The following is a 230,686-nucleotide window of genomic DNA, read 5'->3' as shown; positions in this document are numbered from 1 at the left end:
CCTCGAACGCCGGGGTGACCGGTTCGTCGGACGAGCCGCGGTACGCGCGGGCCGTCTCCTCCGCCCGCCGCACGCTGTCCGCCGGGCCCTGCTCACCGAGGACGCCCAGGACCGGCGCACCGGGAGCGCCGTAGAGCGCGGTGTACCGGTGGCCGTCGAACGGACGCTGTCCGCCGTCGCCGATCCGGTACCCGGTCTGCGCCGCCCGCACGACCCACGCCGGCTCCCGGAGGTCGGCGAATGCCGCGCCGAGCAGCAGCGTCGGCCGACCCGCGGCACGGTGCAGCGCCTCGACGACGGAACCCGACGCCGCCGGGTCCGACACGCCCGAGGGCATGTCCACCAGCTGAGCGCCGGCAGCACGGGCCGTCGCGACCGCCGCGGCGTCGTCCGACCGCTCCGCCACCACGACCGTCTGCCGGGAGGCGCGTCCCGCCTCCGCACGTCGGCCCGCCTCCGGTGCGTCCCGCTCCGCGACGGATGTGTCCAGCGTCACGTCGCCGACCGCCTGGTACCAGGTGGCCCCGAGACGCCGCAGCTCGCGGTCGACGGTCCGCGGGTCGTCGCCCACGAGGAGCGCCGGGACGTGCGCGCGGACCGCGGCGGTCGCGGCCCGGCGCACGGCCCCCGCGTCGTCCGACCGCGCCACGACCGCACCCGGGGACGAGCGGAACAACGTGCGGCTCGCCCGGACGGACCGGTCGGCGGCGGAGTCCTGCGCCACCACCGTGACGGCGTCCGACGCGGCGCGGGCCAGGGTCGGCCGCGGCGTCGGAGCGGCACCGGAGCAGGCGGCGACACCGAGCACGAGACCGGCCACCGTGAGCGCGAGCAGGGAACGGACGGGTCGAGAACGCATCGGGCCACCATAGGAGCCCGCGGGCCGCCAGCCTGGGAGCGCGGTCCGTGCGGTCTCGTAGAAGGGGAGCATGCACCGACAGGCCGACGACCGACCGATCATCGGGCCGGTGGCGGCTCCCGACCTGCACTGCATGACCCTGAACCTCCGTCGACAGGTGCGTCGCCCCGCGGGACACCCGGACGCGTGGGAACACCGCCGGGACGCCGTCGTCGCGCTCGTCGCCTCCGAGGAGCCCACCGTCCTCGCCGTCCAGGAGGCCCTCCGCCCGCAGGCGGTCGACCTCGCCACCGGCATCGGCGACCGTTGGGAAGCCGTCCTGCTCGGTCGGGACCGCTACGGGGACGGGGAAGCCGTCGGCGTCCTCGTCGACACCGAGCGCTGCACGGTCGTCGAGCGTCGCTCCTGGGCGCTGTCCCGCCGACCGCTCCGCCCGGGCTCCCGCTCCTGGGGCACCGCCTTCCCCCGGCACGCCGTGGGGGTCGTGCTCGACGACCGCGTGACCGGCCGACGCTTCCTCGCACTCGCCACGCACCTCGACGTGGTCTCCCCGTGGGCGCGTCTCCGTTCCGCCGAGCTGCTCGGCAGGATCGTGACCGAGTCCGGCCTGCCCGCCGTCGTCATGGCGGACTGGAACAGCGCGGCCGGGTCGGCGCCCTGGCGCGCCCTGGCGGAGGTGGGCGTCACGGACACCTGGGGCCGGGCCTCCCGGCGGGAGACGCCGGAACTCGGGACGTACGCCGCCTACCGGGAGCCGCGCGCGGACCGACCGCGCATCGACGGGGTGCTGGCCACGGCCGGAGCCGAGGTGTCGCGCGTCGCCGTGTCCACGCGGCGCCCCGGAGGGGTCTGGCCCTCCGACCACCTCGCGGTGCACGCCGTGCTCTCCCTCGGAGCGGAGGCGTGATCGCCACCCTCGGGCTGACGTTCCTGCGCCGCCCGCACGGTGCGGTCTGGATCGCCGACGTGCTCCGGTTCGTGACGCTCGTCAGCGTGCCCGTCGCACTGATCGGCTGGGGTGCCGTCGCGTTCGCCGTGATGGCCCTTGCCCTGCTGGGTGCGGTCGTCCCGCGCATGCTCGGTCTGCGCCCGACCTTCGACGTCGCGGTCGTGCTGCTCTCCCTGGTCGCTGGGTGGAGCAGCCCGCTCGACTGGTACACGACGGTCTTCCTGTGGGACAAGGTCGTGCACGTGGTCCTGGTCGGCCTGCTCGCCGGACTGGTGTACGTCATCGCGTCCGACGTCGGCGTCGTCGCCTCCGCTCCTCGGGCCGGCGTGCTGCTGTCCGCGCTCGTGGCGCTCGCCGCGGGCATGGCGATCGGTGCCGTGTGGGAGATCGGGGAGTGGCTCGGGCACAACTTCGTCGACGACACCATCTACGTGGGCTACGACGACACCATCGGGGACCTGGCGGCGGACGGGCTCGGTGCGCTGCTGGCCGGGTTCGCGCTGCCGTGGCTGTCGCGCGAGCGGCGGGTCGTGCGGCCGGACGGTGCTGCCCGCGCGGTCGGCTCCCGGCGCGGGCAGGGGGCGGCGCTCGACCCGAGGGGGTGACGCGGACCTGCCGTGATCCGGCACGCGTCCGAGCCAATCCGGGGACGTGTGACGCGCGCGGGCTGTCGGCCGTGGCGCGGTGGGGGTCCGGTGTCCGCTATGCTGGTCGGGTTGCTCCGCGCTCGGTCGGGTGTGGAGCAGGGCCCGCGGTGTCGTTCGCGACACGGGGTCTGGGTCCGAACGGACTCACGGGCTGTGGCGCAGCTTGGTAGCGCACTTGACTGGGGGTCAAGGGGTCGCAGGTTCAAATCCTGTCAGCCCGACCATGCAGGACGGTCGGACGGCCGTGCACGAAGCGGAACCCACCGAGACATCGGTGGGTTCTCCTCGTTCCGGGCCGGTGTCGCCCTCCCGGCCGTCGCCCGTCCCACCCGACGTACCCGGATGCTGATCCCCACGGTCGCGCCGCGCTGGGGGTGGCGCCGTGCCCAGGGTCGCGCGGTCCGCAGTTCCGCCGCGGGACAGCAGTGGAACCCCCGACGCGGCCGCGCCCGGCCCGACCGCATCGTTGGAGCGACGGCGGTCACCCGGACCGCCGACGGAACGGAGCAGCATGTCGGCAGGAACGAGGATCGACGGGGCCACCCTGCTCGTCACCGGAGCGAACGGCGGACTCGGTGTGGAGTTCGTCGCCCAGGCACTCGAGCGCGGTGCCGCCCGTGTCTACGCCGCTGCCCGGACACCGCGGACGTGGGCCGACGAGCGGATCGTGCCGCTGGAGCTCGACGTGGACGACCAGGAGTCCGTCGAGCGCGCGGCACGCACCGCCGGAGACACCACCATCACGATCAACAACGCCGGCACCACGTCGCTCGAACCGCTGTCCACCGGTGACGTCGACGTCCTCCGGGCCGTCGTCGAGACGAACCTGTGGGGATCGCTGCGGGTCGCCAGGGCGTTCGCACCGGTGATGCAGGCGAACGGCGGCGGCTCGCTCGTCAACGTGCTGTCGGCGGCGAGCTGGGTGCACCGACTCGGGTCGTACAGCGTCTCGAAGGCGGCGATGTGGGCCGCGACCGACGTGCTCCGACTCGAACTCGCCCCTGTGGGCATCCGTGTGGTCGGGCTGCACCTCGGTTTCACGCGCACGCCGATGATGACGAAGCAGACAGTGGCGCTCCCGCCGATGGGTGAGCCCGACGACGTCGTCCGGTCCGCGTACGACCAGATCGAGGCGGGCGCGCTCGAGGTGCTCGCGGACGAGCGGAGCCGGCAGGTGCGTGCGGCCCTCGCGCTGCCGCTCGAGACCGTCTACCCGGAGATCGCGCAGCTCGGACCGACCGGGGCCGCGTAGGCGGCGGGTCCGGCCGGGAGGCCCGTGGCCGGTCGGGCGCCCATCCGCCGGTCGCGGGGATCACCGGCTGGGCGCCTCCGGGAAGGTCATCGTGACGCGCAGGCCGCTCGGCTCGGCGTCGCCGAGGGCGACGCTCGCGCCGTGGACCTCCGCCACCCACGACACGATGGCCAACCCCGTCCCGGTCCCCGAGCCGACGGCGGTGGTCCGGCCGCCCTCGAGGACCGCCCCGCGACGGTGCGCCGGGATTCCCGGGCCCTGGTCGGTGACCTCGAGCACCACTCCGCGGACCCGCACGACCACGTCGCCCGAACCGTGTCGCACGGCGTTCTCGGTGAGGTTCCGCACCGCCTGCGCCAGGAGGTCGGCGTGCCCGACGACGACCGACGGCCGGAGGTCGAGACGGACCGCCCCGGCACCGGGGACGTCCTCGACCGCGAGCTCGACGACCTGGTCGAAGCGGACGGGTTCGAGTTCGAACGAGGCAGGGTCGGCGCCGCGGATCCGGGCGCGGTCGAGGAGGCGGGACACGAGGGCGGACATGCGCGTGACCTGGGTCTCGATGGACGCGAGCCGGTGCGGGGAGCGGTCTGCCTCGAGGGCGAGCTGCATCACGGCGAGTGGTGTCCGGAGTTCGTGTGCGGCCTCGCGGAGGAACTGCTCGTGCTGCTCGATGCTCCGGATGGCGGGGCGCATGGCGAGACCGGACAGGAGGTGCCCGAGGCCGGTCCCGAGCGCGCAGAGCCCGACGACCGTGACGACGAGGAGGAGGTCGAGCCTCCGGTGTTCGGGGGTGGGTGCAGCTGAGGCGCCGGCGAGGACGACCGTGTCCGAGTACGGGACCGACAGCGCGACCCAGTCCGACGGCGCGTCGCGCTCGACGGCCGGTGCGGTCGACTCGACGGGCGCCCCGCTGCGCCGCGCCCGGGCCATCAGGTCGATCAGCGTCGCGGAGCTCGGGAGCGCTCGCTGCGAGGGCGACGCGACGAGGATGCCGGCCCGGTCGACGTAGGCGAAGGTCCGGTCGACCGTCGTCCAGGTGGCCACGTCCTGGGGGTCGAACCGGATGTCCGGACCGGAGGAGGCGGCGGACCGCGAGAGCTGTTCCGCGAGGCCCGTGAGCTCGCGGTAGGTCTCGCGCGTGTGGGAGCGCGAGTCGATGGCCGACGCCATCACGGCGAGGACCACGAGGCAGAGCGCCGTGGTCACGGCGAAGAGGACGGTCCCGCGCCACCGGAGCCGCTGGAGCTGTCGACGTTCAGGCGTCACCGTCGGCCTCGTCGACGAGCCGGTACCCGACACCGCGCACGGTGTGGATCGGCGGTGGGGACCCCAGGCGCTTGCGGAGTTGCGCGATGACCACGTCGACGACGTTCGACGCCGGGTCGTGGTGCTCGTCCCAGCACCGCTCGATGAGGTCCGACCGGGTCACGACGCCGCCGGACGCCCGGAGCAGCTCGTCGAGGACGGCGAACTCCTTCGCCCGGAGGATGAGCTTTGTCCCGTGTCGGTGCACCGTGTGCCGCTGCACGTCCAGGCGGATGCCGGCGCGTTCGAGGGTGGGCGGGACGGTGACCTGGCCGCGGCGACCGAGCGCTCGGACACGTGCGATCAGTTCCACGGCCGCGAACGGCTTCACCAGGTAGTCGTCCGCGCCGAGGTCGAAGCCGCTGACGCGGTCGGCGAGGGCGTCCCTGGCGGTGACGACGAGTGCCGGGGTCAGGTCACCGCGACGGCGCAGGGCAGCGACCAGTGTCGCTCCGTCGCCGCCCGGGACGGTGCGGTCGAGGACCAGGCACCCGTACGTCCCAGAGGCCGCTGCGATCTCGGCCTCCTGGTAGTCGCGGGTGACGTCGACCGCGTGACCGGCCCGCCGCAGGACGCGTTCGACCTCGAGGGCGAGGGGTTCGTCGTCCTCGAGCAGCAGGACCTTCACGGGGCGGCCCGCACGGCGCCGGCATCGACCATCGCGCCGGTGGCGACGGCGTCAGAGGGCACGGTCAGCGAGTGCACGCAGGTCACCGCCGCCACGGGCTGGAGGCGGGACGGGCTCCGGCTCGAGGCACCGGTCCAGCAGCCGCTCGACGAGCACGGCCCGCTCGACGACCTCGTCGGCGTCGATCGACCCCGGGAGGATGCGGACCTCGACGGTGTCCCGCACGGGCGCGTCGGACAGCAGGGCGCCGAGGTTGACGTCGAAGAACTTGCCCAAGCCCAGTCGCCGACCGGCGTCCCGGAGCGCGGGCCAGGTGGCGTCCGACCCGGTCAGCGCGAGGAGTTCGTCGGGCAGCGCGCGGACCCGAGTTGCGGCGGGGTTCGAGCCGAGCGCGGCCCGGAGCTCCGCACGCCAGAGGGTGAACAGCCGCACCAGGTTCGCGAAGGGACGGGCGGCGCGGAAGGGCTGGCCGTCGAAGTGGAGGTGGACCGCCGCCTCCACGGGGACGGTGAAGCCGAGCGCCCGAGCGTGCCCGAGCAGGAGGTCGAGCGTCTCGCGGTGGTCCGACACCAGCGGCGCCGTCACGATCTCGCACGGTCGGTCCCGCCCGCGGGGGAGGGCCGTCGCGAGGGCAACGGTCGCACCGGCCTCGTCGTCCACGCGGCGGACCCCACCGATCACGTCCACCTCGCTCCCGAGGAGGGCGGCGACCGGGTCGAGCAGCCGCTCGAAGGTCGCGTCCGGCGGTTGGTGCCGCGCGACGAGTCGGAGGAGACGCGGGTCGTCCGACAGGATCCGGAACCAGCCGTCCGCGGTGCTCGGGACGTCGGGGCGCCCCGGGCCATCCCGGAGGTCGGCGACCAGGGTGATGTCGTCCACGAAGGACGCGAGCGGTCGGCCGGAGCCGTCGGTCACGGCGAAGCCAGGGGTGAGGTGCCAGAACTGCCCCATCCCCGGTACGAGCGACGGCTCGGAGTCGGTGTGGAACACCCGGGTGACCCGGCCGCCCACGGCCTGCGCGACGCGCGCTGCGAGGGCACGCCGATCCGAGCCTCCCGGCGCCAGCAGCTCGACCTCGAAGCCGATGCGTCGGCGGAGTCCGGTCATCGTCGTTCCTCCCGGAGGGGAGCCGGTGCCGCGTCGGGACGACGCGACACCGGCAGGGGGTCAGGGCTGGATGGGCAGCGGGATCCGAGGCGTGCTCAGCAGGTCCTGGCCGGCCTTGATCTTGGCGCTGTAGGTGTCGATCTTCCACAGCTGCGCCAGTTCACCCGCGTCCGCGTAGTCGTAGCCGGCGGCGAAGAAGGCTGCGGCCGCGTCGCCGGCGGACGGCGTCGGGTGCTCGAGCGGGACGGGCTTGTTCGCCAGCGCAAGACCGCCGGCCTTGACCTTCGCGTCGTGCGTGGAGACCTTCCACGAGGCCGCGAGCCGGTCCGCCAGGCCCGGGTCGTCGGGCTCGGCGAGGGCGAACGCGCGCAGCTGCTGGTCCTCGGTGTAGCTGCGCGCGAAGCCCTGGCCGGGACCGAACGGCAGCTGCTGCCCGGCGAGCAACTGCGCACCCGCCGTGGTCTTCGCGTGGTTTCGGTCGGCGGCGTTCCAGAGGACCGCGAGGTCCAGCGCGTCCTCGTAGCCGTAGCCGGCGGCGTAGTACGCGTTGATGTCCTTCACCTCGGGGGAGTCGTCGATCCGCTTCTCCACTGCGGCCCGGAGCTGCCGGAGCTTCTCCGCGCTGGTCCGTGCGTCCACCGCCACGTGGGGGTGCGCGGTGACGTGCGGGGCGGCAGAACCGGTCGCCGCTGCGTGGTGGGTCACCGCGGCCTGTGCGGGCAGGCTGCTGAACAGCGCAGCGATCGCGCAGACGGCGGCGCCGCCGGCGAGCGCCGTGCCGCCGATGCGTCGGAACGCGCGGCCGCGCGTGGGGGTGTCGTTCTCCGTCATGGTGGTCTTCCTCTCGATGGTGGTGGTGTGGGTGGTGCCGTCCGCGGAGCGGGACGTGGAAGGGGCGCCGGGACGGTCAGCGGGGCAGGACGGCCTGGACGCCGATCAAGGGGGCGGTCTCGGACCGACACGTCGACCCGAGGTACCCCGTCGGCAAGCCGGCGGTGAGCGCGCGGACCGTGTGCGGCACGACCACCGACAGCGCGTCCGGCTCGACCGGCCGGCAGCGGACGGGCGCCGAGCCGGAGTGCAGCGCGAGGTACACCTGCGCCTCCTTCCCGGACCGGAGCGTGACGGCCGGTGCCGGCACGGCACGGATCTCCAGCGCGGGCGGACCGAAGGGGTCACCGTGCGACGCGAGACGGACGGTCGGCCAGCCCTGCAGGACGCAGCTCCGGTCTCCCTCGTTCGTCAGCACGAGTGCCAGCAGCACGGCTCCCTCGTCCGTCGGCGGCGACGGCAGCGCGGCACCGTCCCGCCCGGCGACCGTCACGGACAGGGACGCCGCCCCGCACCACGGGGACCGCAGCGTGGGGACGCTCCGGTCCGCGCCGGCCGTCTGGAGCGATGTCGAGCAGCCGCTCGCCGCGGTGGTGAGGGCCACGGCGGCGGCGGCGATCACCGTCCGGAGGAGTGTCAGCTGGGGCACGTGACGACCATGACAGCGGGGGCATGAGACGGAGGTGAAGCGGGTCCCGGAACACCGAGGTGCACCGTGAGCGTGCTGGCCTGGTCCGGCGCACGGTCGGGCTCGGTTCCTCCACACCCGGGCTCCCTCCGTGGTCGCCACGATGCGCGGACCCGAGGCCCCCGGCGACCATCGGCCGACGGCAGCACACGGCACCGTCCCGGACGGACAGGACCGACATGACCCATGCGCACGACGACGGTGCCTTCCGCGGTCTCCGCTGGACCGCGCTGCGGACCGAGCAGGCCGAGCACGCCGTGACGACCGGCGCCGCGGCGGCGTACCGGCCCGCGGTCGGACCCTGGGCGGCCGTCGCGGCCGACGAGCAGGCGGCCTGGGACGACCTGCGGTCGCTGGCCGCGACCGTCGAGGTCGAGCGCTCGACCCGCTCGGTGCCGGACGGGTGGCGTCTGCTCCGCCGCGACGAGTACCTCCTGATGGTGGACGACTCCGCCGTGCCCGTCGGCGACGTGGCTGGCGTGCAGGTGCTGGACGAGCGTCACCTGGACGCGATCCGCGGTCTCGCGGACGAGGTGGGCGCCCCGATGTTCTCGGCGGGCGCGTTCGCCCTGGGGACGTTCGCGGGTGTCCTCGACGGGGACCGCCTCGTCTCCCTGGCGGGCACCCGCGGATCGACCCGCACGACGCGCGAGGTGGTCGCGGTCGCGACGGTGCCCGACCGGCAGGGTGAGGGACTCGCCTCCCGGACGGTGGACGCGCTCCGCGCGTCGATCCGGGCGACGGGCCGCACGCCGTGGCTCCAGGTGCTGCCGGAGAACGTCCGCGCGGTGCGCGTGTACGAACGGCTCGGCCTCCGCGTGCACCACCGCACCACCGTCGACCGGCTGGAGGCGGTGTGACCGGTCCGGGACACCGGCCTGCATCGCGTGCTCACCGCGTCGCCGACTCGTCGTGACCGAGGTCGTTGAGTGCGAGCGCGAGCTGCGTGCGCGTGCGCACCCCCATCTTCCGGTAGGCGTTGCCGAGGTGGGTCTCCACGGTCCGGACGCTCACGAACAGCTGGGCCGCGATCTCACGGTTCGTCCGGCCAGCTGCCGCGGCCTGCGCGACCCGCGTCTCCGCGGCCGTCAGCAGCGCACGGCCGTCGGCGGCGTCGACGACCTCGGTCAGGCGCAGCGTCCGGGCCGCGATGCGGGGGTCGTCCGCGTGGATCCGGCTGGCGGCGACGTCGACGAGCACCTGGCGGGCACGGCCCTCGCGACCGGCGTCGACGAGCAGCTGGGCGCGGTCGAGCTGCGCCCTGGCCAGCTCCGGGGCGAACCCGCCGCGGCGCAGGGACTGGACGGCCTCCTCGGCGAGACGCAGCGACTCCTCCTGGTCCCCGCGCTGCATCGCCACGAGGGCACGCACCCGGAGGGCCTGGCCGTACGCGTGCGGGCGTCGGTGCGGTTCGTCGAGGGTCGCGAGGTGTCGTGCGAGTCGCTCGGCACCGTCCAGGTCACCGAGGTGCGCCCGGGCACGTGCCAGTTCGACGTCGATCCAGAGCCGCCGGCCGGGCTCGACGATGCCCTTCGCCTCGGCGAGGTGCAGAGCCGTCTCGAGTTCCGCCCGTGCGACGGCCCAGTCCTCCGACCACGCTGCGTCGATGCCGGCGAGCCCGTGCAGGAGCAGACGGCCACGGATCGTCGCGACCGGGCTCAGCCACCCGGTGAGCAGTTCCTCGAGGGCGTCCCGGTCGTTGCGGGTGAGGGCGAGCAGACCGCGGGCACGGCTCAACGGAGGCGGGGCGTCCACCAGCCGGAGCGCGTGCCGTTCCGCGTCGGCCAGCAGTGCGGCGGCGTGGACGACCCGTCCGGACAGCACCTCGACGATGGCGGCGTGGGCCATCGCCCGCGCCGTGGTCGCGTGGGCGCCGAGCAGCTCCGAGGTCCGGACGAAGGCCGTGAGGGCCGGCCGTGAGCGGCTGAGGTCGTCGGCCTGGTACGCGCCGACCGCCTCGATCGCCCCGGAGCTCGTCGACAGCTCCAGGACACCGCTGGCCGACTCGACGGCCCGGGACCGCGCGATGATCTCCGACGACAGACCGAGCCCTGAGTCGAGACGCCGGAACGCGAGGTCCTCGAGTGCCGCCAGGACGGTGTGCGGCACCAGGTCGGCAGGGAGCGCCGCGGTGGCCGCGTCCAGTTCCCGCGCCACGTCGGCCGCGTCGTCGTCCGACCAGAGGAGCCGGAGCACCCGGATGACCTCCGACCGGACGTCATCCGGCGCGAACGACCGGTGCGCGTCCGCGAGCCGCCGCTCGAGCGCCTGCACACCGAGGTCCGCCGCGACCGCCTCCGCGGTGACGACGGCGATGCGGTCGAACTCCGCCGGCGCCAGGGTGACCGGGTCGAGGGTCGCCGACAGCCGGAGCACGAGCGCGACGTCGCCCTGCGTGCCGGCGATCTCGGCGGCGTGGAGGACCCGGTCGACGTGTGCCGCCGACCGCCCGTCGGACCGCGCGACCGACCGCATCGCCAACCGGAGCGCGTCCGTGGTCGTCCCGATGCGGCGGGCACGGCCGGAGGCCGCACGCAGTTCCTCCGCCAGGTCCGGTCGCGGCCCGGGGAGGGCCGCGTCGTCCCGGTGCTCGAGGCGGTGCGCCGCGGGGAGCGGCGCCTCGGCGAGGCGGGCGTGCAGGGCACGCCGGTCGGCCGCCGGCGTCATCTCCAGCACCGCGGCCCGGAGCAGGGGTGTCGTCACTGACACCTCGCGACCCTTGACGCCGAGGACGCCGAGGCGGACGCCCTCGGCGAGGGCCTGGTCCGTGGGACCCACGACGTGCGCGAGCGCCTCGACGGTCCCCGCCCGCATCAACGCGGTGGTGAGCAGCACCTCCTGGACCGGGCCGGGGAGGCGCGTGATCCGGGCGATGGTCGAGGTGACGGCCCGCGACGTGGTCGCGGGGCGGTCCTGTCCGGACCGGCGGGCCACGGCCAGGTCGACGGCCCACGACGGGTTGCCACCGCTCTGCGCGGCGACCTCGGCGACGTCGGTCGCGGTCAGCCCGTCCAGGTCGGCGTCGCTCAGCACCGCGGCGATGCCCGCGGGACTGAGCGGCGCCAGGAAGGCGAGCTGCGCCGCGGTGAAGACGACCTTCCAACTGGTGACGGGACCGCCGGCGTCGAGCTCGCGGGCGACGACGAGGGCGATGCCGGCTGCCTCGTGCGGCGGTCGGAACATCGGGGCCATCAGGTCGACGGACTGCCGGTCCGCCAGGTGCGCGTCGTCGAGGACCACGACCGCGTGCGCGGCCGCCAACAGGTTGCAGAGGTACCGCAGGGCCGCCTCGAGCATGCGGTGGTCGCCGGACTCCGGGGGAGTGGTCGCGAGCAGTTGTTCGAGGACGGCGCGGTACCCGATCGGCACGGCCCGGAGGACGCGGTCCGGGACGAGCCGCAGGAGGCTCCGCACCGCCGTGTAGGGACCCGTCGCGCCCTCGTCGAGTCGGATGAGCAGCACGGTGCGGTCGTCCCGGACGCGGCGGGCGAGGGCCTCGAGCATCGTCGTCTTCCCCACCCCGGGTTCGCCGACGATCGCCAGGCGGCCGCCGCGCTCACCGGCGACCCGCACCATGCGCTCCAGCAACTCCCGACGCTCACGGGGGACCCGGTCACGGCCGGCTGCGTCCTCGTGGTTCCCGGCAGGCATCAGGCGCGACCGTCGAACAGCGCGTCACGGTGCGCGAGTGCGGCCTTCGCGGGCGAGAGCGCCGTGTGTCGAGCGCCCACCCCGACGTCCCGGACGGCACGGGCGAGCGGGTGCTCGGCGTGGAGCGCGGCCGCTCCGATCGCGGTCACCAGGAGGGGGAGCGCGCCCTCGGCAGCGGCGAGGGCCTGGACGGCCAGGTCCGCTGCCGTCGCCCGTTCCACGGCCGTCAGTGCGTCGACCTCCGCCCGCGTCCCGAGTCCCGCGACCGCGGCGTCGTGGAGCGCCTCCGCATGGGCGACCTGCAGCGCCGCCGAACTCACCGACTCCCGCAGGTCCGCACGGGCCCACCGCGGACCGCCCTCGTCGACCGCCGTGAGGACCCGCTGGAGCGCCGCGTGCACGACGCCGATCAGGGGTGCCGCGAAGAAGACCGAGGCGTAGAACGGCAGCGGCGCCGCGGACGGGGACGGGGTGAGGGCGCGCGCTCGGCGGCCGGGCACGACGACGTCCTCGAGGTGTGCGGTGTCCCCGCCCGAACCCCGGAGGCCCGCTGCGTCCCACGTCGTCTCGATGCGGACGTCGTCGACCGGGACGAGGACCCGGACCAGCCCGTCGGTGTCGACGTCACGGACCGTCGCCATGACCCAGTCGGCCCAGGGCAGCCCGCTCGCCGGGGACGAGACGGCACGCACGTGGAGGTCGTCGCCGACCCAGGTGCCGGTTCCCTGCGGGGCCAGGGTGCCGCACACCAGCGTGTCGCCGTCGGTGGCCCGGATCTCCCGGACGGTCTCGTCCGGGAACTCGACGACGGCGAGGTTCGTGACCGCGGCGACCGCACCGATCCACCCGAGGTCGGCGTCCTCGGCGCCGAGGGCCGTGAGGCGGTCGGCGATCTCCCGGACGGTCCAGGGGGCGGTGCCGTCGGGGCGCGGGAGCCAGGCGTCGAGGGCTCCCGACCGCGCGAGCGGGCCGCGGACCGCCGCGCGGTCGCGCGTCGTGCTCGTCGTGCTGGTCGTGGTCGTGGTCGTCGGGGTCGGTCCTGCCTGGGACGTGGACATCGGTCTTCCTCTGGGGTTCGTCGGGGGCTCGTCCGGAGCGTCGGGGTCGTGCTGCCGGGGACGTGGTCCGGTGGGTGCGGAGACCGGCGGGATCGGTGCCGGGTCTCGATCGTCGACGGCTCGTGTCGACGTCGTGTCGACGTCCTGTCGCCGAGGGGGCGTCCGGTGCACGAGACCGGTGGTGGATCGGTTGGTCCGGACCGTACGCGGTGGTGGAACGAACGGTCAAGAATCCTGTTCGAACTTGAATGATGCTCCGAGGTGTGCTTATCCTACATAGGTAGAAACAAGTGCCGGACGTCCCCGACGACGCCGACACGAGAGAGGACCGCCCGTGCACCACGAACCACGACGCATCGCGCACGCAGCCCACTGGTGGGTCGACCGCGCTGCCGACCTGTCACCCGTCGCAGTCCGCGAGACCCGTCGTGAGCAGTGGCACGCAGACGTCGCCGGGGCGGCCGAGGTCGGCGTCCCGCGCCGCGGTCTCGTCCTCGGGATGGTCCTGACCGCCGCCGTCCACCGCTCCGTCCGACACGTCCCAGGGGGACCCGTGACCTCGAACCACACCGCCCGCATCTGCTCCGCTCGGGTGCTCATCGCCGCCGCCGTCCTGTCGGTCGTCGCGTCGTCCGTGCTGCAGCGGACCCTGTTCTTCGTCTGGACCAGCACGCAGCAGGCCCGGGTCGGCGAGGTCCTGCAGCTCGCGCTCGGCTTCGTCGTCCCAGTCGCCCTGGTGCTCGTCGCCCTGTCGCGCGTGACCGACGGCCGCCGGTGGGTGGCCGCCGCCGCGCTGGCCGTCGCCGGGTCCGTTCTCCTGGGGGTCGGTGCGGTGTTCGGTGGCGTGGTCGGGGTCGTCTGCGCGAGCACCGGGTCCGCCGGGCTGCTCGCGGCCTGGTTCTCGGCGAACCGCTCCCGTCCCCGCGTCTGGTCGCTGGTCGCCATGCCCGCTGCGGCGCTCGTCACCGTCGACGTGATCGTGGTCGCCCTCCGGTCGGTCGTCGACGCGTCGCCCGCTGCACGGCCGGTACTCTGGGAGGCGGAGGGCCTGGTCGTCCTCGCGCTGCCGATCCTGGTGGCGGCCGTCGTCGCCGTCGCGCTGCCGATCCTCGACGGACGCTCGGCCGGTCGGGCGGTGACCGCCTGATGGAACCGCTGACCCGCGTCACCGCCCCGACCATCGACGTGCTCTCCGCGCTCCTGGACCACGACGGTCCGGTCTGGGGGCTGCTGGTCATCAAGTCGACCGAGCGTCCCGCCGGCACCGTCTACCCGATCCTGGAACGCCTGGAGGGGCGCGGATGGATCACCTCGACGTGGGAGGACGACCCCGAGCGGCCCGGACCGCGCCGCCGCCTGTACGAGTTCACGTCGGACGGCCGGGTCGCCGCCGTGGAGGCCCGGGCCGACTTCCGTCGCCGCCAGGCACCGGCCCGACGCGCCAGCGGCCGGACCGTGACCTCGTGAGCATCGCGCAGGTCATCGTCGAGGTCGCCGCCGACCTGTCACCCGCCCAGCACCGCTCGGTCCGACGCGAGCAGTGGCTCGCCGACGTCCGTGACGCGGCCGAGCTCGACGTCTCGCCGCTCCGACTCGCGTTCGGCGCACTCGCCACCGCGGTCTTCCACCGCACCCGCACCCACCGATCCTCCTGGGGAGACCTCGTGACCGCCACCGCAACCGCCCGTCCGACGATCGGGACGGTGCCGGTGCTGACCGTCGGCATCGTGCTCTCGATCCTGCTCAGTGCCGCCTTCACCGAGGCCTTCGGCGGCAACCACGGCGGCGGCTCGTGGCAGTGGTACCGCTTCATCGCGATCCAGGCCGCCCTCGGCACGATCCTGCCGGCGATCGGCGTCGTGCTGGCGCTGCACGCGTCCCGGGTCCCGCGAACCCGCCTGGTGGTCTCCGCGGTCCTGCTCCTCGTCGGGGCGATCGGCTTCGGCGGGTGGGAGGTCTGGAGGCTGCTCGGCCTCGTACCGCTTGACTACTCGTACTCGATGGCCCCGACCTTCTGGGGGCTCCCGACCCTCGCGCTGCTGCTGTGGTGCTGGTGCGTCGACGTCCGCGGCTGGCGGTGGGCACTCGTCGCCGTACCGCTCGTGACCTGGGCGATCGTGCTCCCGCTCACCGGACACCTGCCACTCTTCACGTGGCCGGTCCTCGAGCGGCTCCCACTCCTCGCCGCCGTCCTCGTCGCCGTGTTCATCACACCGCGCACGGCCCGCGACGACACCCACGCGCCGGTGACACCGCGAGCGGGTCACTGACCTCGACGTCGGGGAACCCGCACGAGCGACGGGGCGGGAGCGGCCAGCACGGCCGCTCCCGCCCCGTCGCTCGTTCACGCCGTCCAGGTCCAGTTCACCCGGTGGTACGCGCGGACGAACCCGGCGCGGACCAGGTTGCGCGCGGACGGGTCGTCGTCGGAGCCACCGGTCTCGGCCGTCAGCAGTCGGCAGCCCGAGTCGGCTGCGGCGGCCGCGCGCGCGGCGAGCAGGGCGGACTGCACCCCGCGACGACGGTGCGTCGGGAGGGTGCCCCCGGTGTTGAGCGAGCCGACCCCGTCGACGACGTAGAGCGCGCCGGCGCCGACGAGCAGGTCACCGTCGAAGGCTCCGAACACCTGCGCGACCGGGTCCTCGACCGCGCCGCGGAGCATCGGCGTGAGGTCGGGGTCGGTCATGCCGAAGGCCTCCCGGATGATCCGTGCCCATCCCGGGACGTCGTCGACGGTGAGCGGTCGGACCGGGAGGTCGGTCCGTCCCGGCACGACCTCGGTCACCGAGCAGGCGTACTTCGACCACGTCGAGGCGGCGACGAGTGCGTGGTGCTCGCAGATCGCGGACCAGTCCACCGGAAGTGCGAGCGGGGCGATCGCCAGCGTGCCCTGGGCAGCGCCGGCGGCCCGCGAGAACGCGACGACGTCGGCGACCAGGGCGTCGTCGACGGGCGCGTCCGGGCCGAACCCCATCGCCTTCGTCCAGTAGCGGGAGGGGTCGGCGGTGACGACCGTGGCCACACCGTCCCGGACCGCAGCCGTGCGGATGCCGAGGCGCGCTCGGTCCTCCGGAGCAGCGTGGTCGAGGAAACGGCGGAAGTAGGTGCTCTCGGCGCGCTCGACGGCGAGGACGTCGGGGACGGACAGTGGGATCGACGGCATGGTGCTCCAGGGGTCGGGCGCGGACACGGAGTGCACATGCTGGTCCGCGGAGCGCCCGCCGACATCGTGGCGATCACCGAACCGGGTCCGCCGGTGCGCGCGGTCCGCACCGGTGGTGCCACGGATGCGCGGTCCGCCCGACGACGGCAGCATCGCGCCATGACCACTCGATCCACCGCAGCCCTGCTCCGGCACCACGTGCGCGGCCTCGAACACCTGACGGCCGGCAGCCCGCACGGACGGGTCTTCCGCGCGGGGTCGCTCGCGTTCGCGGACTCCGGCATCGACGTGGGGGCGTTCAACGCGGTCACGGTGACCGGGGCAGCGTGGTCGGCGCGCGACCTCGACCGGGCTGCCGGGATCGCCGCAGCCGGCGGCCGTCCCTGGTCGGTCACGGTGCAGCGCGGCGGGTCCACGACGCGCGACGCCGCCCGGCTGCACGCCGTCGAACGGGTCGCGGCCGCCCACGGGCTCACCGAGCGGGACGAGGACCCGTTCCTGGTCTGCCTGCCGGCCTCGTTCCGTCCCGCCGGTCCCGCCGGTGGCCACGATGCCGGGGAGCCGTCCGTCGAGACCGTGACCGCCCGGGCATGGGCCGACTACACCGGCGCGGTCGCCGACGGCTTCGGGATGGCCGCGGCCGCGTTCGGCACGGTGTTCGGCGGCGACCTCCTCGACGACCCGCTCGTGACGGGGTACCTCGTCCGCTCGGCCGGGCGCGTGGTCGGCTCAGGCCTCGGTGTCGTGGCGGGCGACGCGGTCGGCGTGCACAACATCGCCGTGGTCCCCGATCGTCGCGGCCGGGGCTTCGGTCGTGCGGTGTCGGAGCGCGTCGTCCGGGACGGCTTCGCCGGGGGAGCGACCGCGGCGTTCCTGGTCAGCTCGACGGAGGGGCTCCCGCTGTACCGGTCGCTCGGCTTCCGCCAGGTCGACACCCTCGTGCGCTGGTCGACGCCCGCGCCCGCGCCGGCACCCGCCTCCGTCCTCGCCCAGGCCGCGCCGCTCGCCGCCCGGGAAGACCGCGCGGTCAGCACCGGCCCCCGCCGAGGAGGGACGGCGTGACCCGGCGGTGGCTCGGCCCGGGCCTGGTGGTCGGTGTCGGTGCGGCAGTGTCCTGGGCAGCCTCCCGCGCCCTCGTGTGGTGGGTCCTCGTCGAGGTCCGCCGGGTCGGGCCGGAGCCGCTCCTGCTCGACGAGACCTGAGCGCGGGCGCCGCGGGCCCGGGTGACCCGCACGCGCCGCGGGACCCGCACGCGCCGCGTGACCCGAGCGCCGGCGCCCATCCGCGCCTCCTACCCGACGACGACGGCGACGACGGCCGAGCACGCCGACCGGCCGCAGCCCACCCGCCGCCGCCCCCTCGTCGATCAGGCCGCCCGCGCCCGGACCGGCTGCCGCCGCGCGAACGCCCGCACCAACGCGAAGAACCCGTAGCGCTGCCCACCCTCGTCGACGAGCAGGTGCGCGTCGACGAGGTCCTCCAGGAGCGCCCGCGTGCTGCCGACGTCCCGACGGAGCGCCCACGCGGCCTCCTCGGTGGTGAAGGGCCGGTCCGGCAGGTGTGCCAGCCGGTGGAACGCGTCACGCTGCTCCTCGAGCAGGGACGCCGACGCACGGCGGAACGGTGCGTCCACGATGCGGCAGTCGGCGTGCATCACGACCGGCTGGTCGAGGTCGTCGTACAGCTGCTGCTCGATCTGCGCGACGGACCACGACGGCCGGTCGGCGAGGCGTGCAGCCGCGACCCGCACCGCGAGGGGCTGGTGGGAGCACGCGCTCGCCAACCGGGCGGTGGGACCGGGTTCCGCGGCGAGACGGTCGTGCCCGACGAGTCGGCCCATCAGCTCGAAGGACTCGTGGGGGGCGAGCGGGAGCAGTGTGCTCCACCGGATCCCCGCCAGGTCGACGAACCGCCGGACGGACGTCACGAGGGTCAGGGAGCCGGGCCCGGTCGGGACGAGCGGACGCACCTGGGCGGCGCTCGCCGCGTCGTCGAGCACGAGCAGCACACGTCGGTCGGCGACGACGGACCGCCACGCGGCGCACCGGTCGTCCAGACCGTCCGGGATCGCCGCCCGCGGCACGCCGGCGCTCTGCAGCAGGGACAGCAGCGCCTCGGCTGCGGTCAGCGGGTGTCCGCCGGCCGCGCGGAGGTCGACGGCGAACTGGCCGCCCGGGAACGCCGCACGCACCCGGTGCGCGGCGTGGACCGCGAGCGCGGTCTTGCCCATGCCGCCGAGACCGGTGAACCCGATGACGACCCCGGTCGCGCCCGTGGCGACGGCCTCCTCGACCCGGGCGAGCTCGTCGCCCCGGCCGACGAACTCCGGCAGGTCCGGCGGCAGCTGCGCGGGCGTCGCCGCGCCGGCGGGCGGCGCGCTGGTGCGGACGGGAGGCTCGGTGCCGGACGCGGGGGGAGCCTCCCGTCCGGTGGGGTGTCCCGGGACGTCGTCCCGCAGGAGCTGCTGGTGCGTGCGCTGGAGCGCGGCGCCCGGCGACACGCCGAGCTGGTCGGCGAGCTGCCGGCGGAAGCGGTCGTATGTGGCGAGGGCCTCGGTGCGGAGCCCGGTGTCGAGGAGCGACTCGAGCAGGAGCACCGCGACCCGTTCGTCGAGCGGGCGTGCTGCTGCCACCCGGCGGAGACCGGGCAGGGCGTCCGCGGCGCGGCCGAGCCGGAATTCGAGTGCGGCGCGTTCGAGGGCGACCTCGTCGTGGAGCTCGCCGAGCCGGGAGCGCTCGGCGTCGGCCCACGGACCGTGCAGACCACCGAGTGCGTTCCCGTTCCACCGGTCCTCGGCGGCGGCGAGGTGCTCGACTGCCCCGGACGGGTCGCCGGCACGGTCGAGGTCGTGGGCGCGGCGCCGGGCGGCCTCCACGGCGGCGAGGTCGAGGTCGGACCGACCGCGGACGAGGCGGTAGGCGCCACCGTCGGAACCGATGCGCAGACCGGTGGCCTCGGCGACCGGTGCGAGGACCCGACGCAGCCGGTAGACGTAGGTGCGCAGGACGCCGGCGGCGCTGCGCGGAGGGGTGCTGCCCCAGATACGGTCGACGACCGTGTCGACGTCGACGGGGTGACCGTCCGCCAGGAGCAGCATCGCGAGGACGGCCCGCTGCTGGGGCGACCCGACGTCGAGCTCGGTGTCCTCGGAGACGGCCGTGACCGGTCCGAGCACCGTGAACCGCAGGGTGGGGATCGCTGGTGTGTCCATGGGGGTGCCTCCTGAGCGTGCGCACCCTGGGCGTGCGCGACGACGTCGCTCGATCGTCCCGCCACGGCGCTGCACTGCGCATCGGGGGAACCACCGGGATCCGTCCGGACCGTCGTCCCCGGACCGTGGACCCGCCGGTCGGTCGGACGGCACGACGAGGACGCGGACCTGCTCCACCCCGGCCGCCGGGCAGTCCGTGGTTGCACGGATGACCTCCGACGCGCGGCGCGGAGACCCTTGCTCCATGTCCGGAGTCGAACTCGTCCAGGTCCCTCGTCCGTCGCCCCGCCAGTGGGTCGGCGGCGCGCGGCCCCGCACCCTCCCCCTCAGCGTCGTCCCGGTGGCACTCGGGACCGGCGTCGCGATCGCCGGCACCGACGGTGGCGGCGCGGCCTGGGCCTCCCGTGACCACCACGTGCTCGTCGCCGTTCTCTGTCTCGCCGTCGCCCTGTCCCTGCAGATCGGTGTCAACTACAGCAACGACTACTCCGACGGCGTCCGCGGGACCGACCGCTTCCGCCGTGGACCCGCGCGCCTGACCGGTGCCGGGACCGCGACCCCACGGGCGGTGCTCGGCGTCGCGGTGGCGTTCTTCGCGCTCGCCGCGGTCGCCGGGCTGGTGATCGTGCTGCTCACGGGACTCTGGTGGATGCTCGTCGTCGGCGCCGTCACGATCATCGCCGCCTGGTACTACACGGGTGGCGAGCGGCCGTACGGCTACCGGGCACTCGGCGAGGTCTCGGTGTTCCTGTTCTTCGGACTCGTCGCCGTCCTCGGCACGCAGGTCGCACAGCTCGGCCGCGTCACCGGGCAGGGTTGGGCCGCGGGCACCGCCGCGGGACTGTTCGCCTGCGGCGTCCTCATGGTCAACAACATCCGTGACCTCGAGGTGGACCGGCTCGCCGACAAGCGGACCCTCGCGGTCGTCGTGGGGGAGCGGGCCGCACGTGTGCTCTACGCGGTCTTCATGCTCCTGCCGTTCCTCGTCCTGGTGGTCTTCGTCGTCGACGCCCCACTGACCCTGGCCGCGGCGCTCGCGCTCGTCCTGGCACTGCCCGCCGTCGCCGTCGGTTCCCGACCGGCCGACGCGTCGCGGCTCGTCAGCGCGCTCCAGCGGTCCTCGTTCGCCTCGCTGGCGTACGGGCTGCTCCTCAGCGCCGCCCTCGTCGTGAGCGCCACGCCGTGAGCACCGTCACGACGACCCCTCCCCGTCCGTCCCACGTCCGACCGAGGTCCAGCATGCGCATCGCCTTCACCGCCAACCCGCTCCCGGGACACATCGTCCCGATGATCCCGCTCGTGCGCGCCGCCCTGGCAGCGGGGCACGGCGTCGCCGTCGTCACCGGCGCCGACGCGGCACCCTTCGTCCTGGCCGAGGGCAGCCCCGACGTCGAGGTGCTCGCCGCCGGCCCGCCCACCCTCGAGGCGATGGCCGACATGCAGCGGGAGACCGGCACCAGTCCCGCGACCGCGCCGCGACCCGACGTCATCGCCGAGTACTTCGCCGGACGCCGGGTCACCGCGACCGTCGACGACGCGATCCGAGCCGCCCGGGCCTGGCGTCCGCACCTCGTCGTCAGCGAGAGCCTGGACCACGTCGGTCCGTACGTCGCGGCGGCGCTGGACGTGCCGTTCCTCCGTCACTCCTTCGGGCCCGAACGCCCGGAGGCGGTCCGGACCGCGATGGCTGCCGTGTCCGCCCGGACCGCTGCCGACCGCGGCGTCGTGCTCCCGCCCGTGGCCGCCTGGATCGACGTCTACCCGGCGTTCCTCGAGGCCCCGGGCACGGTCCGCGAGGGCCGTCGGATCCCGATCCGGCCGGCGGCGCACGACGCCGTCGGGCGCGACGGCGCGGCGAGCCCGGCGGACCGCCGCCGCAGGGCCGTGTCACCGGCGTCCGCCAGCGGGCCCGGGTCCGTCCGACCGCGTGCACTCGTCACGATGGGCACGGTCTTCACGAGCCAGCCGCTCCTGGACCGCGTGCTGGCGTCGATCGAGGAGGCGGGCCTCCAGGTCGACCTCGTGACCACCGCGGTCAACGGCGTGCGGGCCGAGCCGACCCGGCACGACTCGGCGGTCCGGATCCGCAACGTCCCGTTCCGGCCGCTCGCCGAACTGCTCGCGGAGGTCGACGCGGTCGTGACCGTCGGCGGTGCCGGCACCGTCCTCGGCGCGCTCGCCGCCGGGGTCCCGGCGGTCGTGATGCCCCTCGGTGCCGACCACGCCGTGAACGCTGCCCGGGCCGAGGCCGCCGGCGCCGCGGTCACCGTCGACGGTCCGGAGGCGGTGGGCGCGGGACTGCGTCGCGTGCTCGAGGACGGCGACCTCGGACGGTCCGCCCGGGTCGTCGCCGCACGCATCCGCGAGCTGCCACCCGTCGAGGCCGCGCTCACCGAGATCGAGGACCTCGTCGTCTCGGCCACGCGGGAGCGCGTGTGAGCGTCGAGGCGATGCTCGACGAGGCCCGGGCGCCCGAACTCGTGTCGATGGCTGCCGTGACCGTCGCGGTCACGTCGGGTCGGACCCTCGGCTTCCGGCCCTCCGCGACCCGCCGACGGACGGACGAGCTGCTGCGGGACCTGCTCGCGGAGCTCGCGGCGCAAGAAGTCACCGCCGTCGGCAGCGCCTCGATGTCGGTCGTCGCCGTGGACGACAGCGGTGTCGGAGTCGAGGTGGGCGTCGTGGTGCACGACCCCGTGCGGCCGACGGACACCGTGCGCGTGGTCCTGCGACCCCGGCACGAGGCAGCGACGCTCCTGGTGTCCGGGGACCAGACCGACCAGGCCTGGGGTCGGTTGCGCGGATTCCTGCTGGGCGTCGACGTCGTGGCGAGTCGACGGCCGTACACGTCGTTCCAACACCCCCGCGGGACGGACGAACGGACCTGGACGACGCAGCTCGTGCAGCCCGTCGAGCCGCTCGGCGGCTGAGCCGCGAGCGGGTCCCGTCGCACCCGTCGCACCTGTCGCGCCTGTCGCACCCGTCGCGCCTGTCGCACCCGTCGCACCCGTCGACCGGGTGTCGACCGGTCGTCGACGCGTCGTCGACCTGCTGCCGGTGTGATCGTCCCCGGGGTCCAGGACCGGACCACCCCGCCCGGACCACCCGACCCGGACCCGGACCACCCGCCCGTCCACCCCACTGCCCGCCCCGCCCGGGGCCCCACCCTGATGGAGGACCGAGATGTCCCGTACGACCCACGACGACACCGTCGAGCACGGCGTCCGCGCCGCGTTCCGCGAGGACGTCGCCGAACTCGCCGCCACCCTGGACGGCGACGCCCTCACCGCCGAGGACGCCGGCTACGCGGCTGCCTGCGCCGGCTACAACCTGGCCGGTCAGCGCCACCCGGACGTCGTCGTCGCCGCTCACAGCGCGAGCGACGTCGTCGAGGCGGTCACCTTCGCCACCGCGCACGACCTGCCGGTCGCCGTGATGGCGACCGGCCACCACGCGATGCGCCCCCTGCACGGCGGCCTGCTCGTCACGACGGCCGCGATGGACGACGTGCACGTCGACGCCGCCGCCCGTCGAGCCGTCATCGGTGCCGGCGCCCGGTGGAACGACGTCGTGCCCCGCACCGTCGAGCACCACCTCAGTCCCGTCCACGGATCCTCCGGGCAGGTGGGCGCCGTCGGCTTCACGCTCGGCGGCGGACTCAGCCCGGTCCTCGGCCGGAAGTACGGGTGGGGATCGGACCACGTCGTCGCGCTCGAGGTGGTCACGGCGGCCGGGGAACTGCTCCGGGCGAGCGCCGACGAGCACGTCGACCTGTTCTGGGCGCTGCGCGGCGGCCGGAGCAACCTGGGCATCGTCACCTCGATGGAGATCGAGCTCTTCCCCGTCGAGCGCTTCGTCGGCGGCGGTCTGTTCCACGACGGGGAGCACGCGGCCGCGGTCCTGGCGGCGTTCGCGGCAGTGACCGAGACGGCTCCCGACGACCTCACCCTGTCGCTGGCGTTCCTCCGCCTGCCGGCGGTGCCCGGGGTGCCGCCGCTGCTCGCGGGCCGTCCCGTCCTGCACGTGCGCGTGGCGTACCTCGGGGACGCCGCCGGGGCAGAGGCGCTGCTCGCGCCGCTCCGGGCCGCCGCTCCGGTGCTCGTCGACACGGTCGAGGAGACGCGCTCGGAGGACTTCGAGCGCGTCCACGAGGATCCCGTCGATCCGGCCCCGTTCTCCGAGGAGACGGCGATGCTCGCCGGCCTCGACCCCGCCGCGCAGCAGGCACTCCTGGACTTCGTCGGTCCGTCGAACGAGGTCGCACCGCACATCGTCGAACTCCGGCACCTCGGTGGTGCCTTCGACACCACGCGACCGGGAGCGGGAGCGATCGTCGCCGGGTCCGCCGCGTACGTCCTCTGGGCCGTCTCCATCGGCATGCCGGATGACGACGCCGACGGGATCGCGCGGGCCCGGGCACTCGTCGAGGGCATGCAGCCGTGGGGCACCGGGACGCGGTACCTCAACTTCGCGCCCGACGACGGGCACCCCGAGCTGTCGTTCACCCCGGCGGACCTCAGCCGACTGCAGCGGGTGAAGGCAGCCGTCGACCCCGGCGACGTCTTCCGTGCGCAGCAGCCGCTCGTCGAGTCCTGACCACCTGACCCACACCGATCCACCGACCCATCGACCCACCGCACGAAGGAGCACCACCGTGTCCACCACCACCGACATCACCACCGCCCTGCCGATCGAGACCGAGTGGGAGCTCGGCCGCCTCCCGCTCCGCTGGGCGCGGGCGCTCGACACCGCCGACGCCGCCGTGCTCGAGGGGCTCCTCACCGACGACGTCGTGGTCGACATGACCCCCGCGACCTCGAAGATCGGGCTCGAGTTCCCGGTGCTGCAGGGCCGCGAGACCGTCATCCCGACCATGATCGGCGCCGTCGGGCCGCTCGACACGATGCACGCCGTGAGCAACACCACCGCCCGCGGACTCGGCGACGGCTACCTCGTCGAGTCCTACGCCCTCGCGCAGCACCACCTGCCCGGGCAGGGCCCCGACGTCACCGCGACCCGGCACGCACTGATGGGCAACACCTGGACCTTCCTCGTCCGTCCCACGCCGAGCGGCCTCCGGGTGGCGCGCTTCACCATGGACTGCCTGTGGATGGAGGGCGACCCGACGGTCCTGCTGGCCGCGATCGGCTGACCGCGCACGCTCCAGCACCCGAACGGTGGTGCGTGCGCACGGCATGGCGGCACGCACCGCCCTCGGGCCCTCGTCGCGCTCGGAAGTACCGCTCCGGAACGATCATCCTGGCGAGTGACGTCGCTCCTCCGCAGGGAGGTCGAACGCGACCGGCCACGAGCGCAGCCTTGTCCCACGGACGACGCAGGACGCCGCCCGACCACACACCCGAAGGAGATCCCATGTCCACCCTCGAACCGCACGCCACCGCCGCCGTCCCCACCGACCGCCTCAACACCCTCTCGATCGTCGGCTTCGTGCTGGCCCTCGTCGCCAACGTCGTCGGCCTGGTCGTCTCGGTCGTCGCACTCGTGCAGATCAGCCGGACCGGCGAACGCGGCCGCGGTCTCGCGATCACCGGCATCGTCGTCGGTGGCTTCTGGATCGCCCTGTTCGCGACGGCGTTCCTCGTCCACTTCGTCGTCGGCGCCGTCCACGGCGCCTAGTCGCCCTGCCCAACCCGGGCGTCCCACCGCGGGGACACCCACCCCGGGGAGACCCCCGGACGACCTCGATCAGGCGCAGACCGCGACGAGCGTGCACCCGTCCTCGCCGGCACGGAACCAGCGTTCCGGCTGCTCCGTCACCGCGGCGGCGTCGCCCACCGAGAGCGCCGTCTCGGTGCCGTCCACCACGAGCCAGCCCGACCCCCGGACCACGACGTAGGCGTCCTCGGCGTGGTCCTCCCGGTGGTCGTGCGGCACCGTGGTGGCACCGGCCGGGAGGTCGACCTCGTAGAGCCCGAACCGCGTGATGCCGAGGGCACCGTTGAGACGCCGGTCCCACGGACTCGACGCCGGGTGCTCGGCACCACTGGCGGGGACATCGGCGGTGTGCACGACGGTGAAGGACATTGCCGGAGCCTACGACGGCGACGCTGCGGACGCGCCACGTCTCCGTGGGAACGCGGACGACGAACACCACGGTCCTTTGGTGGGGTGGGGCCCTCGAACCCGAGTCAGAAGGAGTCCTCGTGACCGCATCGCCCGCACCCACCACGCAGCTCGACCTCGGTGGGATCACCCTCACCTACGTCCCGGACGGGGAGTTCCGCGCCGAACCCGGCATCGCCTACCCGCACGGCCACGAGGACGTCCTCACCGACGGGCTCGACGTGCTCGACGACGACGGCATGCTCGTGCTCAGCGTCGGCGCGATCCTCGTCACCACGCACGACCGACGGGTCCTCATCGACACCGGCATCGGTGACCGGACGATCCCGCTCGTCCGGCCCGGGGCGGACCGCGACGCGTTCATGCGCGGCGGCATGCTCCTCGAGAACCTGCGTGCGCTCGGCGTCCGCCCCGAGGACGTCGACGCCGTGCTGCTCACCCACCTGCACGCCGACCACGTCGGGTGGATCGGCGACGAGAGCGCCGGCACCGCCCCCACCTTCCCGAACGCGGAGTACTGGGTGAGCGACGACGAGTGGGAGGCCTGGGCAGATGGCGACGGTGCCGATGCGGTCGGCCCGCGCCCCCACGAGCTCGCGCTCATCGCGACCCGACGTCGTGCCCTGACCGACGGCTGCGAGCCGGTCGACGGGGTCGTCGCCGTCGCCACCGCCGGGCACACACCCGGTCACGTCGCGTTCGCCGTCCGGGGGAGCAGCGGGCGGGCACTCGTCGTCGGCGACGCCCTGCACTGCCCGGCCGAGGTCCTGCACCCGGACCTCGTGTGGGTGGGGGACCACGACCCGGCCGGCGCCGTCGCCACCCGCAGGGCCATCACCGAACGGGTCGGCGACGGCGCCGAGGTGCTGGTCGGCCCGCACTTCCCGGACGCCGTCTTCCGTCGGTACCGCCCGACCGTAGCGGTCCCGCTCACCGAGCTCGCCCCGTGACGCCCGTCCGGGCGGGCCACGGCGGGAAGCGGCCGACGGACGGCTCGGACTACCGGTGGAACGTCCTCGTCGCGCTCCCCGGACGTCCCTCGGACGAGGTCGACGCCGTCCTGACCTCGATCGGCTCGACCGAGGCGAACACCGTGGTGCAGCTCACCGGTCGGTCTGACGGACCCCGGACCGCCCCGTCGCCGAACCTCGCGTTCGCCGTCGCGGTGCCCCTGACCGAGCTGCTCGACGACGTGGACGTCGCCGTCCTGGCCGGTGACGTGCACACGGTGCTCGTCGCCCTCCGGGCGCGCGTCCCGCTCGTCGTCCTGCCGGCCCGTCCCGCGCAGGCCGGCATCGGCAGCGCCGTCGCCTCGGTCGGCGCCGGCGTCGTCGCGGTGTCCGCGGACGACGTGGGTGCGGCCGTCCGGGCCGTCGCGCTCGACGCGACGACCGGGCCGCGCCTGCGCGCCGTCGCGGAGCACGTGACGGCCGTCGACGCCCTGCTCGTCGCCCTGGGGACGTCCGCGCTCCGGCTCGTCGGGTCCGACCGGCGACGGCACCGCAGCACGCGGCACCCCTGACGACGGCACCCGGTGTCCGAGCGCTCCGCACCCGGACACCCGGGCACTCAGCGCCGGAGGTCCACCACCCGCGTCGCGCGGTCCACGAAGGCGTCGTCCGAGGTCGTGACGACCACCGCGAGCCCCGTGCGCCGGACCAGGTCGGCCAGCAGCTCGACGATCCCGGCGGCCGTCGCGCTGTCCAACTGCGCGGTCGGCTCGTCCGCGAGCAGCACGTCCGGACCTCCCACGACGGCACGGGCGATCGCGACCCGCTGCTGCTGACCACCGGAGAGCTCGTCGGGGAACTGCGCCCCGTGCCCGGTCAGGCCGACCTGCTCGAGCGCCTCGGCGACCGCGGCGTCCCGTCGCCGGGCCGAGGCTCGACGGATCCGGAGTGGCACCTCGACGTTCTCCGCCGCCGTGAGGACCGCGAGCAGGGCGAAGTCCTGGAAGACGAACGCGATGCGGTCGCGTCGGAGCGCTCGTTGATCGTCCTGGTCGCGCTCGGCGGACGGGACGCCGTCGACGAGGACGGTGCCCCGGGTCGGGACGTCGAGCCCACCGAGCAGCCGGAGCAGGGTCGTCTTGCCGGACCCCGACGCCCCGCGGACGACCACGAGCTCGCCGCGGTCGACGGTGAGGTCCACGGTGTCCAGCGCACGGACGGTGCCCGCCGCGGTCTCGTGGTCCCGTCCGAGACCGACCGCGCGCAGCACCGGCACGCTCGTCCCCGGTCCGGTGGTCGCCGGCCCCGTCGCCGTCGGCCCGGTCACCGTGCGCCTCCCGTCGTCCCGGCGTCGCCCCGGTGGACGGCGACGTGGTCGTCCTCGAGCGTCAGCCGGACCAGGTCGCGCAGGCCCAGCGCGGCCTGGAACGACTCGGGCAACTGGAGACGCCCGGCGTCGTCGATCACGGCGAACTCCTCCCCGGAGGCGCGGCCCGCGTCGTCGCGGATGGTCTCGGTCGACGTGCGGCCGTCCCGGATCCGGACCGTCCGGCGGACCTGCTCGGCCACGTCCTGGTCGTGGGTGACGATGAGCACGGTGACCCCCTCGTGTTCGTTCACGGCGCGCATCGCCGACAGCACGGCGGTCGCGGTCTCCTGGTCGAGCGCACCCGTCGGTTCGTCCGCGAGGAGCACCCGGGGGCGGTTCGCGAGGGCGACGGCCACGGCGGCGAGCTGCTGCAGGCCGCCCGGCAGCTCCCCGGGCAGCCGGTCGCCGTGCGCACGCATCCCGACGAGGTCGAGGACCTCCTCGGTCCGTTCGCGCCGCGGGCGACCACGGACACCCGCGACCGTGAGCACCGCCGCGACGTTCTGCCGGACGGTGAGGTAGGCGATGAGGTTGCGTGCCGTCTGCTGCCACACGAAGCCGACGCTCCTGCGGTGGAACGCGGTCCGGCTCCGCGCCGTGAGCGTCCCGACGTCGACGCCGGCGACCACCGCCTGGCCGGCCGACGGCGCGTCCAACCCGGAGAGGATCGTCAGCAGGGTGGACTTGCCGCTGCCCGAGGCCCCGACGACGGCGACCATCTCGCCGGGGCGCACGACGAGGTTGAGCCCCTGGAGGGCCTGTACCTCGACGTCGCGCGTCCGGAAGATGCGGACCAGGTCGCGGCAGACGACGTCGGCGGTGTCGGTGCCGACGCTGCTGGTGGTCGTGCTCATCGGTTCTCCCTGTTCCTGGTGCGCGGAGCACCCGGCGGATCGTCGGACGTGGACCCGGTCGTGGCCCCGGTCGTGGCTCCCGACCTCGGCGTGGGCCTGGGCGTGGTCGTCGTCGACCGGGCCGCGCCGGGAGGACCGGTGCGGCCCGGCAGCGACAGGCGCACCGTGACGGCGAGGACGCCGGCCAGGGACACCACCGTGACCGCGAGGACGACCGCGAGCAGCCCCGGGTCGACGGCCACCGCCGGCCGGACCGAGCCACCCGTGAAGGACCGGAGGTCGGCCGCCGGCAGCGTCAGGGCGACCACCGCGGCCGCGACGAGGGCGGACGTCACCGGGACCGCGACCACCGTCGGCAGGCTCTCCACCGCCGTGACGCGTCCGGCCCGGCGGCGTCCCAGGCCGAGCACGTCGAGGAGCGCGGAGCGTCGTCGTCGTGCCGGTGCGGTGAGGACCGCGTCGACCAGGAGCGCCCCGACACCGAACAGCCCGCCCAGTCCGGCAGCGACGGCGGCGACGGCACGGGCGCCGGGGATCCGCGGGTCGGCGCGGAGGGCGCGCTCGACGTCCGACGCGACGGTGACCCGCGCACCCGGGGCGGCCCGCCGGAGCGCGGTGGCCACGGCCGACGTGTCGGCGCCGTCGGTCACGCGTACCAGCACCCGGTCGACGCTGCCGGTGTCCGTGACGGCGTCCGCGTCGCGGTCGTCCACGAGCACCCACCGTCGCGCGCCGGTGAACGGGACGACGTCGGACCCGACGGCGACCACACGGGTCGGGGTGGACAGCACCTCGGAGGACCGACCCGTGGCGTCGAGGAGGGACCGCGACACGACGACGGGCACGGCGCGACCGGCGGACCGGTGACGGGCCTCCTGGGCCGGCAGGGCACCGGGGACACCGGCCTGCACCCGGCGGAGCGCGGCGGTGTCGGCGACGAGCACGACCGCGGAGACACTGCCGTGGGCGGTGTCGAAGGTGACCTCGTCGGTCGTCGCGACACCGACGGCGTCGCCGACGCCGTGGACCGCGCGGATGCGCCGGACGTCGTCGACGTCCAACCCAGGAGCGGCGACCGAGACGTCCGCGGCAACCGATCGACGGGCCGCGTCGGACACGCCGTGCTCGAGCGTGCTGCCGACCACCGTCGCGAACAGCGCCACGACCAGCCCGATCACGGCGACCGCGAGCGGCACCGCGCGCCCCGGACCCGACCGGGACGCCGCAGCCCCGCCGAGGAACACACCGAGCCCACGTCCGCGGCGACCGCGCTCGGTGACCGCGCGCGTCACCACCGGCAGCACCCGGACGGCGAGCAGCGCCCCGCAGCTCGCCAGCGCCACGGGGAGGACGGCGGCCACGGGGTCGACCGCCCCGCCGGGGGCCGCCGTGTCGAGCCCACCGCGCAGCGTGACGGCCACGGAGGCGACGGTCACCGCGACGACCACGCCGGCGCCGGTCCACCGCAGCCGTGACGACGGTGCCCGCAGGCGGGCGACGGGGGAGCCGACCGCGACGGCCGCGCAGGAGACGAGGGCTGCGAGCACCGCGGCCACGACGCTCGTCGTCGGCCCGCCCGGTACCTCGCCGGGGAGTGCCGCCGACACGATGGCGGCCAGCGCGCCGCCCGCGACCGCACCCGGCACCGCGGCCGGGAGGACGAGCGCCGTGGCGATCGCCCGGACCGTCGCGGGTCGCGCACCTCGGGCCCCGAGGAGCAGGAGCTGCGGTCGGGCGCGTCGGAGGAGCAGGGCAGCGAGCAGGAACTGGAGTGCGACGACGGCGCCGGCGGGCCCGGAGCCGAGCGCTGCGGCGAGAGTCCGGAGCGTGGCGTCCCGGGCGACGGAGGCGTCCAGCACCTCCGGCAGGTCGGTGGTGAAGACCGTGCTGCCGGCAGCGGTCACCGGGAGCGGGTGCCGGGTGGACAGGAACCGTCGGGTGTCGGCGACGAGCCCGGGCCGCGACGCCGCGGTGACCGCCGCCTGCTCGAGGGGGAACCAGGCGCGACCGAGCGTGACCCGGCCGCTGCCGACCACCGCGGCGAACGAACCGGGTGCCGTGTACGCGGTGCCCGCGTACCCCGTCCCGCCGTCGCTCGTCCCGGTCGCCGACGGCCGGAGCGTCGTCGGCGTGTGCCCCCACGCCGGATCGTGCGGGTCCCGGGCCGCGTAGATGCCGGTCAGCTCCAGCGTGGTCCTGCCGGACGGCCCCTTCGCGACCCGTGCCTCACCGACGCGCCACCCGATGGCCGCGGCGACGCGTTCCGAGACGGTCACCTCGATGGTGCTGCTGTCCGTCGTCGGGGACGGGGCACGGCCGTGCACGAACCGCACCCGCTGCAGGGCGTCGGGGTCGGAGGCGAGCGCCACGGACGCCGGGACCCTCGACGGCACCGCCTCGAGCGCGGCGAACGGGGTCGTCGCCACCCAGGCTCCGCGTCCCGTCGCTGCTCGCAGACCGACCGGCATGCGGTCGTGCACCGCGGCCAGGTCCCCGGCGACGCCGTCGAACGCCTGCTGCGGGTCGCCGCCGAGCCCGTCCGGCGGGACGACGGTGAACGTCGCCTCGAGGTCCCGCTCGCGGTCCGTGGCTCGGTGCAGGTCGGCCCGGGTGCCGGCACCCGCGAGGGCGTCGAGCACGGGCAGGGCGGTCCCCGCCACGAAGGCCCCGACGAGCGTCACGACCGCGATGGCGAGCAGCGGCTGACGGTGGACGCGGAGGATGCGCACCACGGTCCTCCAGACGGCGGCCGTCACCGGTCCACGCCGTCGGTCGTGCGCGCCACCCGTCGTCGGACGGCCGACGCGGCGACGGCGGCGGTCACCGCCGTCACGACGGCCAGCGCGGCCGGTACCAGGAGCACGTCACCGACGGCGGCCGACGGGACCACGTCCACGAGTCCGAGCGACGTCGGTACCGCGCCGAGGGCGAACGGCCCGGCGGTCGCCGCGACCACGGCCACCGCACCGACGAGACCGAGCAGGAGCGCCGCGAGGGCGGGTACGGCGACCTCCGCCGCACGTGCCGTCGCGGCCGGGCGCGGTCGCACCCCGAGGGACCGGAGGACCGTGGTCGGTGCGGTCCGGCTGGTCACGACGGCCACCGCCACGACCACGAGCGCCGCCAGCACCGCGGCGAGTGCCGCGACGCCCGCCAGGACCGCGCGTGCCGCGTCGACCACGCCCACCGCCGAGGCCGCGGAGGCCGCGACGACGCTGCCCGACGTCGGGAGCGACCGTTCGACGGCCGCGGTCGTGGCTGCGACGTCGGAGCTCGTGATCCAGGTCTCGTCGACGCGGGGAGCGGTGCCGGGTGTCCCGCGGACGGCGCCGCCACCGAGCACCGACGCGTCGGTCAGGGACGGCAGGTCGGCGACGATCCCCGCCCGTGCGGCCGTGCCGGCGACGCGGGGCACGACGGCGACGACCCGCGCCCGCACGGTCGCGCTCGTCGAGGCGAGGGCGAGGTCCAGACCGGTCCCGACGTGCGCCCCGAGCACGCCCGCCGTCGCAGCGCTCACGACGACCGGGAGTCGTCCGGCGGCGGGCGGCGCACCGAACCGGAGCGCCGGTGCGTCGGCCAGGTCCTCGACCACGGCGTTGCCGGTGGCGCCGTCCACGCCGCGCAGGGCCGCGTCGACCGCGACGCGCAGGCGGGCGGTGCCGTACCCCGGGTCGGCGTCGGTCGGCCGGGTGGAGAAGGTCAGGTCCGGCACGACCGCCAGGGCGCGCCAGCGGTGTGCACCAGGCGGGAGGGTCGTGGACAGCGTCGCACCGGTCCCCGTCGGCACACGTCCGCCGTCGGCACCGGCCAGCGCGAGCGACCGGACGACACCGTCCCCGTCACCGACCCACAGGGTGAAGCGGAGGGACCCCGCGGCGTCGGGACGGGCGGCACCGGCCAGCGTCGGCACGGCACTGCGGACGTCGACCGCGACGCGGGATGCGCCACGCGGCACCGGGACGCCGGCGCGGTCGCGCCGGAGGGCCGCAGCGGTGCGGGCGTCGAGGGACGGGACGGCGAGGGCGACGGCGCTCCGCGGGACAGCGACGAGGGGGACGTCGGTGCCGCCGGTCCGGACGCTGTCGGTCAGCACCGGGGTCACCGTGGTCGCGCCGGCCGGTCGGTCGTCGAGGTCCTGGTCGGGGGTGTCCCCGGAGACGACGGCGTCCCCGTCGGCGAGGACGCGCACCGGTGGGCCCACGACGCTCGTCGCGGTGGCCTGCTCGGCCGCGGTGCTCGTCGCGGCGAACCCGGCGGCGAACCCGCCCGTGGACACGGCGACCACGACGGTCACCACGACGGGGGAGACCGCGGACCACCCCCGTGCCAGCCGGCGCACCGTCAGCGCGGGGAGCAGCCGGCCCGTGCGGCGGACGGCGCGCGCCGCGACCCGGGAGGCGACGAGGACCAGCAGGACGGCCACCGTCGCGCAGGCGAGCACGACGGCGACGGGCGCGGCCGACGCGACCGGGTCGAGGACGACGCCACCGTCGGTGACCCGCACGGGCGCCCCGCCGGACGAGAGCCGCCAGACCGCGAAGCCCGCGCCGGCGGTGAGGAGGACCGCCGGGGCGGCGGCCCACCGGTCGGTCCGGCCGGTCCGGTCGCGCCGCCCGGCGCGGACGGCCGCTCCGCCGCTCGACACCACGGCGACCGACACGACCGCGGCGGCGACGACGAGCACCCGGGCGACCTGCGCGGGGCCCGGGCCGTCGACCGTGACGACGCCCGACACGACCCGCACCGCGACCCCGGTCACCGCTCCGAGGACGCCCACACCGAGCCCCTCGGCCACCGCCCACCAGAGCCGTTGCGCGGTGGACGCGCCACGTGCGGTCAGCAGCCGGTCCTCGTCCGCGCGGGACCGTGCGACGAGGGTGGCGAGCAGGGCGACGGTCAGTGTGCCGACCACGGCCACCACCGTCAGTGCCACGTCGACGACGGCCGCGGCGGTCCGGTCCGCGGCCTGCAGGTCGACGAGCGTGGTGTCGAGCGTCCCGGCGAGGTCGGCGCCCGCCAGCACGGAGCTCCCGCCGGACGACGCCGTCCGGACCGCGGCGATGCCCTGGCGGACCGCCCCGACGTCCGCCGGGGTGAGCCGTGCTCCCGACGGGGAGACGGTCCACGTGGCGGTCGCCGGCCCGGGCACGACGTCGAGGTCGTGCGCCGCCACGACCAGGGGACCGACCTCGGCGCCGTCCCGACCGGAGCCGACGTCCGCGGCACCGAACCACCGGGCCGCGCCCGGGTCGTCGGCCCGCCAGGTCCCGACCACGCGGACGACCACCGGGTCACCGGGGTCGCCGACCGTGACCGTGCTGCCGACGGACACCCCGAGCCGACGGGCGGCGTCCTGCTGGAGCGTCCCCGCGACGTCCGCACCGGTGGCCGTGCCGTCCCACGTGCCGGCGGTGAGCCGTGCCACGCGGGGGAGGTCGGGGACCGCTGCGACGTCGAGGGCACGGCCGTCCGGGAGGTCCGTCGACGTGTGCGCCGCCCAGGTGACGTCGACCAGGCCGTCCGGGAAGTGGCGCGTGATCGCCGTCGTCACGGCGCGTGCCTGCGTGGTGCTCGTCCGGTCGAGGTCCTCCTGGACGCGGATCGCGCCTGCCCGTGCGGGTCGGTCCTGCACGAAGGCGGCGGAGCCCGCGGCGGTTGCGGTGTCGGCGGTGCCGGCGAGCAGGAGCGGTACCGCGGTCAGGGCGGCGAGCACGAGGACGAGGGGCACCAGGAAGCGCCACCGGACGAGCGACCGACGGAACAGCAGCGACTGCAGGTTCATCGTTGCTCGGCGCTTCCCTCTGCGATCTGCTGGCTCCGGAGAGACCGGCGTCCCCCCGGCCGGTTCCGCAACAGTAGCCCCGCCGCCGCCGCTGCCGGATCCGTGGAACCACGGAGACCGGTCGTGCCCGTCCCACCGGTCGTGCCCGACGTGGTCGCGCAGGACCGCGCGACCGTCAGGACCGCGCGACCGTCAGGACCGCGCGACCGTCAGGACCGCGCGACCGTCAGGACCGCGCGACCGTCAGAACGGCACCCCGCAGACGAGGACCGCGTTGGCGAACGCCGTCGCCTCACCGGTCCGGACGAACAACCGGGCGTCCGCCGACATGGTCTTCAGGTCCTCGTGGGACACCGTGCGTCGTGCCGGGAAGCGCTCGTCGAGCCACCCCGCCGCCGCGGTCCCGGTCGCCTCGGTCGCCGCGATGCACTCCTGGAACACCGCGTCGCCGAGCAGCGCGTCGAGCACGTCGACGAACCGCGGCACCCCGTGCACGAGCGCGAGGTCCACGACCGGCACCCCGGGCGGGATCGGCAGCCCGCAGTCCGCGACGACGACCAGGTCCCCGTGCCCGAGCCGACTGAGGCCCGCGTTCAACTCGGCGTTGAGGATGCCGCCCTTCTTCACGACGGGCTCCCCGCCGCGTCGACCGACGGCAGCACGTCGTCCAGCCGCGGGTACGAGGGCTGCGTCCCGGCGCCCTGCACGGCGAACGCCCCGACCCGGACCGCCTGCCGCGCGGCGTCGAGCAGGCCGTCCCCCGCGGCGAGGCCGGCCGCGAGCGCTCCGACGAACGCGTCACCCGCACCCGACGAGTCGACCGCCGTCACCCGGGGGGAGGGGACCGCGACGATCTCCGCCGACCCCTCGGCGACGAGGGCCCCGCGTGCGCCGAGCGTCACCACGACGCTCCGCACACCGAGCGCCCGCAGCGCGTCGACGAGCGCGGGCTCGTCCGTCGGCACCACGGCACCGGGGTCGAGCTGCGCGAGGACGAGCGCTGCCTCGTGCTCGTTGACGACGAGCGGGTCGGCGGTCAGGACGACCGCCGGGTCGACCGGCACGACGGGTGCCAGGTTGAGCAGCACCCGCCCGGTGGCGAGTCCCGCGGCGGCGGCGATGCCGTCCGCCGGGATCTCGCCCTGCAGGACGACGACCGCGGCCGACGCGACGACCGTGGCGGAGGCGAGGAGGGCCTCCCGGCCGGTCGCGCCGTTGGCGCCCGGGACGACGACGATGGTGTTCTCGCCGCTCCGGTCGACGGTGACGGTCGCCAGCCCGGTGGGCAGGTCGACGGCGCGGACGTGGGTGACGTCGACGCCGCTGTCGGCCAGGAGGCTCGTGGCGACCTCCGCCGACCCGTCGCGTCCGACGCTCCCCACCATGGTCGTGGCGGCACCCCGACGGGCGGCCGCCACGGCCTGGTTGGCGCCCTTGCCGCCGGGCAGCAGGGTCATGGAGGTCGCGACGACGGTCTCGCCGGGCGACGGGTGTCGCTCGACGGTCACGACCTGGTCGACGTTGAGCGAACCCACGACGACCACGGTTCCGGTGGCGCGGCTCACTTGGTGAAGTCGCCGACGTTGCTCTTGGTCACCGAGACGACCGGCACCTGGACGGTCTTCTTCGCCTTGCCCGAGGCGGCCTTGATCGCCTGGTCGACCGCGAGGGCGCCGAGCTTCGCGGGCTGCTGCGCGACGGTGCTGCTGAGCGTGCCGTCCTCGATGGCGGAGAGACCGTCGGCCTCGCCGTCGAACCCGGCGACCTTGACGCTGGTGCCGGCCTTCGACCCGAGGGCCTTGATGGCGCCGAGGGCCATCTCGTCGTTCTCGGCGAAGACGCCGACGACGTCCGGGTGCGCCTGCAGCAGGTTCGTGGTGACGTCGAGCGCGGTGGCGCGGTCGAAGTTCGCGGTCTGCTTGCCGACGACCGTGATGTCCGGGTACGCCGCGATGCCCTCGGCGAAGCCCTTGCCGCGGTCACGGCTGGCCGAGGTGCCCGCCTGGCCCTGCAGGACGAGGATCTCGCCCTTCTCGCCGATGGCCTTGGCCAGGTCGTCGGCGGCCTGCTTGCCACCGGCGACGTTGTCGCTCGCGATGAAGGAGTCGACGTCGGCGCCGTTGACGGTGCGGTCGACGGCGATGACGGGGATGTCGGCCTTGTTCAGCGCGGTCACGCTCGGGCCGGCGGCGTCGGAGTCGACCGGGTTGACGATGACGGCGTCGGTGCTGCCGCTCGAGGCGGTCTGCAGCTGGTTCGCCTGCTGCGCGGAGTCGTTCTGCGCGTCGACGACGTCGAGCGTGACGCCCTGCTTCTTGGCCTCGGCCTCGGCGCCGTCGCGGACCTCGACGAAGAACGGGTTGTTGAGCGTGGAGAGGGCGAGCGTGACCTTCGTGTCGCCGCCGCCCGACGCCCCGGTGCTGCTCGTGCGGTTGCACCCGGCGGTGCCGAGGACGACCAGGCCGGCGACGACGCCGACGGTGGCGACCTTCTGGAAGGAGGAGAACTTCATCGTTGGTTCCTTTGTGCTGGTGGTGTGGGGGAGGAGGGGAGGAAGGAGGGTCAGCTGCTGCGCGTCTTGCGACGGAGGACGTCGAACCCGACCGCGACCGCGATGACGAGGCCGATGACGACCTGCTGCCAGAAGGAGCTGACGTTGAGCAGGTTGAGTCCGTTGCGGATCACGACGAGGACGAGCGCGCCGATGAAGGTGCCGGAGATGCGGCCGACACCACCGGCGAGCGAGGCACCGCCGATGACGACCGAGGCGATCGCGTCGAGCTCGTACCCGCTGGCCGCCTGGGGCTGGGCGGAGTCGAGACGGCCGGCGAGCAGCAGGCCGGCCAGCGCGGCGAACAGACCGGAGAGCCCGAACACGACGACGACGATGCGCTTGACCGGCAGGCCCGACAGGCGTGCGGCTTCGGCGTTGCCGCCGACGGCGTACATGCTGCGGCCGATGACGGTGCGGTTGAGGATGAACGACGCGACGAGGGCGGCGAGCACCAGGACGATGATCGGCACCGGCACCGGGCCGATGTCACTGCCGAGGAACGACACCTGCGGGGAGGTCGGGACCGGCTTGCCGTCGGAGAGCACCAGGGTCAGGCCGCGGGCGACGCTGAGCATGGCGAGCGTCGCGATGAAGGACGGCAGCTTGCCGTAGGCGCTCGCCAGGCCGTTCACGACGCCGGTGGCGAGTCCCGCGACGAGCCCGCCGACCAGGGCGATCCAGCCGGGCAGCCCGGCACTGGCGAAGAACCATCCGGAGACCATGGCGGACAGGGCGGCGACCGAGCCGACGGACAGGTCGATCCCGCCGGCGACGATGACGAACGTGACGCCGAACGCGAGCACCGCGACCGTCGACACCTGGATGCCGATGTTGAGCAGGTTGCGGCCGGTGAGGAAGTCGGGCGTCGCGATGAAGAGCGCGATGCAGAGCACGACGAGGCCGACGAGGGCGCCGTTGTTCGCGAGGAACGTCGTGAACGAGGAGGACCGCGAGGATCGCTGCACGGTGGTCGATGACATGCGAGGGGTGCTTTCTGGTGGGTACTGCGCTGTACGCGGGGAAGGGGAGGGACGGCCGACGGGCCGTGCGGAGGCGAGGCGAGGCGGAGGCGGTGCGGGTCAGGCCGCGTCGGCCTGCCCGTTCTCGGGCTCGGCGACGTCGCGGGCGGCGAGGGTCATGACGGCGTCCTCGGTGGCGTCGGCGCCGTCGAGTTCGCCGGCGATGCGGCCGTCGCGCATGACGAGGATGCGGTCGCTCATGCCGAGGACCTCGGGCAGTTCGCTCGACACCATGACGACGGCGCCGCCGGCCGCGGTGATGGCGTTGACGAGCTCGTAGATCTCGACCTTCGCGCCGACGTCGACTCCACGGGTGGGTTCGTCGAGCAGGAGCACGCTCGAGCCGGCGAGGATCCACCGCCCGAACACGGCCTTCTGCTGGTTGCCGCCGGAGAGCGACCCGATGGGCTGGTCGATGTCGTGCATCCGGATGCGCAAGCGTGCCGCGACCTGTTCGGCGCGCTGCTTCTGCCCGGCGAAGTCGACGAGGCCGCCGCGGGCGCTCGATGCGAGGGTCGCGTAGCCGAGGTTGTCGTTCACCGACGCGCCGAGCACGAGGCCCTGCGCCTTGCGGTCCTCGGGCACGTGGCCGATGCCTGCGCGGATCGCCCCCGCGACGCTGCCCTTCGCGAGCTTCCGACCGCGGACCGTGACGGTGCCGCTGTCGTACCCGTCGGCGCCGGCGATCGCGCGGACGAGCTCGGTGCGTCCGGCGCCGACGAGCCCCGAGATGCCGAGGATCTCACCCGCGTGCACGTCGAAGGACACGTCGCTGAAGCGTCCGGTGGCGGTGAGGTGCTCGACCCGCAGCACGGCGTCCGCTCGGTCGACGACGGCCTCGCCGGTCGGGTACTGCTCCTCGATGCTGCGGCCGACCATGAGCCGGACGAGTTCGTCCTCCGGGGTCGACGCCGGCACCTCGGCCACGAAGTGGCCGTCGCGGAGCACGGCCACCGTGTCCCCGATCTCGGCGATCTCGTCGAGGTGGTGGCTGATGAAGAGCATGCCGACGCCCCGGGCCCGGAGGTCCGCGACCACCCGGAACAGCGCCTCCGTCTCGTGTCGCGTCAGTGCCGCGGTGGGTTCGTCGAGGATGAGGATCCGCGCGTCGACGCTGAGCGCCTTGGCGATCTCGACGAGCTGCTGGCGGGCGATCCCGAGTCGGCCGACCGGGGTGTCGACGTCGACGTCGAGACCGATCGTCGCGAGTGCCTCCCGCGCCTGACGGCGTAGCGCCCTCCGGTCGACCATCCCGAACCGCGTCGGGATCCGACCCATCATGACGTTCTCGGCGACGCTGAGGGAGCCGACCAGGTTGAGCTCCTGGTGGATCGTCGCGATGCCGAGCCGCTCCGCGGCCGAGACGGTCGGGAGGCTCACCTCGGCTCCGTCGACGAGGATGCGTCCGCCGTCGGGCTGGTGGATGCCCGACATCATCTTGATGAGGGTCGACTTGCCGGCGCCGTTCTCGCCCAGGAGGACCTGGACCTTCCCGGCGTGGACGTCGACGGTGACGTCGGTGATGACCTGGACGGGGCCGAACGACTTGCTCACCCGGTCGAGGGTGAGGAGGGGGTGCTGCGGCATGTCAGTGCTCCGGGTGCTGCTGGTCGGCGGGGCGCGGCGGTGCGGCCCGTCGTCGGGAACGGATGGGGGTGGCCGAGGAGGCGCGGACGATGAGCTCGCTCGGCAGGCGCACCGACCGCGGGGTGCCACCGGCGATGACGTCACGGAGCAGGTCGACCGCGACGCGGCCCATGTCCTCGACGCTGTGCGCGACGACGGACAGTGCGGGGTCGAGCAGCGAGAACCACTCGATGTCGTCGAAGGCGACGAGGGCGATGTCCTCGCCGACGCGCATCCCGAGGCGACCGAGGATCCCGATCGCGCCGACGGCCATCAGGCTGTCGGCGGCGAAGATCGCGGTGGGCGGGTCGTCGAGGGCGAGCAGCGTCGTGACGCCCGCGGACCCGGATGCGGCCTGGAAGTCGCCGAACACGACGAGCTCGGGGTCCTCGCTGAGACCGGCCGCGGCGACGGCCTCACGGTAGGCGTCGAACCGCTCCCGACCGGTGGAGACGCTCTGCGGACCGGCGATGTACCCGATGCGGGTGTGGCCGAGGGCGGCGAGGTGCTCGACCGTCTGCCGGATGCCGGTGCTGCTGTCGGTGGTGACGCTCGGGACGTCGATGCCCGGGATGACGCGGTCGACGAAGACGGTGGGGACCTCGCGGTCGACGAGCTGCTGCACCGTGCCGGTGTCGTCGCCCTGGGGAGCGACGATCACCCCGTCCACCCGGCGGGCGATGAGCGTGTCGAGGTACCGGTTCTGCTGGTCGGCGCGCTCGTTCGCGTTGCCGAGCAGCGTGACGTACCCCTCGGCGAGGGCGGCCTGCTCGACCGTGTGTGCGAGGTCCGCGAAGAACGGGTTCCGGACGTCGGAGACCAGGAGCCCGATGGTTTCGCTGCGGGTGGAGCGGAGCGCGCGGGCCTGCAGGTTCGGGCGGAAGTCGAGGTCCTTCGCGGCCTGCTCGACCGCGCGGCGGGAGTCCTCGGACGTCGCGGCGTTCCCGGAGAGCACGCGGGAGGCCGTCGCTGCGGAGACGCCGGCGCGAGCGGCGACGTCCTTGATGGTGACGGCGTTCATCGGTGAGCACTCCGTTGGGCGAGACGTGGAATCGATTCCATGGAATCGATTCCACGACAGTAGACAGCGGGCGGTGGCCGTGTCAAGCGGTCTCGACGAACCGGACGGGCCCTCGGCGTGCGCCCCGGACGAGGGCCTGCGCCCGGCCCGCGCTCCGCCCTACGCTCGCGGGGTGAGCAGCGACGACGGCGGTGCACCCGCGGTCGGTGCGGGGTCCGCACGCCGCGATGCCGTCGTCCTGGCGGGTGCCGTCGTGCTCGCCGTGGTTGGGACCCTCGCGGTGGCGGCGTTCCCGGTCGACACCGGGACACCGGCGATGCTCATGGTCGCGCGCCGGTTCCTGCCCGTCTGGGTGCCGTACGTCCTCGCGGCCTGCTGGGTGCTTCGGCGGGCCCGTCCCCGCCCGACGCTCGGGTCCCTCCGGGTCGGCGGGCGCGAGGTCGTCGCCGCCGTCGGCATCGTCATGGTCTGCCGCACGCTCGAGAGCGTCCTCGCCCGGGCGCTGCCGGGCCCGTGGTCGAGCGCCGGGACACCGCCACTGGTGCTGACGGCGGAGCAGACCGTCGCGGTCGTGGTCGGGTTCGTCGGCCTCCTCCTCGTCAGCCCGGTGCTCAGCGCGGTCGTCTTCCAGGGGCTCCTCCAGCGCCGACTCGCCCGGCTGCTGCCGGCACCACGGTGGTTCGCCGCGGTGCTCGCGCCGGCGCTCCTCTACGCCCTCCTGCAGATCGTGGTCCGACGCACGGTCGTGGCGCCGACGCCCTCCGACCTGGTCCTGAGCGGTGTCGTGTACACGACCTTCGGGGTCCTCTGTGGATCGCTCGTCGCCCTGACCGGTCGCGTCGGCGGGGCCGTGCTCGCGTACCTGGTGTTCAGCCTCTCGGCGGTCGTCGTCCTCGGCTGGTGGTGACGGCCGCGGACGTGGTGCGTGCGGTCTGGGACGGAGTCGTCGCCGGGGCGCACGAGGTGCTCGCCGACGAGCTCACCCGTCAGGTGCGCGCCACGCTCGGTGCGCCGGTCGTCGACCGGTAGCCGGTGCTCGCGGGGGCGTGACCGGCCGTACCGACGACGGACGGGAGGCCCGTGGCGGCCCCGCCACGGGCCTCCCGTCCGTCCCAGGTCGCTGCTCGGAGGCGGCGCGTCAGCTCCGGCCGCGGTTCCGGCGCCGGACCGCCTTCGGCGCCCGGCCCGCCATGAACGACCGTGCTGGGTCGACGACGAACCCCTGACGCAGGGCCTCGCGCCCGACGAGCATCCGGAAGCCCATCTGGTCGCGGTTGCTCAGCGTGACCTCGGCCAGGACCGTCCGCCCGCCGAGCTCGATGGACATGAGGACGACGATGCGCTCCTGGGTGTGGCCGCTCGAACTGCGGATCACCCGGCGGTCGTGCACGGCGCACTCGACGGTCTGCGGGTCGACGTCGGAGTCCTGCCATGGGTGCACCGAGAACCGGACGCGGCCGCCGGGCAGCTCCTCCACGTCGAAGGCGTGCAGGGCCGAGGTGCGGGCACCGGTGTCGAGCTTCACCTTGATCCACGGGATGCCGATGTCCGGCAGCGCCGCCCACTCGCGCCACCCGGCGACGATCGGTACCCGGGACGCGGACGCCCCGCTCTTCGATCGCTCGGCCATGCCCCTATCTTGGCAGTGATGAAACTCGCCATCCTGTCGCGCGCTCCGCACGCGTACTCGACCCAGCGCCTCCGCACCGCCGCGGAGGAACGCGGACACACCGTCAAGGTGCTCAACACCCTGCGCTTCGCGATCGACCTCACCGGCGAACAGCCCGACCTGCTCTACCGCGGCAAGCTCTTGTCCGACTACGACGCCGTGCTGCCGCGGATCGGGAACTCGATCACGTACTACGGCACCGCGGTCGTCCGACAGTTCGAACAGATGGACGTGTACACGCCGAACACCGCGAACGGCATCACGAACTCCCGGGACAAGCTGCGCGCCAACCAGATCCTGTCCCGGCACGACATCGGCATGCCCGCGACCACGTTCGTCAGCAGCCGGGCCGACGTCCGCGGAGCGATCGAACGGGTGGGTGGCGCACCGGTGGTCATCAAGCTCCTCGAGGGCACGCAGGGCATCGGCGTGATCCTGGCGCCCGAGGCCAAGGTCGCCGAGTCGATCGTCGAGACGCTGCACTCGACGAAGCAGAACGTCCTCATCCAGAGCTTCATCTCGGAGAGCCGCGGCAAGGACATCCGCGCGCTCGTCGTGGGGGACCGGGTCGTCGCCGCGATGCGCCGGTCGGCCTCGGGCGACGAGTTCCGGTCGAACGTGCACCGCGGCGGCACCGTCGAGCAGGTCACGCTCACGCCGGAGTACGAGGAGGCGGCGGTCCGCTCCGCCCAGATCATGGGACTCCGCGTCGCCGGCGTCGACATGCTCGAGGGCAACGACGGGCCGCTCGTCATGGAGGTCAACTCGTCCCCGGGCCTCGAGGGGATCGAACGCGCGACCGGGCTCGACGTGGCCGGCGCGGTCATCGACTTCATCGCGAACCAGGTGGCGTTCCCGGAGATCGACGTCCGCCAGCGCCTCAGCGTCTCGACCGGGTACGGCGTCGCCGAGCTGCTCGTGCACACGAACGCAGACCTCGTCGGCAAGACCATCAAGGACTCGGGCCTGTGGGACCGCGACATCACCGTCCTGACCCTGCACCGCGGGACGTCCGTGATCCCGAACCCGCGCAGCGGTGTCGCGCTCGAGCCGGGCGACCGCCTGCTCTGCTTCGGCAAGCTCGAGGAGATGCGGTCGATGATCCCGGACCGTCGACGTCGGCGGACCAAGCTCCGCAAGCTCCCGACGGCCGCACTGCCGGACAGCTGACCCGGACCCGGACCTCCGCCGCGCCCGGTGCCCGACACGTCCGGATGACGCGGGCTCGTGCCGTCGACCGTTCGTCGCACGTCCGTGCCGCGTACCGTCGCAGGAGAAGAGAGTTCGTCTCGCGTCCTGTGTCCGTGATCCGTCCCGGCGAGGGTCGGCGCACCGGACGGTGGGCGCCGTGAACAGGGAGCACGCCATGACGAAGTACGAATCGAACCAGGACGTGGACCCGATCCACGTGACCACCTACCGCTCCGCCCGCAAGGCGGCCCGTCGTGGGTGGGCAGCCCCGGCTGACTCGCCGGTCCCGTCGCTCGCCGACGTGTGGCGCGCCGGCCGGACCGCGTCGGAACGCGGCCCGCGCCGCTGAGGTCCGACCGACAGGGGCGCCGTCGACGCCCGTCCGCGGGACGCCGCTGACGACGACGGATCAGCGGCGCACTCGCTCGCGCCCGGGAGCCGGCGGCTGCGGGTCCGCCGCCCGTGCCCCCGCCGCCCGCTCCGTCCGCACCGCCGCGAGCACCACGTCGAGCGCCCGGTCGAGCTCCGGCAGCGTCACCGCGCCGTAGCCGACGACCACTCCGTCGCCGGACCGCCCCCGCTCGACCTCGTAGTCCGCCAGGTCGCTCACGAGGACCCCGCCCGCCTCGGCACGGGCGACCACGGCGGCACCGGTCGCCGGACCCGGCCACGTCAGCACCGCGTGCAGACCGCCGGTGAGGGCCCGTGCCTCCAGACCGGTGTCGGCCAGTCGGCGTGCGATGCGGTCCCGTCGGTGCGCGTAGTCCCGCCGCACCCGGCCCAGGTGCCGCCGGAACGCCCCCGTCCGCAGCAGGTGCGCGACCGCGACCTGCACCGGCTCCGCGACGACGGCACCACGCGCGCGACGGGCGGTGACGACCGCGGCGCCGAGCGGCCCCGGCGGCAGCACGACGTAGGCGCACCGCAACCGCGGGTCCAGCGTCTTCGAGAACCCGCCCAGGTGCACGACCACGCCGGCGGTGTCGAGCGCCGCCAGGGCGGGCACCGGACGGCCGCGGTGACGGAACTCGGAGTCGTAGTCGTCCTCGACGACGACCGTGCCCGTCCGTGCCGCGTGCGCGAGGAGGGCCAGTCGGTGCCCGACGGGCATGACCGAGCCGAGCGGGTACTGGTGCGTGGGTGACACCAGGACCGCGTCCACCGTGGTCGATGCGAGGACGTCGAGGTCGATGCCGTCCGCGGTGACCGGTACGGCGACGAGTTCCGCCCCCGCACTGGTCAGGGCGCGGTGCCCCGACCGGTACCCGGGGTCCTCGACGGCGATCCGCGGGGGCCGTCCGAGCCGGGCGCGCAGGGCCTCGACCAGGAGGGACAGCGCCTCCGAGGTGCCGGCGGCCACGACGACCTCCGACACCGACGGGGTGAAGCCGCGCGCCAGGCCGAGCTGCACGACCACCTGCTCGCGGAGGGCGAGGAGGCCCGTCGGATCGGACAGGCCGTTGCGGAGCGGTGCGCTCGCCGCGGCACGCCAGGCAGCCCGCCAGTCGCGCTCGCTGATCGCGGTGACGGCCGGGATGCCGGGTCGGCAGTCGACGACCGCCCGCTGCACGCCGCCGTCGTGCGCGGGCACGGCACCCGCAGCGGGGGCTGCAGCCGGTGCCCCGGCCCCTGCACCCGGCGCACCGGCCCCTGCACCCGGTCCACCTGCACCGACGCTCCCCGCGCCGTCCCAGCCGCCGCCGACCGCGCCCGCCCCGCTCGCCGAGGCCGAGGCCGAGGCCGAGGCCGAGCCCGAGCCCGAGCCCGAGCCCGAGCTCGCGCCCGCACTCGCCGCGCCCGCCGCTCCGTGCGCGCCCGCCGCTCCCGCGACCACCCGCGCCGCCGCCCCCTGCCGCGTCCGGATGTACCCCTCGCCGTCGAGCTGCTCGTACGCCGCCACGACCGTGCCCCGTGCGACACCGAGCTCGGCCGCGAGAGCCCGCGTCGACGGCAGCGGGTCCTCGGCGCCGAGCGTGCCGTCGTGCACGAGCCCCCGCACCCGGGCGACGACGACGCCCACCTTGCTCGACTGGTCCACCCCGTGCGCCCCGATCTGGTCTACGTACTGATCCAGTGCCGACCCTAGCGTCGGAGCATGCCCACTCCCGACGCCCTCCCGTCCCTCACCGTCCGCCGGATCCGCGAGCGCCAGCAGACCGATCCGCAGGTCCTCCGCCAGGTCCTGGCCGAGGGGGTCGTCGCCCACGTCGGCATGGTCCGCGACGGCTTCCCGGTCGTCCTGCCCTTCCTCTACGGCGTCGGCGACCTCGGCACGGGGCCGGTCCTGCTCCTGCACGGCTCGACCGGAGGCGGCCTGTTCCTCGACGCCGGCGCGGACGGGGTCCCGGTCAGCGCCACGGTCACGCACCTCGACGGTATCGTCTTCGCCCGCTCCACCTTCGACAGCTCGGCGAACTACCGCAGCGCGATGGTCGTCGGCCGCGCCACCGTGGTCCCCGTCGAGCAGCGGGCCGAGGCGCTCCGCCAGGTCGCCGACCACCTCATGCCGGGCCGCCGGAGCGAGGTGCGCGAGATGACGGACAAGGAGGTCCGCGCGACCCAGGTCCTGCAGCTCCCGCTCGACGCCGCGAGCGTCAAGGTGCGCGCGGCCGGCGTCGGCGAGGCATCGGACGACGGTGAGGACCACGCGGTCTGGGCGGGCGTCCTGCCCCTCGCGGTCCGCGCCGGCGACCCGGTCCCCGGCACGCTGTCGGCGGGCGCCGGTACCCGGCCGGATCCGTCGGTGGTCGCGCTCGCGTCGCGCCTGACCGCGCTCGCGACCGACCGGGAGGCCCGCCTCACCACCGCCCCGCCGCCCACGCGGGCCGCGCACGGCTGAGGGCGGCGAACCACGCGCGGTTGGGGGCGACGGGCCGTCCGTCAGGGGCTCCCTGTGCGGCGGAGCAGGGTGTCGGTCGTGGCGGCGTCGAGCGGGATCTGTGACGCACCGCAGGAAGCGGGCCGGGTTCTCCAGGGAGGACCAGGTTCGTGACCAATACGTTATCTGCGCGAGTCACCGGAGTCCGGCCTCGTCGCGCAGGGATCGCGACGGCGCCCCCGGTGGTCCGGACCCGGAAGGAACCATGGGACGCCACGCCCTGTCAGCAGCCGACGACCGCCGACCGACCGACACCCCGGTCCGTCGAGCCGACACCGCACCGGACGCTCCACTCCGGCCGCGGGTCCGTCGTCCGGCAGCGGCACCGCTGGTCGCCCGGTCCACCTACGTCGAGCACCGCAAGCCCGCCCGGGTCATCGCGATGCCCCAGCACCGGGCTGCGCTGGCGACAGCCGCTGGACCGGTCCTCCCCACGGCCGTCCGCACCGGGGGGGCGAAGGACCCCCGGCACGTCCGGCGTACCGCGACCATGCAGCGTGCCGCGCTCCTCATCGCCCCGGCCCTCGCCGTGACGTCCAGCCTGACGCTGTCGATCCCGGCCGAGGCGGCTCCGGTCGACACGGCCACCAGTGCCACGACGACCGCGAGCGCCGGCGGGCAGGCCCAGACCTTCACCGTCGCGCGCGGGGTCCGGGTGCCGGTGACCGACCGAGGCACCACCTCGATCGTGTCGTACCCGACCCTGGTCGTCAGCGGCGGGGCGACGGTCGGGGAGACCCAGGCGGCCCTGTCCGAGGTGCTCTCGGCCGGCGGCGACCGGGCGACGATCGTGCAGACCGCCCTGCAGTACCTCGGCGACCCGTACGTCGAGGGCGGTGCGAGCCACACCGGCATCGACTGCTCCGGCCTGACGATGGTCGCGTACCAGGCCGTCGGCATCCAGCTGGACCACTACGTCCCCACACAGGACGCGGTCGCGACGACGATCCCGGAGTCCGAGGCGAAGGCCGGCGACCTCGTCGTGTACGACAACGGCGACCACGTCGGGCTGTACCTCGGGTACGGACTCGTCCTGCAGGCCCCGCACCCCGGCGAGCCGGTCGACGTCATCCCGATGTTCCCAGCCGCGCACCACTTCGCCCGGCTGCTGCCCGCCGGCTCCTGACCCGACCGGCCACCTGCCGGACCGGCGTGACGGGTCGGAGGGGTTGCGTGCCTCCCGTAAGCTGGAGTGATGGCCATCGACACCCGCACCCCGTTCGAGGAGCAGCGCTCTGCCCGCCCGCAGGTGCGCCCGCGCACCGAGGGCTGGCAGCAGGCGACGGGGACCGACGGTCGGCCGCTGCTGCAGTTCGCGTCGCCGAAGCGGGGCAAGCCGCCGGTGCACCTGGCGGACCTGACGGTCGAGGAGCGCGAGGCCAAGGTGAAGGAACTCGGTCTGCCCGGCTTCCGCGCCAAGCAGCTCGCGACCCACTACTTCACGCACTACACGTCCGACCCGGCGAAGATGACCGACCTGCCGGCTGCCCAGCGCGAGGAACTCGTCGCGGGCATGCTGCCGCCCCTGCTGACCGAGACCCGTCGTCTCGAGACGGACAAGGGCGACACGATCAAGTTCCTCTGGAAGCTGCACGACGGCGCCCTGGTCGAGTCGGTGCTCATGCGGTACCCGGGCCGCATCACGCTCTGCGTCTCGTCCCAGGCCGGCTGCGGGATGAACTGCCCGTTCTGCGCCACGGGCCAGGCGGGCCTGACGCGCAACATGTCGACGGCCGAGATCATCGAGCAGATCGTCCGGGCCAACGCCGCGATCGCCGCCGGTGAGCTGGGCGGCGACCCGCGCAAGGGCGGGCAGGACCGCGTCGACGCCGAGCGGGTGACGAACATCGTGTTCATGGGCATGGGGGAGCCGCTCGCGAACTACAAGCGCGTGATGGACGCCGTGCGGATCATGGTCGCGCCGCAGCCGAACGGGCTCGGCATGAGCGCGCGCGGGATCACGGTGTCGACGGTCGGTCTGGTGCCGGCGATCAACAAGCTCGCCGACGAGGGCATCCCGATCACCTTCGCGCTCTCGCTGCACGCGCCCGACGACGAACTGCGCGACGAGCTCATCCCGGTGAACTCGAAGTGGAAGGCCGACGAAGCGATCGACGCCGCCCACGACTACTACGTCAAGACCGGTCGGCGGGTGTCGATCGAGTACGCGCTCATCAAGGACATGAACGACCACGCCTGGCGTGCCGACCTGCTCGCCGAGAAGCTCAACAAGCGTGGCAAGGGGTGGGTGCACGTCAACCCGATCCCGCTCAACCCGACGCCGGGCTCGGTGTGGACCTCGTCCGAGGAGCACGTGCAGGACGAGTTCGTCCGCCGACTCAACGCTGCCGGCATCCCGACGACCCTCCGCGACACCCGCGGCAAGGAGATCGACGGGGCGTGCGGGCAGTTGGCTGCCGCCGACTGACGATCGATCACGTTCGACGACCGCTCCGGCGGTCGAACGGGAGGCACGGTGCGAGTCCGCACCGTGCCTCCCGTCGTTCCCGGGGCTGGCCCCGCCCGGCAACCGCGGGCAGCACGGGCCTGGCGGGGACGGACCCGGGGAAGGGGCTCCGAGCGCGACACGCCCGGGCGTCGAGCTGGCTTGGCGCTCCCGTTCACCCGTGCGTAAAGTAATCACTCGTTGCCGCTGAGGCGGAGAACGGAACGGCTGAGACGCTGACCGGGATGAGATCCTGGAAGGTTCGAGTCTGGCCCTGTTCTTCCCCGGGCAACGAGCCAGCCTCTCTGTCATGCACCGTGTTCGGTGTGGAGTGGGGAGTGCGTCTGGTCCTTGAGAACTCAACAGCGTGCACATTGTCAATGCCAATTTATTGACCTCGTCGCTCATCGCCTTCGTGGTGGTGGGTGTCGGAGACAATTCCTTTTGGATTGAAGATTGTCAGTAGACAGTCAACAGTCAAGATCAACTCGCTGACGCTTTCGGGTGTTGGTTGTAATTTTTTACGGAGAGTTTGATCCTGGCTCAGGACGAACGCTGGCGGCGTGCTTAACACATGCAAGTCGAACGATGATGCCCAGCTTGCTGGGTTGATTAGTGGCGAACGGGTGAGTAACACGTGAGTAACCTGCCCCTGACTCTGGGATAAGCGTTGGAAACGACGTCTAATACTGGATATGATCACTGGTCGCATGGCCTGGTGGTGGAAAGATTTTTTGGTTGGGGATGGACTCGCGGCCTATCAGCTTGTTGGTGAGGTAATGGCTCACCAAGGCGACGACGGGTAGCCGGCCTGAGAGGGTGACCGGCCACACTGGGACTGAGACACGGCCCAGACTCCTACGGGAGGCAGCAGTGGGGAATATTGCACAATGGGCGAAAGCCTGATGCAGCAACGCCGCGTGAGGGATGACGGCCTTCGGGTTGTAAACCTCTTTTAGTAGGGAAGAAGCGAAAGTGACGGTACCTGCAGAAAAAGCACCGGCTAACTACGTGCCAGCAGCCGCGGTAATACGTAGGGTGCAAGCGTTGTCCGGAATTATTGGGCGTAAAGAGCTCGTAGGCGGTTTGTCGCGTCTGCTGTGAAATCCCGAGGCTCAACCTCGGGCTTGCAGTGGGTACGGGCAGACTAGAGTGCGGTAGGGGAGATTGGAATTCCTGGTGTAGCGGTGGAATGCGCAGATATCAGGAGGAACACCGATGGCGAAGGCAGATCTCTGGGCCGTAACTGACGCTGAGGAGCGAAAGCATGGGGAGCGAACAGGATTAGATACCCTGGTAGTCCATGCCGTAAACGTTGGGCGCTAGATGTAGGGACCTTTCCACGGTTTCTGTGTCGTAGCTAACGCATTAAGCGCCCCGCCTGGGGAGTACGGCCGCAAGGCTAAAACTCAAAGGAATTGACGGGGGCCCGCACAAGCGGCGGAGCATGCGGATTAATTCGATGCAACGCGAAGAACCTTACCAAGGCTTGACATACACCGGAAACGGCCAGAGATGGTCGCCCCCTTGTGGTCGGTGTACAGGTGGTGCATGGTTGTCGTCAGCTCGTGTCGTGAGATGTTGGGTTAAGTCCCGCAACGAGCGCAACCCTCGTTCTATGTTGCCAGCGGGTTATGCCGGGGACTCATAGGAGACTGCCGGGGTCAACTCGGAGGAAGGTGGGGATGACGTCAAATCATCATGCCCCTTATGTCTTGGGCTTCACGCATGCTACAATGGCCGGTACAAAGGGCTGCGATACCGTAAGGTGGAGCGAATCCCAAAAAGCCGGTCTCAGTTCGGATTGAGGTCTGCAACTCGACCTCATGAAGTCGGAGTCGCTAGTAATCGCAGATCAGCAACGCTGCGGTGAATACGTTCCCGGGCCTTGTACACACCGCCCGTCAAGTCATGAAAGTCGGTAACACCCGAAGCCGGTGGCCTAACCCTTGTGGAAGGAGCCGTCGAAGGTGGGATCGGTGATTAGGACTAAGTCGTAACAAGGTAGCCGTACCGGAAGGTGCGGCTGGATCACCTCCTTTCTAAGGAGCATCTGGTTCCAGGTTGTGTTCGTTTGAGCATGGTTTGGGGTCCAGGCGCCCGATTCGGACCGAACGTGTCCGACGGGTAGCTCATGGGTGGAACATTGACAGTGCAGTCGGGAGCGCGTCTCCCGGTCTCAGTACGCTCTGCTTGCAGGGTTGGAACGGGTCGGGTGGGAGCGGGTCGGCTGGTGCACGTTGTTGGGTCCTGAGGGACCAGGCTTCCTGCCAGGGTGTGTCTTCGGATGTGCTGGTGGTGGGGGTTGGGCCTGCGGGTCCTTCGTTGGGCTGCATGAAGCGAACCTGTTGGGTTCGGGGAGTGTGGTGCCGATCGTATGTTGAGAACTACACAGTGGACGCGAGCATCTTTAGATTCGCGTCATCAGCATGGGCTGCTCCTTGTGGGTGGTGTTGTGTTGTGGCGTTGGATCGCAATTTTAATCTTTGTGGTCAAGTTTCTAAGAGCAAACGGTGGATGCCTTGGCATCTGGAGCCGAAGAAGGACGTAGAAATCTGCGATAAGCCTCGGGGAGCTGATAATCGAGCTGTGATCCGAGGATTTCCGAATGGGGAAACCCCGCCAGGCGACTTGTCGACCTGGTGACTCCCGCCTGAATATATAGGGCGGGTAGAGGGAACGTGGGGAAGTGAAACATCTCAGTACCCACAGGAAGAGAAAACAACATGTGATTCCGTGAGTAGTGGCGAGCGAAAACGGATGAGGCTAAACCGATCATGTGTGATAGCCGGCGGGCGTTGCATGGTCGGGGTTGTGGGACACGTCACTCAGTTCTGCCGGACTGGGACGGTTACAGCGCATCATAGTCGAACCGGTTTGAAAGCCGGGCCGTAGTGGGTGCCAGCCCCGTAGACGAAATGGTGTTATGGCCGGATGTGTATCCCAAGTAGCACGGGGCCCGAGAAATCCCGTGTGAATCTGTCAGGACCACCTGATAAGCCTAAATACTCCCAGATGACCGATAGCGGACAAGTACCGTGAGGGAAAGGTGAAAAGTACCCCGGGAGGGGAGTGAAATAGTACCTGAAACCGTTTGCTTACAAACCGTCGGAGCCTCCTTTGTAGGGGTGACGGCGTGCCTTTTGAAGAATGAGCCTGCGAGTTAGCGATATGTGGCGAGGTTAACCCGTGTGGGGTAGCCGTAGCGAAAGCGAGTCTGAATAGGGCGATTCAGTCGCATGTCCTAGACCCGAAGCGAAGTGATCTATCCATGGCCAGGTTGAAGCGACGGTAAGACGTCGTGGAGGACCGAACCCACTTCAGTTGAAAATGGAGGGGATGAGCTGTGGATAGGGGTGAAAGGCCAATCAAACTTCGTGATAGCTGGTTCTCTCCGAAATGCATTTAGGTGCAGCGTTGCGTGTTTCTCGCCGGAGGTAGAGCTACTGGATGGCCGATGGGCCTCAACAGGTTACTGACGTCAGCCAAACTCCGAATGCCGGTGAGTGAGAGCGCAGCAGTGAGACGGTGGGGGATAAGCTTCATCGTCGAGAGGGAAACAACCCAGACTACCAACTAAGGCCCCTAAGCGTGTGCTAAGTGGGAAAGGATGTGGAGTTGCACAGACAACCAGGAGGTTGGCTTAGAAGCAGCCACCCTTGAAAGAGTGCGTAATAGCTCACTGGTCAAGTGATTCCGCGCCGACAATGTAACGGGGCTCAAGCACACCGCCGAAGTTGTAGATTTCGCACACTCGACAAGCCTTCGTGGTTCAGTCGTGCGGAGTGGTAGGAGAGCGTCGTGTGGCGAGTGAAGCGGCGGAGTGATCCAGCCGTGGACGCTACACGAGTGAGAATGCAGGCATGAGTAGCGAAAGACGGGTGAGAAACCCGTCCTCCGAAAGACCAAGGGTTCCAGGGCCAGGTTAATCCGCCCTGGGTAAGTCGGGACCTAAGGCGAGGCCGACAGGCGTAGTCGATGGACAACGGGTTGATATTCCCGTACCGGCGAACAACCGCCCAAGCTAATCCAGTGGTGCTAAGAGTCCTAACCCGGCACATCCGGATCCCTTCGGGGTGATGGTGGCCGGTCTAACGCTCGACCCCATGCTGGTGCGGTTAGCGTATGAACAGGTGTGACGCAGGAAGGTAGCTGAGCCAGGCGATGGTATCCGTAAGGTGAACCTGGTGTAAGGATGTAGGGCTGACGATAGGCAAATCCGTCGTCTGTGTGCCTGAGATCCGACGCGTACCCGTAAGGGGAAATCAGTGATCCTATGCTGCCGAGAAAAGCATCGACGCGAGGTTGCAGCCGCCCGTACCCGAAACCGACTCAGGTGGTCAGGTAGAGAATACCAAGGAGATCGAGATAATCGTGGTTAAGGAACTCGGCAAAATGCCCCCGTAACTTCGGGAGAAGGGGGGCCGGACACGTGACCGGATTCACTCCGTGAGCGTTGAAGGCCGCAGAGACCAGTGGGAAGCGACTGTTTACTAAAAACACAGGTCCGTGCGAAGTCGCAAGACGATGTATACGGACTGACGCCTGCCCGGTGCTGGAAGGTTAAGAGGAAGGGTCAGCCTCACGGCGAAGCTCTGAATTTAAGCCCCAGTAAACGGCGGTGGTAACTATAACCATCCTAAGGTAGCGAAATTCCTTGTCGGGTAAGTTCCGACCTGCACGAATGGCGTAACGACTTCCCAGCTGTCTCAACCGCGAACTCGGCGAAATTGCACTACGAGTAAAGATGCTCGTTACGCGCAGCAGGACGGAAAGACCCCGTGACCTTTACTACAGTTTGGTATTGGTGTTCGGAGTGGCTTGTGTAGGATAGGTGGGAGACTGTGAAGCGGGCACGCTAGTGTTCGTGGAGTCGTTGTTGAAATACCACTCTGGTCACTTTGGATGTCTAACGTAGGACCCTGATCGGGTTCATGGACAGTGCCTGATGGGTAGTTTAACTGGGGCGGTTGCCTCCCAAAGAGTAACGGAGGCGCCCAAAGGTTCCCTCAACCTGGTTGGCAATCAGGTGGCGAGTGTAAGTGCACAAGGGAGCTTGACTGTGAGACTGACAGGTCGAGCAGGGACGAAAGTCGGGACTAGTGATCCGGCAGTGGCTTGTGGAAGCGCTGTCGCTCAACGGATAAAAGGTACCTCGGGGATAACAGGCTGATCTTGCCCAAGAGTCCATATCGACGGCATGGTTTGGCACCTCGATGTCGGCTCGTCGCATCCTGGGGCTGGAGTAGGTCCCAAGGGTTGGGCTGTTCGCCCATTAAAGCGGTACGCGAGCTGGGTTTAGAACGTCGTGAGACAGTTCGGTCCCTATCCGCTGCGCGCGTTGGAAATTTGAGAAGATCTATCCCTAGTACGAGAGGACCGGGATGGACGAACCTCTGGTGTGTCAGTTGTTCTGCCAAGGGCACCGCTGATTAGCTACGTTCGGACCGGATAACCGCTGAAAGCATCTAAGCGGGAAGCCGTCTTCGAGATGAGATTTCCATGCACCTTGAGTGTGAGAGGCTCCCAGCAGACTACTGGGTTGATAGGCCGGATGTGGAAGCGGGGACTAACGACCCGTGGAGCTGACCGGTACTAATAAGCCGAAGACTTGACACACACTTTTTTCCCAACACCTTTCGGGGTGTTGGGGCTCGCGTCCACTTTGTGGTTCCCGACAGATGATCGGGAACAACTGAAACTGAACACCGCGCATGCGCGGAACACGTTTCAACGCTTCCCTAGAGGAGTGTCGAAATTGTTCCGGTGGTCATAGCGAGAGGGAAACGCCCGGTCACATTCCGAACCCGGAAGCTAAGCCTCTCAGCGCCGATGGTACTGCAAGGGGGACCTTGTGGGAGAGTAGGACGCCGCCGGACTTACCTTGAACAGAAGAGCCCCTGGTCAGGGGAGCAGCAATGCTCCCTTCGACCAGGGGCTCTTCTGCATTCCCAGGACGATCGCAGTCCGCCTCGACGACGAGGTACACGCTGGCTGGACGACGGCTGTCGTACTGCGCGTAGACCGGGTGCATGAAGGTCGTCGGAGTCGAAACGTTCGGAGGGCCTGCAGCCCTCGCTGTCCACGAAGTCCCGGAGGTCCACGCCGGCGCTGGTTCGGTACGCATCGCCGTCCGTGCGTTCGCGGTGAACCCGACCGACACCGGTGTCCGTGCCGGTGAGCGGGACAGTTCGGCCGCCCGGTCGCCCTACGTCCCCGGGATGGACGCCGCGGGCGTCATCGACGAGGTGGGACCGGACGTCGAGGGCTGGCCGATCGGTGACGAGGTGATGGCCATGGCGCTCCCGTTGACCGGGCACGGGGGAGCGTACGTCGAGTACCTCGTCGCGCCGGTCGGGTCGTTCACGCGGATCCCGCGCGACACCACGATCGAGGAAGCGTCCACGGTGCCGATGAACGGTCTGACGGCGATCCAGATGCTCGAGCTCGCCGGGCTCGAACGCGGGCAGACCCTGGCCGTGACCGGTGCGGCCGGACTGCTCGGCAACTACGTCGTGCAGTTCGCGAAGGCAGCGGGACTCACGGTGGTCGCCGACAGTTCGGAGCAGGACGAGCCGCTCGTCCGGTCGCTCGGGCCGGACCACGTCGTGCGGCGCGGGGACGGGTTCACCGATGCGGTTCGGGCGATCGTCCCCGAGGGCGCAGACGCCCTCTTCGACTGCGCTGTGCAGCGGGACGTCGTCGTGCCGGCACTCCGGGACGGCGGCGTCTTCGTCGACGTCCGTGGGTGGGAGGGCAACGGCGCTGCCGGCATCCGCTTCGAGCGCGTCTTCGTGTTCAGCGAGTACCGCTCCTTCGACAAGCTCGAGCGGCTGCGCCAGGCGGTCGAGGGCGGCACGATCGTGCCCCGTGTCGCCGAGGTGCTGCCGGCAGCGCGTGCGACCGAGGCTCACGAACGCCTCGAGGCCGGTGGGACGCGCGGGCGCTTCGTCCTGACCTGGTGACCACACGATGACGGGAGGCCCGACACCAGCTGGTGTCGGGCCTCCCGTCCGTCCAGGCCCTCCGGTCGGCCTGCGGCCGCCCGGAGCACGCATCAGCTGAGGCGGGTGGCCGCGATGCCGCCGTCGACGTCGAGGGTCGCGCCGTGGACGAACGCCGCCTCGTCGGAGACGAGCCACCGGACGGCGCGGGCGACGTCCACCGGGCGGACCGGGACGCCGGCCGGGGTGCCGGCGGTCATCGCCGCGAGCGCGTCGGCGGAGTCCGCGTTACCGGGCGTCGAGGTCGCACCCGGGGACACCGTGTTGACGCGGACACCGGCGGGCCCGAACTCGGCGGCCCAGGCGCGGGTGAGCTGCTCGACCGCGGCCTTCGTGGCGGGGTAAAGGGCAGCGACGGGGACGCCGACACGTGCCATCCACGAGCCGATGTTCACGACCGCACCCGCACCGCGGTCGGCCATCGCCGGAGCGAGTGCCCCGACGAGCAGGTGGGGTGCGCGGACGTTGACGGCCCACAGTGCGTCGGCGTCGGCGTCGGTCAGGGTGGCGGTCGGGCCGATTGGGTACACACCGGCGTTGTTGACGAGGACGTCCACGTGGCCGCCGAGGAGGCTCGTGGCCCGCGCCCCCAGGGCGCGCACCTCGTCGGGGTGGCTGGCCAGGTCGACGACGGCTCCCTCTGCAGAGCCGCCGGCTTCGCGGATCGCCGTCACGACGGCCTCGGTCCGGACGGCGTCACGGCCGGTGACGACGACGACGGCGCCGGCAGCGGCGAGTTCGTGGGCGATGGCCTCACCGATGCCGCTCGACGCCCCGGTGACGAGGGCCGTGCGTCCGGCGAGGGTGGTGGTCGCGGTGGTGGTGTTCGTGGTCATGCTCCGATGCTCGCGCCCGCCGGGTGCTCCACCCTTGCCCGGACCGGCCGACTCCTTGCCGGATCCGGTGGCGCTCCGACGGCGCGCTCGTGGCGGTACCGTGGCGCCATGGACGAGCAGGTCGCGCAGGCGCTGGACCGTGCAGCGGCGACGGCCCTGGTGCACGCCGAGCGGATGCCGTCGGTGCCCCGCGGTGCGTGGGCGGACGGTGGGCTGCTGCCGGTGAGCGGGGCGACCGGACGTGCCGCAGCGCTCCAGATGCGGGTGTCCCAGGTAAGGGCGCCGACGCCGATCGGGTACCAGCGGTACGTGCCCTCGCTGTCGGTCGTGCTCGTCGGCCGCAAGCGCTCCGTCGTCGGGGACGACGACCAGCAGTGGGGACGCGAACACTTCCTCATCACGCCCGTCGACCTGCCCGTGGTCGCCGGCGTGACCGAGGTCGAGGGGGACCGCGGCTTCGTCTCGGTCGTCTGGCGGCTCGACCCGGTGGTCGTCGGCGAGGTCGTGGCGTCCATGTCGCGCTCGACCGCCCCGCTCGTGGAGCCCCCTCGCCTCGGCACGTGGACGGCGCCGCTGGCCGACGCGTTCGCCCGGCTCGTCGGACTCCTGTCGGCGCCGGAGGACGTGCCGGTGCTGTTCCCGCTCGTCTCCCGGGAGGTCGTGCTGCGGCTGCTGCAGACCGAGCAGGCGCCACGGATCCTGGCCGCGCTCGACGGCGACTCGGTCGTCGCACGGGCCACGGCGCTGCTCAACGGACGGCTCGACGAGGCGTGGTCGATGGAGCGGTTGGCCGCGGTGCTGACGACGAGCGCCTCGACGCTGTTCACCCGGTTCAAGCAGGCGACGGGGATGTCGCCGGCGCAGTACCTCAAGCGCGCCCGGCTCGGCGAGGCACGGCGGCGCATGGTCGTGCTCGGCGAGACCGCGGCACGAGCGGCGACGGCCGTCGGGTACCGGAGTGCGTCGCACTTCTCGCGGGACTACCGGGAGGCGTACGGGCTGCCGCCGGCGGAGGACGCCGCCGGGGCACGTGAGGCGTTCGCGGTCGCGGGTTGACGCCCGCCGCGCGAGGGCGCGGCGGGACGACGGATCGCCCCACGGCGCGACGACGGACGGGAGGCGCGTGGCGGGCCGGCACCGCGCCTCCCGTCCGACGGGTGGTCGGTCAGCCGCCGAGTTCGGCGCGCAGGTACGGCGCCGTGCGGCTGTCGGGGGAGGCCGCGACCTCGGCGGGGGTGCCGGCCGCGACCACCTGGCCGCCGGCGTCACCACCGGACGGGCCCATGTCGATGACGTGGTCGGCAGCGGCGACGACGGACATCGCGTGCTCGACGACGACGACCGTGTTGCCTGCGTCCGTCAGGCGGGCGAGCTGCTCCGTGAGCCGCTCGACGTCGGCCGGGTGGAGGCCCGTCGTCGGTTCGTCGAGCAGGTACAGGGTGTGGCCGGACCGGGCACGCTGCAGTTCGGTGGCGAGCTTGATGCGCTGGGCCTCGCCGCCGGAGAGCTCGGGCGCCGGCTGGCCGAGGCGGAGGTAGCCGAGGCCGACCTGCCCGAGGGCGTCCAGGGCACGTGCTGCGGCGGGGAGCTCGGCGAGGAACGGGGTGGCCTCGTCGACGGTCATGCCGAGCACGTCCGCGATGGTGGCGCCGTCGAGCCGGACCTCGAGGGTCTCGGCGTTGTACCGGGAGCCGTGGCACTCCGCGCACGGGGCCCAGCTGCCCGGCAGGAACAGCAGCTCGACGGACACCGAGCCCTCGCCCTGGCACACCTCGCACCGTCCGCCGGCGACGTTGAACGAGAACCGGCCCGCCGTCCAACCACGGGCCTTCGCGTCGTCGGTGGCGGCGAACGCGGCGCGCACCGCGTCGAACAGGCCCGTGTACGTAGCGAGGTTCGAGCGGGGCGTGCGGCCGATCGGCTTCTGGTCGACCTCGACCACGCGGCTGACGGTCGGGTGGTCGAGCGCCCTGGTCGGGAGGACACCGCCGACGAGCGACGACTTGCCGGACCCGGAGACGCCGGTCACGGCGGTCAGGACGCCGAGCGGGAGGTCGACGTCGAGCCCGCGGAGGTTGTGCTGTGAGACGTTCCGCAGTTCGAGGGTGCCGACGGGCGTCCGGGGAGGGCGTGCCTCCTGGCCGGGTCGACGGGGCTGCAGGAACCGACGCGTGACGGATTCGTCGACGTCGGCGAGGCCGTCGACGGGACCGCTGTACAGGACCGTGCCGCCGGCGGATCCGGCACCGGGGCCGACGTCGACGATCCAGTCGGCCTGCCGGACGATGCGCATGTCGTGCTCGACGACGAAGACGCTGTTGCCGCTCGCGCGCAAGTCCTCGAGGACCTGGACGAGGGGTTCCGCGTCCGCGGGGTGGAGGCCCGCGCTCGGCTCGTCGAGGACGTAGACGACGCCGAACAGGCCGCTCCGCAGCTGCGTGGCGATGCGGAGGCGCTGCATCTCCCCGGGGGAGAGCGTCGGCGTCGTGCGGTCCAGGCTCAGGTAGCCGAGGCCCAGTCCGGTGAGGACCTCGACCCGGCCGAGGAGGTCACGTGCGATGGCGACCGCGACCTCGGTGCGCTCACCCGACGAGGTCCGCGACGTGGCCGCCGCGGCGTCGGTCAGCTCGGTCGTCGGACGCAGGACCTCGGCGACGTCGGACAGCGGCAGCGCGTTCAGCTCGGCGATCGTCCGGCCGCCGAACGTCACCGCGAGGGCCGCCTGCGTCAGCCCCGTGCCACCGCACAGCGAGCACGGGCCGGACTCCACGAACTGCAGGACCTTGTTCCGCTGCGTCTCGCTCTGCGAGTCCGCCAGCGTGTGCATCACGAACTGCCGGGCACTCCAGAAGCGGCCCTTGTACGGCTTCGCCACGCGGTCGCGCTTCGGGTTCACCTCGACGACGGGCTGCTCCTCGGTGAAGAGCAGCCAGTCGCGGTCGGCCTGCGGCAGCTCGCGCCACGGCCGCTCGATGTCGTACCCGAGGCCGGCCGTCACGTCGCGGAGGTTCTTCCCCTGCCATGCACCCGGCCACGCGGTGATCGCACCGTCGCGGATGCTCAGCGACGGGTCGCGGACGGCGGAGGCCTCGGTCACCTCGTGCGCGACGCCCAGCCCGTGGCAGCGCGGGCAGGCGCCGGCGACGGTGTTCGGGGAGAACGAGTCCGAGTACAGCTGCTCGGCACCCGCCGGGTACGTGCCGGCGCGCGAGTAGAGCATGCGCGTGGAGTTGCTCAGCGTCGTGAGCGTACCGACGGTCGATCGGGAACTCGGGGCGCCGCGGCGCTGCTGCAGGGCGACCGCCGGCGGGAGGCCGGTGATCGAGTCGACGTGCGGGGTGGAGCCCTGCGCGATGAGGCGGCGGGCGTACGGGGCGACGGACTCGAGGAAGCGGCGCTGTGCCTCGGCGAACACTGTGCCGAACGCCAGGCTCGACTTGCCCGAGCCGGAGATGCCCGTGAAGGCGACGATGCGGTCGCGGGGGATGTCGACGTCGACGTCGCGGAGGTTGTTCTCGCTCGCGCCGCGGACGCGGATGAAGCCGTCGGGGGTGGGCGTCGCGATCGTGTCCCGCTCGATAGTCGGATCCGTGGTCGTGCGTGGTGCGGGCATCCGTTCGAGCGTACGCGGGTGAGCTGCGGCGTGCCGGCCACAGGGCGACCGGAGAGCTGGCGATCGATGAACCAGGGACGGGAGGCGCGTGGCGGGCGGGTGCCGCGCCTCCCGGCCGGTCGGTACGCTGGGTGTGGGGAACGGGGGACGGATGATCGACGACGTCGCGTGGTCGCCGCCGAGGCGGCGGAACGGCATCTGGTGGATCGTGGCGAGCGGGCTGTTGCTGCCCGCCGGCTGGGTCGCGTGGCTGCTCGTCGCGCTCGCCGGCTACAGCGGTGCCGGGAACTCGACCCACTCGCTCGCCGAGCAGACGACGGGGAGCATCGTCGTCACGGTCGTCTGTGCGGGGGTGCCGCTGACCGGCGTCGTCGTGCTGCTGGTGCAGCGACGGCGGGACCGATCGGTGACGTTGGTCGGACCGGTGGCGTGCGCGGTGTTCGCGGTCCTCGCGGCCGGGACGCTCGGCTACCCGACGTCGGGGGTCGCGCAGAGCTGGACTGCGGACGAGGAGCGTCGCGCGCAGCCGCTCACCGAGCTCGAGACCAGCAGATCGCAGGCGGAAGCGGAGCGGGACCTCGCGGACGTCGGGGAGCGTGCGGTGCGCGCACTGGGCGAGGACCTGCGCACCGGGGAGGTCGAGCGGTACACACGCGGGTGCCCGCTGTCGAACCTGGAGCAGGGCACGCAGTACACGTGGCGCTGGTCCGCGACGTCGGTGCCCGAGGGTGATCCGCGCTCCGACGCGGAGCGGGCGGCCGACGAACTCCCGGCGGACGAGCTCGAGCGGCGGATCGCTCCGGTGCGCGAGGTCCTGCGCGACGTCGGACTCCGCGACGTCGACCCGTACGGGTGGGACGTCCGCGGGGTCGGCGACGGGTGGCTGCAGGAGGCCTTGGCGCATGTGACGAAGGTGTCGGGTGACGTGTCGATCGAGACCACCTGCCTGGCCGGAGGACCGGGCGACGGGTACGACGATGAGTGAGCCGGACGCACGCGCTGTCCCTCGCGGCCGGTCGCAGGGCGTGTGGGTCGCACTCGTGGTGGCTGCCGGCTGCACCGTGTACGAGCTGCTCGCCGGCGCGCTCGTGGAGTGGACCGGGCTCGGCTTCGTGCCGCTGCTGTTCGTCCCGCCGCTGTACCTGGTGGCGATCCTGCTGCTCGTGTGGGTCGGGCAGCAGGGGATCCGGGCAGCGAGGACTCTGGCGATCGTCGTGGGGATCGTGCTCGCGGTGTCGCTGCCGATCGCGGTGGTGCTGGCGCTGGCGACCTGGGACTGACCCCGGTCGATCACGGCGTCAAGGCAGGAGGCCGAGCTCCATCGCGCGGGTGACGGCGCGGGTGCGGTCGTTGACGCCGAGCTTCTCAAAGACGTGGCCGAGGTGCGTCTTCACGGTGGTCTCGCTGAGGAAGAGCACGCGGCCGATCGCCGGGTTGCTGTTGCCCTGGGCGACGAGGCGCAGGACGTCGAGCTCGCGCGGGGTCAGGGACGGTCCGCTCGGCACGGCGCCCACGGTCCGACGGACCAGTGCGGCAGCTGCCGAGGGAGCGAGGGCGGTCTCGCCGCGAGCGGTCGCCCGGACGCCGGCGAGGATCTCCGACTCCGGCGCGGCCTTGAGCAGGTAACCCGTGGCGCCGGCCTCGATCGCGGCGAGGATCTGGTCGTCGGACTCGTAGGTCGTGAGGATCAGGACGCGGACGTCGGGTGCGGTGGCGAGGATCTCGGCCGTTGCGGCGTCGCCGTCGAGGATCGGCATGCGCAGGTCCATCAGGACGACGTCCGGACGCTCGGCCAGCACGAGGGACACGGCAGCGGCACCGTCGGCGGCCTGCCCGACGACGTCGATGTCGTCCGCTGCCTGCAACAGTGCGACGATGCCGGACCGGACGATCGGGTGGTCGTCGGCCACCACGACGCGGATCACCGGGACACCGCTTCGCCGTGGACGGACGAGGGGGCCGGGACCGGCGCCGTGCCCGTGCTCGTTCCGCGCGCTGTCGGCAGGACGGCCGTCACGACCGTGCCCGCTCCGGGCCTGCTGTCGACGGTGCACGTCCCACCGGCGAGGGCGAGCCGGTCGCGGAGTCCGTGCAGGCCGTGTCCCGCCGTCACGATCGCCGAGTCGAAGCCGCTGCCGTCGTCGGTGAGCCGCAGGACGGTGCCCTCGGTGTCCTGCTCCAGCACGATCCGGACCGACCGGGCACCGGCGTGCGCGCGGACGTTCGACAGTCCCTCTTGTGCGACCCGCAGCAGCACCACCTGGGCGTCGCGGTCGAGCACGCAGTCGGCAGCGGTGACGGTCACGGGCGTCCCGGTCTCGCGGGTGTGGCGCTCGCCGAGGCGGTGGAGTGCCCCGGCCAGGCTGTCGTGGGTGGCTCCGGCAGCGCCGGCGGCGACGAGGACGCGTGACTCCTCGAGGGCGGCACGAGCGGACTCCTCGAGGATCGTGAGCCGTTCGTCGAGGGCGTCGGTGCGGTCGTCGGCCAGGTCATTCCGCGCCCGCTCGGTGAGCATGACGATGCCGGCCAGGTTCTGCGCGACGGTGTCGTGGATCTCGCGGGCGAGGCGCTCCCGTTCGTGCGCGATCCCCGCGGTGCGATGTGCGTCGGCCAGGGAATCCTGGGCGGCACGGAGCTCCTCGATCAGGTGACGACGCTCCTCGGCGAGGGTGGACACCCGCGTCAGCCAGAGTCCGAGCGCGCACGAGCCGACGACGCTGACCACCTCGATGAGGAGGGTGCTGGGCAGGGCGTCCGGGCCGCCCGCGACCATGAGGCCGAGCCCGCTCGCGAGCCCGACCAGCACGGACAGGGCGACGGCGACCGGGACCCGCTCGGCCTGCCGCCACACCAGCGGGAAGAGGATGCACTGCACGAACGCGGTGGTCGGGACGACTGCGGGGAGCACGAACGCGGCGCTGATCGCGAGCGGTAGGAACGCGGCTGCGGCCCACCGCTCGTCGTACCCGCGCCGACCGTAGGTGACGTACGCGAGGGTGAGGACTGCCAGTGCGGCGAACGCCGGCCACCGGGAGGACCACGGCGACCCGGCGGCGACCGCGATCACACCCGTCAGCAGCACCGTCGCCGCGAACGACACGTGCAGCCACACGTTGGCGCGGGTCGTCGGCTGCAGCTCCGTCATGGCCACAGCCTCCCACGCCGCCGGCTTCCGATCGACGTTGTCCACAACCCGTCCGAGGTCGTCCAGGACCCGTCCCCGGTGCACGGTCAGCCGTCCTTCCGGTTCCACCGGAACGTCAGCAGGCAGGCGACCAGGCCGAGGACCAGCCACGCTGCCAGGACGAGCGCTCCGAGACCGAGGTGCCACGAGCCTCCCGGCTCGACGGACGCGAACGCGTCCGGCAGGAACACGGACCGCATGCCGGACGCCATCCAGCGCAGCGGGAAGGCGCTGGCGATGCCCTGCAGCCAGTCCGGCAACTGCAGGAAGGGGAGGTAGACGCCGGAGATGAACTGGAGCACCAGCACGACCGGGACGATCGTGGCGGTGGCGCGACGGCCCTCGCGGGGCAGGGCGGAGATCGCGATGCCGAGGACGGCGCTCGTCGCGATGCCGAGCAGCAGCACCACTGCGAAGGTGCCCCACCGACCCGCGTCGGTCGGGAGCATCACCCCGAACAGGAGGCTCGACACGGCCAGCAGGATCGCCGTCTGCACCAGCGTGGTCACCAGGACCATCCCGATCTTGCCGACGAAGTACGACATCACGGGAAGGGGCGTGCCGCCCAGCCGCTTCAGCGTGCCGTCGCTGCGCTCGCCGGCGATGTCGACACCGAGCGCTTGCGTGCCGGAGAGGAGGATGCCGGTCGCGACGAGGCCGGGCAGGTAGTAGGTGGCGTAGTCGACGCTCGCCGTCCCGGCCTGGATGTCGCGCATGCTGGCGAAGGCGACGGAGAACAGGGCGAGCATCACGACGGGGAACAGGAAGGTGAAGAAGACGGAGTCGGGGGCGCGGAAGTACGAGCGGATCTCGTACCCGATGCGTGCGGCGCCGAGGGTGAGGGCGCTGGGCGCCGGGGTCGGGGCCGCGGTGGTCGTGGCGGTCGGCGTGGTCGTCGTCATGGTTCAGGCCACCATCTCGAGGTAGACGTCCTCGAGGGACGGGCGGATGACCTCGAGGTCGAGCATCGGGGTCGTCGTGCTGCGGATGCGGTCCTGCGGCCGGTCGGTGCGTTCCTCGTGCCGGGTGCCGTCCGCGTCGCGCCAGCGGAGGCGTGGCGTCCGTGCCTCGGCTCCGCCGAGCTCGTCGATCGGTGCCAGCGCGCGGAGGCGGCCGTCCGCGATAACGGCTGCCCGGTCGGCGAGGTGCGCGGCCTCGTCGAGGTAGTGCGTGGTGAGGAGGACCGTCGTGCCCTCGCGCTTGACCGCGGTGACGAGGTCCCAGAACTGCCGTCGCGCCTCCGGGTCGAAGCCCGTGGTCGGCTCGTCGAGGAACAGCACCTCCGGCCGCCCGATCACACCGAGGGCGACGTCGACGCGGCGCCGCTGCCCACCGGACAGGCGGCTGACCCGGGTGTTGCGCTGTGCCTCCAGGCCGGTCGCGGCGAGGAGTTCCTCGACGCTGCGGCTGCGCGGGTAGAGGCGGCCGAAGTGGCGGAGCTGTTCGGCGACGGTGACGTTCGGGGACTCGGCGCTCGTCTGCAGGACGATGCCGACGCGGGCCTTGTGCTCACGCGTCGGGCGGGCGGGGTCGGTGCCGAGGACGCGGACCTCGCCGGCGGTGCGGGAGCGGAAGCCCTCGAGGATCTCGACCGTGGTCGACTTGCCGGCGCCGTTCGGGCCGAGCAGGGCGACGGTCTCGCCGCGGGCGATGGTGAGGGAGAGGTCGGAGACGGCGGTGTGGCCGGTGGGGTAGCGCTTGGTGAGGTCGTGGACCTCGATGGCTGGGGTGTCGGGCATGAGACCAGCCTCGCGCGGAGGCCGTGGTCGGTGGATCGGGGGAGTGGGTGGAGGCGCATCCTCCGATCGGAGGATGCCGTCTCGGTGCTGGGCCTGGTCGCGCGATCACGGTCGGGCGCGGCGTGCCGGTCGAGGCCCCGGGCGGTCGTCCCTCGAACAGGTGGTCGCCGCGGGGCGCCATCGCGGTGATGATGGTCCAGCGCCGGGTGGGACCGTGGCGCTGGGGAGGAGCGCACGATGCACAACGGCTACGCGGTGATCGACCTGGAGACGACCGGACTCGCTCCGTCGTACGGGCACCGCATCATCGAGATCGGGATCGTCCACGTGACGCCGGACGGCGAGGTCGAGCGAACCTTCGAGACCGTCGTCAACCCGAACCGCGACCTCGGCCCCGTGCACGTCCACCGCCTTCGTGGTGCCGACATGGCGGGCGCTCCGACCTTCGCGGACGTCGCCGGTGACCTTGCAGAGCGTCTGCAGGGTCGCGTCGTCGTGGCGCACAACGCCTCGTTCGAAGCACGGTTCCTGCACGCCGAGTTCGAACGGCTCGGACACCGCTCACCGCTCAAGCAAGCGGGCAGTGCGCTCTGCACGATGCGGCTCGCACAGGAGTTCCTCCCCGGGTCCGGCCGGAAGCTCGCCGACTGCTGCAGCGCCTACGACATCGAGCTCGTCGACGCGCACGAGGCGCTCGCCGATGCGCACGCTACCGCCCGTCTGCTCGGCGCCTACATCGGATCGTCCCGCCGTGATCCGCGCTGGACGACCTGGGGCACCCTGGCCGGCGGGCAGCGGTGGCCCGGAGTCCCGCGCAGTGGTCGGGCGTGGACCGCGCGCAACCGCTCGACCGGCGCGTCAACCCGGACCCGCGTCGACGTGGCGACCGACCGACTGCCCGCCGTCGACGGCAGCGCGGAGGCGACGCTCTACGCGGCCGTCCTCGACCGTGCGGTCTCCGAGGACCTGCTCGCCGCCAGCGACGCTGATCAGCTCAGCGCCTACGCGACCGAGTTCGGGCTGGACGCGGCTGCCCGTGCGAATCTGCACCAGCGGTACTTCGGCGACCTGGTCGAAGCGGTGTGGGCAGACGGCGTCTTGACCATCCAGGACCACATCCAGCTCGAGCGGGTCGCCCGGTTGCTCGGCGTGACGGACGACGAGCTCGAGCACGCGGTGCACAGCCGGCAGCCCGCCCGCATGGGTGCACGGTCGTTCTCCGCCGCGCAGCAGCCGACGTCGACCGCGGCAGCTGCAGAGCCGTCGATCGACCTGGGCGAGGGCAGCATCGTCACCCTGACCGGCGAGATGCGTCGCAGCCGCCCTGAGATCGAGGCGGATCTCGCGCGGCTCGGCATCAGGTCGGCGCCGAACGTCACGAAGAAGACGGCGGTGCTCATCGCGGCGGACGTCGACAGCCTGTCCGGCAAGGCGCGGAAGGCCCGGCAGTACGGCATCCCCATCATCGAAGAGGACGTCCTGGAGGCGGCGCTCGCCGCCGCCAGGTAGGGCTCAGCCCGTCAGACGGCCGGTTCCGGCGTTGCGGCTCCGGCAGTTCGTTCCTCCGTCAGCCGAGCACGCTCCTCGGCGAGCACCTGCGCGATGAGCTGCGACTCGGAGATGTCGAACGCCTGCGCAGACGCGCTCGCCGTCTCGCTCACCGCCGCGAAGTCCGCGAACGTCCGGGTCTTCCGCGCGAGCATCCGGACGAGGGCTGCGTCGACGCCGTCCTCGGACAGCAGCCGGTGCACCTGCACGACGTCGAGCTGACCCATCCGACGGGCGCGGGCGATCGCCTGCCACTCCGTCGTCGGCTTGAGCTGCGGCTCGCAGATCACCACGACCGACGCGGCCTGGATGTTGAGGCCGACACCGCCGGCGATGATCTGCGCGACCAACACGGCGCCAGGAGCGGCCGCGGAGAACTCGTCGATCATGTCCTGACGCCCGGAAGGCGGGGTGGAGCCGCTGAGCGGACCGATGACGGTTCCGTCGACGGCGGCGAGCACCGCCTCCAGGACGGCTCGGTAGTGGGAGAAGACGATGGTCTTGCGGCCGGTGGAGCGAGCCTCCGCGATCACGTCGCGGAGCGACGCGATCTTGCTCGAGGCGGCGCCGTCGAGCATGGCGAGCTGCCGCATCGTGTGGAAGTTGTCGCTGTCGACCGCGGCGGCGTAGCGCGTGGCCTCGGCGGGGGTGAGGTCGGTCCACTCCTCGACCTCGACCAGTTCCGGGAGCTCGGTGAGGACGTCCTCCTGGCTGCGGCGGAGGTACACCGGCGCGATCTGCTTGCGGAACGTCAACGGGTCGTCGTCCTCGCCGACGATGAGATCCGGGCGGATGTGGTCGATGAGCACGCGGAACTCCTCGACACGGTTCTCGAGCGGCGTGCCGGACATGAGCAGTGCACGGTCGGACCGTTCGAGGAGCGCGCGCGTGTGCTTCGTGCGCTTGGCGTCGGGGTTCTTGACGTAGTGCGCCTCGTCGACGATCACCGCGGCGAATCGCTGCTCCTCGGACACCTGCGTGCGGAACCACTCGAGTGTCTCATAGGTGGTGACGGCGACGCCGCCCTCGCGGAGCCAGCCGCTGATCCGGCGCATCCGCTCGGTGCCGTGGACGCGGAACGCCGGGACGGCGGTGTGCTTCTCGGTCTCACGCAGCCAGTTCGCCACCACCGCCGCGGGACAGACGACCACGAAGCGGGGCATGCCGTCCGGAGCGGTGGCCGCCACGTGCGCGATCGCCGCGAGTGCCTCGACGGTCTTGCCCAGGCCCATCTCGTCACCGATGACGACTCGCTCCTGCACGAGCGCGAACGCCGCACCGAATCGCTGGTACCCGCGGAGGGACGCGGACAGGAGGGACGTGTCGAGGTGGAACTGCTCGATCTGTTCGATCAGGCCCTCGGGGAGCGACCCGCGGCCGGCCGTCGTCGAGTCGGTGAGCCCGACCTCGTCGAGGAGCGCGAAGTAGCTGGCCGGGCGGTCGAGGAAGTCGCTCCAGTCGTCCGTCGTCGCGATCCGGTCGCGGTCGCCGGCCGCGCGGACCGCGCGCTGGCGGGCGTCGTCGACGTCCGCCTCGATCCGCTCGACGGCGCCCGCGGCTGGGTTGAACGACCCGGAGGCCCGCGCGCCCGGCTGGTGCACGATCCCCAGGACCGCTCGCTGCGCGACCGCGTCCGCCAGGGGAGCGAGTTCGTCGACGAGGACGGCGGCGCGGGGGCCGCCGCCGTTCTTCGCGGCCTCCCACTGCCGGAGCGCGGACACGAGCGCCACGCTCGCGGTGTCCTGGCGGTGGGCGTCGATCTGGACGGCGGCGTCCTCGCGAGCCGCGTCCTGCATCGACCGGGCGGCGGCGTTGATGCGAGCGGCCGTCGTCTCGCCGATGCCCGGCAGGTGACCGGCGACGATCGGGGCCCGCAGGAGCTCGCCCACGGTCTGGATGCCGGCGTCCCGGACCGCGCCGAGGCGGAGCTGGTCGCGGGTGACCTCGCGGAGCCGGTCGACGTTCATCGTGTTCAACTCACGCCGTGCCGCGACGTCCCGCACGCGGTGGCCGGCGTCGAGGACGCGCGCCCGTGCCTCCTGCTCGGTCTCGACGACCGTGCGGAGCGTCTCGATCGTGGTGGGGAGGTGCGCCATCGGGGCGAGGTCGATCAGGGCGACCGGGCCGAGGTGCGCGGTCGCGGTGAGGAGCGGGCCCTCGGTGTCGAGGAGCGCGTCGAGGGTGGCGTCGGGGCGGGGGACATGACGGGTGTCGATCGCCTTCAGCGCGGTGAGGGCGCCGCTGGCGTCGAGCCACGCGTCCGTCTCGGCCAGGTAGTACTCGGCCCGTGCTGCTGCCTCGCGGCGTTCCTTCCCGGCGAAGATCCCGGCGATGCCGGACGCTGCGTCCTCGTCGGCGAGGGCCAGGGGGACGTCCTTCGCCAGGACGGTGAGGACGTTCTCGGCAGTGGCGTCGACCTGGGGGAGCAGGGCGGCGTGCTGCATCGCTGCCGCCAGGGTCGTGTCGGCGGCGCGGAGGGGGAGGACGGAGCACGAGAGGGCTGGGCCGGTGATCGTCACGCGGCGGGTGAGGAGGGTGTCCTGCGCCGTTGTGGCGGCGTTCTGGATGGAGGCTTGGTGGTGGCGGATCGCTGCGGCCACCGTCGACAGTGTCTGTAGACGGTCACGGAGTGCTCGGTCGACCATTGGTGCCCCTCCCTGGGTCGTTGCGTTCATCGTGGCATAGGCGCGTGTGGGAGCGAGGTCGGTTGTTCGCCGGTGACGGACTCAACGCAGCGATGCCACCCCTGAGCCGATTATGATGATCTTGCGGGCTTTTGAAAGCTGGCGTCGACGGAAGACAGCTTTTGTCAGTCGGGCTCGTTCGAGGTCAATTTGATTCGCGAACCCATTGTCGTCGCCGCGGCTCAGGCATAGCCGGTAGAAGCTAACCGTCTTGGTGTCGCTTCCACCGCATCCAGGCATCTTGGAGCGCGGCCGGCGCGGGCTGAGCCGGAAGATGCCGGAGATCACTCCGCGTGATAGGCACGTGTTCTCGTTGACTGTCGTCCCGAAACACGATCTTGGTGCTCACCGGATCGATACCGAACCACCCCTTGTCGAACAGCCGGTGGTGATTGCTGCAGAGTGGGAGACCATTCCTGGCATCGTCTGAACCTTTGAGCGAATTCGGACGTACATGTGCTGCTTCAAGGACCGGGGATGCGGAGATGTCACAGACGGCGCAGCGAGCTCCGTACCGCGCCATCACCGCGAAGGCAAAACGTGCCTGGTTTGGTCGTGCCCTCCTGCGTTGCCAGCGAGTTTCCTCATCATCGAGCACGAGTTCGAACTCGGCATGGATCCCCGTCGAAGGCGCTGGGGGAAGGACTTCATCATCGATGAAGGTGATGAGCACGGAACCGGAGTCGCGATTGACCTCCTCGACGATTGCTCGTCGGACCGCTCTGGTGGTCGTCGTCTTGCCGGGAAGAATCACGAAGACCGGTACCGCCAGTTCGTAAGCCCGGACGGTCGCCTCGATTTCTGCCGTGTCTCGCCCCGGCCGTTTCGTCTTCGGCAGCATGTACTCTACGCCATCAACACCACGCTCATTCGCATATGCCGCCCCCAGGTCCAAGAATGAAACAGCAATACCGGCCGGCGCGATCGTCGAGTTCGTGGTCGGACGGTCAACGTAGATTCCCCGTCCTCCGGCGCGCAGCCGCAACTCGGGAAGTTGTCGGGCAAGAACTTCGAAGGGGCTCCCGCGTTCTTGGCAGCGGACCAGATTCGCTCCCTGCGCCGGACCTCATCGTTTCGAGCCCTGAGTTGCTGAAGATCGATCGCACCGAGGTCGAAGTCAGCTTGCAGCGCCCAGAGATCATCGGTCCTGGCCTCAAGCACTCCGCGCTGCACGAGCTTCCGCTGTTCGACGACGACTCGACCGCGCCACTTCGCTTCGAAGTCCCGAGGAGTTCTTGGGGACAGATCGTCCGCGGTCCACTGGTCGTCGTACAGATCGAAGAGACCTTGGAGAGCTTCCGACCTTCTCGCGGAGCCCCCTACCGCGGCGAGGAACGTCACAAGGCGATCACGCAGCGTTGCGGGGGAAGTGAGCGGCACTCTCACATCATGCCCGTCAGGGAATCGATTGCAGAACGTCTGAACGCGAAAGCCTGATGTGCCACAGAGCGCGGTTCAGCGGGACAAGGTGGTCGCGGTCTTCAGCGCGCCCCGACCCAGAGTCCATCGCGCGCCCGAGTCATCGCGACGTACAACTCCCGCCGGTCGAGCTCGCGCCGCTCCTTCGCTGACTCGGACTCCGTCGTCGGCGGATCGGCGAGCAATTTCGCCGGCACCTGCGGCAGGAGCACCTGCTTGAACTCCAGGCCCTTTGCCCGCTTGATGGTGCCGACGCGGATCAGGTCCGAGCTCTTGCCGGCGTAGTCCTTCAGCGAGACCGTCGGCACCCCGGCATCGGCGAGCAAGGCCATCACCTTGTCCGCCTGCGGATTCGTTGCCGTCAGGATGCCGACATCGCCACGACCGGTCCCGACCAATCGGAGGACCTCCTCCACTCGCACCAGCATCGCGGCATCGTGCTCGTCACGACGGGTGAACCGGTGGATGCCCGGCTCGGGCCCCGAGCGCGTCACTGCGGAGACGGAGTCCCCAACGCCGTCGACCCCCTCGATGTCGACGAACTGGTCGTCCGCGACCATCTGCTTGGCGAAGTCGAGGATCTCGGCCGTGTTCCGGTGGTTCACGTCGAGGACCACGCCACGGCCGGCGAGGCTGATGCCGACTTCGCCGAGGGTGTACCCACCGGGGTAGATCGTCTGCTGGCCGTCACCGATCAGGGTCAGCCCGTCGGAGCGGTCGCCGACGAGCGAGTGCAGTAGCGAGACCATCGCGCACGACAGGTCCTGCGCCTCGTCGACGATGACGGCGTCGTACCGGTCGAGCGGAACCTCCCGCAGGGCGTCGCGCGCGAGGAGGATCACGTCCTCCCAGTCGCAGCCGCCACGTTCGCGGAGCCCGGCCGAGTACGCCTCGTACAGGTCCCACACCGCCTGCCGGTCATCACCGGTCAGCCGGTGCTTCCGGCCCACGCGAGCGAGGTCTGCATACTCGTCGAAGCGGGTCAGCCCACGCCCCTTGATGACGTGGCTGATCTCCTCCTCCCAGTAGCGACGAGTGAAGCGGGTCGCCTTCAACGGACTGGAGGCGCTGACCGCGTTCCACGCGTCGGTGAACGCGAGTTGTGCCTCCCGTCCGGGCGTGCGGAATGCGATGCCGCGTTCCTTGAGGAGGCGGGTCGCGAAGGCGTGGACGTTGACGAAGTCGACGCGGCCGACCATCTCCGGCGCCAGTCGCTTCAAGAGCGACTCGAGCACCGCGGGCAGGGTGCGGATGTACGTGGTGAAGAGGATGCGACCGCCGGTCGAGCGAGCGAGGTAGGCGGCTCGGTGGAGGCCGACGACCGTCTTGCCCGTGCCGGCCGCACCGCGGATGCGGGCGGGACCGTTGAAGTTGCGGCGGACGAGTTTCGCCTGCGCCGGGTCGAGCGAGGCCATCCACTCCTCGATGGGTGCCTCGAGGATGCCGTCGAGGAGGTATTGGTCGAGCTCCCCCTGGTCGAGCTCCCCCTGGTCGATGAGGGCCGGCTGCGGCTCGGGCTCCCGCGCAAGGACGGTCTGCGGCACGATCACCTGCTGCGTGCTCGCCGCGGCGCCGTCCATCACCGGGAAGTACGAGAGCACTGCAGCGAGTGCCTTGTCGACGCGCTCGGGGGAAAGTCGGGCTCGCGGGCGGGTGATGTGCTTGATGAGGTCGTGAGTGCCGACAACGTCGACGGAGGCGACGTGCGCGCTGACGCCCTTCTTGCCTGCGAGTGCGACGACCGCGTGGACCTCGCCGGGAGCGAGCCCGACGTCGGTCAACACCTTCTCGGTGTCCCAGGCAAGATCGGCCAGACGTGCGACGTCATCGGTCACGTCCTCCTGCCCGCGGGTGATCCGGCCGTTGTCCACAGCGACCTCGCGCCAGGCCTTCGTGTCGACGATCCAGACGCCGGAGCGACCGACGACGATCATGTCCACGTTGGCGTGGGCGCTGCCGGGCCAGCGGCGATCGGCGAGGAGGTGGTAGCCGATGCCGGCGAGGGGCGCGAGGGTCCTCGCCGTCTCGGCCTCGGTGCGGTGGGCGATCTCGAATCGGCCGGCGCGTTGCTCGGCTTCGTCGGCCTGGCGGCGGAGTTCGCTCGCTCGGCCGCGTTGACGGCGTGCTTCGACGCCTGCCGATTCCCCTGCGATCGTCATGTGCTTCCCCCGAGGGCGTGGTGCGCGGAGCGCCGCCTGTCCCTGATACCGACGGTGCTGACTCATCCTCGGGGACGGAAGGTGGATGGCGGCAGCACCTGTTCTGGGGGCGTCTGCCGGAGTTCCCCTGCTGCTTGCTCCGGCCATGTCGGGATTCATCGCCATGGCTCGCCGACAAGCCGGGGTCGGATGGTGCTCAAGCGTTGACGCGCCGAATCGGCAGCGGGACCACTAGCCTGACGAACGTCGAAGATTTGTCAATTGGGCTCGAAAGGTTCCTCGTGAGTTCTGACCCCATCCTGCTGTTCCTCCACGGCGTGGGAGCGGGCGATCTCGAAGACGCGTGGCAGATCGCGCTCTCTGCTGCTCTGGTCCGAGGCGGCTACCCGGCGCTCGATCCCAATCGGTGGATCGCGCCGAAGTACTCCTACGCGCTCCGGAACGGTGATGGCAAGCTGCGCCTCCCACCGGTGACGGTCAAGCAGCCCAGTCGCGACGACGCCCGCGCGAACCGACGCGCGTTCGAGCGTCGGACGAGCGCGATGGAGTACCGCCTTGGCCAACACGATCCCGGGTCCGGTGCTTTCGGCGCTGCGGCGCTCGTTGACCTCAGTTTCGAGACGCATCCGTTCACGCAGGCGTACAACTACCTCCACGACGAGCAGACGCGGGCGCGGGTGCTCAATCGAGTTCTCGAGGCATTGCCCGCCAGCGGGCGGCTCTTGATCGTCGGTCACAGCCTGGGGTCAGTCATCGCTGCTGACCTCGTCCGACGCCTCCCCTCGGATCTGCAGCTCGTTGGCATGGTCACGATCGGCAGCCCGTTGGCAAGCGGTTCGGTGCAGGCCACTGCGTTGCGGGACGCGATGCAGGAGCCCCCGACGAACCTCGATTGGTGGGTCAACTTCTGGAACGACCGCGATCCGGTCGCGGCCCTTCGGGGTCTCTCGTCCGTCATGCCCTGGTTGCTCGATCTCCGTGTTTCCACGCCCCCGACCCTCCGAGTGCACTCCGCCGTCGAATACCTCTCTGACTTGCGAGTTGCCGAAGCGATCGGATACGCGCTGCACGGGTCGCTTTCGAGAGAAGTCGCCACGACGAGCTCCGCCCTCGACACTCCGCTTGACGATGACGAAAACGTCGTCCTGCTCGCGCTCCGGTACGCACACCTCTTGAGTGGCCAGCTGAAGGACGACCATCGCGACAGATTCCTCGGAGCTGTCCGGGCCACGCAGGCGAACGTGATCGAGGCGCTGCTCAGCCGCCGCGAGGCCGACGGCCGCCCGCGACCGGAGCACCTCGCGGCCCTGGGGTTCGACCTCGCTGAACCGGAGTCAACAGCGCCTGCACCTGCTCCTGGCGCGCACGTTGATCCGGAGAATGCGCTGGCTCAACTCATCGTCCTCGCATCGGACAACGTGATCAGACCGTTCGAGATCGCGATTCCTGACCCCGCGCGGCGTCAAGCGATGAGAGAGATCACCGCGGAGCTCGGTCTCGGTACTGCCTTCGGAGATGACGTCCTCGACGCCATTCGACGCGCGGAGGCCGTGCTCGACGCTGGCAAGGGTGTCAACTGGATCAAGGTCGGCGCGCTCGGCGCTGGTGCCGTCGCGATCGTCATCGCGACCGGTGGCCTGGCGATCGCCGCGGGCGCAGGGCTCGCCGGGGCCGCCGCACTCACGAGCGCGCTTGCGACCTTCGGCCCGGGCGGGATGATCGGAGGCCTGATCACCGCCGGCAGCCTCGTGACCGCGGGGGGTGGGGGAATAGCCTTCGGCCTCGCCAACACGGGAACTTCTGCGGAGGTGGTCGAATCGATCGTGATGCGACAACTCGCTGCGGCGATCCTTCGCGAGAAGCGCGGCTTCGAGCAGGATCCCGGTGTCTGGCACCTCCTGGTCGAGACCGAGCGACAGGTGCGGCGTCAGTACGAGCGCCTGGACGAGTACTCGGACCTGAAGTCGCCGGTGCTCGCAGATCTCCGGAGGAAGATCCAAACGGTCGAACGTGCGCTCGAGTTCATGCGGGAGAACGGACTGGAACCGGGTCCCGCCAGGACGACGCGAGACTCAGTGCGCTCGGACAACGTGAAAGGCCGGAGATGACCGATCAGCAGCTTCAAGACCAGCGACTCGTAGCGGCGCTCCATCAGCTCGCCGATCAGTCCGAGCCACAACGGCGGAAAGACACCTGGGAGGCAGTTGTCGCCCAGATCCCGATGAGCGAGAGTGAGGAAACGCATGTGCGCTCACGACCGCAGGCTCGCGGCTTCAACGCCTTCCTGTTCGGTACATCGATGCTCGGGCGCGCCGGACTGCTCAACAAGTCTGGCGACGGCCGATGGTCGATCACCGATCTGGGGCGCACTGCCATCAACGAGATGTCAGACCCGACGCTGTTGCGCAAGGAGGCGAGTCGGAAGGCTCGAGTCAACACGAAGCTGCTCTTCGCCGACCGTGAGGCTCGACTCGCAGTGGCCATCCTCGCGCCGGACGCTGGATCCGAGCGCATTCGAGCGGCGTCAGAACGGTTCACGGAACGTGGTCTCCGTCAGTTGACGTCGGTGTTCGCGGAGCACCGAACCGTCTGGCGGACAGAGGTCACCGAGGAGATCATCAAATGTTTTGTCAAGCAGGAGACCGCCTCGGGGGAGTCCTTCGTCGATCAGCTTCGGCAGCAGTTCGCCGACGCCAGTGACGATGCCCGGTTGTTGATGTCGGAGCTCATCGCTTGGCAGGTGTTGCCGCTCCAGAACCCGGGTGAGCGGAAGAAACGGGAGCGCGTCCAAGCGCTGCTCGACCTGATGGACGAAACCGTCCTCATTCCAGCCTCGATCGACGATGCTTTCCGCTCCTGGTCATTCAATCCGGGCCAGGGCATGCTGCAGAACATCCACAGCGCCCTGTCCCTCGTGGTTCGACTCGTGGATGCCTGGGTGCGCCTCGACGACGACGAGCGCGATGCATTGCTTGAAGACCCCTGGTCGTGGCGCGACTTCGTCATGGGCGTTCCGGGGACTCCGTTCCCGACGCAACGCAACGAGCTCCTGTACCTCGTGCACCCCGAGTCGTTCGGCGAAGTCGTCTCCGGTACCGACCGAGAGCGCATCCGTGAAGCTTTCCGAGGGGAAGTGGCCGGTGACCTGAAGGATGTCGAGGTCGGAGACGACCCAGACCGCGAGTTCCTCGAGATCACCCTGGCCCTGCAGACCAAGAACAACGAGCCGGCGGCGTACTACCGCGACCCGCTCAGAGTGCGGTGGTCGGGCAACGACGAGGTTGGCCCGAGTCTCGACGATCGAGAGGACTCGCAGTCTGACCGGCACCTACCGCAGCAGCACGCTCCGTTTCCCAGGGCCGTGCAGGAACTGACCGACGCGCTGCACATACCTCAACGGTGGCTGCAGGACACCCTCGACCTCATCGAGCGCCGAAAGCAGGTCATCCTCTACGGACCTCCCGGTACCGGCAAGACGTTCCTCGCACAGGCCCTGTCGAAGCACGTGACGGACGGCACCGACGGCGAGACCACCATCGTGCAGTTCCACCCGACGTACTCGTACGAGGACTTCTTCGAGGGCTTCCGCCCCGTCGCCAACGACGACAGCGGCAACCTCGCCTTCACGCTCCGGAAGGGCCCGCTGCGGCGCCTCGCTGATGCAGCAGCCGCCAACCCGGAGGCGAACTACTTCTTGGTCATCGACGAGATCAACCGTGGCAACATCGCCAAGGTCTTCGGCGAGCTGTACTTCCTGCTCGAGTACCGCGACAGCGAGATCTCCCTGCTCTACAGCGACGAGCCGTTCACCCTGCCGAGCAACATCTTCGTCATCGGCACGATGAACACCGCAGACCGTTCGATCGCGATGCTCGACGCCGCGATGCGGCGCCGATTCGCGTTCGTCGAGTTGCACCCGGAACGCGAGCCCGTGCAGGACGTGTTGTCGCGCTGGCTGGTGACCCAGGGCCTCCAGGACGACCGTGCGGACCTGCTGACGCGACTCAACGCGCAGATCCAGGACCACGATGCGAAGGTGGGTCCGTCCTTCCTGATGCGCGACCTGGCCGGGACCGGCCTGCAGGACGTGTGGCGGTACGAGATCTTGCCGCTGCTAGCTGAGCACCATTACGGGGAAGGCGTTGACCTGGAGGCGCGGTACGGCCTGAAGACGCTGCGTCGCCAGGCGACGCCCCCCGTGTCGGACGGGGCCGAAGGTGCTTCCGTCGACGATTGAGTTGCGGGAGGCGGACCAGCTGGTGGTGCGCCGGCTGCCGCGGGCGGTGGCCGTCGGTCTGGCATCGGCGAACATCGCGACCGTCGCGCCGACACTCGGCACAGATGAGTTCTGTGTGAGCGGCGTCCGGAAGGTCGGGGTGGTCCGCATCGCCGGGCACACAGTCTGGCTCAAGCCGAAGACGCCCGTGCGGCGGCTGTTCGCGATGCTCGGGTACGCACGCGCCGGGAGTGCCATCTGGACCGAGGACGACTTCGGCTTCGAGGAGGACGAGGACCTCGTCCCAGCGTTGGCGCACGCATTCGTGCGGCAGGCCTCGCGGGCGCTCGCAGGAGGGCCGCTCCGCGGGTACGTGACGCGGGAGGACGCGCTACCGCTCGTGCGCGGACGGTGGCGGATCGGCGACCAGCTGACGCGGCGGGGTGGGCAGCCTCTGCCGGTCGAGGTGTCGTTCGACGACTACGTCGAGGACATCGTGGAGAACCAGGTGCTGCTGACCGCTGCGACGCGGCTACTCCGGTTGCCGGGTGTGCCTGCTGATGTGCTCGGGGCGCTTCGGCGGATCGTGCGGGTGCTCGATGGGGCGTCGGTGATCCCGGTCGGGGCGCCGGTGCCGGTCGTCCGGCCGGATCGACGCAACGCGCGGCACAGGTCGGCGCTGGCATTGGCGTCGCTCGTGTTGACTGGGTCGTCGGTCGAACAGCGCGCCGGGTCAATCGTCGCGTCAGGATTCCTCGTCGACATGTGGTCGGTGTTCGAGGACTTCGTGTCAGCTGCGCTGCGCGAGGCATTCAAGCCGTACGGGGGAGTGCTTGTGTCGCAGTACAAGTCGACGCTCGACGTCGAGGGGACGGTGAAGATCGCGCCGGACCTCGTGTGGCTCGTCGACGGGGAGGTACGGGCGTGCATCGACGTGAAATACAAGGTGGAGAAGCACGGGCAGTACCCGAACGCCGACTTGTACCAGCTGGCCGCGTACTGCCGGAGGTTCGGGCTTGGGCAGGGACACCTCGTTTACGCGGCAGGGGGGTCGGCTCCCATCGGAACTGTCGGGTTGCTCGGCGGACCCGTGCTCCGTCGCTCCGCCGTATCCCTCGACCTGCCGAGCAAGTGGACGCTGGACGGCATTTCGCAGCTGGTTCGGGACATCGCAGATGCCAACGGGCACGGCATCGCGTGTCTCGACGCACAACCAGAAGCTTGATGGCAAAGAGGTCTGTATCGGTCCGCGTTCCGCATTCGTGGGCCAAGCGGGGTCTCGCTCCAGTTCGTCGATCACGCCGGACGGTTCCTGTGTGTCGGTCCGAACTGGCATGATCATTTCACCGGTCATCAGAGGGGAAACCGCAGTTGCGCGATCATGGTGAATCCACCACCGAGCAGTCCGTTCTCGATCAGAGTTACGATCTCCTCGAGTACCTCTCCGCTGTTGCGCGCGAGATCGGTCCGAAGCCAGTACGAGATGTCAGACGGCACTCAATGTGCCTCTTTCCATCCGCTGTTCCCAAGCACCGCGCAGTGATCCTCGGGCCGGGAGACAACCGGACCGCCTGGTTGTCCGTCGACAGGGTTCCGGCTCCAGCCACTGTTGCAGTGCCCTCGACGTTGGTGGGACTTCTCGCGCCGGATGAAGCCCTTCGAACCGCCAGCAAGACGCCGGTCCTTGACGAGCAGCTTGCGACGCAGCGCGTCGAACATCAGGTGACGACCCAGCTCGGGGACCCAGCATCCGAAGCTGATGACGAAGCGCGCGAAGTCCGTGCGGCCCTTCGAGATCGCTTCCGTGACGACCTCCGCGCCGCTTTCGATGACTGGCTGACCGAGGTGTGGGTCCCTTGGGCAGAGGTCAACCGGCCGTCCTTGGCAGCCCGCGAGCTCTACTCTGCGCTCTACGACTTGCACCTCGAAGCGGAGGCCTCGTCGGCCACGCACGAGGTCGTGTGGGGTCATGTCGTCCTCTCTGCTCGCGACAACCGAACGGAGATCGTTGCGCCGATGCTCACCACGCCGGTATCCGTCCAGCTGGGTCCTGAGGACGCGGTCGTCCGGGTGGCCCCGGAGCAGGCGGTCGAACTCGAACTCGACAGCGTCGAGGGCACAGACCTGCCAGGCCGAGACGGTCTCGTGAGCCTTCGCTCGATTCTGCGTGAGACGCCTCCCGACCCTTGGGACGAGCAAGAGCGCCTCGCCGTCCGGAAGCAGATCGCAGCCCCGCTCGGTGTCGACGCGACGCTGACGGAGTCCTCGGACATTGCTGCGATGGGCAACGGGCCCTCGATCAACGACGGGTGGGTGCTCTTCCTTCGCAAGCGACCACTCCGTCAAGAGCGTTTCTACGACGAGCTCGCACAGAAGATCCGTAGCGAGCAGTTCCTGCCGGAGGGTCTGGCCTCGGTCGTGGCGGATCGCGACCGGGTGGACGCGGCGTTGGTCCAGCAAGGGCAGGTCCTCACTACGAACGACGGCACGGCCGATCGTCTTCTGATGCCGTTGCCGGCGAACGCCGAGCAGGTGCGGATTGCGAGGCAACTCGCGACGTCGCGCGGCGTCACGGTCCAGGGCCCGCCGGGGACCGGCAAGTCCCACACGATCGTCAACCTCGTTTCCCACCTCGTCGCTCAGGGGAAGCGAGTCCTCGTCACCGCCGAGAAGGAACAGGCGCTGTCCGTACTCCGCGACAAGATTCCGGAGGAGCTTCGTGACCTCTCGCTCGCAGTCCTCGGATCGACTCCGGCAGCCCTGGAGGATCTCCGGAGTGCGGCTCAGTCGATGCAGGATTCGTTGTCAGCCCTCGATGTTCCTCGGGAGGAGCGGCGAATATCTGAGCTCGAGGCGCGAGTCGACGAGCTTCGCGACTCAGTAGCGCGTACCGACGCGGCCCTTGTCAGAGCGCTGCAGAGCGAGCAACGCGAGTACGAACTCCCGGAGGGGTGGAGCAAGGCGCCGCAGGTCGCAGCGTGGCTTGCTCGCGATCGCGAGCTGGACGTGATCTCGGACCGGGTTCCCCTGGACGCGAGGTTCCCGATCACAGCGGAAGAATTCTCCGAGCTGGTCGCCCTGGTACGAGCGATCGCGTTGGAGGACCGTCATGCCGCCGTGCTGAACCTGCCAAATGTGCCGTGGTTGCCCAGCGCCGGCGAGCTTCGCAGCAAGTTCGAACGGCTGGAGGACCTTCGGGCGAGAGTGACGTCGCTGGAGGACCAGGGCCTTCGGCTCGAGACCGTCGACGGTTTGACCCTGGAGGTCATTCGTCGAGAAGCCGCTGACTTCGGACGATCTGCGGCCACGCTGCGAGACTTGTCCGGCGACTGGGAGAATTCCTTCGCAGCGGCCGTGCGAAGTGGTGACCAACGACACCTCTGGGTCGCGGAGCACAACCCCGGCGTGAGGGGGAAGATCCGCGAAGCGCGCGACCTCACGAAGCGCATGGCTGGGCACATCGTGGCCACGCCCGATGGGGATCCCGCTGCTCAGTTCCAGATGGTAAAGGTCTGGACGGAGCGTCTAACGGCCGGCAAGAAGTTGTCGATGTTCGCCTCGAAGGAACTCAAGGACTTCGCGGCACAGACCAGCGTCGACACCTTCCCGGTGACGACAGCGCCGCAACTCGAGCTCGTCGGCGCTCAGATCGCTCTGCGGGCTGCTCTGCGCGAGGCGCACGTCAGGATGACGCAGGCGTACGCACCCTTCCAGATCCCGGTGCCACCGCTCGATGGTTCTTTCCTCTTCAGCGCGGACCAGCTGGCCGGTCGGGTGGATTTGGTCGGACGGTGGTGGTCAGAGACGTACCCGCCGCTGGCGGCCCGGGTCGAGCACTACATCGGGCACCAACGGGCAGCTGACGGCCCCGCCGAGTCCTTTTCAACAGCGGCCGAGGTACTCGAGCGAGGGGGCGCTCGGCTGGAAGAGCGACAACTGACGGCTGAACTGGGCGCACTCGAGTCCCGGATTCGTGAAGAGCACGAATCACAGGACAGGTCGCCGCTGTGGAAAACGCTGCTGGAGGCACTCGAGTTGGCGATACCCGACAAGTGGGAAGAAGCCGTTGAAGAGACTCGCCGCCTGCTCGTGATCCGCTCGCGTGTGCTCCGAGTGGAGGAACTGGCCGAGCGTCTTGTTCGCGCTGGTGCGCCAGCGTGGGGACGGTCCATCGTCGAAACGTGCGCAGCGCCAGCTGTCGTCGGGGACGTCGAACACGCTCCTCGGGCATGGGAGCGGGCGAGGGCTCGCACTTGGTTGAGTGCCCTGCACGCCGAGACGGACACCGAGTCCCTGATGGAGCAGTCGCACGCCGACGCGGCCGAGCTCCGTCAGGCGATCGTGGACCTTGCAAGTCGGTCGGCTCGTGTCGAATTGAAGAAGAACTTCCGAGACCGCAAACGTCGAGCGCTCGAGAACTGGCTCTCGGCCGTCAAACGCGTCGGCAAGGGCACCGGCAAGAACGCACCCCGCTTCCAAGCAGCTGCGCGCGAGGCTCTGCCGGCCGCGATGGGTGCCGTGCCGATCTGGATCATGCCGATCTACCGAGTGATGGAGAACTTCGACCCGCGGGTTTCTGACCTCTTCGACGTCGTCGTGGTCGACGAGTCATCACAGTGCGACCTCCTGTCGCTCGGTGTGCTCGCGCTCGGCAAGAAGACCGTCGTCGTCGGGGACGACCGACAAACTACCCCGGAGCGAGTCGGAACCCCGACGGAACGCATCGCGGCTCTCCAAGATCAGCATCTCAAGAGCATGCCCGAAGCGAAGCTGCTCACACTCGACGATTCGCTCTACTCGATCTCTGGCCGCGCTTTCCCCTCGACCATCGCGCTCAAAGAACACTTTCGCTGCGTGCCGGAGATCATCGAGTTCTCGAATCGCTACTACAAGGGAGCGATTCTCCCCTTGAGAGAAGTCGGAGTTCCGCAGATCGGCGACCCGCTGAAGGTAGTGCACGTCGAGGGTGCGGTCTCGGTCCAGCGAGGTTCGAGTCGTGTCAACACCGACGAAGCCAAGGCGATCGCGGCCCAGGTAGCTCAATGCGTGAAGGACGCGTCGTACGAGGGCCTCACCTTCGGCGTCGTGACGATGATGAGCGGTCCGCAGTCGCAGATCATTCAGGACATGATCCGGGAGGCGATCGGCGATGAGGAGTTCGAGCGCCGGCGGATGAGGGTCGGGAACCCGCCGCTGTTCCAGGGCGACGAGCGCAACGTGATGTTCGTCTCGATGGTTGCGCACGACGCATCGTTCGCTGCGACGACGGTGCGCTACGCGCAATGGGCGAACGTCGCGGTATCTCGAGCGCAGGACCAGTTGTGGATCTTCCACAGCATGGACGCGGCGACGCTTCACCACGAGGACCACCGTCGGGCGATGATCGAGTATGCCCAGAGCTACGAGCGGCGAGATCAGACCGTCGGTCTCTACGAGCTGACCGAGTCGAAGTTCGAGCGTGACGTCCTGAAGCAGATGCTGGACCGAGGCTACGACGTCCAGCCACAGCATCGCGTCGGTAGCTACCGTCTCGACTTCGTCGTGCGTGTCGCACCAGGGGAGCGTCTCGCGGTCGAGTGCGACGGAGACTCGTTCCACGGGCCCGACAAGTGGGACGACGACGTGCGGCGCCAGCGCGTTCTCGAGCGCATGGGTTGGTCATTCTGGCGCGTCCGTGCTTCGAAGTACTACCTGGATCCAGAGGAGGCGATGAGGCCACTGTGGGCTCGCCTCGAGGCGATGAAGGAGCGAGCAGCAGAGGCAGCCGACCTGGCGCGCCTTCGTGAGGACCGCGCTGAGACGGAGCGTCTGGATCAGCTGCGAGCACCTATCGATGTCGCAGATCTGCCTTCGGAGGACCCGGCCGAGCTGCCTCTGAGTCAGGAGGCGAGCTCTTCGCCTCCTGCTCAGGCTGAAGCAGTCATTGCCCCTGAGCTGTTCTCGACCGATGAGGTGAGATGGACGCCAAGGCACGAAACTGACGCGGAGACGGCGTTGGAGCTGGCACTCGTCCCGAGCGTGGACGAGGCTCTGCCTTCGCCGGCGGGTCCTCGTCCCGATCGGCAGCCCGAAGTCGATCGAGCGGAGCAGTTCGCACCTCTGCTTCCTGCGCCCGTCCCGGCGCTTCGCCGCTGGGCGAAGGCGAACGGCTTCGCGGTTGGGGAACGCGGGAGGATCTCGGCCGAGATCGTGAGTGCATGGCTCCGCGCCCACGCCGACGAGACGAGTGATCGGGACGATGCGGGCGTGGAAGGTCGGGTCGAATCGGATCATGGCGGCTCTCATACTGCTGTCGAAGCTTCGCAGGGATCTCTGGAAGCGGCTACCACGCGGGCACGAGCGGCTTGGAACGAAGGTCGGGCGTATCAACTCGACACGGAAGGCAACATCCTTCCGCTGTACAGCCGTCGTACCCTCGTGAGCTACATCGGCGAGGCCGCGACGAAGCCCCTGCGGGACGCGATGCGGAGCGCCCGCCCGACCGGCGGGCGCTTCAAGGTCGACGGCACAGGCACGATGGCGACGTTGATCGATGGCGAACCCGTCTACGTCTGTACAGTGCAGCCGGGCATCTGGTTCCCGACACACTGGTCTGACGAGTCATATTGACCTCGCGACGATGAGGAAGACGTCAGTACGATGGACCGGCGGGAAGGGCGATGCTCGCTGTCTCGCCTTCCTCTGTGTTCTCCTGGAGCAACGCCACGACCGTAAGGCCGAGTCGATCATCATCGGGATCGATGCCCGCGATGACTTCCCCAAGCGAGACGTCGGTTTGAACGATCCGGTCGATCCCAGCTCCCGCTTGCCTCGCGACGAACACCCTCGAGTAGTCGGGATCGCTCACGGGCTCCGGTGCTCGCTCGTTCTCCGTCGCGGCAGTCGGGCCGAACGCCAGGAAGATGTTCGGCTCACCGTCCCCTGTCACGAGAGTCGTACTCCACTCCCACCGTCCTTGGAAGTTTGCTGAGACGGACTGGACCACGCCACCGGTTGCCTCGTTGACCAGGACGCGAAGCGTTGGCTCCGCGTACCGACGCAACGACTGTTTGATCAGGCCCAGCGTCTTGCGGCTGTCCTCGAACTGTCGTTGCGCGTGCTGAGCGACCTGCCCGGCGAACTCGGCTGCCACTGCTTCCCGGTTGCGCCGCCCGTAGCGAGCGGACTCGCCGGTCTCACACATCGTCTTGATGAACTCCAACTGATCCTGCACCGTCATCGCCTGCGGTCCTTCCACGAATTGGTCGACGAGCTCGTTGATGAAGACGTTCTGCCGGGGGTTTTCCTCGCGCCAACCGCGATCTGTGTCGAGGTGGGTGCGGAGATCGTCGAGCACCTCGGAGTAGGCGACCACGACGGCGTTCTCCCAACCCATGGACAACTTTTGACGTTCCCGGCGCACGCAGAGCATCACGACGACGCTCTGTCTTTCGTTCGCGCTGCCGTACGTGCGGTAGCTCTCGTAGTCGTGCCCATGGCCGTCCGACGTCTCGAAGTTCTCGATCATGACTGCCGTGTCGTCACGCAACAGGACGATGTCGGCGATGTCCTTGCCAGGCTCGGCAGTGATCGTCGTGTCCACCTCCTGCAGCACGCGGAAACCTGAGAGCGGCAGCTGGTCGCCGGAGGGGCGCGCCTTGTTGACGCGGAGGAGCAGGATGCGTTGGAACAGGTCTCCGAGGTGGTGCGTCGCATCCACGCGCAAGAGCCATGCGAACACGTTCGACAACTGCTTCTCGTGGGTACCGTGGTGCATCACCCGGAACACGTTGAACTGCTCGGCAAGGCTCCTCGACATCGTCGGCACGAGCCCCGTCACCAAGCGCGTCAGCGCAACTTCGTCCAGAGCCACAGCGAACTCGTCACCGCGCCAGGAGCGAAGAAGGTGCCCCTTGCCAGCTGACGATCAGCTCGTCACGCGCACGGCTGGCCGCGACGTACAGCAGTGATCGCTCGCGGAGCTCGGCGTCGGCCCGCTCCTCAGGAGCAGCATGCTGCAGGGCTAGCTTGTTCGGGACGACGCCTTCCGACACGTCGAACAGGACGACTCGGGAGAACTCGAGGCCCTTGGCGCCGTGCATCGTCATCACCCGCACCTTGTCGCGTGCTGACTTCTCGGTAGCGGGGACGTCGCGCGTGGCGAGCTGCTGGACCACGGTCTCGGTCGCACCCTTCGTCCGGACGAGTACCGCGATCGAGTCCACATCGCCGGACGCAGCTCTCCAGTCCTCGAGCTGTTGCGCCAGGGCGTCGTACTGCGCAGACGGTGTCTGATGTCCTCGGACCCGTACCTCGGGTCCGAGTCGCGCGGACCGGTAGCCCTGCTCGTCCTGGGGGCTTCCCTCGCTGTCCGTGAACTCGCCGCCTTCGAGCACGCCGAGCGCGTACCGCAGGTTCTGCTGCGTCGTCCGGTAGTTGAGGGTCAGACGTCGCGATCTGCCCACGATCTTTATGCCGAGACGCGAGAGCACGACCCGCTGCCCGTAGATGCGCTGGTGGGAGTCCTCGGCGACGAACAGGTCGTTGCTGTGCTCCCTGACGAGCGCGCGGAGCATGGTCCAGTGGCTCGGCGTGAGGTCCTGGGCTTCATCGACGAGGACGTGGTCAGCGGGGCGCTCCGCGGGGTGAGCGTCGAGGTACGCGGCAGCCACGGACGAGAGCTCTGCCCACGAGAGTCGGCGATGAGCTCGTGCGTTGCGCCGGAACTGCTCGACGACGGACCACACCTGTGCTCGTTTCGCCCGATCCAGCGCTACTCCGCGTCCGGGCCGTCGGGCCGCGAAGTAGTCCGCCCTCGACGTCACACCGTTCGGCAGGACGACCTGGAGGTACTCACTCTCCATGAAGGCGGGTGAACGCAGCTCGCTCGGCAGGTCGGGCTTGGCATCGAACACCGCCTCGTCCCACCCGGTCGCGTTCGACACCAGGGAAGCGGAACGCTCGGCGTCCCAACCGATGGCGTCGATCGAAGCCCGCTCCCACCCGCTCGACTCCGCGGCGTCCCGGACAGCGTGCGCGAGCTGGTCGATCCCCGCGGTGAGGACACCGGGCTCTCCGAGCTGCGCTGCACGCGGGAGCTGCGGGTCGAGACGTCGGAGGTCTCGGTCGAGCATGCTCGCAAGGGTCCTGGTGAAGGTCGTGAGGACGGTCCGTGCGTCCGAATCCACCGTGAGTTCTCGAGCTCGGTGCAACAGGACCACGGTCTTGCCGGTACCGGCGCCTCCGGTCAGGCGGAAGGGACCCTTGTAGGTGCGCGTCGCGTACGCGCGCTGCTCGGGGTGCAGGAACACGCGCCATGCTCCGAAGTCACCGCCCTCGATGACGCGGCGGAGTTCCTCATCATCGTCGACGAACGTGAACTGCATCTGCGACGCGGGTCGCTTGAGCGATTCGAGCAGCTCCGAAGCCTCGGTCTCCTCCGGAGAGCCGCTGGGCGCCACCTCTGCTGGGCGCTCCTTCGTCGGCGGAACAGCTGTGTCCGACTCCGTGCCACCAAGTCCGAGGGAGGTCTTGATCCCCTCGATCGAGTCTCCGACCGCGAGGCCGAGAGCGGCGTTCTGCTGCCACTGGTTTGGCAACGACTCCGCGAAGGCCAGGAGTTCGTCCTCGGCGGCGAACGCGAGGAGTCGTTCGGCTGTCTCGAGGTCGAAGCCAAGCGAGCTCGTCAGATCTTCAGCCTCATACCCGAACTGGTCGAGGAACGGCTTCTGTGACGTCGGCGGCTCATGAACCCACTGGGCGGCCTGGGTAGCGGGTGCCGCCGGCGTAGGCGCTGCGATCAGTTCCGTCACCCCGTTGACCGGGTTGACCCGGAGCACCTGCGACTTCGCGATCTTGATCGCTTCGTCGTGCTCGTACACGCCTGCGCAGACGTAGGTCGTCGGCCCGGACGGCACCTCGATCTTGTAGAGCACCGCCCGCAGCCCCTGGTCGACGCGCCCCGTACGGGCGCGCGCATCGGCAGCGTTGACCATCGGCTCGATGTGCAAGCCGGGCAGGGCGTCATCGGCCTGCAGTTTGGCCATGAAGGCGAACAGCTTCAGCTGCACGACCTTCTCGAGCTTCTGCTGCATGTTCGCCATGACGAGCAACGGCATGTCAGGAGTCCTTCCGGTGATGCGGGATTCGCAGGAGGGCAGGATCGTCCGAGGGGGACACGATGGTCCAGCCCTCGCCGAGGAGGTCGTCACGGTCCGCACTGCTCAGCAGTACGTCGAGCGCGATGCGTTCCCCTGGCCATGCGACCGGGACGGGGATGCCGCTGGCCGTTTCGTGACCGAGGGCGGGCACGGCGACGCCCACTTCCGCGAGCTGCTGGAGGACCATTGCCTCGTCCGGTTCGGCCATCGCGATCAGCTTCTGCCACTCCGTGGGCAGATCCACGCGGGAGTCTTCGCGAACCGCCAGCGTCGGCGCCTCCGCGACGCTGGCGGTGGCACTGGCGGTCGTGATCGTGACCGGCTTCGCCAAGCGTGCCCCGAGCAGGTTCGACAGCCGCAGCCACCGTTGCCAGGCCTCCCGGAACCCGGGTGCGGTCAGTGCCTCCGGCCCGTCGTCGAGCACGAGCGCTGTCTCGGGCGGCGTCGCTCCCTTGACGCCGACCGGACGACGCGCGAGCATCGCGAGGTGCTCGGACCGGAGCGCCCAGGACGTCGGGCCGGCCATGATCGGTCCGGTGCTGTCGAGCGCGAGCGTGATCGCCTGCTCGACGATCGACCCGCTCTCGGCGACCATCTTGCCCCTGGGGATCGCGAGCATCGGGAGCGCATCGGCAAGACGTTCGGTTCGCGCAGCAGCGTCCTCAGGGCTCTGGATCCAGCCCATGAGTGTCGTGACCGGGTTCTCGTCGAGCATCTGCACGTCCGCTGGGGTCAGCTGGAAGGGCCCGGCGAACCTCAAGGACATCGACGGGTCGTAGACGTGCAGATCGGGTTCCGCTTCGTCGTCCCGCAGTCGGCGCAGGTCGTCCCATGTCAGCGCGATGACGCGGTAACCGAGATCGCGCAGGCCCTGGCGCTTCGTCGCGTCGTCTGCCAGTCGCAGATGCGCTGGCGACGCGTGGTAGGCGAACCCGTCCGTGTAGATCGCGACCGGCGGAACTGGAGCGCCCGATGCCTCGAGTACGAAGTCCGGCCGCGTACCGCCGACGAGTTGCTGCGGCCGCAACGACCACGTCCGGTGCTGTCCTGGCAGCGTGACCTGGATCGTCGACCCCCACTCGCCCGGGATCTCCTTGAGGCGCGCGCCGAGCGCCGTCACGCGCTCCTTGAACACCTTCCGGAACCACTGCTCCAAGTGGGACTCCGGATCCTGGACGCCCGGGTCGACCTCGGTCGTGGACCAGTCCGACGCGCTCCCGTCCCGGTACTGCAGCAGGACCTGCAGGTTGTGGAGCGCGCTCGTGCGCGACACACTGCCCACGTCGCCGCCTGGGGCGAAGGGCAGCAGGCACTTGTCGCATGCCGCTCGGACCGGATCCGTGGCGCAGTCGCACCGCCCCAAGACGGCGAGGGCCTGTTCGAACACCTCGCGGATGCGCGACGGGTCAGCGAGGTCGGCGAGGTAGCCGGTCCCACCGGGCACGGTGTCGTGGATGAGCAGTGCGAGGTTGTTCACGTCCTCGCCAGGAACGGGCTCGACGATGGTCGCGAGCTGGAGGTGGTCGGGGTCACCGCCGATGACCTCTCGCAGACCGAGTTGGATCGCGGCCGACAGGCTCGGCATGGACAGTGCGTCGCCGACGGTCATCGACGGCGGGACCCGCAGCACGATGGCCTGCGTCGTGAGCGTCCGCGTCAGGCCGATTGTGTCGGTGTGCTCGGCCCGGTCCTTCCGGTACCGACACCACACGCGGTGTTCCCACGCGTGGTTCGTGTCGCCTTCACGATCGAGCTTCCCGCAGCCCTTGCAGACGCGGAAGAGCGGTGCCGCGTGTTCCGACCCGGCAACGAACCGCGTCGCCCCAAGTCCGGCGCGACCGAGGTTCACCCAGCGCAGCGTCATCGAGCGCGCGAACTTGCACCCGAAGCCGACCTCGTCGACGTACCACTGCGCAGACACGTCAGCGTCGTCCAGGTCTGCGGCGAGCTGCACGGTGAAACGCGTGCGATCGCGTTCCTCGTTCGCGTCACTGATGCTCGACTCGTCGCGTCGAACCTCGGCCGAGACGTGCTCGATCTCGACGACGCGCAGGCGCTGGTCGACGTCCGCGATGGCGGTGCTCAAACACCGCGGGCACGTCGTGACCGCGCCCTCGTCGAGGTCCCGTGCGAAGCCGCACTCGGGGCAGAACGCCATCGTCCGGACGCGTTCGCCGTCCGTTCCGAGGTCGACGGCATCGATCGTCACGTCGAGGCCCTGCGCGTAGAAGTGCGCGCCCGGTGCGAACTCATTGATCGCGCGGCTGCGCCCTCGCTCGTAGCTCCGCTGTTCCTCTGCGAACTCGCCGGACTCGGGGTCGACCCAGGTGAGACCGACGTCGAGTTGCACGCGGTCGTCGAGCAGCGTGTAATTCGGGAGCACGCCGTACCGCTCGAGGGCTGCGACCCAGAACTCGGTCCGTCGTTCCCCGGCCTGCTTCTTCGCCAGACGCAGCGCGGCTCGCGCCGCGTTGTGAGCGGACACGTCCTCGCTCTCCTTCGTCAGCTCGGCCAGACGCTTGAGCTCAGGTAGCGACTCCTCGATCGCCTTCGTCCGGATCCGGATCCGCTCGAGTTCCTGGTTCCAGTGCAGGCTCGCATCCAACAGCGTCCGCGCGAGCTGGCTCGATCGGACGGCTGTGCCCACGGGGCGAGCCCAGTCCGACAGCCCGGCCACGACGTCCTCGCTCAGCGAGTCGAACGCGCCGGTGAACCGCTCGAGGTGCTTCTCGGCGCGCCGTTCCGCTTGAGCGATGACCAGGTCGAGGAACGAACCGGGGTCCGAGCTCTCGAGGACCGAGGGTGCGTACTGGACCTCAGGGAGCGTTCCGTCCGCAGCGAGCTGGTCGACGACGAACGCGGTGTACTGACGCTGCAGGATCTCGATCGCGTTCAGGTACGTCGCGGGCGGCCGGACGGCGCCGTTGATGACAGAGGAAGGGTCACCGATCTTCGGCAGCTGATCCCCACGGCCGAGGACGAACGCGAGGACGAGGGCGTTCCCCGTCAATCGTCCGGCTCGCCCCACGCGCTGCAGGTAAGACGACACCGTCCGAGGGAGGCCTGCCAGGAAGACGGTCGACAGGTCTCCGATGTCGATGCCCATCTCGAGCGTCGGCGTCGCGACGAGCACGTTCGGCGCGTCGGGCTGCACGTCGCTGTTCTTGAACTGGGTCTCGTAGTCGAGCCGGAGCTTGTCCGCGAGCAGGCTGGTGTGCTCGCGAGCGACGACACGACGCATCTGGCCGTTGTCGTACTGGTCGCGGTAGAAGTTCTCCTGCGCCGCGTCCTTGCGCAGGAGCGTCCCCGGACACCGTGCCATCGTGCACGGACCACCGGCGAGTTGGTCTGCGGTGGTGCTAGCGGACGGTGTCTCGGTCTCGCACGTGTTGCAGACCAGCGTCTGGCCGATGCCGGCGCCGGCCACCGGGGCGATGATGATGCTGCTCGGAGCCAGACCGTAGGCGCGAGTCTCTCCGCCCGCGATCGGCCTCGACGTGACGATCCCCTCGCGGTCGAGCGTCTCGAAGAGCCGGCGCGCGAGCTTCTCGCCCGCGGACGGCGCGACTCCCAGGCACCGAGCCGTCCACCGCGCGTACCAGCTCTGCGATGACGTGACGGTGTCGAGCGCTGACTCGCGTGCACCCGTCGTCTTCTTGCCCACTCGTGCGAACGCCGGCGCTTCTCGGCCCTGCGGGAAGGCGGGCATGCCTTCCTGTCTGGGACGGCCGCCCCACACCCAGTGGCGATTGCCGTCGTTCTCGACGTACTTGTCCAGCCATGGGTGGTCGATCGCGCCGCGTTCGCGTAGGCGTTCGACGGTGCCGCGCACCCAGCGAACGACGGACGCTGCCTCGAGCAGGCCGTCGCGGCTGTCGTCGAGCGACCAGTCGACTTCGAGACCCTGCACGGCCGCGCGACCCACTGCCTCCAGGCGGGTTGCCGGTCCTGCCTCGACGTGGGCAGCCAGACTGCCGGTCTCTTCAAGCGTGCGGCCGACCCGCGATTCGAGCCCGAACTCGAGCGCGAGGTCGAAGGCGAGCCTCCGCTGCACCCGCTTCTTCACGACCGCCGACACCGCCTTGTCCGTCTCCCAGAACCCGCGGAAACCGTCACGTTCCGCGAGGTCGGGCGGGAGGAGCCGGTAGCGCTCGCTCGGGGTCTGCGCTGCGGCCATCATCGCCGCGGGGATGTCGTCGAGTGTCGTTTCTTCGATGACAGCCTGTCGGACGGCGTTCCGCAGGTTGAAGACACGCGCCCTGCTCTGGATAAAGCCAGCGCGATGTGCGGCGTCCTGCACGCTGTCGGTGAAGACCAGCGCCTTCTTCTCACCGACGTGGAGGTGCCGGTCGCCGAACAGGGTCGTCACCACCGTCGACAGCTGCGTGGCGATCGCCGAGCCGAGGAAGCGGATGCCGTTCGTTTTGCCGCAGTTGGGGCAGACGTCGTCGCGGGACTCGTCGTCCGCGTCGTTGCCCGTCAACGTCAGGACCGGCACCGCGACGCCCTCGTCGTCAGCGCTCGGGCGTTCGCTCGTGAGCTGACGGTCGGCCACGCGGAACCACCATGGGCCAGTGGTCAATCCGTCGTCTTCGTTTTCGCCGGCGAGGGCGAGTTCGCCCTCGCGGGGGGCGTGGATGAGCGCTCGGAACCTGCTCTTCGACTGCTTGTTGGCGTGGTCCCGGCGGATGTTCGCGTCGGTCTGCGCCAGGTCCCACCCGGTCGGAGCCAGCTCGACGCCCCAACCGCTCCGACCGCAGTGCCGGCAGTACAGCGCGGGGAAGGCAGGGGCGATCTCGGCAGCGGCAGGCCCGACACCGGCATCGGTCTGGAGCTCGCCGTCGTCGGCCCAGCGGAACTCGGGCAGCGCTTGAGCCGCTCGATCGACGCGCGTCAGCGAGCGAACCCAGAGGTGCAGGTCGACCGACACGGACCGGCGTCCAACCTCCTTGCGGAGCTGACTGAGCGCGGCGAGCACCATCACGATCGTGGTGCGGCGAGCGTCGTCTCGGTCCGCGGGCCGCTCGCCTGCGACGAGTTCGTTGGGGAACAGCGTCTGCGCGAGCTCCGCGAGTGACGTCGCCTGTTCAGTCGTGGTCACGAGCGCTCGGACGAACGGGTGCGCCAGCATGAGTGCGAACTCGAGTTCGAGCCGGTCAGCGCCGTCGGTTGCCGAAGCGAGCGCCGCCTGGTAGCGCCTCCGACCCGCTTCGTCCTCCACCGCGACGTAGAACAGCTCGAGCACCGCGGCCGTGATCTCCTCCGGGCTGCGGCGCTGTCCGCGGAGCTGCTGGTGGAGCTGAGCTGCACGTGCATCTAGCAGTGGAACCGGTGCCAGGCGCAGCCTGTCGACCGCATCAACGGACTCACGAGCCCACTCGTCCACGGAGAGTCGCGTCTCGGTGACGACGCTCGATGCGTCGAACCCCCCACCGAAAACCGTGTTCGCGAACGCGATCATCGCGCTCGGGTCGCTTCCGTCACCGAGCGTTGCCGACGTCGCGACCGGCGTCAGGACCCCGAGCGGCCGCTGCCGCGCCGCTGTGCCGAAGTCTTCGTCCGCCCAGCGCCCCTTGAGCGCGAGTCCGAGGCGCCGCAGCAGCATGGCGACGTCGGTTCCCTGTGCGCCGTCGTACGTGTGGAACTCGTCCAGGACCAGGTACTGGAGGCTCGTGGCGCTCTGGTCCCACAGGGTCGCGTCCGACGGACGCAGAAGGAGCTGGTCCAACATCTTGTAGTTGGTGAGCAGGATGTCCGGGGCCTGCTCCCGCATGGCGGGGCGCGAGGTGATCAGCCCGTCCTTGGTCACTGCCGAGCGCTGCGGGCCCTCCTCACCGACGTAGAGCGCTGCCCGGATCCCGCCGAGCGCCGAGTCGGTCGTGATCAGGTCGGTGATGCGTCGAGCCTGATCGTTGGCCAGCGCGTTCATCGGGTACAGGATGAGCGCCTTGATCCCCTCGACGCCTTGTCGCTTCGCACGGAGGACGTGGTCAATGATCGGGTACAGGAACGCCTCGGTCTTCCCCGAACCGGTCCCCGTCGTGACGAGCGTCGGCTGCGGGCCGTCGTGCTTGGCCGTCTGCAAGCTGGAGAGCCGCGCGATCGCCTCCGCCTGGTGCCCGTACGGAGCGATCGGGGGAGTCCACTCGAGCGCCGTCTCCCAGCCCGGATCGGCTGCGCGGAACGGCAGGCGAAGGCGGACGTACGGCCCACGGAAGATCCCGTCGTCCGGGTCCTGCAGGAACTGCTGCAGCGTCGTCTGTGCCTCGGGCTCGGACAGCGCGAACGTCGTCGTCAAGAAGTCGACGAGTCCCTTCGTGATCTCGCCGGCCTGCACGGAGGGGAGCAGCTCGCTCATGCTTCGTCCTGCAAGAGCTTCTCGAAGTGGGCGTACGCCTGGCGCATGTCAGCCTCGCGATCAAGCGTTCGGAACGGCAGCTCGTAGATGTACGTATTACCCGACGTGTTCGTCGCCGTCCGTTCTTCCTCGCTGATCGCCTCCTGCTTCTGCCGCCACACCTTGAGCACCTCGTTCGGCACCAGTCGGCCATTCGCATCGTAGAAGTACACGTTGCGGTCGTAGCCAAACAGCACCGCGAATTGCGTGCGGTATATAGTGCACAGCTCATCGGCTGTGATCCCCACGTCAATGCTCATGAGCACGTCAATTTCGATCTGCATTTGGCGACGGTCTTGGGCGGTTCTCGCGGCGGACGACCTCTGCCACCGCCAGGGTTCCGAAGGTAGCTGTTCGAGCAGTGGATCTGCCGAACAAGCTGCGGCAGCAGCTGTCGCGTTCCATAACTCTGCGAAGCTCGCCGAGAGGCAGTTGAGGCGAAGGGCCCGTATGGCAATCATATTCCGAATGCTCTCGCTTTCGGGATAAGGGAGGCGTTCGATAGAGCTTCTCGGTATCGACGATTTTGGAGCGCTACGGATCAGGAAATCCGATAGCAGGGAGGTTAAGATGCCAGCTGCAAGCGGAACATCTCGCTCTTGCATCGAGTTTTTTGCGCCAAGAGCATAGATGCTTTGAGTCAAATATTCCGTTCCGGGTGGAATGATTGCCGCAATAAGGGTGCGTTCATTTCGGTTCGCGGCCATCGAGCGCCAAGCGACCCGGTATTGCTCCGAGCTCGCCCTGTCGATGCCGGCGTAGTTCCACGTCACAAAAGGTTTGCTCGCCCTGTTCCTCAGTCGCTTATAGGCCGTTGCTGGTATGAAATCGACCGGCATCTGTTCAAGATCGATTCGCGACCAGTCTCGATTGCTCTTCAGAGTCGGGTTGGGTTCCTTGTTGAACGCAGTTGCGGCGAAAAGGTGCGGACCCTGAATAATTACGTCAGCCCATTTTGTTGGGTGCGACCATTCCGCAGAGATCGATCCAGCCTTTCGTTCCGCTGTCTCATCGAACCCTAGGGCGTAGTTGAGCCCCCTAGCTCGAAGGGAAGAGCGATTGGCAATCTTGAGGAACGCCGTTTCGATACTCGCGCTCGTGGAGTACAGCAGCTTTGTTTCTGCCGGCACGCTTTGATTGCCGAGCACAGACGCCCAATTGGCGAGCGTTGCCCTAGATACTTCGATGATCCGCGACGCATGCGGACTCAGGTTCCATCGTCCGGCGTCATCCTTCGCTCCGGGCTCGGCCCCGAGCCCGTCATGCCGAATTGATGTTTCAACAGTCTTCGGGTGATACAAGCTCGACGCTTGTTTGAAGCGGATCTCACCCTCAGTGGCATAGATGTGAACGCCGAACGAGACATGGTTATCAATTTCGAATAGTCCGAGCTCGTTGAAGAACTGCCAGTGGCGTCGCAAATGGCGATATGTCGCGGCCCTCAAGGGGCCCGCGTTTTCGTCCGTGAAATGGGATTCGGGATGCACAAGGCCGGTCGTGCCATTGGGAGAAGCGTGGCGCCAGGTTGCGCTCATGAAGCACCGGTAAAGATCCGGGCGCAGTCCCTTCAGCTCGGGAAAGTAGAGTTCGTTTGAAAGGAAGGAGCGCTGCGACGCGGCCGCTCCGATTCCATAAATCGTTCCCGAAGCCACGTCAGGATCCGCCAAGAGCTCCTTGCGCCGTACCCCTTGTTCCTTCGCGCTGGTCTTTGCTGTGAGGGCCCACCAAGTGTCGTGCTCCGCGAAGTTCGCGATTTCGTCCCAGTCGGGCCGTACCCACGGCGGATTCCCCACCTGCAGATCGAATCCGCCGCGCTCGAACACGCTCGCGAAGTCGAGCTCCCAGTGGAAGAAGCCCTGCTGCTCTGCGACTCGTTGTGTCGCCGCCAGCCACGGGTGGTCCCGAAGGACGTCGTCGATGTGCCGTGCGCTCGCAAAGTCGAGGTCGTCGCGCTCCTCGTCGTTGAGTGCGTCCCAACCGGAGCGCGAGGAGCCGAGGGCAACTTGCCCGTGCGCGATCTCCTTCGGTTTCGCGACCGTGTGCTCTCCGAGCAGTTCGCGGAATGTCGCAATCCACTCGTCGAGCGTCGGTGGCGTCGCCCCGTTGATGAGCGTATTCGTGAGCGGCCAGAACCACATCGCGCACCACGCGTCCATCACGCGGCGAAGTCGTTGGTACGCACCGTCCGGATCGTTGAGGGTCCGCTCGATCTCCTCGCGAGAGACGACCGGCTTCCGTTCGAAGCCCGACTGATCGCGTCCCCACAGCGGAATGTCGCGCCGGATCTCCTGCTCGGCGATCGTCAGTCGACGCCGCGCGAGGTCCCACAGCGTCTCGACACGGTAGGCGAGCGCGATGAGCTGGTCGATCTGCTTCGCCGTCGGCTTCGCCAGGATGCCGCGTCGCCACGTCTTCAATACAGCCAGCGCTTCCGGCGCGAGTTCCTTCGCCTCCTTCGCGTCGACCGCGCTACCCCAGCCCTCAGCGGGCAGGAGGAAGTGGTGCACAGCACCAGCAGTCGACGCGCGGAGCTGGCCCTCGCCGAGTTCGATCTCGTTGCGGAGCGGGACGTCGCGCGGCCCCTGCTTGAGCCACGCCTTGCTGGAGATCGACGACCGGTCGTAGACGGCGCGGCGGGCACCGATCAGCGAGTTCCCGCGGCGGAGGTGCAGACCGAACCACGGAGCCTCGAGCCCCTCCGACATGGTGTCGAGCCACAGCGTGATCTCGGCGAACTCGACGGCGGTCGCATTGAGGTCGACGCCGTACACCTGGTGGAGCGCGATCGCAGCCTTGATCTTCTGCAGCTGGCGCGGTCGGTCGTCCGGGTCGACGCGCTCGCCGAGCTCCTCCTCTCGGCGCTTCAAGTACTGCTCAGCGAGCTGGCGGACGGCCTCGATCGCGAACGCGCCGGAGCCGAGTGCGGGTTCGCAGACCGTCAGCGACAGGATGTCCTCCGCGCTCGTCCGCTGACCGTCCTGATCGAGCAACTCCTCGAGCGCCTGCGAGACGGTGAACTGCGTCAGCACCTCCGGCGTGTAGTACGACGCCGACTGCTGGCGCTCGCGACCGGCGAGCCGGTACACGAACGAGCCAGCGGGATGCCGCACGCGCCTCGGCTGGCCGGTGTTCGGGTCCTCGCGGGTCACGAAGTGGTGCGACTCGATGCCGTTCTCGCGTCCGACAGGGACGACCCAGGAGCCCTTCGACGGGTCGCCGTTCGGCGCGACCTCGAACAGGTCTTCCTCGGCGAAGAAGCCCGTGTACGACATCAGGCCCTCGTAGACCGCTCCGAGCTGGTTGATCCCAAGATCGGCGTAGCTGATGTAGCCCCGGTCCCTGCCCTTCGTCTCCTTGCTCAGGAGCAGTCGACGCAACACCTGTTGCAGGTTTCGATCGCTGAGACCGACCTCGCCGATCAGGGCGATCGCCTCCGGCTTGAACAGGTCCGCTCGCAGGCTCTCGAACTGGAGGCCTGCCTCGGCTCCGTCGTCATCCCTCGCCTCGGGTGTGTGGCCGCGGTCCACGAGACGGAACAGTACGTCGAGCGATTGGTACAGGTGTGTCGCTCGCTCGCCCTGCGGGCTCTCGATCACGACGAGCGCGAGTTCCCGAAGACGATCGAGGCTGTAGCCGTTCTCGTACTCCGGCGCGTTCACCGGCAGGACGCCGAGTTGAGGCGAAGCCTCGGCGTAGAGGAGGAACAGGATCCGATAGAGGAAGCGCAGCGACTGCTTGGCCAACGGCTGGGCCTGCTCCTTCGGCAGCGGATCGAGGCCCCGCTCCCGACGGCGCTCCACCACGTCGTTCGCGAGGATCTCGATGGACTCGCGGACACCCTCACGGAGGTCCTCGGAGACACCGACGGTGTGCTTGACCGCGTCCTCGAGCGTTGAGGTCCACCAGACATCGCCGTCGCCGTCGGGGGCGAGTGAGGCGGCTTCGACGCAGGTCAGGACACGGTCGATCTCACCGCCACGCTTGGCGTCGTTGCGCTCGCACACGAGCTGCAGGTCGAGTGCGAGGTACCGGCCCTCGTACCACCGGTCGCGTTCGGCGACGAGCAGCCACCGGCCGGCGAAGACGAGCGCGAACTTCGCGCTGCGCTCGAACACGACCGACAGTGCGCGCAAGACCGATTTCAGCGGCTTGGGGTCGTCGTCGTTCGGCGTCCACGGAGACAGCAGCGTGTCACCGTCCTTCGCGAGCAGATCCTCCAGCTGGGCGACCGGCTTGGCGTCGACGAGAGCCAGCGGCGCTGCGTCCTCGAGCCCGTGGATCGCCACGTGCCGGACCGGACCCGACTCGTCGAGGTGGAAGACGCCCTGGACGTACCCGAGGACTGACCGCAGGTGTGCCGAGAGCGCGTGCAGGGCCTCCCGACCGTCAGCTGCGTCGTCGGCGCCCTCCGGGTTCACGGTGGACAAGAGGTCCATCAGCTCGCCGCGCTTCGCCGTGAAGCGAGCGCGCGTCGACGGGCCGCCTGCCGTGTCCTCGGCGTCCCATGCTGCCCGACGCTCGAGCACCCGGCTCTGGAAGGACTGCGACTTCGAGTCGGTAGTGAGGTAGTGCTCGCTGATCCAGTCTTCGCCGACGACGATCGCTTCCGAGGTGAGGGTTCCCACGGGTCAGTGCTCGCTTCCGGAGTGTTCGGGGGCTGCGGGACTGTCCGCAGGGACGATGACCAAGAGAGGACGCACGAAGTGCTGGTTCGGCGTCATGCGGTCGACGAGCTTCGATTCGTCGTCGACGCGGTCTCGGTGCTCCCGGAGCCCGCGCAACTGGGCCCGCTCCGCCGCGGATCCCTGCCAGTCGTCGATCCGCGCCGCCCACTGGTGGACACGACGGCGGATGTCGTCGGCCGTTGCCGCCATCTGCTGGACCGCGTGGCTGCGAGCAGCATCGACTGCCAGGGGGATGAGGTCCTGAAGCGGTGCGGCGTCGACTGCGCCCGGGTTCGTCTTCATCTCGGACGTGAACCCGACGTGCGCAAGGGCGGCGCGTGCGTCGGCGTGCGGCTGGGTGAAGTGGAACGAGCCCGCGGTGTCGGGGAACTCGACGGTGAGGAACGAGCCCGCGACCACCTGACCGGCGTGGTTCGTCAAGGTGGCGTGGACGACGACGACGGGGTGGTCGACGGCGCCGCGAACGGCGTAGACGCGGTTGCGCCCGAGCCGGGAGAGCGCGCTGTCCGCCGCCCAGTCGAGGACCGGGTGCAGTGGGCCGAGGAAGTGCGCGTGCGGCCAGGTCGAGGGGCTCGACTTGTCGTTGATCGCGTTGACGACCTCGGCCTTGCCCTGGACCGAAGTGGTCGCCAGGAGCAGTCGTTCCGTGACGCGCCGGTCTCGGAGGTACGTCTGTGGGAGGACATCGAGGCGCTGTCGGAGGTCGGCGGTCGGTTCGAGCTGCGCGATCGCGTTCGTTCGCGACCACCCCACACCACCAAGGCCGACGTCGGCGCTCGGGACCACGAAGCGCTCGGCCAGAGCCGTGTCGAGGAACGAGACGAGGTCGGGGAACAAGCCGCTACCGATGTCCGCCTTGGGGTGCTGCCCGGGGGTCCCCGGCTCGTGCGCGGCTGGGAGCGACCCGTCCTGCCTGCTCTCGCCCGCTTGCTCGGCGGCGAGTTCGGCCATCAGACGCGTGATGTCGTCGCCCTCCTCGAGCGTCGCCTCGACGGTCGGGACCGCATCGTCGAAGTTGCGCTTGCGGAGCAGGACGTCGCGGATCGCCGACTCCTCGGCGGCCGCGCTGTACTCGCCCATGAGTGATGCGACGTCGCCGAGCGCCCTGTGCGCCTCGGTCTCGCGTTCGAGCAGGTTCCGGAGCACGCGGACGTCACCGGAGAACTCGTCGTCGTCAACGTCGAGTAGCAGGGTCGTGATGCGGGGGGAGTGCCGCTGGCCGTACCGGTCGATGCGGCCGTTCCGCTGCTCGATGCGGATGAGGCTCCACGGGATGTCGAAATGCACGAGTTCGTGGCACTGGGAATGGAGGTTCACGCCCTCGCTCGCCACGTCGCCGGTGATCAGCACGCGGATGGGGGAGGCCGACTGCTTGAAGCTGTCCACGAGCTCCTGCTGCTCCTGGTCGGTCAGCCCGCCGTGCATCACCCGGATCTGCTTGTCCGACAGCTTGAGGTCCTTGGCGAGCTTCTGCCGGAGCCAGTGCAGGGTTGCGACGCGTTCGGAGAACACCACGAGCCGTTCCTCCGACTTCGCACCGATTCCGATGCTCTTTGCGTGCTGCAGGAGGGCCTCGTACTTACCCGAGGTCGCCTCGAGCGCTGTGACCGTCAGCTGCTCGAGGCGCTCGAGCGCCTCGATCTCTCGCTGGACGTCGCTGTCAGCGTCGCCCTTGCGGAGCCGCTTCAGACGCTCACGCACCGATTCGTCGAGGGCGCTCGGTGACGAGAGGAAGGCCTTCGCGAGCGTCCAGGGGAAGAGCGATGCGTTCTCGCCGGAGTACGGGGACCGCCCATCCCTTGGGTGCAGCCACACCGTGGAGAGCTCGGTGGCGATCGCAGCTTCCGCTGGGGACGGCGGCACCAGGACGTTGTTCGGCTCCTGTCGTTCCGCCCAGTCTGCGCCGACCTCCATCGCGACGGCGGGGCTGTGCCGGTGCCGGCGGATGATCAGCCGCTTCACCTCGTCCTCGATCAGGTCGCCTTCGGGCGTCACCGCGGTCGGGTCGAGCAGACGAACGAGGCGTGCGAACGAGTCCTTCTTGCCGTTATGCGGCGTCGCGGACGCGAGAATGAGCGCATCGGTCTGCGGCGCGAGGCGCGAGGCGAGCTCGCCGTTCAACGTCGTGTTGTTCATGACGTTGTGCGCTTCGTCGATGACGACGGCGTCCCAGCGCTGCTTCTCGAGGTGGCTGCGGTACTGGCTCTGCTTCAGCGTGTCGACCGAGATGATCGCCCGCTTGTACATGCTGAACGGGTTGCGGGTCGCCGGCAGCTTCTGTCGCACGCGCTGGATGCCGAGGGAGTCGAGACGGACGAAGGGGAGCGCGAACTTCGTCCACATCTCCTGCTGCATCTGCTCGAGCACGTGTTTCGGCGTCACGATGAGGATGCGCTCGCCGCGGCCGCGACGCACGAGCTCGGAGAGGATCATCCCGATCTCGATGGTCTTGCCGAGACCGACCGCGTCTGCGATCAGGAGGCGCGGACGGAGGTTGTCGCGGTCGAGGGCCTTGCGCACCGCGGCCCGCTGGTAGTCGAGCGGGTCGGCGAGCATCTGCGTGCTCACCGTCAGGGCGTCCTCGTGCAGCGGCACCGGAGTCTTCCGGAGGGTGGCTTCGAGCCAGAGCTTTGCGCGCCGGTAGCCGGAGGAGTCGTCGGCTTCGACCGTCGCCTGGGCAGGGTCGAGGGGTTCGATCTCGTCGAGGTCGCTGTAGAACGTCGCCGTGGTGTCGCGCACAAGCTCCGACAGACCCTGGGCGGTCACGAGGAGCCCGGATCCCGTCGATGCGGTCGAGAGCACCAACCACTCAGCGTCTCGGACGAGCACCACGCTGCCGGGCGCGACGTTCGGGCGTTCCGGCTTCTTCGACTGCGAAACGGATTCGGTCAACGACACCTCTTGGAACCTCTCACCCCTGCGTGCGACCTCTGATGATGAGAGCACGTCTACGTACGCTAGCGGGACTTCACGACCGGAAGGTGCCATCCGTGCTCGGATGAGCCACCGTCATTTCGGCATCGCTCATGAGCGCTTCCTCCTCTGAACGGTCACCCCCGCCTATACAACCCCGCCGGCTTCCCCGGCCCCTCCGCCCGCTTCCCCTCGGCCACCACGAGCCGCCCCACCATCGCCCTCCGGAACGTGTCCGGCTGCAACTCCACCCCGAGCACCACTTCGTGCAACCGCCGCAGCTCGGTCATCGTGAACGGCTCCGCCAGCAGCCCGTGCGGGTCCGGCCGCTCCCGATGGTCCTCCCGCAGCTGCGCCACCGCGTACTCCAGGATGTCGTCGTGCGCGTGCACCATCGCCCCCGATGCCGCGACGGCCACCAGGCGCGCCCGCCCGGGGTCGATCGTCAGGGCAGCGGCGGGCACGACGTCGAGGTGCGCCACCGACAGTACCCACCCCCGTGAGTCCCGCGAAGGGTCGTCGAACACGTGGAGCTGCCGTGGCGCGAGTCCCTCGACGCCCGCCTTCTCGCGCAGCGACCGCAGTACCGAGTCGGCGAGGCGTTCGCCCTCGTGGACGAACGTCCCCGGCAGCCGCCAGTCATCGTCGACGGCGTCACAGATTTGCAGCACCGACAACTCGCCGTCGACGACGGTCATGACCGCCGTGTCGACCGCCACAGAGGGGTGCGGGTAGTCCGCCAGGCGCTTGCCGCTCGGGTCGCGGTACTCGGTGTCAGCCACGAGCAGGAGTTTACGCGCCCTTGCGCAAATCACGAGACCGGTGCAGGATCGAGTTAGCGCGGAACTGCGCTAACTCGATCCGGAGGTCTCGCCATGACCGAGCACACCGCGATCCTCGACCGCGCTGTCGGCGCCGTCCTCGGCTCCGCCGCCGGGGACGCACTCGGCGCCGGCTACGAGTTCGGCCCGCCCGTCCCGGAACCGACGCCGATCCTGATGCAGGGCGGCGGCTCGTTCGGGTGGCGACCAGGGGAGTGGACGGACGACACGAGCATGGCCGTGCCGATCCTCCAGGCCGTCGCCCGAGGTGACGACCCAGCGGCGGAAGCCACCCTCGACGGCTTCGTCGCCGCCTGGGTGGAGTGGGCGCTGACCGCGCCCGACGTCGGGATCCAGACGCGACAGGTCTTGGCGGCCGGTCTGGAGGAACGGACCGCCGCTGCCAGTCGAGTCGCAGCCCGGCAGGTGCACGAGTCGACCGGCCGGTCGGCCGGCAACGGGTCGCTGATGCGGACGGTGCCGCTGGTCCTCGCGTACCTGCGCGACGAGGACGGCGAGGAGGAGCGACTCGCCTTGGCGGCTCGCGCCGTCAGCGACCTGACGCACCACGAAGCGGACGCTGGGGACGCGTGCGTGCTGTGGTGCGTCGCGATCCGGCACGCGGTGCTGCACGGCGAGCTCGACGTCCTGCGGGGGCTGGACCTGCTCGCACCCGGTACGCGGCGGACGTGGGCAGAGCGGCTGGTCGCGGCCGAGCACGCGGAACCGGTCGGCTTCACCGCGACGAACGGGTGGGTCGTGTCGGCGTTGCAGGCGGCGTACGCGGCGGTGCGGCTGTCGACCTCGCTCGAGGACGCACTCGTCCGCGCAGTGCGGTCGGGCAACGACACCGACACGGTCGCGGCCATCGCCGGGGGACTGGCCGGGGCGCTGTACGGGGCGGCGGCGCTGCCGGAGGAGTGGCGTGCGGTGCTGCACGGATGGCCGGGGCTGCGGGCGGACGACCTCGTGGCGATGTCGGGGCAGGCGGTCCGCGGCCGCTGAACGTGGGGCACCGGAGTCGGCGTCGGAAGCTGCCGTGGGGGGAGCTTCCGGCGCCGACCTCGGTGCTACGCGATGCTGCTGCGGCCGCGGAAGACCCCGACCCGCACCAGCCAGACGTACATCAGGCACCCGATGCAGACGTCGAACGCCGCGTTGAGGAACGCGGCGACCAGGGCGACGGCAGCGCCGACCGGTGCGGCGTAGGGGACGCCGAAGAGCGCGAGGACAAGTGCGACGCCGGTGACGACGAGGCCGACCCGCTGGGCGAAGGTCGGGGGCTCGGGGGCCTCGAGTTCGGCGGGCGCGCCGAGCCGCGGGCGCACCAGGCGGCGGAACACCGCGCCGTACGGGTGGCGAGCGATGCCGGCGAAGCCTCCCCAGGCGAAGAGCGCGGCGAGGACGGCGAGCAGCACGATGCCGATCGTCCGAGTGCTCCCGTTGAGGGTGAGGACGATGTCGAGCGCGAGCAGGACCGCTGTGATCGCGGCGCCGAAGCGCGGCGAACGGGGATCGATCCCTCGGGACGGTGCGGGAGAGGTGGTCACGAGTGCTCCTCGGTCAGGACGGCGTCGAGCGCGGCGACGAGTTCGGGCTGGCGGGGTGGTCCGCCGAAGCGGGCTCGGACGGTGTGTTCGCCGTCCACGAGGAGCACGGTCGGGGTCTGCATCACGTCAAAGCGGCGGGCGAGGTCCGGCCGTTCGGCAAGGTCGATCTCGATTCGTCGGACGCGGTCCGGACCCTCTGCCTTCGTCGACCTCGACGCGGCGACCGCGTCGAGCTGCCGCGCCGTGGCGGGGCAGCGCGCACACGTGGGCGTCGAGAACTGGAGGAGCGTGGCGGCGGTGCCGAAAGCCTCCCGGCTGGCAAGATCGGCCACCGTCGTCGCGTCGCTGGCCCGGGAAGTGGCCACGCGTGCTCGCCCGGTCCGGCTGCGCAGCAGCAGGCCGATGACCGTCGCGATGGCGAGGACGCCGGCGACGATCGCGAGGGAGCCGGCGACGGTCATGTCTGGACCCTACGTCGCGCTCGCGCTGGGAGCGAGGGTGTTGAGTCCCGTGACGACGGTGGTGTCGATCGATGCCGTTCACCTCGCTGGCGTCATGAACTGTTGGAAACGAATACGTTACGTGATGTTGATACATCAGTAGTCGGTTTGCGGCAGGTTCAAGGCATGAAGAGCAACATGAAGAAACGCGACCTTCCTTTCCGTCTCGCACTCACCCTTGCCGTCGGTTCGATGACCGTGGGCGTGCCTGTGGCCGGGTCAGCAGGCGAAGCTCAAGCGGCCCCAGCCCCGTCGCAGGTCAGCGCCGCGGCGAGCGACGAAATCACGATCGACCGGTGGTCCTACGTCTGGCAGCGCTGGGACGGGACCAACTACTCCTCGCAGGCGACGTGCCTCGCTCGCGGGCGCACCATCATGAAGCACTACCGTGACGTCAAGGCGATCTCGTGCCGGAAGCCCTGCGGTCGCTGGTGGCTGTACACGTACCGAGAGCAGTGGGTGTGATCGTGTGGTGCTGATGCGCGCCGAAGCGTTCTTCGTACGCCGGGGCGGCGTCATCGTGGCGGAGCCGACTGGTGGTGTGGACCGGTGGCAACCGTCCGCCGATCCGCAACGCTGGTGGGCAGAGATCGATACCGACATGGCCGCCGTGGCTGCCGACCATCGCCGCTTGGTCGAGATCGAAGTGCCGGACACCTTCCCTGATCACGGGAGGATCGGGCGGGTGATCCGCGATGCTGGTTGGGCAGCGCCTCTTGCCGCCGTCGAGCGCAGGCGATCCTCCGACATCGACGGGCTGTTCGACTCCCTGGATCGAGTGCCGGAGTCCTGGCTCCCGTACGAAGTGCGAGTCAGCGAAGTACCGGGGTCAGGGCTGGACGCCTTCGTCGGGACGCTGCTTCCGGTTCCGTCGAATGAGATTCGTGACGTCCTGGGGACGGGCTGGTGCGATCTGATCCGGGTCGAGCCCTGGCTCATTCCGATCTGATTGACACGAGCGCGGTCAGTCCGAGTCGGGAACGCCGAGCGCCTCGCACTTCGCCCACTGCTCGGGGCGATGCTGCGCGAGCCACGCTGTGAACTCGGCATACCCGCGATGGGTCGTGTAGATCCGGAACTGCTTCTTCTGCTGCTCGTTCCAACCGGTGAGGTTGATGTAGACCGTGCCGTTGCGGCTCGACTGGCGGCCGAAGCGGAGCTTGTCCAGGTCGTTCACATCACGGCGACGCTTGCGGCCCAGCCCGGGCCGGACGTCGTACCGCTCGTCGTAGACCGTGATGCGGCTGCGGTTGAGGATCAGGCCGAGGGGCAGGGCCACGATGCTGGCGCCGATGAGCATCGCGAACACCGCGCCGTCAGAGTCCGGCGCGATGCTCGACTGCAGGATCGCGCCGAGGACACCAACCCCGAATGCTCCGAGTCCGAGCCACAGGATCAGCGTCGAACTGATCCATGACCGCCGCACGATGAATTGCGGCTTTGCAGCGGCCTTCGTGGCGGTTCCACCCCAGGTGTTGATGTTGCTCATCGTTCCCCCTCCGACGAACACCGTACCGGGCGGAGGTCGGCAGTGCTCCGCTCCGCGACGACGGCCACCCGTCGAGTGCGTGTTCGACGCGTTGTGCGGTCATGACCGGGTCGTCGTGCTCCCGGGCGCCCATGACCCGGCGGCCCTCAGCGGTCAGGATCGCTCCGTCGCGGGCGTCACGCTGCCGTTGGCGAAGAACTCCCGCCGCCAAAGTGCCGCGATCGCTTGGTCAACCTGACACCGACGCGACCTCGACGTACCGCCGGGCTCGCCGGGAGCTCCGCAGGAGCATCGGCGTCACCACCACCGCCGCTACGACGAGCAGTGAGCAGAGAACGCGGCCGATCCAGACGGACAACCCGTCGTCGCGGATCAGCAGCGGCAACTGCGGCCCGATGATCCCGAGGTAGAGCAGCAGGAACTGGCCGAGCGCCAGCGGCTGGTAGACCGCCATCAACCGCGCTTGGTCGAACGCGCGCCAGCCGAGCTCGGAGCCCGCCGGTTCGACCGGGACGCCCGTCTTGATGGCTCGCCCGATCATCTGCCGCTCAGGACGAGGGAGGCCCTGCATCGGCGCCTGCATCTTCATCGCGATGCGGAAGCTCGTCGCCATGACGGAGAAGGCTCCGGCGATGCCGCCCAGCGAGAACGCGAAACCTGTCGTCGTGAGCACCGTGGTCGATGGTGACTCTCCGTGGCTCACCAGCCATCCGAAGACCCCGCCCACGATCAGACCGACGGCGACGATGACGGCTGTCCGACGCCATGTCCGGCGCGCGACTCCCTGGTACTCGTCCATTGCTCCAACACTAGGAGGAGACGAGCCGATCGGCGCCGCGCTCGAACGTCAGTCCCCGTGGTCCCCGCGGTGCTCCTGCCCTCGTGACGGCACTCTCGCCGGGCACCGGCCGCTCACCGACGCCCGGCGACCCTCCGCACGCTGACGACCACCGCCGCGATGACGACCACCAGCGTGAACACCGAGTACTCCGGCTCCCTGCTCGTCGTCACCACGCCCGCCCACGCAGCGGGGTGCCCCGGAGTTTCCCGACCGAACAGCGCCGCGAGGAACAGGTACACCACGCCCGGGACGGACTGGTGCCGTGCGCCGAGCCACTCCCGAGCGACGAGTGCGAGGCCGAGGAACGTGCCGGTGTTGCGGACCGTCGCCAGCGCTGCAGAGCCCTCGGCACCAGCCGCCAGTGCGATGCCCGACACCGCGACGACGACTACCAGGACGAGCGCGATGGCGCCGAGTTCGAGCAGGTCCGTCCGCCGGACTGCCGCTGGCGCAGACGCTCGATCGAGACACGTCAACGTGATGATCGCGAGGACCAACGGCAGGACCGCGGCCACGGGAATCGACGCGAACGGCGTTGTGCCGCCCAGTGCCGGGAACAGCAGCGAGAGCGACCCCGACCCGATGGACAGCAGGGTGAGCACGACGACGGAGACGACCACGAACGTCATCCGGTGGACGCGCAGCCACCACCTCATGCTGACGGCACCGGGATCGATCGGGCCGAACAGTCGGTCAACCGGTCCGAGGTCTGCGTGATCCAGCGCACCTGCTCCTCCATCGGAGCGCGTTCGAGGGCGGCGAGCGTGCTCGGGTTCTGCATCTCGACGGCGGGTTCGACATCGCGCGGGTCGACGATCCCGACGGAGGCGACGTCGATCAGCCACCGGTCGACGACCGCGGCGTCCTCGAGCCGCTGGTCGTAGTCCCGCTCGGATCCGCAGTAGCTGGCGATGGTGTCGGGCAGCAGCGCGGTCGTGATGCTGTGCACGAGATCGGCCTCGGACATGTGGACCTGCACGACCATGTTCAACGTCGAGGACGTCGACGGCTCGTTGCTCGTCCGGATCGTCGCGGGGAGTGACAGCCCGGCCGCTTCGAGGTTGCGCGCTGCGGAACGGATCACCCGCTCGGGATCGGAACGCAGCACCTGCTCGGGGAACAGGCAGATCGTGGGCCGTGTCCCGGAGCAGTTGGCTTCGGACTTTGGCCGTTCGACGATCGGACTGGCTCCGAGCCCCGACCCCGCCAGCAACGACAGCACCGTGGTCGTGACCATGAGCGCGCTCCCGATCAGGAGCCCGTCCCGACGAGCGACACTGCCGGTGGCGCGGTCGCTCACGGCGACGACGAGCAGCGCAGCACCACCGACCACGCTGAAGAACAGCGCGATGGCGGGTGCGCGGACGTCGAGCGCGGTCTCGACCGAGCAGCAGTCCGACATGGTGAGCCCGGCCAGGTACCGGAGCGGGAAGGAGTCGACGGCCCAGGTGAAGCCCAACCAGCAGTACGAGACGAGGAGTGCGACCGGCAGGCCGGCGACCGGCGGGAGCCAGCGGCCGCACACGAAGCCGAGGCAGGTGTGGAAGAAGACGATGCCGACGTACGCCAGCAGGACGACGGGGGACGGGCCTCCCGGCGAGCCCCGGGAGTGCGCGCTCGCGATCGCGACGCCGAACAGTTGCAGGAGGACGCCGGCGGCCATCGGCAACCAAAGCAACTGCACGAGGACCGCGGACACCGGCCGCCCACTGGTCCTGACGCCGCTCAGCAGTGATCGGTAACGCCGTCCCTCCCACGCGCCGGCGACCGCCGCGACCGCGCACGAGAAGATGAGGTAGATCGCGCCGGCTGCCGTCGCGGCGGGCCAGTACCCGACGACCGTCGTCTCGGACCCGAACTGCGCGGTGTAGCCGACCACTCCGGCCAGCCCTGGCGGGGTCACCCACACCGCGGCTCGGCTCCGCCAGGGGACGAGCGGACGCATCAGTCCTCCTCGTCCGCGAACTGCGTGTAGGCCGCGATGACCGCAGCCGCCGGCTCCCGGCCGTCGAAGGGGCGCGTGAAGTCAGCGACCGTACCGGCGAACGGCACCCGCCCGTCGACCAGGACCGTCACGTGGTCGATGGTCGCCACGACGTCGTCGGTTTGGTGAGTGGAGATCAGGACCGAGACGTCATCCGGGAGGCCCTGCACGACCTGGGCGAACCGATTGCGTTGGGCAGGATCCAGCCCCGCGGTCGGCTCGTCGAGCAGGAGCCAGGAGGCTCCGGAAACGAGCGCGCTCGCGACGCCGAGGCGTCGCATCTGCCCGCCGGACAGGGTGGCCGCTCGTTGGTCGCTCCGTGCCCCGAGATCAGCGGCCGCGAGGGCTCCTTCGCTGCGCTCCCAGGCGTCGGCCCGGGAGAGGCCCTTCAGCCAGCCGCTGTAGGCGACCTGTTCCCGGACGGTCAGCCTGGGCATCGCGGCGGTGTGCTGTGGCAGCCAACTGACCGCGCGACGGAAGCGTCGACGGTTGCCCTTCGTCGACGCCGAGCCTGCCGGACCGACGGAGATCGTGCCGCTGCGGGGGCGCAGCGCATCGGCGATCAGCGCGAGGAGGGTCGACTTCCCGGCACCGTTCGGCCCGAGCAGGACGGACCTGCCCTTGGGGATCTCGAGCGAGAGGGCGTTCAGGAGCGGGGGTCTGCGCGGGTGCGCGAAGGACAGTTCGTCTAGGGTGATGCTCATGCGTGGCGGTTCCTTGCATTGAAATGTCAGCGAACACTAGCATCGCCGTGCCGGGCTCGACCGAACGCGGCAGGGGGACGGCCGTGGGTGCGGACGAGCACGACGACGACGTTCAGTGGCTGCCGTGTCTCCGGGAACGCGTCGGGGTTCGCCTCCGCGACCGTGACGCTCTACGACGAGCGCGGTCTGCTGCCGGACCAGAGCAAGGGCTCGAAGACCAACCGTTGCGGCAAGAGCGACTGGGGTGTGATGACCCGGTCCGACCGGTACCACTGGACGATCTCGAAGATCAACGGGACGTCGTACGCTCCCGAACTCCGACTCTCGGTGAACTCCGTCCGACAGACGTACTGAGCACCCGCAGCCCGGTCGTCGCGGTGGCGGCCGGGCTGCTCCGTCCGGCTCCGGCCTCGCCGATCGGGGAACGCGATGGCCCACCAGCACCGGTCGGTGGTCGCCCCTAGAGTTCCAGGGCAGCGACGACACGGACGGCAAGGAGCGCAGTGCAGATCACCGAGGACGGCCGAGCCATGCTCAGCCCCAGCGACCTCACCACGTGGGCGACCTGCGAGTGGGCGGTCCTCCGCCGCCTGGACGTCAAGCTCGGTCGCGGGGAGCCCCTGCCGGACGAGCACGACGACATGCTCGACCGGACGGCACGCCTGGGGGACCAGCACGAACTCGACTACCTCGAGATCCTCAAGCAGACCCACGACGTGGTGGAGTTCGACCGCCCGGCTCCGCCGCAGTACGCCGAAGCGGCCGAGCAAGCCCTCAGAGCGATGCGGGACGGCGCGGACGTCCTGTTCCAACCGACGTTCCACGTCCCCGCGTCCGCGGACGGCACGGGCTTCATCGGCTTCGCTGACTTCATCATCCGCAACGCCCGCGGTGAGTACGAGGTGTACGACACCAAGCTCGCGCGGCACGCCAAGATCAGCGCTCTGCTGCAGCTCGCCGCCTACGCCGAGCAGATGCGGGCGAACGACATCCCGACCGGGCAGCAGGTGCACCTGGTCCTCGGCGACCGGACGACGACCACACACGAGCTGGCCGACATCGTGCCGGTGTACCGCACCCAGCGGGCCGAGCTGATCCGGGTGATCGCCGAGCGCTTGGCTGCCGACGAACCGATGCAGTGGGGTGACCCGCGCTACTCGAGCTGTGGCCGGTGCTCCGCGTGCCAGCAGGAGGTGCAGCGACACCGGGATCTGGTCCTCGTCGCCGGCATGCGCCTCGACCAGCGGACGAAGCTGATCCGGCAGGGGGTCCGGTCGATCGACGACCTGGCGGTCCGGACCGCGCCGGTGGCGACCATGTCGAAGACGACGCTGGATCGTCTGGTGCGGCAGGCGAGCCTCCAGATCGAAACGGAGCGCGCAGTCAACCGCAGCAACGCTGCCAGCCCGAACGGAGGGCCGGCCTTCGACGTCATGGACCCGCGGGCACTCGACGCGATCCCCGCCCCCAACCCGGGCGACGTCTTCTTCGACTTCGAGGGCGACCCGCTCCACACCGAGGACGGCGTGCACTGGGGCCTCGACTACCTGTTCGGCCTCGTCGACGACCAGGCCGAGTTCCGCGCGTTCTGGGCGCACACCATCCGCGATGAGCGACGAGCCCTCGAAGACTTCCTCGCGTTCATCGCCGACCGCCGCGAGCGGTACCCGGACATGCACATCTACCACTACGCCGCGTACGAGCGGACACATCTGCTGTCCCTCGCCGCCCGGCACGGGGTGGGGGAGGACGCGGTGGACGACCTCCTGCGCGCCGGCGTCCTGGTCGACCTGTACCCGATCGTGCGGAAGGCCCTGGTGGTCGGCAGCCGCAGCTACTCGATCAAGAAGCTCGAGCCGCTGTACATGGGCGACGACCTGCGCCTGAGCGACGTGACGAACGCGGCTGACAGCATCACCGCCTACGTCGACGCGATCGAGGAGCTCCGCAGCGGCGACCCCGCCGAGGGGCAGCGGCAGCTCGACCAGGTCGCCGACTACAACGCCTACGACTGCCGGTCGACGCTGCGCCTCCGCGACTGGCTGCTCGGCCTCCGCGCCGAACACGCGCCGGACGCCACCACCACGACCGAGCTCGAGGGCCTCCCGCCCATCCCGGTCGAGCGCGAGCCGAACCCGGTGACCGTCGCGCTCACCGAGTACCTCGGCGACGTCGACGCCCTCGACCGCACGCCTGACCAGACCGCGCTGGCGCTCGCCGCGGCGGCGATCGACTACCACCGCCGCGAGGCGAAGACCTTCTGGCAGGACCACTTCGACCGCCTCCGCAACCCGGTCGACGAGTGGGCGGACACGCGTGACGTCCTGGTCGTCGAACGCGCCTCCGTCGAGCGCGACTGGGCGACGCTGCCGCGCGCCCGCTCGCTGTCACGAGAGATCCGGGTGTCGGGGACGCTCGCCCCGGGCTCGCGGCTCCGGCCGGGAGGCTCGCCCCACCTCGTCTACGACGACCCACTCCCGGCGTCGATCGCCGCCCCGGGCCCCGGTTCCAAGGGTGCGACGGACCGTGCGGTCATCCTCGAGGTGTGGGACAACGGCGATGTCACCGAGGTGCTGCTCCTGGAACGCATGCCGGTCGGCGGGGGAGAACCGCACACGGACTTCCCGGTCGCCCTCGCACCGTCGTCGCCGCCCCGGGCGAAGCCGCAGCCCGAGGCGATCGCCGAGTGGGGTGCCGAGGTGCTCGACGCGCTGCCCGAGATGCTGCCCGACCCGGCGCTCGACCTCCTCCGGCGGGTGCCGCCGCGCGGGCCCCTCGCGCCCGTCGTCGGCGACGACACGGTGAGCGCCGTGGTGGCGACCCTGCTGGGACTGGACCGGTCGTACCTGGCGATCCAGGGGCCTCCCGGCACCGGCAAGACGTACGTCGGGTCGAACGTCGTCGCGAAGCTCGTGCGTGAGCACGGGTGGCGTGTCGGCGTGGTCGGGCAGTCGCACGCGACGAGCGAGAACTTTCTCGACGCCGTCATCGCCGCCGGTGTGCCGGCGGAGCGGGTCGTGAAGCAGCCGAAGAGCGGTGCCGACGCCGAGGAGATCGAGGCGGCGCAGTGGACGCCCGTGAAGAACGGCGCTGCGATCGCGGCGTTCCTGCAGTCCTGCGCCGACACCGGCACCGGGGGAGTCGTCGGCGGGACGGCGTGGACCTTCGCGAACGAGTCGACGACCGGCCGGCGCTCCCTGGACCTGCTCGTCGTCGACGAGGCGGGGCAGTTCTCGCTCGCGCCGACGATCGCCTCCGCCGTCGCCGCCACACGCCTGCTGTTGCTCGGTGACCCGCAGCAGCTCCCGCAGGTGTCGCAGGGGTCGCACCCCGAGCCGGTCGACCAGTCCGCGCTCGGTTGGCTCGCGGACGGGGAGCACGTGCTGCCGCCGGAGTTCGGGTACTTCCTGGCGAAGACCCGGCGGATGGAGACGGCCCTGACCGCCGCGGTCTCCGGGCTGTCCTACGACGGGCAGCTCGCGTCGATGGTGTCCGGGCGGCACCTCGACGGCATCGACGCCGGCGTCCACCCGGTGCCGGTGCTGCACGCGGGCAACACGACCTCGTCACCGGAGGAAGCGGCGCAGGTCGTCGCCCTCGTCGCGGACGTCGTCGGCCGGACCTGGACGGACGAGCAGGGTACGCGACAGCTGACCGACGAGGACGTGATCGTCGTCGCGCCCTACAACGCGCAGGGCGCGGTCGTCCGGGAGGCGCTCGACCGGGCGGGCTTCCGCGGCACGCAGGTCGGGACGGTCGACCTGTTCCAGGGCCGGGAGGCGGTGGTGTCGATCACCTCGCTGGCCGCGTCCTCGGCGGCGGACATCCCGCGCGGGCTCGACTTCCTGCTCATGCCGAACCGGCTGAACGTCGCGCTGTCGCGGGCGAAGTGGGCGGCGTACCTGGTGCACTCGCCGGCGCTGACGACGGCGCTGCCGCCGTCGATCCCGGGGCTGGCGCTGCTGTCGCGGTTCATCGAGTTGGTGGGACCGCGGGGCTGAGGCCCACGCAGCACTGAACCGGTGGCGGATCCGTCCGAGATCATCGGTGGCGACGTCAGTGCGCCTCGACGACACCGGTCCGTGAGTCGTAGGTCGCCGTCGCGCCGAACTGTGCACCGACGACGGACACGGACCACGAGGCCGCATCGGCTGACACCGAGTAGGTCACCTGAGCGCCCGGGGGCAGGGCGACGAGCGGTGAGCCGTCTGCGAGCGTGATCCGGTGCTGTGGGGCGGACTCGACGACGAGGGCCGGAGGGAAGGGTCCGGCCTCGAACCGCTGTCGGAGCACGAAGGACAGTGTGCCGACCGTCTGCATGAGCGCGGACCGCTCCTCAGCGGCCGTCAGCGGCGGCAAGGGCGCTGCCGGCACGGTCACCGCGGCCGGCGGCGCTTCGGCGGTCGACTGCCCGACCTCGGCGGGCCCGCCCTCGCCCGCGACCGCCGCGGGTGCATCCGCTTCGACCGCTGCGGGTTGCCGCTCGGCCTCGGGCAGGGTGAGCGTTCGCTCGGTGTGCTCGATGGCAAGCGAGAGCGGCGGGAGGACGATGCCGGTCGTGCTCAGCCCGAAGGCGAGTACCGCGTAGGCCATGAGCGCCGACCCGATCCCGCCGAGGAGCGCACCACCTCGGCCGAACGCCCTGACCGTCGGTGAGCCCCACCGCGCGAGACGGACGGCATGGGTCCCGACGACGATCGCCGTCACGCCGATGGTCGAGGCAACGAAACCGGTCGAGACCCCTTCGTGCTGCGGCTCGACCAGTGCGAGCGCGACGCTGCCGCCGCCCAGGAGCATCGACAACCAGGCGAACGCAGCGGGGCGCGTCCGCGCTCGAGTCGGAGCGGGTGCCAACGTCATCGTCGCGATCGGCGGCACTGAGCGCCCACCGCGTGCTCGATCCTCTGACGGGGACCAGTCACGCGGCCCCGGACCACCTAGTGGCATCGTCGCTTCCCCCAGTTCACCGTACGAGCCGGACCAGTTTGGACCGGACCCCCCAGGTCGGCGCAGCCCCAGTTCTGGTGCGGTTCGGATGGCGCCGGGCAGCCGGATGTCCTGCTCGGGGAGTCGGTCCTCCTGCCCACCCGCCGGGGCTGCACCGACGGTGCAGAGTGAGGCGTCGTCGCTGTCAGCTGCTGCCGCCGTCCCCACCGCCGCCGCCGTCCCCGCCACCGCCGCCGTCCGCTCCGTCGATGCCGCCAACGGAGGACTCGGCCTGCCGGATCACGAACCGCACCGCCTCCGCGATCCAGTCACCCTGGGTGATCCACCGCACCCGCGCCCGGTCCTGCGGGCCGAACTGCGTCCGCAGCGACCGGGTCGCCTGCAGGAGCCCGATGAGCGCGGTCGTGAACGGGGTCGGCACCGCCTGGCCCTGCAGGACCGCCCAGAGCTCGGCGCGCAGGGCCTTCTCGGGACCGCCGTCACGCTCGGGCCACCGCACCGAGGGGAAGATGCCGAGGACGCGCCGCTCCTCACGAGCGAGGACCCCGCGGTGGACGAGGCCGCCGAGGACGGCGTCGCGGAGCCCCCGGTTGCCCAGGCGCGAGACCCAGCTGGTGGGACGTCGCGGCGACGGCGCGGCCTCGAGGAAGTGCACGAAGCCGTCGATCGCCGGGTTCCCCGTGGGCGGTGCCTTGGCGACGACGACCCGCTTCCGCTCGAGCGAGACCTGTCCGCGGAGGGCGAGGTCACCGAGCGCCGCTCCGGCCAACCCGGCGTCGAACGCCTGCCCGGTGGCGAGCAGTCGGCCGCCGGGGTCGAGGAGCAGGAGCGCCAACGCTTCCGGCAGCGTGAGCGACTCGGACATCAGGCCGGGTCGGAGTCCGACGGGGCGTCGTCGTCGGTCGGGACGCCGCGGTGCATGCCCTCGCGCAGCCCGGCGATCACGTCGGCCTGCAGGAAGTTCGCGGCCTGGGCGCTGGTCGGGTCGACGACGATCCCGAACTCCTCGGGCAGGGCGCTGACGAGTTCGGCCATCGGGGTCGCGCGGGCCTCGAGGCCCGGGAGGCTCGTCCGCAGCTCCGACGGGTCGGTGAAGACCGGCACGAACTGGCGGTCGCGGATGACGACGTGCGCGACGCTGCCGTCCTCGGGGTCGCCGTCGGCGCCGTCGGTCTTCCACGGCACCCAGGCGGCGCTGCCGAGGAAGCCCTCGGCTGACTCGCTCATGCGACGTCGCAGTTCACCGGCGTCGTTCGGCACCGCATCCTCGGCACCCGGGCCGAAGGCCGAGCCGGTCGTTCCGTTCGCGCTCATCGCGTTCCCCTCCACGGTCGTGTCACCGGCCATGCTGCCACGGCGGGACGGCCGGTCGTGGCGGGGCGCGCCTCCAGGCCGAGGACCGGGCCGTCGCGAGGACCGGGCCGTCGCGAGGACCGGGCTGTCGCGAGGACTGGGCCGTGGCGAGGACCCGGCCCGTGGCGAGCGGGACGGGCCCGCTCGCCGGGACGGTCAGTACGCGGCCGACTGGCCACCGTCGATCGGGACGACCGCGGCGTTGACGTACGAGGCGTCCTCGGAGAGCAGGAACGCGACGACCGCGGCGATCTCCGGGGCCTCGCCGTAGCGCTTCGTGGGGTTGCCCTGGATGAAGTCCTCGGCGGCCCGGCGGGGGTTCTCCGCGTCGATCTGCTTCATCGAGTTCTCGACCATCGGCGTCCAGATGGCGCCCGGGGCGATCGCGTTGATGCGGATGCCGAAGCGGCCGTACTCGACGGCGGAGTTGCGGGTGAGTCCGACGACGCCGTGCTTGGCGGCCGCGTAGCCGGACTGGTTGCCGACGCCGCGGATGCCGCCGACGCTCGCGGTGTTCACGACCATGCCGGAGCCCTGCTCGCGCATGACGGCGAGGACCTTCTCGAGCCCGAGGAACACACCGCGCAGGTTGATCGCGACGACCTTGTCGAACTCGGCGGCGGTGAACGACTCGGTGAGGTTCTGCTTGCCCTCGATGCCGGCGTTGTTGAAGAACCCGTCGATGCGGCCGAAGCGCTCGCGGGTGGCGGCGACGTACGCCTCGACCTGCGCCTCGTCGGACACGTCGGCGACGGTGGTCAGCACCTCGGCGTCGGGCGTCGTCTCGAGCACGGCGGTCTTCGTCCCCTCGAGGCCCGGCTCGGACACGTCGACCAGGGCGAGCTTCGCTCCTTCGGCGGCGAGCCGGACGGCGGTCGCGCGGCCGAGGCCGGAGCCGCCGCCGGTGATGAGGACGACGCGGTCGGTGAAGCGGGTGCTGGTGGAGCTGGTGTCGGTCATGGAGGCCTCCTGCGGTCTTCGACGGTGAAGGGCTCGGGGTCCGGGGGCGGTGCGCTGCGTCGCGGCACCGGGCGGCGAGTCCGGTCCGACGGAACGCCCGCCGGACGCGACTTACGCTACAGGTGTCGTCTGACTGCGAGCGGTGTGGCGCGGGCCGAGGTGGCCTGGCGCGACGTGCGGGCGGCTCCTGCTCAGCAGGTGCTGAGGACCCGCTCCATCGCGTCGCGCTCGGCCGGGACGACCCACAGCCGGTAGGTCGCCTTCACCGTGATCTGGTGGGCGACGTACTCGCAGCGGAACCCCTTCGCCGCGGGCAGCCAGGTCGCGGCGTCGGCCGACCGCTTCTGCGCGTTCGACCGACCGTCGACGGCGAACAGGTTCTCCGGGTCGTTCGCCAGCGCCTCCCGCTGGGCCTGGCTCAGCCGCTGGGCCCCGGTCCGCCAGGCGTTCTCGAGCGCGACGACGTGGTCGATCTGCACGAGGGTCGAGGTCGTGTTGCCGCGCACGAACGCGATCGCGGCGCCGGTGTAGGGGGAGACGAGGTCGCCCGACAGAACCCTGCACGGCCCCTGCCGGACGACGTGCGTCAGGTCGCGGGCCAGGACGTCGTTCCGGGTGTCGCAGCCGTTGTGGTCGACGTCGAGCCAGGCGGTGCCGAAGTCGGCCTCGCGGTCGTAGCCGGTCGACGGGCTCCGGCCCTTGACGGGCAGCGTCGCCAGGAGGGCGCGGGCGGCGACTGCGTCGGTCCTGGTCCCACCGGCGGCGGCGGCGGTCCCGGTCGGCCGGGAGGCGCGGCTCGGCTCCCCGAGGCTGGCTGCGGGGACGGACGTGGTCTCGATGGTCGGCTCGTCGCTCGGTGCCGTGCCGGTGGCCGGTGTGCTGTCCGTGATGCTCGTGGTCGGTCCGGCGCCCGGGGCCGAGTCTGCGCCCGCGTCGGCATCGGCAGCGGCGCCTGCGGAGAGGACCCCGGAGGACAGGAGCGCCCAGACGCCCACGGCGACGACGAGCGTGACGATCGAGGACTGGACGGTGGTGCGGCTGCGGCGTCGGCGGGACGTCATGCTCGGTGGTGCTCCTGGTGGTGCTCGGGGGACCCGTCGATCTTGGCGGAAGCCCCCGACACCTCTCTGCTCGCCGCTCCGCACACCTGGGACCGGTCATGGACTGCGCGCGTAGCAAGGGACCATGACCGACTACGCACGACCGTCCGTACCCGTCACCGGGGGATCGATGCCGCTCCTCGGCTTCGGCACCTGGCAGATCGAGGAGCCTGACGCTCCCGCCGCGGTCGCCGCCGCCCTCGAGGCCGGCTACCGCCACATCGACACCGCGACCGGCTACCGCAACCAGCGCGGGGTCGGGAAGGCGATCGCCGAGTCCGGCCTGGCCCGCGAGGACCTCTTCGTCACGACGAAGCTGCCGCCGGACAACGCCGACCGCGTCCGACAGACCATCGAGGAGAGCCTCGACCAGCTCGGCCTCGACCACCTCGACCTGTGGCTCGTGCACTGGCCGCCGAACGGCGAGGCACGCCCCGACGTCTGGCAGCAGCTCGTGGAGGCGCAGCAGACCGGCCTGACGAAGGCGATCGGCGTGAGCAACTACTCGCTCGACCAGATCGACGAGCTCATCGACGCCACCGGTGCCACGCCGGCCGTGAACCAGATCCGCTGGAGCCCGGTGGAGTTCGACCGTGCCGTGGCCGACGGCCTGCGCGACCGCGGGGTCGTCCTGGAGGGCTACAGCCCCTTCAAGGCGAGCAACCTGCAGGACCCGACCCTCGTGGACATCGCGCAGGCGCACGACGCCGACGCTGCCCAGGTGATCGTCGCGTGGCACGTCGCGCACCAGTTCGTCGTCATCCCGAAGTCGTCCAACCCGGACCGCATCCGCTCGAACGCCGCGGGCGCGACCCTCGAGCTGACGCCGGACGAGATCGCGCGGATCGACGCCCTGAGCAACTGATAGGCCGCGGCGAGACGCCGCCGCGCTGCCGAGACGCCGCCGACCACGTGAGACGCCGCCGGATCCGGCGGCGTCCCGGGAGGTCTGCGGCGTCTCGCGCAGACGGGCGTGTCTCGCAGCCGCGCGTGTCCCGCGCCGCGCGGCGCGGCGCGGGACACACCACGGCCGACCAGCCCGACCCCGAGCCGGCCCGAGCCGCCGTACCGGACCGGTGCCGCGCCTCCCGGTCAGGACAGCAACGAGCGGATGTCGTCCGCGCTGAGCCCCTCGGCGAAGAGCGCGTCGTCGTCGATCATGGTGGCGAACAGCTGCGCCTTCCGCTGGGCCAGCGCGAGCACCTTCTCCTCGATGGTGTCCTCGGCGATGAGCCGTTCCACGGTGACCGACCGCGTCTGTCCGATGCGGTGGGTCCGGTCGACGGCCTGGTTCTCGGCAGCGGGGTTCCACCACGGGTCGAGCACGAAGACGGTGTCCGCTTCGGTCAGGGTCAGGCCGAAGCCACCGGCCTTGAGCGAGATCAGGAACGCGGGCGCGGTGCCGTCGCGGAAGCGGTCGATGACGGCTCCGCGGCGGCGGGTGGAGCCGTCGAGGTACTCGTACGCGACGCCGCGGGCGTCGAGCGCGTCGGACACCATCCGCAGGAACGACGTGAACTGACTGAACACCAGGGCTCGTCGCCCCTCGGCCGCGAGCTGTTCGAGTTCGTCCAGCAGCAGGTCGAGCTTCGCGCTCGGGACGTCGTCGTGGTCGCCGGAGACCAGGGCGGGGGAGAGCGCGAGCATCCGGAGCAGGGTGAGCGACCGGAAGACGATCATCCGGTTGCGGTCGAGGTCGTCGACCAGGTCGAGCACCTTGAGCCGCTCCCGGTTCAGCGTCGTCTCGTACAGCTCGCGGTGGGCGGGGTCGAGCGTGACGCGGACGACCTGTTCGACCTTCTCGGGCAGGTCGGCGGCGACGCTCTCCTTCGTCCGCCGGAGCATGAGCGGCCGGATGCGCCGCCGGAGCCGGTCGGTCAGTTCCTTGCGCGCAGCGCCCTGGAGCTCGGGCGAGGCGAGGGGCTTCACGTAGTCGTCGCCGAACCGCGTCCACGAGGACAGCAGCCCGGGCGTGACGATCGAGAACAGCGCCCAGAGGTCCGCGAGCCCGTTCTCGAGCGGCGTCCCCGTCACGGCGATCTTCACCGGCGCACGGACCTCGGCGGCGACCCGGTGCGTCTGCGACTGCGGGTTCTTCACGAACTGCGCCTCGTCGAGGAGCAGCGCCGACCACGTCAGGTCGAGGTACGCCGGTGCGTCGAGACGGAGCAGCGCGTACGAGGTCACGACGACGTCCGACGCGGCGGCCGACCGGGCGACCCGCGCCGGGTCCTTGAGCGAGGTCGCCGCGACGGTCGTCACCCGCAGGGACGGCACGAACTTCGCGGCCTCGTCCGCCCAATTCCCGACCACCGAGGTCGGCGCGACGACGAGGAACGGCGGCGCGTCCGGTGCCGCTGCCCGACGCTCGGCGATCATCGTCAGCACCTGCAGGGTCTTGCCGAGCCCCATGTCGTCGGCGAGCACCCCGCCGACCCCGTGCTCGACCAGGAACGACAGCCACGCGTACCCGTCGCGTTGGTACGGGCGGAGTTCGGCGTGCACGGTCTCGGGGACGGCGAGGTCCGTGGGCGCCGTCGCGTCGAGCAGCCGTCCGGCGATCTCCTGCCACCGCTCGTCGTGCTCGGTCTCGTCGGCGAGCTGGTCGAACTCCGCCCACAGCGCTGCCCGGTACGGCGTGACGGTGAGGGGCTGGTCGGGCTCCCACTCCTCGAGCTCGCGGGCCTCCTCGATGATCTCCTTGAGGCGGTCGAACGCGGGGTCGGCCAACGACAGGTACGAGTTGTCGACGAGCTTGAGCCGCCGGTCCCGTTTGGCGAGCGCCCGGAGCAGCGGCGTGAACGGGATCTCCTTGCCGTTCACGCTGACGATGATCCCGAGGTCGAACCAGTCGTGCTTGTCGGACGGCATCGTGGTCACCCGGATGTGGGGTCGGCCGCTCAACCGCTCGTAGTCGACGCGCTCGCCCTGCACGACCACGCGGACGCCGGCCGCAGGCAGCGCGGGCAGCAGCTCGTTCGCGAGCACGGCCACGTCGGCACCGTCGATCGTGCCGTCCGCGAACCAGTCGAGTCCGCCACCCGGCCCCGGGACGTGGTCGTCGTCGGCGGCCCGCACACCCGACAGGTCAGGCAGCGGCCCGTGCAGCGACACCGGGTCCTTCCGCCCGTCGACGGTCCAGCGCCACTGCAGGTGCGCCCGGTCGTCCGTCCGCGGCGCCCGGGCCGGCTCGAACGTCACCGAGAGCACGAGTTCCGGCGGTGTGCGCTCCGGCAGTTCCAGCGACCCGTCGGAGCTCACCAGCCCGAGCGAGCCGCGGAGGCGCGGCGACCAGTCCGCCAGGAACTCGTCGACCTCGTCCGTCGGCACGGTGATCCGCGCGGCGTCGACGAGCATCCGGCGCTGGTCCTCCGGCACGGGTGCTGGGGTGGGGGCGAGAGCGACGTGGAACTCGGGTGACTCGCGGAACGCGTAGACGCCGTGGTCACCGACGACACGGGCGGCACCCTCGGCGACGGGGCGACCGTCGAGCACCGCGCTGGCGCCGATCACGAGCCCCTCGGCCGTCCGGGTCGCGTCGAGCAGCACCCGCGCGTCGACGCCGAGGTCCACCCCGCCCTCGCGCTTGCCCGTCACGAACGCGATGCCGAGCGGCCCCGCCTGCCGGAGCAACGGCCAGAGGAGCGGACTGCGGAAGTCGTCGAGGTGGATCCAGTCGCTCTCGCCCGGCAGTCCGGCCAGGGCACCGGCGCGGTGCAGCGCGGCGAACTGCATGAACCACCCGTGCTGCTCGGGTTCGAGACCGAGCCGGTTCATCGAGTAGGGGAGCGCGCCCCACGTCAGCTGCCCACGCACCCAGTTGCCCGCGGCGCTCCGGCTGACCGGACGCACCCCGAGCCGCACCGCGCGCGAGGCGACCGGCATCGGTCGACCGGCGGCACGCGCCCGGCCGGCGAGCCGTGCCGGCACGGCGTCGCGCAGCTCGAACTGGAGGCCCATCCCGCCCGGCGCAGGTCGGCCTGCGGACCCGACCGCGTCGTCGTCGTCACCGGCGAGGCGGGCGAGGTCGCGCCTCCAGTCCGGGGTCGGCGCCGTGGGCGCCTGCGTGCGCGGGCCGGCCTGCGCGGCCAGGGCACGTGCGTTGATGGTGAGGAGTGCGGCGGCGACGTGCTTGCACTCGCCGCCGAGGGGGCAGGTGCAGCGGCTGCGGACCGGGCGGACGAACTCGCCGCGGGCGATCGTCGTCTCGACACGGACCTCGTACGGGTCGTCCGCGCTGCCGCCCACGGTCGCGGTGATCGAGCCGTCCTCGTCGGTCCAGGTGGCGTCCTCGACCAGGCCGGCGCGCACGACGTCGCGGGCGCGTCCGAACGTCTGCGGTCCGACGAAGCGGATGACGTCGACGGCATCGATCATCGGGACGGCTGGCACAGGGACATCGTGCCAGGCCCCTCCGACGATCAGCCCCGTTCTGGGGAGCACGCGGGGCCCCCGGAGACGGGAGGATGAGTCATCATGCTGCAGTCACTCGTCTACATGAGCTCGGCCACCCAGCCGTTCGACGCCGAGGCGCTCGAAGAGGTGCTCGAGTACTCCCGCGTCCGGAACACCCAGGACGGGCTGACCGGGCTGCTCGTGCACCGGGCCGGACGCTTCATGCAGCTCCTCGAGGGGCCGCACGACGCGGTGATGGCGACGTACAGCCGCATCGTCGGCGACCCGCGGCACGACGAGGTCCGGCTGCTGGTCGAGGAGTCCATCCACACCCGTCGGTTCCCGGATTGGACGATGGCGTTCGACCGCGGCGACCAGGTCGAGCCGCCCGAGGGGTTCAGCGACTTCCTCGGTGGTGGGGACGCCAGCGCCGACCGGAGCAAGCCGCGCGAGCTGCTCCGCTGGTTCCGGAACCACCCGATGGCGGCGCCGACCGCCTCGCTCGGCAAGCACCGGCGCGACTGACCGGTCTCCTGCGGAAGCCACCCGACGACGGCGTGGAACGGAAGGCCCAGTTGTGGGGGTCCCCGTGCGGGGGCAGAACTGCGATTCTGCTCGCGGGGGAACACGAGGGGCGTGGTCTCCCAGAGGGGAGCACGATGACGAGCAATCCTGACGGGCACGAGGGCGAGGGGCCACCCGGAGGCCCACGAGGAACGAGTCGACGGTCCGTGTTGCTGCTCGCGGCAGCCGCAGCCGCGACGCTCGGAGCTTCGACGGTGAGTGGGACGACCAAGGCGAACGCCGCTGTACCCACCGGACCACTGGGGCCCTCGTACCCCGAGACCGGACCCGGTGCGGGATCGAGGTCGTCCGCGATGCGGGCCGCTGCTGCCTACCCGAACGGAGAGATCCCGACGTCGCAACTGGTGCTCGTCGCGGTCTCGACACTCGGTCTCGGTGATCAGTACCTGGTCGCCGGTGCTGCCGCTTCCTACCGGGCGATGAACACGGCCTTCAAGAAGGCCCTCGGGACGCCTTTGACGATGGCGGAGGCGTACCGGAGCCGCGCACGTCAGCAGTACCTGTACGACGGGTACATCGCCGGGGAGCCCGGCTTCAACGAAGCGGCGCTGCCAGGCACATCCGTCCACGGTCTCGGGCTCGCGGTCGACTTCAGCGGAGGCGTCGACAGCTACGGTACGTCGGCCAAGACCTGGATGAACGCCAACGGTCCGAAGTTCGGTTGGCAGCCCAAGGGCGATGGATTCAAGAAGAAGGAGCCGTGGCACTTCGAGTACGACGGCTCGTACACACCTGGCGACTCAGACCAGACAAACACAGGAGAAGACGACTTGTTCAAGATCATCGAAGCCGCAGAGACCGACAACATCTTCATCGTCGGGCCGGCCGGCCGCGCGACGATCTCGAGCCCGAGCCACGTCAGCCTGTTGCGGCGGTTCCAGAAGCAGGACTCGCTCCTGACCGTCGAGGTGGACATCTGCATCAGCTACATCCGCAAGGTGTACTGACCCGTCCGGATCGGCCCGCACTGGGGCACCAGCGGCCCGGCCGTCTCTCGTGGACGGTCGGGTCGCTGCCGTCCAGGCGACGTCGTCTCCAGCGATCCCTCAGCGCGCGGTCGGCTCGGCCAGCTTGCTGTGCTTCCGCGAGTAGCCGAAGTACACGCCCAGCCCGATCGCGAACCAGATCGCGAACCGCACCCACGTCTCCCACTGCAGGAACGACACCAGCCACAGCGAGGCGAGCACCCCGATCGCCGGGACGACCGGCATGAACGGCAGCCGGAACTGGCGGTCCAGGTCGGGCTGCCGGTAGCGGAGCACGATCACCGCGGTGCAGACGACCACGAACGCGAGCAGGATGCCGATGTTCGTCAGCTCGGCGACGACCCCGATCGGCAGCACCCCGGCCAGCACGGCCGACGCGATGCCGAGGATCCAGGTGACCCGGGTCGGCACGTGGCGCTTCGGGTCGGTCTTCGCGAACCACTTCGGCATGAGGCCGTCGCGGCTCATCGAGAACCAGACGCGCGAGGCGCCGAGCATGAACGTGACCAGGACCGTGACGATGCCGACGATGGCTCCGATCGCGATGACGTTCGCGACGCCGCCGAACCCGACCGACGCGAACGCGGACGAGAAGCCGGACGCCGGGTCGATGTCCTTGTAATCCTGCATCCCGGTGAGCACGAGCGTCGCGAGCACGTAGAGCACCATCGAGATGCCGAGGGACAGCAGGATCGCCTTCGGCATGTGCTTCCGGGCGTCGGTCGACTCCTCGGCGGCCGTCGACATGGCGTCGTAGCCGAACACGGCGAAGAACACCGTCGCGGCACCGGTCATCACCCCGCCGAAGCCGAACGGGAAGTACGGCGAGTAGTTCGCGCTGTCGATGTGGAACACCCCGAGCACGACGATGAGCACGACGAGCGCGACCTTGATGCCGACCGCGACGAACTCGAACCGGGCGGCGCTCCGGATGCCCCGGGTGAGCACGAACGCGGTGAGCAGGCAGAGCGCGATGGCGAAGACGTCGACGACGTGCCCGTCGCCGGTGCCGGGGGCGCCGAGCATCCAGGCGGGCAGGTCGATGCCGAACTGACCGACCAGGAACCCGACGTAGCCGGAGATCCCGATGGCGACCACCGCGACGATCGCCGTGTACTCGAGCAGCAGGTCCCAGCCGATGAACCAGCCGACGATCTCGCCGAGCACGGCGTACCCGTACGTGTAGGCGCTGCCGGCCTTCGGGATGAGGCCCGCGAACTCCGCGTACGACAGCGCGGCGGCGGCGCTCGCGACCCCGGCGACGAGGAACGAGATGAGGACGGCCGGTCCGGCGACGCCGTTCGCGACCGTGCCGGCGAGGGTGAAGATCCCCGCGCCGATGATCCCGCCGATGCCGATCGCGGTCAGCTGCCAGAGCCCGAGGTGCCGTTTCAGACCGCCCTCGCCCCCGGAGCCGTCGTCGATCGTGTCGATCGGCTTCCGGCGGAACAGGGTGGAGGTGCGCGGCGTCGTTGCCATGCCGACCATCCTGCACCCGTCACGGCGGAACGGCACCCGCTCGTCCGGACGTGGGGCGGGCCTCCCGTCCGGACCCGTCCCGGCCGGGGCCCACGGATCAGCGTTCGGCGTACGGCCACCAGAACGGCGGCGGCAGCGCGCCGCCCGTCAGGATGACGAGCCCCTGGTAGGCGAGCATCCCGACGCCGAGCATGCCGAGTCCGGCGGCGAACCACGCCCACCGGCGTGCCGGCCGGCGGCGCCTGGCGATCCGGAACGTGCGCCACGCCGACAGGAGACCGAGCCCGCCGAACAGGAAGCCGATGGCGAGGTGGCGGCCGACGGCCTCGGCCGGCAGGATCAGCCCCTGCAGGAACGCGAACCCGCAGAGCAGCACGGCTGCGGTGGCGGGGGCAGCAGGGGGTTCGTGGTCACGCGCACGGGCCATGTCCCGACCGTAGCGGCAACCGGGCCCGCCGAGACGGGGCACGATGGTGTCCATGCGTTCCTCCTCCCGTGCCCGCCGCCGCGACGTCGTCGTCGACGCGTCGGACGGGTCGCCGGTGGCGACCCCGGCAGGGCACGGCCGGGAGGCCCGGGGTGGCCTGCACGGCGGCCGTCGCGTCGCCGACGTGGTCGCCACGATCGTCCTGCTGCTGGTCGGGGCGCTCGCCGCGACGACGGCGGGGTGGGGGATCGCACTGCTCGGCCTCGCCTTCCGCTCGTGCGGTGCGCCCGGCAACCGCTGCGACGAGGGACTGGGGAGCACGGTCGTGACGCTCGGGCCGGTCCTCGTGGCGGTCGTGTTCGTCGTCACGGTCGTCCTGTGCGTGCTCCGGTCGGTGCGTCGTCGGACGGCCTGGCCGGTGGCGCTGGTGGGCCTCGTGGTCCTGGTCGTGGTGTTCCTGGTGGCACGCCTGGTCGTCGGCGGGACCGTCACGATCGGGCTCTGAGCGGGCGTTCCTGCACAGGCGCCGGCGCGGACCGGCGTTGTCCACAGTCCGGTCGGTGGTCGTGCGACGGCTGGCCGGGCTCGGTGACGCTGGAGGCATGCCAGACACCGACGTGCTCGACCGACTCGAGCGAACCGCAGTCCGTACCGACGACGACGTGGTGGACCTCGTCGTCGCCCTGCTCGAAGCGCCCGTGCGCCGACAGTGCTGGGTGCTCTTCCTCAGCGAGCGGGGCGTCCCCGTGCACCTCGTCATGCCCGTCGCGGACCTGCCGTACGAGCCCGACGACCGGGTGTCCGACTTCGGGGCGCTCATCGAGGACGTCGTCGCCCAGGTCGGGGCCGCCGAGGTCGTGCTCGCGTGGGAGCGGCCCGGGGCGAGCGGGCTGTTCCCGGTGGACTGGGAGTGGGTCGACGCGATGGCGTGCACCCTCGACGAGCACGGCGTCCGGCTGCGGGCGCAGGTGATCGTGCACGAGGACGGGGCGTCGATGATCGAGCTCGACGACGACGGGCCGGCAGCGGGTGCGGTGGTCGCGGCGTGACGGCGTGCGCCGGGTCGTACCGGGGTGCGTCAGCCCTGCGGTGCCGTGTCCGGCACGGTCTGGCCGGTCAGGCCCTCGACGACCCGCTTCGCCGTCGGCCAGTACTTCGCGTAGTGGTCGGGGTCGGCGTTCACCTGCACCGCGTGTGCCATCTGGGTCGGCGTCATGCTCTTCCACCCGGGCACCTTGACGAGCTTGGCGTAGAACATCGACGCCGCTGTGTACGGGTCCATCCGCTGCTCGTACGTGCCCCACGCACCGTTGTCGCGCTGCTGGAACAACCCGCGGCTGTCCGGCCCGACGGCGTCCCCGTGGTCCAGGTTCACCAGGCCCGACTCACCGATCGCCGTCATGACACCGACTGCCTGCGTGTGCGGGCCGATGCCCAGGGCACGGGCGGCGCGGATGACCTCGGCGGCGTTCACGAGACGGTCCTGGCAGAAGCCGCCGACCGGGCCCGCCGGCACGACGACGCCCCCGACCGTCTTCGCCGAGGCGGCCGGGCAGGTCAGGGCCTTCGGCGTCGCCGAGGACGACACGATGCCGGTCAGCGAGTTCACCGCGACGACCACGAGCACGATCACGCCGATCACCGCGGCGACGACGCCCACGCCGAAGACGGACGCGACTGCGATGCCGGCACGGCGCATGGGGGGAGGTCCTCGGTCGGGAGCGGAACGGGGCAGGGGAGTGCCCACCTCCACGAGGCTAAGCGCTCCCGCTGGACACGGGGCGTACCGCCGTACCCCCGGTTCGCGGCACTACCGTGGAGCGCGGAGGGAACCATGGACACAGCGATGCAGGACCGGGCGCTCGGCGCCGTGCTGGCCGGAGCGTGCGGGGACGCACTCGGCGCTCCGTACGAGTTCGGACCGCCACTGGTTGCCGAGCAGCCGGTCGAGATGCGCGGCGGGGGACCGTTCGGCTGGGAGCCGGGCGAGTGGACCGACGACACGAGCATGGCGATCCCCGTCCTCGAAGCCGTCGCGAACGGCGCCCGGTGGAACGAGACCCGCACGCACGGCCGGCTGCTCGCGGCCTGGTCGGACTGGGCGCAGGACGCCCCCGACGTCGGCGCGCAGACCCGGGCCGTCCTCGGACGCCTGACGGCCAACACCGAGGACGCCGCCAGGGCCGCCGCCCTCGCCGTGCACGAGCAGCAGGGACGGTCGGCGGGCAACGGCTCGCTGATGCGGACGGCCCCGCTCGCACTCGGGTTCCTCGGCGACGGCGGGAAGCGACCGCTCGCCGTGGCAGCCCGACGGGTGAGCGACCTCACCCACCACGAGGACGACGCCGGTGACGCCTGCGTGCTCTGGACCGTCGCGATCCGGCACGCCGTGCGCCGCGGGAAGCTCGACGTCCGCCGTGGTGTGCCGCTGCTGCCGCGGGAGCGCCGCACCCTGTGGCTCGACCGGATCGCCGAGGCGGAGCACTCCGCGCCGGCCGACCACACCGAACGCAACGGCTGGGTCGTGGCCGCACTGCAGGCCGCGGTCTCGGCGATCAGCACCGGGGACGGGCTCGTCGACACCCTCGAGCGTGCGGTCCGCGGCGGCGGGGACACCGACACGGTCGCGGCCATCACCGGCGGGTTGGCCGGCGCGCTCGCCGGGGCGTCCGCGCTGCCGGAGCAGTGGACGGTCCTGGTGCACGGATGGCCGGGCAAGCGGCTGGACTGGCTGCGCTCCCTCGCCGTCCGGGCGGTCGACCGGACGCCCGGTCCGCTCGGGATGCCCGTCCGCCGGAGCTGACGGCCCCGACGGGCCGCCCCGGTGGTCGTTCGTCAGTCGTCTCGGTCCGACCGGGCGTCGCGCTGCACCGCGGTCGGCTCGGTGACGACCCCAGTGGGTGCCTTGTCGGCGACCTTCCTGCCGTGCGTGAACCACGTGACGGCCCACAGCACGACACCGAGCACGAGCAGCGCCCCGGCGATCTGGTACTGCTCGCCGGCCCGCCCGGACGAGAACGGCAGCACGAGCCAGAGGCACGCGACGACACCGATGAGCGGGATGACGATGCCCGCCCGGAAGTGCCGGTGTCCGACCTTGTCCCGTCGCAGCACGAGCACCGAGGTGTTCACGACGGCGAACACCGCGAGCAGCAGGAGCGAGGTCGTCCCGCCCAGGATCACCACGATCGGCGACTCCGGGTCGAGCGACACCCAGCCGATCAGGGCGAGGGAGATGAGCGTCGTGAAGACGATCGCGGTCGACGGGGTGCGGCGGGTGGGGGAGACACGGCCGAGGAAGCGGGGCAGGACACCCTGCTTGCTCATCCCGTAGAGCAGTCGCGACGCCATCATCATGTTGATGAGCGCGGTGTTGGCGACGGCGAACATCGAGATGAACGGCAGGACCGCGCCGATCGGGAAGTCCGGGGCCGCGGTCTGCACCACGGTGACGAGCGGGGTCTCGTTGCCGGCGAGCTGACCGATCGGCACGACGGCGACCGCACAGATCGACACCAGCACGTAGATGACGGCGGTGATCCCGAGGCCGGTGAGCATGACGCGGGGGAAGATCCGCGACGGGTCTTTCGTCTCCTCGGCCATGTTCACCGAGTCCTCGAACCCGACCATGGCGAAGAACGCCAGCGAGGTCGCCGTCGAGATGCTGAGGAGCAGGCTCTTGTCCTCCGGGGTCTCGAACATCACCACGCGCGAGAAGTCCGCGTTGCCGCCGGCGATGGCGGTGAAACCGACCAGGATCACGAGCACCAGGCCCGACAGCTCGACGAGGGTGAGCACCACGTTGGTCTTCACGCTCTCGCTGACGCCACGGAAGTTGACCGCCATGACGGCGAGCATGAAGCCCATCGCGATGAGCATCACGACGGTGTTGGGCAGCTCGAGCCCGAACCCGACGCCGAGGTTGGCGGCGAACGCCCGGGACGCCGTCGACGCCGACGTGATCCCCGAGCACATCACGATGAAGGTGACGATGAACGTGACGAAGTGGACCCCGAACGCCTTGTGCACGTAGAGCGCCGCCCCGGCGGTCTGCGGGTACTTCGTCACGAGTTCGAGGTACGAGAACGCCGTCAGGAGCGCCACCGAGAAGGCGATGAGGAACGGCAGCCACGCGGCACCGCCGACCTCGGCGGCCACCTGCCCGGTCAGGGCGTAGACACCGGTCCCGAGGATGTCGCCGACGATGAACAGCAGCAGGAGTTTCGGACCGAGGACACGGCGGAGCTCGGTCTGCTGCCCCGGTTCGTGGTCGGTCTTCGTCGTGGTTGCCATGCCCCACCCTCTTCCCGCCGAGCGCTTCCTGTCCAGTCCCACAGGGAAATCCGCCCACGCGGGCACGTCGGGCAGCCGCTCGGTACGCTCCCTGCATGGACGAGGCGTCGACGACCACCGAGGAACCGATCGAGTTCGCGGACTTCAACGCGAAGCTGCTCGTGCTCGACACGCTCTGCTACGACCTGGACGTGCTGGAGCCCTACGACGCCGATGACGACGAGGACGAGGTCGTCGCGGACGAGGACGTCGAGGGACAGGACGACCGGGCGCGGGAGTACTACGACGAGCTCGACCTGCTGCCGTCGCACCTCGACCTCGTGACCGAGCTCACGGTCGACTCCGACCTCGAGATCCTGCAGGACCTGCACCCCGGCTGGGACGGCTCCGACGACCGCTACGACCCGCAGAACTGGGACGACGTCGTGGACCTGCCGTCGCTCCGCATCGTCTACGCGGCCGCACCGCTGCCGGCGCACGTCTCCGAGGCGTTGACCGCGAAGGGCGTCGAGGTCCGCTCGGCCTAGAGCCGCACGGGCCCGAGCCGGGCGCCGCCAATCGCGGGACGCCGGTCGCGGGTCGCCGGTCGCGCATCGCGGGCCCCGCGGGATGTGCGGGCGCACCGGCCAGCTCGGCCTGCCCCCGGTCAGCCCAGGGCGGCGAGTTGCGCGGTGAACTGTGCCGCGCCTCCCTGGGCGGGGTGCCGCACGGCGATCGCGTCGATGCCGGCGGCGGCCAACGCTCCCTGCGCCTTCCGGCCCACCGCGACGAACCGCCGTGCGCCGACCGCGTCGGCCAGCGCGAGGGCGACGGGGGCGCCGGCGCGGACCTCGGCCGGACGTGGGGTCCGGTTCGTCAGCGGGTCCGGGGCGGCGAAGGGGTGGTGCGGGAACACCGCCCACAGCACGGGGAGTGGACCCTTCCACCCGCGCAGGGCAGCGTGCACGACGCGGGACGAGGCCTCCCACGGCGCGGTCGGGGCCTCGGGCACGGCGAACGGCAGGTCGGCGAACAGCCCGTCGGGGTCCTGCAGTTCGCGCATGCTGGTGAACGGGACGCCGGTGTTGCTCATGCCGCGCCAGCCGGGGGCCTCGGCAACGAGGATCGTGTCCGCCGCCGGGGCGAAGCGCTGCAGGTAGCGGTCCAGGTTCGTCCGCCGCAGCGCCCCGGCGGCGAGCTCACCGCGATCGGCCGCCCCGTCGCGCTCGGTCGCCCCGTCCCGCTCGGTCGGGCCGTCCCGCTCGGTCGGGCCGTCGCGCTCGGTCGGCGCGACGTCGTACAGCCGCTCAGCGTCCGCTGCTGCCGGGACCGCGTCGAGCGCCGCCCAGAACGCGGTCAGGTCGAGGGTCACGGTCGTCCTCAGCGCCCGAGGACCCGCAGGTACACGCGCTCGAGTCCGGCGGCCGAGCGCTCCCAGCTGAGCCGTTCCGCGTGCTCGCGCCCCGCCGAGGACAGCGCAGCCGCGTACGCGGGCTCGGTCAGGATGCGCTGGATCTCCGCCGCCCAGACGGCCGGGTCGCGGGACTCGAGCACCACCCCGGTCTCGCCGTCGACGACCGCTTCGCGCAGCCCTCCGGCGGCGGCGGCGACGACGGGCACCCCGGATGCGGAGCCCTCGAGCGCGACCAGGCCGTAGGTCTCGGAGTGCGACGGGACGAGCACCGCGGCCGCCCCGCGGAACAGGAAGGCCAGGTCGGCGCGGGACTGCGGGCCGATGAAGGTGACCCGGTCGGCGATGCCCAGCGACTCGGCGAGCCGACGCAGTTCGGCGAGGTGGTCGCCTGCCTCGCTCGAGGCGTCGCCGGCGATGACGAGGGTGGGGCGGGCCTCCTGGTCGATGCCCGCGAGCGCCTCGATCGCCAGGTCGAGGCCCTTGAGCGGCTGGACGCGTGCCGCCGCGACGACGTAGGGGGCGGCGGCCCGGCGTGCGCCGGCGCCGGCAGGACGGAAGACGGACCCGTCCACGCCGGGCAGCACGATCCAGAGTCGGGCCGGTTCGCCGCCGAGCCGGGTGCGGACGGTCTCGGCCTCGGCCTCGCTGACGACCACCACGGCGTCCGCCTGTCGGGCGAGGAGCTGCTCACCGGCCATGCGCCCTGCCGACTCGGGACGCTCGCCCTCGGACAGGGGCGTGGCGGCGTCGGCGGCGATCGAGTGGAACGACTGCACGAGCGGGATGCCGCGCTCGCGTGCGACGGGGAGGGCGGCGACGCCGGAGAACCAGTGGTGGGCGTGCAGGACGTCGAACGGCCCGAGCGCCGCGAGTCCGTGCTGGAACGGCTCGATGAAGGCGTCGTGTTCACCCTTCGGCACCGGTGCGGCCGGCCCGGCGGACAGGAACCGCAGGCAGACGCCGGGGACGAGCGCGACCGAGTCCGGCTGCGTCGGCGACGAGCGGCGCGTGATGATGTCCACCTGGTGCCCGCGGTCGGCGAGCGCTTCCGCCTGGTGCCGGACGACGACGTTCATGCCGCCGACCTCGCCGGAGCCCGGCTCGTCGCCGGGGGAGGTGTGCAGCGAGACCAGCCCGATGCGCAACGGTTCGGTCGTCGTGTCCACCGAGCCAGCCTACCGAGCCGGGCGTTGCGACGGCCTCGCGGGTGCGACGACGACCGGTCGGCGCCCGGCCGCGTCCGGCGCGTCGGACGGGAAGCCCGGGTCGCTCCCCAGCACCTGCACCCGTCCGTCGCCGTGCCGCTCCCAGAACGCAGCGGTCCAGGCGCACAGGACGCCGTCGAGCAGGTCCTCGCGGTGCTTGTGGGTCGGCCCGTGGAGCACCGACGGCGTCGCGAGCTCCCGGGTCGCTGGGTGGCCGTCGAGGCCGAGGGGCGGGTCGAGCGGCGTGGTGCGGATGCGCTGCACGAGGTCGTCGAAGGCCACGGCCCGCCGCTGTCGGGCCACCGCGGGCGGGACGCTCGTGTCGAGTCGCTTGTAGCGGGGACGTTCGTCGTCGTAGCCGAACTCCTCGACCCCGACGAGCGTCGTGTACGGGTAGCACTCGAAGACGGCCGGGCCGGTGCGGTCGCGCATGCTCGCGGTGTCGCTGACGTAGGTCACACCGAGTGCCGACAGCCGCCCGAGCAGCTGGGTGCCCGCGCTCGCTGCCGAGGCGGCGTTCGTCGGGTTCGCCGCCACCTTCCACCGGCCGTAGCGCTGGCCGACCTGCCGCTCGGCCTCGCGGATGCCCGTCGGGTTGGTGACGACGAGGGACGCGTCGACGGCGATGAGCGTGCGCGGACCGAGGTGCTCGGCGATCCACGTCGTGACGTCGTCGACCCCGCGGGCCCACCCGGCGTCGAGGACCCGTCCGTCGGTGTCGAGCGCGGCGAGCCCGGTCTCGTTCGGCGCGCGACGTTCGGTGCCGAGGCCCCACGCCAGGTCCACCCCGAGGTACGCGCTCATGCAGCCATGATGCCCGCGACGCAGCCGGCCCGGCGCCCCTGCACCGGGACCCGCACCCACGCTCTGCCCGCGCCCGCGCCCGCGCCCGCGCCCGCGCCCGCGCCTGCACCGACACCCGCCCCCGGGCCTGCACCCGCGCCCGGGTCTGCACCCGCACCCGCTCCGGTCCGGCGGGGAGTAGGTTCCGGCGCATGGCGACTCCGGCGACGACGCTCACCGTGCCCGGCCCCGACGGCGACCGGGAGGTACGGATCTCCAGCCCGTCCCGCGTGCTCTGGCCGGACCTCGGGATCACCAAGCTCGACCTGGCGCAGTACCTGGTCGACGTGGGGGAGCCCTTCGTCCGGGCGAACGGGGACCGGCCGATCTCGTTGCAGCGGTTCCCCGACGGTGTCGACGGCGAGCAGTTCTTCTCGAAGAACCCGCCGAAGGGCGCGCCCGACTACGTCCGTGCCGTGACCGTCACGTACCCGAGCGCCCGGAGCCACCCCCAGCTCGTGGTCGACGAACCCGCTGTCGCCGTCTGGGCGGCGCAGATGAACACGGTCGTGTTCCACCCGTGGGCGTCCCGCGCCGGGGACAGCGACCACCCCGACCAGCTCCGCATCGACCTCGACCCGCAGCCCGGCACCGACTTCCACGACGCAGTCCCGGCCGCGCACGAACTCCGCGCGGTCCTGGCCGAGGTCGGCCTGGAGGCGTGGGTCAAGACGAGCGGCAACCGCGGCCTGCACGTGTTCGCCCCGATCGAGCCGGCCCACGAGTTCCTCGACGTGCGGCACGCGGTGATCGCGGCTGCGCGGGAGCTCGAGCGCCGGATTCCCGAGCAGGTCACGACCGCCTGGTGGAAGGAGGAGCGCGGGCAGCGCATCTTCGTCGACTTCAACCAGGCGAACCGGGACCGGACCATGGCCGGCGCCTACAGCCCGCGTGCCCTGCCGAACGCCGCCGTGTCCACGCCGCTGCGCTGGGAGGAGCTCGACGCCGCCGACCCGACGACGTTCACGATCCGCACGGTCCCGGAGCGACTGGCGACCGGGGGCGATCCGTGGGAGACCATGTCCACCGGACCGGGGAGCATCGACCCGTTGCTCGAGTGGTGGCGTCGCGACCTCGAGCAGGGACTGGGCGAGCTGCCGTTCCCGCCGGACTTCCCGAAGATGCCGGGGGAACCCCCGCGCGTGCAGCCCTCCCGCGCGAAGAAGCGCTGATCCGGTCGGCCACCGCTGACCCGCTCGACCACCCCTGACCCGGTCGTCCAGCAGGAACGGCACCGGCGGCCGTGCGAGCACGACCGCCGGTGTGTCCGGGCGGATCGGAGTGCGATCGCCGCTGACGGGTGGCTCAGACGAGGGTGGAGGCGTCCTCGCGACGGAGGTCGTCGTCCTCAACGCGGGAGGTCTGCATCGGCAGCCCCACCGTCGCGGTGTGCAGGCGGGTCAGGCGCGACCAGGTGCCGCGGTTGCCCTGCGTGACGCCGTCGAGGACGATCATGCGCCCAGGCCGACCGTGACGAAGGCGAGCGCGGCGACGGTGACACCGGCGATGCCGCTGATGATCGCGCTGGTCTGCAGCGCACGCTGGTGGCGTGCTTCGCGGAGCTCGCTGAGGGGGCTGCGCTGCGCTCGGCGAACGAGGATGTCGTTGCTCATGTCCACTCCGATCCCTGGTCCCACGGCGATGGATCCGCCGTCGTCCTGACACCTCAGATGCTTCCACAAGATGGCTAGTTCGGCTAACTACTGATCGCCGATGAGCGCGTAGTGGACATCGCTCCCACCCGATCTGGGGCGTCAGGACAGGACGCTCTGCAGGTCGTACGCCGCGGGCACCTCGAGCTGGTCGAAGCCGCACGACCGGGCATCCCGATCGGTCCGCCAGCGGGCGAACTGCACCGTGTGCCGGAAGCGGTCGCCCTCCATCTGGTCGTACCGCACCTCGAGCACCCGCTCCGGCGCGAGCCGGACGAACGACGTGTCGCGACCGGACGAGAACCGCGACCGTTCCCCGTCACCGGTGACGGGCCTCCCGTCCGCATCGCGTTCGACCAACGGCTCGAGCTCGTCCACCAGCTCCCGACGGCGCTTGTCGGTGAAGGCGCTGACGCCGCCGACCATCCGCAGTTCGCCGCTGTCGTCGTAGAGCCCGAGCAGCAGGGACCCGACGCCCGTCCCGCTCTTGTGGACGCGGTACCCGACGGCGACGACGTCGGCCTCGCGGTGGTGCTTCACCTTGAGCATCGTCCGCTTGTTCGGCTCGTACGGCCGACGGCGCGGCTTCGCCACCACGCCGTCGAGTCCGGCTCCCTCGAACGTCGTCAGCCAGCGACGCGCGGTCTCGACGTCGAGCGTCGTCCGCGTGACGAACAGGGGAGCGGTGAGGCCGGAGCCCAGCTCCTCGAGCGCGGCCCGTCGGTCGTCGAACGGACGGCCGGTGAGGTCCTGGCCGTCGACGTGCAACAGGTCGAACGCCACGAACTGCGCGGGCGTCTCGGCCGACAGCTTCGCGATCCGTGAGGCGGCCGGGTGGATGCGCTGCGACAGCGCCTCCCAGTCGAGCCGCTCGTTCCCGGGGACGCCCGACCGGACGACGACCTCGCCGTCGAGGACGACCGGGTGCTCCCGCCCGCCGAACTGCGCCCGGAACGCCTCGACCAGTTCCGGGAAGTACCGGGTCAGCGGCTTCGACCCGCGGCTGCCGATCTCGACGTCGTCCCCGTCGATCGTCACGATGCCGCGGAAGCCGTCCCACTTCGGTTCGTACCGCAGTCCGCCGGCGACGCTGTCCGGATCGGGTACGGTCGCGACGGCCTTGGCCAGCATGGGCGCGATGGTCTCCATGCGGCCTGTCTACGCGCCGGTGACGGGGTCGGCCCGGAGGCGCGGCCACCGTCCGGCGCCCGGCCGCGGCTGGTTAGGGTGGTCGCGTGTCGATCCCGTCGCCCGTCAGCCACGTGCAGGCCGAGGCGCTCGCCGCCGGCGTGCTGCCACCCGTCGAGGAGGTGCGGCCCGGCATCTGGACCGTCGCCGTCCCGTTCCGGGGCGGTGTCCCGGACGCGACGCTCGCGTACGTCGTCGCGGGCAGTGGCGGAGCGCTCGCGGTCATCGACCCGGGGTGGGACGAGGACGGCTCGCTCGGTGCCCTGACCGCGGGCTTCCGCGTGATCGGTCGCCGGCTGGAGGACGTCACCCTCGTCGCGGTCACCCACCTGCACGCCGACCACCTCGGGGCCGCGGCGGAGCTCCGTCGTCGTTCCGGTGCCCCGGTCGCGATGCACGCGGCGGAGGTCCGTGCGCTCGACGACGAACGGGCGGACGCCGAGCAGAACGATCGCGACATCCGCACCTGGGGCATCCCGGCCGGGCTGCTCGACGGGGTGCTGGCCGCGTGGGGTAGCGGTCGGCGGATCGGCCTGGGTGCCGCGGAGCCGCCCTTCGCCGACCTGGTGCTCGAGGACGGCACGCTCCTGCCGATCCCGGGGTGCACGATCCGGACGCTGTGGACGCCCGGACACACCGCCGGGCACGTCTGCTTCGTGGACGAGCCCGACGGGTTGCTCTTCACCGGGGACCACGTGCTCCCGCGCATCAACTCGGGCGTCGGACTCGGAGGGCGGACGGCGACGAATCCGCTGCGGGACTCGCTCGGGTCGCTGGCGGCGCTCGACGCGTTCGCCGAGCTGGAGGTCTGCCCGGGCCACGAGTACCGCTTCCGCGACGTGGTGTCGCGGGCACGGGCCGTGACGGCCCACCGCGAGGAACGGACCCGGCACGTCGCCGCCGCCCTGAACGCCCTCGACCGACCGACGCTGTTCGAGGTCGCGTCCCGCGTGCCGTTCAGCGGCGGGATCGAGTCGATGACCGGGTACCTGCTCGCGAGTGCGCTCAGCCAGACCGCGCTGCACGCCGACCTGCTCGGCCGCGCCGGGGAGATCCGCCCGGCCTGAGCTCGTCGCCTGGTCGTGCTCGGTCTCAGCCGAGCGTGGCCGCCAGCCGCTCGACCGTGACCGTCGCATCGGCGAGCTCGGCGGCAGCACGGTCGGCCAGCGGTGCCAGGCCCGGCAGGCGGTCGGACAGTGTGGCGCTCACCACGACCGGGTGCACCTTCATGCCGAGCGCCGTCCCGAGGACGATGTCCAGCACCGGGGAGGCGTGGTCCCAGTGCTCCGTCGGCGTCCCCACGTCGTAGGTGCCGCCGCGACTGACCACGGTCACGACCGGGCGTCCGGCGAGGGGCTGCGGCGTTCCGTCGGGACCGGGGACCAGGACGCCCGGAACGTGCACGCGGTCGAGCCACGCCTTGAGGGTGGACGGCACCGTGTAGTTGTACAGCGGTGACCCGATCACGACGACGTCGGCGGCCAGGAGTTCGTCGATGACCTGCTGCCGCAACTGCTCGGCGGCGACGGCCACCGACTCGTCCGGTGTGCGGTCACCGGCGGCCCAGTGCAACGCGGAGGTCTCGAGGTGCGGCAGCGGGTCGACGTGGAGGTCGCGCCGGACGACCGTGTACTCGGGGCCGCGCGCCCGCCACGCGTCGGCGAAGGCACCGGTGAGCGCTCGGGAGCGGGAGTGGGAGAGGTCGGCGGAGGAGTCGATGTGCAGCAGGCTCGGCATGGGAGCAACGCTAGACGCGCGCGCCCCAGGCGGGCACGCGACGGCCGGACCTGTGGATGACGGAACGGCCCCGTCGACCTGTGGAGGAGTCGACGGGGCCGCGGGAGGCGCCTCCCGTCCGGGTCAGCGCTGGGCGCGCCGACGGACGATGCGCAGACCCACCAGGGCCGCGCCGGCGGCGAGCATCGCGAGCGCCCAGGGCAGGGCGTCCGTGCTGTCGGTGCCGGTGTAGGCGAGACGGCCGTGCGACGCGGTGCGGACCGGGACGGAGCCGATGGGCGCAGCGGCGGTCGGCGGGGTGACGACCGGGGGGACCGAGGCCGGGGGCGTCACGACCGGGGCCGTGGCGGTCGGGACGACCTCGACCGGGAAGGACGTCGAGAGCACGTCCGAGGCCACCGTCAGGGTGTGCGTCGACGCGTGCGGGAACGTCACGTCCACGGCGTTGTAGCCCCAGAGCTCGTTGTCGACCTCGATGATGTCCGAGGTGACGTCCGAGGTCACCGAGATCGGGGTGGGCTCCCCGGCGTCGTCGGTGACGAGGTTGCCGAACCGGTCGACGACCCCGCCGTTCACGAAGAGGGTGCCACCCTGGTCGACGGTCGGCTTGCCGCCGGGGATGGACTCGGGCTCGACGTCGCTGCCCTCGGGGCCGGTGGTCCAGTGGAGGTCGACGGTGGTGATGTCGCCCTGTTCGTCGATGATCCAGGTGCGGACGGTGCCGTCGTCGGTCGTCTCTTCCGAGGACTCGTCGGCCACGAAGCCGAAGCTCACGCCGCTGAAGAGGTCCTCGTAGTCCGCGCGGTCCGCCGCGACGACCTGGACGCCCGCCGCCGCGCCGGCGTCGACCGTCAGCTCGACGTACTCCGTGACGGACTCGGTGCCGCTCGTCGCCGTCACGGCGAAGTCGTAGGAAGATGCCCACTCGGTCGTGCCGGACAGCACCCCGGTCGCGGCGTCGAACTCGATGCCCTCGGGGAGCTGACCCTCGGGGGTGTTTTCGGGGTGGTCCGGGTCCGCTTCCTCGCCGTCGTAGTACCAGGACAGTGCGAGCGTCGGCGCGGGGAAGCCCTGGGCACGGAAGGTGTACGAGAACGCCTCGCCCGCGGTCGCCTCGAGGGGCAGGCTGTCCTCGTCGGCGGCGGTGCCGCCCTCGACGGGCTTGCCGTCCGCGTCGACGAACACGGGGGTCTGCGTGACGTCCGCGGTCGTCGCGGTCGCCTCCTCGTCGGTGTGCCCGGCAGCGGTGTTGCGCACGGTCACCGTCACGACCCCGCCGGCGTCGTCGGCGTCGACGTCGTAAGTCGAGCCCTGGTCGCCGGTGCCGACGCCGTCGACGGACCACTCGTAGGACAGCGCTGCCGGAGCGGTGAAGCCCTTGGGGTTCGCCCGGAGGGTCTCGCCGACCTTTGCCTTCCCGCTGATCCTGACCGTCGCGGTCGCGGCGGCGGTCGGTGCCGCCTCGGCGGACGGCGCGGCTGCCGGCGTGCTCGCTGCGGGAGCGGACGGGGCAGTCGTGGCCGGGCTGGTCGGCGTCGCCGTGACCGGGGCCGTCGGTGCGGCGCCGGTCCCGGCGCCACCGCCGGTCGTGCTGTCCGGGGCCGTCGGTGCCGCTGCGTCACCGGACGGGAGGCTCGGCTCGGCCGGCGTCGTCGGCGCGGCTGCCGGCGTGGTCGCCTCGGCACCCGGGACCGCGGCTGCGACGGCCGTCGAGCCTGCGGTCGGCAGCTCGGCGGCGGAGGCCGTGGTCGCGGTCATGACGCCGAGGCCGGTCGTCAGGCCGATGAGAGCGGTGGCGGTGCCGACGGCGCAGGCGCGTCGGACGAAGGAGGTGCTGCGGTGCACGGGTCTTCCCCCAGTTCGAGTCCGGTCGGGTGCCGGAACACAAGAGTTGGCCGAAAGTCCTCGGGTGATCGGAGCGTATTGGGCGGAAGAGGTGTAAACGTGCGCGCAACGGCTGGAGTGCCCCGAGCTGGGGGTGGGAGGCGCGGGATCGTGCGGCTTCCCGCAACGGCGCCGTCGTCAGGCGGAGGCCGACGCTGCCCGCTCGAGCGCGGTGCGGACGGTCACGACGGCCGGCGAGTCGGAGCTCGCGGTCCGTTGCGCGGTGAAGATCGTGCGCCGTGGTGCGTCCGGGAGGTCGACCAACCGGCACGTGGTCTCGCGGCCCGTCCAGACGAGGTCGGGCATCAGGGCGACCGCGTTCCCCGACTCGATCAGGCGGATCTGCGACTGCAGGTCCGCCGTCTCGTAGCGGACGTCCGGCTCGAACCCGGCACGACGGCACACCTGCTCGGCGAAGTGCCGGGACGCCGTGCCCCGTGGCTCCATCACCCAGGGGAGGGCTGCGGCCTCGGCCAGGTCGGTGACGTGCACGAGGACGGTGTCCCACGGCGGGAGGGCGAGTCGGACGGCGTCCGTCGTCAGGTCGTGGCGCTCGAGTCCCGGGAACCGCGGGGCCGCGTGGGCGGGGTACTGCTCGGCGATCACCATGTCGAAGTCCCGCGCCCAGGTCTCGTGCAGCGCGGTCTCCGGTTCGCGCTGCACCATCTCCACGCGTACGTCGGGGTGCTCGATCGCCATCGTGCGGAGCGCCGTCGGCATGAGGGCCAGGGCGGCCGACTGGAACACCGCGACCCGCACCCGTCCCTGCACCGTGGTGAGCGTCGTCTCGAGCGCGGACTGCGCACGTTCGAGGGTGTCCAGGACCTCGCCCGCAGCGGCGACCAGGACGTCCGCCTGCGGGGTGAGCTGCAGGCGTCGACCGGCCTTCCGGAGCAGCGGGACGCCGGCCTCGCGCTCGAGGGCGGCGAGCTGCTGGGACACCGCCGATGGCGTGAAGTTGAGCGCTTCCGCCACCGCAGCGACCGTCCCGCGCACGGACAGTTCGCGCAGCAGGACGAGGCGCCGGACGTCGAGGGTGTTGGCCATGACGAAACGGTAGTGGAACTGAACAGTATCCGTCAGCAACGGTCGCTTTCGCTACCGCTTCCGTGGCTCCACACTGATCGCATGACCGACCTGCAGCCCCGCACCGACGCGGACGGCACCCCTGCGCCCGACGGCACGGCCACGAGCCCCGCCGCCCCCACCGCCGACGCCCTCGCAGACCAGAGCGTCGCGCTCGTCCGACAGTGGCTCGCCGAGGCCGAGACGTACCCGGTCGACGGGTCCGCGAAGCAGCTCGCCGGCGTCCTCGCCGACCCGAAGGGCCTGGCCTTCGCCGTCGGGTTCGTCGACGGCGTCGTCCGGCCCGAGGACCTCGGCGTCGCCGCCCGCAAGCTGCGCGCGATCGCACCCGACGCCCCCGGCTTCCTGCCGGCCGCGCTGCGTGGGCTGGTGCGCCTCGGTGGCGGGATGGCACCAGGCCTCCCGGGCGTCGTCGTCCCGATCGCCCGACGCGTGCTGCGGAACATGGTCGGGCACCTCATCGTCGACGCCACCGACGCGAAGCTCGGTCCGGCGATCGCGAAGATCAAGCAGGACGGCGTCCGGCTCAACGTGAACCTGCTCGGCGAAGCCGTGCTCGGGGAGCGCGAAGCCGCGCGCCGCCTCGCCGGGACGCACGCGCTGCTCAGCCGTGCGGACGTCGACTACGTGTCGATCAAGGTCTCGTCGACCGTGCACCCGCACTCGCCGTGGGCGTTCGACCACGCGGTCGACGACATCGTCGAGCAGCTCCGTCCGCTGTTCGAGCGAGCGGCAGCGTCGACGCCGAAGAAGTTCATCAACCTCGACATGGAGGAGTACAAGGACCTCGACCTGACGATCGCGGTCTTCACGAAGCTCCTCGACGAGCCGCAGTTCACCGACCTCGAAGCGGGGATCGTCCTGCAGGCGTACCTGCCGGACGCGCTCGCCGCCATGGAGCACCTGCAGGAGTGGTCCGCCGCTCGTCGTGCCCGCGGGGGCGCCGACATCAAGGTCCGCCTGGTCAAGGGCGCGAACCTGCCGATGGAGCAGGTCGAGGCCTCCGTGCACGGGTGGCCGCTCGCGACCTGGCACACCAAGCAGGACTCGGACACGAACTACAAGCGCGTGCTCGACTGGGCACTGACGCCCGAGCGCATCGCGAACGTCCGGGTCGGCGTCGCCGGGCACAACCTGTTCGACGTGGCGCACGCCTGGCTCCTCGCCGGGGAGCGCGGTGTCCGGGACGGCATCGAGTTCGAGATGCTCCTCGGCATGGCGCAGGGCCAGGCCGCCGCGGTGAAGAAGACCGTCGGCTCGCTGCTCCTGTACACGCCGGTCGTGCACCCGGGCGAGTTCGACGTCGCCATCGCCTACCTCATCCGTCGCCTCGAAGAAGGTGCGTCGCAGGACAACTTCATGTCCGCGGTGTTCTCCCTCGCCTCGTCGCCGACGCTCTTCGCCCGCGAGGAAGCCCGCTTCCGCGACTCCCTCGCCCCGCTCGCACTGCCCGGCGGACTGGACGCCCCGGCGTCCCACCGCATCGCCGACCGTTACGCCGCCGTCGAGCGCCCGGTGCCCGGCCACTTCGAGAACACCCCCGACAGCGACCCGTCCGTCGGCGCCGTCCGCGAGTGGGGTGCCGCCATCACCGAGCGGATCGCCACCTCGACGCTCGGCGTCTCCGCCGTCCAGCAGGCGCGCATCACCTCCGGCACGACCCTCGAGTCCGCCCTGCGGCGCGTCCGTGCCGCCGGCACGGCCTGGGGCTCCTGGTCGGGTGCAGCACGCGGTGCCGTCCTGCACGCCGTCGGCGATGCCCTCGAGGCGAACCGCGCCGCCCTCATCGAGGTCATGGCGTCGGAGACCGGCAAGACGATCGACCAGGCCGACCCCGAGGTGTCCGAGGCCATCGACTTCGCGCACTTCTACGCGGAACTGGCCGCGTCGCTCGACACGGTCGACGGTGCGTCGTTCACCCCGGCTGCGCTGACGCTCGTCACGCCGCCGTGGAACTTCCCCGTGGCGATCCCCGCCGGCTCGACCCTGGCCGCCCTCGCCGCCGGGTCCGCGGTCGTGCTGAAGCCCGCGCCGCCGGCCGCCCGCAGTGGTGCCGTCCTGGCGTCGGTCATCGAGACTGCCCTCGACGCGCACGGTGCGCCGGCGGACGTCATGGCGTTCCTCGACGTCGAGGAGTCCGAGCTCGGCAAGGACCTCATCGCGTCGCCGCTCGTCGACCGGGTGATCCTGACCGGCGCGTACGAGACGGCCGAGCTGTTCCGGTCCTTCCGGCCGGACCTGCCGCTGCTCGCCGAGACGTCCGGCAAGAACGCCGTCATCGTGACCCCGTCGGCGGACCTCGACCTCGCCGTGAAGGACGTCGTCGCCTCGGCCTTCGGCCACGCGGGGCAGAAGTGCTCGGCCGCGTCGCTCGTCGTCATGGTCGGCTCGGTCGCGAAGTCCAAGCGCTTCCGCAACCAGCTCCTCGACGCGGTGTCCTCGCTGACCGTCGGCTACCCGACCGACCCGACGACCCAGATGGGACCGATCATCGAACCGGCGTCGGGCAAGCTGCTCGACGGCCTGACGACGCTCGGTGCGGGGGAGTCCTGGGCGGTCGAGCCGAAGCGGCTCGACGAGACCGGGAAGCTCTGGAGCCCCGGTGTCCGGCAGGGCGTCCGGCGCGGCTCGGAGTACCACCGCACGGAGTACTTCGGCCCGATCCTCGGCGTGATGGTGGCGGAGACCCTCGACGAGGCGATCGACATCGTCAACGAGGTCGACTACGGCCTCACCTCCGGCCTGCACTCGCTCGACCCGGGTGAGATCGGGACGTGGCTCCGTCGCATCCAGGCGGGCAACCTCTACGTGAACCGCAGCATCACGGGCGCCATCGTCCGCCGCCAGCCGTTCGGCGGGTGGAAGAAGTCCGCAGTCGGCGCGGGCACCAAGGCCGGCGGCGTGAACTACCTGGTCGGCCTCGGCTCGTGGGAGCCCGCCGTCGCCCGCGCTGGCTCGACGCCGTCGTCGGACGTGTCGGCCTTCGTCCGGGCGACCGGTGTCGCGTCCGAGTCGGTCGACCGTGCGGTCGCGTCCGACGAGCTCGCGTGGACCACGGAGTTCGGGACCGCGGCCGATGTGTCCGCACTCTCCGCCGAGCGCAACGTCTTCCGCTACCTGCCGTTCCCTGGGGTGCAGGTCCGCTTGGCTGCCGAGGGCACGACCGAGGACCTCGTGCGGGTCGTCGCCGCGGCGCTCCGTGCAGGCACCTCCGTCCAGGTCTCCACGGCCGTCGCGCTCCCGGAAGCGGTGGCCACCGCGCTCCGAGGCCTCTCGCTCGTCGAGTCCGTGCGGCAGACCGAGTCGGACGAGACGTTCGCCGCCCGGATCGCTGCCGGCCCGTCCACGCGCGTCCGACTCATCGCCGGGGACGCTGCCGCGCTCGCAGTTGGGACGGACGGGCGGCCCGACGTCGCCGTGTACGCGGAGCCGGTGACCGAGGCCGGGCGCATCGAGATGCTGCCGTTCCTCCGGGAGCAGGCGGTGTCCATCACGGCGCACCGCTTCGGGACGCCGAACCACCTGTCGGACGCCCTCATCTGACGGCTGCTCGCCAGTACGACACCACCGGACGGACACGGCCCCGCGCTTCCACGCGGTGCCGTGTCCGTTCTGCGGCGTCGGGTGATGTCCGGCCAGCGGGTGGCCAGCTGGTGCGCTGAGCCCCCGCTGCGCTGACCGGTCGGCCTGAGCTGTCCGCTCGCCGCACGGTCGGTGCGCACGGTCAGGTGTCCGGCGTTGCCTCGGATCCACGACGCACAGCGACGACGACCCGGCCACCCTGCCGGTGACACCCGAGGAGCCCCACATGACCGACCCCATCGCCCGCCCCATCGCACTGGCGCACGTCCGCGTGACCGTGACCGACATCGCCCGCAGCAAGGCGTTCTACCAGCAGCTGTTCGGCGTCGATCCCGCGATGGACTTCAGCGAGCACGCCGGTGAGCCCGGGATCACCGAGGACCGTGAGCGGCTCTACGGCGGTTGCATCTTCCCCGTCGGGGACCAGCTCTTCGGCCTCCGCCCCGTCGCTCCCAGCGGCCAGCGGTTCGACCCGGACACGGTCGGTCTCGACCACGTGAGCTTCATGGTCGGATCGGTCGACGAGCTGCACGAGGCGGCCGCGCGGCTCGACGCCGCCGGTGTCGAGCACGGCGAGGTGACCGACCTCGGAGACGCCGGCATGGTGATCCTGTCCGTGCAGGACCCGGACGACATCAACCTGGAACTGGCGGCCGCCCGCAGCTGACCACCCGCGGCGGTCACCGCACAGGGCGCAGGATGTACTCGAACGTCGTACGTGCCCGCTCGGGGTTGGGGGTGTCGCCCGAGATCAGGTCCGCGTAGGTGAACGACTCCGAGACGCGGACGAGCAGTCGACCGAGTTCGTCGGGGGAGAGTGGCGCCGGGTCGAAGGCGCCCGACTCCTGCTCGGTGGCGACCAGGGTCGAGACCACGGCGACGAACCGGCGCTGCACGTCGCTGTCGGTCGTCGTCAGGAGTCGCAGTGCCCGGGCCGGCTCGCGGGTCAGGAACGCGCGGAAGTACGGCGCCCGGATCAGGTCCGCGGTGAAGTGGTCGAGGACGTCGACGATGCGTGCCGCTCCCGACGGTGCCGCTGCTCGGCCGGCGGCGTCGAGCGTCGGGACGGCCAGCGACCAGAGGATCTCCGAGAGCAGCTGGTCGCGGTTGCCGACCCAGCGGAACAGTGAAGTCCGGTCGACGCCGAGCGAGGACGCGAGCGCCTGCATGTCGACGCGGCCCCCGTCGATGAAGGCGTGACGCGCGGACCGGAACGCGCGCTGGGCGTCGGGGTGGGCCTCCAAGCGGGTGGCGAGCGCGCTCGGGACGAGCGCCGACCCGAGGGCGCCGAGTGGCTGTTTGCTCACGGTTCCCCCCGAGTCGTCGATCCCGTCTTGCAACGTTTCCGAGAATGATGCATTGTTGGGGCCATGTCAATGACGGCTGCGCAGACGCCCCTGCTGGAATCCGACTTCTACCGGTTCCAGGAGCAGCTGACCGACCAGGAACGCGCCTCCCTCGGCAAGCTCCGTGAGTACCTCGAGCGCGACGTCGCGCCGATCGCGGACGAGTACTGGGCCCGCGCCGAGTTCCCGAAGCAGGTCATCGCTCCGCTCGCCGAGCTCGGCATGTACGGGCCCGGCGTGCCACTGGTCCGTCAGTTCGAGAACTCGGCGGTCTACCGCGGTTGGGCGGCCCTCGAGCTCGGCCGCGTCGACGCCAGCGTCGCGACGTTCATCGGCGTGCAGTCCGGACTGGCGATGAACTCGATCGCGGTCGCGGGCAGCGACGAGCAGCAGCGCGAGTGGCTGCCGCGCATGGCCTCGGGAGAGGTCGTCGGCGCATTCGGTCTCACCGAGCCGCTCTCCGGCAGCGACTCCGCCCGCGGGCTCCGCACCACCGCCCGGCGCGAGGGCGACACCTGGGTCCTGAACGGCTCGAAGCGGTGGATCGGCAACGCGACCTTCGCTGACGTCGTCGTCATCTGGGCGAAGGACGAGGCCGACGGCCAGGTGAAGGGCTTCCTCGTCACCGCGGACACCCCGGGGTTCACCGCGACGAAGATCGAGGACAAGATCGCCCTCCGGTCGGTGCAGAACGCCGACATCACGCTCGAGGACGTCCGCGTGCCCGAGTCCCGTCGCCTGCAGCGTGCCGACTCGTTCCGCGCGACGGCCGAGGTCCTCCGCCTCACCCGCACCGAGGTCGCGTGGCAGGCCGTCGGCATCTCGGTCGGTGCGTACGAGGCGGCCCTCCGCTACGCCCGCGAGCGAGTGCAGTTCGGCAAGCCGATCGCGTCGCACCAGCTCATCCAGGACCTGCTCGTGAAGTCCCTGGCGAACATCACGGCGTCGATCGCGCTCTGCACCCAGGCGTCGGCGCTGCAGGACCAGGGGCTCGGCGGCGACGAGCACTCGGCGATGGCCAAGGCGTTCGCCACGGCGAAGATGCGGGAGACCGTCGGCTGGTGCCGAGAGGTGCAGGGCGGGAACGGCATCGTCCTCGACAAGGGCGTCGCACGCTTCTTCGCCGATGCCGAGGCGATCTACTCGTACGAGGGCACGCGCGAGGTCAACACGCTCATCGTCGGGCGCGCCGTGACCGGACAGGCCGCGTTCGTCTGACGCCGTCGCGCCTCCGTACCACGACGACGGCCGGGCCGGCGGCCGTGCCGGTGACCGGGTCGGCAGCCGGGCCGCTGCCTGAGCGGCTCGGGCCGGCGCCGGCGCCGGGGCCGCTCAGGCCCAGAACGCGCTGATCCGCTCGGCCTCCCGCTGCGCCTGCGTGCGACCGGCCTCGGCGGACGGTCGCTGCGAGGACAGCGCGAGCGAGTCCGCGCCGAACGCCTGGCGCGAGGCCTCGTCCGCCACGATGACCTCCACCTGCGAGCCGGCGGCTCGCAGGTCCGCCACGGCACGGTCGAGCCACGGCCCGAGCGGCGACGGGCCTTCCGGGCTGCAGGCGATGACGAGTACACGCTCGAAGCCGGCCGCGACGTCGGCGTTCGTCGCCGAGCGCGCACCACCGTCGACGTACGGGTGCCCGTCGATCCGCACCGGCGACCAGACGAACGGCACCGAGCAGCTCGCCGCCACCGCACGTTCGAGCGGCACGCCGTCCTCCGCGCGGATCACCCGGAACGATCCGTCCACGGCGTCGACGACCGTCACCGCGTAGGCACGGTCCGGCCACTCCGGGCTGGGCAGGGTCTGCCGGAAGGTCGCGACGCGGTCGTCGTCGCTCTGCCCCGCGGTGACCTGCTGCGCGGCGGCTCCGAGGCGTGCGCGGGCGTCCTGCTCCGAGGTCGCGCCCTGCACCGCGGTGGTGAAGCCCTGCTCGATCGCGCCGGCGTCCACCGCGACCGGCTCCTCGTAGGTGGTCGGGAGCGGGCTCAGCTGCTGCTCGAAGGCGCCGCGGACGGCTCCGGCGCGGAGGAACGTGCCGACGACACTGCCGGCGCTCGTCCCGACGACGAGGTCCGCGGTGCCGAGGTCGACGCCCGCGTCCTCGAGCGTCGCGAGGACGCCGAGCTCCCAGGCGATGCCGGCGACCCCACCCCCTCCGAGGACGACGGCTCTGGTTCCGGGCGTGGGGGTGGTCGTTTCGACGTCGGTCATGTGTCCTGCATACCTGGTCCGACCATGAGTGCGTCCTGCCCCGCCGCGCGTCGCCGCCACGAGGGCGTACAGGGAACGCGGTGCCGGAGCCGCCCACGGGTCGGACGGGGGGCGCGGTGCGGGCCCGCCCCGCGCCTCCCGTCCGACCCGGTACCGGTCGCGCGCCCTACTCTGCCGACTGCACGTCGATGAGCACCTTGCCGACGGCGTCGCCCTGCACGGCGTCGTGCGCCGCCGCGGTCTCCTCGAGCGGGAAGCGCAGGAGCGCCAGGCCGGCCTCCTCGCCGACCGGCAGGACGCCGTCGCGGAGCGCGGCGGTGATGTCCTCGGCGGCAGCCGCGAGGGCGGCGTCCCCGATCGTGTAGAGCAGCAGGAACTGGTAGCGCGCGTTGATGCCCATGTTCGGCCGGACCGGGATCGAGGCTGCGTCGCCGCCGTTGTCCGCGTACATCGACACGACGCCGTGGTTCGCCAGGACGGCCGCGTCGAGGTCGGCGTTCGCGGGGATCGACACCTCGACGACGATGTCCACGCCGTCCGGGGCGACCGAGCGGATGCGGTCGGCCGCACCGTCCTCGCGGTAGTTCACGGTGTGGTGCGCTCCTGCAGCGGTGGCGAGGGCGGCCTTGTCCTCGGAGCTGATCGTCGCGATGACGGTCGCGCCGGCCCAGCGGGCGAGCTGGATGGCGGCGTGCCCGACGGCCCCAGCACCTCCCGCGACCAGGACGGTCCGACCGGACAGGGCACCGGGGGAGAGGCGGGCCGGGCCGTCCTCGTGCACGGTGAGCGCACGGTGCGCGGTCATCGCGGGGACACCGAGCGAGGCGCCGACGTCGAACGAGACGCCCTCGGGCAGCGGGACGACGCGGGTGGCGGGCACGACGGTGAACTCCTGTGCGGTGCCGGTCGGGCGGGACGCGGCGGCCATGAAGAGCCAGACGTGGTCGCCGACGGACAGGCCCTCGACGCCGTCGCCGAGCGCGTCGACGATGCCGGCGCCGTCCTGGTTCGGCGTGATCTCGGGGAACGGCAAGCCGCCTCCGTAGGTGCCGCCCTGGCGGGCCTTCCAGTCGGTGGGGTTCACGCCGGAGACGACGACACGGACGCGGACCTCGCCGGCGCCGGGCTCGGGGACCGGACGGTCGGCGAGCGAGAGGACGGAGGAGGTGCCGGGCTGGGAGTAGACGATCGATCGCATGTGTCCACGCAACCACTCGCGGTCGACGACGATTCCAGACCGGGGGCGGTCAGGCGCGGGCGTCGTACCCCGCGCGGGCCTCGGCGACCCCGTCCATGTGGTCGATCGCCCACTGCTCGAGCGGGACGAGCACCGTGCGGAGCGACCGGCCGGCGTCGGTCAGCTCGTACTCGACGTGCGGCGGGATCTCCGGGAACACCGTGCGGGTGACGAGCCCGTCGCGTTCGAGGGCGCGGAGCGTCTGCGTGAGCATCTTCTGCGACACGCCCTGCACCCGGGCCGCGATCGCCGAGTAGCGCCGCGGTCCGTCGGCCAGCGCGCCGATGGTCAGCACGCTCCACCGGTCACCGATCCGGTCGAGGAGTTGTCTGGAGGGACAGTCGGCCGCGTAGGGGCTGTACTCGAGCGCACTCATCGGGACCTCCGTCGCACACCTCGGGCGTCCCGTTCGTCGAGGACACGCACCACGAGGTGCCTACTTACCGAAAGAGAGTAACACCCGTACAGTGAGTGTCACGGCGCCTGCAGGGTGCCGGCACCACCACCACGAAAGGGAGCACGCATGTCCACCATCGTCGTCTTCGGAGGCACCGGGTACGCCGGGTCCGCCATCGTCCGTGAAGCCCTCTCCCGCGGCCACGAGGTCATCGCCGTCGCCCGCGACACCTCGAAGCTCGACGCGGCCGAGCACCTCACCCTCGCGCAGGGCGACGCCTTCGACGCGTCCTTCGTGACCGAGGTGACGAAGGACGCCGACGTCGTCATCGTGTCCCTGCACGCGGTCCAGTCGGACGGCAGCGAGCTGAAGGACCGGTTCCAGCACTTCGTCGACGCCGCGGCTGCTGCCGGTGCGCGCCTCGGCATCGTCGGCGGTGCCGGCTCGCTCCTCGTCGCCGAGGGCGGCCCGGCCCTGTACGACACGGCCGAGTTCCCCGACGCGTTCAAGGGCGAGGCGAAGAGCCACGGTCAGGTCCTCGAGAACCTCCGCGCGAGCGGCACCGACGTCGACTGGTTCTACGTCAGCCCCGCCGCAGCCTTCGGTGACTACAACCCCGGCGAGCGTCGTGGCACGTACCGGACCTCGGACGACGTGCTCCTCACCGACGCCGAGGGCAACTCGGACATCTCGGGTGCCGACTACGCGATCGCGGTCGTCGACGAGATCGAGCAGCCGGCGCACCACCAGGCCCGCTTCGGCGTCGCCTACTGAGTCGACCGGCTCGCGTCACCACGTGACGGACGGGAGGCCCGTGACCAGCTGGTCACGGGCCTCCCGTCCGTCACGGCTGCCCCGCCGGCCCGTCAGCCCGCCGCCCCGTCAGCCCGTCGGCCCGTCGGCCCGTCGGCCCGTCGGCCCGTCAGCCCGTCGGCCCGCTAGCCCGGCGCTGGCTGCGTGGGCGCATCGTCGATCGTCAGCGGTGGCCGACGATCGTCGGCAACGGCAGGTGGTGGCGCATCCGTACCTCGAGGTGCAGCCCGCCGCGTCGCGCCAGGACGAGCGCGATCACCGCAGCCGCGGCAGCCGGCACGCCGCCGGCGACCATCATCCCGACGTGGGCGCCGAAGTGGTCCACGACCTGGCCCATCACCGGTCCGCCGATCGCCTGTCCGCCGAGCAGCACGAGGACGTAGAGCGACATCACCCGCCCGCGGATCGCGACGTTCGACGACAGCTGGACGAGCGAGTTCGACGCCGTCTGGAACAGCAGCTGCGACAGGCCGACCACGACGAGCAGGGCGGTGAACGGCGCGATCGCCGGCGTGGCACCCGCGACCACGAGCAGGACACCGGTCCAGAACACCCCGCCGACGATGGTGCGGAGCCGGACCACGGCGCGGCGGGTGGAGAGCACGGCACCGGTGAGCGCACCGACCGCGACGGCGGAGTTGAACAGCCCGTACCCGCCCGCGCCGACGTCGTAGACCGTCGACGCGAAGGCCGACAGCAGCACCGGCATGGTCAGGGCGAACACCGAGAAGAACGCCACCAGGACGACCGGCACGATGATCGTCGGCTTCGCGGCGGCGTAGCGGAGCCCCTCGACGAGCTGCCCCTTCGCGCGCGGCTGCGGTGGCGTCCGGTGCAGTTCGGAGACCCGGAGGAACCCGAGCGTCACGACGACGGCGACGCACGCGACGGCGTTGATGCCGAACGACCAGCCCGCGCCCACCGCGACGAGCAGGATGCCGGACAGCGCCGGGCCGATCATGCCGCCGAGCTGGAACACCGACGAGTTGACGCTGATCGCGTTCCGCAGGTGCTGGTGCCCGACGATCTCGGTGACGAACACCTGCCGAGCCGGGTTGTCGATGACGGTGACCATGCCGACCAGGAAGGCGATTACCCAGACGTGCCACGCCTGCACCACCCCGGTCAGGGTCAGGACGGCGAGCAGCAGGGACAGCACCGCGAAGGCGCCCTGCGTGATCATCATCAGCGCGCGCTTCGAGTAGCGGTCGACGAAGACCCCGCCCAGCAGACCGAACAGCAGCATCGGGGCGAACTGGCACGCCACCGTGATGCCGACCTGCGCGACCGAGCCGGTGAGCTGCAGCACGAGCCAGTCCTGCGCGATCCGCTGCATCCACCCGGCGGTCATCGCGACGAGGTTCGTCGCGGTGAAGAGCCGGAAGTTCGGGACCGACAGGGCGATGAACGAGCGTCGCCAGGGCGGGCGGACGGTGCTGATCGGGAGCGGTTCGGTGGGCGGGTGGATGGTCGTCGGTGACGATCGCACGGTCTGGGGGACTCCGGCTGTCGAGGGGCGGGAACGGTACCCAGTCGAAACTACGTGGTCCCGGGCCATTCGATCCGCCTATGATCGGCATCACTCCATTGCGATCTCGAATGAGGAGCGTGCCGTGCTCGACCCCGTCCTGCTCCGGACCTTCCTGGCCGTCGCCGAGACGAGCAGCTTCACGCAGGCCGGTGTGCGCCTGGGCATCAGCCAGCCGACGGTGTCGCAGCACGTCCGACGGCTCGAGGCCGCCGTCGCACGCACCCTCGTCGCCCGCGACACCCGGGGCGTGCGGCTGACCGACAACGGTGACGCGATGGCCGGGTTCGCCCGGACGATCCTGGCGGCCCACGCCACCGCCGACGCGTACTTCTCCGGCGTCGCCGCCCGTGGTCGCCTGCGCTTCGGTGCGGCGGACGACCTCGCCATCACGCAGCTGCCACGGATCCTCCGCGACTTCCGCAAGCTGCACCCGCAGGTCGACCTCGAGCTGACGGTGAACCAGTCCGCGCCGCTCCTCCGACGGGTGCACGCCGGGCAGCTCGACCTGGTGTTCATCAAGCGGACCGCGGGGGAGTCCGCCGAGGGGACCCGCGTCGCCTCGGACCAGATGGTGTGGATGGCGCAGGACGGCATCGCACTCGAAGCCGACGACCCGGTGCCCTTGATCGCGTACCAGGCGCCGAGCATCAGCCGACAGATGGCGATCGACGCGCTCGAGGCAGCCGGTCGCACGTGGCGGATCACCTGCAACACGCGTGACGTCAACGGCGTGCTGGCGGCGGTCCGGGCAGGGATCGGCGTGGCGGTGTTCCCGCACTCACTCATCCCGGCCGACCTGGTGAAGGTGTCGCAGCGGTTGTCGTTGCCGGACCTGCCGGCGGTCGACTACGTCCTCATCGCCAACCCGACGGTGCAGCGCGAGCCGATCGAGGCGCTGACGAACGCGATCCTCTCGCGCGGGGTGGTCCGCGCCGTCTGACGGACGTCGCCGACGGACGCCGCCACGGGGTCACGCCCGGCGGACCGCGCCGAGGTCAGGGCGCGATCGTCGGGACGGTCCCCGTTCCGGTGATGTCCGGCAGCGGTGCTCCGAGCGCGACCGCGACCGCCCAGAGCAGCACGAGGGTGCCGACCGTGCCGAGCACCGCGCCGAGCAGGGCCACCGGCCGCTGCCACGTCGTCGCCGGGTTCCGCATCGTGACGACGGAGACCAGGACCGCGAGGAGACCCAGCACCACACCGACGGCGTGCACGGTCGCGGGAGCGGTGAACCACCAGGCGGCGAGACCGATCGTGCCGAGACCGGCGACCGCACCGAGGAGGGCGCCGGGCGTCGGTCCGAGGGACCGGCGCGCAGCCGGACCAGCCCCGGTGCGCGCGGGACGCGACGGTGCCGGCGTCTCCGTCGCGGTCTGGAGGCCCGTGGTCGCGTCCGTCACCCGCTCCACGCTTGGTGCGGTGTCGGCCTGCGCGGGGACCGGGACCGCGGTGGCGCGCAGCTTCGGCGCCTCCGCCGACCGACGGCGCAGCAGTCCGGGCCGGCGCGGCGTCCGGGCGCGCTCGGGCGAGGCGTTCCGGTGTTCGCGCGCCGGGGTGGGCGCGTGGGCAGCGTGGGTCGACGCGTCCGGTTCCGCTCCCGCGACGCTCGGCCGACGCGCGGCGTCGTCCTGCCCGGTCGCTCCGGGACCAGCGGGCGCCGGGACGACCGGGGGCGTGCTGCCAGCGAGGTGAGCACCGGAGTGCTGCGCCCCATCGGTGGCGGTGGCGGTGGCGGTGGCGGCAGTCGGGTCGACGAAGGGCAGGGCAGTCGTGGGTGCCGGCGCGGCGAGCAGGGCGTCGAACGACGGCGGGGCACCGGCGGGCGACGGCAGCGCGGTGACGGCAGGCGGGACCACGCGGGCCTGCTGCCGTGCGAAGCGTGCCGGGGTGCGGTACCCGATGGGGCCGACGGGCTCGGGCTCGGTGCCCTCGACGACGACGTGCTCGAGGCCGGGGACCGAGAACCGCGGCTGGCCGGCGCTCGGGACGATCGGTGCCGGGGGCGCTGTCGGAGCGGCGACCGCGGAGGCTCCTGCCGGGGGACCGGGCAGGGTCGGTGGCGTCCAGGACACCTCGGGGGCGCCGGCCGGAGCAGGGGTCCCGCCCGGAGCGCCGGGGAGCGTGCGTCCGACCGCGCCGGGGAGGACGGCGGGCGTCAGCCCGTCCGGGCGTCCGACGTCCGCCGGACGACCGGCACCGGCGAGGTGACCCGTCACCGCCGGGTGTCCCTGGCCGTCGGGTCGGCCCGGTGCCGCTCCGCCGCCGGGTCCGCGCCGGGCGGGCATCGTCCCGGCGGACGCGGAACCGTCGGGTCGGTCGACGGTGCCGTCGGGTGCACCGGGGCCGGGCGCCTGCGGGCCACCGAGGACCGGTGCGACGGGGAGTGCCATGCCGGCAGCGGACAGGGTGTCCGCCCGCGGGACGGCGGGCTGCCCACCGTCGTGGCGTCCTGCGGCCCGGCGTGCGCTGCGGGTCGCGCGTACCTCGGGAGCCGCAGCCGGATCGGCACCCGGCGCGGGGTGCGCACCGGCGACGGTCGAGAACGGGACGGTGTCGACGTTCGGCGAGGTCGGGGCCGGGGGCAGGAGTTCGGGCACCGGCGGGTAGTCGGGGACGGCCGCGTGCGGGTCGAGGACCGGCGGGGCGGAGGTGGGGTGCGCCTCCGGACCGGAGGGGGTGGACGACGAGGACGCGACGGCGACCGCGGTCCCGGCCGCGGCGGCGCCGACGGCGAGGTCAGCGGCGGAGGCGACGGTCGGCGCGCTCGACGCAGGGGCGTCGGCGTCCTCCGGCGGCGCGGTGACCCAGGCGGGTACCGACCGGCGCGGTCGCTCGGACTCGGGCATGCGGTGTGACGGCACGGCCGCTGTTCCTCTCCGTCGAATGATCCACCGTCAGTTCTACCCGGGAGGAACAGCGGCCGAGAGCCCCAGTCAGAGGGGGGCCGACGGTCGGTGCGCCGTCGTCACATGTCGCGGTAGCGCTTCGCGGCGGCGAGTGCGTCGCGGAGCTCGTCCGCCGTCATGCGCGGGCCGTAGCCGGGGGTGTCGCGCTGGATGCGCCATCCCTCGGCGAGGGGACCGGCGTCGACGGTGTCGAACCCGAACTCGTCGATCAGGTCGACGACGGTGCGCTTGGCGGTCTCGTCGTCGCCGGCGACCACGAGGGCACGACGGTCGGCGGTGCCGCTCGGGGTGGCGTGGCCGGTCAGGTCGGCGGCACCGATGTGGTTGAACGCCTTGACGACCTTCGCGCCCACCAGGTGGTCCTGCAGCATCTCCGCGGTGGTGGTCGTCTCGTGGTCGAGGGCGGCGATGTGCCCGTCGCGCTCGGGGTAGTAGTTGTCGGTGTCGATGACGACCTTGCCGACGAGCGGCTCGACGGGGATCGTCTCGATCGCACCGAGCGGCACGGTGACGACGACGATGTCGCCCTGGGTGGCGGCGTCCTCCCGCGTACCGGCGGTGGCGTGCTCGCCGAGTTCCGCCACGAGGTCCGTCAGCGTCTCCGGGCCGCGCGAGTTCGCGATGACGACCTGGTGGCCGTGCTGCACCGCGAGGCGTGCGAGCTGGGATCCGATGTTGCCTGCGCCGATGATTCCGATGGTTGTCATGCAGGGTGCAACACCGGCGTGCCGTGGCCATTCCTCGGCGTGGTCGACCGTCCGGCCCGCGTGGCGTGACCGTCCGTCGGCGAGCGGTGCAGGATGGCGCCATGACACACGAGTTCCGCAACGAGGTCGACCGCGACCGGTACGCCATGTACGTCGACGGAACCCTGGTGAGCGTGCTCGACTACCGCGTCAACGGTGACGCGATCGCCTTCCCGCACACCTACACGGTCCCCGCCCACCGAGGCCACGGGTACGCCGGGGAACTCGTGGAGCACGCCGTCAGCGACGTCGAGACGACGTCCACGAAGCGCATCGTGCCGATGTGCTGGTTCGTCAGCCAGTGGTTCGACGGGCACCCCGACAAGGCAGACCTGCTCAGCCGCGGCGTCGCGGACTGACCTCCGACCGAGAGGCACCACCATGCCCCGCATCGTCCCGTTCCTCTGGTTCGACGACCAGGCCCAGCACGCGGCCGAGTACTACACCGAACTGTTCCCGGACTCGCGCATCGACGGTGTCGGCCGCGGTCCCGACGGGTCCGTCCTGGTCGTGGAGTTCACGCTGCTCGGGCAGCCGTACCGCGCGATGAACGGCGGACCGGGGCACCCCTTCACGGACGCCTGCTCGTTGCAGGTCGACGTGGACTCGCAGGAGGAGCTCGACCGGGTCTGGGACGCGCTCGTCGCCGAGGGCGGGCACCCCGTCGCGTGCGGCTGGCTCGTGGACCGCTGGGGCCTGTCGTGGCAGGTGACGCCGGCGGTGATGGGCGAACTCCTGGCGGCCGGCGGCGACGCGACGGCGGCCGAACGGGTGTTCCGCGCCATGCAGGACATGGTGAAGCTCGACATCGGGGCGCTGCGGGCAGCTGCCGCGGCCTGACCAGCACCGACGGTCCGCCGCCGGTCCACACCGGGCAGCTCGGAGGCCCGGGTGACCCCGTCCCGCCGGTCCCGGTCGGCGGCCGGTCCCCGTTCCGGGGGACCCGGCGTTATCGTGGGCAGGACCGCCGGCGGCGGGGACGCACGGCGGGGCCGTGGGAGACCGCCGACGGAGCACCACGCTCCGGTCCGAGGGCGACCGACACCGGCGGACCACCGGACGACAGCGACACCGGCCGACCGGCCGGACGACAGACGGGAACAGCATGGCCGACCCGAGGGGCCCCGGCATCCGCGAAGCGGACATCGGACGGGCGTACACCGAGCTCTCCCGCATCACGCGGCGCGCGAGCGTCCGGGCGCGCGGCACCGACGACGTCCTCAGCGTCGTCGACCAGTCGCTCGTGGACTTCGTGGTGCAGCACCCGGGGTGCATGGCCATCGACATCGCCCGCTACCTGCGGTTGAACCGGTCGACGATCTCCCGGCAGCTGTCGGGTCTGCTCGCCGCGGGCCTCGTCCGCACGGTCGACGGCGGCACGGGCAACGCGAAGCCCCTCGAGGCCACCGACGCCGGCCGCCGCACCCTCGCCCGCTCGGTGCAGCTGCACCGTGACGCGCTGGTGGAGCGGCTCGTCGACTGGTCCGACGACGACGTCGCGCTCCTCGCCGGCATGCTCGAACGACTCGGCGCCGCCGACGAGGCCGACCTGCCGATGCCGAGCCGGCCGACGGAGCCGACCGAGCCGTGACCACCTCGCTCGTCCTCCTGTCCGACACGCACCTGCCCAAGCGGGCGAAGGACCTGCCGCCCGAGCTGTGGGCAGACATCACGTCCGCCGACCTCGTGGTGCACGCCGGCGACTGGGTGGACCTGGCCACGGTGGACCTCCTGCAGGAGCGGTCGCGGGACCTGCTGGCCGTGCGGGGCAACAACGACCACGGGTTCGAGGACCGCCTCCCGCTCGTCGCCACCCGCCGCGTCGAGGACCTGCGCTTCGCGGTCGTCCACGAGACCGGTGCGGCCACGGGTCGGGAACGGCGTGCGGTGCTCGACCACCCGGACGTCGACGTGCTCGTCTTCGGTCACTCGCACATCCCGTGGGACTCGACCGCGGCGAACGGCATGCGGCTGCTCAACCCCGGCTCGCCGACGGACCGACGCCGACAGCCGGACCACACCTGGATGCGGTGCACGCTGGACGGCGCCGACCTCCGGGTGTCCCTCGTCCGGCGCGCGCCGGGTGCCGACGACGTGCGCGTCGTCCCCTCCACCCCGGCCTGACGAGCGCGCCCCGGCCAGACCGAGGGGCCTGGTCTGACCGGAGGGCCCCGGCCTGACCGGGGGCCTTCCTGGCCGGGAGGCGCGCCCCACCGCCGTCAGACCGCCGTCGGTCGGTCCTCCGGCTCCGTCGCGAACGCCTCCGGCATCCGGAAGAACGCGAGCTCCTGCGCGACCGACTCCCGGAAGGCGCGTGCCATCCGTCCCCGCAGCCCGGGGTCGGCCCGCCGCGCCAGCTCCTCCACGAGCTCCGTCGCCCGCGCGCTCGAGGCCGCGAACCCCGGGTCCCCGTACGCCGTGATCCAGTCCGCGAACGGGTGCCCGACCGGAGCGGTGCCCAGCCGGTCCCCGACCCACGCGTAGACGCGGAAGCAGGGCAGCACGGCGGCGGTGAGCACGGACACGTCGCCCGTCGCGGTGTGCTCCCGGGCCGCGGCGGCCAGGTGCGCGAGGTACCCGGCGCAGACCGGGTGCACGGGGTCGTCGGCGTGCGACCCGGCGAGCCGGCGGTGGTGCAGGTCGCGGGCCTCGGCGGCGCAGCCTTCGCTCGCGGTGGTCCAGAACGCGGCCGCGTCGCCCGGTGACCCGGCAGCGACGGCGGCGAGGTGCTGCTCGTACGCGCGGAGGTAGTGCACGTCCTGCGCGAGGTACCCGGCGAACACCTCGGGGTCGAGGGTGCCGTCGGCGAGTCCGCGCAGGAACGAGCACGCCAGGGTCTCCTCGAGGACCTCGGTCGCGTCGTCCCACCACAGGTCGGTGAGCCGGGGTGTCGGGAGCGCTGCACGGACGGCGGCGTTGTGGTCGACGGGTCCCTGGCCCTGCCCGACCTCGAGGGCGTCCGCTCCCCGCAGGGCCGCGGTCAGCCAGGTCTTCGCCGCACCGACGGCGAGCTCCCAGTCGCCGTGCCGGGCCACGAGGGTCGCGATCGCACTCGACAGGGAGCAGCCGGTGCCGTGGGTGTTCCCGGTGGGGATCCGGGGGCCGGTGAACACGCGGACGCTCCCGTCCGGGGCAACGAGGGCGTCGTCCGAGGTCGGACCGCCGTCGTGGCCGCCCTTCGCCAGGACGCGGACGTCGAAGTGCCGCGCGACGGCCCGGGCGGCGTCGAGCGGGTCGGTCGCGGAGGAGCCGGCCAGCTCGGCGAGCACCCGCAGTTCGTCGCGGTTCGGGGTGACGAGGTCCGCCAGGGCGACGAGGTCGACCATCGCGGCCCCGCCGTCGGCGTCGAGCAGCCGGTCGCCGCTGGTCGCCACCATCACGGGGTCGACGACGACCCGTTCGGGCCGGTGCTCCCGCAGCCAGTCGACGACCACGCGGACGACCTCGGCGGTGCCGAGCATGCCGGTCTTCACGGCGTCGATCGTCACGTCGTCGGACACCGCGTCGAGCTGCTCGCGGAGGAAGGCCGCGTCGGGGACGTGCACGGACCGGACGCCGCGGGTGTTCTGCGCGACGAGGGCCGTGACCACCGCCATGCCGTAGCCGTCCTGCGCGGCGATCGCCTTGAGGTCCGCCTGGACGCCCGCGCCGCCGGTCGGGTCCGTGCCCGCGATGCTGAGCACCCGCGGCACCTGCAGCACCTGCAGCACCGCCGGCGCCGTTGCCGCTCCTGCAGCCGCGCCCGACGCCGTCGTCGTCGGCCCGGTCACCGTCCCGCTCCGTCCCAGGCCGCGACGTACGCCGCCGCCGCGGCACCCGGGTCCGGTGCCGCGCAGATGCCCGACACGATCGCCACCCCGGCGGCCCCCGCCTGCCGCAGCGGTCCGACGTCGTCCAGGCCGACCCCGCCGATCCCCACGCACGGCACGCTCGTCGTCGCCGCGAGCCGCCCGAAGCCCGCGACCCCGAGCGCCGGCGGGTGGTCCGGCTTCGTCGACGTGGGGTGCACCACCCCCACCCCGAGCAGGTCGACGGTGCCGCGCGGCATGGCGGCGACCTCGACCAGGTGCCGGGTGGTGTTCGCCGTCAACCCGACGTGCGCGTCTGGGCCGAGCAGCGCACGGGCGGCGCTCGCCGGGACGTCCGACTGGCCCAGGTGCACGCCGGCGATCCGGTGCCCGGCGGACCGGGCGGCCAGGGCGACGTCGAGCCGGTCGTCGACGACCACCAGCGCCCGGTCGCCGACGGCGTCCGCGACGGCCGCCGTCAGCGCGAGCAGGTCCCGTGCCGAGGCGGTCTTGTCCCGCACCTGCACGATCCGGACCCCGGCCGCGACCGCCGCCCGGACGACGCCGAGCACCCCGTGCCCGTGCCGCTCGGCCTGTGCGGTGTCGGTGACCAGGTAGACGCCGAGCGCCGTCGCTGCCGGGCGGTCGACCGCGTCCCACGTGGACGGCGCCGTCGTCACGACGCGGCCCCGCCCGTCGTGCCCGCCGCAGCCGCCGTGTCGGTGGTGATCCGGGCCTCCCGGACGACGTCCTCCGGCGTCAGCGACGCGAGCCGGTCCAGGAACAGCGGCTGGAACGTCCCCGGCCCACCGGCGTCCCGCGCGGCCAGCTCCGCCGCGATCGTGTGCACCGCCGTCGCGGCGACCGCCGCGTCGAGCGGACGACCGGGTGCCACCGCCGCGAAGGCGGCGACCACCGCACCCAGGGCGCACCCGCCACCCGTGATCCGGGTGAGCAGACCCGTCCCGTTCGCCACCCGGACCGCACCGTCCGGCGCGACGAGCAGGTCGACCGCTCCCGACACCGCGACGGCGGCCACCGCGTCGGCCCGGACCGCGGCCACGGCGGCGTCCCGCGCGTCCTCGGTGCCGACCGTGCTGTCCACGCCCCGACCACCCGCCGAGGCGCCGAGGACCGCGAGGACCTCGGACGCGTTCCCGCGCAGCACCGTCGGGCGCAGCGCCAGCAGGTCCCGCGCCAGCGCCGTCCGCACCGGCAGCGACCCGACCGCCACCGGGTCCAGGACCCACGGCGTGCCGGCGACGACCGCGGCGGCGGCGGCCTCGAGCGACGCGGCCAGCGGCTCGGCGTGCGGGGTACCGGTGTTCACGAGCAGCCCGTCGGCGACGCCGGCGAACGGCCCCGCCTCGGTCGGCACGTCGACCATCGCGGCCGACGCCCCGAGTGCGAGCAGCACGTTCGCGGTGACGTTCTGCACCACCGTGTTGGTGATGCACTGCACCAGCGGCGCCCGGGTGCGGACGGCCTCCAGCAGGTCGGCGGTGCGGTCGGCCCAGTCGGTGGTGGGCGCGGCGTTCTCCATGGACGATCCCTTCGCGAGTACGAGCTCGAGCAGGTTCGACGGGTGTGATCTCAGCCGCTCGGATGCGGCACCCCGTGTCTCGGACGACACCGTACACGCATCCACGCCGCCGTCCAGGGCCACCGGCAGGACGTTTGTGGAAGGGTGGGACCGTGGACGACGAACGACGGACCGCGACCCCGCCGGGACCGCCACCCGGACCCCCTGCCGGACCCCGCGACCCGGGCGACGCCTGGGCGTACGGCGACGACGGCACCAAGGCGTGGGGCCGCTTCGGCGCCGCCGGGCTCCTCATCGACGACGGGCACGGCCGCGTCCTCCTGCAGCACCGCGTCGAGTGGAGTCACCACGGCGGGACCTGGGGCATCCCCGGCGGTGCCCGACACCAGCACGAGGACCCCGTGACGGCCGCCCTCCGCGAGTCCGCCGAGGAGGCCGGGGTCCCCGAGGACGGCGTCGACCTCCGCCACACCGCCGTGCTCGACCTCGGGTTCTGGACCTACACGACCGTCGTGGGGCGCGCCTCCCGACCGTTCGAACCCGTCGTCGCCGACCGGGAGAGCCTCGCCCTGTCCTGGGTCCCCGTGGCCGACGTCGAGACCCTGCCCCTGCACCCGGGGTTCGGCGACTCGTGGCCCGCGCTCCGCGCCACCCTCGACCGCACCCCGCACGTGGTCGTCGACGCCGCGAACGTCGTCGGCAGCGTCCCCGACGGGTGGTGGAAGGACCGCGCCGGCGCCGCCTCGCGCCTCGTCGCCCAGGCGACGGCGCTCGCCGCCGCCGGCGTCCCGGCGGACGCGCTCGACCTGCCGTCGGCCGCCTGGTGGCCTCGGTGGACCGTCGTGCTCGAGGGGGAGGCCCGCAGCGCCACCGTGGGACCGGTCGCCGCCGACGCGCGGCCGGGAACCCCCGCCGTCACCGTTGCGCACGCAGCCGGCTCCGGCGACGACGCGATCGTCGAGGCGGCGGGTGCCGCCGTGGCCGCGGGTGACGGGCCGGTCGTCGTCGTGACGGCTGATCGCGGGCTGCGCGAGCGCGTGACCGCGGTCGGCGCCCAGGTGCGTGGCCCGTCCTGGCTCCGGGAGCTCCTGCCCGACTGACACGGCACACCGAGCGCCGGTGCCACGGTCCGCGTGCGCACTGCACGGCGGTCGGCGGAACACACCCGACGGTCTGCGGAGCGCACCGCACGGTCGGGAGCGCGCAGACCGGACGGCCGCCGGCGCGCGCACCGGACGGCCGACGGCACCTCCGGCGCGGCGTGGGGTGTCGGCGCTACAGTGGCGCTCACGTCGACGATGACGTTCAGGAGGTTCCCCATGGAACGGATCACCAAGGCCGACGACCGGGTGCACCGCCCGGCCGGACCGTGGACCCCCACGGTGCACCGGTTGCTGACGCACCTGCACGAGCAGGGGTTCGTCGCGGCCCCGGCGCCGATCGCCCTCGGGGACGCGCTCGAGACCGTGACCTTCGTCCCCGGTGTCGCGGGGGAGTACCCCTGGACCGAGGACGTCGCAAGCGAGGCCGCCCTCGTCACGACCGCCCGCCTGCTCCGTCAGATGCACGACGCGGCCACGAGCTTCCCGCGCGACGACACCGTCGACGTCTGGTCACAGGCCGTCCGGGTGCCGACCGAGACGATCGTGCACGGCGACTTCGCCCCGTACAACGTGGTCTACGACGGCATCGCCGCCGTCGGGGTCATCGACTTCGACACCGCCCACCCGGGGCCGCGCGTCTGGGACGTCGCCAGCGCCGTGTACCGGTTCGCACCGTTCACGACCGGCACCGACGAGGGCGCACCCGTGCCGTCGCTCGACGACCGGCTCGCCCGCGCCGCCGAGTTCTGCCGCGCGTACGGTCTCGACGACCGGTCCCGTGCGGTCCTCGTCGACACGATCACGGCCGGGCTCGTCGCGCTCGTGACGACGATCGAGACCGAGGCCGCGGCTGGCAACCCCAAGTTCGTCAGCGACCTGGCGCACGGGCACGCCGACCTGTACCGGGCGGACGTCGGCTGGATCGAGCAGCACGCCGAGGACATCGCCACCGCCCTCCGCTGACCGTCCGGACCCGGGCGCCGGACCCGGGCGTCGGAACCGGGCGTCGGAACCGGGCGCCGGACCCGAGCGCCGGTCCCGGCGGCCGGACCCCGGCGTGGACCCGGGCACGGGGACGCACCCGGCGCTGCCGCTGCCCAGCGGGCGTCCAGCGCGCTCGCGGCGGGTGTGGACCCGGCATCCGGTAGCGTTCACCCGGCCATGACCGACAGCCCGGCCGACGCCACCCCGTACGAGGTCCTCGGCGTCCCCGCGACCGCCGACGACGAGACCCTCCGCCGCGCCTACCGCCGTGCCGCCCGCGAGAGCCACCCCGACCTCGGCGGTGACGCCCAGCGCTTCCGCCGCGTGCAGCTCGCCTGGGAACGCATCGGGACGCCCGCCGCCCGCCGCGCCTACGACACGGGAGCCGCCCGACCCGGGTCGTCGTCGTCCGCCCCGACCGGCTCCGCCGCCTGGCGGTCCGGGTCCGGCCGCGACGACTACGCGCCCCCGACGGCCCGGCGCGACTCCCGCCCCCGTGCCCGCTCCCACGGCCACCCGGGCGGCCGGTCCCGCGAGGTCTTCCTCGCCGCGGAACGCGAGTGGGTCGGACTCGGCGACCCCGTCGAGGACCCCTACGACCCCGTCCTCGTCCGCTCGGCACCCCGGCACGTCCGGCGGCTGCTCGGCGAGGCGCTGGCCGAGGAAGCGACCGCGGCGATCATCGCGGACATGGGCATCGGGGTGACCGTGTGGCACGACCTCGACGCCGGTGCCGAGGGCAAGCTCGACCACGCCGTCCTCACCACGACCGGGCTGTGGGCGGTCGAGTCCATCGACTGGGGCGGTCCGGTGCACGTGGAGCACGGCGAGGTCGTCGGCGAGACCCTCGCGCCGGGCGAACGTCCCGTCAAGGAACTCGTCCGCGCCGCCCGTGCCGTGCAGAAGCAGACGCGGGTGCGCTTCACGGGACGGCTGCTCGTCGTGCCGGACTCCGCCGTCGACGAGGACGCCGAGCTCATCGGCACGCCGAGGAAGCCGACGGCCTTCATCGTCCGACGCGGTGCACTCGGGCAGGTGCTGTCCGGCTCCTGGTCACCCGAGGGCTCGGTCGACGTGTTCGCGATCCGGGACCGCCTGCAGCAGACCGTCCGCTTCGTCTGACCCGGGCTGCCGGGGCCGTCACGGTCGGGTCAGTAGCCGCGGAGCTTCTCGAGGTCGCGACGCTCCCGCTTGCTCGGACGTCCCGCGCCACGCTCGCGGATCGGGACGAAGCCGGCCTCCTCGCGGGGGAGGCGCGGGGGCGTCCGGTCCTCGAGGTGCTTCGCGGCCTCGGTCGCCCCGACGCGCTTGAGGATGATGCTCTTCACGACGACGATCCGGTCGAAGCCGGACTGCCGCACGCGGACCTCGTCACCGGGACCGACGGGCTGCGACGGCTTTGCCCGCTCGCCGTTCACGCGGACGTGCCCGGCCTTGCACGCTGTCGTCGCGGCGGACCGGGTCTTGGTGATCCGGACCGCCCAGATCCAGCTGTCCACCCGGGCCTTGTCCATCCCGCCACCCTAGACGGGCGTGCTGCCCCGTACCCTCGGGAGGCGTGACCCGTACCCCCGACGCCGACGCCGACGCTGACGCCGACGCCGACGCCGACGCCGCCCCGGAGTCGGCAGCGTCGGAGCCGCCCGCAGCGGCAGCGCAGCCCGCAGCACCAGGGGAGTCGGCTGCGCCGGTGCGACCGGCCGTGCCGACGCAGGCGGCGATCGCCCGCGCCCGCGGACTCGCGGTGCTCGCCGCCGCCACGCTCGGCGACCGGGTGGTCGTCCGCGCCCTGGACGGGGACGGCGACGGTGCGCTGGACGCGCTCGGCGACCTGGAGGCCCGAACCACGGACACCGTGACGGTCGCGACCCGCCGCGGACCGGTCACCGTGCGCCTGGCGGACGTCGTCGCCGCCAAGCCCGTCCCACCACCCCCGCCCCGTCGCCGCTGAGGACGCGCCCCGGCCGACGCCCGACAGGCGCCCCGGCCGACGCCCGACACGCGTCCGGCCGATCCCCGGGCGGCCGGTCCCCGTCCTGCCGATCCCGGGCGCCCGGCGAGCCGCCGACCGACCACCGCCCGCGCGCACGTAGCCTCGCAGCATGGCCGTCCCCGACCCACCCGCCGCCGCTGCCGGGACCACCGAGGACCGCACCGCCCGTGTCCGGTTCACCCGTCCGTCGAGCTGGCGCGCCGAGGACACCCCGGGCGCCGACCTCCGGGTGCGCGGGGACGACGTCGTCCTCACCGTCCGGTCCCGCCCGAGCGACCGCTCCGTCGGTGACGAGAACGCGTCGCTGCTCGAGCGGCTGCCCGGCTCGGTCGACGGGCTGCTCCTCACCGGCTGCGACGTCTGGACCACCGCTGCGGCCCCGGCCCGCCTGGTGGAGTACGTGCGCCCGGACGAGGACGGCGACGTCGCGGGAGCGCACCTCGTGTTCGTCACCGGTCGGCACCGTGTCGACGTCACCGTGGAGCGGCCGCTGGCCCGGATGACGGCCACCGACGACGTGGTGTTCGCGGTGCTCGACTCCGTGCGGTCCCTCGACCGGGTCACCGCGACCGAGTCGCGGACACTCGAGGCGCTGCCGGTCCTGCTCGCCGGGTCGACGCTCACCGGGCCCTCGCTCGGCGCCGAGGCCGTCGCCACCCTGCAGAACCTCGCGGGGAAGCGCTGGAACCCGGCCCTCCTCCGCACCGACGGCGGCCGCGAGCTCGTCGCCGCCGACCTGGTCGGGCGCTTCGGCACCGTCCCGCCGGAGACCGCCGCCGTCATCGCGCCGTGGGCCGAGGGGGTGCAGCCGACCACGCTGGACCAGCACGACGACGACGGGCGCGTGACGCGCCTCCAGGCCTGGGCGGGGACCGTCGTGGACACCGGGGCGGACGGCCGGTCGGTGGTCGCCGCGGTCTCCGCCGACCGTGTCGTCGGTCTGCTGGCCGGGAGGCTCGGGGTGCGTCCGACGTGGACCTGGCCGTTCCGCACACCGGCGCTGTCCGCCGACCTGCTCGACCGGCGCCTGGCGGGTGGGGAGTCCGCGCCCGACCTGCCGACCGCGCTGGCGGAGGCGGACCCGCGGCTCGCCGCGTTCTGGGCGGCACCGTGGACGGTCTCGGCGCTCGTGCGCCCGGGACGGACCCGGCCCGTCGTGGTCGTCTCGGCCGAGGGGATCGGCTTCGCACGGGTCGGACGGACCGAGGGCGGGGCGACCGCCTTCACGGCCGAGGCCTCGGCGAACGTGCACCGGTCGGTCGTCCGCGCCGTCCTGGGGTGACGACGACGCCCGCGCGGGTGTCCGCGCGGGCGGGGCGTCGGCCTCGGCCGGGTCAGGCGGCCGGACCGGCGGTGAGGGTCACGGTGACCGTCTTCGCCGTGCCGTCGGCCGTGGTGTAGCCGACCGTCACCCGGTCGCCGACGGCGTGGCGGGTGATCGCCTCGGTCAGCTGCGAGGAGCTCGTCACCGCGGCGCCGTCGATGCTCGTCACGGTGTCGCCCGCGGCGAGTCCGGCGCTCGCGGCCCCGGACCCCTCGACGGTTCCCGCGATCGGGACCCCCGCGGTGGTGCCGGTCGCGGCGCTGCTCACCTGGACGCCCAGGAACGCGGGCAGGCCGATCGTGATGGTGTCCGAGGACTCACCGTCCAGGATCTTGTCGGCGATCGCCTTCGCCGTGCTGATCGGGATCGCGTAGCCGGTGACGTCCGCCGACCCCGAGGACGCGGCGGTGGCCATGCCGACCACCTCGCCCTCGCTGTCGAGCACCGGACCGCCCGAGTCGCCGGAGACGATCTGCGCGGCGACCTCGATGAGCCCGGAGAGCGACTCCGTGCCGGTGCCGGACTCGCTCTGCACCTGGATGTCCTGGTCGGTGGCGGTCACGGTGCCCTCGGCGGCGACCAGGTCGCCCGTGCCCTCGGCGTTGCCGACGTCCGTGACGGTGTCACCCGTGCGGGCGCCCCCGTCGTCGTCGAGCGCGACCGTCGACAGGCCGGACGCACCGCGGAGCTTGAGGACGGCCACGTCGTTCGTCGCGTCGGCCCCCACGACGTCGGCGGTGTACTGCTCGCCGGTCGTCTCGTCGGTGACCTCGATCGAGGTCGCGCCCTGGATGACGTGGTTGTTCGTGAGGACCGTGCCGTCGGAGGTCAGGACCATGCCGGTGCCGGCCGCACGCTGGGCGTCGTCGTACCCGATGACCGTGTCGATGGTGACGGTGCCCTTCTTCTGGGCCGTCGTCGCCGCGGTCGCCGCCGACTGCGAGGAGCCCGTGCCCGTGCCGGTGCCGGTGCCGGTGCTGCCGCCCGCGCCGCCCTGCCCGGGGACGGTGAACCCGCCGATGCCGCTGCCGTCCCCGGTGCTGCCGCTGCCGGTGCTGCCGTCGCTCGTGCTGCCCTGGGTCTGGCTGGACGTCGTGGTGGTGTGCACGGAGGACAGCCCGAGTGCGGTGCCACCGGCCGCGCCGAGGACCGCGAGCGCGGCGACGCCCGACCCGATCACGAGGCCCAGGCGGCGGGGGCGGCGACGGGTCCCCGGGGCGGACCCGAAGGCTCCGGTCCAGCCCGCGGGAGCCCCCGCGTACCCGCCGACGCCCGGCCCCCGGTCAGCCGACGGGACTCCGGACGCGGTGCCGAGCGGGGCGCTGCCGAGCAGGTACGGACCGGAGCCGTCGGGGGCGAAGAGGTACGGGCCGGACCCGTCGAAGGCGTACGCGGAGCGGAGGGTCCGGGGATGGACGTGCGCCGGCTCCCAGGCGACGCCCCACTGCTGCTGCTGCGCGGTGTGCTCGTGGGCGTCCGCGGGCGCCTGCTCGCGACGCTCGTCGTCCGCGGCGGGGTTCGGGGTCTCGTTCATGCTGCTCTCCGGTCGTTCGTCGCGGCCCGGTCGGCCGGCGATGGGGACCACTCCAGACCCCGAACCAATGACGACCCGATGAACGAGCCCTGCCGACGCCGTGCAGTCGCTAGGCACTGGCCGACAGTGCACGTCCGGCCGCTCGGACGACGAGGGATTAGGCTCGCCTCACTGCCCATGCGTTCCCGAACCGTCGCGCGTCCCGCGCCCGCCCCCGTACCCCGGCTGGTGCTGGCCGTCGTCCTCGCCGTGGTCGTCCTCGTCGTCGCCTGCGCCCTGAGCATCGCCGTCGGATCGCGCCCCATCTCGCTCGCAGTGGTGCTCGACACCCTGACGCACCCGGGCCGGGACGACGAGGTCGGACTCATCGTGCTCGGCAATCGCCTGCCGCGGACCGTGGTCGGGCTCCTTTCCGGCGCCGCCCTCGGGGTCGCCGGTGCCGTGATGCAGGGCGTCACCCGGAACCCGCTCGCCGACCCGAGCATCCTCGGCGTCAACGCCGGCGCCGCACTCGCCGTCGTGGTGGGGATCGCGGTCCTCGGTGTCAGCGGGACCGCCGCCTACCTGCCCTTCGCGTTCGTCGGGGCCGCGCTCGCCGCCCTGCTCGTCTACGGCATCGCCGCCGTCGCCCGCGGCGGCCTCACCCCGGTGGGCCTGGCCCTGTCCGGGGCGGTGACCGCGGCGGCCCTCGGGTCGGTGACCACCGCGGTGCTCGTCACAAACGCGAGCCTGCTCGACCAGTTGCGCTTCTGGCAGGTCGGCGCGCTCGCCGGCGGGGACCTCGGCACCGCCGGGGTCATCGTGGCGCCGGTCGTCGTCGGGCTGGTGATCGCGGTCGGGCTCGGGCGCTCCCTGAACACCCTCGCGCTCGGCGACGAACTCGCGGCCTCGCTCGGGCAGCGGGTGGTGCTCGTCCGCGCGGTCGGTGCCGTCGTCACCGTGCTCCTCGCGGGGTCCGCGGTCGCCGCGGCCGGGCCGATCGCCTTCGTCGGCCTCGCCGTCCCGCACGCCGTCCGCCGACTGAGCGGACCTGACCACCGCTGGACGATCCTCCTGTCCGCCCTGGTCGCTCCGGCGCTCCTGCTCGTCGCCGACGTCGTCGGCCGCGTCGTCGCGTACCCGGGGGAGCTGCAGGTGGGCATCGTGACGGCCCTCATCGGCGCGCCCGTGTTCATCGCGCTCGTCCGCTCCCGGGTGGTGCGGGGACTGTGAGCCGCACCGTGGCGAGCCGGCCCGACACGGCACCGCGGCGACCGGGGACGCTCCGGCGCGAGCTCCTCGTGCTCGTCGGCGCCCTCGTCGCCCTGCTCGTGCTCGTGCTCGTCGGACTCGGCGTCGGCGACATCCCGCTCTCGCCGGTGCAGGTCCTCGGCGCCCTCGTCGGCCACGGCGACACGGTCTCGGACTTCGTGCTCGGGCAGCTCCGCGGGCCGCGGGTCCTGGCGGCCGTCCTCGTCGGCGCGAGCCTGGGAGCGGCCGGGGCCGTCGTGCAGACCGTCGTCCGGAACCCGATCGCGAGCCCGGACATCATCGGCATCACCGCCGGGGCGAGCGCCTCGGGACTGGTCGCGATCGTCCTGTTCGGTGCGTCCGGGGTGCTGCTCTTCGGCGTGGTGCTCGTCGGTGCCGTCGCGGTCGCGGTGCTCATCGCGGCGCTCGCCTGGCGGCGGGGGATCACCGGCAACCGCGTGGTCCTGGTCGGCGTGGGCGTCGGCGCGATGTCCCTCAGCGTCACCGGCTGGCTGCTCACGAGCGGCAGCCTGCAGCAGGCGGGCACCGCGCTCCTCTGGCTCTCCGGCAGCCTCAACGCCGTCGACCGCACCGTCGTCGGTGCGCTCCTCGTCGGGTTCGTCGTGCTCATGGCGCTCGCGCTCGTGCAGTCGCCGCGGCTCGCGGTCCTGACGCTCGGGGACGACGTCGCCGCCTCGCTCGGCCTCCGACCCGACCGGGCGAAGGTCCTGCTCCTGCTGACGGCAGTCCTGCTGACGGCCGGCGCCGTGGCGACCGCCGGACCCGTGTCCTTCGTCGCGCTGATGGCCGCTCCCATCGCCCGGAGGCTCGTCGGCGGCGGGCGGATCGCCCTCGGCCCGGCCGCGGCCGTCGGGGCCGTCGTCACGCTCGGGTCCGACCTGGTGGCGCAGTTCGCGCTGCCGGGGGTGACGCTGCCGGTCGGTGTGGTGACCGGACTCGTCGGGGCGCCCTACCTGCTCTGGCTGCTCGCACGCGGGCGCTGACCCGCAGCCGCAGCCGAGCCGCGCGCTGAGTCGGCCGACGCCGGACCGGACCGACGCCGGAGCGAGCCGGTCGACGGACGTGCACCGCCCGCGCCGTCGCCGACACCATCCAGGCGCAGCTCGCCGCACCGTCGCGCCGCTCCCAGGAGGCGGGTTCAGCGGCGGCATCGGCGCCGCGTCCGACGACGTCACGACGGCCGAGCCCTCCCCGACCACGCCTCCGTCCGACGACCCGTCGACGAGCCCCTACCCCGTGTGGGACAAGGACGCGTCCACCATCGAGGGCACGAAGATCGTCTGGCGCCGCAACGTCTACGAGGCCAAGTGGTGGACCTCCGGCGACCTGCCCGACGACGCCGGGCTCAGCTCGTACGAGACGCCGTGGCAGCTCGTCGGTCCGGTGCTGCCGGGGGAGAAGCCGGTCGCACCCGTCAGCCTGCCGACCGGCACCCACCCGGCGTGGTCCGGCACCGCGACGTACGACACCGGCGACCGCGTGCTCTTCGACGGCACGCCGTACCAGGCGAAGTGGTGGAACACCGTCCGTCAGCGGGGCGTTTCCGGTGACCCCTGTGGAGAGGCTCTCGCCGACCCGCTCGTTTCCGATACGCTGGACGACCAAGAGGAGGAGGTCCACGATGCCAGATCCAGTGGTCCCGCAGCCGGGACGACAGACCCCGGAACCGCGGCTGGTCGACACCACGCTGACCTTCAGCATGGAGAACGCGACGGCGCTCACGCCCGAGGCGGGAGTCTCGGCGGAGGAACGCGACGCGATCTCGGCGCTGCCGTCCGGATCGGCGTTGCTCGTCGTCCGACGCGGCCCGAACGTCGGTGCACGGTTCCTCCTCGACTCCGACCTCACCACGGCGGGCCGTCACCCCGACGCCGAGATCTTCCTCGACGACGTCACGGTGTCGCGCAAGCACGCCGAGTTCGTCCGTCGGGGCACCTCGTTCAGCGTCAAGGACCTCGGTTCGCTCAACGGGACGTACTTCGACGGTGTCCGCATCGACGAAGCCCTGCTGGTCGACGGCTCGGAGGTCCAGGTCGGCAAGTTCCGCCTCACGTTCTACGCATCCCGGGTCGACCTGGCGCGCCTGGCGAACGCGTAGTGGCTCCCCGCTCCGCTGCGGCGCGGGCGGTGTCACCGGCGCCGGACCTGCTCACGATCGGTCAGGTGCTCGCACGGCTGAAGCCGGACTTCCCGGACCTGTCGAGCTCGAAGTTGCGCTTCCTCGAGGAGCGCGAGCTCGTCACGCCGGTCCGGACGCAGAGCGGCTACCGGAAGTTCTCGCCGGCCGACGTCGACCGGTTGCGGATCGTGCTCGGGCTGCAGCGGGACCACTACCTGCCGCTCAAGGTCATCAAGGAGTACCTGGCCGACCTCGACGCCGGACGCGAGCCGACGCTGCCCGGTGGCGGCGACGTCCCGCGGCCGTCGATGCTCGGCCGCGAACGCCGGTACTCGCGCGACGAACTCCAGCGCGCCGCCGGGGCGTCCCCGATGCTCGTCGGCGACGCGGTCTCCGCCTCGCTCATCCCCGCGGCGGACACGTACGGCGAGGAGTCCGTCGGCGTCCTCAAGGCCCTCGTCGAGCTCCAGCGGTCCGGCATCGAGCCGCGACACCTCCGCACCTTCCGAACCACCGCCGAGCGCGAGGTCGGGCTCATCGAGTCCGCGCTCATGCCCGTGTCCCGTCGCGGCGACGCCACATCGCGTGCGAAGGCCCTCGAACTCGCCCGGGAGATCGCTGGACACCTCGAGGTCATCCGTTCGACACTCATCCGCGCGGCGATCGGTCGGCTCGACTCGTGACGGTCCCGGGCGGGGTGCACCCTCGACGCGCGTCGGTGCCGGGGCATATCCTCGACACGCCGGACTCGCCGGAGCGGATGTCCCGCCTCCACGCCGCCCGACTCGCTACCGTGGACCTCGGAACAACTCTCAACCCGCTGTTGAAGCTTCGGGTGGGAGCTCGATCGTCGTGGAAGGCAAGCTGATGAGTGGGAACGATGTCCCCGGTACCCCGTCTGACATGACGCGGTACGACCTCGGGCTGCTGTTCACCGACGGCCTGCCCGAGCACGACGAACAGAACGGCTACCGCGGCACCGTCGCCGCGAAGGCAGCGGGCATCAGCTACCGCCAGCTCGACTACTGGGCCCGGACCGAACTCGTGCAGCCCACCATCCGCGGCGCTGCCGGATCCGGATCGCAGCGGCTCTACGGCTTCCGCGACATCCTCGTGCTCAAGCTCGTGAAGCGCCTGCTCGACACCGGGATCTCGTTGCAGCAGATCCGCACCGCCGTGAACCAGCTCCGCGAAGCCGGCGTGAGCGACCTGGCGCAGACGACCCTGATGTCCGACGGTGCCTCGGTCTACCTGTGCACCTCGGACGACGAGGTCATCGACCTGGTCTCCCGCGGGCAGGGCGTGTTCGGCATCGCGGTCGGCAAGGTCCTGCGTGAGGTGGAGTCCTCGCTGGTCGAGCTCGACGCCACCCCGGCGGAGGACCCGAGCGACGAGCTCGCGGCCCGCCGCGCCACGCGCGCGTCCTGACCTCGTCGCGGCCCGGCCGCGGGGCTGCCAGGTCACCGGGCCGACGCCCGCCCTCGCCGAGGTCGCACGGGCTGCCGCCCGCCCCTCGCCGAGGTCGCACGACGCGCCGTCCGCCTCCCGCCGAGGTCGCACGATCGGCCGCCGCGACTCCCCACCGCAAACACTTCGTGCGACCTCGGCGAACGCAGACGGCATGTCCTGCGACCTCGGGGTCGCGGTGCCGAGCGACCGGCTGCGGTAGCCGTCGCGACGGGGCCGGCCCAGCCTCCCGTCAATTTCCCGACCCGGGTCAAGCGACTGCCGAGGTCGCACAACTCGCCGCCTGACCTCTACCGAGGTCGCACGATCGGCCGCCGCGACTCCCCACCGCAAACACTTCGTGCGACCTCGGCGAACGCAGGCGGCATGTCCTGCGACCTCGAGGCTGGGGTGGCGGCCATCTCGGGCGCGGTCACCGTAGATGTCAGCGCGAGCTGAGCCTCCCGGACGTGGTCAGGACCGGAGGAACGGCGCTCGACGACCTCCGTGGCCCCGCCGCCTCCGCCCGAGGTCGCTCGACCCGCCGTCGGGAGGTCGCCGGGGTCGCACGAACCGTCGCGGCGAGGGTCCGGCGGCTGCAGATCGTGCGACCTCGGGGGACGTGAGCGGCATGTCGTGCGACCTCGAGCCAGCCCGCGTCCAACGCCCCCGACGCCCCCGACGCGCCCGCGCCCGACGCCCCCGGATGCCCGCCCCCGCACGCGGCGCGTCGTGCGACCTCGGGCCCGCCCGCACCCGCCCGCACCCGCCCCCGCACATGACGAAGGGCCGCCCGCGGGCGACCCTTCGTGACGAACCTGGGCGGACCTACTCCGCGATGGCCCCCGCAGCCGTGCCGGCACCCGCACCCGCACCGTCGGCGTACGGCCCGATCTTGCCCGTCCGCATGATGCGCTCGAGCAGCTGGTCGAAGTTCCGCGCCATCTCCTGCGCCGACTCACCGGGCCACACGTGCAGCGGCTTGGCGGCACCCTGCGCCTGCTGCAACGAGGTGCGCTCCGGCAGCTGCGGCGAGAGCACGAGCGGCCCGAACATGTCGCGGAGCTCCTTGATCCGGAACTGGTGCTCAAGCGACTGCACGCGGGCGCGGTTCACGATGATGCCGAGGGGCTGGAGGCGCGGAGAGAGTCCGCGACGGATCTCCTCGATGGCGCGCAGGGCACGGTCGGCGGCGGCGACGGAGAACAGACCCGGCTCGGTGACGACCGAGACGCGGTCCGAGGCCGCCCACGCGGTCCGGGTCAGCGCGTTGAGCGACGGGGCGCAGTCGATGAGGACGAGGTCGTAGTCGGCCTCGACGTTCGCCAGGGCCTCCTCGAGCTTCCAGATGTCCCGGATCGACGGGTGTGGCCCGTCGAAGTTGATGGCCGAGGGGGAGCCGACCATGACGTCGATCTTCCCCTGGGACCCCTTCGTCCAGCCCGAGGGGGCGATCGCCTGACGGACGATCTTCTCCTTCGGGTTCTCGAGGACGTCGGCCACGTTGAGGTGTCCGGTCAGGTCGATGTCGAGGCCGGTGGAGACGTCCGACTGCGGGTCGAGGTCCACCACCAGGGTGCGCAGACCCTTGGCGAACGCTGCCGACGTCAGGCCGAGCGTCACCGTCGTCTTGCCGACACCGCCCTTGAGCGAGCTCACGCTGAGTACATGCACGATGAGCAACGTTACCGCCAGTAAGGTTGGGAGACCTCAACCCGGGCTGAAAGGGACCTCGTGTTCACCAAGATCCTGGTCGCCAACCGTGGCGAGATCGCCATCCGAGCGTTCCGTGCGGCGTACGAGCTCGGTGCCCGCACCGTGGCGGTGTACCCGTACGAGGACCGCAACTCCCTGCACCGGTTGAAGGCCGACGAGGCGTACCTCATCGGGGAGCGCGGACACCCGGTCCGGGCCTACCTGGACGTCTCCGAGATCATCCGTGTCGCCCGCGAGTCGGGAGCCGACGCGATCTACCCGGGCTACGGCTTCCTGTCCGAGAACCCCGAGCTCGCCGCCGCGGCGGCCGCGGCCGGCATCACCTTCATCGGGCCCGGCGAGCACGTCCTCGAGATGGCCGGCAACAAGGTCACCGCGAAGGAGCACGCGATCGCGGCCGGGGTCCCGGTCCTCGCGAGCACCCCGGCGAGCCGCGACGTCGACGAGCTCGTCGCTGGCGCCGAGGCGATCGGCTTCCCCGTCTTCGCGAAGGCCGTCGCGGGCGGTGGCGGTCGGGGCATGCGCCGCGTCGAGACCCCGGCGGAGCTGCGCCCGGCACTCGAGGAGGCCATGCGGGAGGCCGACAGTGCGTTCGGCGACCCGACGATGTTCCTCGAGCAGGCGGTCCTGCGGCCGCGGCACATCGAGGTGCAGATCCTCGCGGACGCCTCGGGCGACGAAGCCGGCACCATCCACCTCTTCGAGCGGGACTGCTCGGTCCAGCGCCGCAACCAGAAGGTCGTCGAGATCGCCCCGGCGCCGAACCTCGACCCCGCCATCGCCGCGGCGCTGCACCGCGACGCCGTGGCCTTCGCGCGCTCGATCGGCTACATCAACGCGGGCACCGTGGAGTTCCTGCTCGACACCGTGGGCGAGCGTGCCGGACAGCACGTCTTCATCGAGATGAACCCGCGCATCCAGGTCGAGCACACGGTGACCGAGGAGGTCACCGACGTCGACCTCGTGCAGTCGCAGATGCGCATCGCGGCCGGGGCCACCCTCGCCGAGCTCGGGCTGACGCAGGACACCGTGTCGGTGCACGGCGCCGCCCTGCAGACCCGCATCACCACCGAGGACCCGACGCAGGGCTTCCGTCCCGACACCGGCCGCATCACCACGTACCGGAGCCCCGGCGGCGCGGGCGTCCGCCTCGACGGCGGCACGGTCGCGACGGGCGCGCAGATCAGCCCGCACTTCGACTCCATGCTCGCGAAGATGACCTGCCGCGGACGGGACTTCCCGGCGGCGGTCGCCCGGGCGCGTCGTGCCCTCGCCGAGTTCCGCATCCGGGGCGTCAGCACGAACATCCCGTTCCTGCAGGCCGTCCTCGAGGACCCGGACTTCGCCCGCGGCGACGTCTCGACCGCGTTCATCGGCGAGCGGCCGCAGCTGTTCGCCGGCCACGTGTCGAAGGACCGCGGCACGAAGGTGCTCAGCTGGCTGGCCGACGTCACGGTGAACAAGCCGAACGGGTCGCCCGCGGCGCACGTCGTCGACCCGGCGTCCAAGCTGCCCGCGACCGACCTGACCGCGCCGGTTCCCGAGGGACAGCGCGACCTGCTCCGGCAGCTCGGCCCGGCAGCGTGGGCGGAGTCGCTCCGCGCCCAGACCGCCCTCGCCGTCACCGAGACCACGATGCGGGACGCGCACCAGTCGCTCCTGGCCACCCGCGTCCGCACGAAGGACCTGGTGGCGGTCGCCCCGCACGTCGCCCGACTGACGCCGCAGCTGCTCAGCGTCGAGGCCTGGGGCGGCGCCACCTACGACGTCGCGCTCCGCTTCCTCGGCGAGGACCCGTGGGAGCGTCTCGCGTCGCTCCGCCAGGCGATGCCGAACATCCCCATCCAGATGCTGCTGCGCGGTCGGAACACGGTCGGCTACACCCCGTACCCGACCGAGGTCACCGACGCGTTCGTGGCCGAGGCCGCCGCCACCGGCGTCGACGTCTTCCGCGTGTTCGACGCGCTCAACGACGTCAGCCAGTTGCGGCCCGCCCTGGAGGCGGTGCTCGCCACCGACACGGCCGTCGCCGAGGCGGCGCTCTGCTACACCGGCGACCTCCTCGACCCCGCCGAGGACCTCTACACGCTCGACTACTACCTCCGGCTCGCGGAGCAGATGGTCGAGGCGGGCGCGCACGTCATCGGGATCAAGGACATGGCGGGCCTCCTCCGCGCCGGCGCTGCCGAGCGCCTCGTCACCGCGCTGCGGGAGCGCTTCGACCAGCCCGTGCACGTGCACACGCACGACACTGCCGGCGGCCAGCTCGCGACCCTCCTGGCGGCATCGCGTGCCGGTGCGGACGCGGTCGACGTCGCGGCGGCACCGATGGCGGGAACGACCAGCCAGCCGAGCATGTCCGCCCTCGTCGCGGCCCTGGCCCACACCGAGCGCGACACCGGCATCGACCTGGGTGCCGTCGGCGACCTCGAGCCCTACTGGGAGGCGGTCCGCCGGGTATACGCGCCGTTCGAGTCCGGGCTCGCCGGTCCCACCGGACGCGTCTACAAGCACGAGATCCCGGGCGGACAGCTGTCGAACCTCCGCCAGCAGGCCATCGCGCTCGGCCTCGGCGACCGGTTCGAGCAGGTGGAGGACTGGTACGCCGAGGCGAACCGGATCCTCGGGCGTCCGCCGAAGGTCACGCCCTCATCGAAGGTCGTCGGGGACCTCGCGCTGCAGCTCGCGGCCGTGGACGCCGACCCGGCCGACTTCGAGCAGCACCCGGAGAAGTACGACATCCCGGACTCGGTCGTCGGCTTCATGGCGGGGGAGCTCGGCGACCTGCCGGGTGGGTGGCCGGAGCCCTTCCGCTCGAAGGTGCTCGCCGGCCGTGACGTCCACATCGCGGTGACGCCCGTGCCCGAGCACGAGCGCGCCGCCCTGGACACCCCCGGCGCCGTCCGGCAGCAGGCCCTCAACCGTCTGCTGTTCGCGCAGCCGACCCGCCAGTTCCAGCAGGTCCGTGACGAGTACGGCGACCTGTCGGTCGTGCCGACGGTCGACTACCTCTACGGTCTCCGCCCGGGCGAGGAGCACGTCGTGCCGCTCGGGACGGGGGTGAACCTGCTGGTCGGGCTCGAGGCGATCGGCGAGGTCGACGCCCGGGGGATCCGGACCGTCATGGCGACCCTGAACGGACAGCTGCGGCCCGTGGCCGTGCGGGACCGTTCCGTCGCCGTCGAGACCAAGGCCGCCGAGCAGGCGGACCGGTCCGACCCGAACCACGTCGCCGCCCCGTTCTCCGGGGTCGTGACGCTCAAGGTCGCCGTCGGTGACGTCGTCGCAGCCGGACAGGCCGTGGCGAGCATCGAGGCGATGAAGATGGAAGCGGCCATCACGGCTCCCGTCGCGGGGACCGTCGGCCGTCTCGCGATCCCGGTGACCCAGCAGGTGGACGCCGGCGACCTCCTGGTGGTGCTGCAGTAACGTGACCGTCCGTCCCATCCGCCTGTTCGGCGACCCTGTCCTCCGTTCGCCCGCCGACCCCGTCCGGATCGGTTCCGACGGTGTCCGGGAACTCGTGCAGGACCTCCTCGACACCGTCCGCGAACCCGGCCGTGCCGGCGTGGCCGCGCCGCAGATCGGCGTCGGCGTCCGCGCGTTCTCGTACAACGTGGACGGCGAGGTCGGCTACGTCCTCAACCCGGAACTCGTCGAGACTGCGGGGGAGCCCGAGCTCATGGACGAGGGGTGCCTCTCGGTGCCCGGCCTGGCCTACCCGACGAAGCGCTTCCCGTACGCCAAGGTGCGGGGCGTCGACGTCGCCGGCGAGCCCGTGGAACTCGAGGGCACCGGGCTGATGGCCGAGGCGCTGCAGCACGAGTGCGACCACCTCGACGGCACGGTGTACGTCATGACGCTCGACGCGGAGACCCGGCGACAGGCCCTCCGCGACATCCGCGCACAGGACTGGTTCCACTGACGACGCTGCCCGCGGGGCGCTGACCCCCGGACGCGGGGGCGGTTGTCCCCGGGAATGCGGACTGACCGGCGGCGCGCCGCTGTGTACGGTCACCTCGTGCCGTCGCCTTGGCGGCCGAGGTCAGGGGATCAGCCGCATGCAGCACCGCCTCCGGACGACTCGTCGTCGCACCGCGTCCGTCGTCGTCACCGCCGCCCTCGCGGCGCTCGTCGGCACCACCGTCAGCGTCGTCCCGACGGCTGCGCCGGCGTCCGCCGCCACCCGGGAGGTCGAGTCGCCCGACTTCGCCTCGCAGGTCCACGGCGACCCGTGGGACTACTCGAACGTCGAGGACCAGAACACCGACGAGGTGAACAACCCCTCGTCGCTCCGGGACGGCAAGCTCCGCGTCCACCTGGTCGGCGACACCGCGGTGTCGCTCGTGTCCACGACGAGCGGCAGCCTGCCGTACGGACGCGACGGCGGGTCCCGCTCGGTGAACGCGTCGACCTACCGCAGCCTGTCGTTCAGCATGGACCAGCCCTTCTCGAAGCAGATCGGGGCGGTCTACTGGTGGACCTGCCGCGAGAAGACGTCGGCGTGCGGCGGCGGCACGACGTTCGAGGTCACCGCCGGCAGCCACGTGTACGACCTGGCGCTGAGCAAGGCCTCGACGCTCCAGGCCCGGAAGCCGTGGAGCGGCAAGATCGTCTCGGTGCGGCTCGACCCGGTGGTCCTGCCGACGGGGAAGTCCGGCACCGCGTCCATCGACTGGGTGCGGCTGCACGGCAGTGGCGGGGCGAAGGCGGCCTACCCGCCGGGGACGCACGGCAGCACCGTCGTCGTGCCCCGTCCGCGGCCGGTCGTCGACTCCCCGAACCCCGACCAGGGCGAGGACCTGGCCACGACCCAGCGCGGCCGTCCGTGGGACTTCACGAGCCCGGCGGCGATGCAGGGCGCGACGCTGCGCAACGCCACGATCACCGGGTACGGCTCGTCCGGGATGACGGCGCGCAACTCCGGCTCCGCCAAGGGCGACTCGCAGCTGCTGCTGCCGGTCTCGCGGTTCTCGGCGAGCAAGTACCACCGGCTGTCGATCGACTACACGTACGACGGGCGCTACTCGCTCGCGGGCACCCCGGGCGGCGGCAAGATGGCCCGGCTCATCTGGTGGGACGCGACCTCGTCGGTCCCGCAGATCGGCAACGACGTGCTGACCTACTCGGGCCGGAACGCCCGCCGGATCTCGATCGACCTGAACAAGCAGAACGACCTCGACGAGGACGCCCTCGCGCCCCGGCTGGGCTGGTCGAAGCGCACGGTGTCCGGCCTGCGGTTCGACCCGAACGAGGACCCGGGCGCGCTGACCTGGCACCTGAAGGCCCTCCACCTGCGCGCCGATCCGTCCGCCGTCGGCAAGACCACCGTGCGGTTCCACGACGCCGCCTGGGTGTCGGGGACGACCGCGACGGTGAGCATCGCCCGCACCGCACCGACGGCGACCTGGCACGCGATCGCGCGGGACGTCCCGGTGACCAAGGGGTCGAACTCGGTCGTCTTCTCGGTGGCGGACCGGCCCGCGTCGAGCTACCGGATCCGGGTCACGCTGACCCACCCCGGGGTCCCGAGCGCGACCGCCGAGGCACCCTCGAACATCGTCATGCACCACTGACGGGTGACACCCGGACGCGGGATTGTCGGGACGGCCCGACGGCGGGGTAGCGTATCCGCGTCGGTCACCCCGCCGATGACGATCCCACGTACGAGGACGAGCACGATGGCACCTCAGAACGACGAGCTCAGCTCGCACCGCACCCGCACCAACCGCCGACCCGAGCCGGTCTCGACGAGCACGGCCGCGACCGCGGTGCTCGACCCGATCGACTCCCCGGAGGTCCCGCAGGCCTGAGCCGCGGGCTCCGTCCGGAGCCCACCGAGACCCCCGGGCCACCGACACTCCCGGTCGGCTCCGACCCCCGGTCGGCTCCGACACCTCGGTCGGCTCCGGCACCGGCGCACCGCGGCGACGCACTGGAGGCCCGTCACCCGTCTCGCAGACGGGTGACGGGCCTCCAGGCGGTCACGGGGTCGCCGCCGGACGGCGACCGCAGTGGCTCCCTCAGTGGCGTCGCCGCGAGGGCACGACCGGCGTCGACGTCGTCTGCACCGCCGAGCCGGAGTAGATGTGCTCGACGTCGGCGGCGAAGTCCCGCAGGACGACCGCGCGCTTGATGGTGAGCTTCGGCGTCAGGTGGCCGGACGCCTCGGTGAGGTCCGCGTCGACGACCGAGAACGACCGGATCGACTCGGCGCGGGAGACCCGGGCGTTCGCCGCGTCGACGGCCTCCTGCACGGCCTGCTGCACCCGCTCGTCGTGCGCGGCCTGGCCGGGCGTGAGGGCCGGCGTGATGCCGCGCGCCTCGCACCAGCCGGGGAGCATCTCGCGGTCGAGCGTCACGAGGGCGGCCACGAACGGCTTGCCCTCGCCTACCACGACGACCTGCCCGACGACGGGGTGCTCGCGGATCGCGTCCTCGAGCGGGGCCGGGGCGACGTTCTTGCCGCTCGCGGTGACGATGAGCTCCTTCGCCCGGCCCGTCACGGTGAGGACACCGTCCGCGTCGAGGCGGCCGAGGTCACCCGTCCGGAACCACCCGTCGCGGAACGCGGCCGCCGTCGCCTCGGGGTTCTGCCAGTAGCGGTCGAAGACGTCGACGCCGCGGATGAGGATCTCCTGGTCGTCCGCGATCCGGACCTCGACGCCCGGCAGCGCCCGGCCGACCGTCCCGATCCGGAGCTCCGTCGCCCGGTTGACGGTCGCGGGGGCGGTGGTCTCGGTCAGGCCGTAGCCCTCGAGGATGTGCACGCCGATCGAGCGGAAGAAGTGCGACAGCCGCGGCGAGAGCGGCGCCGAACCGCTGATCGCGTACCGCACGCGGCCGCCGAGGGCGTCGCGGAGCTTGCTGTACACGAGCCTGTCGAAGAGCCGGAAGCGCAGGGCGAGCCCGAACGGCACCCGACCGGCGGCGACGGCCTCGGAGTGCGCGACCGCGGTGGTGGCCGCGGCCCGGAAGATCCGTCCCTTGCCGCCGAGGTCGGCCTTCTGCTCGGACGAGTTGTAGATCTTCTCGAAGACGCGGGGGACGGCCAGCAGGAAGGTCGGCTTGAACGTGGACACCGCGCGCAGCAGGTCCTTCGTGTCCGGCTCGTGCCCGACGAGCACACCGGCGGAGACGGACATCGCGGCGATGAAGCGGGCGAAGACGTGGGCCATCGGGATGAACAGCAGCGTCGAGGCGTCCCCGGCGACGATCTCCGACATGGCCTCGGTGGAGCCCTCGACGGTGGCGGTGAAGTTGTCGTGCCGGAGCACGCAGCCCTTCGGCCGCCCGGTCGTGCCCGAGGTGTAGATGATCGTCGCGTCGTCACGCCCGGAGACCGTGGCGGTGCGGGCGTCGAGCTCGTCGTCGGTGACCTCCTCGCCCAGGCGGGTGAGGTCGTCGAGGCCGCCGCCGTCGATCGTCCAGTGCTGCCCGAGGTGGGGCAGGTCGGCGGCGATCCCGGCGACCCGACGGGCGTACTCCTCCTGCTCGACGACGATCGCGACCGACTCCGAGTCGGACAGGATGTGCCGGACCTGGTCGGGGGAGCTGGTCTCGTACACGGGGACGGACACCAGGCCGGCGGTCCACACCGCGAAGTCGACGAGCGTCCACTCCATGCGGGTGCGGGACAGGATCGCCACGTGGGCGCCCGGCTCGAGTCCGGCCGCGACGAAGCCCTTCGCGATCCCGCGGACCCGGCGCAGCACCTCGGCCGCGCTGATGCCGGTCCAGGTGTCCCCGGTGCGCTCGGCGAGGATCGGTCGGTCCGGGGTGAGCCGGGCCCGGTCGGCGAGCAGGCGTGCGGCGGAGCCGTGGTCCGGGGCGACGGGCCCCGTGTCCTGCTCGGAGCGGTGCGCGGCGGGCGACGCGCCCCTGCTGGTGGACGTGGTGCGGTCGGCACGCTGATCGGTCACGGCAACTCCCTCGTCGGCCCGTTCGATGTGAGTCCGCTCATCGTCGAGTCGGCTCCCGCTCAGCATAGGACGCCGACTCGCGGGTTCGGTGAGCGCCCGGCAGGTTCGGAGCGAGGGCGGTGAACCGGTAGGCTCCGTGTTCGTGCATGCCATCGGAATCGACATCGGGGGCACCAAGATCGCGGGAGCGGTCGTCACGGAGCTCGGCGAGATCCTCGCCGAGGACCGCGTCGCCACGAACGCTGCGGACCCGATCGCCATGCTCGACGACGTCGTGTCGATGGTCGAGCGCCTCAGCCTCCAGCACCAGGTCGGTGCGGTGGGCGTCGCTGCCCCGGGCTTCATCGACGCCTCGCAGTCGATCGTCTACTACACGCCGAACATCCGCTGGCGGAACGAACCCCTGCGTCAGAAGCTGCAGGAGCGCCTCGGCGACCTGCACATCACGGTCGACAACGACGCGAACGCCGCCGGCTGGGCCGAGTTCCGCTTCGGCGCCGGCCGCCTGGTGTCCGACATGACGATGCTCACGATCGGCACCGGTGTCGGTGGCGCGATCGTCACCGAGGACCGCCTGTTCCGCGGGGGCTTCGGCACCGGCGGCGAGATCGGCCACCTCCGCATCGTCCCGAACGGTCTGCCCTGCGGCTGCGGCGCCCGCGGTTGCATCGAGCAGTACGGTTCCGGCCGCGCGCTCCAGCGGATGGCGAACGACGTCGCGGACGCCGGCGGCATCGGCGTCGCCCTGGCCGAGGCCCGCGACGCGAACGGCGGGCACCTCGACGGCGCGATCGTCGGGGACCTCATCCTCGCTGACGACCCGGGCGCCCTGGCCGCGCTCCGCCGACTCGGTCGCCACCTGGGCGAGGCGTGCGCGTCGCTCTCCGCGGTGCTCGACCCGCAGCTGTTCGTGTTCGGCGGCGGCGTCGCGAGCGCGGGGGACCGGCTGCTGGAGCCGATCAAGCAGGCGTACCTCAACAACCTGCCGGCGCGCGGCTACCACCCGGAGCCCGACTTCGTCATCGCCGAGCTCGTCAACGACGCCGGGGTGGTCGGCGCGGCCGACCTCGCGCGCATCCACGCTCGCACGGCCTGACCGCCAGCCCACCCCCACCCGACGGAGTCGACGATGCTCTACTGGCTGCTGAAGAACTTCGTGCTCGGCCCGCTCATCCTGACGCTGTTCCGGCCGTGGGTGATCGGCCGCGAGTACGTGCCCACCACCGGACCGGTCATCTTCGCCTCGAACCACGTCTCGTTCATCGACTCGGTCATCCTGCCGGCGGTGCTCGACCGGCGTCTGTCCTTCCTGGCGAAGAGCGACTACTTCACCGGTCGGGGGCTCAAGGGCTGGGCGACGAAGACGTTCTTCAACGCCATCGGGCAGCTGCCGATCGACCGCTCCGGCGGCAAGGCGTCCGAGGCGTCGCTCCGCACCGGCCTGCAGGTCCTGGCGCGCGGTGAGCAGCTCGGCATCTACCCCGAGGGCACCCGGAGCCCGGACGGAACGCTTTACCGCGGCCGCACCGGCATCGCCCGCATGGTCCTCGAGGGCCGGGTCCTCGTCGTGCCGGTCGCGATGATCGGCACGCGCGAGGTGCAGCAGATCGGGCAGAAGTTCCCGAAGTTCAAGCGCGTCGGGGTCGTGTTCGGCAAGCCGCTCGACTTCTCGCGCTTCGAGGGCCTCGAGACCGACCGGTTCATCCTCCGGAGCGTCACGGACGAGATCATGCACGAGCTCCGTGGGCTGAGCCGACAGCAGTACGAGGACGTCTACGCGACGAGCGTGAAGGAGCGGGCGACCACCGCGCGCGAGACCGTCATGCGGGAGCGTCGCGCCACCCCCGGACGGTAGGCTCGGACAGTCCCGCAACCGTCGGGACGCCGCCGGCCGGCCGCCGACGGCCGCGCGCGACCAGAACACCGAGGTGCAGCCTTGTCCGAGTCGATCGACTCCCTCACCCTGCAGGATCCCGACGTGATCGCGGGTCTCGACCACTGGCGCACGCTCCCGATCAAGCAGCAGCCGACCTGGCCCGACCCCGCCGCGGCCGAGGCCGCGTCCGCCGAGATCGCCACGCTGCCGCCGCTCGTCTTCGCGGGCGAGGTCGACCAGCTCCGTGACCGTCTGGCCGCAGCCGCGCAGGGCCGCGCCTTCCTGCTGCAGGGCGGCGACTGCGCCGAGACCTTCGCCGGGGCCACCGCCGACTCGATCCGCGACCGCGTCAAGACGATCCTGCAGATGGCCGTCGTGCTGACGTACGGCGCCTCGACCCCGGTGATCAAGATGGGCCGGATGGCGGGGCAGTTCGCCAAGCCCCGGTCGAGCGACCTCGAGACCCGCGGCGACGTCACGCTGCCGGCGTACCGCGGCGACATCGTGAACGGCTACGACTTCACGCCGGAGTCCCGCCAGGCCGACCCCCGGCGCCTGGTCCAGGGTTACCACACGGCAGCCTCGACGCTGAACCTCGTGCGCGCCTTCACCCAGGGCGGGTTCGCCGACCTGCGCCAGGTGCACTCGTGGAACAAGGGTTTCGCGGCCAACCCGGCGAACGCCCGCTACGAGAACCTGGCGGCGGAGATCGACCGCGCCATCCAGTTCATGGCGGCCTGCGGCGCGGACTTCGAGGCGCTCAAGCACGTCGAGTTCTACGCGTCGCACGAGGGTCTGCTCATGGACTACGAGCGCCCGATGACCCGGATCGACTCCCGCTCCGGGCAGGCGTACGACACGTCCGGCCACTTCATCTGGATCGGGGAGCGCACGCGCGACCTCGACGGCGCCCACGTCGACTTCCTGTCGCGCGTCCGCAACCCGATCGGCGTCAAGCTCGGCCCGACGACCTCGGTCGCCGACATGCAGGCCCTCGTCGAGAAGCTCGACCCCGAGCGCGAGCCGGGTCGCCTGACCTTCATCACCCGGATGGGCGCCGGCAGGATCCGCGACGAGCTGCCCAAGCTGCTCGAAGCGGTCAAGGGCATGGACGCGAACCCGCTCTGGGTGACCGACCCGATGCACGGCAACGGCCTGACGACGCCGAACGGCTACAAGACGCGCCGCTTCGACGACGTCGTGGACGAGGTCCTCGGGTTCTTCGAGGTGCACCGCGCCGTGGGCACGTACCCCGGCGGCATGCACGTCGAGCTCACCGGCGACGACGTCACCGAGTGCCTCGGCGGCTCGGAGCACATCGACGAGGCGACGCTCGCGACCCGGTACGAGTCGCTCTGCGACCCGCGGCTCAACCACATGCAGTCGCTCGAGCTCGCCTTCCTGGTGGCCGAGGAGCTCCGCGCCCACCCCTCGGTCGTGCGCTGACGCGCTGACCACCCGCCGGACGGGAGGCCCGACACCGCGACGGGTGTCGGGCCTCCCGTCCGTCACCGGTCGGGTCCGGCACCGGTCGGGTCCGGCACCGGGCCGCGCGGACCGGGTCCCGCCTGGTCGCGCTCCCGGGGTCGTGCCCACTGGTGCTGCCTACTGGCCGTGTCGAACGGTCGTGCCGACTGGCCGTGTCGAACGGTCGTGCCTACTGGTCGTAGGAGAGGGTGACCGTGTCGCCCTTGTGCACCGTGGTGCCCGGCGCGGGGTCCGTGGACCTGACCGGGAGCTTGCTCTCCCAGTCGTAGAAGCCGCAGAGGATGTTCGTGCACTTCGGGTACGTCACTTCGAGCCCGAGCCCCTCGAGCGACGAGCGCGCCTGGTCGATCGTCTGGTCGCTCACGTCCGGCAGGGTGATCGGGACCGGCCCCTTGGACACGAGGACGTCGACGGCCGTTCCCTCGACCGCGGGGTCGGCGGTGACCGTCGCGGAGATGACCTGCCCCTGCGGCACGTCGTCGCTGAACTGCTGTGTCTGCGCCCCGAGCGCCAGACCGACCTCGTCGAGGGCCGCACGGGCGTCGTCGACGGTCTTGCCGGTGACGTCCGGGACCGCGCCGAGGGAGACGGTGAGGGTCACGGGGCCGCCCTCGGGGTACTGCTCGACGGTCGTGAGGTCCACGGTGCCGTCACCGTCCCGACCGGTGGCCGCGATGACGGTGTCGGCGGCGACGTCGGCAGAGAACTGGTACTGCGCGTCCTGCAGGTCGAAGTCGTCGTCGAGGGCGGCCTGTGCGGTGGTCACCGACTGCCCGACGATGGTCGGCAGGGTGATCATCCGGGGGCCGCTCGACACGACGATGCGGACCGCGGTGCCCTTCCGGACCTCGCGTGCCGCCGGGGGCTGGGTCGCGGTGACCCGGCCGGCCTCGACGGCGGCGTCGGGTCGGGAGCTCGTGGCCGCAGCGGCGGTGAGGCCGTTCGACTCGAGCAGCTGCCGGACCTGCGACACGGTCTTGCCGGCCACGGCGGGGATGCGGACGTTGCCGCCCGGGCCGGGCCCGAACCAGGCGGCGACGCCGGCCCCGACGAGGGCGAGGACCACGACGACGACCAGGGCGATCCAGCCGCGCTTGCGTCGCTTGGCCGACTTGTCGGCGAGTCGCTGGCCGGCGGGGGAGAGCACCGCGGCGACGGCCCCGGTGCGTCGCGGGCCCGGTGCCGAGCGACCACCGCTGCGGCCGCGCTGGGGGGCGGCGGCGGTCTCGTCGGTGCCGCGACGGTCGAGCACGGTGGTGTCGTGTTCGCTGGCGTCCTCGAGCGGCTCGTGCCCGCCGAAGCCGGCGGCCCCGGCACTTCCGCCGGAGGGGAGGATCGCGGTCGCGTTCTCGGGGCGCAGCACGGCGGTGCGGTACTGCCCGGTGGCGCGCTGCTGGACGCCCGACATGTGGTCGAGCATCTCGCGGGCGTCGCGGGGCCGGTCGCGCGGGTCGCGTGCGGTCGCCCAGGCGACGAGGTCGTCGAGCTCCGCGGGGACGCCGGGCGTCGCGGCGCTGGGCGCGGGGACGGTGTCGTTGGCGTGCTGGTACGCGATCTGCATCGGCTGCTCGCCCTTGTAGGGCTGCTCGCCGGTGAGCATCTCGTAGAGCATGATGCCGAGCGCGTAGATGTCGCTGCGCGAGTCGGCGGCACCCCGGGTGACGAGTTCGGGGGAGAGGTAGGCGATGGTCCCGAGCAGGGCGGCGCCGGTGGCGGTGTTCGCGGTCGTGGCGCGGGCGAGGCCGAAGTCGCCGAGCTTGATCCGGCCGTCGTCGGCGAGCAGGACGTTCTCCGGCTTGAGGTCGCGGTGCACGATGCCGGCGCGGTGCGCGGAGGCCAGACCGGCGAGCACGGCGCGGAGGATGTCCGTCGCCTGCTCGGGGGTGAGCGCCCGGTGCTCGTGCAGGAGGTCCCGGAGCGTGATGCCCGGGATGTACTCCATGACGATGTAGACGCAGTCGTCCTCGGCGCCCTGGTCGTAGACGCCCACGAGGTTCGGGTGCGAGAGCCGGGCGGCGGACCGGGCCTCCTGGATGAAGCGCTCCCGGAAGGCCTGGTCGTCCGCCAGGTGCCCGTGCATGATCTTCACCGCGACACGACGCTCGAGCCGCACATCGGTGGCGAGGTACACGGTCGCCATGCCGCCCCGCGCGATGCGCGAGCGGACGCGGTACCGCTGATCGATCATGCGACCGATCATCGGGTCCGTGGCGGCGTTCGTGGTCATCTGCGGCATTCTACGAAGCGGTTCGTCCGACGACGGCACCGGCGCACCGGTCGTTACACGATCTCGACCGGAGGGATGACCCGGCGGTCCGCGAGCGACCGCCGGCAGGGGTCAGATCGACCGGAGCCAGGCGGCCGCGGACTGCTCCCACTGGGCGTAGGCCTTGGGGTACGCGGAGAGCTGGACGGCCTGTGCGGCCTCGGTGACGCTCATCGAGGACCAGCCGGGCACGTCGAGCAGCCCGCGGGTCACGCCGGGGTTCGGGTTCCGCGAGCCGCCGAAGAAGAGTTCGGTGGCGTACACGGTGTCCTGCAGCTGCCCCGGCGTGCCCCAGCCCTGGCTCGGTCGCTGCTGGAACAGGCCGACCGAGTCGCGGTCGCCGTGTGCCAGGTTCCGGAGGTTCGACTCCTGCATCGCCGTGGCGAGCGCGATGACGAGGCCACGGTCGGACACCCCGAGGGAGCGGCCGACGCGGACGATCGTGGCGGCGTTCGCGCGCTGCTCGCTGGACAGCGACGGTCCGCTGGTCGGCAGGACGAGCGTGCCGCCGGCGTAGATCGTGCTCGTGTAGGTGAGGCCGTTCGCGGCCAGGAGCGAGGCGACCGACACCCCGTGCGTGGTCGCGACCGAGGCGATGGTGTCGCCGTTGCCGATCGTGACCGACCCGCCACGGGTGACCGACGCGGCGGTCGGGGCCGCCGACGTGGTGGTCGCCGGACCGGCGGTGGTGGCGGTCTCGACCGCGCCGCTGCCGCCGGCCGGCACGCGGAGCGTCTGGCCGGGGTAGATGACGCTGCGCTGCGACAGCTCGTTCGCCGTGAGGAGCGCCGCGGTCGAGACGCCGACCTTCGCGGCGATGCCGGAGACGGTGTCGCCCTGCTTGACGTGGTAGCTCGCCGTGGTCGACGAGGTGGTCACCGCTCCGCCGACGGGCGTGGAGGCCAGGCGCAGCGTCTGCCCGGCGTGGATGATCGTGTTCCAGCCGAGGCCGTTGCGCACCAGGATCTCCTGGGCGGAGAGGCCGTAGCGGGCCGCGATGCCGGAGACGGTGTCGCCCTGCTGGACGGTGTAGGTGGTCGGCGCTGGCTGCCGGGTCGCGGCGACGGTGGTCGCGACCGGGGTCGCGGGTCGGGCGACCGCGGTGCCGAAGACCGGACGGGAGCCGAGGTTGCGGTCCTCGTCGACGTGGCGCTTGCCGGCCTCGTCGTCGTGGCGCTGGTCGGCGTGGGCGATCGGTCCGGTGAGTCCGGCGGTCACCGCGATGGTGCCGGCCAGGACGATCGGCATCGTCGCGAAGCGCGCCGAGCGGATGCGGCGTGCCGTCTCGTCTGCGGTCGTGTCCCTGTCCACGGTCGTTCTCCTGTCTCCGCACGGCGTCGGTACGGGGTGGGTCTGTCGGCCGTGCGCGCACACGCGGCACGCACAGGTGACCACACGCTGACATGCGGTTGGTGCCAAGTCAACCAGAGAGTCGGGTGTTGTGGGTGTGACTGGTGTGACTTCGCCGTGCCACTCCGGTGCCCTCGTCGAGCAGCGGCGACCGGACACGGACGCGGTCGGAGGTGCCCGGTGCTGTCCGTGCCCGTCCGGCTCTGGCACGATGGACCCCGTGAGTGCCACCCTTCCCGGAGACGACGCCCTGTCCGAACGCTGGTTGACCGTGCCCGACCTGGTCGACCTGCTGGGGGTGAGCCCCGGCCGCGTCCACCGCCTGTTCGAGGAGCGCACGCTGCTCCCCGCCCGCGTCGACGGCGTGCTCCGGGTCCCCACCGAGTTCCTCGACGGCACCGAGCCCCTGCCCGCCCTCCGCGGCACCCTCATCGTCCTCGGCGACAACGGGCTGACCGACGACGAGGCCGTGCGCTGGATGCTCACCCCCGACGACGCCATGGGGACGTCGCCGATCGCCGCCCTGCGGGCGAACCGCAAGGCGGAGGTGCGCCGCGCGGCGCAGGCGCTCCTCTAGGACCAACCGTCGGTCGGCCGGCCCCGCCGGGGCGGTCACCCACCCGGTCGCAGACGCGACCCGCTGACGCACGGACCAGACGGACGGGAGGCCCGGTACCAGCTGGTACCGGGCCTCCCGTCCGTCTCGGGGTGCGCTGCGCGCTGTGTCGTGTCTCCGGCCGGCTCAGGCGGAGCGGCGACTGACCGTGTCCGCGAGGGACGCGAGCTGCTCGCGTGCCGAGGGCGTGAGCGGCGCCGCGTCGAGCGCGGCCTTCGCCCGCTGGACGTGGCGGTCGATCGAGCGCTCGACGGCGCTGAGCGCACCGGAGTCGGTGAGCGTCGCGCGGAGCATCTGCACCTGGTCGTCGTCGAGGTCCGGGTCGCCGAGCAGCTCGTCGAGGAGCTGGCGCGCACCGACCGGGAGTGCCTTGCGGGCCGTCGCGACGAGGACGGTGCGCTTGCCCTCGCGGAGGTCGTCGCCCGCCGGCTTGCCCGTCACCTCGGGGTCGCCGAAGACACCGAGGACGTCGTCGCGGAGCTGGTAGGCCACGCCGAGGGGGAGGCCGAACGACCGCAGCCCGTCGAGCTGGCTCTCGCTCGCGCCGGCGATCAGCGCACCGATGAGGAGCGGCGCCTCGACCGAGTACTTGGCGGACTTGAAGACGATGACGCGCTGGGCCCGGACGAGCTGCTCGGCGTCGTCGACCGTCGGCCACGCGGTCTCCTCGTGGATGTCGAGGTACTGCCCGGCCGTCACCTCGAGCCGCATGGTGTGGAACTCCTGGCGGACGATGCGCGCCCGGACCGGGTCGAGGAGCGCGAGGGCCTCGTCGAAGACCGCGTCGCTGAGGGAGAGGAGTCCGTCACCCAGCAGCAGGGCGGCGTTCGTGCCGTAGAGCGCACGGTCGCCGACCCAGGACGACTCGGCGTGCAGGGACTCGAAGCGGCGGTGCGCTGCCGGACGGCCGCGACGGGTGTCCGACCGGTCCATGATGTCGTCGTGCACGAGGGCCGCGGCGTGGAAGATCTCCAGTGCGGCGGCGGCGGTGACGATCGCCTCGGCCGTGGTCTGGCGGGACCCCTCGGAGAGCGGGTCGAACGAGCCGGAACGGCCCGCGACGGACTGCCACCCCCAGTAGCAGAACAGCGCCCGGAAGCGCTTGCCGCCGGACAGGAGGTCCCGGGCGAACGTGTCGAAGGACACCAGGTCCGGACTGATCGACGCGAGGCGGTCGCGCTGCTCGTCGAGAGCCCGATCGATCCGCGCCGAGACGAGGTCCACTAATCGCGTACTCTCAGCCACGGTCCTTACCTTAGTGGGTGGTCCGGTCGTAAGATCGGTCCACCCCTTCCACCGCGTCGATCCCAGGAACAAGAGGGAACCAAGATGCCACTCTCGGAGCAAGAGCAGCGACTCCTCGAGGAGATGGAGCGGAGCCTCTACCAGAACGACTCCGACTTCGTGGCGCGCGTGACCCGCCGCCAAGGCCGTCCCACGTACACCGCCATCACGATCGGTGTGCTCATCGGCCTCGTCGGCGTGGGTGTGATCGTCCTCGGCCTGGTCATCAAGCAGCCCCTCATCGGTGTGCTGGGATTCGTCGTGATGCTCGCGGGGGTGCTCTTCGCCCTCCGTCCGGGTGGACGCACCGTGGCGGCCCGGCCCGCGCGGCCCGGCCCCGGCGGGCGTCCGGCAGCGCGCGGCACCGCACGTCCGGCGCGGGGCTCCTCCGGCGGGTCCTTCATCGACCGGATGAACGAGCGCTGGGACAAGCGCAACCAGCAGGACTAGTTCCTCCACATCCCTCCACGGGGTCGGCCTCCACAGGCCGGCCCCGTTTCTTCGTGCCCGGACGCCGACCGACGGCAGGCGGCGCAGGGTGCTCGGTGCTCGGTGCTCGGTGCTCGGTGCCCGGATGTACCGGGCGCACCCTCTCGGTCGCGTCGCCGCGCCGGGTCGCCGACGGGCACCGGTGCTCCTCCGGAGCCGATTCCCCTCCACTCCGCTTCACCGCGCCGCCCAGCCCGCCGCTGCGCGGATCCGGCGCCCCTCCACAGCGCCCGGATGGCCCCAATAGGGGTGCCGACGGGGAGTGGTGGGGCATTTGGACAGCGGAGTGGAGGGAAGTGGAGTACCGTGGAGCATGACGAGGACCGGTGGAGCTGAAGGGGAGGCCCCGAGATGCTGCTCGGTACCCATGCCCCGAAGCTCGACGAGAAGGGTCGCGTGATCCTCCCCGCCAAGTTCCGGGACGAACTGTCCGGGGGCCTCGTCATGACCCGCGGCCAGGAGCGGTGCGTGGTCGTCTTCAGTGCCAGGACCTTCGAGGAACTCCACGAGCGGATCCGCCAGGCGCCGATGACGTCGAAGCGCACCCGCGACTACATGCGCCTGTTCCTCTCCGGGGCGAGCGCGGAACAGCCCGACAAGCAGAACCGCGTCACGATCCCGCAGAACCTCCGCGAGTACGCGGGGCTCGAGCGGGACCTGACAGTCATCGGCAGCGGTGACCGTGCCGAGATCTGGTCGACCAGCGCATGGGAGGCCTACTACGCCGAGGCCGAGGAGGCCTTCGCCGAGAACGACGAGGAGGTGATCCCGGGGATCTTCTGATCCGTGGATCGAGACTCCCAGCCGTGGAGCCCTGACACACCTTCCCCGGTGTCAGGTCGCATGGATGGGGATCCGGACCCACGGCCCAGGAGGTCAGGGGCGCACATGGCAGCACCGGAACGGTTCCCGCACACACCCGTGATGCTCGAGCGCATCGTGGACCTCTTCACGCCGACGCTCGAGGGCCCGGGCAAGGTCGTCGTCGATGCGACCCTCGGGATGGGCGGCCACTCGGCGGGACTCCTCGAGCGTTTCCCCGAGCTCACCCTCGTCGGCCTCGACCGCGACACCGACGCACTCGGCATCGCGGGGGACCGGCTCGCACGCTTCGGCGACCGTGTGCACCTGGTGCACACCGTCTACGACGAACTGCCCGCGGCGCTCGACGGCCTCGGCATCAGCGCGGTGGACGGCGTCCTGTTCGACCTGGGCGTCTCGTCGCTGCAGCTCGACCGGGCCGAGCGTGGCTTCGCCTACAGCCAGGACGCCCCGCTCGACATGCGGATGGACCGGACGCAGGGCATCACCGCGGCCGAGGTCCTCGCCGAGTACGACGAGCGCGACCTGCGACGGATCTTCCAGCGCTACGGCGAGGAGAAGCTCGCCGGCCGGTACGCGAAGGCGATCGTCGAACGACGCGTCGAGCGTCCCTTCACCATGTCCGGCGACCTGGTCCAGGTGCTGCACGACGCGACCCCGGTCGCGGTCCAGCGCCAGGGGCACCCGGCGAAGCGCGTGTTCCAGGCGCTCCGGATCGAGGTCAACACCGAGCTCAGCGTGCTCGAACGGGCGATCCCCGCCGCACTCGACCGCATCCGGGTCGGCGGGCGCCTGGTGGTCGAGTCCTACCAGTCCCTCGAGGACCGCATCGTCAAGCGGGCCCTCGTGGAACGGACCACGTCGAGTGCCCCGGCGGACCTGCCGGTCGAACTCCCCGAGCACGCTCCGACCTTCACCCTCGTCGTCAAGGGCGCGGAACAGGCCGACGAGGCCGAACGCGCCGCCAACCCCCGAGCTACCCCCGTGCGACTCCGCGCGGCCGAGCGGATCCGGAAGTGACATGAGCACGAACCTCGCACTCGTCGACCCTGTCGTCGCCCCGTCGCGCGCGCCGCGTCCCGACCGCTCCCGCCCGGAGCTCGTCGAGGTGCGGCCGACCAAGGCGCAGCGCCGGGCCCGACCCCGTGTCGCCTACGCCGTCGTGGCGATCGCCGCGCTCGGCATCCTGCTGCTCGCGCAGCTCGGCATCAGCATGGCGCTCAGCCAGGGCGCCTACACGCTCAGCTCGCTGAAGTCGGAGCAGGTGGGACTGAACCGCAGCCAGGGCTCGCTGTCCGAGGAGCTCCGGGTGCTCGAGTCGCCCCAGAACCTCGCCCGGAACGCACAGTCCCTCGGCATGATCGCGAACTCGACGCCGGTGTACCTCGACCCGAAGACCGGCACCGTGTACGGCACGCCGACGCCCGCGACCCCGGAGGAGGCCACGGGCAACACCGCGAACCAGGTGCCGAACTCCCTGCTCGGCGACGTCCCCATGGCCGCACGACCCGGCGACACTGCCACCAGCAAGGAGACCGGCGGCGCATCCGCCGCGACCGACGGCGAGGCCGCCCAGGCTCCTGCCGCCGCCGCCCCGGCACCCGCGGCGGAGCGCCCGGCGTCGGACGCTGGGAACACCGGCGGGGCCAGCGCGTCGGACCAGGGTTCGCCGAAGTCGTCCGTAGAGTCCGACCCGAACCAGCTGCAGGCCCCGACGACCCGCTGACCCGCAGCTCAGCTCGACCCGGAAAGGCCGCTCGTGCAGAAGACCCTCCGCAACCGCCGACTCCGATACAGCGTCGTGGTGATCGCGATCATCGCCCTGGTCGCGGTGTTCGTCGTCCGCCTGGTGGACATCCAGGTCGTGCAGGCCGAGGAGCTCACCGACGCTGCGCAGTCGAAGCGCAGCATCCCGGTGACGCTCTACGGCACCCGGGGGTCGATCGTCGACCGGGACGGCACCGCCCTGGCCGAGAGCGTGATCCGGTACAACATCACGACGTCGCCCCGCCTGGTGAAGAAGTTCGAGGGCAAGCTCGGCGGGACCCGGGTCAAGGACGTCACGGTCGACCAGGCCCTCGCCGCCGTCGCGCAGGCGTCTGGCGGTGACGTCGAGACCATGCGGAAGAACATCGCCGCGGACCCGAAGTCGGACTTCGCCTACCTGGTGAAGGGCATCGACGCCAAGCACTACGAGGCCGTCGTCGCCCTCGGCATCCCCTGGGTCTACAAGGAGCAGCAGGCCGCGCGGACGTACCCGACGGGCGCTGCCACCGGCAACATCACCGGGTTCATGGGCACGGACGGTGCCCAGGCCGGCCTCGAGCTCGCGTACCAGAAGTGCCTCGCCGGGACGAACGGCTCCGAGACCTACGAACGCGGCGAGGACGGCGTCCAGCTGCCGGGCAGCACCGTGACGAAGAAGCGTGCGCAGGACGGTGGGACGCTCGTCACCACGATCGACAGCGACCTGCAGTACATGGCGGGGCAGGACATCGCCGACGCGGCGCTGCAGCTCAAGGCCGAGTCCGCGACCGCGACCGTCGTCAACGCGAAGACCGGTGAGGTGCTCGCCGTCGCGGACTACCCGACGGTCGACCCCAACGACGTCGACGCGACCACCGACCAGGGCGCCTTCGGGTCCCGGGCGCTGACGGCGGCGTACGAGCCCGGTTCGACGATCAAGGCCGCCATCGCCGCCGCGCTCATCGACAAGGGGCTCGCGAGCCCGACGACCCAGGTCGTCGTCCCGTACTCGCGCACGTTCTCGTGGGGCGGCACCATCCACGACTCCGAGCTGCACCCGACCGAGAACCTGACGCTGACCGGGATCCTCCGCGACTCGTCGAACGTCGGCATCACCGACCTCGGCGCCAAGATGACGACGCAGCAGCGGTACGACGTCATGCGTGAGTTCGGCCTGTTCGAACCGGAGCCGGCGATCGACTACCCGGGCCAGCCGTCCATGCAGTACGGCGCGAGCCCGAAGTGGGACAAGCAGACCGACGTCAACTCAATGTTCGGTCAGGGCATCGTGACGACGGCGATGCAGGTGTCAAGCATCTACCAGACCCTCGCGAACGGCGGTGTCCGGATCCCGCTGCACATGGTCAAGGGCTGCCAGACCGAGTCCGGGAAGACGATCGACGCGCCCGACGTGCAGAGCAAGCGGGTGGTGTCCGAGACCGCGGCGACCCAGACCGTCGACATGCTCCAGAGCGTGGTGACGGACGGGACGCTCGAGGGCATGAAGCCGATCTCGGGCTACAACGTCGCGGCGAAGACCGGCACCGCCGAGGTCTCCGACGGCAAGGGCTACGGCGCGGACCGTATCATCTCGGTGGCCGGAATGGCACCCGCCGAAGACCCCCAGTATGTTGTCACGGTGACGTTCACGAAGCCGCAGACCTCGAAGTGGTCGAGCGGAGCGGCTCCGGCGTTCCGCACACTCATGTCCCAGGTGCTCGAGAAGTACCGAGTCGCCCCCTCCACGACGCAGGCACGCACCTACCCGTCGACCTGGTAGGCACACCCGTCCACGTGGTGAGGAAGAAGGAGCACTTGTCAGCACGGATCCCCCCGGTCCTCCGGCCCGAACACCCGACCCCGCGGCCGGTCGCCGAACTCGCGAACGCCTTCGGGCTCCGCGTCGTCGGCTCCCTGGACGGCGTCGAGACGACCGGGGTCACCCTGAGCGCCGCCGAGGTGCAGCCGGGTGACCTGTTCGTCGGCGTCCACGGCGCGAACCGCCACGGTGCCGAGTTCGCCGCCGACGCCGCCGAGCGCGGTGCGGTCGCGGTGCTGACCGACGCCGACGGCGTCGCGACGGCCGAGACCTCGGGCCTCCCGGTGCTCGTCGTCGAGGACCCCCGTGCCGCGCTGGGCGACGTCTCGGCGTGGGTCTACCGCACCAACCCGGACGAGGCCGAGCTCCCGCAGCTCTTCGCCGTCACGGGCACGAACGGCAAGACGAGCACCTCCTACATCCTCGAGGGCATCCTCAAGCAGCTCGGCCTGGTCACCGGCCTGAGCTCGACCGCCGAGCGCCACATCGGCTCGCTCAGCGTGACGAGCCGCCTCACCACGCCCGAGGCCAGCGAGATGCACGCGCTCCTCGCCCGCATGCGCGAGAGCGAGGTCCGCGCGGTGGCCGTCGAGGTCAGCGCCCAGGCCCTCAGCCGGCACCGGGTCGACGGCATCGTGTTCGACGTCGTCGCCTTCACGAACCTCAGCCACGACCACCTCGACGACTACGCCGACATGGAGGAGTACTTCCAGGCGAAGCTGCCGCTGTTCCAGCCGGAGCACGGCCGTCGCGGAGTCGTCTCGCTCGACACCGATTGGGGGCAGCGTGTCGTGCAGGACTGCCGCATCCCGGTGACGACCATCACGGTCCACCCCGACGTCGAGGCCGAGTGGCACGTCGACATCGTCGAGGCGCACGCCGCCTACACCGAGTTCCGGCTGACCGGCCCCGAGGGTCGGGAGCTGACCACCCGCGTCCCGCTCATCGGCTGGCACATGGCCGCGAACGCCGCACTGGCGATCGTCATGCTCGTCGAGGGCGGCTTCGAGCTCGGCGCCATCGCGCACGCGCTCGAGACGAACCACCGGCGCTACCCCGACGAGACCGAGGGCACGGTCGTCAGCGCGATCGAGTGCTACCTGCCCGGTCGCACCGAGCGGGTCTCCGGCGACGCGGGCCCGAGCGTCTACGTCGACTTCGGCCACAGCCCCGACGCCTTCCTCAACACCCTCGCCGCGGTCCGCCAGTTCACGCCCGGCAAGGTCGTGATGCTGTTCGGTGCCGACGGTGACCGCGACACCACGAAGCGTGCCGACATGGCGCGCGTGGCGGCCGAGGGGTCGGACATCCTCGTCGTCACCGACCACCACCCCCGCTTCGAGGACGCCGCGTCGATCCGGAAGACCCTGGTCGACGCCGCCCGTGCCGCGTACCCGGACCACGAGATCCACGAAGTGAGCCCGCCCGAGGCCGCGATCCGCGCCGCCGTCGCCCTCGTCGGCGACGGGGACTCGATCCTCTGGGCCGGTCCGGGACACCAGGACTACCGCGACATCCAGGGCGTCCGGACGCCGTACTCCGCCCGCGACGAAGCCCGCACCGCCCTCCGCGAAGCCGGCTGGGAACCGAACACGGGCCCGGCGGAGGACGCACGATGATCGCGCTCACCCTCGCCGAGATCGCCGCCGCGGTCGACGGCGAGCTGGTCCGCGGTGCCGCCGACACGATCGTCGACGGCTCCGTCGAGACCGACTCCCGCCTCGTCGCTCCCGGCAGCGTGTTCTTCGCCCTGCTCGGCGAGGAGACCGACGGCCACCGCTTCGTGCCGACCGCCGCCGCCGCCGGTGCCGGCCTCGTCGTCACCGAGCGCGCCCTCGACCTGCCGGAGGACACCACCACCGCCCAGATCGTCGTCGCCGACGGGTACGCCGCACTGGCCGCCCTGGCCCACGAGGTCGTCGTCCGGGTCCGTGCCGGTGGTGCGCTCCGCGTCGTCGGCATCACGGGCTCGAACGGCAAGACGAGCACGAAGAACATGCTCCGCAGGATCCTGTCGCGCGTCGGGGAGACCGTCGCGCCCGAGGGGTCGTTCAACAACCACGTCGGCGCGCCGGTCTCGATGCTGCGCATCACCCACGACACGCGCTTCCTCGTCGTCGAGATGGGTGCCAGCGGCATCGGCCACATCGCCGCGCTCGTCCGCATCGCCGAGCCCGACGTGGGCGTCGTCCTCAAGGTCGGGCTCGCCCACGCGGGGGAGTTCGGCGGCATCGAGGCGACCGAACGCGCCAAGTCGGAGATGGTGACGGACCTGCCGGCGACGGCCACGGCCCTCCTCAACGTCGACGACGACCGCGTCGCGCGGATGCGCGAGCGCACCGCGGCACGTGTGGTCGGCTTCGGCACCTCCGCCGGGGCGGACTACCGCATCAGCGACGTCGCGACGGACCGCGAGGGCACGCGCTTCACGCTCACCGCGCCTCCCGTCGGTGACGACGACCGCGGCGCCGCGTCGGTGGGCAGCGGCTCCAGCGCTCCCGAGACCGTCGACGTCCGTCTCGCCATCCTCGGCGAGCACCACGCGATGAACGCCGCCGCGGCCCTCACGGTCGCGCACGGCTGGGGCGTCCCGCTCGCCGTCGGCGCCGAGGCGCTCGCGTCGATGACGCGGGCGGAACGGTGGCGGATGGAGCTCCTCCAGGGCCCCGACGGCGTCACGGTGATCAACGACGCCTACAACGCCTCGCCCGACTCGACGGCGGCCGCCCTGCGGACGCTCGCCCAGGTCGCCCGACCGGGGGAGCGCACCGTCGCCGTCCTCGGCGAGATGGCCGAGCTCGGCGAGTTCTCCGTCGAGGAGCACGACCGCATCGGTCGCCTCGTCGTGCGGCTCGGCATCGGGCAGCTCGTGGTCGTCGGCCGCGGCGCGATGGCCGTCCACCAGGCCGCCACCCTCGAGGGATCGTGGGACGGCGAGTCCGTGTTCATCGAGGACGTCGACGACGCCGTCCGCGCCCTGCAGGAGCTCGTGCGTCCGGGTGACGTCGTCCTCGTCAAGTCCTCGAAGTCGGCCGGGCTGCGGTTCCTCGGCGACCGCCTCGGAGGTGTCCCCGCATGATCGCGCTCCTCGTCGCCGGCGCCGTGTCGCTGGTGTTCACACTGCTGCTCACGCCGCTGTTCATCAAGCTGTTCCACCGCCTCGGCTGGGGCCAGTTCATCCGTGACGACGGTCCGCAGTCGCACCACACCAAGCGCGGCACCGCCACAATGGGCGGCATCGTCCTCATCCTGGGCGCCGTCATCGGGTACTTCGTCGGGCACCTCGCCGGTGGCGACTCGCTGACGCTGTCCGGGCTGCTCGTGCTCTTCCTCATGGTCGGGCTCGGCGTCGTGGGCTTCGTCGACGACTTCCTCAAGGTCCGTCGCCAGCGGAGCCTGGGACTCGGCGGGTGGGCGAAGGTGCTCGGTCAGGTGATCGTCGGCGTGGTCTTCGCGACCGTCGCCCTGGTCGTCCCGACCGGCACCGGGAAGCCGCCGGCGTCGACCATGATCTCGGCGATCCGCGACGTGCCCTGGCTCGACTTCATGGCGCTCGGCACGGTCATCGGGACGATCCTGTTCCTGGCCTGGATCGTGCTGCTCACCGTCTCGACGTCGAACGGCGTGAACGTCGCCGACGGGCTGGACGGGCTCGCGACCGGGTCCAGCATCCTGGCGATCGGGTCCTACGTCATCATCGGGTTCTGGCAGTCGAACCAGATCTGCGGTGGGGCCCGGATCGACGAGAGCACCCGGCACGCCTGCTACACCGTGACCGACCCGCTCGACCTCGCGGTCGTCGCGGCCGCGGTGTGCGGTGGCCTGATCGGCTTCCTCTGGTACAACACGTCGCCGGCGCAGATCTTCCTCGGCGACACCGGCTCGCTCGGCCTGGGCGGCGCCCTCGCCGGTCTCGCGATCCTCAGCCGCACCGAGCTGCTGCTCATCCTCATCGGTGGCCTGTTCTTCATCGTCACCGGCTCGGTCATCCTGCAGCGCGCGTACTTCAAGATCACGCACGGCAAGCGCATCTTCCGGATGAGTCCCCTGCACCACCACTTCGAGCTCAAGGGCTGGGCCGAGGTGACCGTCGTCGTCCGGTTCTGGATCATCGCGGGGCTCTGCGTCGCGGCCGGGGTCGGGCTGTTCTACCTGGAATGGATCACACGAGTCCATGGATGAACGCCTGAACGGTCTCGACAGCTGGTACGCGGAGGGCTGGAAGGGCCTGCGGGTGGCGGTGCTCGGCCTCGGGGCCACGGGCTTCTCGGTCGCCGACACGCTCGCCGAGCTCGGCAGCGAGGTCGTCGTCTACTCGACCGACGCCCCCGCCGACAGCGTCGAGCTGCTCGACGTGATCGGCGTCCGCTTCGTGCAAGCGCCGCTCGACACGGTGCCGGCCGCGCTGGTCGAGCAGGCGCCGGACGTGGTCGTGGTGTCGCCGGGCCTCCCGCCGCACAACCCGACCGTGGTCTGGGCCGTCGAGCACGCCGCCGTCTGGGGCGACATCGAACTCGCCTGGCGCGTCCGCGACAAGGTCGTGCGCGGGCCGGTCGCCGCGCCCTGGGTGACCATCACGGGGACGAACGGCAAGACCACGACGACGCAGCTCGCGACCGCCATGTTCACGGCCGGCGGGCTCCGCGCCGTGGCGTGCGGGAACATCGGCGTGCCGGTGCTCGACGTCGTCCGTGACCCGGAGGGCTTCGACGTCCTGGTCGTCGAGCTGTCCAGCCACCAGCTGCACTCGATGCCGACCACCGGTCCCGGCGCCGTCGTGCCGCTCGCCTCGGCCTGCCTGAACATCGCCGACGACCACCTCGAGTGGCACGGGTCCGCCGAGGCGTACCGCGCCGCCAAGGGCAAGGTCTACGAGCGCACCGTGATGGCCTGCGTCTACAACACGGCCGACGAGGTCACCCGGCACATGGTCGAGGAAGCCGACGTGGTCGAGGGCTGCCGTGCCGTCGGCTTCTCGCTCGGCGTCCCGGCTCCGGGCGACGTCGGGATCGTCGACGACGTGCTCTGCGACCGCGCGTTCACCGGCGACCGTCGGAACAGCGCCCTCGAGCTGGCGACCCTCGCCGACCTCGAGGCCGCCGGACTCGACAGCCCGCACATGACCGCGAACGTCCTGGCAGCGGCCGCCCTCGCGCGTGCCGCCGCCGTGCAGCCGAGCGCGATCCGCACCGCCGTGCAGGGCTTCCGGGCCGACCACCACCGCACCGAGGCGGTCGCCACGGCCGACGGGGTCGCGTGGGTCGACGACTCGAAGGCGACGAACCCGCACGCCGCGACGGCGTCCCTGTCCGCGTTCGACCCGGTCGTGTGGATCGTCGGCGGCCTGTTCAAGGGCGTCGACATCGACGGACTCGTCGAACGCTTCGGCCCGGGCGTCCGGGGCGTCGTCGTCATCGGTACCGACCGCGCGCCCGTGCTCGAGGCATTCGCACGACACGCCCCCGCGGTCCCGGTGCTCCAGGTGGAAGCGACGGACACTGAGCAGGTCATGCCCGAGGCGGTCCGGCATGCCGCATCGGTCGCGCGACCGGGCGACACGGTCCTCCTCGCCCCGGCCGCAGCGTCGTTCGACCAGTTCGGTTCCTACGCCGACCGGGGCGAGCGTTTCGCGGCAGCGGTCCACGAGCACCTGGGAGGCGACGCCGATGGCGACACCGACGGATCTGCCGACGAACGGCCGTAGCGCACGGGCCCGTGCCGGCGCGGCCGGAGCGGCGGCCGGCGCCCGCGTGACCTCCGGGGTGGAGGGTGCACGCCGTCGGTCGAACGGTGCGGTCGTCGCGGTCAAGAACGTGTTCGTCGCCGAGTCGACGACGTTCTACACGATCCTCGGCGTGACGCTCTTCCTCGTCGTCTTCGGCGTCGTGATGGTGCTGTCGTCCTCGAGCGTCGAGGAGTACCGGTACAAGCACGGCTTCTTCGGCGCGTTCGCGAAGCAGGGCCTGTACGCGCTCATCGGGGTGCCGCTCATGCTCGTGGTGAGCCGGTTCTCCGCGGACTTCTGGCGTCGCTGGGCGATGCGGGTCCTCGGTGCCGGCCTCGTGCTCCAGCTCCTCGTGTTCACCCCGATCGGCATCGACGTGCAGGGCAACCGGAACTGGATCGGCGTCGGCGGCTTCAGTGCGCAGCCGTCCGAGGTCCTCAAGCTCGCCCTCGCGCTCGGCATAGGGGCGGTGCTGTTCCGCAAGCGCGAGAAGCTGCACGACTGGCGCGAGGTCTTCATCCCGGTCGGCCTGGCGTCGGCCGTGTCGATCGGGCTCGTGCTGCTCGGCGGCGACCAGGGCACCGCGATGATCATGGTCATCCTGGTGTTCGGCGCCCTGTTCGTCGGCGGCGCACGGCTGCGGCACCTCGGTGTCGGCCTGGCCGCGATCGCGGTGATGCTGCCGGTCGTCACGATGGCGTCGAGCTCCCGTCAGGTCCGCATCAGCGCGTGGCTGTCCGGCTGCACCGACTCGAACCAGGCGCAGGACATCTGCTGGCAGCCCGTGCACGGCATGTGGGCACTCGCGTCCGGTGGCGTGTTCGGCGTCGGGCTCGGCAACTCGAAGCTCAAGTGGTCGTGGCTGCCGGAGGCCGACAACGACTACATCTTCGCCATCGTCGGCGAGGAGCTCGGGCTGATCGGCGCCGTCGTCGTCCTCGCCCTCTTCGTCGTGCTGGCGATCGGCATGGTCCGCGTCATCCGTCTCTCGCCGGACCCCTTCGCCCGCACCGTCACGGGTGGCGTGCTCGCCTGGGTCATCGGCCAGGCGCTCGTCAACATCGCCGTCGTGCTCGGGCTGCTGCCGGTGCTCGGTGTACCCCTGCCGCTCATCTCCGCCGGTGGTTCGGCGCTCATCATGACCCTCGTCGCGATCGGTGTCGTGCTGTCCTTCGCCCGTGACCTGCCCGCTGCCTCGACCCGCCGCGCCGGCCACGGCAGCGCCGCGGCCCGCACCACCGTCCCGCACCCCGGGACCCAGAACGGAGCCCTGCGGTGAGCCGCTTCCTCTTCGCCGGCGGCGGGACCGCCGGCCACGTGAACCCCCTGCTCGCGGTCGCCGACCGGCTGACCCAGCGGTCGCCGGAGGACGAGGTCCTGGTGCTCGGCACCGCCGAGGGGCTCGAGTCCCGCCTCGTCCCGATGCGCGGCTACGAGCTCGTGACCATCCCGCGCCTGCCGTTCCCGCGGAAGCTGAACGGCGCCGCCCTCCGGTTCCCGGGCGCGTTCTGGTCGGCCGTCCGCCGCACGGAGCAGATCATCCGCGAGCGCGAGATCGCCGTCGTCCTCGGTGTCGGGGGCTACGCGGCCGCGCCGGCGTACGTCGCCGCGAAGCGCACCGGCACGCCGATCGTGGTGCACGAGCAGAACGCCAAGCCGGGTCTGGCGAACCGGATGGCCGCGGTGCTCACCGACCACGTCGGTGTCACGTTCTCGAACACCCGCCTGCCGCACTCGCGCGTGGTCGGCATGCCCCTCCGTCGCGAGGTCGAGCGCCTGGACCGCCGTGCCGAACGTGCCGCGGGCTTCGCGGAGTTCGGCCTCGACCCGGACAAGCCCGTGCTGCTCGTCACCGGCGGCTCCTCGGGCGCCCGGAGCATCAACCGCACGGTGCACCAGGCGGCGGCGACGATCCTCGGCGCCGGGTGGCAGGTCCTGCACGTCGTCGGCGCCGCCTCGGACATCGGGCCGAGCGACCTGGACGGCTACCACGTACTGCCGTACTGCGACCGCATGGACCTGGCCTACGCCGCCGCGGACTTCGTCGTCTCGCGCTCCGGCGCCGGCATGGTCTGCGAGCTCACGGCGGTCGGACTGCCGAGCGTGCTCGTGCCGTACCCGGTCGGCAACGGCGAGCAGCGCCACAACGCGCGCGACGTGGTCGCCGCCGGGGGAGCGGTCCTGGTCGCGGACGAGGAATTCACCCCGGAGTGGGTCACGTTGCACCTGCTGACCCTGCTGGAGGACCGCGCGGGCATCGCCGACATGGCCGTCCGGTCCGGCAGCGTCGGCCACCGCGACGGCGCGGACCGCATGACCGAGCTGGTCCTCGCGGCCGCCCGGTCCGCCCGCAGCCGCCGAGCCGGCACCGGTACCAGCAGCACCAGCAGCACCAGCAGCACCAGCAGCACGGAGGAACCATGACCATCAAGCCGGACCTCACCCAGCCGATCCCCGACGACCTGGGCACGGTGCACTTCGTCGGCATCGGCGGGTCCGGCATGAGCGGCATCGCCCGGATGTTCCTGGCCGCCGGCCACCGCGTCTCGGGCAGCGACTCGCGCGAGACCGCGACGACCGGTCGCATGCGCGAGCTCGGTGCCGAGGTGCGGATCGGCCACGACGCCGCCAACCTCGAAGACGCGGACACCGTCGTCGTCACGAGCGCCCTGTGGCCGGACAACCCCGAGCTGCTCGAGGCGAAGCGCCGCGGTCTGCCCGTGCTCCACCGGTCGCAGGCCCTCGCCGCCCTCATCTCCTCGCACCGCCTGGTCGCGGTCGCCGGTGCGCACGGCAAGACCACGTCCACCGGCATGGTCGTCACGGCGCTGGTCGAGCTGGGCCTCGACCCGAGCTTCGTCAACGGCGGTGTCATCCAGTCGCTCGGCACGAGCTCCGCGCCCGGCAGCAGCGACCTGTTCGTCGTCGAGGCCGACGAGTCCGACGGCTCGTTCCTGCTCTACGACGTCGCCGTCGCGCTCATCACGAACGTCGACCCGGACCACCTCGACCACTACGGCAGCGAGCAGGCGTTCATCGACGCGTTCGTCGAGTTCGCCGCGAAGGCCCGCGAGCGTGTCGTGGTCTCGAGCGACGACGCCGGCGCGGTCCGCGTGACCGAGGGCCTCCGTGCCCGTCCGGACGCGCCCGAGATCGTGACCTTCGGCGAGGCCGAGGACGCCGACGTCCGCATCGAGCGCGTCGACGAGGGCGCCGGGGTCGGCGTCGACCTGCGGTGGAACGACACCGCGTACCACCTGGCGCTCCGCGTGCCCGGTCGGCACAACGCGGTCAACGCGGCCGGCGCGTTCGCGGTCCTGGTCGGCCTGGGCGTCGAGCCCGCCGACGCGGTGCGCGGCATCGAGGCGTTCGGCGGGACCGAGCGCCGGTTCGAGCTGCACGGCGTCGAGCGCGGCGTCTCGGTGTACGACGACTACGCCCACCACCCGACCGAGGTCGCCGCTGCCCTGCGCGCCGCGCGCAACGTCGTCGGCGACGGCCGGATCATCGCGATCCACCAGCCGCACCTGTACTCGCGCACCCGGATGATGGCCGGCGACTTCGCCGCCGTCTACGAGGACCTGGCCGACCACACGGTCGTCCTGGACGTCTACGGCGCCCGGGAGGACCCGGAGCCCGGCGTCACCGGAGCCCTCGTGCAGGAGCGCTTCGCCGACCAGGACCGCGTCGACTACCTGCCGGACTGGGCCGAGGCCTCCGCCCGGGCCGCCGCGGTCGCCCGCGACGGCGACATCATCATGACCCTGAGCTGCGGCGACGTGTACCGGATCATCCCGCAGGTGCTCACCGCGCTGCACGACGAGCCCGGGGCCGCGGGCCGGTGAAGCGCCCCGAGGGGTTCGACGAACACGCCGGGCTCGACGCGCAGCAGGAGCAGCCGGACGCTGCCGACCGGTCCCGCACGGCCCCGCGGCCGTCCCGCGCGCGCGGGTTCCGCGCTGCACTCGACGGCGTCCGGGAGGCCCGTCGCGGCTCCCGCGCACCGGGTGCGGTCGGCGACGCCCCCGATGGGTCCGCCCGGTCCGACCGGGTGGCCTCGTCGGCGTCCGGGCTGCCCGAGCTGCCCGACGTCACCGGTGTTCCCGACGGCACCGAGCTGCCCGGCGAGGGTGGCTCGCACGACGACGGCGCGGTCGCCGAGCTCGAGGGCCTCTTCGCGTCGCCGCGGGCCACACCGCCTGCCACGTCGCGACCGTCCTCGTCGTCGGTCACCGGCGACGCCGACGCGACCGACGTCCTCGACCCGGGGCGGACCGGATCGGGGCGGCCCGGACGGGGGCGGACCGAGCCTCGCCGGAGGGAGTCGGGGCGGATCCAGTCGGGGCGGATCCAGTCGGGCCGGAGCGAGTCTGGCCGGAGCGAGTCAGGCCGGAGCGAGTCTGGCCGGAGCGAGTCGGGCACCAGCGACCTGCGTGACGGTGCCCCGGGCGACCGCGCCCCGGCGCGGAGCGGGGCGGCGTCGAGCAACCCCGCGCCGGGCGAACGCGGGACGAGCGCGCCGGAGGCGGGGCGCGCCTCCCGGCCGGACCGCGCCGTCGGCGACGACCAGGGCGCCAGCGTCGACGACCCGCACACCGCGACCGCCCCACACGCCGACGTCGCGAGCCACGTCCCGCACGCCACGCCGATCGGCGCCCGCGTCCGCGCTGCCGAGACGGCACGCGAGGCGCGCATCGCCCGCAAGCGCCGCCGCCTGCTCGAGCGTGCCGAGGTCCGGCGCTTCACGCGGCGCAGCCGGCACCGGCGCGCCGCCTGGATCGCGGCCGGCGGTGTCGTCGCGGTGCTCGTGGCGTCGATCCTGGTGGCTGTCTACTCGCCGCTGATGGCCCTCCGCACGATCGAGGTCAAGGGCACGGACCGGGTGGACGCCGCCGAGGTCCGCGCGGCACTGTCCGGGCAGATCGGGACGCCGCTCGCGCGCATCGACCTCGACGAGGTGAAGGACCGGATCGGCGGGTTCCCCCTCATCGAGAGCTACGTGACCGAGGAGGAGCCGCCGCACACACTCGTCGTCACGGTCACCGAGCGCACCCCGGTCGTCGCCGTGCGGTCCGGGAAGTCGTACGACCTCGTCGACCCGGCCGGGATCGTCGTGCAGTCGACGACGAAGAAGCCCGGCGACGTGCCGATCGCGGACGTCGGTCGCACGACGCTCGGCTCGAGCGTGTTCCGCACCATGACCGAGGTCGTCCTCGCGATGCCCTCGAGCGTCCGGGACCAGGTCGCCGGGATCGCGGCGTCCACCTCGGACGACGTGACCCTGAGCATGCGCGACGGCTCGACCGTGGTGTGGGGGAGCCCGGACGAGTCCGCGGCGAAGGCCCGGCTGCTGGCGGCGCTCGTGGCGGACCACGCGAAGCGGGCTCCCGACGCGAAGGTCGAGTTCGACGTGTCGGCGCCGGACAACGGCATCATCCGACCCCGGTCCTGACCCTGTCGGCCGGGTGGCCGGTCCGGCAGCCGGGACACGACGCGCCGGATTGTCCCGTCGCATCGCCGACACGCGGCGTGGCGGGTCGTCCCCGACGGGACGACACCCGTAGCGTCGGGGCCAGCACGATTCATAGCAGCTAGAACTCTGAACTTCAAGTACAGGTTGAGGGTTTTGACCGGAGGCCGGACAGACGTGACCACGAACCACAACTACCTCGCCGTCATCAAGGTGGTCGGTGTCGGCGGCGGCGGTGTCAACGCCGTCAACCGCATGATCGAGCTCGGACTCCGCGGAGTCGAGTTCATCGCCATCAACACGGACGCGCAGGCGCTGCTCCTGAGCGACGCCGACGTCAAGCTCGACGTCGGTCGCGAGATCACCCGTGGTCTCGGTGCCGGCGCCGACCCCGAGGTCGGCCGTCGCGCCGCCGAGGACCACGCCGAGGAGATCGAGGAAGCCCTCGCCGGCGCGGACATGGTCTTCGTCACCGCGGGTGAGGGTGGTGGCACCGGCACCGGTGGCGCGCCCGTCGTCGCGCGCATCGCGAAGTCCATCGGCGCGCTGACCATCGGCGTCGTCACGAAGCCGTTCGGCTTCGAGGGCAAGCGTCGGCAGTCCCAGGCCGAGAACGGCGTCGCGAGCCTCAAGGACGAGGTCGACACGCTCATCGTCGTGCCGAACGACCGCCTGCTCGAGATCTCCGACCGCGGTATCTCCATGGTCGAGGCGTTCGCCACCGCCGACCAGGTGCTCCTCGCCGGTGTCCAGGGCATCACGGACCTCATCACGACCCCCGGTCTCATCAACCTCGACTTCGCGGACGTCAAGAGCGTCATGCAGGGCGCCGGTTCGGCCCTCATGGGCATCGGTTCCTCGCGGGGTGCCGACCGAGCCATCAAGGCGGCCGAGCTCGCCGTCGCGTCGCCGCTGCTCGAGGCCTCGATCGACGGAGCGCACGGCGTGCTGCTCTCGATCCAGGGTGGCTCGAACCTCGGCATCTTCGAGATCAACGACGCCGCCCGCCTGGTGCAGGAGGCCGTCCACCCCGAAGCGAACATCATCTTCGGTGCGGTCATCGACGACACCCTCGGCGACGAGGTCCGCGTGACCGTCATCGCGGCGGGCTTCGACGGCGGCGAGCCCTCGCAGCAGCAGCACCAGGAGCGTCGCTCGAGCTACGTCGACCCCGACGCCGGCGCCACCGTGCCCGTCGCCACCGGGTCCGCGAACCGCATCGAGGACTCCGGCCACAGCACGCCGTCCTGGGCCTCGCAGGAGCACGAGCCGCCGGCGCAGCGCGCCGCCGACCCGGCCTTCGACGACGACGACGAACTCGACGTCCCCGACTTCCTGAAGTGAGTCGGTCCCACGTGAGCACGAGCGCATCGTGACCGCTGGGCACCCGAGCGAGCCGAGCCTCTCCCAACCGGCACGGCCGGAACGCCGCTTGCGCGTCGTTCCGGAACCGGCGGTCGGGGCCCAGTCCGACACCGGGCTGGAGGCTCGGCTCGCCGCCGTCCGCGGCAGCATCGCCGACGCGGCCGGCGCCGCCGGACGGACGGCCGACGAGCTGACGCTCGTCGTCGTCACGAAGTACCACCCCGCCGCGCTCGTCCGTCGGCTCGCCGGGCTCGGTGTGACGGACGTGGGGGAGAACCGCCACCAGGAGGCGCAGGCCAAGGCCGCGGAACTGGCCGACCTGCCGCTCACCTGGCACTTCATCGGGCAGCTGCAGTCGAAGAAGGCCCGGCAGGCGCGTCGGTACGCCCACGTCGTCCAGTCCCTCGACCGTGCGAGCGTCGTCGACGCCTTCGCCCCGACCGAGGCCGAGCCGGACCCGCGCGTCCTCGACGGCTTCGTCCAGGTGAACCTGACCGACGACCCCGGACGCGGCGGCGTCGCACCGGACGCGGTCGAGGCACTCGCGGAGCGGATCCTCGCGACCGGGACCCTGCGGCTGCGCGGGGTCATGGCCGTCGCACCGCTCGACGAGGAGCCGCGTGCCGCCTTCGCCCGGCTGCGGACGATCTCCGAGCGCCTCCGCACGGTCGAGCCCACCGCGACCGACATCTCGGCCGGCATGAGCGGCGACCACGCCGAGGCGATCGCCGAGGGCGCGACACACCTGCGGATCGGGACCGCAATCACCGGCAAACGACCGGACGCGCCCTAGCCTCGACACAGGGCACCAACGAGCACGGACCCCCGGAGGAACCATGGCCAACCCCCTGAAGAAGACGATGGTCTACCTCGGCCTCGCCGACGAGGAACTCGAGTACGAGGACGAGCAGCCGGCCGCGCCGACGCAGACGCGTCAGCCCGCCGCCGCGCCCGCCGCGCAGCAGGAGGCGCCCGCTGCCGCGGCCCCCGCCGCTGCCCCGGCGGCCGCCGCTCCCGTGGCCACCCCGCCGTCGGCGCCCGCGAAGCCCCAGCACACCTCCCAGCGCGGCGCGCAGGTCACCCCGCTCCGCCGCTCGCACACGACCGCACAGAAGGCGACCCCGGTCCAGGAAATGAACGAGATCCTCACCGTCCACCCGCGCGAGTACAAGGACGCCCAGTCCATCGCCGAGAGCTTCCGTGACGGCATCCCCGTCATCATCAACCTCTCGCAGATGACCGAGACGGACGCCCGCCGCATGATCGACTTCGCCAGCGGGCTGTCCCTCGGTCTGTACGGCAAGATCGAGCGCGTGACGAACAAGGTCTTCCTCCTGTCGCCCGCGCACATCGCAGTGAGCGGCGAGCCTGCTGAGGTAGAGTCCGACATCGAGGCGAACTTCTTCGCCCAGTCCTGAGCCGTCCGCTCGGCGCCGGGGTCCGACGGGCCCCGGTCGTCCGTCCGGCACCCAGGCCCACCCGCCCCGTGACCGGCGCACACCGGCCCCGGTCACACGAGACGAGCGAGCCGAACCGTGTTCATCTTCACGATCCTCTCCTTACTCCTCACGCTCTACTTCTTCATCATGTGGGGGCGCTTCGCCTTCGACATGGTGCAGGCGTTCAGCCGCTCCTGGCGACCGCAGCGCGTGCTGCTCGTCGTCGCGGAGTTCGTCTACACGGTCACGGACCCGCCGATCAAGGCCGTCCGCCGGGTCCTGCCGCCGCTGCGGCTCGGGCCGGTGGCGCTCGACTTCGGGTGGACGATCGTCATGCTCGTCGTGATCATCCTGCGCGTCGTGGTCCAGTCCCTGGCCTACCGATTCGTCTGATCCGCATCGTCCCGACACGCGCCACGCGGCGCTCCGACACGGTTCGGACCCGCCCGCGGTGTACGGTGGTCGGGATCGATGCCCCGCTCCGGCGGGACATCCGCACCGGGACCCGGGCTGGTACGTTCAGCACGGACGGCCAGCAGGGCCCCGGTTCCACACGTTCAGCAGTTCTATTGAGGTGACGGCAATGGCTTTGACGCCGGAAGACGTAGTCAACAAGCGGTTCCAGCCGACCAAGTTCCGCGAGGGCTACGACCAGGACGAGGTCGACGACTTCCTCGACGAGATCGTGGCCGAGCTGCGTCGCCTGAACCAGGAGAACGAGGAGCTGCGGCAGCGCCTCCAGTCGGCCGACTCCGCGCCGTCGCTCGCCAAGGACGACGAGCCCGCGCCGGCCCCCGCTCCCGAGCCGGCCCCCGTCGCCGCAGCGCCCGAGCCGGCCCCGGTCGCCGCCGCCGCGCCGACCACGACGGTCAACCCGGACGAGGACACCGAGGGCACCACGAACCTCCTCACGCTCGCGCGTCGTCTCCACGAGGAGCACGTCCGCGAAGGCGTCGAGAAGCGCGACGCGCTCATCGCCGAGGGTCAGGCCCAGGCCGCCCGCCTCGTCTCCGAGGCCGAGGCCAAGCAGCGCCAGATCATCGCCGACACCGAGAACCAGAACCGCCAGCGCGTCGCGGTGCTCGACCAGGAGCGCACGCAGCTCGAGGGCAAGATCGACGAGCTCCGCACCTTCGAGCGCGACTACCGTGCGCAGCTCAAGAGCTACATCCAGAGCCAGCTCTCCGAGCTGGACTCGTCTGCCAGCACCGAGCAGTCCGGCTTCTCGCCGGCCCCGGCCTCGGCGCAGGGCTTCGGCAACTGACGTTGGACCGACCCGTCCCACGAGCGAAGGTCAGTGCACGCGCGATCGCGGCACTGGCCTTCGCCGCTGTCGTGGTGGTGGCGCTCGACCAGGGCACGAAGGCGCTCGTCGTCGCGAACCTGCCCGAGGGCGTCGTCGTCCCGGTGGTCGGCAACGCCCTGCAGTTCCTGTCGGTCCGGAACCCCGGCGCCGCGTTCTCGTTCGCGGTGAACATGACGTGGGTGTTCTCGATCATCTCGGCCGCCGTGGTCGTGGCGATCGTCGTGTACGCCCGGCGCATCCGCTCGATGTGGTGGGCACTCGTGCTCGGCATGCTGCTCGGCGGCGCGCTCGGCAACCTGACCGACCGGCTCTTCCGTGAGCCCGGCTTCGGGCGGGGCCACGTCGTGGACTTTATCTCGACGCCGTGGATGATGCCGGCGATCTACAACGTCGCCGACACGTTCATCTGCGTGAGCATGGTCGTGTTCGTCCTGCTCGTGATCCTCGGGGTGAACCTCGACGGCACCCGGTCGGTGTCCGAGTCCCGGGCAGCGCGTGACGCTGCCGCTGCGGACGCGACCGACGGCACGACCGCAGCGGACGGGACGGACGCGGGACGGGCCTCCCGGACCGCCGACGGCACGCTCGACGACGCGACCCGCGACGGACACACCCCCGACGGCCGTCGGCACGACGCCCTCGGCCACGACGCGACGTGACGCACACCGCATGACCGAGTCCCGCAGCCTCCCCGTCCCCGACGGGCTCGCCGGTGAGCGCGCCGACACCGCCATCGCGAAGCTCCTCGGCTTCAGCCGGTCCTTCGCTGCCGACGTCGTCGCCGCCGGCGGCGTCCGGGTCGACGGCGTCGTGGTCGACAAGTCGGACCGCCTGCACGCGGACACCTGGCTCGAGGTCGAGTGGAGCCCGAAGGAGCCACCGCGCATCGTGCCGGCCGTCGTGCCGGGCATGACCGTCGTGCACGACGACGAGGACATCGTCGTCGTCGACAAGCCCGTCGGGGTCGCGGCGCACCCGTCGCCAGGGTGGGACGGTCCGACCGTGCCCGGTGGGCTCGCGGCGGCCGGTTTCACGATCGCCACGTCCGGCGCCGCCGAACGCGCCGGGATCGTGCACCGACTCGACGTCGGGACCTCGGGGCTCATGGTCGTCGCGAAGACCGAGCTGGCGTACACGCACCTCAAGCGGGCGTTCAAGGAGCGCACGGTCGAGAAGGTCTACCACGCGCTCGCGCAGGGGCACCCGGACCCGACCACGGGGACGATCGACGCGCCCATCGGACGGCACCCGTCCAGTGACTGGAAGTTCGCGGTCACGGCCGACGGCAAGCCCAGCGTGACCCACTACGCGACGCTCGAAGCCTTCCGCGCCGCGACGCTGCTCGAGGTGCACCTGGAGACCGGGCGCACCCACCAGATCCGCGTGCACATGGCGGCGACGCGACACCCCCTGGTCGGCGACACGACGTACGGCGCGGACCCGGTGCTCGCCGAGGAGCTCGGCCTGACCCGGCAGTGGCTCGACGCCGTGCGCCTCGGCTTCGCGCACCCGCGCACGGGAGACTGGGTCGAGTTCCAGGCGTCCTACCCGGACGACCTGCAGCGCGCGCTCGACCGCATCCGCGCCGCCTGACGTCCGTCGTCCCGACGACACGCTCGGGATGGTCACCGGTCGCGGTTAGGCTGTCCCCACCCCACAGCAGACCGTACGAACCGGAGGTTCCGTGTCGGATTCCGACTCCTTCGTCCACCTGCACGTGCACAGCGAGTACTCGATGCTCGACGGTGCCGCCAGGCTCTCCGACCTCGTGGCGGAGACCGCCGCGCAGGGCATGCCGGCCGTGGCGGTGACCGACCACGGCAACATGTTCGGGGCGTTCGAGTTCTGGAAGGCCGCGAAGGCCGGCGGCGTCAAGCCGATCATCGGGACCGAGGCGTACATCACGCCGCGGACGCACCGCACCGACAAGACCCGTGTCCGCTGGGGCGACGGCGGCGGTGACGACGTCTCCGGTGCCGGGTCGTACACGCACATGACGATGTTCGCCGAGAACACCACCGGCATGCACAACCTGTTCCGGCTGTCGTCGAAGGCCTCGCTCGAGGGCTACTACTTCAAGCCGCGCATGGACATCGAGCTCCTGCAGGAGCACCACGAGGGCATCATCGCCACGACCGGGTGCCCGTCGGGCGAGGTCCAGACCCGACTGCGGCTCGGCCAGTACGACGAGGCGCTCAAGGCCGCCGCCGACTACCGCGACATCTTCGGCAAGGAGAACTACTTCGCCGAGGTCATGGACCACGGGCTCGAGATCGAGCGGCGCATCATGAGCGACCTCATCCGCCTGGCGAAGGACCTCGACATCCCGCTGGTCGGCACGAACGACCTGCACTACACGCACGCGCACGACGCCACCTCGCACGCGGCCCTGCTCTGCGTGCAGTCCGGGTCCACGCTGAACGACCCGAACCGGTTCAAGTTCGACGCCGACGAGTTCTACCTGAAGACCCCCGCGCAGATGCGCCACGTCTTCCGCGACAACCTCGAGGCCTGCGACAACACGCTGCTCATCGCCGAGCGCTGCAACGTCGAGTTCGACACCGCGGCGAACTACATGCCGAAGTTCCCCGTGCCCGACGGGGAGACCGAGCACTCGTGGTTCGAGAAGGAGGTCGCGAAGGGCCTGGAGTACCGGTACCCCGGCGGCATCCCGCAGGACGTCCAGGAGCGCGCCGACTACGAGGTCGGCATCATCAACCAGATGGGCTTCCCGGGGTACTTCCTCGTCGTCGCCGACTTCATCAACTGGTCGAAGAACAACGGCATCCGGGTCGGTCCGGGTCGTGGCTCCGGTGCGGGTTCGATGGTCGCGTACGCCATGCGCATCACCGACCTCGACCCGATCCGGCACGGCCTGATCTTCGAGCGCTTCCTCAACCCGGACCGCGTCTCGATGCCCGACTTCGACGTCGACTTCGACGACCGGCGCCGCGGTGAGGCGATCAAGTACGTCACCGAGAAGTACGGGTCGGAGCGCGTGGCGCAGATCGTCACCTACGGCACGATCAAGGCGAAGCAGGCACTCAAGGACTCCTCACGCGTCCTCGGGTTCCCCTTCGGCATGGGCGAGAAGCTCACGAAGGCGATGCCGCCGCCCGTCATGGGCAAGGACATCCCGCTCACCGGGATCTTCGACAAGGACCACCCGCGCTACAAGGAAGCCGTCGACGTCCGGACGGTCGTCGAGACCGACCCCGAGGCGAAGACCGTCTTCGACACCGCACTCGGCCTCGAAGGGCTGAAGCGCCAGTGGGGCGTGCACGCGGCCGGCGTCATCATGTCGAGCGACCCGCTGATCGACATCATCCCGATCATGAAGCGGGAGCAGGACGGCCAGATCGTCACGCAGTTCGACTACCCGGCAGCGGAGTCGCTCGGTTTGATCAAGATGGACTTCCTGGGGCTCCGCAACCTCACGATCATCAGCGACGCCCTCGACAACATCAAGACCAACCGCGGCATCGACCTCGACCTCGAGACGATGGGCCTCGAGGACCCCGAGGCGTACGCGCTCCTGCAGCGCGGTGACACCCTCGGTGTGTTCCAGCTCGACGGCGGGCCGATGCGTGGCCTGCTCCGCCTGATGAAGCCGGACAACTTCGAGGACATCTCCGCCCTGATCGCCCTGTACCGACCGGGGCCCATGGGTGCGAACTCGCACACGAACTACGCGCTCCGCAAGAACGGCGAGCAGGCGATCACGCCGATCCACCCGGAGCTCGAAGAGCCCCTGGCGGAGATCCTCGGCGGCACGTACGGCCTGATCATCTACCAGGAGCAGGTGATGGCGATCGCGCAGAAGGTCGCCGGCTTCTCGCTCGGCCAGGCGGACATCCTCCGCCGCGCGATGGGCAAGAAGAAGAAGTCCGAGCTGGACAAGCAGTACGCCGGCTTCCACCAGGGCATGGTCGACAACGGCTACGGCGAAGCGGCGATCAAGACGCTGTGGGACATCCTGCTGCCGTTCTCCGACTACGCGTTCAACAAGGCGCACTCGGCCGCGTACGGCGTGGTGTCGTTCTGGACCGCGTACCTCAAGGCGCACTACCCGGCCGAGTACATGGCCGCGCTGCTCACCAGCGTCGGGGACGCCCGCGACAAGCTCGCGCTGTACCTCAACGAGTGCCGCCGGATGGGCATCAAGGTCATGCCGCCGGACGTCAACGAATCGATCGGCTTCTTCGCGGCCGTCGGCGACGACATCCGCTTCGGCATGGGCGCGATCCGCAACGTCGGCTTCAACGTCGTCGACGACATCGTCCAGGCCCGCACCGAGAAGGGCGCGTTCGAGTCGTTCCACGACTTCCTGCGCAAGATCCCGATCTCGTCGGCGAACAAGCGGACCGTCGAGTCGCTCATCAAGGCGGGCGCGTTCGACGAGTTCGGCGACAGCCGCCGTGCCCTGGTCGAGATCCACGAGGGTGCCGTCGAGGCGGCGGTCAAGGTGAAGCGCGACGAGGCCCACGGCAACGTCGGGTTCGACTTCGACTCGCTCTTCGCCGAGGTCGCCGAGGAGCACCCGGCGTCGCTGACGGTGTCGCAGGTGCCGGAGCGTCCGGAGTGGTCCAAGCGCGACAAGCTCGCGTTCGAGCGGGACATGCTCGGGCTCTACGTCTCCGACCACCCGCTCGCCGGGCTCGAGATCGAGCTCGCGAAGCACCAGTCGATCACCATCGCGGACCTGCTCGTCGCGGACGACTCGGTCGAGGGCGAGACCGTCACGGTCGCCGGCCTGCTCACCAGCGTGCAGCACCGCGTGGCGAAGACGAGCGGCAACCCGTACGGCATCGTCGACATCGAGGACTTCGGCGGCCAGATCGGCGTCATGTTCCTGGGCAAGACGTACCAGGAGTTCGGCCCGTCGCTCGTGCCGGACTCGATCGTGGTCCTGCGCGGCCGGGTCAACGTGCGCGACGACGGCAAGGCGCTGCACGCGGTCAGCATGTTCCAGCCGAACGTCGGCGACGCGATGGGGTCCGGGCCACTGACGTTGTCACTGCCCGAGCGCCAGGCGACCACGCAGACCGTGACGGAGCTCGCGGCCGTGCTCGGACGGCACCAGGGCGACACCGAGGTGCGGTTGAAGCTCCTCAAGGACGATGTGGCACGGACGTTCGAGCTGCCGTTCCCGGTGGCGCTGACGCCCGACCTGTTCGGCGAGCTGAAGAGCCTGCTCGGGCCGCGCTGCCTCGTGTAGGCACGTGCACGACACGGACGCTGCCGCCCCCGCTGTCGAGGTCCTCCGGGCCTTCGGCGGTGGGGAGGCGCGGCCCCGGCCGCTCGCGGGTGGCCGCGGGCTGACGTGGCGCGCCGGCGACCTCGTGCTCCGGCCCCACGACGGGCGGGTTGTGACCGACTGGCGGAGCGCCGTGCTCGCGACGCTCCCACACACCGCGGAGTTCCGCACCCCGCGCCCGGTCGCCGCCCGCCACGGGGGATGGCGGGTCGGATCCTGGGAAGCGTGGGAGTGGGTGCCCGGCGCCGCGGACGAGCACCGGGTCGAGGACGTCCTCCGCGCGGGTGCGGCCTTCCACCGCGCGGTCGCCCACCTCGACCGCCCCGCGTTCCTCGACGAGGGCGACGAGACCGTCGCGCCGAACGACGCCTGGCGCCGCGCGGACCGGATCGCCTGGGGCGAGGCGCCGATGCTCCACGACCCGACGCTCCAGCGCCTCGGTGCGGCGTTCCGGCCGGTCCGTTCGTCGCCGCAGCTGGTCCACGGCGACCTGCTCGGCAACGTGCTGTTCACCGAGGGGCAGCCGCCGACGATCATCGACTGGCCGCCCACCTGGCGTCCGGCCGGGACCGGACTGGCGATCGCTGCGGTCGACGCGGTGTGCTGGCACGGCGTCCCGACCGACCGGCTCGCAGCACTCGGTGCGGGGATCCCGGAGTGGCGGCAGTTCCTGGTGCGGGCGCTCGCGTTCCGTGTGGCGACGCTGCACCTGCTCGGTGCCTGGGACGGCGCCGCGGTGGTCCGACACCGCCCGGTGGTCGACGCGGTCGCCTGATCGAGCGCCACCGGCGCCACCGGCGCGGAGGCGCGGAGGCGCGCAGTCGCGCAGTCGCGCAGTCGCGCAGGCGCGCAGGTTCGCCGGCAGGGAGGCGCGTGTGCGTCCGGCAGCGGGATGCCGCGACGGCTCAGCCCCGGACCGTCAGCTCGTCCCCGGCCTCCTCGACGACGCCGGACCGCGGCGTCCAGACGGCGAACCCGTCCACCTCGGTGCGGTCCAGCCGGTCGGCCTGCGCCTCGAGGAAGGAGCGCACCGCGGCGCTCGGCGGGAAGCGGCGGTCGTTCCCGACCACGACGGCGACGAACGGGCCGTCGTCGGGTTCCATCGACCCGCGCCCGGCGAAGTACGGGTCCGTCAGCGTCGGGGTCGCCGCGGCGAACAGGACGCCACCGGAGGCGCGGCCGTGCTCGTCGAGCCACCGGTCCACGAGCGCGATGCCGCTCGGGTGCGTCCGGGCGACCGTCACGCTCTCACCCACGGCAGGCACGACGAGCGCGAGCACGAGGAGACCCGCCGCCACCAGGCCGACGGGTCGCGGCACCACGGTGGCCAGTCGACCGATACCGATCGACGACAGGGCGACCAGCAGCGGCATCCAGGCGGCGTAGTAGTTGGCGAGGGCGATGTGCGCGACGACCGTGTAGAAGACGACGAGCAGCGCGAGGGCGGTGCCGAGGTAGGCGACCAGGCGGTCGGGGCGGATCGCGAGGGCCGCCACGAGCCCGACGACCAGGACGACGGTGGTGACGGCGCCGACGCCGGTCCACAGGAACCAGGCGTTCGCCCACCACGGCGCGAAGGTGTGGATCTGTCCTGCGATGCTGATCGGGTGCCCGTGTTCGTTCTGGCCGTCCTGGAACCGCACCATGTACGTGATCGCGGAGCGGATCCCCATCGGCGCGTAGAGGGCGACCGCGGTCACGACGAACGCGACCAGCCAACCCACGCCGCCAGTGAGCAGGCGACGCGGTCGGCGGTGGAGCAGGGGCAGCAGGACGAAGGCCGGGAGCAGGACGATCGTGGACACCTTCGACGTCACCGACATCGCGAGGAGGACACCGGAGAGCGGCGCGAGCCACCACCGGTCCGTCCGGATCCACGCCCACGCGACCGCGAGGGCGAGGACCGCGAACGCGATCATCACCGGGTCGAGCAGCGCGTACCGGTCGACCCGGGTGCCGAGGAAGCCACGCGGGGTGAGGAGCCACGTCGCGGCGGCCAGCAGACCGGTCCAGAAGCCGACCTCGCGGCGCAGCCACCAGAAGAACGTGACGCCCACGGCCAGCACGAGCGCGCCGACGAGCAGCCGGGGGCCGAGCACCCCCTGCCCGGTCACGAGCTGCGCCAGGCCGAACAGGTACTTCGCCGTCGGCGGGTGCTCGCGGTTCGCCGAGAAGTCGCCGTGCAGGTACGCCCAGCCGGCCCGGACGTAGATCGACTCGTCACCGTGGACGTTGTGCCCGAGCAGGTTCCAGCCGCACTGGTAGAGCGCCCAGACCGCGAGCAGCACGAGCGCCGTCGCCCGCACGGGACGTGACGTCGCCACCCGCACGGGACGTGACGTCGTCAGTGCCACGCGTCGGCCGGCGTCACGCGCCACGGCCGATGACCGCGCGGAGCCGCGCGGCGATGCGGGGGTTGCGCGCCCCGAAGGTCAGCGCCGTGAGCCGGCGGACCGACACCGTCGCGCGGTGCACGAGGAGACCGGTCGCCTCGGCGATGTCCGACACCGAGTGCCAGCGGGCTCGGAGCGCCGCGGGGTCGATCTCGGTCCCCGCGGTCGTGCGGACGAGCCGGACGAGGTCGTCCCCGCCGTGCCACGACGTGCTCTGGTTCTCGAACCGGCGGAGGATGCGGTCGATCGCCGACGCGCGGTGGTTGACAACCGCCTGCGACCAGCGGACGTCGTGCGACACCGGGTCGACGAGGACCCAGCGGGGAGCGTTCGCGTTGAGCGCGGAGAGCTGCGCGAAGGTCGTCAACGCGCCGAGGGCGACGGCGACGTCGAAGATCTGCCGCGCCCGCCCGCCGACCGCGATGCCGGCGCCGGGGAACGCCTGGCGTGCCGCACGGATCTGCGACTTCGCGACGATGACGGTGACGACGACGTCGTCCGGCGCGGCGGCGAGGGTGCTGCGGACGCGCGCGACGACCTCGTCGGTCACCTCCGCCGGCAGGTGCAGTGCCACGCGGACGACGTCGTCGTCGGGCAGGAAGGCGTCGGCGAAGACGTCGACTGCGTCCCGGTAGCGGGCGAGGAAGAGCGCGAGCGCGCCGCCGTAGAACGGGTAGCGCTCGAGCAGGATGCGCTCGTGCGCGAGCCGGAGCGACGGGCCGCGGTCACCGCTGAAGCTCGTCGAGCCGGTGTGCAGGACGAGTGCGCGGTTAGCGAGGACCGCGGTGAAGCCGTGCTCGTTGATGCGCAGGCAGAAGTCGTTCTCCTCGCCGTAGCCGGGGGAGAAGACCTCGTCGAACAGCCCGAAGCGGTCGACCATCTCGCGGCGGATGAGGAAGCAGAACCCCATCGCCACGGGGGAGACGGTGTACCGGGGGAGCAGGTACTTCGTCCGTCCGTGCAGCTCGCGGGTCCGTCGCGGTGCGACCGTGGCGCGCGGGTTGCGCCGCGCGAACGGGTACGAGGCGATCGTCGCGTTGTCACTGCGGGCGCAGACCACTCCGATCGTGTCCTCGGAGCCGAGGACCGCGGTCATCTCGTCGAGGAAGCCCGGCATCGGGACGGTGTCGCTGTTCAGCAGCAGCACGTCGTTGCCGGTGTGGTCGAGCTCGAGGACGGCACGGTTGCAGTTCCCGACGAAGCCGAGGTTCTCCGCGTTCCGGACGTACTCGAAGCCGTCGTGGTCGCCGACGAGCTCGAGGATCCGTGCCTCGACGGTGTCGACGTTCGGTCCGACGTCGTTGGCGAGCAGCACGCGGTCGCGGGCGAAGTCGACGGTCTCGAGGAGTGCTCCGATGCAGCGTTCCAGGCCCGGCAGGTCGTCGTAGACGGGCACGACGATCGTGACCGCGCGTCGGTCGGCGCTCATCGGCGGGTCACCTTACGGACGAGGGCGCCGGGTCGGGCCAGCAGCCGCCCGACGGCGCCGGAACGGCTCCGCACCCGGGCGGTCAGGAGGCCCACGGCGGCTCGTGCGCTCGTCGCACCGAGCGAGGCGTACGCGCCCGGCAGCTCGAACCAGTAGCGGGCCGCCTGGGGGAGGCGGTAGCCCTCGGTGCCGACGAGCGCGGTGAAGCGCGCGATCGCGGCGGCGTTGTCGTGGCCGGCGCCCGTGACGGACGCGAGCCGGTCCGGCGCGGCCGCACCGTGCCTCCCGACCGAGCCGGGGTCCGCCGCGTACGCCGCGAGGGTGTCCGCGAGTGCCGAGGTGTCGGCTGCGGCGACGAGCGCGCCCGTGACGCCGGGCTCGACGAGTTCGGCGCTGCCGCCCTCGCGTGTGGCGACGACCGGCTTGCCGAGGGCCATGTACTCGGCCGTGGTGCGGCCGAAGGCCTCGATCGTGGACGGCGTGACGCAGACGTCGGCGGCCTCGACGTACGGGGCCGGGGTGGTCTGCTCGCCCGCGAAGACGACGTGCTCGGCGACGCCCAGCGCGCGGGCACGGTCGAGGAGGCGCTGGTCCTCGCCGGGCTGCTTCCAGCTGCCGACGAAGCAGACGCTCGCGGTGACCCCGCGGTCACGGAGGAGGCCGAGGGCGTCGACGACGCGGTGCTGGCCCTTCGACTCCTCGACGCGTCCGACGACCGTGACGCGGAGGCCGGGCTCCGTCTGCGGGAACGGCCGGACGGTCGGCGCCTCGGCGCGGGTCGCGCGGAGGCGGTCCACGTCGACCGACGGGTACGCGACCGAGATCTTCTCGGCGGGCATGTACTGCGCGAGGTGGTCCCGCATCGCGCCCGAGTTCGTCACGACGGCCCCGGCGAGCAGGCCGATGTCGCCGAGGGTCCCGGCGCGGCCGTGCTGGAAGTGGAGACCGTGGTCGAGGTCGCCGTACTCGCGGACGAACCACGCCTGCGGGATGCCGAGCACGGCCGCCGCGTACGACGCCCACGGGGCCACCAGGGTGTTCGTCACCACGAGGTCGGGACGTCGGCGCTCGTAGAGGCGGATGATCGCGTTCACCGCGGCGTAGTCGACGGTCGCGAACGCGGCGCGCTCGGCGGCGGGGGCCGGCTGCGGGCTCGGGAGCGCCCATCCACGGAACCGGAAGGCGTCGTACTGCCAGCCGCGCTCGTCGAGCGCCTCGATGAACTTGCCCCGCGGCGCCTTCGTGACGAAGTGGGGGGAGAGGTCCGGGTCGGCGGCCGCCCAGTCTTCGACGAACCGGAGGAGGGACCGCTCCGCGCCGCCGAGGTTCACGGGCGCTGTGGAGTGGTTCGCGAAGCTGACGAGCACCTGTCGACACTACTGGATTCAGCGACGGTTCTTCAGGGATTCACCACCTCGTCGTCCCCCAGGCGTTGACCGCCCGGCGCGATGCGGTCGGCCACCGACCTTGTGCGACAATGACTCGTCCCCGAACCCTGCACCAGGAGCGCTCCGCTGCGCCCCGGAGGAGCCTGCACCCGAAGCATGTCGTACTTCAACGACCTCTTGTCGTCGCGAGAGCTGCTGGCGAACCTCACGGCACGCGAGGTGAAGGGCAAGTACCGTCGCACGGTCTTCGGACAGCTGTGGTCGCTGATCAACCCGCTCGCGACGATGCTGATCTACACGATCGTCTACTCGTTCATCTTCCGGGCACGGCTCGAGGTGGGCGACCCCAGCGGGCTCGAGATCTACCCGCTCTGGCTCATGTGCGGACTGCTGCCGTGGATCTTCGCGCGCAACGTCATCAACGCCGGCATGACCTCGATCGTGTCCAACGGGTCGCTCATCAAGAAGGTCTACTTCCCGCGGATGACGCTGCCGCTCGCGGCGGTCGGGTCCTTCGGGTTCACCTGGCTCGTCGAGATGGGGGTGCTGCTCATCGCGCTGGCGATCTTCGGGTCGAAGTGGTTCCTGTACCTGCCGGTCATCGCACTGACGATGGTGTTCCTCGCGATGTTCGCCGCCGGCATCGGCCTGATGCTCTCCATCGTCAACGTGCACTTCCGCGACATGCAGCACCTCGTGGGCATCGGCCTGCAGATGTGGATGTACCTGTCGCCGATCATCTACCCGATCTCCCTCGTCGAGAACGCCGCCCAGAAGGCCGGGCACCCCTGGATCGTCACGGTCTACAAGCTCAACCCGATCGAGCGGTTCTCCGAGGTCTTCCGCAACCTCATGTACGACAACCGACTGCCGGAATGGAGCGACCTGGTCGCGTGCGCACTCGCCGGGTGCGTCTCGCTCGCGATCGGCTACGTCGTGTTCTCCCGCAACGAGAAGAAGCTGGCCGAACTGCTGTGAACGATGCCGCCGTCACCGTCGAGAACGTCTCCAAGCGCTTCCGCATGTACCACGAGCGCAACGACTCCCTGAAGAGCATGGTCATGCGCGGCAAGAAGTCCGTGCACGAGGACTTCTGGGCCCTCAAGGACGTCTCGTTCGAGGTGCCGCAGGGGAAGACCTTCGGGCTCATCGGCAAGAACGGGTCGGGCAAGTCCACCCTGCTGAAGTGCCTCGCGAAGATCCTCTGGCCGGAGGAGGGCACCATCACCGCCCGCGGCAAGCAGGCGTCCCTGCTCGAGGTCGGCTCCGGGTTCCACCCCGAACTCTCCGGCCGCGAGAACGTGTTCCTCAACGGCTCCATCCTCGGGATGAGCCGGAAGGAGGTCGCGCGCAAGTTCGACGAGATCGTGTCGTTCTCCGGTGTCGGTCACTTCATCGACCAGCCCGTGAAGAACTACTCGTCGGGCATGTACGTCCGGCTCGGGTTCTCCGTCGCGGTCGCGGTGACGCCGGACATCCTGGTCGTGGACGAGGTCCTGGCCGTGGGTGACGCGACGTTCCAGAAGCGCTGCCGCACGAAGTTCAAGGAGATGAAGGAGGAGGGCCGCACGGTCATCCTCGTCTCGCACTCGATGGGCACCGTGAAGGACATGTGCGACGAGGTCGCCTGGCTGAACCAGGGTGAGCTCCAGATGATCGGCAAGACGGACGACGTCGTGGCCGCGTACAACAAGACCGTCTGACGGTGGACACGACGGGGAACGGGGACGACGGCATGGAGCTCGAGGCACGAGGGGCGACGGACGATCGACAGGCAGCATGGCCCTTCCAGGTCAGCGCCGTCATCGCGACCTACAACGTCGCACGGTACCTCCCCGCGTTCCTGCGGTCCCTCGCCGAGCAAGCCGTGGGCATCGAGAAGGTGCAGCTGGTCTTCGTCGACGACGGATCGACCGACGGTGGCCTGCAGATCCTGCAGGACTGGGCCGTCGGCCGCGAGCACCACGTCCGCGTCCTCGCCCAGGAGAACCGCTGGGTGGCCGAGGCCCGGAACGCCGGACTCGAGCACGCCACCGGTGAGTGGGTCACGTTCACCGACCCCGACGATGTGCTCGACCCGCAGTACTTCGTCGAGGTCTTCAAGTTCATCGCCCTCTACGGCGACAGCGCGCGTCCGGAGCCGGTCAACCTGCTCGCCGCGCACCAGATGCGGTTGCTGGAGTCGGGCGAGATCCGGGACAACCATCCCCAGCGACGCAAATTCGGCAAGGGGTCGCGGATCGTCAACCTCCACGCCGACCCGATCATCCAGCTGAGTGTCAACTCGTCCTTCATGCGGAACTCGCTGATCCGCGAGCACGGCCTGCGGTTCGACGACCGTGTCCGCCCCAACTTCGAGGACGGGCACTTCATCGCCCGGTACATGCTCCTCACCAGGAGCGAGCGGACCGGCCTGATGGCCTCGGCGAAGTACCTGTACCGGACCCGGGGCGACGGCTCGTCGCTGCTCGAGAAGAGCTTCCGGATGCGCGAGAAGTACACCGCCGTGCTCGAGCACGGCTACCTCGACGTCCTCCGTCTCGCGACCGCCGAGTACGAGACCGTCCCGCGGTGGGTCGAGAACACCGTGCTCTACGACCTGTTCTGGTACTTCAAGGAACAGCTCGCCGTGCAGTCGCTCTCCGCGGCTGCGCCGGTGGACGTCCTGCCGCGCTTCCACGAGCTCGTCCGTGAAATCCGCGCCCTCGTCGCCGACGAGGCGGTCCGGAGCTTCGACCTGATGCACGTCGAGTTCGCGGTTCGGCAGGCACTCCTGCAGGGGTACTCGGGCGAACCGATCCGGCAGGACTACGTGCGGTTGTCGGACGTGGACGAGGGTCGCCAGCAGGTCAAGGTCTCCTACTGGTTCTCCGGCGAACTCCCCGACGAGTCGTTCGAGGTCGACGGGGAGACCGTCGAGCCCGTGCACGAGACCGTGCGCGACTACACCTTCTACGGGCGCACCCTGATCCGCGAGCGGCACCTCTGGTTCGAACGCGGCCTCCGGACGAAGGTGCGCCTCGACGGCGTCCTCATGCAGGTCACCCGCGGCGAGGTGATGGCCGGGCCCGAAGGGCTGACGAACCGCCAGATCAACCCGGCGATCATGGGCATCCGGAAGCAGGTCCGAGACCGCTTCGCGCCCGACGACGTCGACGCGCTGCGACACGGTGTCCGGCGACTGCGCCAGTCGTGGCGCAAGACGCGGCGCAACTTCAGCAAGACGAACTTGAGCGACGAGGTCCTCGAGTTCTCGCTGAAGACCTCGCGCGTGCGGAACCGCTACCAGCACGCGTGGGTCTTCATGGACCGGGACACCGACGCCAACGACAACGCCGAGCACCTCTACCGCTGGGTCCGTGACAACCGCCCGGACATCAACGCGTGGTTCGTGCTGCGCGAGGACTCGGCGGACTGGGCGCGGCTGCAGGCGGACGGCTTCCGCCTGGTGGCGCACGGGAGCTGGCAGTGGAAGCTGCTCATGCTGCACGCCGACCACCTGGCGTCGTCGCACGCGGATGCCTACGTGACGCAGCCGTTGAACCAGCGCCGCTACGGTCGTTCCCGGTTCCGGTACACGTTCCTGCAGCACGGCGTGATCCACAACGACCTGTCGCGGTGGTTGAGCTGGAAGAAGATCGACGTCTTCGTCACGACGACCCCTGCCGAGCACCAGGCGATCGCCGGCCACGGTCCGTACTCGTTCTCGTCACACGAAGTGGCACTGACCGGCCTTCCTCGCCACGATGCGCTCCTCCGTCGACGACGCGCGGTCCGGCCGGCCGACCGCGACCTCCTCCTCGTGATGCCGACGTGGCGCCAGAACCTGCTCGGCGAGCGGGTCGAGGGGTCGAACAAGCGTCTCCCGATCAAGGACTTCGGCGCGAGCGAGTACGCCCGGGAGTACCGCGCGCTCCTCGGGTCGCGGGAACTGCAGGACCTCGCTGCACAGCACGGCAAGACCCTGGCCTTCATGCCCCACCCGAACATGCGGGTGTACCTGGAGGAGTTCGACCTCCCGGCGCACGTGCGCATCCTCGACTTCGCCCGGGACAACGTCCAGGACGTACTGGCGCGGACGGCGGCGTTCGTCACGGACTACTCGTCGCTGGCGTTCGACGCGGCGTACATCGACGTCCCGTTGGTGTACTTCCAGTTCGACCGCGAGTCGTTCTTCGACGGCACGCACGTCGGTCGCCAGGGCTACTTCGACTTCACCCGGAACGGCTTCGGACCCGTCGAGCGCGACGGGGACGCCGTCGTCCGCGCACTCCAGGCGCACGCCTCCCGTGGGTTCGAGAACACAGCGCCCTACGACGAGCGCGTCCGGGACACCTTCGTGTTCCGCGACGGGAAGAACTGCGAACGGGTCGTCGCCGCGATGGAGGCACTCACCAGCGGTCACTGACGACGTCGTGAGTGGTCCGGGAACGAGTTGGAGGTCAGCATGTCCCTGTCCGTCGTCGTCCCCGCCCACGACAGTGCCCCCTGGATCGCCGAGCTCCTCGAGAGCGTCCTCGCCCAGGACGTCGAGTCGATGGAGGTCCTGGTCGTCGAGAACGGCTCCACCGACGACACCGCGGCGATCGTGGCCGCCGCCGCAGCGTCGGACCCCCGCGTCCGGCTGCTGTCGTCCCGGGCCGGCAGCGCCGCCGCAGCCCGCAACGAGGGCGTCGCCGCCGCCACGGGGGAGTACCTCGTCTTCGCGGACGCCGACGACATCGTCCCCGACGGGGCCTACCGGACGATGCTCGAGACGATCACCGCGAGCGGGTCGGACATGGTGGTCGGCGACCACCTGAAGTTCTCACCGACGGCGACGTGGAGCCCGACCGCGCGGTGGCACCTCTTCGACGGTCCGACCCGCACCGTCACGCCCGCCGAGGCGCCTGCCCTGCTGTCCGGTCGCGCCTGCTGGAACCGGATGTTCCGTCGGTCCTCGTGGGACCGCGCCGGCCTCCGGTTCCCGGAGGTCCCGAGCGTCGAGGACATCGAGCCGATGACCCGGGCCGTCACGGTGGCGACCAGCGTCGACGTCGTCCCGGCGTGTGTCTACCTGTACCGCGACCGCGGCGACACGTCCTCCCTGTCGCTGCGTGCCGACGCCGCTGTCACGGCGCGGTACCTCGAGCAGGAGCTCCGGTGCGCCGACCTGGTCGCCGGCGACCCCGCGCTGCGTCGTCAGCACGCCGAGGTCGTGCTCGACGCCGACGGCTGGGCCCACCTGCACCGGTTCCTGCTGACGGACCCCGACGCGGAGGCGACGCGCCTCGTGGCCGCCGCACTCGCACCACTGGTCGCCGCGGTCGGGAGGGGCGGCCTGGCGACGGTCGCACCGCACCGGCGCGTGCTGTGGCTGCTCGTCCTGGCCGACGCGTGGGACGTCGCGGAGCGCTTCGTCCGGGGCACCGCGACCGACGACCCCACCGAGCGGGCCGACGCCTGGACCGTGGCGCTCTCGACCCTGCAGACGTCGGGGAAGACGGCCGCGGAGGACGTGGCCGCACTCGTGGCGGACGGTCTCCTGCCCGCGCTCGTCAACACCGCGGACGCGGCCGACCCGGAGCGCGTCGCCGCCTGGACACCGCGTCTCCGCGACCTGCCGCTCCCGTCGGACGCGGACGGTCTCGTCGGTGTGATGGCCGAGGCGGTCCGGTCGGGAGGCCCGCAGGACGTCGCGGACGCTGCTCGCCTCCGCCACGTGGTGCCGTTGGTCGTCGACGGCGCGGAGCCGACGGCGGCAGGGCTGGTCCTGACGGGGCCGCTGCGGACCGACACCGTGCCTCCCGGCCTGACCCTCGTGCTCTCGGACGGCGCGGTCCGCGTCCCGCTCACGACCGACACGGCCGCCGGGCGGTGGCGCGCGGACGTCGACGGGGTGAGCCTGCCCGCCGGTCGGCACACGGTCTCGGTCGTCGCCGCCGTGGCGGACGTCCGGCTCCCGGTGGTGACCGCGCGGATGCCGCTCCCGCCGCTCCCTCCGACGGCACCGCTGCAGCCCCTCGCCGACCGCCGGGACGGCTGGCGGTTCCTGGTGGACCGACGCGCCGCTCCGGAGCGGGGACTCGCCTCGGCGCTCCGCCGCGTGGCGCGCCGCCTGCGCTGACCCGTCAGGCCGACGAGGCGACCTCGTCGAGGAGGTCGGCGTACCGACGTGAGACCGGGAACGGCGCGAGCCGTCGGCTGAACGCGGCGGCGGTCCGGGCCCCCTCGTCGCGGGACGGGCCGTCGTGGACCACGGCGCCGTCGCCGAGGAGCGCGGCGATCGACGCGGCCGGTTGGGCGGTGTCGAACCAGCGGATCCACGGTTCGTCTCCGAACTCGGCGAGCAGGTGCGGCTCGGCGGGGAGGACGGCGGGCAGGCCGAACGAGGCTGCCAGGTGCAGGCTTCCCGAGTTCAGCACGCGTCGGTAAGGGAACACGGCGACGTCGGCCGCCCGGAACCAGCGCTGGACCTCGCCGTCGTGGACGTGGTCGTGCTCACGGACGGCCCGGACGTCGCCGAGCGTGCCGTCGGCGAGCAGCCCGTCGATCGTCGCGCGGTCGTCCGCCGTGGTCCGGCCGGCGAGCAGCAGGACCGGTCGACGCTCGGCGGGCAGGCGTCGGACGGCGTCGACCAGGACGTCCAGCCCCTTGTAGGGCCGCATCTGGCCGAAGGCGAGGACGGCGAGGTCCGCGTCGTCCAGACCGAACGAGGCACGGGCGTCGGCGCGGGTGACGGTGTCCGGGTGCACGCCCTGGTAGCTCGGGTGCGGCACGTGCTCGACTGTCGCGGGGTCGATGGCGTAGTGCTCGGCGACCGCCTCCGCCGTCGCCACGTTCATGACGTGCACCACGTCCGCCGCCCCAGCCAGGTACCGGTTCAGCTCCAGCTCGAGCTCGAGGTGCCGTGCGTCGTGCGGCAGGACGTTGTGCACCGTCCACACCAGCCGGGCGCCCCGTCCGCGGGCCCCGTCGACGGCGCTGCGGAAGCGGTCGAGCCGGGCCCGCGCCTCGGCCGCGTCGTCGGCGCGCTGCACGATCGGCGCCGTCCACTGCATGTGGAACACGTCCCCGCTGCCGAGTCGGGCGAGGTGCTGCTCGAGCACCTCGGTGCGCAGGCTCTCCAGCACGTCCCAGCCGCGGGCGCGGGGCGCGAGGAGCATCAGGTTCAGGTAGGGGTTGTCGCGGTATGCGGGGAACACCGCGAGCTGGCGATCGGGCACGGCCCGATCCTACGGGGGACGGTCAGTCGAGCGTCGCCACGATGTGCTCGGCCTCGTGGAGGACCGAGCAGAACGCCAGTCCGTCGTGGCCGAGCGCGTCGCGCTTGCTGATGACCGCACCGCAGACGACGCACTGGGTCGAGGAGGTCGACCGGATCACATCGGAGAGGAGCGACATGACCTGAGCATGCGCGTCCGAGGTGAACAGCAGGCATCGCCCGCCTCGGAAGGCGGTGAACGATCGACAAGCCTGCTTTCAGGGGACAGTCGTCACGGCCCGGACGACGGCGTCCGCGTCCTCGGTCCCCGGCACGACGACCGCGTGGTCCCCGTCGCGCACGACCTGGCCCGCCGCCAGCCACACCGTGTTGCGCGCACCCGGCTGCGGGACCCAGGCGGCCCCGGCACCGGCGACCAGGACGGTCACGTCGTCCAGGCCGCTCGAGCCGCGGTACCAGGACGTCGGCATGTCGACCTGCACGTCGTGCCCGGCGGTGTGGAGTGCCGTCACGAGCGCGGTGACGTCCGCGACCCGGCTGCCGTCGTGCTTGACGGCGACGCGGAGGCGCGTCCGCCGATCGCCGGTCGCTGCGCCGTCGGCACGCACCACGACCGGGCGCGAGGACCGCACCATGACCGCGTGGCCCTTCGGCAGCCCCGGGTCGACCCCGAGGTACCGCAGGCCCGCGGCGTCGTAGCGCTCGGCCGCGTCCGGCGCCGGGTAGCGCCCGCGCCACCGCTCGTCGAACACCCGACGGTTGTCGATGCGGGCGTCGTCGCGTCCCGGCGTCCGGCTCTCGTGGTGCACGACCACCGAGGCCGGTTCGACGAGGAAGGCCGCGCCGGGCTCGGCCTGCGCGAGGGCGCGCAGGCACAGGTCGACGTCCTCGAGCCCGTTCGCGTACACCGGGTCGAACCCGTGCCAGCGGACCAGGTCTGCGGCGCGGAAGGCCGCGGCGGCTGCGGTGATCGCGGTGGTCCGCCGGGAGGCGGGGCTGCGGAATGCACGGTCCGCGTCGTACCGCGGGTGGTCGCCGAGGAAGTGCCAGGGCAGCACCTTGTCCCCGCCGAACACGGTGCCGGCGGCCTGGACGACGCCGTCCGGGTAGACGAGGAGCGGCTGCACGCCGAGCACGGTGGGGTCGTCGAGGGCGGCGACGAGCGGTCGGAGCCAGCCCGGCCCGACCTCGGTGTCGTTGTTGAGCATGACGACGGTGGCGCCGGTGGACCGGGCGAGCCCGAGGTCGCTGCCGAGGGCGAAGTTGCGGTTGCGGTCCTCGCGCTGCAGCACGACGCGCGGGTCGCCGCGGAACCAGGCGTCGAGCACGGCGGACACGGAGCGGGGGGAGCCGTTGTCGACGAGCACCACCTCGACGTCGTCGCCGTCGAGGTCCGCAGCGCCGAGGACGGTGTCCACCGCGCGGCGGGTCATCGTCCAGTCGCGGAACACCGGTACGACGATCGACACCCGGTCGGCGACGCGCTCGGGCACGGCGGCGGCGAGGGCGTCCCAGTCGATGCGGTGACGGGCGAGCACGACCTCCTGCCACGACGACGGCTGCCCGGACGAGACGCGCCGCGGGTCCCGCACGTTGTCGTAGTCGACGCCGAGGACGGGGACGTGGGCGGGCACGGCGGCGTGCGCGCTGATGCGGAGCAGCCACTCCCAGTCGATCCAGCGGCGCAGGTCCTCGTCGAAGGGTCCGACGGCGTCCGCGACGTCGC

General features: G+C 71.7%; 190 protein-coding genes, 1 tRNA gene, 3 rRNA genes and 1 riboswitch (2 of these 195 running past the window's edge). Of the genes, 105 read left to right on the top strand and 89 right to left on the bottom strand.

What is annotated here, in order from left to right:
* Positions 1-859, bottom strand: the 5' portion of a protein-coding gene (locus KM842_RS07595) for a hypothetical protein (protein ID WP_216261842.1). It extends 605 nt beyond the left edge of the window; 859 of the gene's 1,464 nt are visible here — the first part of the coding sequence; it begins with the start codon at positions 857-859; the stop codon falls past the left edge of the window.
* A gap of 70 nt (positions 860-929) precedes the next feature.
* Here KM842_RS07595 and KM842_RS07590 point away from each other — a divergent pair, with 70 nt between their 5' ends.
* From KM842_RS07590 to KM842_RS07575, 4 genes are all read left to right on the top strand, one after another.
* Positions 930-1,766 (top strand): endonuclease/exonuclease/phosphatase family protein, encoded by an 837-nt coding sequence (locus tag KM842_RS07590; RefSeq protein WP_216261841.1) that lies wholly within the window; start codon positions 930-932, stop codon positions 1,764-1,766.
* A complete protein-coding gene (locus tag KM842_RS07585) occupies positions 1,763-2,413 on the top strand; it encodes a DUF2238 domain-containing protein (RefSeq protein ID WP_216261840.1) in 651 nt (216 codons plus the stop codon). The genes KM842_RS07590 and KM842_RS07585 overlap by 4 nt, the downstream gene beginning before the upstream one ends.
* A 189-nt stretch (positions 2,414-2,602) precedes the next feature.
* A tRNA-Pro gene (locus tag KM842_RS07580) sits at positions 2,603-2,679 on the top strand.
* 287 nt (positions 2,680-2,966) lie between these two features.
* A complete protein-coding gene (locus tag KM842_RS07575) occupies positions 2,967-3,707 on the top strand; it encodes an SDR family oxidoreductase (RefSeq protein WP_216261839.1) in 741 nt (246 codons plus the stop codon).
* 60 nt (positions 3,708-3,767) lie between these two features.
* Here KM842_RS07575 and KM842_RS07570 read toward each other — a convergent pair whose 3' ends face one another.
* From KM842_RS07570 to KM842_RS07550, 5 genes are all read right to left on the bottom strand, one after another.
* Positions 3,768-4,976, bottom strand: a complete 1,209-nt coding sequence (locus tag KM842_RS07570; RefSeq protein WP_216261838.1) for a sensor histidine kinase — start codon at positions 4,974-4,976, stop codon at positions 3,768-3,770.
* Positions 4,966-5,643, bottom strand: coding sequence for a winged helix-turn-helix domain-containing protein (locus KM842_RS07565; protein ID WP_216261837.1), 678 nt, complete (start codon positions 5,641-5,643; stop codon positions 4,966-4,968). Before KM842_RS07565 ends, KM842_RS07570 begins: the two co-directional genes overlap by 11 nt.
* A 51-nt stretch (positions 5,644-5,694) precedes the next feature.
* Entirely contained in the window at positions 5,695-6,750 is a 1,056-nt protein-coding gene (locus tag KM842_RS07560; RefSeq protein ID WP_216261836.1) for an amidoligase family protein, read from the bottom strand.
* Positions 6,751-6,810: 60 nt separating this feature from the next.
* Complete coding sequence (locus KM842_RS07555) at positions 6,811-7,581, bottom strand: hypothetical protein (RefSeq protein WP_216261835.1); 771 nt, start codon at positions 7,579-7,581, stop codon at positions 6,811-6,813.
* A gap of 76 nt (positions 7,582-7,657) precedes the next feature.
* Positions 7,658-8,230: a DUF4232 domain-containing protein gene (locus KM842_RS07550; protein WP_216261834.1), complete on the bottom strand. Its 573-nt coding sequence runs from the start codon at positions 8,228-8,230 to the stop codon at positions 7,658-7,660.
* A gap of 218 nt (positions 8,231-8,448) precedes the next feature.
* On the opposite strand from KM842_RS07550, the gene KM842_RS07545 reads away from it, so the two are divergent.
* On the top strand, positions 8,449-9,129 hold the full coding sequence (locus tag KM842_RS07545) for a GNAT family N-acetyltransferase (protein ID WP_216261833.1): 681 nt from the start codon (positions 8,449-8,451) through the stop codon (positions 9,127-9,129).
* A 31-nt stretch (positions 9,130-9,160) separates the two neighbouring features.
* On the opposite strand, the gene KM842_RS07540 is transcribed toward KM842_RS07545, so the two are convergent.
* Positions 9,161-11,920: a helix-turn-helix transcriptional regulator gene (locus tag KM842_RS07540; RefSeq protein WP_216261832.1), complete on the bottom strand. Its 2,760-nt coding sequence runs from the start codon at positions 11,918-11,920 to the stop codon at positions 9,161-9,163.
* Positions 11,920-12,978: an acyl-CoA dehydrogenase family protein gene (locus KM842_RS07535; RefSeq protein ID WP_216261831.1), complete on the bottom strand. Its 1,059-nt coding sequence runs from the start codon at positions 12,976-12,978 to the stop codon at positions 11,920-11,922. Before KM842_RS07535 ends, KM842_RS07540 begins: the two co-directional genes overlap by 1 nt.
* Positions 12,979-13,312: 334 nt before the next feature.
* Here KM842_RS07535 and KM842_RS07530 point away from each other — a divergent pair, with 334 nt between their 5' ends.
* From KM842_RS07530 to KM842_RS07520, 3 genes are read left to right on the top strand one after another with little or no spacing between them, the layout of a single operon-like run.
* Entirely contained in the window at positions 13,313-14,125 is an 813-nt protein-coding gene (locus KM842_RS07530; protein WP_216261830.1) for a hypothetical protein, read from the top strand.
* A complete protein-coding gene (locus KM842_RS07525) occupies positions 14,125-14,445 on the top strand; it encodes a PadR family transcriptional regulator (RefSeq protein WP_216261829.1) in 321 nt (106 codons plus the stop codon). Before KM842_RS07530 ends, KM842_RS07525 begins: the two co-directional genes overlap by 1 nt.
* Entirely contained in the window at positions 14,442-15,248 is an 807-nt protein-coding gene (locus KM842_RS07520) for a hypothetical protein (RefSeq protein WP_216261828.1), read from the top strand. Before KM842_RS07525 ends, KM842_RS07520 begins: the two co-directional genes overlap by 4 nt.
* A 74-nt stretch (positions 15,249-15,322) precedes the next feature.
* On the opposite strand, the gene KM842_RS07515 is transcribed toward KM842_RS07520, so the two are convergent.
* A complete protein-coding gene (locus KM842_RS07515) occupies positions 15,323-16,168 on the bottom strand; it encodes a GNAT family N-acetyltransferase (RefSeq protein WP_216261827.1) in 846 nt (281 codons plus the stop codon).
* Positions 16,169-16,300: 132 nt separating this feature from the next.
* Between KM842_RS07515 and KM842_RS07510 the strand changes: the two genes are divergently transcribed.
* Both KM842_RS07510 and KM842_RS07505 read left to right on the top strand, forming a co-directional pair.
* A complete protein-coding gene (locus KM842_RS07510; protein ID WP_216261826.1) occupies positions 16,301-17,203 on the top strand; it encodes a GNAT family N-acetyltransferase in 903 nt (300 codons plus the stop codon).
* Entirely contained in the window at positions 17,200-17,343 is a 144-nt protein-coding gene (locus tag KM842_RS07505) for a hypothetical protein (protein ID WP_216261825.1), read from the top strand. The genes KM842_RS07510 and KM842_RS07505 overlap by 4 nt, the downstream gene beginning before the upstream one ends.
* A gap of 164 nt (positions 17,344-17,507) precedes the next feature.
* Here KM842_RS07505 and KM842_RS07500 read toward each other — a convergent pair whose 3' ends face one another.
* Positions 17,508-19,352 (bottom strand): AfsR/SARP family transcriptional regulator, encoded by a 1,845-nt coding sequence (locus KM842_RS07500; RefSeq protein WP_216261824.1) that lies wholly within the window; start codon positions 19,350-19,352, stop codon positions 17,508-17,510.
* A gap of 244 nt (positions 19,353-19,596) precedes the next feature.
* Here KM842_RS07500 and KM842_RS07495 point away from each other — a divergent pair, with 244 nt between their 5' ends.
* The 6 genes from KM842_RS07495 (at position 19,597) to KM842_RS07470 (ending at position 24,989) form a co-directional block, all read left to right on the top strand.
* A complete protein-coding gene (locus KM842_RS07495) occupies positions 19,597-20,538 on the top strand; it encodes a 1,4-dihydroxy-2-naphthoate polyprenyltransferase (RefSeq protein ID WP_253206308.1) in 942 nt (313 codons plus the stop codon).
* 53 nt (positions 20,539-20,591) lie between these two features.
* Entirely contained in the window at positions 20,592-21,791 is a 1,200-nt protein-coding gene (locus KM842_RS07490) for a glycosyltransferase (RefSeq protein WP_216261822.1), read from the top strand.
* On the top strand, positions 21,788-22,282 hold the full coding sequence (locus KM842_RS07485) for a hypothetical protein (protein WP_216261821.1): 495 nt from the start codon (positions 21,788-21,790) through the stop codon (positions 22,280-22,282). Before KM842_RS07490 ends, KM842_RS07485 begins: the two co-directional genes overlap by 4 nt.
* A 253-nt stretch (positions 22,283-22,535) precedes the next feature.
* Complete coding sequence (locus tag KM842_RS07480; protein WP_216261820.1) at positions 22,536-23,948, top strand: FAD-binding oxidoreductase; 1,413 nt, start codon at positions 22,536-22,538, stop codon at positions 23,946-23,948.
* A 58-nt stretch (positions 23,949-24,006) separates the two neighbouring features.
* The gene (locus KM842_RS07475) at positions 24,007-24,504 is read left to right on the top strand and encodes a nuclear transport factor 2 family protein (RefSeq protein ID WP_216261819.1); all 498 of its coding nucleotides are present in this window, start codon (positions 24,007-24,009) and stop codon (positions 24,502-24,504) included.
* Between the two features lie 221 nt (positions 24,505-24,725).
* Positions 24,726-24,989, top strand: a complete 264-nt coding sequence (locus KM842_RS07470; protein ID WP_216261818.1) for a DUF4190 domain-containing protein — start codon at positions 24,726-24,728, stop codon at positions 24,987-24,989.
* A 69-nt stretch (positions 24,990-25,058) separates the two neighbouring features.
* Here the strand turns inward: KM842_RS07470 and KM842_RS07465 are convergent, their stop codons facing one another.
* Complete coding sequence (locus KM842_RS07465) at positions 25,059-25,397, bottom strand: cupin domain-containing protein (protein WP_216261817.1); 339 nt, start codon at positions 25,395-25,397, stop codon at positions 25,059-25,061.
* A 119-nt stretch (positions 25,398-25,516) separates the two neighbouring features.
* On the opposite strand from KM842_RS07465, the gene KM842_RS07460 reads away from it, so the two are divergent.
* Together KM842_RS07460 and KM842_RS07455 are read left to right on the top strand one after the other, a co-directional pair.
* On the top strand, positions 25,517-26,386 hold the full coding sequence (locus KM842_RS07460) for an MBL fold metallo-hydrolase (RefSeq protein ID WP_216261816.1): 870 nt from the start codon (positions 25,517-25,519) through the stop codon (positions 26,384-26,386).
* Positions 26,383-26,958: a glycosyltransferase gene (locus tag KM842_RS07455; RefSeq protein ID WP_216261815.1), complete on the top strand. Its 576-nt coding sequence runs from the start codon at positions 26,383-26,385 to the stop codon at positions 26,956-26,958. Before KM842_RS07460 ends, KM842_RS07455 begins: the two co-directional genes overlap by 4 nt.
* A gap of 47 nt (positions 26,959-27,005) precedes the next feature.
* On the opposite strand, the gene KM842_RS07450 is transcribed toward KM842_RS07455, so the two are convergent.
* From KM842_RS07450 to KM842_RS07405, 10 genes are all read right to left on the bottom strand, one after another.
* Positions 27,006-27,713, bottom strand: coding sequence for an ABC transporter ATP-binding protein (locus KM842_RS07450; protein ID WP_253206306.1), 708 nt, complete (start codon positions 27,711-27,713; stop codon positions 27,006-27,008).
* Positions 27,710-28,609 carry an ABC transporter ATP-binding protein gene (locus tag KM842_RS07445; protein ID WP_216261814.1) on the bottom strand — a complete coding sequence of 300 codons (900 nt, stop codon included), beginning with the start codon at positions 28,607-28,609 and terminating at the stop codon, positions 27,710-27,712. The genes KM842_RS07450 and KM842_RS07445 overlap by 4 nt, the downstream gene beginning before the upstream one ends.
* The gene (locus KM842_RS07440; protein WP_216261813.1) at positions 28,606-31,338 is read right to left on the bottom strand and encodes a thioesterase domain-containing protein; all 2,733 of its coding nucleotides are present in this window, start codon (positions 31,336-31,338) and stop codon (positions 28,606-28,608) included. The genes KM842_RS07445 and KM842_RS07440 overlap by 4 nt, the downstream gene beginning before the upstream one ends.
* Positions 31,339-31,361: 23 nt before the next feature.
* Entirely contained in the window at positions 31,362-34,394 is a 3,033-nt protein-coding gene (locus tag KM842_RS07435; RefSeq protein ID WP_216261812.1) for a thioesterase domain-containing protein, read from the bottom strand.
* Positions 34,395-34,637: 243 nt separating this feature from the next.
* Positions 34,638-35,021: a D-ribose pyranase gene (gene rbsD / locus KM842_RS07430; protein ID WP_216261811.1), complete on the bottom strand. Its 384-nt coding sequence runs from the start codon at positions 35,019-35,021 to the stop codon at positions 34,638-34,640.
* Complete coding sequence (locus KM842_RS07425; RefSeq protein ID WP_253206305.1) at positions 35,018-35,929, bottom strand: ribokinase; 912 nt, start codon at positions 35,927-35,929, stop codon at positions 35,018-35,020. Before KM842_RS07425 ends, rbsD begins: the two co-directional genes overlap by 4 nt.
* A gap of 26 nt (positions 35,930-35,955) precedes the next feature.
* The gene (locus KM842_RS07420; protein WP_216261809.1) at positions 35,956-36,906 is read right to left on the bottom strand and encodes a substrate-binding domain-containing protein; all 951 of its coding nucleotides are present in this window, start codon (positions 36,904-36,906) and stop codon (positions 35,956-35,958) included.
* A 50-nt stretch (positions 36,907-36,956) separates the two neighbouring features.
* Positions 36,957-37,928, bottom strand: coding sequence for an ABC transporter permease (locus KM842_RS07415; protein WP_216261808.1), 972 nt, complete (start codon positions 37,926-37,928; stop codon positions 36,957-36,959).
* Positions 37,929-38,027: 99 nt separating this feature from the next.
* Positions 38,028-39,554: a sugar ABC transporter ATP-binding protein gene (locus KM842_RS07410; protein ID WP_216261807.1), complete on the bottom strand. Its 1,527-nt coding sequence runs from the start codon at positions 39,552-39,554 to the stop codon at positions 38,028-38,030.
* Between the two features lies 1 nt (position 39,555).
* A complete protein-coding gene (locus KM842_RS07405) occupies positions 39,556-40,614 on the bottom strand; it encodes a LacI family DNA-binding transcriptional regulator (RefSeq protein ID WP_216261806.1) in 1,059 nt (352 codons plus the stop codon).
* Positions 40,615-40,786: 172 nt separating this feature from the next.
* Here KM842_RS07405 and KM842_RS07400 point away from each other — a divergent pair, with 172 nt between their 5' ends.
* Both KM842_RS07400 and KM842_RS15950 read left to right on the top strand, forming a co-directional pair.
* On the top strand, positions 40,787-41,521 hold the full coding sequence (locus KM842_RS07400; RefSeq protein ID WP_216261805.1) for a CPBP family glutamic-type intramembrane protease: 735 nt from the start codon (positions 40,787-40,789) through the stop codon (positions 41,519-41,521).
* Positions 41,518-41,643 (top strand): hypothetical protein, encoded by a 126-nt coding sequence (locus tag KM842_RS15950; protein WP_301183822.1) that lies wholly within the window; start codon positions 41,518-41,520, stop codon positions 41,641-41,643. The genes KM842_RS07400 and KM842_RS15950 overlap by 4 nt, the downstream gene beginning before the upstream one ends.
* 109 nt (positions 41,644-41,752) lie before the next feature.
* On the opposite strand, the gene KM842_RS07395 is transcribed toward KM842_RS15950, so the two are convergent.
* Entirely contained in the window at positions 41,753-42,244 is a 492-nt protein-coding gene (locus tag KM842_RS07395; protein ID WP_216261804.1) for an ATP-dependent zinc protease family protein, read from the bottom strand.
* A gap of 18 nt (positions 42,245-42,262) precedes the next feature.
* On the opposite strand from KM842_RS07395, the gene rimK reads away from it, so the two are divergent.
* Complete coding sequence (gene rimK, locus KM842_RS07390) at positions 42,263-43,453, top strand: 30S ribosomal protein S6--L-glutamate ligase (protein WP_216261803.1); 1,191 nt, start codon at positions 42,263-42,265, stop codon at positions 43,451-43,453.
* Between the two features lie 196 nt (positions 43,454-43,649).
* Positions 43,650-43,823, top strand: coding sequence for a hypothetical protein (locus tag KM842_RS07385; protein WP_216261802.1), 174 nt, complete (start codon positions 43,650-43,652; stop codon positions 43,821-43,823).
* Between the two features lie 60 nt (positions 43,824-43,883).
* Here the strand turns inward: KM842_RS07385 and KM842_RS07380 are convergent, their stop codons facing one another.
* Positions 43,884-45,512 (bottom strand): aminotransferase-like domain-containing protein, encoded by a 1,629-nt coding sequence (locus tag KM842_RS07380; protein ID WP_253206303.1) that lies wholly within the window; start codon positions 45,510-45,512, stop codon positions 43,884-43,886.
* Between the two features lie 57 nt (positions 45,513-45,569).
* Between KM842_RS07380 and KM842_RS07375 the strand changes: the two genes are divergently transcribed.
* From KM842_RS07375 to KM842_RS07345, 7 genes are all read left to right on the top strand, one after another.
* Entirely contained in the window at positions 45,570-46,313 is a 744-nt protein-coding gene (locus KM842_RS07375) for a pyridoxamine 5'-phosphate oxidase family protein (RefSeq protein WP_216261800.1), read from the top strand.
* Positions 46,314-46,557: 244 nt separating this feature from the next.
* Positions 46,558-47,478 (top strand): C40 family peptidase, encoded by a 921-nt coding sequence (locus KM842_RS07370; protein WP_216261799.1) that lies wholly within the window; start codon positions 46,558-46,560, stop codon positions 47,476-47,478.
* Between the two features lie 69 nt (positions 47,479-47,547).
* Positions 47,548-48,780, top strand: coding sequence for a dual-specificity RNA methyltransferase RlmN (rlmN, locus tag KM842_RS07365; protein ID WP_216261798.1), 1,233 nt, complete (start codon positions 47,548-47,550; stop codon positions 48,778-48,780).
* Positions 48,781-49,318: 538 nt separating this feature from the next.
* A 16S ribosomal RNA gene (locus KM842_RS07360) occupies positions 49,319-50,840 on the top strand.
* A 448-nt stretch (positions 50,841-51,288) separates the two neighbouring features.
* Positions 51,289-54,417, top strand: a 23S ribosomal RNA gene (locus KM842_RS07355).
* Positions 54,418-54,560: 143 nt separating this feature from the next.
* A 5S ribosomal RNA gene (gene rrf, locus KM842_RS07350) occupies positions 54,561-54,677 on the top strand.
* Together the 16S, 23S and 5S rRNA genes form the textbook arrangement of a ribosomal RNA operon.
* A gap of 153 nt (positions 54,678-54,830) precedes the next feature.
* The gene (locus KM842_RS07345; protein WP_216261797.1) at positions 54,831-55,763 is read left to right on the top strand and encodes an NADP-dependent oxidoreductase; all 933 of its coding nucleotides are present in this window, start codon (positions 54,831-54,833) and stop codon (positions 55,761-55,763) included.
* 92 nt (positions 55,764-55,855) lie between these two features.
* Here KM842_RS07345 and KM842_RS07340 read toward each other — a convergent pair whose 3' ends face one another.
* Positions 55,856-56,638 (bottom strand): SDR family NAD(P)-dependent oxidoreductase, encoded by a 783-nt coding sequence (locus tag KM842_RS07340; protein WP_216261796.1) that lies wholly within the window; start codon positions 56,636-56,638, stop codon positions 55,856-55,858.
* 108 nt (positions 56,639-56,746) lie between these two features.
* On the opposite strand from KM842_RS07340, the gene KM842_RS07335 reads away from it, so the two are divergent.
* Positions 56,747-57,694 carry an AraC family transcriptional regulator gene (locus KM842_RS07335; protein ID WP_253206301.1) on the top strand — a complete coding sequence of 316 codons (948 nt, stop codon included), beginning with the start codon at positions 56,747-56,749 and terminating at the stop codon, positions 57,692-57,694.
* Positions 57,695-57,803: 109 nt separating this feature from the next.
* On the opposite strand, the gene KM842_RS07330 is transcribed toward KM842_RS07335, so the two are convergent.
* A complete protein-coding gene (locus tag KM842_RS07330; RefSeq protein ID WP_216261795.1) occupies positions 57,804-60,251 on the bottom strand; it encodes an AAA family ATPase in 2,448 nt (815 codons plus the stop codon).
* A 151-nt stretch (positions 60,252-60,402) separates the two neighbouring features.
* Between KM842_RS07330 and KM842_RS07325 the strand changes: the two genes are divergently transcribed.
* On the top strand, positions 60,403-61,236 hold the full coding sequence (locus KM842_RS07325) for a hypothetical protein (protein ID WP_216261794.1): 834 nt from the start codon (positions 60,403-60,405) through the stop codon (positions 61,234-61,236).
* Positions 61,229-61,531: a hypothetical protein gene (locus KM842_RS07320; protein ID WP_216261793.1), complete on the top strand. Its 303-nt coding sequence runs from the start codon at positions 61,229-61,231 to the stop codon at positions 61,529-61,531. Before KM842_RS07325 ends, KM842_RS07320 begins: the two co-directional genes overlap by 8 nt.
* An 18-nt stretch (positions 61,532-61,549) precedes the next feature.
* Here the strand turns inward: KM842_RS07320 and KM842_RS07315 are convergent, their stop codons facing one another.
* The 4 genes from KM842_RS07315 to KM842_RS07300 all read right to left on the bottom strand — a co-directional run bounded on the left by KM842_RS07315 (position 61,550) and on the right by KM842_RS07300 (position 65,174).
* Positions 61,550-62,176: a response regulator transcription factor gene (locus tag KM842_RS07315; RefSeq protein ID WP_216261792.1), complete on the bottom strand. Its 627-nt coding sequence runs from the start codon at positions 62,174-62,176 to the stop codon at positions 61,550-61,552.
* The gene (locus KM842_RS07310) at positions 62,173-63,396 is read right to left on the bottom strand and encodes a sensor histidine kinase (RefSeq protein WP_216261791.1); all 1,224 of its coding nucleotides are present in this window, start codon (positions 63,394-63,396) and stop codon (positions 62,173-62,175) included. The genes KM842_RS07315 and KM842_RS07310 overlap by 4 nt, the downstream gene beginning before the upstream one ends.
* An 86-nt stretch (positions 63,397-63,482) precedes the next feature.
* Positions 63,483-64,337: an ABC transporter permease gene (locus KM842_RS07305; protein WP_216261790.1), complete on the bottom strand. Its 855-nt coding sequence runs from the start codon at positions 64,335-64,337 to the stop codon at positions 63,483-63,485.
* 3 nt (positions 64,338-64,340) lie between these two features.
* Positions 64,341-65,174 carry an ABC transporter ATP-binding protein gene (locus KM842_RS07300; RefSeq protein WP_216261789.1) on the bottom strand — a complete coding sequence of 278 codons (834 nt, stop codon included), beginning with the start codon at positions 65,172-65,174 and terminating at the stop codon, positions 64,341-64,343.
* Between the two features lie 237 nt (positions 65,175-65,411).
* Between KM842_RS07300 and KM842_RS07295 the strand changes: the two genes are divergently transcribed.
* Positions 65,412-66,683, top strand: coding sequence for an exonuclease domain-containing protein (locus KM842_RS07295; protein ID WP_216261788.1), 1,272 nt, complete (start codon positions 65,412-65,414; stop codon positions 66,681-66,683).
* Positions 66,684-66,694: 11 nt separating this feature from the next.
* Here the strand turns inward: KM842_RS07295 and KM842_RS07290 are convergent, their stop codons facing one another.
* A complete protein-coding gene (locus KM842_RS07290; protein ID WP_216261787.1) occupies positions 66,695-69,322 on the bottom strand; it encodes a DEAD/DEAH box helicase in 2,628 nt (875 codons plus the stop codon).
* A gap of 286 nt (positions 69,323-69,608) precedes the next feature.
* On the bottom strand, positions 69,609-70,247 hold the full coding sequence (locus KM842_RS07285) for an HNH endonuclease (RefSeq protein ID WP_216261786.1): 639 nt from the start codon (positions 70,245-70,247) through the stop codon (positions 69,609-69,611).
* A gap of 245 nt (positions 70,248-70,492) precedes the next feature.
* Here KM842_RS07285 and KM842_RS07280 point away from each other — a divergent pair, with 245 nt between their 5' ends.
* The gene (locus KM842_RS07280) at positions 70,493-70,843 is read left to right on the top strand and encodes a hypothetical protein (RefSeq protein WP_216261785.1); all 351 of its coding nucleotides are present in this window, start codon (positions 70,493-70,495) and stop codon (positions 70,841-70,843) included.
* A 44-nt stretch (positions 70,844-70,887) separates the two neighbouring features.
* Here KM842_RS07280 and KM842_RS07275 read toward each other — a convergent pair whose 3' ends face one another.
* On the bottom strand, positions 70,888-72,984 hold the full coding sequence (locus KM842_RS07275; RefSeq protein ID WP_216261784.1) for a nuclease-related domain-containing DEAD/DEAH box helicase: 2,097 nt from the start codon (positions 72,982-72,984) through the stop codon (positions 70,888-70,890).
* Positions 72,985-73,265: 281 nt separating this feature from the next.
* Here KM842_RS07275 and KM842_RS07270 point away from each other — a divergent pair, with 281 nt between their 5' ends.
* From KM842_RS07270 to KM842_RS07260, 3 genes are read left to right on the top strand one after another with little or no spacing between them, the layout of a single operon-like run.
* The gene (locus KM842_RS07270) at positions 73,266-75,092 is read left to right on the top strand and encodes a lipase family protein (RefSeq protein ID WP_216261783.1); all 1,827 of its coding nucleotides are present in this window, start codon (positions 73,266-73,268) and stop codon (positions 75,090-75,092) included.
* Entirely contained in the window at positions 75,089-77,221 is a 2,133-nt protein-coding gene (locus KM842_RS07265) for an AAA family ATPase (RefSeq protein WP_216261782.1), read from the top strand. Before KM842_RS07270 ends, KM842_RS07265 begins: the two co-directional genes overlap by 4 nt.
* Entirely contained in the window at positions 77,202-78,425 is a 1,224-nt protein-coding gene (locus KM842_RS07260) for an McrC family protein (protein ID WP_216261781.1), read from the top strand. Before KM842_RS07265 ends, KM842_RS07260 begins: the two co-directional genes overlap by 20 nt.
* Before the next feature lie 128 nt (positions 78,426-78,553).
* Here the strand turns inward: KM842_RS07260 and KM842_RS07255 are convergent, their stop codons facing one another.
* A complete protein-coding gene (locus KM842_RS07255) occupies positions 78,554-78,697 on the bottom strand; it encodes a hypothetical protein (protein WP_216261780.1) in 144 nt (47 codons plus the stop codon).
* Between the two features lie 132 nt (positions 78,698-78,829).
* On the opposite strand from KM842_RS07255, the gene KM842_RS07250 reads away from it, so the two are divergent.
* Entirely contained in the window at positions 78,830-83,809 is a 4,980-nt protein-coding gene (locus KM842_RS07250; RefSeq protein ID WP_216261779.1) for a PDDEXK-like endonuclease domain-containing protein, read from the top strand.
* Positions 83,810-83,831: 22 nt separating this feature from the next.
* Here the strand turns inward: KM842_RS07250 and KM842_RS07245 are convergent, their stop codons facing one another.
* From KM842_RS07245 to KM842_RS07220, 6 genes are all read right to left on the bottom strand, one after another.
* Positions 83,832-85,052: a PDDEXK-like family protein gene (locus KM842_RS07245; protein WP_253206299.1), complete on the bottom strand. Its 1,221-nt coding sequence runs from the start codon at positions 85,050-85,052 to the stop codon at positions 83,832-83,834.
* Between the two features lie 10 nt (positions 85,053-85,062).
* A complete protein-coding gene (locus KM842_RS07240) occupies positions 85,063-87,297 on the bottom strand; it encodes a 3'-5' exonuclease (protein ID WP_216261778.1) in 2,235 nt (744 codons plus the stop codon).
* 1 nt (position 87,298) lies between these two features.
* Positions 87,299-93,697: a DEAD/DEAH box helicase gene (locus KM842_RS07235; RefSeq protein ID WP_216261777.1), complete on the bottom strand. Its 6,399-nt coding sequence runs from the start codon at positions 93,695-93,697 to the stop codon at positions 87,299-87,301.
* Positions 93,694-98,361 (bottom strand): Eco57I restriction-modification methylase domain-containing protein, encoded by a 4,668-nt coding sequence (locus KM842_RS07230; protein ID WP_216261776.1) that lies wholly within the window; start codon positions 98,359-98,361, stop codon positions 93,694-93,696. The genes KM842_RS07235 and KM842_RS07230 overlap by 4 nt, the downstream gene beginning before the upstream one ends.
* A gap of 3 nt (positions 98,362-98,364) precedes the next feature.
* Positions 98,365-101,319 carry an SNF2-related protein gene (locus KM842_RS07225; RefSeq protein WP_437124546.1) on the bottom strand — a complete coding sequence of 985 codons (2,955 nt, stop codon included), beginning with the start codon at positions 101,317-101,319 and terminating at the stop codon, positions 98,365-98,367.
* A gap of 152 nt (positions 101,320-101,471) precedes the next feature.
* Entirely contained in the window at positions 101,472-102,116 is a 645-nt protein-coding gene (locus tag KM842_RS07220; RefSeq protein WP_216261774.1) for an NUDIX hydrolase, read from the bottom strand.
* 93 nt (positions 102,117-102,209) lie between these two features.
* On the opposite strand from KM842_RS07220, the gene KM842_RS07215 reads away from it, so the two are divergent.
* A complete protein-coding gene (locus KM842_RS07215; RefSeq protein WP_216261773.1) occupies positions 102,210-103,160 on the top strand; it encodes an ADP-ribosylglycohydrolase family protein in 951 nt (316 codons plus the stop codon).
* A 65-nt stretch (positions 103,161-103,225) separates the two neighbouring features.
* Here KM842_RS07215 and KM842_RS07210 read toward each other — a convergent pair whose 3' ends face one another.
* Complete coding sequence (locus KM842_RS07210; RefSeq protein ID WP_216261772.1) at positions 103,226-103,705, bottom strand: DUF4395 domain-containing protein; 480 nt, start codon at positions 103,703-103,705, stop codon at positions 103,226-103,228.
* Positions 103,702-104,166 (bottom strand): TlpA family protein disulfide reductase, encoded by a 465-nt coding sequence (locus KM842_RS07205; RefSeq protein ID WP_216261771.1) that lies wholly within the window; start codon positions 104,164-104,166, stop codon positions 103,702-103,704. Before KM842_RS07205 ends, KM842_RS07210 begins: the two co-directional genes overlap by 4 nt.
* 165 nt (positions 104,167-104,331) lie before the next feature.
* Here KM842_RS07205 and KM842_RS07200 point away from each other — a divergent pair, with 165 nt between their 5' ends.
* Both KM842_RS07200 and KM842_RS07195 read left to right on the top strand, forming a co-directional pair.
* Positions 104,332-104,670 (top strand): hypothetical protein, encoded by a 339-nt coding sequence (locus tag KM842_RS07200; RefSeq protein ID WP_216261770.1) that lies wholly within the window; start codon positions 104,332-104,334, stop codon positions 104,668-104,670.
* Between the two features lie 7 nt (positions 104,671-104,677).
* On the top strand, positions 104,678-105,154 hold the full coding sequence (locus tag KM842_RS07195) for a hypothetical protein (RefSeq protein WP_216261769.1): 477 nt from the start codon (positions 104,678-104,680) through the stop codon (positions 105,152-105,154).
* Between the two features lie 15 nt (positions 105,155-105,169).
* Here the strand turns inward: KM842_RS07195 and KM842_RS07190 are convergent, their stop codons facing one another.
* The 5 genes from KM842_RS07190 to KM842_RS07170 form a co-directional block, all read right to left on the bottom strand.
* Entirely contained in the window at positions 105,170-105,694 is a 525-nt protein-coding gene (locus KM842_RS07190; protein ID WP_216261768.1) for a hypothetical protein, read from the bottom strand.
* Between the two features lie 229 nt (positions 105,695-105,923).
* Entirely contained in the window at positions 105,924-106,367 is a 444-nt protein-coding gene (locus KM842_RS07185; protein WP_216261767.1) for a hypothetical protein, read from the bottom strand.
* 239 nt (positions 106,368-106,606) lie between these two features.
* Positions 106,607-107,164 (bottom strand): hypothetical protein, encoded by a 558-nt coding sequence (locus KM842_RS07180; protein WP_216261766.1) that lies wholly within the window; start codon positions 107,162-107,164, stop codon positions 106,607-106,609.
* A gap of 23 nt (positions 107,165-107,187) precedes the next feature.
* A complete protein-coding gene (locus tag KM842_RS07175; protein ID WP_216261765.1) occupies positions 107,188-108,480 on the bottom strand; it encodes a DUF7224 domain-containing protein in 1,293 nt (430 codons plus the stop codon).
* Positions 108,480-109,223: an ATP-binding cassette domain-containing protein gene (locus KM842_RS07170; RefSeq protein ID WP_216261764.1), complete on the bottom strand. Its 744-nt coding sequence runs from the start codon at positions 109,221-109,223 to the stop codon at positions 108,480-108,482. The genes KM842_RS07175 and KM842_RS07170 overlap by 1 nt, the downstream gene beginning before the upstream one ends.
* A gap of 162 nt (positions 109,224-109,385) precedes the next feature.
* Here KM842_RS07170 and KM842_RS07165 point away from each other — a divergent pair, with 162 nt between their 5' ends.
* Together KM842_RS07165 and KM842_RS07160 are read left to right on the top strand one after the other, a co-directional pair.
* On the top strand, positions 109,386-109,577 hold the full coding sequence (locus tag KM842_RS07165; RefSeq protein WP_216261763.1) for a hypothetical protein: 192 nt from the start codon (positions 109,386-109,388) through the stop codon (positions 109,575-109,577).
* Between the two features lie 149 nt (positions 109,578-109,726).
* Positions 109,727-113,224, top strand: coding sequence for a TM0106 family RecB-like putative nuclease (locus KM842_RS07160; RefSeq protein ID WP_367397716.1), 3,498 nt, complete (start codon positions 109,727-109,729; stop codon positions 113,222-113,224).
* A gap of 55 nt (positions 113,225-113,279) precedes the next feature.
* Here the strand turns inward: KM842_RS07160 and KM842_RS07155 are convergent, their stop codons facing one another.
* From KM842_RS07155 to KM842_RS07135, 5 genes are all read right to left on the bottom strand, one after another.
* A complete protein-coding gene (locus tag KM842_RS07155) occupies positions 113,280-114,083 on the bottom strand; it encodes a hypothetical protein (protein WP_216261762.1) in 804 nt (267 codons plus the stop codon).
* Positions 114,084-114,354: 271 nt separating this feature from the next.
* Positions 114,355-115,035 carry a GOLPH3/VPS74 family protein gene (locus KM842_RS07150; protein WP_216261761.1) on the bottom strand — a complete coding sequence of 227 codons (681 nt, stop codon included), beginning with the start codon at positions 115,033-115,035 and terminating at the stop codon, positions 114,355-114,357.
* A complete protein-coding gene (locus KM842_RS07145) occupies positions 115,035-115,484 on the bottom strand; it encodes an SseB family protein (RefSeq protein WP_216261760.1) in 450 nt (149 codons plus the stop codon). The genes KM842_RS07150 and KM842_RS07145 overlap by 1 nt, the downstream gene beginning before the upstream one ends.
* Positions 115,485-115,679: 195 nt before the next feature.
* Positions 115,680-116,483: an SDR family oxidoreductase gene (locus KM842_RS07140; RefSeq protein ID WP_216261759.1), complete on the bottom strand. Its 804-nt coding sequence runs from the start codon at positions 116,481-116,483 to the stop codon at positions 115,680-115,682.
* A 191-nt stretch (positions 116,484-116,674) separates the two neighbouring features.
* Entirely contained in the window at positions 116,675-117,544 is an 870-nt protein-coding gene (locus KM842_RS07135; RefSeq protein ID WP_216261758.1) for an HNH endonuclease family protein, read from the bottom strand.
* A 124-nt stretch (positions 117,545-117,668) separates the two neighbouring features.
* Between KM842_RS07135 and KM842_RS07130 the strand changes: the two genes are divergently transcribed.
* On the top strand, positions 117,669-118,448 hold the full coding sequence (locus KM842_RS07130) for an aldo/keto reductase (protein WP_216261757.1): 780 nt from the start codon (positions 117,669-117,671) through the stop codon (positions 118,446-118,448).
* 227 nt (positions 118,449-118,675) lie between these two features.
* Here the strand turns inward: KM842_RS07130 and KM842_RS07125 are convergent, their stop codons facing one another.
* Positions 118,676-121,975 (bottom strand): DEAD/DEAH box helicase, encoded by a 3,300-nt coding sequence (locus tag KM842_RS07125; protein WP_216261756.1) that lies wholly within the window; start codon positions 121,973-121,975, stop codon positions 118,676-118,678.
* Positions 121,976-122,059: 84 nt separating this feature from the next.
* Here KM842_RS07125 and KM842_RS07120 point away from each other — a divergent pair, with 84 nt between their 5' ends.
* Positions 122,060-122,503: a BLUF domain-containing protein gene (locus KM842_RS07120; protein ID WP_253206295.1), complete on the top strand. Its 444-nt coding sequence runs from the start codon at positions 122,060-122,062 to the stop codon at positions 122,501-122,503.
* Positions 122,504-122,856: 353 nt separating this feature from the next.
* Positions 122,857-123,510 (top strand): M15 family metallopeptidase, encoded by a 654-nt coding sequence (locus tag KM842_RS07115; RefSeq protein WP_253206293.1) that lies wholly within the window; start codon positions 122,857-122,859, stop codon positions 123,508-123,510.
* Between the two features lie 99 nt (positions 123,511-123,609).
* Here KM842_RS07115 and KM842_RS07110 read toward each other — a convergent pair whose 3' ends face one another.
* Positions 123,610-125,028, bottom strand: a complete 1,419-nt coding sequence (locus KM842_RS07110) for an amino acid permease (protein ID WP_216261754.1) — start codon at positions 125,026-125,028, stop codon at positions 123,610-123,612.
* A gap of 97 nt (positions 125,029-125,125) precedes the next feature.
* On the bottom strand, positions 125,126-125,509 hold the full coding sequence (locus tag KM842_RS07105; protein ID WP_216261753.1) for a hypothetical protein: 384 nt from the start codon (positions 125,507-125,509) through the stop codon (positions 125,126-125,128).
* On the opposite strand from KM842_RS07105, the gene KM842_RS07100 reads away from it, so the two are divergent.
* Both KM842_RS07100 and KM842_RS07095 read left to right on the top strand, forming a co-directional pair.
* A complete protein-coding gene (locus tag KM842_RS07100) occupies positions 125,508-125,960 on the top strand; it encodes a DUF6264 family protein (protein WP_216261752.1) in 453 nt (150 codons plus the stop codon). The genes KM842_RS07105 and KM842_RS07100 overlap by 2 nt on opposite strands.
* A 97-nt stretch (positions 125,961-126,057) precedes the next feature.
* A complete protein-coding gene (locus KM842_RS07095; RefSeq protein WP_216261751.1) occupies positions 126,058-126,504 on the top strand; it encodes a hypothetical protein in 447 nt (148 codons plus the stop codon).
* Positions 126,505-126,533: 29 nt separating this feature from the next.
* Here KM842_RS07095 and KM842_RS07090 read toward each other — a convergent pair whose 3' ends face one another.
* On the bottom strand, positions 126,534-127,154 hold the full coding sequence (locus KM842_RS07090) for a hypothetical protein (RefSeq protein ID WP_216261750.1): 621 nt from the start codon (positions 127,152-127,154) through the stop codon (positions 126,534-126,536).
* Between the two features lie 135 nt (positions 127,155-127,289).
* Here KM842_RS07090 and KM842_RS07085 point away from each other — a divergent pair, with 135 nt between their 5' ends.
* Complete coding sequence (locus KM842_RS07085; RefSeq protein WP_216261749.1) at positions 127,290-128,258, top strand: ADP-ribosylglycohydrolase family protein; 969 nt, start codon at positions 127,290-127,292, stop codon at positions 128,256-128,258.
* 32 nt (positions 128,259-128,290) lie between these two features.
* Here the strand turns inward: KM842_RS07085 and KM842_RS07080 are convergent, their stop codons facing one another.
* Complete coding sequence (locus KM842_RS07080; RefSeq protein ID WP_216261748.1) at positions 128,291-129,748, bottom strand: APC family permease; 1,458 nt, start codon at positions 129,746-129,748, stop codon at positions 128,291-128,293.
* 95 nt (positions 129,749-129,843) lie between these two features.
* Between KM842_RS07080 and KM842_RS07075 the strand changes: the two genes are divergently transcribed.
* Positions 129,844-130,275 carry a DUF6892 domain-containing protein gene (locus tag KM842_RS07075; protein WP_216261747.1) on the top strand — a complete coding sequence of 144 codons (432 nt, stop codon included), beginning with the start codon at positions 129,844-129,846 and terminating at the stop codon, positions 130,273-130,275.
* Between the two features lie 119 nt (positions 130,276-130,394).
* Here the strand turns inward: KM842_RS07075 and KM842_RS07070 are convergent, their stop codons facing one another.
* Genes KM842_RS07070 through KM842_RS07060 form a run of 3 tightly spaced genes read right to left on the bottom strand, consistent with a single transcriptional unit; the run spans position 130,395 to position 133,150 of the window.
* Positions 130,395-131,099 (bottom strand): uracil-DNA glycosylase, encoded by a 705-nt coding sequence (locus KM842_RS07070; RefSeq protein ID WP_253206292.1) that lies wholly within the window; start codon positions 131,097-131,099, stop codon positions 130,395-130,397.
* Positions 131,100-131,107: 8 nt separating this feature from the next.
* Positions 131,108-132,307, bottom strand: coding sequence for a glycosyltransferase (locus tag KM842_RS07065; RefSeq protein ID WP_216261746.1), 1,200 nt, complete (start codon positions 132,305-132,307; stop codon positions 131,108-131,110).
* A 9-nt stretch (positions 132,308-132,316) separates the two neighbouring features.
* Positions 132,317-133,150, bottom strand: a complete 834-nt coding sequence (locus KM842_RS07060) for a DUF429 domain-containing protein (protein WP_216261745.1) — start codon at positions 133,148-133,150, stop codon at positions 132,317-132,319.
* Between the two features lie 191 nt (positions 133,151-133,341).
* On the opposite strand from KM842_RS07060, the gene ligD reads away from it, so the two are divergent.
* Positions 133,342-134,361, top strand: coding sequence for a non-homologous end-joining DNA ligase (ligD, locus tag KM842_RS07055; protein ID WP_216261744.1), 1,020 nt, complete (start codon positions 133,342-133,344; stop codon positions 134,359-134,361).
* Positions 134,362-134,494: 133 nt separating this feature from the next.
* Here ligD and KM842_RS07050 read toward each other — a convergent pair whose 3' ends face one another.
* From KM842_RS07050 to KM842_RS07040, 3 genes are all read right to left on the bottom strand, one after another.
* Complete coding sequence (locus KM842_RS07050; RefSeq protein WP_216261743.1) at positions 134,495-134,644, bottom strand: hypothetical protein; 150 nt, start codon at positions 134,642-134,644, stop codon at positions 134,495-134,497.
* Positions 134,641-134,802 (bottom strand): hypothetical protein, encoded by a 162-nt coding sequence (locus tag KM842_RS07045; protein WP_216261742.1) that lies wholly within the window; start codon positions 134,800-134,802, stop codon positions 134,641-134,643. Before KM842_RS07045 ends, KM842_RS07050 begins: the two co-directional genes overlap by 4 nt.
* 141 nt (positions 134,803-134,943) lie before the next feature.
* Complete coding sequence (locus KM842_RS07040) at positions 134,944-135,990, bottom strand: ATP-dependent DNA ligase (RefSeq protein WP_216261741.1); 1,047 nt, start codon at positions 135,988-135,990, stop codon at positions 134,944-134,946.
* Between the two features lie 86 nt (positions 135,991-136,076).
* On the opposite strand from KM842_RS07040, the gene KM842_RS07035 reads away from it, so the two are divergent.
* On the top strand, positions 136,077-137,096 hold the full coding sequence (locus KM842_RS07035; protein WP_216261740.1) for an MBL fold metallo-hydrolase: 1,020 nt from the start codon (positions 136,077-136,079) through the stop codon (positions 137,094-137,096).
* 25 nt (positions 137,097-137,121) lie between these two features.
* Here KM842_RS07035 and KM842_RS07030 read toward each other — a convergent pair whose 3' ends face one another.
* The 3 genes from KM842_RS07030 to KM842_RS07020 form a co-directional block, all read right to left on the bottom strand.
* Complete coding sequence (locus tag KM842_RS07030; protein ID WP_216261739.1) at positions 137,122-137,766, bottom strand: FMN-dependent NADH-azoreductase; 645 nt, start codon at positions 137,764-137,766, stop codon at positions 137,122-137,124.
* 123 nt (positions 137,767-137,889) lie between these two features.
* Positions 137,890-139,611, bottom strand: a complete 1,722-nt coding sequence (locus KM842_RS07025) for a putative Ig domain-containing protein (protein ID WP_216261738.1) — start codon at positions 139,609-139,611, stop codon at positions 137,890-137,892.
* 177 nt (positions 139,612-139,788) lie between these two features.
* Positions 139,789-140,697, bottom strand: coding sequence for a LysR family transcriptional regulator (locus tag KM842_RS07020; protein ID WP_216261737.1), 909 nt, complete (start codon positions 140,695-140,697; stop codon positions 139,789-139,791).
* An 81-nt stretch (positions 140,698-140,778) separates the two neighbouring features.
* Here KM842_RS07020 and KM842_RS07015 point away from each other — a divergent pair, with 81 nt between their 5' ends.
* Complete coding sequence (locus tag KM842_RS07015) at positions 140,779-144,279, top strand: bifunctional proline dehydrogenase/L-glutamate gamma-semialdehyde dehydrogenase (protein WP_216261736.1); 3,501 nt, start codon at positions 140,779-140,781, stop codon at positions 144,277-144,279.
* A 265-nt stretch (positions 144,280-144,544) separates the two neighbouring features.
* Complete coding sequence (locus KM842_RS07010; protein WP_216261735.1) at positions 144,545-144,985, top strand: VOC family protein; 441 nt, start codon at positions 144,545-144,547, stop codon at positions 144,983-144,985.
* 13 nt (positions 144,986-144,998) lie between these two features.
* Here the strand turns inward: KM842_RS07010 and KM842_RS07005 are convergent, their stop codons facing one another.
* Complete coding sequence (locus tag KM842_RS07005; RefSeq protein ID WP_216261734.1) at positions 144,999-145,625, bottom strand: QsdR family transcriptional regulator; 627 nt, start codon at positions 145,623-145,625, stop codon at positions 144,999-145,001.
* 69 nt (positions 145,626-145,694) lie between these two features.
* Here KM842_RS07005 and KM842_RS07000 point away from each other — a divergent pair, with 69 nt between their 5' ends.
* Positions 145,695-146,882, top strand: coding sequence for an acyl-CoA dehydrogenase family protein (locus tag KM842_RS07000; RefSeq protein WP_216262186.1), 1,188 nt, complete (start codon positions 145,695-145,697; stop codon positions 146,880-146,882).
* A gap of 114 nt (positions 146,883-146,996) precedes the next feature.
* Here KM842_RS07000 and KM842_RS06995 read toward each other — a convergent pair whose 3' ends face one another.
* The 3 genes from KM842_RS06995 to KM842_RS06985 form a co-directional block, all read right to left on the bottom strand.
* The gene (locus KM842_RS06995; protein ID WP_216261733.1) at positions 146,997-147,875 is read right to left on the bottom strand and encodes a patatin-like phospholipase family protein; all 879 of its coding nucleotides are present in this window, start codon (positions 147,873-147,875) and stop codon (positions 146,997-146,999) included.
* A gap of 166 nt (positions 147,876-148,041) precedes the next feature.
* A complete protein-coding gene (locus tag KM842_RS06990) occupies positions 148,042-149,073 on the bottom strand; it encodes an NADPH:quinone reductase (protein WP_216261732.1) in 1,032 nt (343 codons plus the stop codon).
* A gap of 49 nt (positions 149,074-149,122) precedes the next feature.
* Complete coding sequence (locus KM842_RS06985) at positions 149,123-149,488, bottom strand: winged helix-turn-helix transcriptional regulator (RefSeq protein ID WP_216261731.1); 366 nt, start codon at positions 149,486-149,488, stop codon at positions 149,123-149,125.
* 147 nt (positions 149,489-149,635) lie between these two features.
* Between KM842_RS06985 and KM842_RS06980 the strand changes: the two genes are divergently transcribed.
* Positions 149,636-150,283 carry an NAD(P)-dependent oxidoreductase gene (locus tag KM842_RS06980; RefSeq protein ID WP_216261730.1) on the top strand — a complete coding sequence of 216 codons (648 nt, stop codon included), beginning with the start codon at positions 149,636-149,638 and terminating at the stop codon, positions 150,281-150,283.
* Between the two features lie 202 nt (positions 150,284-150,485).
* On the opposite strand, the gene KM842_RS06975 is transcribed toward KM842_RS06980, so the two are convergent.
* Positions 150,486-151,811, bottom strand: coding sequence for an MFS transporter (locus KM842_RS06975; protein ID WP_253206291.1), 1,326 nt, complete (start codon positions 151,809-151,811; stop codon positions 150,486-150,488).
* A gap of 124 nt (positions 151,812-151,935) precedes the next feature.
* Here KM842_RS06975 and KM842_RS06970 point away from each other — a divergent pair, with 124 nt between their 5' ends.
* Positions 151,936-152,793 (top strand): LysR substrate-binding domain-containing protein, encoded by an 858-nt coding sequence (locus tag KM842_RS06970; protein WP_216261728.1) that lies wholly within the window; start codon positions 151,936-151,938, stop codon positions 152,791-152,793.
* A gap of 55 nt (positions 152,794-152,848) precedes the next feature.
* Here KM842_RS06970 and KM842_RS06965 read toward each other — a convergent pair whose 3' ends face one another.
* Positions 152,849-154,699 carry a hypothetical protein gene (locus KM842_RS06965; protein ID WP_216261727.1) on the bottom strand — a complete coding sequence of 617 codons (1,851 nt, stop codon included), beginning with the start codon at positions 154,697-154,699 and terminating at the stop codon, positions 152,849-152,851.
* Between the two features lie 119 nt (positions 154,700-154,818).
* The gene (locus tag KM842_RS06960) at positions 154,819-155,574 is read right to left on the bottom strand and encodes an NADPH-dependent F420 reductase (RefSeq protein ID WP_301183821.1); all 756 of its coding nucleotides are present in this window, start codon (positions 155,572-155,574) and stop codon (positions 154,819-154,821) included.
* On the opposite strand from KM842_RS06960, the gene KM842_RS06955 reads away from it, so the two are divergent.
* The 4 genes from KM842_RS06955 (at position 155,568) to KM842_RS06940 (ending at position 157,629) form a co-directional block, all read left to right on the top strand.
* Complete coding sequence (locus KM842_RS06955) at positions 155,568-155,864, top strand: GNAT family N-acetyltransferase (RefSeq protein ID WP_216261725.1); 297 nt, start codon at positions 155,568-155,570, stop codon at positions 155,862-155,864. The two genes, KM842_RS06960 and KM842_RS06955, sit on opposite strands and share 7 nt — an antisense overlap.
* A 22-nt stretch (positions 155,865-155,886) precedes the next feature.
* Positions 155,887-156,345 (top strand): VOC family protein, encoded by a 459-nt coding sequence (locus KM842_RS06950; RefSeq protein WP_216261724.1) that lies wholly within the window; start codon positions 155,887-155,889, stop codon positions 156,343-156,345.
* A gap of 265 nt (positions 156,346-156,610) precedes the next feature.
* Positions 156,611-157,096 (top strand): MarR family winged helix-turn-helix transcriptional regulator, encoded by a 486-nt coding sequence (locus tag KM842_RS06945; protein ID WP_216261723.1) that lies wholly within the window; start codon positions 156,611-156,613, stop codon positions 157,094-157,096.
* Complete coding sequence (locus KM842_RS06940) at positions 157,093-157,629, top strand: metallophosphoesterase family protein (protein WP_216261722.1); 537 nt, start codon at positions 157,093-157,095, stop codon at positions 157,627-157,629. The genes KM842_RS06945 and KM842_RS06940 overlap by 4 nt, the downstream gene beginning before the upstream one ends.
* Before the next feature lie 95 nt (positions 157,630-157,724).
* On the opposite strand, the gene thiD is transcribed toward KM842_RS06940, so the two are convergent.
* From thiD to thiM, 3 genes are all read right to left on the bottom strand, one after another.
* On the bottom strand, positions 157,725-159,275 hold the full coding sequence (gene thiD / locus KM842_RS06935) for a bifunctional hydroxymethylpyrimidine kinase/phosphomethylpyrimidine kinase (protein ID WP_253206290.1): 1,551 nt from the start codon (positions 159,273-159,275) through the stop codon (positions 157,725-157,727).
* Entirely contained in the window at positions 159,272-159,973 is a 702-nt protein-coding gene (gene thiE, locus KM842_RS06930; protein WP_253206288.1) for a thiamine phosphate synthase, read from the bottom strand. The genes thiD and thiE overlap by 4 nt, the downstream gene beginning before the upstream one ends.
* Positions 159,970-160,836: a hydroxyethylthiazole kinase gene (thiM, locus tag KM842_RS06925; protein ID WP_216261721.1), complete on the bottom strand. Its 867-nt coding sequence runs from the start codon at positions 160,834-160,836 to the stop codon at positions 159,970-159,972. The genes thiE and thiM overlap by 4 nt, the downstream gene beginning before the upstream one ends.
* Positions 160,825-160,921, bottom strand: a riboswitch (TPP riboswitch). Its footprint overlaps the gene before it by 12 nt.
* A gap of 67 nt (positions 160,922-160,988) precedes the next feature.
* Here thiM and KM842_RS06920 point away from each other — a divergent pair.
* The 3 genes from KM842_RS06920 to KM842_RS06910 all read left to right on the top strand — a co-directional run bounded on the left by KM842_RS06920 (position 160,989) and on the right by KM842_RS06910 (position 164,045).
* Entirely contained in the window at positions 160,989-161,936 is a 948-nt protein-coding gene (locus KM842_RS06920; protein WP_253206287.1) for an NUDIX domain-containing protein, read from the top strand.
* 219 nt (positions 161,937-162,155) lie between these two features.
* Positions 162,156-162,902 carry a phosphotransferase enzyme family protein gene (locus tag KM842_RS06915; RefSeq protein ID WP_216261720.1) on the top strand — a complete coding sequence of 249 codons (747 nt, stop codon included), beginning with the start codon at positions 162,156-162,158 and terminating at the stop codon, positions 162,900-162,902.
* 198 nt (positions 162,903-163,100) lie between these two features.
* Positions 163,101-164,045: a J domain-containing protein gene (locus KM842_RS06910; RefSeq protein WP_216261719.1), complete on the top strand. Its 945-nt coding sequence runs from the start codon at positions 163,101-163,103 to the stop codon at positions 164,043-164,045.
* Positions 164,046-164,074: 29 nt separating this feature from the next.
* Here KM842_RS06910 and KM842_RS06905 read toward each other — a convergent pair whose 3' ends face one another.
* Positions 164,075-164,437 carry an RNA-binding S4 domain-containing protein gene (locus tag KM842_RS06905; RefSeq protein WP_216261718.1) on the bottom strand — a complete coding sequence of 121 codons (363 nt, stop codon included), beginning with the start codon at positions 164,435-164,437 and terminating at the stop codon, positions 164,075-164,077.
* 44 nt (positions 164,438-164,481) lie between these two features.
* Here KM842_RS06905 and KM842_RS06900 point away from each other — a divergent pair, with 44 nt between their 5' ends.
* On the top strand, positions 164,482-164,874 hold the full coding sequence (locus KM842_RS06900; protein ID WP_216262500.1) for a hypothetical protein: 393 nt from the start codon (positions 164,482-164,484) through the stop codon (positions 164,872-164,874).
* 151 nt (positions 164,875-165,025) lie between these two features.
* Positions 165,026-166,198, top strand: a complete 1,173-nt coding sequence (locus tag KM842_RS06895) for a hypothetical protein (RefSeq protein WP_216261717.1) — start codon at positions 165,026-165,028, stop codon at positions 166,196-166,198.
* 52 nt (positions 166,199-166,250) lie between these two features.
* Here the strand turns inward: KM842_RS06895 and KM842_RS06890 are convergent, their stop codons facing one another.
* The gene (locus tag KM842_RS06890) at positions 166,251-167,774 is read right to left on the bottom strand and encodes a S1C family serine protease (protein WP_216261716.1); all 1,524 of its coding nucleotides are present in this window, start codon (positions 167,772-167,774) and stop codon (positions 166,251-166,253) included.
* 177 nt (positions 167,775-167,951) lie between these two features.
* On the opposite strand from KM842_RS06890, the gene KM842_RS06885 reads away from it, so the two are divergent.
* Positions 167,952-168,986 carry a FecCD family ABC transporter permease gene (locus KM842_RS06885; protein ID WP_216261715.1) on the top strand — a complete coding sequence of 345 codons (1,035 nt, stop codon included), beginning with the start codon at positions 167,952-167,954 and terminating at the stop codon, positions 168,984-168,986.
* Between the two features lie 8 nt (positions 168,987-168,994).
* Positions 168,995-170,008 (top strand): FecCD family ABC transporter permease, encoded by a 1,014-nt coding sequence (locus KM842_RS06880; protein ID WP_216261714.1) that lies wholly within the window; start codon positions 168,995-168,997, stop codon positions 170,006-170,008.
* A 312-nt stretch (positions 170,009-170,320) separates the two neighbouring features.
* Here KM842_RS06880 and KM842_RS06875 read toward each other — a convergent pair whose 3' ends face one another.
* Positions 170,321-170,548, bottom strand: coding sequence for a hypothetical protein (locus KM842_RS06875; protein WP_216261713.1), 228 nt, complete (start codon positions 170,546-170,548; stop codon positions 170,321-170,323).
* Positions 170,549-170,646: 98 nt separating this feature from the next.
* On the opposite strand from KM842_RS06875, the gene KM842_RS06870 reads away from it, so the two are divergent.
* The 3 genes from KM842_RS06870 to KM842_RS06860 all read left to right on the top strand — a co-directional run bounded on the left by KM842_RS06870 (position 170,647) and on the right by KM842_RS06860 (position 172,572).
* Positions 170,647-171,123: an FHA domain-containing protein gene (locus KM842_RS06870; RefSeq protein ID WP_216261712.1), complete on the top strand. Its 477-nt coding sequence runs from the start codon at positions 170,647-170,649 to the stop codon at positions 171,121-171,123.
* A complete protein-coding gene (gene ftsR, locus KM842_RS06865) occupies positions 171,123-171,827 on the top strand; it encodes a transcriptional regulator FtsR (RefSeq protein ID WP_216261711.1) in 705 nt (234 codons plus the stop codon). The genes KM842_RS06870 and ftsR overlap by 1 nt, the downstream gene beginning before the upstream one ends.
* 184 nt (positions 171,828-172,011) lie before the next feature.
* Positions 172,012-172,572 (top strand): MerR family transcriptional regulator, encoded by a 561-nt coding sequence (locus KM842_RS06860; RefSeq protein ID WP_110825505.1) that lies wholly within the window; start codon positions 172,012-172,014, stop codon positions 172,570-172,572.
* Positions 172,573-173,418: 846 nt separating this feature from the next.
* On the opposite strand, the gene KM842_RS06855 is transcribed toward KM842_RS06860, so the two are convergent.
* Positions 173,419-174,264 (bottom strand): ParA family protein, encoded by an 846-nt coding sequence (locus KM842_RS06855; protein WP_216261710.1) that lies wholly within the window; start codon positions 174,262-174,264, stop codon positions 173,419-173,421.
* Positions 174,265-174,324: 60 nt separating this feature from the next.
* Here KM842_RS06855 and KM842_RS06850 point away from each other — a divergent pair, with 60 nt between their 5' ends.
* From KM842_RS06850 to KM842_RS15945, 4 genes are all read left to right on the top strand, one after another.
* Complete coding sequence (locus KM842_RS06850; protein WP_216261709.1) at positions 174,325-177,735, top strand: pyruvate carboxylase; 3,411 nt, start codon at positions 174,325-174,327, stop codon at positions 177,733-177,735.
* 1 nt (position 177,736) lies between these two features.
* The gene (locus tag KM842_RS06845) at positions 177,737-178,231 is read left to right on the top strand and encodes a peptide deformylase (protein WP_216261708.1); all 495 of its coding nucleotides are present in this window, start codon (positions 177,737-177,739) and stop codon (positions 178,229-178,231) included.
* Positions 178,232-178,367: 136 nt separating this feature from the next.
* Positions 178,368-179,882, top strand: a complete 1,515-nt coding sequence (locus tag KM842_RS06840; RefSeq protein WP_216261707.1) for a hypothetical protein — start codon at positions 178,368-178,370, stop codon at positions 179,880-179,882.
* Positions 179,883-179,987: 105 nt separating this feature from the next.
* Positions 179,988-180,119: a hypothetical protein gene (locus tag KM842_RS15945; protein ID WP_301183820.1), complete on the top strand. Its 132-nt coding sequence runs from the start codon at positions 179,988-179,990 to the stop codon at positions 180,117-180,119.
* Positions 180,120-180,329: 210 nt separating this feature from the next.
* On the opposite strand, the gene KM842_RS06835 is transcribed toward KM842_RS15945, so the two are convergent.
* Complete coding sequence (locus tag KM842_RS06835) at positions 180,330-182,294, bottom strand: AMP-dependent synthetase/ligase (protein ID WP_216261706.1); 1,965 nt, start codon at positions 182,292-182,294, stop codon at positions 180,330-180,332.
* 76 nt (positions 182,295-182,370) lie between these two features.
* Here KM842_RS06835 and KM842_RS06830 point away from each other — a divergent pair, with 76 nt between their 5' ends.
* From KM842_RS06830 to KM842_RS06820, 3 genes are all read left to right on the top strand, one after another.
* Positions 182,371-183,324 carry an ROK family protein gene (locus tag KM842_RS06830; RefSeq protein WP_216261705.1) on the top strand — a complete coding sequence of 318 codons (954 nt, stop codon included), beginning with the start codon at positions 182,371-182,373 and terminating at the stop codon, positions 183,322-183,324.
* A gap of 33 nt (positions 183,325-183,357) precedes the next feature.
* Positions 183,358-184,083: a lysophospholipid acyltransferase family protein gene (locus tag KM842_RS06825; protein WP_216261704.1), complete on the top strand. Its 726-nt coding sequence runs from the start codon at positions 183,358-183,360 to the stop codon at positions 184,081-184,083.
* 123 nt (positions 184,084-184,206) lie between these two features.
* Complete coding sequence (locus tag KM842_RS06820; protein ID WP_216262171.1) at positions 184,207-185,550, top strand: class II 3-deoxy-7-phosphoheptulonate synthase; 1,344 nt, start codon at positions 184,207-184,209, stop codon at positions 185,548-185,550.
* 211 nt (positions 185,551-185,761) lie between these two features.
* On the opposite strand, the gene pknB is transcribed toward KM842_RS06820, so the two are convergent.
* Both pknB and KM842_RS06810 read right to left on the bottom strand, forming a co-directional pair.
* A complete protein-coding gene (pknB, locus tag KM842_RS06815; RefSeq protein WP_216261703.1) occupies positions 185,762-187,819 on the bottom strand; it encodes a Stk1 family PASTA domain-containing Ser/Thr kinase in 2,058 nt (685 codons plus the stop codon).
* 111 nt (positions 187,820-187,930) lie between these two features.
* Positions 187,931-189,169, bottom strand: coding sequence for a LysM peptidoglycan-binding domain-containing protein (locus KM842_RS06810; protein WP_253206285.1), 1,239 nt, complete (start codon positions 189,167-189,169; stop codon positions 187,931-187,933).
* A 259-nt stretch (positions 189,170-189,428) separates the two neighbouring features.
* Between KM842_RS06810 and KM842_RS06805 the strand changes: the two genes are divergently transcribed.
* The gene (locus tag KM842_RS06805) at positions 189,429-189,785 is read left to right on the top strand and encodes an Rv2175c family DNA-binding protein (protein ID WP_253206284.1); all 357 of its coding nucleotides are present in this window, start codon (positions 189,429-189,431) and stop codon (positions 189,783-189,785) included.
* Positions 189,786-189,950: 165 nt separating this feature from the next.
* Here the strand turns inward: KM842_RS06805 and KM842_RS06800 are convergent, their stop codons facing one another.
* Positions 189,951-191,069 carry a polyprenyl synthetase family protein gene (locus KM842_RS06800; protein ID WP_216261701.1) on the bottom strand — a complete coding sequence of 373 codons (1,119 nt, stop codon included), beginning with the start codon at positions 191,067-191,069 and terminating at the stop codon, positions 189,951-189,953.
* Between the two features lie 84 nt (positions 191,070-191,153).
* On the opposite strand from KM842_RS06800, the gene KM842_RS06795 reads away from it, so the two are divergent.
* From KM842_RS06795 to KM842_RS06690, 22 genes are all read left to right on the top strand, one after another.
* Positions 191,154-191,558: an SCO2097 family morphological protein gene (locus KM842_RS06795; RefSeq protein WP_216261700.1), complete on the top strand. Its 405-nt coding sequence runs from the start codon at positions 191,154-191,156 to the stop codon at positions 191,556-191,558.
* Between the two features lie 390 nt (positions 191,559-191,948).
* Positions 191,949-192,380 carry a division/cell wall cluster transcriptional repressor MraZ gene (gene mraZ, locus KM842_RS06790; RefSeq protein WP_110825266.1) on the top strand — a complete coding sequence of 144 codons (432 nt, stop codon included), beginning with the start codon at positions 191,949-191,951 and terminating at the stop codon, positions 192,378-192,380.
* A gap of 105 nt (positions 192,381-192,485) precedes the next feature.
* On the top strand, positions 192,486-193,439 hold the full coding sequence (gene rsmH / locus KM842_RS06785) for a 16S rRNA (cytosine(1402)-N(4))-methyltransferase RsmH (RefSeq protein WP_216261699.1): 954 nt from the start codon (positions 192,486-192,488) through the stop codon (positions 193,437-193,439).
* Position 193,440: 1 nt separating this feature from the next.
* Positions 193,441-194,145, top strand: a complete 705-nt coding sequence (ftsL, locus tag KM842_RS06780) for a cell division protein FtsL (RefSeq protein WP_216261698.1) — start codon at positions 193,441-193,443, stop codon at positions 194,143-194,145.
* A gap of 33 nt (positions 194,146-194,178) precedes the next feature.
* Complete coding sequence (locus KM842_RS06775) at positions 194,179-195,945, top strand: peptidoglycan D,D-transpeptidase FtsI family protein (RefSeq protein WP_216261697.1); 1,767 nt, start codon at positions 194,179-194,181, stop codon at positions 195,943-195,945.
* A gap of 35 nt (positions 195,946-195,980) precedes the next feature.
* Complete coding sequence (locus KM842_RS06770; protein WP_216261696.1) at positions 195,981-197,603, top strand: Mur ligase family protein; 1,623 nt, start codon at positions 195,981-195,983, stop codon at positions 197,601-197,603.
* Positions 197,600-199,063 (top strand): UDP-N-acetylmuramoyl-tripeptide--D-alanyl-D-alanine ligase, encoded by a 1,464-nt coding sequence (locus KM842_RS06765; RefSeq protein ID WP_216261695.1) that lies wholly within the window; start codon positions 197,600-197,602, stop codon positions 199,061-199,063. The genes KM842_RS06770 and KM842_RS06765 overlap by 4 nt, the downstream gene beginning before the upstream one ends.
* Entirely contained in the window at positions 199,060-200,166 is a 1,107-nt protein-coding gene (mraY, locus tag KM842_RS06760) for a phospho-N-acetylmuramoyl-pentapeptide-transferase (protein WP_216261694.1), read from the top strand. Before KM842_RS06765 ends, mraY begins: the two co-directional genes overlap by 4 nt.
* Positions 200,159-201,688, top strand: a complete 1,530-nt coding sequence (gene murD, locus KM842_RS06755) for a UDP-N-acetylmuramoyl-L-alanine--D-glutamate ligase (RefSeq protein ID WP_216261693.1) — start codon at positions 200,159-200,161, stop codon at positions 201,686-201,688. Before mraY ends, murD begins: the two co-directional genes overlap by 8 nt.
* Complete coding sequence (ftsW, locus tag KM842_RS06750; RefSeq protein ID WP_216261692.1) at positions 201,651-202,988, top strand: putative lipid II flippase FtsW; 1,338 nt, start codon at positions 201,651-201,653, stop codon at positions 202,986-202,988. Before murD ends, ftsW begins: the two co-directional genes overlap by 38 nt.
* The gene (gene murG, locus KM842_RS06745) at positions 202,985-204,133 is read left to right on the top strand and encodes an undecaprenyldiphospho-muramoylpentapeptide beta-N-acetylglucosaminyltransferase (RefSeq protein WP_216261691.1); all 1,149 of its coding nucleotides are present in this window, start codon (positions 202,985-202,987) and stop codon (positions 204,131-204,133) included. The genes ftsW and murG overlap by 4 nt, the downstream gene beginning before the upstream one ends.
* A complete protein-coding gene (gene murC / locus KM842_RS06740) occupies positions 204,130-205,554 on the top strand; it encodes a UDP-N-acetylmuramate--L-alanine ligase (RefSeq protein WP_216261690.1) in 1,425 nt (474 codons plus the stop codon). The genes murG and murC overlap by 4 nt, the downstream gene beginning before the upstream one ends.
* Positions 205,551-207,161, top strand: a complete 1,611-nt coding sequence (locus tag KM842_RS06735) for a cell division protein FtsQ/DivIB (RefSeq protein WP_216261689.1) — start codon at positions 205,551-205,553, stop codon at positions 207,159-207,161. Before murC ends, KM842_RS06735 begins: the two co-directional genes overlap by 4 nt.
* Positions 207,162-207,356: 195 nt before the next feature.
* Positions 207,357-208,523, top strand: coding sequence for a cell division protein FtsZ (ftsZ, locus tag KM842_RS06730; RefSeq protein ID WP_216261688.1), 1,167 nt, complete (start codon positions 207,357-207,359; stop codon positions 208,521-208,523).
* An 88-nt stretch (positions 208,524-208,611) separates the two neighbouring features.
* Positions 208,612-209,337, top strand: a complete 726-nt coding sequence (locus KM842_RS06725) for a YggS family pyridoxal phosphate-dependent enzyme (RefSeq protein ID WP_216261687.1) — start codon at positions 208,612-208,614, stop codon at positions 209,335-209,337.
* A 43-nt stretch (positions 209,338-209,380) separates the two neighbouring features.
* Positions 209,381-209,962: a cell division protein SepF gene (locus KM842_RS06720; RefSeq protein WP_216261686.1), complete on the top strand. Its 582-nt coding sequence runs from the start codon at positions 209,381-209,383 to the stop codon at positions 209,960-209,962.
* 117 nt (positions 209,963-210,079) lie between these two features.
* Complete coding sequence (locus KM842_RS06715; protein ID WP_301183819.1) at positions 210,080-210,376, top strand: YggT family protein; 297 nt, start codon at positions 210,080-210,082, stop codon at positions 210,374-210,376.
* A gap of 190 nt (positions 210,377-210,566) precedes the next feature.
* Positions 210,567-211,247, top strand: a complete 681-nt coding sequence (locus KM842_RS06710) for a DivIVA domain-containing protein (RefSeq protein WP_216261685.1) — start codon at positions 210,567-210,569, stop codon at positions 211,245-211,247.
* Positions 211,248-211,249: 2 nt separating this feature from the next.
* Positions 211,250-211,948: a signal peptidase II gene (gene lspA / locus KM842_RS06705; protein ID WP_253206283.1), complete on the top strand. Its 699-nt coding sequence runs from the start codon at positions 211,250-211,252 to the stop codon at positions 211,946-211,948.
* A 10-nt stretch (positions 211,949-211,958) separates the two neighbouring features.
* Positions 211,959-212,882 carry an RluA family pseudouridine synthase gene (locus KM842_RS06700; RefSeq protein ID WP_216261684.1) on the top strand — a complete coding sequence of 308 codons (924 nt, stop codon included), beginning with the start codon at positions 211,959-211,961 and terminating at the stop codon, positions 212,880-212,882.
* Positions 212,883-213,024: 142 nt separating this feature from the next.
* On the top strand, positions 213,025-216,507 hold the full coding sequence (dnaE, locus tag KM842_RS06695; RefSeq protein WP_253206352.1) for a DNA polymerase III subunit alpha: 3,483 nt from the start codon (positions 213,025-213,027) through the stop codon (positions 216,505-216,507).
* 4 nt (positions 216,508-216,511) lie between these two features.
* A complete protein-coding gene (locus KM842_RS06690; protein WP_216261682.1) occupies positions 216,512-217,321 on the top strand; it encodes a hypothetical protein in 810 nt (269 codons plus the stop codon).
* A 130-nt stretch (positions 217,322-217,451) separates the two neighbouring features.
* Here KM842_RS06690 and KM842_RS06685 read toward each other — a convergent pair whose 3' ends face one another.
* From KM842_RS06685 to KM842_RS06675, 3 genes are read right to left on the bottom strand one after another with little or no spacing between them, the layout of a single operon-like run.
* Entirely contained in the window at positions 217,452-218,870 is a 1,419-nt protein-coding gene (locus KM842_RS06685) for an ArnT family glycosyltransferase (RefSeq protein WP_216261681.1), read from the bottom strand.
* A 43-nt stretch (positions 218,871-218,913) separates the two neighbouring features.
* Entirely contained in the window at positions 218,914-220,368 is a 1,455-nt protein-coding gene (locus KM842_RS06680; RefSeq protein ID WP_216261680.1) for a glycosyltransferase family 2 protein, read from the bottom strand.
* Complete coding sequence (locus KM842_RS06675) at positions 220,365-221,735, bottom strand: glycosyltransferase family 4 protein (protein ID WP_216261679.1); 1,371 nt, start codon at positions 221,733-221,735, stop codon at positions 220,365-220,367. Before KM842_RS06675 ends, KM842_RS06680 begins: the two co-directional genes overlap by 4 nt.
* Positions 221,736-221,912: 177 nt before the next feature.
* On the opposite strand from KM842_RS06675, the gene KM842_RS06670 reads away from it, so the two are divergent.
* The 4 genes from KM842_RS06670 to KM842_RS06655 are packed head-to-tail and all read left to right on the top strand — an operon-like array spanning position 221,913 to position 227,862.
* Positions 221,913-222,734, top strand: coding sequence for an ABC transporter permease (locus KM842_RS06670; RefSeq protein WP_216261678.1), 822 nt, complete (start codon positions 221,913-221,915; stop codon positions 222,732-222,734).
* Positions 222,731-223,459: an ABC transporter ATP-binding protein gene (locus KM842_RS06665; RefSeq protein WP_253206282.1), complete on the top strand. Its 729-nt coding sequence runs from the start codon at positions 222,731-222,733 to the stop codon at positions 223,457-223,459. The genes KM842_RS06670 and KM842_RS06665 overlap by 4 nt, the downstream gene beginning before the upstream one ends.
* Before the next feature lie 2 nt (positions 223,460-223,461).
* Positions 223,462-226,164, top strand: coding sequence for a bifunctional glycosyltransferase/CDP-glycerol:glycerophosphate glycerophosphotransferase (locus KM842_RS06660; RefSeq protein ID WP_216261676.1), 2,703 nt, complete (start codon positions 223,462-223,464; stop codon positions 226,162-226,164).
* 39 nt (positions 226,165-226,203) lie between these two features.
* A complete protein-coding gene (locus KM842_RS06655) occupies positions 226,204-227,862 on the top strand; it encodes a glycosyltransferase family 2 protein (protein WP_216261675.1) in 1,659 nt (552 codons plus the stop codon).
* Positions 227,863-227,866: 4 nt separating this feature from the next.
* Here the strand turns inward: KM842_RS06655 and KM842_RS06650 are convergent, their stop codons facing one another.
* The 3 genes from KM842_RS06650 to KM842_RS06640 all read right to left on the bottom strand — a co-directional run.
* Entirely contained in the window at positions 227,867-228,961 is a 1,095-nt protein-coding gene (locus tag KM842_RS06650) for a glycosyltransferase (protein WP_216261674.1), read from the bottom strand.
* 22 nt (positions 228,962-228,983) lie between these two features.
* Entirely contained in the window at positions 228,984-229,139 is a 156-nt protein-coding gene (locus tag KM842_RS06645; RefSeq protein WP_216261673.1) for a hypothetical protein, read from the bottom strand.
* A gap of 78 nt (positions 229,140-229,217) precedes the next feature.
* Positions 229,218-230,686: the 3' portion of a glycosyltransferase gene (locus KM842_RS06640; protein WP_216261672.1), read on the bottom strand. The gene runs 1,126 nt beyond the window's last position; only the last 1,469 of its 2,595 coding nucleotides appear in the window; its start codon lies off the right edge, out of view; the stop codon is at positions 229,218-229,220.

This window comes from Curtobacterium sp. L6-1, assembly GCF_018885305.1.
Classification (GTDB): Bacteria; Actinomycetota; Actinomycetes; order Actinomycetales; family Microbacteriaceae; genus Curtobacterium; species Curtobacterium aetherium.
Note: the sequence above shows the minus strand (reverse complement) of the source record. Positions and strands in the feature narration are given on the sequence as shown.

Coding starts and splice junctions, on each gene's coding strand:
- KM842_RS07590 (WP_216261841.1), top strand. CDS start 930: ATGCACCGACAGGCCGACGACCGACCGATCATCGGGCCGGTGGCGGCT.
- KM842_RS07575 (WP_216261839.1), top strand. CDS start 2,967: ATGTCGGCAGGAACGAGGATCGACGGGGCCACCCTGCTCGTCACCGGA.
- KM842_RS07560 (WP_216261836.1), bottom strand. CDS start 6,750: ATGACCGGACTCCGCCGACGCATCGGCTTCGAGGTCGAGCTGCTGGCG.
- KM842_RS07555 (WP_216261835.1), bottom strand. CDS start 7,581: ATGACGGAGAACGACACCCCCACGCGCGGCCGCGCGTTCCGACGCATC.
- KM842_RS07545 (WP_216261833.1), top strand. CDS start 8,449: ATGACCCATGCGCACGACGACGGTGCCTTCCGCGGTCTCCGCTGGACC.
- KM842_RS07540 (WP_216261832.1), bottom strand. CDS start 11,920: ATGCCTGCCGGGAACCACGAGGACGCAGCCGGCCGTGACCGGGTCCCC.
- KM842_RS07535 (WP_216261831.1), bottom strand. CDS start 12,978: ATGTCCACGTCCCAGGCAGGACCGACCCCGACGACCACGACCACGACC.
- KM842_RS07525 (WP_216261829.1), top strand. CDS start 14,125: ATGGAACCGCTGACCCGCGTCACCGCCCCGACCATCGACGTGCTCTCC.
- KM842_RS07510 (WP_216261826.1), top strand. CDS start 16,301: ATGACCACTCGATCCACCGCAGCCCTGCTCCGGCACCACGTGCGCGGC.
- KM842_RS07500 (WP_216261824.1), bottom strand. CDS start 19,352: ATGGACACACCAGCGATCCCCACCCTGCGGTTCACGGTGCTCGGACCG.
- KM842_RS07495 (WP_253206308.1), top strand. CDS start 19,597: ATGTCCGGAGTCGAACTCGTCCAGGTCCCTCGTCCGTCGCCCCGCCAG.
- KM842_RS07490 (WP_216261822.1), top strand. CDS start 20,592: ATGCGCATCGCCTTCACCGCCAACCCGCTCCCGGGACACATCGTCCCG.
- KM842_RS07480 (WP_216261820.1), top strand. CDS start 22,536: ATGTCCCGTACGACCCACGACGACACCGTCGAGCACGGCGTCCGCGCC.
- KM842_RS07470 (WP_216261818.1), top strand. CDS start 24,726: ATGTCCACCCTCGAACCGCACGCCACCGCCGCCGTCCCCACCGACCGC.
- KM842_RS07465 (WP_216261817.1), bottom strand. CDS start 25,397: ATGTCCTTCACCGTCGTGCACACCGCCGATGTCCCCGCCAGTGGTGCC.
- KM842_RS07445 (WP_216261814.1), bottom strand. CDS start 28,609: ATGAGCACGACCACCAGCAGCGTCGGCACCGACACCGCCGACGTCGTC.
- KM842_RS07435 (WP_216261812.1), bottom strand. CDS start 34,394: ATGAACCTGCAGTCGCTGCTGTTCCGTCGGTCGCTCGTCCGGTGGCGC.
- KM842_RS07420 (WP_216261809.1), bottom strand. CDS start 36,906: ATGAAGTTCTCCTCCTTCCAGAAGGTCGCCACCGTCGGCGTCGTCGCC.
- KM842_RS07415 (WP_216261808.1), bottom strand. CDS start 37,928: ATGTCATCGACCACCGTGCAGCGATCCTCGCGGTCCTCCTCGTTCACG.
- KM842_RS07410 (WP_216261807.1), bottom strand. CDS start 39,554: ATGCCGCAGCACCCCCTCCTCACCCTCGACCGGGTGAGCAAGTCGTTC.
- KM842_RS07405 (WP_216261806.1), bottom strand. CDS start 40,614: ATGAACGCCGTCACCATCAAGGACGTCGCCGCTCGCGCCGGCGTCTCC.
- KM842_RS07395 (WP_216261804.1), bottom strand. CDS start 42,244: ATGGCCGAGCGATCGAAGAGCGGGGCGTCCGCGTCCCGGGTACCGATC.
- rimK (WP_216261803.1), top strand. CDS start 42,263: ATGAAACTCGCCATCCTGTCGCGCGCTCCGCACGCGTACTCGACCCAG.
- KM842_RS07385 (WP_216261802.1), top strand. CDS start 43,650: ATGACGAAGTACGAATCGAACCAGGACGTGGACCCGATCCACGTGACC.
- KM842_RS07375 (WP_216261800.1), top strand. CDS start 45,570: ATGCCCACTCCCGACGCCCTCCCGTCCCTCACCGTCCGCCGGATCCGC.
- KM842_RS07370 (WP_216261799.1), top strand. CDS start 46,558: ATGGGACGCCACGCCCTGTCAGCAGCCGACGACCGCCGACCGACCGAC.
- rlmN (WP_216261798.1), top strand. CDS start 47,548: ATGGCCATCGACACCCGCACCCCGTTCGAGGAGCAGCGCTCTGCCCGC.
- KM842_RS07345 (WP_216261797.1), top strand. CDS start 54,831: ATGAAGGTCGTCGGAGTCGAAACGTTCGGAGGGCCTGCAGCCCTCGCT.
- KM842_RS07340 (WP_216261796.1), bottom strand. CDS start 56,638: ATGACCACGAACACCACCACCGCGACCACCACCCTCGCCGGACGCACG.
- KM842_RS07335 (WP_253206301.1), top strand. CDS start 56,747: ATGGACGAGCAGGTCGCGCAGGCGCTGGACCGTGCAGCGGCGACGGCC.
- KM842_RS07330 (WP_216261795.1), bottom strand. CDS start 60,251: ATGCCCGCACCACGCACGACCACGGATCCGACTATCGAGCGGGACACG.
- KM842_RS07325 (WP_216261794.1), top strand. CDS start 60,403: ATGATCGACGACGTCGCGTGGTCGCCGCCGAGGCGGCGGAACGGCATC.
- KM842_RS07320 (WP_216261793.1), top strand. CDS start 61,229: ATGAGTGAGCCGGACGCACGCGCTGTCCCTCGCGGCCGGTCGCAGGGC.
- KM842_RS07310 (WP_216261791.1), bottom strand. CDS start 63,396: ATGACGGAGCTGCAGCCGACGACCCGCGCCAACGTGTGGCTGCACGTG.
- KM842_RS07305 (WP_216261790.1), bottom strand. CDS start 64,337: ATGACGACGACCACGCCGACCGCCACGACCACCGCGGCCCCGACCCCG.
- KM842_RS07300 (WP_216261789.1), bottom strand. CDS start 65,174: ATGCCCGACACCCCAGCCATCGAGGTCCACGACCTCACCAAGCGCTAC.
- KM842_RS07295 (WP_216261788.1), top strand. CDS start 65,412: ATGCACAACGGCTACGCGGTGATCGACCTGGAGACGACCGGACTCGCT.
- KM842_RS07285 (WP_216261786.1), bottom strand. CDS start 70,247: ATGCTGCCGAAGACGAAACGGCCGGGGCGAGACACGGCAGAAATCGAG.
- KM842_RS07275 (WP_216261784.1), bottom strand. CDS start 72,984: ATGACGATCGCAGGGGAATCGGCAGGCGTCGAAGCACGCCGTCAACGC.
- KM842_RS07265 (WP_216261782.1), top strand. CDS start 75,089: ATGACCGATCAGCAGCTTCAAGACCAGCGACTCGTAGCGGCGCTCCAT.
- KM842_RS07240 (WP_216261778.1), bottom strand. CDS start 87,297: ATGCCGTTGCTCGTCATGGCGAACATGCAGCAGAAGCTCGAGAAGGTC.
- KM842_RS07235 (WP_216261777.1), bottom strand. CDS start 93,697: ATGAGCGAGCTGCTCCCCTCCGTGCAGGCCGGCGAGATCACGAAGGGA.
- KM842_RS07215 (WP_216261773.1), top strand. CDS start 102,210: ATGACCGAGCACACCGCGATCCTCGACCGCGCTGTCGGCGCCGTCCTC.
- KM842_RS07205 (WP_216261771.1), bottom strand. CDS start 104,166: ATGACCGTCGCCGGCTCCCTCGCGATCGTCGCCGGCGTCCTCGCCATC.
- KM842_RS07200 (WP_216261770.1), top strand. CDS start 104,332: ATGAAGAGCAACATGAAGAAACGCGACCTTCCTTTCCGTCTCGCACTC.
- KM842_RS07190 (WP_216261768.1), bottom strand. CDS start 105,694: ATGAGCAACATCAACACCTGGGGTGGAACCGCCACGAAGGCCGCTGCA.
- KM842_RS07180 (WP_216261766.1), bottom strand. CDS start 107,164: ATGACGTTCGTGGTCGTCTCCGTCGTCGTGCTCACCCTGCTGTCCATC.
- KM842_RS07175 (WP_216261765.1), bottom strand. CDS start 108,480: ATGCGTCCGCTCGTCCCCTGGCGGAGCCGAGCCGCGGTGTGGGTGACC.
- KM842_RS07170 (WP_216261764.1), bottom strand. CDS start 109,223: ATGAGCATCACCCTAGACGAACTGTCCTTCGCGCACCCGCGCAGACCC.
- KM842_RS07155 (WP_216261762.1), bottom strand. CDS start 114,083: ATGACGTTGGCACCCGCTCCGACTCGAGCGCGGACGCGCCCCGCTGCG.
- KM842_RS07150 (WP_216261761.1), bottom strand. CDS start 115,035: ATGTCCGAGTCGCTCACGCTGCCGGAAGCGTTGGCGCTCCTGCTCCTC.
- KM842_RS07145 (WP_216261760.1), bottom strand. CDS start 115,484: ATGAGCGCGAACGGAACGACCGGCTCGGCCTTCGGCCCGGGTGCCGAG.
- KM842_RS07140 (WP_216261759.1), bottom strand. CDS start 116,483: ATGACCGACACCAGCTCCACCAGCACCCGCTTCACCGACCGCGTCGTC.
- KM842_RS07135 (WP_216261758.1), bottom strand. CDS start 117,544: ATGACGTCCCGCCGACGCCGCAGCCGCACCACCGTCCAGTCCTCGATC.
- KM842_RS07130 (WP_216261757.1), top strand. CDS start 117,669: ATGACCGACTACGCACGACCGTCCGTACCCGTCACCGGGGGATCGATG.
- KM842_RS07120 (WP_253206295.1), top strand. CDS start 122,060: ATGCTGCAGTCACTCGTCTACATGAGCTCGGCCACCCAGCCGTTCGAC.
- KM842_RS07115 (WP_253206293.1), top strand. CDS start 122,857: ATGCGGGCCGCTGCTGCCTACCCGAACGGAGAGATCCCGACGTCGCAA.
- KM842_RS07110 (WP_216261754.1), bottom strand. CDS start 125,028: ATGGCAACGACGCCGCGCACCTCCACCCTGTTCCGCCGGAAGCCGATC.
- KM842_RS07100 (WP_216261752.1), top strand. CDS start 125,508: ATGCGTTCCTCCTCCCGTGCCCGCCGCCGCGACGTCGTCGTCGACGCG.
- KM842_RS07105 (WP_216261753.1), bottom strand. CDS start 125,509: ATGGACACCATCGTGCCCCGTCTCGGCGGGCCCGGTTGCCGCTACGGT.
- KM842_RS07095 (WP_216261751.1), top strand. CDS start 126,058: ATGCCAGACACCGACGTGCTCGACCGACTCGAGCGAACCGCAGTCCGT.
- KM842_RS07090 (WP_216261750.1), bottom strand. CDS start 127,154: ATGCGCCGTGCCGGCATCGCAGTCGCGTCCGTCTTCGGCGTGGGCGTC.
- KM842_RS07085 (WP_216261749.1), top strand. CDS start 127,290: ATGGACACAGCGATGCAGGACCGGGCGCTCGGCGCCGTGCTGGCCGGA.
- KM842_RS07080 (WP_216261748.1), bottom strand. CDS start 129,748: ATGGCAACCACGACGAAGACCGACCACGAACCGGGGCAGCAGACCGAG.
- KM842_RS07075 (WP_216261747.1), top strand. CDS start 129,844: ATGGACGAGGCGTCGACGACCACCGAGGAACCGATCGAGTTCGCGGAC.
- KM842_RS07060 (WP_216261745.1), bottom strand. CDS start 133,150: ATGAGCGCGTACCTCGGGGTGGACCTGGCGTGGGGCCTCGGCACCGAA.
- ligD (WP_216261744.1), top strand. CDS start 133,342: ATGGCGACTCCGGCGACGACGCTCACCGTGCCCGGCCCCGACGGCGAC.
- KM842_RS07050 (WP_216261743.1), bottom strand. CDS start 134,644: ATGATCGTCCTCGACGGCGTCACGCAGGGCAACCGCGGCACCTGGTCG.
- KM842_RS07045 (WP_216261742.1), bottom strand. CDS start 134,802: ATGAGCAACGACATCCTCGTTCGCCGAGCGCAGCGCAGCCCCCTCAGC.
- KM842_RS07040 (WP_216261741.1), bottom strand. CDS start 135,990: ATGGAGACCATCGCGCCCATGCTGGCCAAGGCCGTCGCGACCGTACCC.
- KM842_RS07030 (WP_216261739.1), bottom strand. CDS start 137,766: ATGCCGAGCCTGCTGCACATCGACTCCTCCGCCGACCTCTCCCACTCC.
- KM842_RS07020 (WP_216261737.1), bottom strand. CDS start 140,697: ATGGCCAACACCCTCGACGTCCGGCGCCTCGTCCTGCTGCGCGAACTG.
- KM842_RS07015 (WP_216261736.1), top strand. CDS start 140,779: ATGACCGACCTGCAGCCCCGCACCGACGCGGACGGCACCCCTGCGCCC.
- KM842_RS07010 (WP_216261735.1), top strand. CDS start 144,545: ATGACCGACCCCATCGCCCGCCCCATCGCACTGGCGCACGTCCGCGTG.
- KM842_RS07000 (WP_216262186.1), top strand. CDS start 145,695: ATGACGGCTGCGCAGACGCCCCTGCTGGAATCCGACTTCTACCGGTTC.
- KM842_RS06995 (WP_216261733.1), bottom strand. CDS start 147,875: ATGACCGACGTCGAAACGACCACCCCCACGCCCGGAACCAGAGCCGTC.
- KM842_RS06990 (WP_216261732.1), bottom strand. CDS start 149,073: ATGCGATCGATCGTCTACTCCCAGCCCGGCACCTCCTCCGTCCTCTCG.
- KM842_RS06985 (WP_216261731.1), bottom strand. CDS start 149,488: ATGAGTGCGCTCGAGTACAGCCCCTACGCGGCCGACTGTCCCTCCAGA.
- KM842_RS06980 (WP_216261730.1), top strand. CDS start 149,636: ATGTCCACCATCGTCGTCTTCGGAGGCACCGGGTACGCCGGGTCCGCC.
- KM842_RS06965 (WP_216261727.1), bottom strand. CDS start 154,699: ATGCCCGAGTCCGAGCGACCGCGCCGGTCGGTACCCGCCTGGGTCACC.
- KM842_RS06955 (WP_216261725.1), top strand. CDS start 155,568: ATGACACACGAGTTCCGCAACGAGGTCGACCGCGACCGGTACGCCATG.
- KM842_RS06950 (WP_216261724.1), top strand. CDS start 155,887: ATGCCCCGCATCGTCCCGTTCCTCTGGTTCGACGACCAGGCCCAGCAC.
- KM842_RS06945 (WP_216261723.1), top strand. CDS start 156,611: ATGGCCGACCCGAGGGGCCCCGGCATCCGCGAAGCGGACATCGGACGG.
- thiM (WP_216261721.1), bottom strand. CDS start 160,836: ATGGAGAACGCCGCGCCCACCACCGACTGGGCCGACCGCACCGCCGAC.
- KM842_RS06915 (WP_216261720.1), top strand. CDS start 162,156: ATGGAACGGATCACCAAGGCCGACGACCGGGTGCACCGCCCGGCCGGA.
- KM842_RS06910 (WP_216261719.1), top strand. CDS start 163,101: ATGACCGACAGCCCGGCCGACGCCACCCCGTACGAGGTCCTCGGCGTC.
- KM842_RS06905 (WP_216261718.1), bottom strand. CDS start 164,437: ATGGACAAGGCCCGGGTGGACAGCTGGATCTGGGCGGTCCGGATCACC.
- KM842_RS06895 (WP_216261717.1), top strand. CDS start 165,026: ATGGCCGTCCCCGACCCACCCGCCGCCGCTGCCGGGACCACCGAGGAC.
- KM842_RS06890 (WP_216261716.1), bottom strand. CDS start 167,774: ATGAACGAGACCCCGAACCCCGCCGCGGACGACGAGCGTCGCGAGCAG.
- KM842_RS06885 (WP_216261715.1), top strand. CDS start 167,952: ATGCGTTCCCGAACCGTCGCGCGTCCCGCGCCCGCCCCCGTACCCCGG.
- KM842_RS06870 (WP_216261712.1), top strand. CDS start 170,647: ATGCCAGATCCAGTGGTCCCGCAGCCGGGACGACAGACCCCGGAACCG.
- KM842_RS06860 (WP_110825505.1), top strand. CDS start 172,012: ATGAGTGGGAACGATGTCCCCGGTACCCCGTCTGACATGACGCGGTAC.
- KM842_RS06840 (WP_216261707.1), top strand. CDS start 178,368: ATGCAGCACCGCCTCCGGACGACTCGTCGTCGCACCGCGTCCGTCGTC.
- KM842_RS15945 (WP_301183820.1), top strand. CDS start 179,988: ATGGCACCTCAGAACGACGAGCTCAGCTCGCACCGCACCCGCACCAAC.
- KM842_RS06835 (WP_216261706.1), bottom strand. CDS start 182,294: ATGCTGAGCGGGAGCCGACTCGACGATGAGCGGACTCACATCGAACGG.
- KM842_RS06825 (WP_216261704.1), top strand. CDS start 183,358: ATGCTCTACTGGCTGCTGAAGAACTTCGTGCTCGGCCCGCTCATCCTG.
- pknB (WP_216261703.1), bottom strand. CDS start 187,819: ATGACCACGAACGCCGCCACGGACCCGATGATCGGTCGCATGATCGAT.
- KM842_RS06795 (WP_216261700.1), top strand. CDS start 191,154: ATGCCACTCTCGGAGCAAGAGCAGCGACTCCTCGAGGAGATGGAGCGG.
- mraZ (WP_110825266.1), top strand. CDS start 191,949: ATGCTGCTCGGTACCCATGCCCCGAAGCTCGACGAGAAGGGTCGCGTG.
- rsmH (WP_216261699.1), top strand. CDS start 192,486: ATGGCAGCACCGGAACGGTTCCCGCACACACCCGTGATGCTCGAGCGC.
- ftsL (WP_216261698.1), top strand. CDS start 193,441: ATGAGCACGAACCTCGCACTCGTCGACCCTGTCGTCGCCCCGTCGCGC.
- KM842_RS06765 (WP_216261695.1), top strand. CDS start 197,600: ATGATCGCGCTCACCCTCGCCGAGATCGCCGCCGCGGTCGACGGCGAG.
- mraY (WP_216261694.1), top strand. CDS start 199,060: ATGATCGCGCTCCTCGTCGCCGGCGCCGTGTCGCTGGTGTTCACACTG.
- murD (WP_216261693.1), top strand. CDS start 200,159: ATGGATGAACGCCTGAACGGTCTCGACAGCTGGTACGCGGAGGGCTGG.
- ftsW (WP_216261692.1), top strand. CDS start 201,651: ATGGCGACACCGACGGATCTGCCGACGAACGGCCGTAGCGCACGGGCC.
- murC (WP_216261690.1), top strand. CDS start 204,130: ATGACCATCAAGCCGGACCTCACCCAGCCGATCCCCGACGACCTGGGC.
- KM842_RS06720 (WP_216261686.1), top strand. CDS start 209,381: ATGGCCAACCCCCTGAAGAAGACGATGGTCTACCTCGGCCTCGCCGAC.
- KM842_RS06710 (WP_216261685.1), top strand. CDS start 210,567: ATGGCTTTGACGCCGGAAGACGTAGTCAACAAGCGGTTCCAGCCGACC.
- KM842_RS06700 (WP_216261684.1), top strand. CDS start 211,959: ATGACCGAGTCCCGCAGCCTCCCCGTCCCCGACGGGCTCGCCGGTGAG.
- dnaE (WP_253206352.1), top strand. CDS start 213,025: ATGCTCGACGGTGCCGCCAGGCTCTCCGACCTCGTGGCGGAGACCGCC.
- KM842_RS06680 (WP_216261680.1), bottom strand. CDS start 220,368: ATGAGCGCCGACCGACGCGCGGTCACGATCGTCGTGCCCGTCTACGAC.
- KM842_RS06670 (WP_216261678.1), top strand. CDS start 221,913: ATGTCGTACTTCAACGACCTCTTGTCGTCGCGAGAGCTGCTGGCGAAC.
- KM842_RS06655 (WP_216261675.1), top strand. CDS start 226,204: ATGTCCCTGTCCGTCGTCGTCCCCGCCCACGACAGTGCCCCCTGGATC.
- KM842_RS06645 (WP_216261673.1), bottom strand. CDS start 229,139: ATGTCGCTCCTCTCCGATGTGATCCGGTCGACCTCCTCGACCCAGTGC.